Source organism: Actinomycetospora sp. CA-084318 (genome assembly GCF_050955885.1).
In the GTDB taxonomy this organism is placed as follows: domain Bacteria; phylum Actinomycetota; class Actinomycetes; order Mycobacteriales; family Pseudonocardiaceae; genus Actinomycetospora.
In genome coordinates this window covers 3,100,052-3,323,937 of record NZ_CP192098.1, presented here as the reverse complement: position 1 = coordinate 3,323,937, position 223,886 = coordinate 3,100,052, and the positions used below count along the sequence as shown (strand labels likewise).

Here is a 223,886-nt window from a genome sequence, read left to right as displayed (position 1 = left end):
CGGGGTGCTCGGCCTTCCAGGCCCGCAGCTCGTCGGCGCTGATCGAGTCGGCGAGCGAGCAGCCGGCCCGCTCGTCCGGGATCAGCACCGTCTTCTCCGGAGCGAGGATCTTCGCCGTCTCGGCCATGAAGTGGACGCCGCAGAAGACGATCGTCGAGGCGTCGGAGGCGGCCGCGACCCGGGAGAGGGCGAGCGAGTCGCCGGTGTGGTCGGCGACGTCCTGGATCTCCGGGCGCTGGTAGTTGTGCGCGAGCACCACCGCGTCCCGGGCCCGGGCGAGCTCGCGCACCTGCGCGGCCCACGCCTCGATCTCGCGCGGCTCGGACAGCGAGCGCGGCTCGACGAGATCCGTCGGCGGCCGGTGCCCGGCCCCGTCGGTGACGGCGCTGTCGATGACGGTCATGGACGGTCCTCCCCCGACCCCGCCCACCCGTCGTCGGGGAGGCGTGCCGGTTCTGTCCGAGGTTTTCGCCTGTTGGTCGAAAACATCGGCGACGGTACGCGGCGTGTCCCCGCTACGCCAGCTCTCCGACCGACGGGGATGACGGAGCACACATCCGGTCACGGACCGCTACCGTGGCGCGCGTGGAGGCCGAGGGCCTGATCGCCCACGACGTGCTGGCCGTCGTGCTGCGGATGTCGCCCAGCTCCCCCGAGGTGCTGCTCTGGCAGCGCGCCCGCGAACCGCACGACGGGCGCTGGGCCCTGCCGGGCGGGCGGCTCGGCGCCACCGAGGACGTCGAGGCGTCGGTGCGGCGGCACCTCGCGGAGAAGGTCGACCTCGGCGAGGTCGCCCACGTCGAGCAGCTCTCGGTCTTCTCCGACCCGCACCGCGGGCCCGCCCCGCGCCGCGTCGCGACCGCGTTCCTCGGGCTCGTCCCCAGCGACGCCGACCCCGCCGTGCCCGGTGACACCGCGTGGCATCCCGTCGACGCCCTCCCGCCGACGGCGTTCGACCACGGCGCCATCACGACGGCGGGTCTGGAGCGGCTGCGCGCGAAGCTCTCCTACACCAACATCGGCTTCGCGCTGGCCCCCGAGGTGTTCTCGATCTCCGAGCTGCGCGGGCTGTACGCGGCCGCCCTCGGACACCGGGTGTCGGCGACCAACCTCCAGCGGGTGCTCACCCGCCGGGGGGTCCTGGTCCCGACGGGGAGCACGGCCGCGCCCGGACCCTCGGGTGGCCGGCCGGCAGCGCTCTTCCGCTTCTCCGAGCGGTCGTTGCGGGTGACCGACCCCTTCGCGACGCTGCGTCCGCCCGACCGGGACTGCTAGCGGTACGGCGCGCGCGCCGCCCGTACCGGCCGCGCGCGCTCACTCGGCGACGGGGGCCCGCTGGCCGTAGCGTGAGCGCCGTGCCCGAGACGCTGCCCCTCTTCCCGTTGGGCACGGTGCTGCTCCCCGGGGCACCACTCCCGCTGCACATCTTCGAACCGCGCTACCGCCAGCTGACGATCGACCTGGTGACCGGCGCCGTCCCCGGCAAGCAGTTCGGCGTGGTCGCCGTGCGTGAGGGCTGGGGTCCCGACGACGGGCTCGACGGGCTCCACGAGGTCGGCTGCACCGCGGCGCTGCGCGAGGTGCGGCGCCTGCCCGACGGGCGGTTCGACGTCCTCACCGTGGGCGACCGACGGTTCCGCCTGCTGGGCGTCGACGCCACGTCCGCGCCGTACCTGACCGCCGAGGTCGAGTGGTTGCCGGACCTCGAGGGCGACGACCCGGTCGCGCTCGAACCCCTGGAGCGGGCCGCCCGCGCCGCCCACCGCCGTTACTGCACCGCGGCGTGGACGTACCGGCGGCAGGCCGAGCGGGACGTCGACGACGTGGCCGACCTCGCCGAGGTGGTCGAGGACGCGGAGGACGACCTCGACGACGACGCCGCGGCGCCCCCGGTGTCCACCGAGGAGACCGACGTCGACGTCACCGTGCTCCCGCACGTCCTCGCCGCCGACTGCCTGCTCCCGCTCGCCGACCGTCAAGAGCTGCTGGAGCAGACCTGTCCGAAGGCGCGCCTCGAACTGGTCTCGCACGCCATGAGCCGCGAGGCCACCCTGCTCGGCCGCCTCGGCGCGGTGTGGGCACCGACGGCCAAGTTCGCGGTGCCGACCAGCGACAACTAGGTGGACTGAACGTCTGCCGTGCGGCTCATGTCGTCCTCGCCCAGCGCGATCGCGCAGAGCAGGTAGGCCAGGACCGCGCCCAGACCGGCGCCGAGCACCGTCCAGAACGAGCCGATCGTGGCGGGCACGGTCGACAGCGTCGCGGGGATCGGCGCGCCGGCCGTGGCGCTGCCGGTGGCCTCCGCGCGGTCGAGCAGCACCCCGATGGGCGACCGGTCGGTGAGCGGGCCGGCCAGGGCGGTCCCGACGAAGGCCGCGACCCAGGCACCCGCCGTCGTCGCGACCCCGACGCCGAGCAGGGTGACCGGTCCGCGGCGGTCGACCCGCCGCCAGGCCAACGTCCCGACGACCACGCCGTAGGCCGTGGCGAGCAGGAAGAAGATCGCGGTCGCGTCGAAGACGTGGTCGGACTCGGCCGCGAGGGGCGAGCTCGCGCCCGCCGCCGTCGTCACCGTGGCCTGTCCCGGCGCGATCAGGGCCCAGAGCAGGCCGAGCAGCACGCCCGCCAGCGCGACCACGAGCATCGTCAGGAGGGTGGGCCGCAGGTCGGCCCGGAGCTCGCCGCGGGAGAGCAGGCCGCGCGGCTCCTCGACCACGAACTCCTCGGAACCGACGGTCACCGCTGCGCGGCCTCGGCGCTCGTCCGCTCCCCGTGCCGGCTGCACCGGGCGGTCCAGCCCATCGGGTCGACCTGCACGACCATCCGCCGCGCGCACTGCGCGCAGTAGCGGGGCGGGTCGATGCGGGACAGCCGCGACCGGCAGTGCTCGTGGTCGCCGGTCGCGGTGTCCCCGCCGCAGAAGGAGCAGTACATCAGAGCGTGTCGTTCAGGGCCTTGATCGGCATCTTCAGGGTCTCGAGCATCTCGAGGTCCTGCTCCGCCGGACGGCCCAGGTTCGTCAGGTAGTTCCCGACGATGATCGCGTTCACCCCGCCCAGCATCCCCTGCTCCGCACCCAGGTCGCCCAGCGTCAGCTCCCGGCCGCCCGCGAACCGCAGCACCGTCTTGGGCATCGCCAGCCGGAACGCCGCGATCGTCATCAACGCGTCCGGGCCCTGCGGCACGTCCAGGTGCGCGAACGGCGTCCCCGGATTCGGGATCAGGAAGTTCATCGGCACCTCGTCGGGCTCGAGCTCCGCGAGCTGCACCGCGAACTCCGCGCGCTGCTCGAGCGTCTCCCCCATCCCGATGATCCCCCCGCAGCAGACCTCCATCCCCGCCGCCCGCACCATCTGCAGGGTCTCCCAGCGCTCCTCCCAGGTGTGGGTCGTCACGACCTCCGGGAAGTGGCTGCGCGCGGTCTCCAGGTTGTGGTTGTAGCGGTGCACGCCCATCGCGGCGAGCCGGTCGACCTGGTCCTGGGTCAGCATCCCCAGCGAGCACGCCACGTTGATGTCGACCTCGGCGCGGATCGCCGCCACCCCGACCCGGATCTGCTCCATGAGCTTCTCGTCCGGCCCGCGCACCGCCGCGACGATGCAGAACTCGGTCGCACCGGTCTTCGCGGTCTGCTTCGCGGCCTCGACGAGGCGGTCCTTGTCCAGCCACGCCGCGCGCACCGGGGAGTCGAACAGCCCGGACTGGGAGCAGAAGTGGCAGTCCTCGGGGCAGCCGCCGGTCTTGAGCGACACGATGCCCTCGACCTCGACGTCCGGGCCGCACCAACGCATCCGCACCTCGTGCGCCAACGCCAACGCCGCGGTCAACCGCTCCGCCGGCAACCGCAGCACCTCGAGGACCTGCGCCTCGGAGAGCCCCTCACCCCGCTCGAGGACCTGCTCCCGGGCGACGGCGAGGATGTCGCCCTCGTCCGTGGTGCCGGTGGCGGTGTCGGTGCTCGCCGTCGTCACGCGTGGCTCCTGGTGTTCGGGGGTCGGACGCTGCGGAGTCTGCCTGACGGTCACGCCTGACTCCACCGCCCACCCAGGACTTGACCGAGGCCACACCGCGCGGAGTCCTCGAACCGGGTCGGGTCCGCGTCCCCGAGACCCGTCGGCAGGACGCCGAGCAGGGGCGCGCCGGTGACGACCGGCAGGTCGTCGAGGTTGGTGCGCTCGGCGAGGTCGGGGTGCTCCGGATAGGCGCCCACGACGGTCCCGACGAGCTCCCGCCCGCGCCGGGCGAGCGCCTCCGCGGTCAGCGCCGCAGAATTCAGGACGCCGAGGCCGGCGGTGGCCACGAGCAGCACCGGCAGGTCGAGGTCGGCGAGGGTCTCGCCGTCGTCGTTCAGGCGGACCAGCAGGCCGCCGGCGCCCTCGACGAGCACGAGGTCGGCCGTGAGGTCGGCCAGGGCCTTCTCGACGTCCGCGACGTGCAGCGGCGGGAGCCCGGAGCGCCGTGCGGCCGTGGCGGGCGCGAGCGGCTCGGGGTAGCGGGCGAGCTCGAGGGTGGCGACGCGGCCGCCGGTGAGCCGCTCGACGTCGGCGAGGTCGCCCGGCTCCCCGGGCGCGATCCCGGTCTGCGCCGGCTTCACGACGACGACCCGCTCCCCCGCCGCCGCGGCCAGCGCCGCGACGGCCGCCGTCACGATCGTCTTGCCGACGCCCGTACCCGTCCCCGTGACGATCATCGTGCGCACGTCGAGCGAGCGTAGGCGCTGGACCGTCCTCCGCCGAATGTGATATCACTTTGATGTCTGCACGACAGCTGACCCGAGGAGGTCGCCATGTCCACGACGGTGCCGTCTGTCCCGATCGACATGCCGGAGGCCCGCACGCGGGAGTTCCCGGCGCGCGACGTCTCGGGCTGGGGGGTGCTCGTGCTCGTGGTCGTGCTGGTGGTGGCCGCCGTGACGGTCGGGATGACGCTCGGTGCCGGATCGGGCCCGCTGCTCGTGGTGCTCCTCGCGCTGGTCGCCGTGGTGCTGCTGCGCGGCCTGGTGGCGGTCTCCCCCGGTGAGGCGCGGGTGGTGCAGCTGCTCGGGCGCTACCGGGGCACGGTGCGCACCGAGGGCCTGCGGTGGGTCAACCCGTTCACCACCCGCCGCTCGCTGTCCACACGCATCCGCAACCACGAGTCCGACACCACGAAGGTCAACGACCTCGACGGCAACCCGATCGAGATGGCCGCCGTCGTGGTGTGGCGGGTCGAGGACACGGCGCGCGCCGTGTTCGAGGTCGACGACTTCGTGCGCTTCGTCGACATCCAGACCGAGTCGGCCGTCCGCCACATCGCGGGCTCCTACCCGTACGACTCGGTGGACACCGACCGCCGCTCGCTGCGGGAGAACGCCGACGAGATCACCGCGATGCTGTCCGCCGAGATCGCGGCCCGGGTGGAGTCGGCGGGCGTGCACGTCATCGAGTCCCGGATCACCCAGCTCGCCTACGCTCCCGAGATCGCCCAGGTCATGCTCATGCGCCAGCAGGCCGGGGCCGTCGTGGCGGCGCGGAGCCGACTCGTGGAAGGCGCGGTCGGCATGGTCGAGGCGGCCCTGGGGCGGCTCGAGGAGCGCGGCACCGTCGACCTCGACGAGGAGCGCAAGGCGACGATGGTGTCGAACCTGCTCGTCGTGCTCGCCGGGGACCGCTCCGTCCAGCCCGTGGTCAACGCCGGCTCGCTCTACCAGTAGATGGCCGAGCGCAAGAAGCTGCTCCTCCGCCTCGACCCGGCGGTGCACGACGCGATCGCCCGCTGGGCCGGCGACGACCTGCGCAGCGTCAACGCCCAGATCGAGTTCCTGCTCCGGCGGGCGCTCGACGACGCCGGCCGCTCACCCCGGGACGCCCGCCCGATGCGCCGGCCGGGGCGGCCGCCGGCGGACGAGGAGCCGTGAGCCCTGCCGGCGTGAGCAGCACAGCCGCAGGCCCGTCGACACGCTAGGCAGATGATCATGTTGAGCGCGACGTCGCAGGGCGTCGCGCTCGGCATGATCATCTGCCTAGTGTCGGGCGGCCGATGTCCGCCGGCGGGTCGTCTGCCCGATCGGACGTCAGACGCGCCGGGGCCCGACCGAGAAGCCCTGATCGGCGAGCCAGGCCCGCGCGCGGCCGCGTCGGCGCTCCTCGGAGAAGCCGTGCCACCGGGTGCGCTCGTCCTCCGCGAGGCTGTCCTTGAACCGCCGGAAGGCGCCACGCCCCTGGATGGCGGTCTCCAGGGCTTCCCGACGGACCTCACGGTCGATCGTCGCGATGAACGCCTCCATGTCGCGGTAGGCGGGACGGGAGCCGTAGCAGGGCACTTCCAGCCATTCCCGCTCCTCGTCCTCGTCATCGGCCATGTCCGTGAGGAAGTCGGCGAAGATTGGCCACACGTCCCCCGTGGCCAGGTCGATCCGGCCGCCCGGGCTGGTCGGATCGCCTTCGAGGACGTCGGCGAGCGCGTCGAGCTCCACGGGCAGTGGTCGCAGCATCGGGCTGGGTGCGCCGAGCCGCGCGGCGATCTGGTCCGCGAGCTCGGCGTCGCCCTCACCGTCGCGGTCGCGCAGTCGGGCGATCCAACGGTCCGCGAGGTCCTCGGAGCCGACGACCTGCTGGTCGAGGGCGAGGACCAGTCCGTCCCCGCCCAGCTGCAGGCACGCGGACGACTCGAGGCGTCCGAGCGCCTCGACGACGGCCGCACCGTCGCCCCGGTAGGTGGCGCCGCGCAGGACGCGGCGCGGGTCCCCGTCGTCCATGTCCGCAGCATCCCACCGCCGACCCGATGATCCCATCGAGCGCGGGAGAGCCGCCGGGGCGGGGCCGGACGTCAGTCCCGGCCGAGCACCACCCCGCCGCACCAGGCGTCGTCGTCCCAGCGGCCTTCGTCGGGAGCGGAGTGGGGCAGGCAGCAGTCGCGGGCGAGGAGGTCGGCGGTGGTCTCCCGGCGCACCAGCACGCGGGCCACGCCGTCGCGGACGCCGACCAGCGGCGGGCGGCCGACCATGTTGTACGAGGACGCCATCGCGTGGTGGTACGCGCCGGTGCCGGGCACGGCGACGACGTCGCCGACGGTCACGTCCTCGGGCAGCGCGACGTCGCGGGCGAGCACGTCGCCGGCCTCGCAGTAGCGACCGACCACGGTGGCGGGCCTCCAGGCCGCGCAGGTCGTCCGGCCGACGAGGTGGGCGTCGTAGGCCGCGCCGTAGAGGGCCACGCGCGGGTTGTCGCCCATCCCGCCGTCCACGGCGACGAACCAGCGCCCGCTTCCCGCGCACTTGGTGGCCTGGACGCGGTACAGGGTCACGCCGGCGCTCGCGACGATCGCCCGGCCCGGCTCCACCCCGAGGCGCAGCGGCGCCAGCCCGCGGGCCGTGCAGCCACGCGCGATCGCGCCGGTGACCCGGCGGGCGAAGCCGGCGAGGTCGAACGGGGTGCCGCCGGTGACGGCGTGCCCGCCGCCGAGGTTCAGCTCGGTCAGCCCGCCGGGCAGCTCGGCGGTGAGGTCGAGCAGCGGGTCGACGGCACGCTCCCACATTGTGGTGTCCGCGATCTGCGAGCCGAGGTGGCAGTGCAGGCCGACCAGGCGCAGCGCCCGGCGCCCCACGATCGCGCCGGCCACGGCCGCGGCGCGGCCCCCGGTCAGCGGGACCCCGAACTTCTGGTCGTCGCCGCCCGTCCGGATCGCGGGGTGCCCGCCGGCGTCGACCCCCGGGGCGACCCGCAGCAGCACGTCCACCACGGTCCGCCGGCGCGACGCCACGGCCGCGAGCCGGTCGGCCACGTCCAGCGAGTCGACCACCACCCGGCCCACCCCGGCGCGCACGGCCGCATCCAGCTCCGCCTCGGTCGGCGCGTTGCCGTGCACGACGATCCGCTCCGCGGGCATCCCGGCGCGCAGCGCCAGGGCGAGCTCGCCGCCGCTGCAGACGTCGAGCCGCACCCCCGCCTCGACCAGCAGCGACACCAGTCCGGCGCACAGCAGCGCCTTCCCGGCGTAGGCGACGTCGGCGTCGGGCAGCGCGGTGCGGTAGCCGCGCAGGCGGGCGGCGACGTCGTCGAGGTCGAGCACGGTCGCCGGCGTGCCGAAGCGCGCGGCCAGCTCCGCGAGCCCGACGCCCCCGACGGCGAGGTCGCCGCCCGGGGCGGGCGCGGTGGTCAGCGGCCAGGCCGCCGGGTCGACGTGCTGGTAGAGCGTGCTGCGCAGGCTCGGGATCACCGTCTCCAGGGTCACGACGACGAGCCTGCGGTCCCGTCCCGCTCGTCGGCCCCGTCGTGCACGGGCCGTTCACGACGGCGGGTCGGGCTTTGACGGATGGTCTACAGCCAGTCGCGGACCCGCACCGCGTTCGGGTCGGCGGCCGGGCGCTCGGCGGCCTCGACGTCGGGACGGGGCGTGCCGTCAACGTCGTGCACGGCGCCGCAGCACCGGCAGCGCAGGTAGTCCGACGCCTCGGCCAGCGGACGTCGGCAGCGGCCGCAGTGCCAGAGCCGGAATGCCTGACGGCTGTCCGTGAGGCTCACCGCGATCTCCTCCCCGATCGATTCAGAACTGCTCGGTCCAGGATGCCACCCCGGGTCGCACCGCACGGTCGGGGGCGTCGAGCACCGAGCCCAGCACCTCGTGCAGCACCCGGTCCACGAGCGCCAGGTCGTCGGCGGTCAGATCGGCACGGGCGGTGAGCCGCAACCGAGAGGTGCCCTCGGGCACCGACGGCGGGCGGAAGCAGCCCGCCCGCACCCCGGCCCCGGCGCACGCGTCCCGGGCGGCGACGGCCAGCTCGGGCTCGCCGAGCACCACCGGGACCATCGCCGCCGTCGGGTCCGCCACCCCGAGCGACGGCGCGGCCGACCGGGCCGACGCCGCGACGGCCGCGGCCGCCCGGTGCAGCGCCCCGACCCGCTCCGGCTCGTCCCGCAGCACCCCGAGCGCCGCGAGCGCGGCGCCCACGCTGGAGGGTGCGAGGCCCGTGTCGAAGATGAAGGCGCGGGCGGCGTCGACGAGGTGCGCGACGACCGCCGCCGACCCGAGCACCACCCCGCCCTGCGACCCGAGCGACTTCGACAGCGTCGCGGTCGTGACGACGTCCGGCTCCCCCGCGAGACCCGCCTCGGCGACGAGACCGGCACCCCCGGAGCCGCGGACCCCGAGCCCGTGGGCGTCGTCGACGAGCAGCACGGCGCCGCGCGCGCGGCACACCGCGTGCAGCTCGACCAGCGGCGCGAGCCCGCCGTCGACCGAGTCCACCCCGTCGGTGACCACGAGTCGCCGGGTCTCGTCGGCCGCGGCGAGCACGGCGTCCACCTCGGCCGGGACCGCGCACCGGCTCACCACCACCCGTGCCCGCGACAGCCGCGCCGCGTCGACGAGCGAGGCGTGCGCGGCGACGTCGCTGACCACCAGGGCGCCGCGTCCGGACAGGGCGGTGACCGCCCCGAGGTTCGCGGTGTAGCCGCTGGAGAACACGAGCGCGTCGGGGGTGCCGACGAGGTCGGCGAGCGCCTCCTCCAGCTCGGCGTGCAGGCGGGTGGAGCCGGTGACCAGGCGTGATCCGGTCGACCCCGCACCCCACGTGCGCACCGCCGCGACCGCGCCCTCGACGACGCGCGGGTCGCGGGCGAGGCCGAGGTAGTCGTTCGACGCCAGGTCCACGAGCGGCTCGACCACGTCCCGCGGGGACAGCACGCGGCGCAGGCCGGCGGCCCAGCGGTCGCGCGCGGTGTCGGCCAGCCAGGCGAGGGGATCGTCCACGGGCGGACAGCCTAGGGATCCCACCGGCACCGGGGCGTCGTCGGGAAGGACTCCCCCGCCACAGGGCAGGAGAGCGTCGTTGCCGGCATCCGGTGACAGCAACGACGCTCTCCCGTCGAGGGCGTGGCCGTCAGAGGGCGGGCGCGGCCGGGAACGCCGTCGTCTCCGGCTCGGCCCGGGTGGCTGACGCTCCGGCGCCGAGGCGGTCGGTCGACGCCGGCACGAAACGGTCGCCGTCGAGGACGAGCATCCGGGCGGTCGGGATGTCGAAGAACAGCCCGACGAGGCGCACACGGCCCTCGTCCACCGCCGTGGCGACCCCGGGGTGACGGGCGAGGCGGTCCAGCTGGACGGCCACGTTGACCATGGCGAGCTGGTCGACGTCGCCCCAGCCGCCGGTGCGCGCGTACTCCCCGACCGGGTGCTTCGCCGCCCAGCGCGACCTCGACTCCGCCGCCCCGCCGAGCCAGCGGCCGAGCGCGGAGTCCCCGGTGACCTCGCGGTTGACCGCCTGCATCGCGCCGCAGCCGGAGTGGCCGCAGACGACGAGCGTCGGGACCCGCAGGGCGTCCAGAGCGTATTCGACGGTGGCACCCACCGAGTCGTCGGCCTCGGCGCCCAGCGGCGCGAGGTTGCCGACGTTGCGGACGGTGAACAGGTCGCCCGGCCCCGACGAGGTGATCACGTTGGGCACGACCCGCGAGTCGCTGCACGTGAGGAACCACGCGTGCGGGGCCTGGCCGTCGGCGAGGTCGGACAGGTACGGCGCGACGAGGCCGGCGGCCCGGCGGTGGTACTCGCGCAGCCCGGTCAGGATCGGGTCGGCGTCGTCGCTGTGCGCGTGCCCGTCGTGCTCGTGGTGCCCGTGGCCCCAGCCCTCGCCGTACGTGGCGTCGTGCCGGGCCTGCCACACCGACCACGGGGACAGGAAGCGCGGCACGGGGCCGGGGCGGCGGTCGCCCGGGCCGCCCGCGGTCGACTCGCGGCGGGCGACCAGGCCCATCGTGCCGACCTCGTCGATCCGCACGGTGCCGCCGGCGAGCCGGTGACGCTCCTCCCACTCCGAGAGGTGGTCGTAGGCGGCGTGGTCGAGGTAGTCGGTGACGAGGTCGACGACGACGTCGGCGCCCTCCGGGATCTGCGCGAGGCGACGCGAGAGCCGCGGCACGGAGAGGAAGCACAGCGCGCCCTCGACGACGACGTGCCAGGTGCCACCCTCCTTGCGCCAGGGGTCGCCGGTCCCGGACTGCGGCTCCTGCACCTCGATCGTCGCCCAGACCACCCGGCGCAGCACCATGAGCAGCGCGAGGCCGAGCCCGACGAGCACGCCGGTGAGCAGGTCGATGAAGACCACGCCGAGGATCGTCACGACGTAGACCGGGAGCTCGCCGTGGCGGTGCAGCTCGCGCATGTGCCCGACGTTGACGAGCTTCGCGCCGATGTGGACCAGCAGGCCGGCGAGGACGGCCATCGGGATCTGCTGGACCAGCCCGAGCAGGGCGACCGAGAAGACCACGACCCAGACGCCGTGCAGGATCGCCGAGACCCGGGTGCGTCCACCGGCCGCGACGTTGGTGGTGCTGCGGACGATCACGCCGGTAATCGGGAGCCCGCCGAGCAGGCCGGAGAGGGTGTTGCCGGCGCCCTGGCCGACGAGCTCGCGGTCGAGGTTCGTCTGCGAGCCGGGACGCATGCGGTCGACGGCGACGGCCGAGAGGAGGCTCTCGATCGAGGCGATGATCGCGACGGTGAAGACGCCCACGAGCACGCCGCCGAGGTCGGAGGTCGGCAGGATCGGCAGGGCGATCGCGTCCAGCACGTCGCCGCCGATCTCCACCCGCTCCACCGGCAGGGCGAACACCGACGCGATGACGGTCAGGGCGACGACCGCCAGGAGCGGCGCGGGGATGCCCTTCACCCAGGACGGGACGGCCTGCGGCAGCTTCGGCCAGGCGAGCAGGATCGCGATGACCGCGAGTCCGAGCAGCGTCGCCGGGCCGTACGCCGAGATCACCTGACCCGGCAGGGCGAGGACGTTGGCGAGGGCGCCGTCCTGTTGCTCGCCGCCGAGGACGACGTGCAGCTGGCCGAGCACGATCGTCACGCCGATGCCGGCGAGCATGCCGTGGACGACGGCCGGTGAGATGGCCAGCGCGGCCCGGCCCACCCGGGTGAAGCCGAAGACGATCTGCAGCACGCCGGCGGCGACGGTGATCGCGCAGGTGACGCCCCAGCCGAAGCGGTTGACCAGGTCGGCGACGATCACGGTGAGGCCGGCGGCGGGGCCGCTGACCTGCAGCGCCGAGCCGCCGAGGGCACCGGCGACGATGCCGCCGACCGCGGCGGCGATGAGCCCCGCGGTCAGGGGGGCGTCGGAGGCGACGGCGATGCCGAGCGAGAGCGGCACGGCGACGAGGAAGACCACCAGCGAGGCCGGCAGGTCGTAGCGGATGTTCTCGCGGAGGCTCGTCAGGGCGCCTGACAGGCCTGCGCCGGGGGGACCCGACGCCGCGGACGTCGGCGGGGTCGGAGCGGGAGCGCTCATGGGCGGGTGCGTCCTCCGGACGGATCGTCTCGGCCGCGCACGCCCGTCGTCGTCGACGGGTGCCACGGCCCGGGGCGGTCCGAGCGGTCTGCATCCCTCGCCGTCGTCGTCGACGTCGAGTGCGGCAGTCGTCTCGGCCTCTCGGTCACTGCGGGTAGAGGTCGGAGATCTCCTGGGCGGGGCCCGGAGCTCGTCGACGAGAGGGAGTCTGCCCGCTCGCAGACCCGCGGCGACCGGTTCACCTGCTGTTCACGTGACTCCCGGTACCGGGAACACGCGACCGGTCCCGCGACACGCCGCGCAGAGTGAATCGCGCACAACCGATGATCACGGAACGCGTCGCTGGTCCGATCGGCCGCGTGCGCCAGGTCTCACCCGTGCGCCGATCAGGTGAAGATTGCCTTTACTGACTCTTTGTCCTCAGCTTCGGGGGTCTTTGCTCAGCGGAGAGGTCCGGACCTCACACGGCCGACACACCAGTGTCATCCAGCGGTGGCGGCGGCCACGACGGCCTCGGCGATGCGGGCCACGTCCTCGCCGCCGGTGACGAACGGCGGCATCGTGTAGATCAGGTCCCGGAACGGCCGCAGCCACACTCCGTGAGCTTCGGCGGCGGCCTGGGCGGCCGGCACGTCGACGGCGTGGTCGAGCTGCACCACCCCGATCGCGCCCAGCACGCGGACGTCGCGGACCCCCGCGACCTCCCGGGCGGGGGCGAGACCCGTCGTCAGGACCTCGCCGACACCGGTCACCTCGCCGCGCCAGTCGCGGCGCAGCAACTCGGTGACGCTCGCGAGCGCGACCCGGGCCGCGAGCGGGTTGCCCATGAACGTCGGGCCGTGCATCAGCCCGCCGCCGCCGGCGTCGTCGCTGACCGCCGCGGCGACGGCCGGCGTGCACAGCGCCGCGGCCATCGTCAGGTAGCCGCCGGTGAGGGCCTTGCCCACGCACAGGACGTCGGGCGCGACCCCCGCGTGGTCGGCCGCGAACAGCTCGCCGGTGCGGCCGAACCCGGTCGCGATCTCGTCGAACACGAGCACGAGGTCGTGGCGGTCGGCGATCTCCCGCAGCGCGGCGAGGTGGCGCGGGGAGTGGAACCGCATGCCGCCCGCACCCTGCACGACGGGTTCGACGACGATCCCGGCCAGCTCGTCGGCGTGGCGCTCGGCGACCGCGGCGAGGTGCTCGTCGTAGGCCGGGTCGTACGCGGCCGGGGGCGCGTCGGCCGGGGGCGCGTCGGCGAACACCTGCTCGGGCAGGAAGCCCTGCCAGAGCGCGTGCATCCCGCCGTCGGGATCGCAGACGCTCATCGCGGCGAAGGTGTCGCCGTGGTAGCCGCCGCGCCAGGTCATCATGCGGGTCCGGCCCGGGCGGCCGCGGGCCCGCTGGTACTGCAGGCACATCTTCACGGCGACCTCGATGGAGATCGACCCGGAGTCGGCGAGGAACACGTGCTGCAGCGGGGCGGGCGTGATCTCCACCAGCCGAGTCGCGAGCTCGACCGCCGGGTGGTGGGTGAGCCCGCCGAACATGACGTGGCTGAACGCGTCGGCGTGCAGCGCCGCGTCCAGCGCGGGGTGCCGGTACCCGTGGACCGCCGCCCACCACGAGCTCATGCCGTCGATCAGCTCGCGCCCGTCGTCGAGCGTGAGGCGCACCCCCCGGGCGCCGGTGACCACGAGCGGGTCGGTCCGGCCCGGCATCGGGCCGTAGGGGTGCCAGACGTGCTGACGGTCCAGGTCACGCACGGCGGTCGGGGGCGACGGGTCGGGACGGGCTGACACGTCCGGGACGGTAGTCCTGACCTACGATCACGTCCCATGACGGCGGGGGCGGGCGAGGCGTTCTCCCGCCGCCGTGAGGTGGCGGCCACCAGTGCCCGCTCGCTGCTGCTCACCGTGCTCGGCGAGTTCGTGCTCCCCGCCGGCGAACCGGTGTGGACCCAGACCCTGCTCGACGCGCTCGGGCACGTCGGCGTCGAGGAGAAGTCCGCCCGCCAGGCGCTGGCCCGCACGGCCGCCGACGACGTCGTGGTCTCCGAGCGCTCCGGACGACGGGTGCGGTGGTCGTTGACCACCGCCGGCCGCCGGTTGCTCTCCGAGGGTGCCGCCCGGATCTACGGCCACGGCGTCGGACGCGAGGCGTGGGACGGGCGCTGGCTCGTGCTCGTCGTGAGCGTGCCGGAGGCCCAGCGGGCGCTGCGCCACCAGCTGCGCACCCAGCTCGCGTGGGCGGGTCTCGGCTCCCCCGCCCCCGGGGTCTGGGTGTGCCCCGACGCGACGCGGGTCGGCGAGGCGCACCGGGCCCTGGTCGACGTCGGGCTCGACGACTCCGCGCTCCTCGTCGTCGGCGGCACCCACGGTGGCCTGTCCGACGCCGAGCTGGTCGCCCAGGCCTGGGACCTGCGGGAGGTCGAAGCGCGGTACGCCGAGTTCGTCGAGCAGTTCGCGGCCCTGACCCCCGTGCGGGACGGCGGCGTCCTCGCGGCGCAGGTCCGGCTCGTGGACGCCTGGCGGCGGTTCCCGTTCCTCGACCCGCAGCTGCCCGCCGAGCTGTTGCCCGACGACTGGGTGGGCGCCCGGGCCGCCGAGGTGTTCCACGCCCGCCACGAGTCGTGGGCGCCCGGGGCGCAGGCGGCGTTCGCGGAGCTGGGGCGGTAGGTCTCCCCCGCCCAGTGCAAGCAATGCGTCACTGCGTGCACCCAGTGCCAGGAAACGCTGCACCGTCGACCGGTCGCAGCGTCCGGCACCGACCCGCCGCCGAGGCGCGTCGGACTACCCCGCGAGCCCCGGGAAGACCCGCGCAGCGTTCCCGCCGAGGACGGCGTCCGTGAGGTGCTCGGGCAGGCCCAGGTCGCGGACGGCCGCGACGTTGCGCGACGGGCTCGCGGCCGGCGCGTCGGTGCCGAAGATCGACTTGGCGGCGATCCGCTCGAGACCGAACGACGCGTAGTAGGTCGGCAACCGCTTCGGCGGGAGCCCCGCGAGGTCGAGCCAGACGTTCTCGCGGGTCAGCGCCAGCGAGGCCGCGGCGTCGTAGCTCCAGCCGCGTCCGCCGTGGGCCAGGATGACGACGAGTTCGGGAAAGTCGCGCATCACGTCGTCCATGAGCACCGGGTCGCCGTGCTTCGAGGTCGCGCCGGGGAAGAACGACGGCCCGGTGTGGACGATCACCGGGACACCACGCTCGGCGCACCGCGCGTAGGCGGGGTAGAGCTCGCGGTCGTTCGGCGCGATGCCGGCGTGCACCGGGTGAATCTTGAGCGCGACGGCGCCGTGGTCGAGCTGGCGGTCGAGCTCGCGACCCACCGGGTGGTGCACGTGCGGGTTGACGTTGGCGACGATCCGGAAGCGCTGCGGATCGTGCTCCACGATCGGCAGCACGTCCTCGATGGTCTGCCAACCCGTGGCCTTCGGGCTGTACTCGCAGAACATCAGGACGCGGTCGACGCCCTCATCGGCGAAGTACCCGCTGACCCGCTCCGGGATCGGCGCCCCGTCGTCGTCGTACATCGCCGCCCAGGCCGCGGTGTCGCCCGCCGGGCCGATCCACGTCTCCCACGACACCTTAAGGCGGGCGAGGTGGGCGACGTGGACGTGGGCGTCGACGATCATGTGCCCTCCGGGCTCGTGAGCAGAAAGGGTCGTTATAGCAGCCGTTTCTGCTCACGAGCGCGCCGCGCACCTCAGTCGAACAGATCCGGATCCGTCCGCACGATCTCGTCCCAGATCGGCTGGAAGGAGAACCAGCCGGCGTACTCGGTGCCGGTCTGCTGGGCCGAGAACTTGGCGTTGACGTGGTCGATCTGCGTCGGCGTGCCGGCGGCCTCGGCGAGCAGCTGGGCCTGGCAGTTGCGCTCGGTGTTGATGAACCACCATGCGGCCTCGGCCACGGTCTTCCCGACCGAGAAGATGCCGTGGTTCTGGTGGAAGACCATCTTGTTGCCGGTGAGCCCGTTCGCCAGCGCCTTCCCGACCTCCGGGTCGAGCACCACCGCACCGCGGCCCTCGGTCACCACGCCGTGCTGCTCGTAGAGGGTGCAGGCGTCCTGGGTGATCGGGTCGAGCGGGCGGCCGAGCGAGGACCACGCCTTGCCGTACACCGAGTGCGCGTGCGCGGCCGCGACGACCTCCGGGTGCGCGGCGTGCACCGCGGAGTGGATCACGAAGCCCGCCTGGTTGACCGGCTTGTTCCCGTGGACGACCTCGCCCTCGTGGTTCACGGCGATCAGGTCGGAGACCCGGATGTGCCGGAAGCTCATGCCGAAGGGGTTGACCCAGAACATGTGCGGGTCCTCGGGGTCGCGCACGGTGATGTGCCCGGCGATCCCCTCCCCGAAGCCAAAGCGCCCGAAGACCCGGAACGCGCCCGCGAGCTGCTGCTTGCGGTGCAGCCGCTCCTCCTCCACGGTGGCGAACGTCGGCGGCTGGGGCATCGCGATGCCCCCCTGGGCGGGCATCGTGTCGTCGGAGGTCGGGCGGTCCTGCGTCGGTGCGGCCATCCCTCGACGGTGCGCCGCGCGGCGCCCCCGGGTCAAGGGATGATGGACGTCATGCCCGCACCCGGCACCCCGCTCGAGAAGCTCGGCTTCCTCACCATCGGCACGTTCTCCCCCGACGACCCGCGTCCCGGCCACGAGGCCCTGCTCGACGAGATCGTGCTCGCCGAACAGCTCGGGTTCGACTCGGTCTGGCTGCGCCACCGCCACCTCCAGCACGGCGTCTCCTCCCCCGTGACGCTGCTGGCGGCGGCCTCGCAGCGCACCTCGCGGATCGAGTTCGGCACGGCGGTCACGCCGCTGGGCTGGGAGAACCCACTGCGCTACGCGGAGGACCTCTCGACCCTCGACGTCCTCTGCGGCGGCCGCATGAACCCGGGCCTGTCGGTCGGGCCGCCCGGGCACTTCGACGACGTCAGGCACTCGCTCTACCCCGACACCGCCGACGCCGAGGACTTCACCTACACCCGCGTCGAGCGTCTGCTCTCCCTGCTGCGCGGCGAGCCCGCCAGCACCTTCTCCGGGGTGCAGGGCATCGAGGTGTTCTCCGACCACGTCCAACCGCACGCGGCCGGCCTCGCGGACCGCGTCTGGTACGGCGCCGCGAGCGACCGCTCCGCGATCTGGGCCGGCGAGCAGGGGCTCAACCTGCTGACGTCGTCGGTGGTCCGCGTCGGCGAGGGCGAGGAGCCGGACTTCGCCGGCATCCAGTCGCGCACCATCCAGGCCTACCGGAAGGCCCTTCCCGACGACCGCTCCGGACGGGTCTCGCAGGGCCTCGTCGTCATCCCGACGGACACCGCCACCGACGCGCAGCGCGCGAAGTACGCCGAGTACGTCGAGAGCCGCACGCCGCGCACGTCGTCGCCGCAGGGCCCGGGCCGACTGCTGTTCGCCCGCGACGTCCTCGGCACCTCCGACGAGGTCGCGGAGGCGCTGTACGCCCACGCCGCGTTCCGCGAGGTCACCGAGGTGGTGTTCGCGTTGCCGTTCGGCTTCGAGCACGCCGACTACGTGCAGATCCTGACCGACATGGCGACGAAGCTCGGCCCGGCACTCGGCTGGAGCCCCCGATGAGCCTTCTTCCCGACGCCGGGTCGGTGCGGGTCTCGCACGACGGTCCCGTCACCACCGTGACCCTGCACCGCCCGGAGCGGCGCAACGCCGTCGACGGCCCGACCGCGCTGGCGCTCGCCGAGGCGTTCCGGGCGTTCGACGCCGACGACCGGGCCGCGGTGGCGGTGCTGCACGGCGCCGACGGCGTGTTCTGCGCGGGCGCCGACCTCACCGCGGTGGGGAGCCCGTCCGGCAACCGCACCGACCCCGCGGGCGACGGCCCGATGGGCCCGACCCGGCTCCGGCTGTCGAAGCCGGTGATCGCGGCCGTCTCCGGGCACGCCGTCGCGGGTGGGTTGGAGCTGGCGCTGTGGTGCGACCTGCGGGTCGCCGACGAGACCGCCGTGTTCGGCGTCTTCTGTCGCCGGTGGGGTGTGCCGCTGATCGACGGCGGCACCGTGCGGCTCCCCCGGCTGATCGGCACGAGCCGCGCGATGGACCTGGTGCTGACCGGGCGTCCCGTGGACGCCGCGGAGGCGCTGTCGATCGGGTTGGCGAACCGGGTGGTGCCCGCCGGGGAGGCGTTGTCGGCCGCCCAGGCCCTGGCCCGCGAGCTCGCGGCGTTCCCCCAGGTGTGCCTGCGCGCCGACCGGGCGTCCGTGCTCGGGCAGGAGGGGCTCGACGAGGAGGGCGCGCTCGCCGCGGAGTTCTCCGGCGGGCTCGCGGCGCTCATGGCCGAGGGTGTGGAGGGCGCGGCCCGCTTCGCCTCCGGCGAGGGCAGGCACGGCCGCTTCGGGTAGGGCCGCGCCCGCGCCGCGAGGTCGACACCAGGCAGCCCCGGCGGCCCGGGACCCTGTCTGGCGTCACCCTCGCGGTGGCGACGCGGACGTCACTGCAGGCAGCGCGGCCCGAGCAGCGCCTTGAGGTCGCCCATGAGCGCACTGGAGTTGGTGACCTTCAGCCCGTCGTCGAGCCGGAGGACGTGGGAGGCACCGTTCGCGGCGAGCAGCGTCAGGTGGACCTCGCTCGACCCGGGGTGGGCGACGAGGACCTCCTTGAACTTCCCGACCCGCTCCGGCGTGCACCGGGCGCTCTCGATCGTGACCCGGACGGGCGGCGCGGCCTGCGCGCCGGTGGACAGGTCGGGCACCGCGAGGTCCTCCACGAACAGGCTGACGCGGTCGTCCCGCTTGTTGACCTTGGCCTTGAGCAGCACGATCGCGTCCTCGGAGACGTCGATCGACACCGCCGCGTAGGTCCGCGGGAAGAACAGCACCTCGATCCCGCCGGCGAGGTCCTCGATCTGGGCCGAGGCCCAGGGCTCGCCCTTCTTGTTCACGCGGCGGGTCACGCTCGCGAGGATGCCGCCGACCGTCACCGACGCCCCCTCCGAGACGTCGCCCTCGAGGATCTTGGTGATCGGCGTGTCGGCGCGGCTCGCCAGCACGTGCTCGATGCCGTTGAGCGGGTGCCCGGACACGTAGAGCCCGAGCATCTCCCGCTCGAGGGCGAGGCGGTGCTTGGGCTCCCACTCACCGTCGGGGACCTTGACGTCGAACATGCCCGTCGTGTCGACGACCTCGCCGCCGTCGTCCGGCTCGTCGAAGCTGCCGAAGAGGTCGAACTGGCCGTCGGCCTCGGCGCGCTTGGTGGTCATCACCGCGTCGATGGCCTCGGCGTGGACCAGCGCGAGTCCCTTGCGCGGGTGTCCCAGCGAGTCGAACGCGCCCGCCTTGATCAGCGACTCGACCGTCTTCTTGTTGCAGACCTGCTGCTCGACCTTGCGCAGGAAGTCCGAGAAGTCGGTGAAGTTGCCCTTCTCGCGGCGGCTGCCCACGATCGACTCGACGACATTCGCGCCCACGTTGCGGATCGCGCCGAGGCCGAAGCGGATGTCGGAGCCGACCGGGGCGAAGTCGCGCACCGAGTCGTTCACGTCGGGCGGCAGCACGGTGATGCCCATGCGACGGCACTCGGCGAGGTAGACCGCCGCCTTGTCCTTGTCGTCCCGGACGCTGGTGAGCACCGCCGCCATGTACTCGGCGGGGTAGTTCGCCTTCAGGTAGGCGGTCCAGTAGGACACGACGCCGTAGGCGGCCGAGTGCGCGCGGTTGAACGCGTAGTCGGAGAACGGCAGCAGGATGTCCCACAGCGTCTTGATCGCGGCCGCGGAGTAGCCGTTGTCCTTCATGCCCTGGGCGAAACCCTCGTACTCCTTGTCGAGGATCTCCTTCTTCTTCTTACCCATGGCGCGGCGGAGCAGGTCGGCCTTGCCCAGCGAGTAGCCCGCGAGCTTCTGGGCGATCGCCATGACCTGTTCCTGGTAGACGATCAGGCCGTAGGTCTCGCCGAGGACGTCCTTGAGGGGTTCCGCCAGCTCCGGGTGGATCGGCGTGACCTCTTGGCGCTTGTTCTTGCGGTCCGCGTAGTCGTTGTGGGCGTTCGCGCCCATCGGACCGGGACGGTAGAGCGCGCCGACCGCCGAGATGTCGTCGAACTCGGTGGGCGCCATGCGGCGGAGCAGGTCGCGCATCGGCCCGCCGTCGAGCTGGAAGACCCCGAGGGTGTCCCCGCGCGAGAGCAGCTCGTAGGTGGCCTTGTCGTCGAGCCCGAGGTTGTCGAGGTCGAGCGGCTCCTTGCCGTTGAGCGTGATGTTCTTCAGCGCGTCGTCGATGATCGTCAGGTTGCGCAGGCCGAGGAAGTCCATCTTCAGCAGCCCGAGGGTCTCGCAGACCCCCATGTCGAACTGCGTGATGATCGCGCCGTCGGCCTCGCGGCGCTGGATCGGGATCACGTCGATGAGGTTCTCCCTCGACATGATCACGCCGGCCGCGTGCACACCCCACTGGCGCTTGAGGCCCTCGAGGTCGCGCGCGGTGTCGACGATCTCCTTGACCTGCGGGTCCGACTCGTAGAGCGCCCGCATCTCCGCGGCCTCGGAGTAGCGCTTGTGGCTCGGGTCGAACACCCCGGACAGCGGGATGTCCTTGCCCATCACCGCGGGCGGCATCGACTTGGTGATGCGGTCGGCCACCGCGTAGCCGGGCTGGCCGTAGAGCACGCGCGCGGAGTCCTTGATCGCGGCCTTCGCCTTGATCGTGGAGTAGGTGATGATCTGGGCGATCTTCTCCTCGCCGTACTTCTCGGTGACGTAGCGGATCATCTCGCCGCGCCGACGCTCGTCGAAGTCCATGTCGATATCGGGCATGGAGACGCGCTCGGGGTTGAGGAACCGCTCGAAGATCAGCTTGTGGTGGATCGGGTCGAGGTCGGTGATGCCCAGGACGTAGGCCACGAGGCTGCCGGCGGCGCTGCCGCGGCCGGGCCCGACGCGCAGGTTGACCGAGCGGGCGTAGTTCAGCAGGTCGGCCGTCACCAGGAAGTAACCCGGGTAGCCCATCTGCATGATGACCGAGACCTCGTACTCGGCCTGCTTGCGGTAGTTGTCGGGGATGCCGTTCGGGAACCGCCAGTGCAGGCCCCGCTCGACCTCCTTGACCAGCCAGCTGCCCTCGGTCTCGCCCTCGGGGACCGGCGCCACCGGCTGGAGGTCGCGGCCCTCGGTGAAGGTGATGTCGACGCGCTCGGCGATGGCGAGCGTGTTGTCGCAGGCCTCGGGGAACACCGGGTCCCACTGGGCGCGCATCTCGGCGGCGGACTTGAGGTAGAAGTCCTGCGCGTCGAACCGGAAACGGTTCGGGTCGTTCATCGTCTTGCCGGTCTGCACGCAGAGCAGCACCTCGTGCGGCTTCGCGTCCTTCGCGTAGGTGTAGTGCAGGTCGTTCGTCGCGAGGCCCGGCAGGTCGAGCTTCTTCTTCAGGTCGTAGAGGTCGTCCCGGACCCGGCGCTCGATCTCGATGCCGTGGTCCATCAGCTCGCAGAAGAAGTTGTCGCGGCCGAAGATGTCGCGGTAGTCGCTCGCGGCCTGCATGGCGCCGTCGCGGTCGCCGTACTGGAGCAGGCGCGCGACCTCGCCCGACGGGCAGCCCGTCGTCGCGATGATCCCCTTGCCGTAGGTCTCCAGGAGCTCGCGGTCCATGCGCGGCTTGTAGTAGTACCCCTCGAGGCTCGCGAGGCTGGAGAGCCGGAAGAGGTTGTGCATCCCCTCCGTGTTCTCCGCCAGGAGCGTCATGTGGGTGTACATCTCGCCCGGGTTGTCCTGGTCGGCCTTGACGCCGTTCAACGTGGCCCGCTTGCGCTCGTGGCGGGAGCCCGGCGCGACGTACCCCTCCATGCCGATGATCGGCTTGACCCCGTGCGCCTTCGACTTCTTCCAGAACTCATAGGCGCCGTAGGTGTTGCCGTGGTCGGTCATCGCGAGGGCCGGCATGCCCATGCGGGCGGCCTCGGTGAACAGGTCGTCCAACCGCGCCGCCCCGTCGAGCATCGAGAACTCGGTATGGGTGTGGAGGTGGACGAACGAGTCGTCGGACACGCCAGGAACCTCCCCGCGGGCTGCCGGTCAGGACGGGGCCACGCTACCCGTCGGGTCCGACAGTCTCGGCGCTCACTCGGGCGGCGGGACGTCGGTGCTGCTCACCGCGCCGGGGCGGCGTGTCGGCGCCCCGAAGACCCTCCGCGCGTCGCACGAACCGCACGGACAGCACCCCGATCCGTCGCACGGGATCGGCCCCCAGGCGTCGTCGTCCTCGTCGTCGTACCGGTCCTCGAGTGCGTCGTCCCGGAACGGGTCCTCGCCGCTCGCCCACAGCCGCCCCAGCTCGGCCAGGTCCACGATCCGTCGCATGGCGTCCCCCTCGTGTCGATCGGACACGCGGAGGGTGACGGAGGGGTCCGACAGTCACGGGAGCGCGCGCCAGGGGCGGTCCGGGACACGGTGCGGCGCCGACACAGGCCACGACAGGACAGGGCGAGCCGGAGCTGGGCCGGCCCGTCGTCGGGAACGGCCCTACAGCAGCCCCGCACCCTCCAGAGCGGAGCGCACGACGGCGGCCTCGGACTCGGATGCCTCGACCAGCGGGAGGCGCAGCCCGGGGCCGCACAGGCCGAGCATCGCGAGAGCCGCCTTCACCGGGATCGGGTTCACCGTCACCGCCAGCGCGTCGAGGATCGGCTTGAACGCCGCCTCGAGCTCCGCGCGGTGCTCGGGCTCGCGGGCCATCCGGGCCATGAGGTCGCCGCAGACGTGCGAGGCGACGGAGATGACGCCGCACTCCCCCAGGTCCAGCACCGGGGCGTACAGCTCGTCGTTGCCGGCGTAGATGCCGAGGCCGTCGACCTTCGCGAGGTTGGCGTTCGCGGCCTGCTTGACGTAATCGACGTGCTCGATCTGCGCCAGCTCGGCGAGCTCGTCGTTCGGGACGTCGCGCGAGACCCGCGAGGGGATGTTGTAGAGCACGATCGGCTTGTCGGTGGCCTTCGCGACCTCGCGGTAGTGCGCGGCGAGGCCCCGCCGGTTCGGGCGGTTGTAGTACGGCGTGACCGAGAGGATCGCGTCGACGCCCGCGGCCGTGGCCCGCTCGGTCATCTCGACGGCGTGCCGGGTGTCGTTCGACCCGGCGGACCCGACGATCGTCACCCCGGCCGGACGCTCGGCGCACGCCAGCTCGACGAGGCGCATGTGCTCCTCGATCGACAGCGTCGGGGACTCACCGGTGGTCCCGCAGACCACGATCCCGTCGGAACCGTGCGCGGCCAGGTGGTGCATCAGGTCGACGAAGGTCTTCTCGTCGACGGCCCCCTGCTCGTCGAAGGGCGTGACGATGGCGGTGAGGACGGTTCCGAGCGACACCCGGACAGGGTGCCATACGGCCTGTGAGTACTAATCCGTGCTGGAGCACGGATGAGTACTCACAGGCGCGCAGCGCACCTAGACGAGCCCGAGCTTCTTCACGGCCTCGCGCTCCTCGGCGAGCTCGGCGGTCGACGCGTCGATCCGCTCCCGCGAGAAGTCCGAGATGTCGAGGCCCTGGACGATCTCCCACTTCCCGTCCCGGGCGGTGACGGGGAAGGACGACACGAGACCCTCGGGGGTGCCGTACGAGCCGTCGGAGACGATTGCCGCGGAGGTCCAGTCGCCCTCGCGGGTGCCGTTGACCCACGTGTACACGTGGTCGATCGCCGCGGCGGCGGCGGAGGCGGCCGACGATGCGCCGCGGACCTCGATGATCTCGGCGCCGCGCTTGGCCACGCGCGGGATGAACTCGTCGGTCAGCCAGCTCTGGTCGATCTGGTCGGCGACCGGCTTGCCGTCGACGAGGACGTTCGAGACGTCCGGGTACTGCGAGGCGGAGTGGTTGCCCCAGATCGTGAACTTCGAGATCTGGTCGACGCCCACGCCGAACTTGTTGGCCAGCTGCGCGAGACCCCGGTTGTGGTCGAGGCGCGTCATGGCGGTGAAGCGGTCCTTCGGGACGTCCGAGTTGGACGCCGCGATGAGGGCGTTGGTGTTGGCCGGGTTGCCCACGACGAGCACCTTGACGTCGTCGGCCGCGCCGTTGAGCGCCTCGCCCTGGGGCTTGAAGATGCCACCGTTGGCCTCGAGGAGGTCGGCGCGCTCCATGCCCTTGGTGCGCGGGCGGGCACCGACGAGCAGGCCGACGTTCGCGCCGTCGAAGGCCTTGGTCGCGTCGTCGTAGACGTCGACGCCGTCGAGCAGCTCGAAGGCACCGTCCTCGAGCTCCAGCGCGGTGCCCTCGGCGGCCTTCACGGCCTGCGGGATCTCGAGGAGCTTCAGCCGGACCTTGCGACCCTCCCCCAGCAGCTGACCGGAGGCGATGCGGAACAGCAGCGCGTATCCGATCTGACCGGCGGCACCGGTGACGACGACGTTGACGGGCGAGGCCATGCTCGATCTCCAGACAGTGAGGACCCTGATCTCTGCGGGCCGCCAGCCTCCCACGTCCGGATGGGTGCGACGCGGCGAGGCATGTCACCTCACCGCGCCGCGGAGCTCAGTCGCCGACGACGAGCTGCGAGCGCCGCTGCCCGATGTAGCGGAACGTCAGGGCCAGCGACACCATGATCCGGTTGCGGTTGCCGAGCAGCGCGAAGATGTGCACGAACATCCACGCGAGCCACGCGATCGTGCCGGTCAGCTTCGGGCCGTGGGAGATCTCGGCCACGGCGGCGCGACGGCCGATGGTGGCCATCGTGCCCTTGTCGAAGTACTTGAAGGGCTCGGGCGCCCGACCCTCGAGCAGCGCCACGAGGTTCTTCGCCGCCTGCGCCCCGGTCTGGATCGCGGGCTGGGCGAGCTGCGGCAGCGGGTTGTCGTCGATCACGCCGATGTCGCCCGCCACGAACACCTCGGGGTGCTCGGGCACGCGCAGCTGGGAGTCGACGACGATGCGCCCGCCGCGGCCCTGGGTGAGGCCCCACTTCTTCACGGTGTCGTGCGCGGCGACGCCGGTGGCCCAGATGGTCATCTGCGCCGGGATCTCCTCGCCGCTCTTCAGCACGACGCGGTCGGCGCGCACCTCGGACACGGCGGTGCCCAGCCGCAGCTCCACGCCGCGCTCGCGCAGCTGGTTCGCCGCGTACCGGCGCAGCTTCGGGTCGAACGGCCCGAGGACCTTGTCGGTCATCTCGAGCAGGATGACCTTCACGTGGTCCGGGTCGAGCTCCGGGAACCGGGTCGGCAGCATGGAGTTGCGCAGCTCGGCGAGGGTGCCGGCCATCTCGACGCCGGTGGCGCCGCCGCCGACCACGACCACCGACGCGCCGTCGGTCTCGCCGGTCGCGGAGATGTGGTCGAGGTAGCCCATCATCCGGTCGCGCACCGCGAGGGCCTCGGCCCGGGTGTAGATCGGGTAGGCGTTCTCCCGCGCCCCGGGCACGCCGAAGTAGTTCGTCGTGACCCCGTTGGCGAGGATCAGGTAGTCGTAGGAGAGCTGCGGCCCGACGTCGAGGGTCAGCACCTTGGCGTCGGGGTCGATCTCGGTGACCACGCCCTTGCGGAAGGTCACCCAGGTCGAGCTCTTCCGCTCCACCCCGGAGACGAACGAGCGCGCCCCGTAGGTGATGTCGCCGGGGTTCAGCGCCCCCGTGGCGACCTGGTAGAGCAGGGGCTGGAACGTCGAGTAGCTGTGCCGGTCGATCAGCGTGACCCGCACCGGCGCCTTGCGCAGCGACCGCACCGCGGAGATCCCGGCGAAGCCCGCCCCCACCACGACGACGTGGGGACGCGTGTCCGCCCCGTTCGCCCCGGACGACTGCGCGGCACTCATCAGCCCTGCACTCCTCTCCCCTCCGCGCTGGCCGGTTCGATTCAGACCGGCTGCAGGCGGTGCCTCTGGACTACCCTCCATCGTCCTCCGTCACGCCGGGTCGTCCAGCCTCGCCCCGTGCCGCGCACGTCACGTCGTGTCTCCGCTCACGAGGACCACACCGACGGGGGTCACCCGGTCGGCGGCACCGGGCCGTCGTCGGGAACGGGCCCGACGACGGGTCCGTCCGCCCGGCCGGGTCCCTGCTCGGGCAGCAGCGGCGACACCGCGAGGCGGTTCCGGGTCGCGTCGGGCGGCGCGACCTGGACCGCCCGCACGCCGGGTCGCGCCCGCAGCGCGGCGACGTCGGCGGGGGCCACCCGGACGACGACCGCGACGAGGCACCCGCAGTCGGGGCGCCCCAGCACGGCGGCCTCGGCGGTGGCGACCGCCGACCGACGGCTCCCGGGCGCGGCGACGGTCGCATCCTGCGCGGCCTGCCCGGCCGCCGTGGTCAGCGCCGCCCGCAGGGCCGCCTCGGGCGGCGCGGGCTGCAGGTCGATCTCCCGCAGTGCGGTCTGCACCCGGGGGAACGGCACGCGCACCACGGCCCGCAGCGGGGTCGCGTTCCCCACCGCGGATGCGGCGGCCTGCGGGGTGAGGGTCGCGTCGAACTGGACCAGCGCGAGCCGGGGCGTGGGGTCGCCGGGGGCCGGGACGGCGGCGATCCGGGCCAGGTAGGCCCCGACGTCCTCCCCCGGCTCGGGGCCGAGGCGGACCGCGTCGGTCGAGCCGGCGGGCGCCCCCGCCGTCGGGTCGGGGCCGCTGCGCTGCAGGCCCGCCGCCCACGCCGTGACCAGCACGACGACGAGCAGCACCGCCGCGAGGACGGCGTACCGCGGCCAGCGCGGCAGGTCCTCGTCGTCGTCCTGGTCGGCGGCGGCGGGGTCGGGACCCTCGTTCAGCTCGACGCCCGCAGGACGTCGAGGGCGTGGGCGAGGTCGGCGGGCGGCTCGCTGACGAACTCCACCCACCGGCCGTCGGCGGGGTGGTGCAGGCCGAGCCGGTGGGCGTGCAGCCACTGGCGGGTCAGCCCGAGGCGCTTGGAGAGCGTCGGGTCGGCGCCGTAGCCGGAGTCGCCCACGCAGGGGTGGCGCAGCGCGGAGAAGTGCACCCGGATCTGGTGGGTGCGGCCGGTCTCGAGCTCGACCTCGAGCAGCGAGGCCGCCGGGAACGCCTCGAGCGTGCGGTAGTGCGTGACCGAGGGCTTGCCGTCGGTCATCACCGCGAAGCGCCAGTCGTGCTTCGGGTGCCGGTCGATCGGGGCGTCGATGGTGCCGTCGCTCGGGTCCGGGTGGCCCTGGACGACCGCGAGGTAGGTCTTGGCGACCGTCCGCTCGCGGAAGGCGGTCTTGAGCACCGAGTAGGCGCGCTCGGACTTCGCGACGACCATGACGCCCGTGGTGCCCGCGTCGAGCCGGTGCACGATGCCCTGCCGCTCGGCTGCGCCGGAGGTGGCGATCGAGACGCCGAGCGCGGCGAGCCCGGCCACGACGGTCGGCCCGGTCCAGCCCGGGCTCGGGTGCACGGCCACGCCCACGGGCTTGTCGACGACGACGATCTCGTCGTCCTCGTGCAGCACGACGAGGCCCTCGACGGCCCGCGCGGTGACCACGCGCTCGGCGGGGTCGCGCTCCGGGTCGGGGAGGTCGACCTCGAGCCAGCTGCCCGCGACGAGGCGGTCGGACTTGCCGGCCGCGGCGCCGTCGAGACGCACGGCGCCGTCCTCGGCGAGCGCGGCGACGACGGTGCGGGACAGCCCGAGCATCCGGGAGAGCCCGGCGTCCAGGCGCATGCCGTCGAGACCGTCGGGGACGGGCAGGGTGCGCAGGCTCATCGATCCGTCCCCGCGGTCGAGCTCCGCTGCGCTGCGTCCCCCACCGGCTCGCGGCCGGACCGCGTGCCGTCGATCTCGATGCCCCAGAGCGCGAGCCCGACCAGCAGCGCGCCGCCCAGGCAGATCGCGGAGTCGGCGGCGTTGAACACCGGCCACCACCCGACCGAGACGAAGTCGACCACGTGGCCCTGCAGCGGCCCCGGGCCGCGGAAGAAGCGGTCGACCAGGTTGCCCAGCGCTCCGCCGAGGACGAGACCCAGGGCGATCGCCCAGCCGCGCGAGCGCATCCGGCGCGCGTACCGGGCGATCCCGACGACCACGGCGACGGCCACCAGGGTCAGCAGCCAGGTCATGCCGGTGGCCAGCGAGAACGCCGCGCCCGGGTTGCGCACCAGCACGAGGCTGACGGTGCCGTCGAGGAGCAGCGGGATGCGCTCGCCGTCGACCATGGCGGCGACGATCGCGATCTTGGTGGCGAGGTCGACGACGAGGACGACCACCGCGACGGCCACCAGGAGCGGCAGCCGACGGGGGGTGGTGGAGGCAGGCTGCTCCGGGTCGGCCGCGTCGGTGGCGGCGGTGGTGTCGCCCGCGTCGGTCATGTCCCCATCCTCCCCCGACGCGCCGCGAGCTCGCCGTGAACCCCCGCACGCCCCGCTCAGGGCGACGTCGGGGTGCCGGAGTCACCCCGCCACCGGGCGAGCCGGCCGGAGCGGTCGACCGCGCGCAGCCGACGCTCGGCGGCCTCGCGCGCGGTGGCGGTGGCGACGACGAGCAGCTGGTCGCCCTCCTGGATGCGGGTGTCCGCCTGCGGGGTGAAGCTCGCTCCGCGGCGCACCACGAGCGAGAGGCCGGTGCCCTCGGGCAGGCGCAGCTCCCGGACGTACACCCCGTGCATCCGCGACCCCTGCGGGACGGTCATCTGCAGGAGGTCCGCCCGCAGCGCCTCCAGCGGGGCGGCGTCGACCTCGATCTCCTGCACCGGGGGCTTCGCCAGGCCGAGGGCCTTCGCGACGGCGGGCAGGGTCGTGCCCTGCACGACGGTCAGCACCACGACGAGCACGAACACCACGTCCACGAGTTCCCGTGCGCCGGGCAGGCCGCCGGAGAGCGGGACGAGCGCGAGCACGATCGGGACCGCCCCGCGCAGCCCGGCCCACGACAGGAACGCCTGTTCCTGCCAGGGCACGCGGAACCAGGACGCCGCCGCGACCACCGAGAGCGGCCGGGCGACGACGAGCAGGACGACGGCGGCGATGAGGGCCGGGACGACGGCGTCGAGGAGACGGTCGGGCGAGACGTAGAGCCCGAGCAGGACGAACAGCCCGATCTGGGCCAGCCAGCCGACGCCCTCCGCGAAGGACCGGGTGCCCTCGCGGTGCGGGAGCGAGCCGTTGCCCAGCACGAGTGCGGCGACGTAGCAGGCGAGCAGGCCGGAGGCGTGCAGGCTCTGCACGAGGGCGAAGGCGCCGACGCAGACCGCGAGGGTGGCCAGGGGGTAGAGGCCGGTCGCCGGCAGCGCCGCCCGTCGCAGGCCGGCGGCGCCGAGCCGCCCGATGAGCACGCCGAGCACCCCGCCCAGGACCAGCTCGTAGACCACGAGCAGCGGGTCGGTCCAGGACAGCGCGGTCCCGGCCGAGAGCAGCAGCACGGCGATGAAGACCGGGGCGTCGTTGAGCCCGGACTCCAGTTCCAGGGCCCCGACCAGGCGCCCGCCGAGCCCCAGGCCGCGCAGCACGCTGAACACCGCCGCCGCGTCGGTCGAGGAGAGCACCGCGCCCCACAGGAACCCCACCCGCAGGTCCAGCCCCAGCAGCCAGTGCAGGGCGAAGCCGGTGGCGGTGATGCTGACGACCACCGAGATCGTCGAGAGCGCGATGCCGAGCCCGAGGGCGGGCCGCACCGTCGACCACCGGGTGGAGAGCCCGCCGTCGGCGAGGATCAGGACCAGCGCGGCGACCCCGAGGGCCTGGGTGAGCACGGCGTCGTCGAACCGGATGCCGAGGCCGTCCTCGCCGAGCAGGACCCCGATGCCCAGGTAGAGCAGGAGGGAGGGCAGCCCGAGCCGGGTGGAGAACCGCACGGCGACGACCGCGAGCAGCACCACGGCCGAGCCGATCCCCAGCAGCAGCGGCAGCCGGTCCACGCGCCGCGGCCCTCCCTGTCCTCACCCACCCCGACCCGAGGGGTGATCGTAGCGTCGCGGGCCCGTCGGACCCCGCGTCGTCGTGCGCGCCTCAGGGCCGCCAGCTGAACGTCACGCGCTCGGCCGGCGGGGCGGTGGGGCCGTCGTGCGTCGCCAGGGCCTCCGCGACCTCGCCGGCCCGCTCGGGCGGCAGGCAGAGCCGGCGGGTCACACGGGCGGCGCGGACGTCCGGGTCCTCCACCGGCCGCGGCTCCGCCGTCCACCGCTGCACCTCCGGCTCGACGCCGAGCTCGGTCAGCACCGCGAGGGCGTCGTCCGCCGTCGGTGGCGCCGGGCGACGCACGCCGTGGAAGCGGTCCCAGAACGGGTCGAGCCAGGCCTGCGGGTGCGTCGCGTGGATCTCCATGACGACCCCGACGCGGGCCGCGGCGGTCAGCCCGGCGGCGAAGGCGGCGAGGTCGCCGGTGTCGTAGCCGACGTGGTGGCAGAGCACGAGGTCGGCGGTCCCGGTGTCGGGCAGCGCCTCCGGCCAGGAGCCCAGCACGCCCTGGTAGGGCATGTCCCACTCCAGGCAGGCGCGGACGAACGCGGCCAGCATGTCCGACGCCGGGTCCACCCCGACGACGTGGCGGGCCTCCCCCACCAGCGCCAGCGACGCGGCGCCCGCCCCGCACCCGACGTCGAGCACGGTCCGGTCCGACGATGCGGCGAGCACGGCCACCGCGGCGCGCCTCGAGGGCGTGTCCGGCGGCTCGGCCGCGGCCCGGAACCGCTCCGGGTCCTGGCGGTAGGGGCTGGCCGGGGCGTGCGCGAGGATCTCGTCCGGGACCGCCCGGGCCGCCATCAGGGCGGCCCAGCGAGCGGCGGCGGTGCGGGTCGGGGTGCCGGTCGGGGTCTCCACGGTGACCATCTGATCACGGGCGGCCCCGACCCGCTCCACCTCAGCGGCGGCTGTCCGCCCCGTGCTGCTCGGCGAGCGAGCGGACCGGCGCGCACCACGAGCACCCGGTGAAGCCGAGCTCGATGGCCTCGGACACCGGCAGCGGAATGACCTCGCGACCGAAGAGGTAGCCGCACCGGCCGAGGTGGAAGCGCGGCTCCTCGTCGATGACCAGGACCTCGTCCACGCGGGCGACGACGACGTCGAGGCTCGCGCGGTCGGGCTGCTCGTCGTCCGGCTCGGGAGCGCGGGTCGGCGGCGGCGTCATGGGCGGCGGGCTCGTCGGCGGCGGCGTCTGCGGGCCGTGCCCGTTCGTCCCCGACCGCTCGCCGTCACCGGCCTGACCCGCTGTGTCGCGACCGGGAGCCTGGGTCGGCCGGTTCTGCGTCGGCGGCGTCTGGGCTGGCGGGTTCTGCGTCGGCGGGTTCTGGGCCCGGGTCGCGGACGCGTCGGCGTCCGCGTCGGCCGGCTGGTGCGGCGGTGGTCCGTCACCGAGCCGCGTCTGCGCCGGCTGCCCGGGTCCCTGGCGGGGCACCTGGCCCTGCGGCGGCTGGCCCTGCGGCGGCTGGCCCTGCGGCGGCTGCTGGGGGCGGTCCTGGGACGCCCCGGCGCCGTAGCCCTGCGACGGGGCCTGGGCGTAGCGCTCCTGGGGCGCCTGCCCCTGTGGAGGCCCGGCGGGGCCCTGACCCTGGTGCGGCTGCTGCCCCTGCGGCTGCTGCCCCTGCGGCTGCTGCCCCTGCGGTGCCTGACCCTGCGGTGCCTGACCCTGCGGTGCCTGACCCTGCGGTGCCTGACCCTGCGGTGCCTGACCCTGCGGTGCCTGGCCCGGGGCGGACGGTGTGGACCCCGAGGTCCGGTCCGACCCGCTCGACGCGGCGGCAGCGCCCGCGGCGACGGCACCACCCGCGCCGAGGGCGGCGGCAGCGCCGAAGCCGCGATGCTCCGAGGCGCCCGGGCGACCCGCGGCTGCGGTCGGGGCATCGTCGTTCGGACGACCGGTCACGGCCGCCGTGGCCTGGTCCGGGCCGTCGACCCGTGCGTCGGGACGGTCCTGCGCGGATCCGCCGGGGGTCTCCCGGCGGGCACGCTCGAGGGCGTCCGCCGGCATCCGGTTGGTGGCGTCCTGCTCGTCCTCCGGACCGTGGGTCGACACCGCGGACGGCGACGACGGCGCGCCGGCGGCCGACGCGGCGGCGAGGCCACCGACGGCGGCGGTGCCGGCCGCCGGTCCTCGACCGTCGGCCTGCGTCACGGCGGAGTCGTCGGACGACCCGACGACCCCCGAGGCGACGACGCTGCGGTCGCGGGTCGGCGTCTCGGTCGGCGCGTCGGGGGCGTTCCCGTCGCGCGGCGCGGACGTCTGCCCGGTCGTGCCCTGCTGGTCCACCGGTCCCTGCGGCAGGCCGGGATGCCCCGGGCCCTGCGGCCCGCGCGGAGGCACGGGCGGGCCCTGCGGCGGCATCCCGCCCGGCCGGGCGCCGGGCCCGGCCGCGGGGGTGTTGGGCAGGGGCACGAGGCCCAGGAACCTCGAACCCTCGGGAGCGTTCGGCACCCGCGACGGGTCGTGCCCGAGACGACCCGAGGCGGAGGCACGCAGACCCCGCGGGATCCCGCGGGGACGGGCCGGGGGCGGCGGCATGGGCGCCCGGCCGCCCGGTCCCTGCGGACCGTGCTGGCCCTGCGGGCCGGGCTGTCCCGGCCCGTGCTGACCCTGCGGCGGCTGCCCCTGGCCCGGCGGAGCGGGCGGCGGGCCGGCCGGGCGGTCCTGCGGACCGGGACCCGCGGCCCCCACGGGCTGCGACGAGGGCTGCTGCCCCCACGCCTCCTGCCCGGTCGCGCCGGCACCGGCGCCGGCACCGACGGTGGCCGGTACGGCCTCCGGCGTCGCGGCGCGAGCCTTCCGACGACGCATCACGTCGGCGATCAGCAGGCCGGCGGCCACCGCACTGGCTGCGACCGAACCCCAGGCCCAGGCCGCCGTGGCGGTGACCACGGCGACCACGAGCAGGGCGAACGCCGCAACGACGCAGAGCAGGACGAGCAGTAGCACGATCGACCCCTCACCTCGCGGGTCGGTTCACCGGTCGCAGGCCTTCCCCTGCCCCGACCGGATCGCCCGACTCAGCTGCCGGCTTCGGCCCGGGAGCCGTATCCGCTGGTCGCGTATCCCCCGGACCCGTTGCGGCTCGAACCGTCGGCCGGCGCCGCCGACCCACGCCCCTCGAGGTCGCGGAGCTGGGACTCCAGGTAGGTCTTGAGCCGGGTGCGGTACTCCCGCTCGAAGGTGCGCAGCTCGTCGATCTTCTTCTCGAGGCCGCTCTTCTGCTGCTCGATGAGGGTGATCGTCTCGTTGTGCTTGCGCTGCGCGTCGCGCTCGAGCGTCGAGGCCTTGTCGCGGGCCTGCCGCTCCAGGGTCTCCGCTCGGGTCCGGGCGTCGTTGAGCATCGTCTCGGCGCGGCTGCGCGCCTCGTTGACCATGCTGTCGGACTTGGTGCGCGCCTCCGAGAGCAGCTGCTCGGACTTGGTCCGGGCGTCGGACAGCATGCCGTCCGCCTCGGACTTGGCCTCGGCGGTCAGCCGGTCGGCCATCTCCTGGGCGAGGCCGAGGACCTTCGCGGCCTGGACGTGGTGGTCACCCCCGCCCACGGGCGAGGGGTCGGCGCCGAAGGGCGGCGGCACGACCGACTGCTGCGGGGCGGGCTGCGCCACCGGCATCGGCTGCTGCACCGTCCGCGGCGCCTCCTCGACGGGGCGCGGCTGCTGCGGCTGCTGCGGCTGCACCATCGTGGTGGCCGGAGCGGGCGGCTGCGCCGGGCTGCTCGGCTGCGACGGGGCCTGCGCGGCCTTGCTGCGGGCGTCGTCCAGATCGGCGTGGGCGCTCGAGAGCTGCTGCTCGAGCTGCTCGACCTGCTCGCGGAGATCGTTGTTCTCCTCGATCAGACGCCCGAGCTCGGCCTCGACGAGGTCGAGGAACGCGTCGACCTCGTCCTCGTTGTAGCCCCGCTTGCCGATCGGCGGCTTGCTGAACGCGACGTTGTGGACGTCGGCAGGGGTCAGCGGCATCGGATCTCCTCAAGCACTCCTCGGCTGCGGAACCCCAGGTACCTCGGGCTCTTCGAGCTCCGCGACACGCAGAGTATGACCTCTGCGAGCAGGTGAACCATAGTGGACAGGTCCAGGGATGCGCTGCGAACGACGCCCGATCGGTGACGGAGCGCCACGGATCATGGTCCGGCCACTCACACGCGTACCTGGCGACACGCCAGAGAGCGATCGGCCGGACGGTGCGGAACCGCTCACCGACGTCGACCGGCCGTAGCGGCCGGACATCCCCTGCTCCACGCGGCACGGATGGGCCGGTCGGACGCTCACCGCCCTCGTCCGACCACCCACCGCAATCGCCCGGCGAGGTCTTGCCCGCTCTCAGATTCGGCTCAGGAAGAGCCGCTCACGACGTCTCGGCGAACTTCCGCCGCTCGGTCGCCGAGACCTCGACGTTGGGCGGTGAGAGAAGGAACACCCGGTTCGTGACCTTCTCGATCGAGCCGCGCAGCGCGAACGCGAGGCCGGCCGCGAAGTCGACGAGCCGCTTGGCGGCGGCGTCGTCCATCTCGGTGAGGTTCATGATCACCGGGATGCCGTCCCGGTAGCGCTCGCCGATCACCCGGGCCTCGTTGTAGCTGGTGGGGCGCAGCGTGGTGATCTCGGGGACGGCCGGGGTGTCGGTGCTCTTCGCCGGGGTCGCCTCGACGGCGCGGACCGGGCGGACCGGCTCCTCGGAGAGCGCGAGCGCGGCGGCACCGGACGCCCGCAGCGCCTCCGTGCCCGACCCGCCGGCGGACGCGAGCGACCCGGACAGCGAGCCCGCGGTCGACGACGAGGCGGACGACGAGGACCCCGAGGACGACGACCCCGCGGAGCCCACCGCGGCGAGCGCGCCGCCGCGCGAGCGCGAGGTGTGGTTGGGCCCGGTGTTCTGCTCCCAGCTGCGACCACGGGTGGTGGAGCGGACGGACACGTCGGCCTCCTCGTCACGGTCCCCGGACGTCGTCCGGTCCTCGGCGGCGAGCCGCGGGAACTCGCGCTCGGCGCGTCCCTCGGACTCGGGGTCCCGGGGGCGCGGGGCGCGGACCCGGTCGTCAGTCAGGGCCCGGTCGCGCTCCGGGGCGGCCCGCCGCTCGTAGCGGTCCGACCGGTCGGAACGCTCGGACTCGAACCGGTCGTCGTACCGGTCGGACTCGTAGCGGTCGGCGTAGGAGTCGTACCGCTCCTCGAAGCGGTCGGACTCGTAGCGGTCGGTGTCCTGGCGCCGCCGGCCGTAGCGGTCCGCGGCGTAGCCGTCGTAGCGGTCCCCGGCGCGGGAGGGGCGGTCGCCGTACGGGTCGTCGCTGTACCCGTCGTAGGCGTCCAACTCGTCCGCGGGCACCATGCCGAAGTACGCCTTCACCCGGTGCAGAGCGGTCATGGCAGCCTCTCCCCTTCACCGCCGACCGACCCGCGAGACAGCCGACTTACATCCGTGTCATTCACTCACACGGAACGCTAGCTACCGGGTGCCGAGGAGCGCCGTTCCGACACGCACACACGTCGAACCGTGCTCGATCGCGGCCTCGAGATCGCCCGACATGCCTGCTGACACGGTCCTCGCGTGGGGAAACGCCGCGCGCACCCGCTCCGCCACGGCGGCAAACGTGCCGAAGGCCTCCGCCGGGTCGGCGTCGCGCGGAGCCACCGTCATCACGCCGTCGAGGGACAGCTGGGTGCTGCGCTCGACACGCTCGGCCAGCGCCTCGACCTCGTCGACCACCACGCCGCCGCGGCCCTCGGCCCCGTCCAGGCTCACCTGGACCAGCACATGCAGCGGGCCGGACCGCTCCCCCGCGTCGAGCGCGGCCCCGGCCGCGCGGTCGAGGGCGTCGACGAGCCGGGGCGAGTCGACCGAGTCGACCGCGTGCGCCCACCGGGCGAGCGAGCGGGCCTTGTTGCGCTGCAGCCGCCCGACGATCCGCCATCGCGCGGCCGCGTCGGGGCGCAGCGCGGCGAGCTCCTCGGCCTTCGCCGCGCCCTCCTGCTCCTTGTTCTCCCCGAACTCGGCCAACCCGAGGTCGACCAGGAGGGCGACGTCGGAGGCGGGCCACGTCTTGGTGACGGCGAGCAGGCCCACCTCGTCCGGGTCCCGCCCGACCGCGCGCGCGGCGGCGTCGATCCGGGCCCGCACGTCGACGAGGGCCGTCCGGAGCGTCTCGCGACGCGAGTCGGCGGCGGCGCCGTCGCCGGCGTCGTCGGGATGGGTCCGGCTCACCGGCGGTCGTACTCCCACCACACGACGCCGGCCAGGCGACCGGTCGGGCGGGTGCGGCGGTGGCTGAAGAGCTGGTCGTCCTCGAGCGTGCACCGGGAGTCGGCGTCGACCGCCGTCACGCCGTGGTCGCGCAGCTGGCGCACCAGGCCCGCCCGCAGGTCGAGCGACGGCGTCCCGATCCGCGTGGTGCCCGCACTGCCCGGCAGCGCGGCGTCCACCTCGTCCCGCATCTCGGCGGGCACCTCGTAGCACCGTCCGCACACCGACGGCCCCAGCAGGACGTCGATGCGCTCGCGCTCGGCGCCGAGCTTCTCCATCGTCGCGAGGGTGGCGGGCAGGACTCCCGCGGCGGCGCCGGCCCGGCCCGCGTGGGCGGCGGCGACCACGCCCGCCTCGGCGTGCGCGAGCAGGGCGGGCACGCAGTCCGCGACGACGACGGCCAGCGCGAGCCGCGGCTCCTCGGTCACCAGCGCGTCGGCGGTGGGGACCTCCTGCTGGGGGCCCTCGACGACCGCCACGTCGGTGCCGTGGACCTGGTTCATCCACGCCACCCGGATCGGCTCGAGCCCGATGCCGCGCGCCAGCCGCTCGCGGTTCGCGGCGACCGCCGCCGGGTCGTCCCCGACGTGGTCACCGAGATTGAAGGAGTCGTACGGGGGCCGCGACCGGCCGCCCGCACGCGTGGTCAGGACACGACGTACCCGCACGTCGCCCATCGTCTCAAGCCCGCGGGTCTCAGCGCATGAACGAGGGGACGTCCACGTCGTCGTCCTCGGCCTTCTTCGCCGGCTTCTCCGCCGCGGCGGGCTCCGCCTTCTCCTCGGTCGCGCTCCCCTGCCGCGCCGCCTCGAGCTCCTCGGGCTTCGGCACCGGCGTCGCCGGCGTCGTCGGGGCCTGGGCGACGGCGGGCGGGATCACCGGCTGGGGCTGGCTCGGCGGCTGCGAGTGCCGCGGGCCCGAGTCACCGCCGGCGATCGGGCCACGTCCGGGGCCGCCGCGCGTCGGCGGCTGGCCCAGCGCGCTCCCCGGCACCGACTTCGAGTGCGTCGGGGCGCCCGAGTCGAAGCCCGCGGCGATCACGGTCACCCGGACCTCGTCGCCGAGCGAGTCGTCGATCACCGTCCCGAAGATGATGTTGGCGTCGGGGTGCGCGGCCTCCTGCACCAGCGAGGCGGCCTCGTTGATCTCGAACAGCCCGAGGTCCGAGCCACCGGCGATGGAGAGCAGCACGCCGTAGGCGCCGTCCATGGACGCCTCGAGCAGCGGCGAGTTGATCGCCTTGCCCGCGGCCTCGACGCTGCGGCCGTCGCCCCGCGCGGACCCGATGCCCATGAGGGCGCTGCCGGCGCCGGACATGACGCTCTTGACGTCGGCGAAGTCGAGGTTGATCAGACCCGGCGTCGTGATGAGGTCGGTGATGCCCTGGACACCGGACAGGAGCACCTCGTCGGCGGACCGGAAGGCGTCCATCAGGGAGAGCGACACGTCGCCGAGCTGGAGCAGGCGGTCGTTCGGGATGACGATGAGCGTGTCGCACTCGTTGCGCAGCTCCTGGATCCCGTTCTCGGCCTGGGTGGCGCGGCGCTTGCCCTCGAAGGAGAACGGGCGGGTCACCACGCCGATCGTCAGGGCGCCGAGCTTGCGGGCGATGCCCGCGACGACGGGGGCGCCGCCGGTGCCCGTGCCGCCGCCCTCGCCCGCCGTCACGAAGACCATGTCGGCCCCCTTGAGGACCTCCTCGATCTCCTCGGCGTGGTCCTCGGCCGCGCGGCGCCCCACGTCGGGCGCCGCGCCGGCGCCGAGGCCGCGGGTCAGCTCACGGCCGACGTCGAGCTTGACGTCGGCGTCGGACATCAGCAGGGCCTGGGCGTCGGTGTTCACCGCGATGAACTCGACGCCCTTGAGGCCGACCTCGATCATGCGGTTGACGGCGTTGACGCCGCCGCCACCGATGCCGACGACCTTGATCACGGCCAGGTAGTTGTGCGGGGGCGTCATGGGACCGCCTTTCACTGCGGAGCTCGGCGACACCGGCCGACACGCGGGGCGACCCTCAACCCTCGACCTCGAGTGGAGGTCTATGGTCGAGGGCTCCCCGTTCCGGTGTCCGCGCGACCGTAGGCAGCCGACACCGCGTGATGCACGCAGGCGCGCCGGGTGTGTCCCGCCTCGATGTCACCCGTCTGCCCCAACCGGTGCAAACTCTGGATGACGGGTCGAGACTTCGCCCGCTCCGTGGTGAACGAGCGGCACTCTCGCGCACGTAGAGCGCGCGAGAGTGCCGTTCGCTCGTGACCGGGGGCCTGCCTCAGCCGGTGACCGAGGCGTACGACGAGCCGAGCTTCGCGTCGGACAGCTCGTAGGTCGCGGTCTGGCCGATGCCGGTGTCGCGGTAGAGGCCGAGCTTCCAGTAGCTGTACATCCCGGGGTAGAGCGTGCCGCCCGGGGGCTTGAAGCCCGCGACCTTCTGCTGCCCGTCCAGCCACGCGTCGACGAAGCCCTTCGAGGGGTCGGACGAGAACTTCACGTGCAGCACCACGGTGACGACCTTGCCGGTCACCGCCGGGCCGATCGTCTTGTCGAAGCTGCGCGCCCCGCCGGGTCGGCCGAAGCCGCCGGAGAGGACGAAGTTGCCGTTGCCCACGCGCAGCTCCAGGGGCGGGCTGCCGGTCCCCTCGTTCTTGAACTGCGTGATGAGCTGCCACGAGTTCGTCCCGACCGGGAAGCCGTCGGCCAGACGCACCGAGAGCCGGATGTAGCGGTCCTGCCCCTCGGTGAGGTTGTCGACGTTCGGCTCGATCTCCGAGCGCTTGCCGCCGCCGGGCATCGTGAAGCGCAACGCCTTGCGGCCCGGCAGGTCGGTCGCCGCGACCACGGTCGGGGTCTTCGCCCCCACCATGTTCCAGGGCGTGTCCTTGAACATCCCCAGGCCCTGCGCGGTGATGTTCGCGTCCCAGATCGCCTTCGGGGCCGGCGCGGGCGCCGGGGTGGTCCCGGAGGCCGGGGTCGGCCTGATCGGGATGACGGTGGTGCTGGGCGGGGCGGTGGTCGTCGCGGCGGGCGCCGACGTCGTGGCGGGAGCCGAGGTCGTGGCCGGCGCGGACGTCGTCGCCGGCGCCGTCGTGGTGGCGGGAGCCGTGGTGGCGGGAGCCGTGGTCGTCGGCGCCGCCGCCGTGGTGCTCGGCGCCGCGGGGGCCGTGCCCGAGGCGGGCGACGCGGAGGTCGTGGACGTGGTGAGCCAGAGCCGCTGGACGGCGGGGCTGACCAGGCCGCTGCCGCCGAGCATGACGATCCGCGCCTGGACCTGCGTGGTGAGGGCGGGCAGGACGGTGCGGACCCCGTCCTTCGTCGGGAGCCAGCGGCTCCACGTGCCGTCGGGCAGGACACCGCGGACGTCCACGCGGGCGGTGGTGCCCGGCGGCAGGTCGGCGGTGAGGGTCGGGGTGATCGCGTTCGTGGCGGCGGCGGGTCGGCGCGGCGGGAGGACCATGACGCCCTCGGAGCGGGCCTTCGCGGTGGAGGGCGTGACGAGGCGGATCGCGCCGTCGACGAGCCGCACGTTCACGTCGTCGCCGCCGGACACGGCGAGCTCGGCCCCCCAGCTCTCACCGGTGGGCACCGCGGTGGCGGAGGCGGCGAGGCCGACGACGGCCGCGAGCAGCGCGCCCGCACCGGCCGTCAGGAACGCCCGACGGCGACGCCGGCTGCGGCGCTCGCGCTCCGCGGCGGCGGTGGAGGGCCGTGCGCCCGGCCCGGCGTGCGGGGAGAGCGGGCGGTCGGCGAGGGGGTCGAGGAGCTCAGCAGGGCGCGACACGGGGGGCCTCCACGGCGGCGGCGGGGACGTACTGCTGGGGACCGACCTGCAGCCACTGGCTGCTCGCACCCTGCGAGCCGACGCGCGGCTGGCCGTCGGCGGCGCAGGTGACGGCCATCCGCGCCCCGGCGGCGACGGCGCCGACGGAGGAGGAGGCGTCGGTCGGGGCGGAGCGCACGACGAGCGTCGGGGCACCGGTGGGACGGGCGAGGGCGGAGGGGCCGGTGCCGGTCCAGAGGTAGGTGACGGTGACCCAGCTGTTGTCGCGGAGCTGGAGGTCGTCGTAGTAGGTGCCGTCGGCGAGGTCGATGCCGGCGGGGTTGGCCACGCGGCGACCGAAGCCGTCCTTGCCGCCGTTGTAGCCGCGCTGGAACGCGGCCTGGGCCTGCGGGAGGCCGAGCGTCAGGTCGCCCCACTGCTGGCGGCCGGCGTTCCAGTAGTCGTCCTTGATGTTCCACGGGCCGACGTCCCAGACCGGGGACCACGCGCAGCGGCCGTTGGGGGCGCAGACCTTGACGGTGTAGTCGCCCTTGTCGCGCGGCGAGAGGCCGCGCCGCGACGGGAGGGCCACGAAGTGGTCGCGCGGGACGATCACGTGGCCGTTGGCCGTGGTGTTGCCGACGAGGCCGATACGGGTGGCGAACACGCGGCTGGTGACGGGGGCCGCCTTGGCCGGGGTGGGGGCGGCGGTCGGCACGGTGGGTGCGGTGGTGGGTGCGGTGGTGGGCGCGGGCGCCGTGGTGGTCGGCGCCGGCGCGGTGGTGGCGGGTGCGGGGGTGGTCCCCACCCGGTCGCCCGCGAGCCAGAGCCGCTGCAGGGCCGGGCTCGCGCCGAAGTCACCCGCGACGAGCGTGACGCGCACCTGCACGTCGGTCACGGCCTCGGACAGGCGGGCGGGGCCACCGGGGCTCGCGGTGCTCCACTGGCTCCACGTGCCGTCGGCGCGGACCCCGCGCACGTCCACGAGCACCTCGCCGCCCGGCGGGACGTCCGCGGTCACCGTGGCGGCGATGCGGTCGACCGGGGCGGCGAGGCGACGCGGTGAGAGCAGCAGCTCGCCCTCGTTGCGGGTGGAGCGGGCGCTCTGCGCCCGCACCACGCCGTCGGCGAGCCGGATGGCGCCGGCGGTCGCGACGACGTTGGTGTCGTCGGCGTTCTCGACGGCGAGTTCGGGCACCCAGGTCTCCCCGGGCTCGTCCGCGCGGGCCGTCGGGGCGTGTCCCAGCGTGGCCCCCAGGATCGAGGCGGCTGCAGCCGCGGCGAGCAGCGTCGCCAGCGCCCGGCGCACCCGTGGTGGCGCCGCACCCCCGGTGTCCCGGCCCGTCCTCTTGCCCATCGCGCTCGCACCTCTCCCACCGTCGTGACGACGGGTGGGAGTTGACGCTGCGTGACACATCTGGGTCAAGCGAAACGCGTGGTGTGCACGTGAGTGATAACCAGAGTGGTGAAACCCGTTCGCGCAGGTCACACACTCTTCACGTATCCCCCGGAGGGGTCACGGTCGCCACGGACGAGGGGCGCCTGCGCTCCCTCGACCACCCTCGGTGGCCGCCGAGCACCGGAGACACGGTGACCGCGCGTGACACTTCGAGTGGTGATCGAGGGTCGGGCGGTCGCGCTGCGGGAGCGCTCAGCTGACGACCGGGAGGTCCGGCGTGGAGACGTCGTAGACCGAGCCGGGCCGGGTCAGGAGCGGGCCGAGGACGGCGGCCTTGCGCTCGTCCTCGCTGTCGGCGCCCCAGCGCACCGTGCGGCCGTCGAGGGTGAACGACACGTCGTAGGCGCTCGCCGCACGCAGCTCGGTGACCTTGCTGCGCAGCGCGGCCGGCAGCGCCTCCAGCACCCGCACGGCGGCCACCGTGGCCGGGTCCTGCGGCGAGGGCGCCACGCCGGGCGGGAGGACGAGCCGCGGGACCCCGGCGGGTGGGGCGGGCGCGGTGCGGTAGACGAACCCGGTGGCGTCGAGCAGCCCGACGCCGCCCGCGGCCGGCACGGCGGCGACCGGCTCCCGCTCGGTGACCGCGACGGTCACCGTGCCCGGCAGGGATCGCCGCACGTCGACGGAGGCGACCCGCGGGATCGCGGCGACACGCGCGTCGACGTCGGCGGTGGAGAGCCACAGCAGCGACGTCTCCGGCGGCACCGACGCGGCCTGCTGGATCGTCGCGAGCGTCTCCGAGGAGGCACCGGTGACCTCCACGGCCCGCACGTCGAACACCGGGGAGAACCCGAGCAGGTACACCAGCCCGCCGAGGACCACGAGCGACCCGAGCGCCACCGTCCACCGGCGCCGCAGGGCGCGGCGGCGGACGGCGCGGGCCTCGAGGGCGGCGTGGTCGCGGGGGCCGCGGTCGCGCGGGGGACGCGACGACGGGCGGCGGGAACGCCCGTCCCGCCCGCCCTCGGACCGGGTGCGGCCGGCCTCCCCGCGCGGGCGCCCGCCCGGACGACCCGACCTGCCGTCGGGAACGCCGGAGCGGGACCGGCGGGTGGGGGGCGCCAGCGGACTCAGCCCCCGACGGGAGCCGGCGTCTCCCGGCCCTCGATCTCGGTGAGGACCTCGGGACCGAGGACGGTGACGTCACCGGCGCCCATCGTGATGACGAGGTCGCCCGGGCGCGCGAGGTCCGCGAGCAGGGCCGGGACCGCCGCCCAGGACGGCTCGTAGTGCACGTGCTCGGGGGCCAACGTGACGTGGCGGGCGATGGTGGCCCCGTTGACGCCGGGCTCGGGCTGCTCGCGCGCGCCGTAGACGTCGAGCAGGACCACCTCGTCGGCCAGCGACAGCGCCTCGCCGAACTGCTCGGCGAAGTCCCGCGTCCGCGAGTACAGGTGCGGCTGGAACGCGACGATCAGCCGGCCCCGCTCCCCCAGCACCGGGCGCGCCGCACGCAGCTGGGCGGCGACCTTGGTCGGCGCGTGGGCGTAGTCGTCGTACACCCGCACCCCGTGGGCCTCGCCCCGCAGCTCGAAGCGGCGCCGCACCCCGGTGAAGGACGCGAGGCCCGCGAGGAGCCGGTCGAGGGGCGCCCCGAGGTCGAGCCCGGCGAGCAGCGCGGCGCACGCGTTCAGGGCCTGGTGCTCGCCCGCGACGCCGAGGCGCACGGTGTGCTCGGCGCCGCCCACCGAGATCGTCAGGACCCCCGTGGACGCCTCGGCGCGGTAGTCGAGGACGGTGACGTCGTCCGCGCCGGTCGCGGCACGGCCGTAGCGGCGGACGCGGACACCCGCCGCCTCCGCGCGGTCGCCGAGCGCTGCGGCCCCGGGGTCGTCGGCGCACACGACGAGCGCGCCGCCGGGCTCGATGCGCGCGGCGAAGGCGTCGAACACCGCGACGTAGGCCTCGACGGTGCCGTGGTGGTCGAGATGGTCGGGCTCCACGTTGGTGACCACGGCGACCGCGGGCGAGTAGGCCAGGAACGAGCCGTCGGACTCGTCGGCCTCCGCGACGAACACGTCCCCGTGCCCGTGGTGGGCGCTCGAGCCGGACGCCAGCAGGTCGCCGCCGATCATGAACGACGGGTCCGTGCCGCAGGCCTGCAGGGCGACGACCAGCATCGAGGTGGTCGAGGTCTTGCCGGCGCTGCCGGAGACGCAGGCGGCGCGGTGGTCGGCCATCAGCTCGGCGAGCACCGCGGAGCGGTGCAGCACCGGGATGCCGCGAGCGGCGGCCTCGAGCAGCTCCGGGTTGTCCGGGTCGGCCTGGTGCACGGCCTTGGTGGTGACGAGGGCGGTGGGCCCGCCCGGCAGGAGGTCGAGGTTCGCGGCGTCGTGGCCGACCGAGACCTCGGCGCCGAGGGTGCGCAGCGCCAGCACCGCCCGCGAGTCCTTCGCGTCGGACCCGGACACCATCGCCCCGCGGGCCAGCAGGATGCGGGCGATCCCGCTCATCGCCGCACCGCCCGCGCCGATGAAGTGCACGCGCGAGAGCAGCCGCGGCAGCTCCGGGACGACCGCCTGCTCGCCGGGCTGCATGATCTCCTCGGTCACCGTTCGACCCCCACTGTCCCCTCGGCCGCGTCCAGCACCATCCGGGCCAGTGTCTCGTCCGCGTCCGCGTGGCCCGTACGCCGGGCTCCCACGCTCATCGCGGACAGCCGCTCCCCGCTGGTCAGCAGCGGGACGACGAGCTCGACGACCTTCTGCGGGGTCAGGTCGGCGTCCTCCACGAGCAGGCCCCCGCCGTGCTCCACCACGGGCAGGGCGTTGAGCCGCTGCTCGCCGTTGCCGTGCGGCAACGGCACGTAGATCGCGGGCAGCCCGACCGCCGAGACCTCGGCGACCGTCATCGCCCCGGACCGGCAGATCGCGAGGTCCGCCGCGGCGTAGGCGAGGTCCATCCGCTCCAGGTAGGGCACCGCGACGTACGGCGGCCGCGTCGCGGGGACCTCCACCGTGTTCTTCGGCCCGTGCGCGTGCAGCACGCCGATGCCGGCCCGCGCGAGCTCGGGGGCCGCCCCGGCCACGGCCTCGTTCAGCGAGCGTGCCCCCTGCGACCCGCCGAAGACCAGCAGCGTCGGCGCGTCCGGGTCGAGCCCGAAGTGGGCGCGGGCCTTCGCGCGCAGGGCCTCGCGGTCGAGCGTGGTGATGGCCCGGCGCAGCGGCATGCCGATCACCGGCCCGTCGAGGCCCGATCCCGGGACCGCCGCCGCGACGGCCGCCGCGTGCCGCGCGCCGACCTTGTTCGCCAGGCCGGCGCTCGCGTTGGCCTCGTGGATCACCACCGGGACCCGGGTGCCGGGCAGCCGGGAGGCCAGGTAGGCGGGCAGCGCCACGTAGCCGCCGAACCCGACGACGACGTCGGCGTCGACCGCCTTCAGCACCGCCCGCGTCCGCCGCACGGACGTCAGCACGCGCCACGGCAGGGCCGCCAGGTCCTTCGACGGCTTGCGCGGCAGCGGGACCGGCGGCACGAGCTCGAGGGGGTAGCCCCGCTTCGGCACGAGCGTCGTCTCCAGCCCGCGGGCCGTGCCCAGGGCGGTGACCCGGGCGTCCGGGCGCAGCCGCCGCACCGCGTCGGCCAGCGCGAGCGCGGGCTCGATGTGGCCGGCGGTGCCGCCACCGGCGACGACGACGGAGAGCGGGCGGCGGGGACGGTCGGACACCAGGTGGACTCCTCTAGGTCGTGCGGGCGCGCCCCGGTTCGGGCGGCGGCAGGCGGAGCATCCGCGCCAGGCGCCCCTGGCCGTGCGTGCGCAGCGCGGCCGCGGCGTCGGTCTCGTGGCGGGCGAAGTTGGCGAGCAGACCGCCCGCGAACAGCGCGAGGGCGAGCGACGTGCCGCCGGAGGACACCAGCGGCAGCGGGATTCCCGTGACCGGCAGCAGCCCGACGACGTAGCCGATGTTGATGGCCGCCTGGATCACCAGCCACACCGTCAGCGTCGCGGCCACCACGCGGATCCACGGGTCCACCGAGCGCGCGGCGATGCGCAGGCCGGTGTAGGCGAGGGTGGCGAACAGGGCGATCACCGCGGAGGCCCCGAGGAAGCCGAGCTCCTCGCCGATGATCGCGAAGATGAAGTCGTTGTCGGCGTTCGGGAGGTAGCTCCACTTGGCCCGGCCCTGCCCGAGGCCCTGGCCGAAGACGCCGCCGTCGGCGAGCGAGAACAGCGCCTGCCGGGCCTGGTAGGCCGGGCCGAGCGGGTCGGCGTTCATCGGGTCGAGGAAGGCCGTGATCCGGCTCTGCCGGTAGCTGGCGGCCACACCGAGCACCACCACGCCGATCACGCCGAGCGTGCCGAACAGGGCGAGCAGCCCGAGCGGGGCGCCGGCGAACCAGAGCAGACCCACCACGATGACGCCGAGCGAGATCGTCGTGCCGAGGTCGGGCTGCAGCATCACCAGCACGAAGATCAGCATCGCGACCGGCACCATCGGCAGCAGCGCCTGCCGCCACCGCCGCGGCGCCGGGCGGTGGCGCACGAGCACGTGCGCACCCCACAGCGCGAGCGCGATCTTGGTGATCTCACTGGGCTGCAGGGACAGGCCGGCGACGCGGAACCAGGACCGCGAGCCGTTCACCTGCGCGCCCAGTCCCGGCACGAGCACCAGGGCGAGCAGCACCAGGCAGGCGGCGAGCAGCCACGGGCTCGCCGCGCGCCAGCGCCGCGGCGGGACGCGCAGCCCGAGCCAGAACAGGCCGGCGCCGAGCACCGCGAACGCGAGCTGGCGGAAGAACACGCCGTAGGACGACCCGCCGGCGGCGTAGGCGTTCACCGACGACGCGGACAGGACCATCACCAGGCCCAGCGCGGTCAGCAGGCCGAACACCGCGAGCACCAGGTGCAGCGAGGTCAGGGGCCGGCCGAGCCACTGTGAGAGGGCGCCGCCGAGGGCGCGCACGTTCGGCGGAGCCTGCCGCGTGGAGCGCGGCGTCCGCCCCGTCGTCCGGGTGGTCACGACGACGGGTCCGCGGCCGGCTCCGACACCGCGCCCGGTTCGGGCTCCGCGTCGGCCTCCGGATCGGGCTCGGCGCTCATCCCGCTCGCGCCCGCGACGCGCTGGGCGGCCGCGGCGAACGCGTCCCCGCGCTCCGCGTAGTCGCGGAACATGTCCATCGAGGCCGCCGCGGGGGCGAGCAGCACGACGTCGCCGGGCCGGGCCATCGTCGCGGCCGACCGGGCCGCCGCCAGCATCGGGTCCATCGGACCATCGTCACCCCCGCCGACGTCGTCGACCGGCACCTCGGGGGCGTGTCGGGCGAGAGCCTCCCGGAAGCGGGCCCGGTCGGCGCCCAGGAGCACCGCCCCGGCGAGCCGGCCGGCGTTGGCGAGGACGAGGTCGTCGACGGCCGCCCCCTTGAGCAGGCCGCCCGCCACCCACACCACGCGCCCGTGCGCGGCGAGCGACGCGGCGGCCGCGTGCGGGTTGGTGGCCTTGGAGTCGTCGACCCAGCGCACGCCGCCCGACTCGGCGACGACCGCCCCGCGGTGCGCGCCGGGGGCGTACGCCCGCAGCCCGGCGGCGACCGCCTCCGCGGGGATCCCGTAGGACCGGGCGAGCGCGGCGGCGGCCAGCGCGTTGGCCTCGCCGGGCGGCCCCGGCGGCACGATATCGGCCACCTCGGCGAGCACCACCGGACGGCGGTCCTCGCCGCCGGCGTCGTCGAAGGCGCGGTCCACCAGGCGGCGTGCGCCCCGGCCGGTGTCGATGCCCAGCTCCCCCGGGCCCGGCTCGCCGCGGGTGAACCCGACCCGCCGGCCGGCCGCCGCGCGCAGCAGGCCCGCCGCCCGCTCGTCGTCGAGCCCGCCCACGGCGACCCGGCCGCGCAGCACCCGCGCCTTCGCCGCGGCGTAGGCCGCCATCGAGCCGTGCCAGTCGAGGTGGTCGTCGGCGACGTTGAGCACCGCGCCCGCGAACGGGGCGACCGACGGCGACCACTCCAGCTGGAAGCTCGACAGCTCGACGGCCAGCACCCGGTGGCCCGCCCGCAGGGCGTCGACGATCGGCAGCCCGATGTTCCCGCAGGCCACGGCGTCGAGCCCGGCCGCGAGCAGGATCGCCTCGAGCATGCCGGTGGTGGTCGTCTTGCCGTTGGTCCCGGTCACCGCGAGCCACGCGGGCGGACCGTCCGGGCACACCGCGCGGTCCTGCCCCAGGCGCCATGCGAGCTCCGGCTCGCCGATCATCTCCACGCCCGCGTCGCGCGCGGCGAGCGCGAGCGGGGAGTCGGGCCGGAAGCCCGGACTGGTGACGACGAGGTCGCACCCCGCCGGCAGCGTCTCCAGGTCGGTCGTGGCGGCCACGTCCCGGTCGGACAGCGTCGCCAGCTGGGCCGGGTCGCCGTCCGCGACGGTCACCCGTGCCCCGAGCTCCAGCAGGACGTCGACCACCGACGCCCCGGTGCGCCGGGCCCCGGCGACCAGGACGTGCCGGGTTGTCCAGTCAGCCACCGGACGCAGCCAGCCACTCGCTGTAGAACAACCCCAGCCCCAGCGCGCAGCAGATCGCGGCGAGCAGCCAGAACCGGATGATCACCGTCGTCTCGGCCCACCCGGCCAGCTCGAAGTGGTGGTGGAACGGGGCCATCCGGAACAGGCGCCGCCTCGTCGTCCGGAAGACCGCCACCTGCAGGACCACCGAGAGCGCCTCGACGACGAACACGCCGCCGAGCACCACGAGCAGGAGCTCGGTGCGCGTGACCATGGCGAGTCCGGCGAAGAGCCCGCCGAGCGCCAGCGAGCCGGTGTCGCCCATGAAGATGCGGGCCGGCGCGGCGTTCCACCAGAGGAACCCGATGCACGCCCCCATGCCGGCGGCCGCGACGAGGGTGATGTCGAGCGGGTCGCGGACCTGGTAGCAGCCCGCCTCGATCGCGGTGCCGCAGTCGTTGCGGAACTGCCAGAACGAGACGATCAGGTACGTCGCGAGCACCATCGCCGAGATGCCGGCGGCGAGCCCGTCGAGGCCGTCGGTGAGGTTCACCGCGTTCGAGGCGGCCGTGACGATGAGGTAGCAGAACAGGACGAAGCCGACGCTGCCGAAGCCGACCACGGCGATGTCCCGCACGAACGAGAGGTTCGTCGAGGCCGGGGTCAGACCCTGCTCGTCGACGAACTGCAGCGCGAGCACCGCGAAGATCACGGCGGTGACGAACTGGCCGACGAGCTTCGCCGTCTTGTTCAGCCCGAGGTTGCGCTGGCGGCGGATCTTGATGAAGTCGTCGAGGAAGCCGACCACCCCGAGCGAGGTCATCAGCATCAGGACCAGCAGTCCGGACGCCGAGATCGACACGTCGGCGGCCAGGTGGGAGGCGAGGTAGCCGACCCAGATCGCGATGAGGATCGCGACGCCGCCCATGGTCGGCGTGCCGCGCTTGCCCTGGTGGCTCTGCGGGCCCTCCTCGCGGATCTCCTGCCCGAAGCCCTGCTTGATGAACAGCCGGATCACGTACGGCGTCAGCAGGATCGACACCGCGAGGGCCAGCCCCGCGGCGACCAGCACACCCTTCATCGCTGCGCCCCCGCCTCGAGCAGCGCCCGGGCGACCGTCTCCAGCCCCGCCGAGCGACTCGCCTTGACGAGCACGACGTCGCCGGGCTCGGCGTGCACGGCCTCCACCGCACTCGCGGCGTCGGGCACGAGGTCGGAGTCCAGGCCGGCCGCCCGGGCGGCCTCGTGGACCCCGCGGGCGGCCTCCCCCACGACGACGAGGCGGTGCAGGCCGGTGCTCGCGGCCAGGCGGCCCAGCTCGGCGTGCGCGGCGTCCGCGTCGGCGCCGAGCTCGGCCATCGCGCCCAGCACGGCCGTGTGGCGCCCACCCATGGCCGCCAGCGTGGCCAGCGCGGCGCGCATCGACTCGGGGTTCGCGTTGTAGGCGTCGTTGAGCACCCGGACCCCGTCCGGGCGCTCCCCCACCTCCATGCGCCAGCGGCTGCGCGGGACGGCGGCGCCCAGCACGGACGCCACGGTCCCGACGTCGAGACCGGTCGTCTCCAGCGCGATGGCCGCGGCCACGAGCGCGTTGTCGACCTGGTGCGCCCCGCGCAGGCCCAGCGCGACCTCCGCCTCGCCGGCCGGGGTGACGAGCCGGAACCGCGGGCGGCCCTCGTCGTCGATCGTCTCGTCGACCGCGCGGACGTCGGCCTCCGGCGCGCGGCCGGCGTGCACGACCCGGGCGGCGGTGCGCTCGCGCATCGCGGCGACCACCGGGTCGTCGGCGCCGAGGACCGCGACCCCGCCGTCGGCGGCGGCCGGCAGCGCCTCGACCAGCTCGCCCTTCGCCTGCGCGATCGCCTCGCGGGACCCGAACTCGCCGAGGTGCGCGGACCCGACGTTGAGCACCGCGCCGACCCGCGGGGGCGCGACCCGGCACAGCGCCGCGATGTGGCCGCGGCCGCGGGCGGACAGCTCCAGGACCAGGTGCCGCGTCGACGCGTCGGCGCGCAGCACGGTCCACGGGTGCCCGAGCTCGTTGTTGAAGCTACCGGGCGGCGCGACGGTGGGCCCGTCGTGCTCGAGCAGCGTCGCGATGAGGTCCTTGGTCGAGGTCTTGCCCGAGGAGCCGGTCAGACCGACCACGTCGAGACCGGGCAGGGAGTCGACCGCGTGCCGCGCCAGGGTCTGCAGAGCGACGAGCACCGCCGCTCCGCCCGCGTCGAGCGCGGCGTCCGGGACGGGTGCGCCCGCGGGCAGCGGGTCCACGAGGACGGCGGGCGCGTCGACCTCGCGCGAGGCCAGGATCCCGGCCGCCCCGGCGGCCACGGCCGTCGTCGCGAAGGCGTGCCCGTCGACGCGCTCACCGGGGAGCGCGACGAACAGCCCGCCCGGGGTGACCGCGCGGCTGTCGAACTCGACCGTGCCCGTGACGCGCTCGTCCCCGGTCGCGCGGTGCAGGCGTCCGCCGACGAGGCGGGCGAGCTCCGCGAGGGTCAGCTCGATCACGCAGGATCCTCTCCGATGGCGGTCGTGAGTTCGTCGACGTCGGAGAACGGCCGGGTCTCGGCGCCGACCTTCTGGCCGAGCTCGTGGCCCTTGCCGGCGACGACGACGACGTCACCCGGCCGTGCCGCCGCCACGGCGGCCCGGATCGCGGCGCGGCGGTCGCCCTCCTCGGTCACCCTCGCACGGGCGCCGTCGGCGGTCCGCGCCCCGTCCAGCATCGCGGCGCGGATCGCGGCGGGGTCCTCGGTGCGGGGGTTGTCGTCGGTGATCCAGACGAGGTCGGAGAGCTGCGCGGCGAGCGCGCCCATCACGGGACGCTTCTCGCGGTCGCGGTCGCCGCCGCAGCCGAGCACGGTGAGCACGCGGCCGTCGGTCTGCGAGCGCAGCGTCCGCAGCAGCGCCTCGACCGCGGCCGGCTTGTGCGCGTAGTCGACGACCGCGAGGTAGGGCTGGCCGAGGTCGACCCGCTGCATCCGACCCGGGACGGTCACGGTGGCGAGGCCCGCCGCGAGCCGCTCGGGGTCCAGCCCGACGGCGTGTCCGCAGGCCAGCGCGACGAGCGCGTTGGCGACGTTGAACGCCCCCGGCAGCCGCAGCTCCACCGGCAGCGCGAGCCCGTCCGGGCCGGCGGCGCGGAACGACTGCGAGCCGTCCGCGTGCACGACGACGTCGGTCGCGGTCCAGTCGGCCGGGCCGGTGGTGCTCACGGTCGTCGCCTCGACCGTGGCGGCGAGGCGGCGGCCCCACGCGTCGTCGACGCAGACGACGTGCCGCTGCGCGCGCCCGTCGAACAGGCGCGCCTTCGCGGCGAAGTAGTCCTCCATCGTCGGGTGGAAGTCGAGGTGCTCGGCGGAGAGGTTGGTGAAGGCGCCGACGGCGTAGTGCGTGCCGCCGACCCGGCCCTGCGCCAGCGCGTGGCTGGAGACCTCCATCGCCGTGTGGGTCACACCGCGCTCGACCATCGCCGCGAGCAGGGCCTGCAGGTCCGGCGCCTCGGGCGTGGTGAAGGCGCTCGGGACCCGCCGGCCGTGCATCCGGGTCTCGACCGTCCCGATCAGCCCGGTCGTGGTCCCGGCGGCCGCGAGGGCCGCCTCGAGCAGGTAGACCGTCGTGGTCTTGCCGCTGGTGCCGGTCACGCCGAGCAGGGCCAGGTGCGCCGACGGGTCCCCGAACAGCCGCGCGCACGCGGGCCCGAGGGCCTCGCGCGGCTGCGGGTGCACGAGCGTCGGGACGGTCCCGACGGCGGGCCGGGTCGCGCCGTCGGCGTCGGTGAGGACGGCGACGGCGCCCCGGGCGAGGGCCTGGTCGGCGTAGTCGGCTCCGTGGGCGCGCGCCCCGGGCAGGGCGGCGAAGAGGTCCCCGGGACGCGCCTCGTGGGCGCGCAGCGTGGCGCCCGTCGTCGTGACCTCGGGGCCGCGCAGCTCGGGGGCCGTGCCGGTCGCCGTCGCGATGCGTTCGGCGAGGCTCGCGAGAGTGGTCGGGACCACGGTGTCGGGCCGGATCACGCCCTCCTGCGCGGTCGTGTCGTCGCCGTCCGGGGGTGCGCTCGCCGAGGGTCCCGTACGGCCCCGGAGGGGCTCCACGGCGGTCCGACTGGGCGCGGGCGGCACGGGCGGAAGGCTACTCACCGTCCCGATCGGGCCCGCCCGCGCCCTCCCGCCGCGCCCTCGGCCGCCACCCCCGGCGTGAGGGGACCCCGCACGCGGTCGGGGCGGGCGGATCGTCCCCTCACGTGCCGCGACGGGCCTCGCTCCCGAGCCCGCGCAGGTGAGCCGTGACCGCGGCCGTGGCGCGCCCGACGTCGCCCGTCGCGAGCAGGTCGAGCAGGGCCCCGCGCAGCACCGCGAGCAGCAGCGTGCGCTCCGCCGTGCCCTCCGGGGTGGAGACCCGGTCGGAGGGCTGGTGGGCCGCGAGCAGCAGGTCCCAGTCGGTGACCGTGTCGCGGGCGAAGCCGGCCCAGGGACTGCCCTGGGCGTCCTCGTCCGGCTCCTCCCCGAGCGAACGGCTGTAGGCCTCGAGCCAGAGCCGGAGCAGCCCGCGGTGCTCGGGCGCGGCGAGCCAGGCCCACAGGTCGTGCCCGACCCGGGCCAGGCCGGCGTCGTCGGGCAGTGCGTCGAGGACGCGCAGCTGGTCGGCGCGCGACCGCCCGAGCAGGGCGCGGACCAGGCCGTCCTTGCTGCCGAAGAGGTAGAGCAGCACGCGGGGGCTGGACCCGACGGCCTCGGCGAGCGGGCGCAGCGACATGCCCGCCCACCCGTGCTCGAGGACCCAGTCGTAGGTCGCATCGAGCAGCTCGCGCCGCCGCGCCGACCCGGTCCCGTCGGTTGCCGTGCTGGCCTCGTCGGTCGCCGTCACGGACCCCAGTGTGCTTCACTGAAACACTCGTTTCAGTCAGGAGGGTGTGAGCATGGGTGAGGTCACGGTCCGGGCGGCCGACCGTCCCGGCGACCTGGGCTGGGTGGTGATGGCGCACGGCGAGCTCTACGCCGCGGAGTACGGCTGGGCCGTGGAGCGCGTGACCGCGGGGATCGTGGCCGCCTTCGCGCCCGGGGCCGACGCCGCCTGGATCGCCGAGCTCGACGAGCACCGGGTGGGCTGTGTGTTCTGCGTGCGCGAGGACGCGACGACCGCACGGCTGCGGCTGCTCCTGCTCGACCCGGCCGCCCGGGGGCTCGGGCTGGGCCGCACCCTCGTGCGCCGCTGCGTCGAGCACGCGCGCGCCGCCGGCTTCTCCCGCCTCGTGCTGTGGACGAACGCGCCGCTCGCCGCCGCCCGGGGGATCTACCTGGCCGAGGGGTTCGTGCTCACGGCCGAGGAGCAGCACGACGAGTTCGGCGTGCCGCTCCTCGGCCAGGACTACGAGCTGGACCTCACGGCGTGAGCTGCAGCGGCACCTGACGCGGCGGGGCCGTCGACACCGGCACGTTCCCGTGGGCGGTCAGGTAGGAGGCGATGTCGTGGAACAGCGGCGCCGCCGAGTCGCCCCCGGGCGGCGCGTCGAGCATGAGCGCCACGACGTAGCGCGGGTGGTCGGCCGGGAACATGCCGGCGAAGGTGATCCAGTAGATCGACTTCGCGTAGCAGCCGCAGCCGGGGTCGACCTGCTGGGCGGTCCCGGTCTTGCCCGCCACCGGGTAGCCGTCCATGGCCGCCTTCGCCCCGGTGCCCTCGTTGGGGCTCTTCCCGGACTGGGTGACCGACTGCAGCATCTGGCGCATCGTCTGCGCGGTCTGCGGCGACATCGCGCGCACCGGCTCCGGCGCCGGGGCCGGGGTCCGCACCCCGTCCGGCCCGACGGTCGCGGAGACGACCCGCGGCGGGACGCGGACGCCGTCGTTGGCGATGGCCTGGTACATGCTCGCCATCTGCAGCGTCGTCATCGACAGCCCCTGGCCGATCGGCAGGTTGCCGAACGTCGAGCCCGACCACTTGTCGCGGGCCGGCACGGAGCCGCCGCTCTCGCCGGGCAGTTCGACGCCGGTCTTCGTCCCGATCCCGAGCTTGCCGAGCATGTCCGCGAACCGGTCCGGGCCGACGCGCTGCGCCGTCATCAGCGTCCCGACGTTCGAGGACTTGCCCAGGATGCCGTTCATCGTCATCGGCACCGGACCGTGCACCCAGGCGTCGTTGATCGTGCGGTCGGCGACCTTGATGCTGCCCGGCACGGTCAGGACGTCGTCGGGCCTGATGAGCCCCGCCTCCAGCGCCGCGGAGAACGTCACCGCCTTGTTCACCGAGCCGGGCTCGAACGGCGTCGTCACGGCCGGGTCGCCCGAGACCGGCGCGCCGCCCGGGCCGGCGTTGGCCAGCGAGAGGATCTGCCCGGTCTGCGAGTCCAGCACCACCGCGCTGCCGTCCTTCGCCCCGGTGCGCGCCACGTAGGCGGACAGCTTCTGCTGCACGGTGTACTGCAGGTCGGCGTCGAGGGTGAGGACGATGTCCGTGCCCGCCTGGGCGGGCTGCTCGGCGCGGGTGGACCCCGGGATCACGGCGTCGCTGCCCTCGGCGGTGTCGACGACCCGGAACCCGTCCCGACCGGCCAGCACCGAGTCCTCGGCGCTCTCCAGCCCGACGTTGCCGTTGATCCGGCCCTTGTCCATCGACCAGGACGCGCTGCCGACGACGGAGCCGCCGACGTCCCCGGCCGGGTACTGCCGCGACTCCCGGTCCTCCTGGGCGATCTCCGGGAACTGCTCACGGATGGTGCGCGCCGCCGTCGGGTCGACGAGCGGGGCGAGGACGACGTAGCTGCGGTCGCTCATCAGGGCCGCGTAGAAGGGTGCGGGGTCGGCGCGCAGGATCGCGCCCATCCCCTGGGCGATCGCGGCCTTGCGCTGCTCGGGGGTCAGGGCGCCGGGGGTGTTGCGGATCTCGGGGGTCGACCAGTCGGCGGTGATCCGGCGCGGGTTCGCGACGAGGGCCTTGGCCTCCACCGAGAACGCCAACGGGGTGCCGTCGCGGTCGAGGATCGCGCCGCGCTCGGCGGGCACGACGAGCCGCGTCATCCGCTGCTTCGCGGCGTCGGCGGCGAGGTCGCCCGCGCTGATGGCCTGGACCTCGACGAGCTTGCCTGCGGCGATCAGGAGCAGGACGACGAGCAGGAGTCGGCCGACGCGCAGGCGGCGGCGCGGGTCCGGCGGTCGCGGCGTGCGCGGTCGGCGCGGCGGGCCGCTGCGGGGCGGCGGCGCGGGCCGGCGCGGCGTCATGCGCTCGTCCCGGCCGCGTGGGGCGGGGAACCGGGACGGCGGCCGGGTCAGGGTCGCGGGCGGGCGGGCCATCAGCGGCCGCCGGCCGTGGTCGCGGTGGTTCCGGCACCGGCCGGGGCGGGTGCGGGCGAGCCGCCCGCGGAGGACTGGACGCCGGTCGCGGGGTCGGCGCCGAGGGCCTCGGGGTCGGCCTGCGAGCGGGCGTCCTGGGGCGTGGCGTCCTGCGGCGCGGCCGGGGCGGCGGCGGGCGCCGCCGGGGTGGGAGCGGGCGGCGCCGGAGCCGGCGGCGGGGCCGCGGCCCGTGCCTTCTGCGGCGTGCCGACGACCTGGCTGCTGCCGTCGGGACGGACAAGGATCACGGCGGGCGTCCCGGCGGGCACCATGCCGATCCGCTCGGCGGCGGCGGCGAGGGCGGGCGCGGCCTGCATCGCCGCGACGTCGCGGTGGAGGCGCTCGACCTCCTCGGAGCGGTCCCGCGTGGCCTGGCGGGCGTCGTCGAGCCGGTAGGAGTCGGCTGCGGCGGCGGTGGACAACCACAGCGTCGCCACCAGCCCCGAGGTCAGCAGCACCATGATGAGCAGCACGAAGGGCGCGGTGCCGCCCGCGGTCGCGGCGGCCGCGGCGGTGCTCGCACCCCGGGTGCGCTTCGTGCCCGGCGCCGGGGCGCGGCGCGAGGTGGCGCGCGCCCGGGCGCCCGCCTTCGTCGTCCCGGTGGTCGGACCGTCCGGTGTCGCGGTCCGCGGCGGGACCTTCGTCGCGGTCCCCGCGGCGCGACCCGTCGTCGCACGCTGGGTGAGGGTTGCCGAGCTCATGCCGCCTCCCGGACGCGTTCCGCGGCTCGCAGCCGCACCGAGGCCGCCCGGGGATTCGCGGCGACCTCGGCCTCGTCGGCCTTCTCCGCGCCGCGGGTGAGCAGCGCGAGTTCGGGGTGGTCCTCCTCGCGCAGCACCGGCATGTCCGGCGGCGCGGTGACCTGGGACCGCTGGGTGAGGACCCGCTTGACGATGCGGTCCTCCAGCGACTGGTAGCTCATGACGACGATGCGGCCGTGCAGTGCGAGCGCGTCGACCGCGGCCGGCACCGCGCCGGCGATGGCGTCGAGCTCGCCGTTGACCTCGATGCGCAGCGCCTGGAACGTGCGCTTCGCGGGGTGGCCGCCGGTCCGGCGGCTCGCTGCGGGGATGGCCTGCTCGAGGATGGCGACGAGCTCCGCGCTGGTCCGCAGCGGAGCCCGTCGCCGGGCACGGACGACGGCCTCGACGATGCGCCGGGCCGCACGTTCCTCCCCGTGGTCGCGGAGCACCCGGACGAGTTCGCCGGGCGCGTAGGTGTTGAGGACGTCCGCGGCGCTCGGACCCGTCGTCGGGTCCATACGCATGTCGAGCGGCGCCTCGCGGGAGTAGGAGAAGCCGCGCTCGTCCTCGTCGAGCTGCAGCGAGGAGACGCCGAGGTCGAACAGCACCCCGTGGACCGGGCCGAGGTCGAGGCGCTCCAGCACCTCGGTGATCTCGTCGAAGACGGCGTGCACGAGGTGGATGCGTCCGGCGTGCGGGGCGAGCCGCTCGCGGGCGAGCCGCAGGGCCTCGGGGTCGCGGTCGAGCCCGACGAGCGTGAGGCCCGGGTGGCGGGCCAGCAGCGCCTCGGCGTGTCCGCCGAGCCCCAGGGTCCCGTCGACGACCACCGCGTCCGGACGGTCGAGCGCCGGCTCGAGGAGCTCGAGGCACCGCTCGAGCAGCACGGGGACATGACGCTCACCGGTGGTGCGCATGTGGGTGAACAGCGGGGCGTCGTCGCCCGAGGGCCCGGTCGGGTCCATCCTCCGCCTCCACCGTGTCCGCTCGGGCGCTCGTCTGGTGCGTGCGGACCGGCGGGGACGCCGGCCCGCGCCCGGTCGGGGCACGGATGCCGTCACGTCCCGGCCCGCAGGGCGGGCGGACCTGGCACCGGGGAAGGTGTGCCAGGGCCGTCACCCTGCGGGTCGGGGCCTCACGGCACCCGGACCCCCGCGCCTGGGCGGGTCTAACGGTGGGATCAGAAGACCCCGGGGAGAACCTCCTGCTGGGCCTGCGCGTAGCTGTCCTCGTGCTCGTCCTGGTAGGCCTGCCACCGGGTCGAGTCCCAGATCTCGAGGCGGCTGACCGCCCCGATGACGGTGCACTCCCGGTCGAGCCCGGCGAACCGCCGCAGCTCGGCGTTGATCGGGATGCGCCCCTGCGAGTCCGGCCGCTGCTCGTCGGTGCCGGCGAACAGGTAGCGCTGGTACGCGCGCACCCGCTCGTCGGTGAACGGCGCCTCGGCGACCTTCCGGGCCATCTGCTCGAACTCGTCGCGGGGGAACACGTACAGGCAGTGGTCCTGCCCCTTCGTGATCATCAGCCCCCCTGCGAGCTCGTCCCGGAACTTGGCGGGCAGGGTCAACCTGCCCTTGTCGTCCAACCGCGGGGTGTGGGTGCCGAGGAACACGGCCCCACCTCCCCGATGAGGCCCCTACCGCCCCACTGCGCACCACAATACCCCACCACGCTCCACCTTCAACCTCGCCGGGGCGGCGTGTACGCCCCGATCGGTGGAGTTCGCCCAGGTCAGTGCCGGTGGGGAGAGGTGGGGGACGCGGGGAGCCGACCCGCCGACGATCCCTGATCCACCTGGTCGGAGCAGGCAATGACACGCGTTCAGCCGTGTCGGGGCGCCGTTCCGGGGCGGCTCGGGTCCGCGCGGGGGCGTGGTGGGGCGCCGTGGGGTGGCCGGTGGGGCGAGGTGGGGTGGCCGGTGGGGCGAGGTGGGGTGGCCGGTGGGGCGAGGTGGGGTGGCCGGTGGGGCGAGGTGGGGCGCTCCGCCGCGAGAGTCACACCAGACAGCTCCCGGCGGCCCCAGACCTGCCCTATGTCCCACTCGCGACGAGCCGTGGGGCGGAGTGGGGCGGCCCGTGGGGCGGAGTGGGTCGGCCCGTGGGGCGGAGTGGGTCGGCCCGTGGGGCGAGATGGGGCGGCCCGTGGGGCGAGATGGGGCGGCCCGTGGGGCGAGGTGGGTCGGCCCGTGGGGCGAGGCGGGGCGCCCCGCCGCGAGAGTCACACTATGCAGCTCCCGGCGGCCCTGGAGCTGCCCTATGTCCCACTCGCGACGAGCCGTGGGGCGGAGTGGGGCGGACCGGTGGGCGAGGCAGCGCACCCCGCACACGCGAACGCGCCGCCGACCCGGGTGGGTCGACGGCGCGTCGGGATCGGGTGGAGCGCTATTCCTGCTCGAACCGCTTGCGGAAGCGCTCCTCCATCTTCGTGGTGAAGCGGCTCTTGTCCTTCTCGCCGGCCGGGGCGGCCTTGCCGTCTCCCTCACCGGCGGCCGCCTCACCCTTCTTCCCACCGGTCGCCGTGATCGCGAGGACCGCGCCGGCGAACATCATGAGGAAGCCGATCACACTCACGACCGGGAACCCGCCCGGCGAGAGCGCCTGGATGAACACGAGGCCCATCACCAGGGCGACGACTCCGACGACGAAGAGCACCACGCCTTGGATCCGCCGGCGCCGCGACGGCCGACGGAGGCGGCCTCCGCGGACGGTCGACGCGAACTTCGGATCCTCGGCATAGAGAGCGCGCTCGATCTGGTCGAGCAGGCGCTGCTCGTGCTCGGAGAGCGGCATGATTCTCCTCCGGCACCGGAACGAGAGCGTGGATCGGCCCCGGGGGAAGGGACGATCGGCACATCGACGTGATGGCTGTCCCTCATCGTACGAGCCCTCCGGCAGTCCGACTACCCGGACCGGGGTTCTGCGCCGACGATCATGCTTTCGGCCGGTGAGACGCTGCCCACGGAGCACTCCACGCGATCATCCGACCGCATCCGGTGATCTCCGCCCGCAGATCCACCACCGGGATCACACGGACCTCACGAGGTCGGCCGGTCGGCCCCCCGCCGGGCGAGCACGTGGACGCGCGAGGCCAGGTCGCGCAGGGGCGGGGTCGTCGACGCGAGCTCCTCGAGCGCGGCCAGGTCGGCCGGCGCCCCGGCGTCCGGCGCGTGCTCGGGGACGAGGTCGGCCAGGACGCGGTGGCCCTGGACGCGCTCGAGGGTGAGCGCCGGCTCCTGCTCGACGAGGGCGGTCACCTCGGCGGTGTCCATCCGCCGCAGGAGCTGGTCGGCGGCGCCCCACCGACCGGCCGGGTCGGCCAGCATGCGCCGCGCCTCCCCCACGCGCCCGCTCACCACCCGCGCCAGCACCGCGGCGTACCGATTGGCGACGAGCAGCGAGACGAGACCGCCGGGGGCCGTCGCGCCCGCCAGCGAGCGCACCGCCGACGACGGGTCGTCGACGTACTCGAGCAGCCCGTGCCCGAGCACCAGGTCGGCGTGCACCCCGTCGGTCACCTCGGCGAGCGCGTCCACGTCGGCCTGCAGGGCGCGGACCCGCTCCCCCACACCCGCGTCCCGGGCCCGGCTGCGCAGCACCGCCAGCGCGTTCGCGCTCGAGTCGACGACGGTGACGTCACACCCCTGCGCGGCGAGTGGCACCGCCCAGGCACCACTCCCACCGCCGACGTCGAGGACGCGTACGGGCCCCGCGGCGGAGCCTCGGCGGAGGCGGGCGGCCTCCAGTTCGGCGCGCAGGCTGTCGGCCACGACGTCGACGGCCGGAGGCACGGGCGAGCGGGCCGGGCGAGCGGTCACGGCCACACCGTAGTGCTCACCCATCGGGGATCCCCGCGCGAGCCGGTACGTTGCCCTCGTGTACGTGACCGGTGTGCTCAGCCTCAAGGGCGGGGTCGGCAAGACCACCGTCACCCTCGGGCTGGCGGGAGCGGCCGCGAAGCAGGGACTGCGCACGCTCGTCGTCGATCTCGACCCGCAGGGCAACGCGACCACGGCCCTGGAACCCGGCGAGAGCGAGACCACCGTCGCGGACGCCCTCGAACACCCCTCCCCGGCCGTGCTGGCGTCGTCGATCGCCCCGAGCTCCTGGGACGAGTCGATCGACGTCCTGGTGGGTTCGGAGGACATCGAGCGGCACAACCACCCCGACCCGGGGTCCCAGCGGCTCGGCCGGTTGTCGCGCCTGCTCGCCGCGCTCCCGCGCAGCAGCGTCGTCGACGCGGACGAGACGGCACCGCCCCGGCTGGGCTCCACCGCGGGCGCGTCCCTGCCGCACTACGAGTTGGTGCTGATCGACTGCCCGCCCTCGCTCGGGCAGCTCACCCGCTCCGCGCTCGTCGCCGTCGACCGCGCCGTGCTCGTCACCGAGCCGACCATCTTCGCCGTGTCGGGGGTCCAGCGTGCCTTCGAGGCCGTCCAGGCCGAGCGCGCCCACAACCCGCGCCTGCAGCCGCTCGGCGTCCTGATCAACAAGTACCGCACCCGGTCGGCCGAGCACGAGTTCCGGGTGAACGAGCTCCGCGAACTCTTCGGACCGCTCGTGCTCTCCGGCGTGCTGCCCGACCGCACGGCGGTGCAGCAGGCGCAGGGTGCCGGCGTGCCGATCCAGCGGTGGGACACCCCGGGCGCCCGGGAGATCTCCCAGCAGTTCGACGTGCTGCTCGGCCGGATCGTGCGCGCGGGCCACAGCGCGCGGGAGCGCCGCGGCCGCAAGACCGGCTGAGCCCGCGGATCAGGGCGTCCGCAGCCCGGCCACCGTCCGCGTGACGAGCGCGAGGAAGAGGTCGGCCTGGCGCACCATGTCGTCGGCGTCGCGCTGACCGACCAGGCGCGTCGCCCCCGCCTCGACGGCCGACCGGGTCGAGGAGTGGGCCGCGAAGAACGCCGCCCACTCGCCGTACTCGGGCGCGACCGACCCCAGGAGCGTCCACGCGTCGGTGGGCCGGGAGGACCGCCGCGCGACCGCGCGGACCGCGAGGACGGCCGCCGCCGAACGCAGCGCGGACAGGTGCGCGAGACGGAACCGCTCGGCCGGGGTGGAGGCGCCCTGGGCCTCCCGGAGCCCCTCGCGGGCGGCGCCGAGCAGGGTGACCACCGACCGCGACGGCGGCGGGGCAGGAGGACGGGGTGCCGCCGAGGACCGGCGACGGGTCTCGCCCCGGTGCCCGGCCACGGGCGCGCGCCCGGCCGGTCGCGGACGACCACCGGCGCGCGGGGCCGGGGCCGAGGTGGCGCCGGTGTCGAACAGGTCGCCGGTGGTGCAGGTGGTGGGGGTGCTCACGGGGACTCCTCGTGGGTCGGGCGGATCGGATCGGTCAGGTCAGCCAGCGGAGGTCCCAGACCCCCGGGCCGGAGCGCATGCGCAGGACGAACTCGGCGGCGGGCAGATGGGGCTCGTCGGACCGCCGGGCGAGCACCCGCCAGCACCGGCAGCGGTCTCCCCCGATGGGCATCGCCGAGCGGAACGGCCACCGCGACTCCTCGATCCACCGCTCCTGGACCTCGGTGACCAGGTAGTGGCTGTCCCTGCGGTTGGGCCGACGGTGGAACTCGACGGGGTCCCCGTCGACGCACCGGACCTGGACCGGCGAGGGGTTGCGAACCATGCGTCCTCCACGGCGGCGCGCTCCTCCCCGCCCCGCGTCGTGCGGGAGCGGGCTGTGCCTGCCACCGTGGGGAAGCCGGCGGCCGGCCCGGCCGACGGAACGCTTCCCCACGCCCCGCCGACCCGGTCGATCGAACACGTGTTCGATATCCACGAGTGAACCCTGCAGCGGCCCGGACGTCAAGTCGTCCGGGAGTGGGCGTGATCCGCGCCGCCCGGCGTGATGAGATGGCCCGATGGACCGGGAGGCGACGGCGTCGGCGATCCCCGCCCGCAGGTCGCGGGCCGCCCGATGACGGCCGCGCCGGAGGACCCGCACCTGGTCGACCTCGACCCGGCCGACCTCGGTCGCCGGCTCGACGAGGCCCTCGAGCTCTACGTCCGGGCCATGGGCTACCCCGCGGGCACCGCACGCCAGCGGGCCCCGATGTGGCTCGAGCACTCCCGGCGGGTCGGGTGGCGCGCGGTCGCCGCCGTGGACGACGACGACACCCTGCGCGGGATCGCCTACGGCTACCCGGGCGCTCCCGGACAGTGGTGGTACGAGGAGGTCCGGCGCGGCCTGCGGCGGGCGAACCGGCCGGCGCGCTCGATGGGCGGCGCCCTGTTCGGCAGCGGGCTCGGCCGCCTGCTCGGGGACGGCGGGTCGCAGGCGGACCCGCCCGACCTCGACCCGTGGCCCCTCGACGACGACCCGGACCGCTACCTCGCCGACTACTTCGAGCTCACCGAGCTCCACGTGCGCACCGACGTGCAGGGTCGCGGCCTCGGGGAGGCACTGCTGCGGCGTCTGCTCGACCGGGCCGACGCGGGCCACGTGCTGCTCTCGACGCCCGAGGCGCCCGTCCCCACCCGCGCCTGGCTGCTCTACCGCCGGTGCGGCTTCCGCGACCTGCTGCGCCACCACCGCTTCTCCAGCGACCCGCGCCCGTTCGCGGTGCTCGGGCGCCCGCTCCCGCTCGAACCCCTCCGGACCTGAGCGCGTCGGGCCGCGTCGCCCCGAGGGTGTCGGACCCGCCTGGCACGATGTCGACGTGCCCACCCGCCGTCGTCGACGCTCCCTGGTCCTGCTGGCCGCCGTCCTGGCGCTGGTGGGCCTGCTCGGCACGGGCTGTGTCCGGGTACGCGCCGGGCTCGCGGTGTCCCCGCAGGACACGGTGTCGGGCACGATCGACATCGGGACGCCGGCCGGCTCGCCCGCCGGCAACGGCCCGCCGCTGCAGGTGCCCTCCGACCTGTCCGGCGACGTGACCGTGACCCGCTACGAGCAGGACGGCTACATCGGCTCGCGGGTCGAGTTCGAGGACCTCTCGTTCGACGACGTGTCCCGGCTGCTCCCCCAGATCAGCCCCACCACCTCGTCGGCGATCCGGCTGCAGCTGCGGCGGGCGGGCGACCGGGTGCTGCTGTCGGGTCAGGTCGACCTGACGCGCGTGTCCCCGGAGAGCGCCGACGTCCAACTCAAGATCGCGTTCCCGGGGACGGTGCGCCAGACCGACGGCACCGTCTCGCAGGGCGTCGTGAGCTGGACCTTCACGCCCGGCGAGGTCGGCGAGGTCAACGCCGTCGCGGAGTACCCCGACCCCGACGCCCCGTCGTGGGTGAGCTGGGCGCTGCTGCTGACGGCGGTGGTCCTCGTCGCGGCCGGCGTCGTGTTCGCCCTGGCCGCCGCGACCCGCCCGCGGGTCGACCGGCGCGCACGCCGCTGACACCCGGGCGAAGGGCCCGCCGACGCCGGACGGCGCGACCCACCGGGTCGCGCCGCACGGCCGGACCACTCGGACCACTCAGGCGGTCGGGGCCGCCGCCAGGCCGAGCCGCTGCACCACGTCGACCACCGCCGGGTGGCGGTTCATGCTGATGTAGTGGATGTTGCCGACGCCCTCGTCGAACATCCGCTGCGAGAGCTCGACGCACAGGTCGATCCCCGCCTCGCGGAAACCGGCGGCGTCGTCCACCAGCGGCTCCAGCCGCTCGGTCATCGCGCCCGGCAGCGCGGCCCCCGAGAAGTCGGCGCCCCGCTCCATCGCCTTCGGCGTCGTGATGGGCATGAGCCCCGGCATGATCGGGATCTCGCAGCCGGCCGCGGCGATCCGGTCCCGCATCCGCAGGAACTGGTCGGCGTCGTAGAACATCTGCGTGATCGCGAACTCCGCGCCCGCCTTGACCTTCTGCACGAAGAACCGCGTGTCGGTGTCCTCGTCCGCCGAGCGCGGGTGCAGGTAGGGGAACGCCGCCACGCCGACGCAGAAGGTACCGAGGCGCCGGACCATGTGGACCAGTTCCTCGGTGTAGGAGAAGCCGGCGGGGTGCGGCACCCACTCGGCGTCCTTGTCGTTCGGGGGGTCGCCCCGGATCGCGAGGACGTTGGAGATGCCCGCCTCGGCGTAGGAGCCGATGACGTGGCGCAGGTCGTCCATCGAGGCGTCCACCGCGGTGAGGTGGGCCATCGCGGTGAGCGTGGTGTCGGTGGCGATGCGTCCGGTGGTGCGCACGGTGCGGTCGCGGCTCGACCCCCCGGCGCCGTAGGTCACCGAGACGAACGCCGGGTCCAGCGGCTCGATCGAACGCACCGTGTTCCAGAGCGTGCGTTCCGCCTCGTCGGTCTTCGGGGGGAAGAACTCCACCGAGAAGGTCGGCGTCCCGCGCTGGATCCGCTCCATGACAGTGGCCATCCGGTGACCATACGTGGCCGGGCGTCGCGAGTGGGGCTTTCGTGTGACGGTCGACGCGAGGGCTTGCGCCCGGCCAGCCGCCCGGGCGTGGGTTCCCTACGCTGGCGATCGCCGGAGGCGGGAGGAGATCGGATGACCTTGGGCCGGACGCTGTCGGCGCAGGACACGGGCCCTGCCGGGGCGCTCGACGGGATCGCCGCGATCGAGGCGGACCTGCCCGCGGCGGTGACCGCGGAGCTCGGCCGCTACCTCGAGAACCGCCGCGAGACGTGCGCGGACCTCGCGCCCGAGTTCGTCGACGCGGTCGACGACCTCGCGACGATGGCCCTCGGTGGCGGCAAGCGGCTGCGTCCCACCTTCGCCTGGTGGGGCTGGCGCGGCGCGGGCGGGACGGCCGACTCGTCGCCGTCGCCCGAGCTGGTGCTGCGGACCGTGTCGGCGCTCGAGCTCGTCCAGGTCTGCGCCCTCGTGCACGACGACCTCATCGACGACTCCGACCTCCGCCGCGGGATCCCGACGGTGCACGCCCGCTGGACCGCCCGGCACGCGGAGCGCGACTGGATCGGTTCCTCCGAGCGGCTCGGCGCCGCGGTCGCGATCCTCGTCGGCGACCTCGCGCTCGCCTGGTCCGACGACATGCTCCGGGCCGCCGGGCTCGACGCGGCCACCCTCGCGCGGGTCGCCGCGGTGTGGGACGCGATGCGGACCGAGATGCTGACCGGTCAGTTCCTCGACGTCGTCGGGCACGCGACCGACCAGGCCACGCCCGAGGGCGTGCTGCGGATCAGCCGGTACAAGACCGCCGCCTACACGATCGAGCGGCCGCTGCACCTCGGCGCCGCGCTGGCGGGCGCGGACGACGACCTCGTCGCCGCCTACCGCCGCTTCGGCACCGACCTCGGCATCGCCTTCCAGCTGCGCGACGACCTGCTGGGCGTCTTCGGGGACCCGGCGGTCACCGGGAAGCCCGCGGGTGACGACCTGCGCGAGGGCAAGCGCACCCTGCTGGTCGCGCTCGCCCGCCGGCATCCCGACCAGGACGCCGCGGCGCCCGTCGAGCACGCGCTCGGGCGCGACGACCTGACCCCCGCCGACGTCGACGCGGCGCGCACCGCGCTGCAGGAGCTCGGCGTCGTCGACGAGGTGGAGGACCGCATCACCACGCTCACCGCGTCCGCCCTGGACGCCCTGACCACCGCCGACATCGACCCCGAGGCCCGCGAGCGCCTCGTCGGGCTCGCGGCCAAGGCCACCCGGAGGGCGTTCTGATGACCGGCGGCAACCACGTCGTCGTCGTGGGCGCGGGTCTCGCCGGGCTCACCGCGGCGCTGCACCTGCGCGGCGCCGGCCGCGAGGTCACGGTCGTCGAGCGCGAGGCGTTCCCCGGCGGCCGGGCCGGCCGGCTGGACCTCCCCGACGGCGGGGGCGGGCACTTCCGGCTCGACACCGGACCGACCGTCCTGACGATGCCCGACCTGCTCGAGGAACCGCTGCGCGCCGTCGGGGAGAAGCTGGGCGACCGCCTCGAGCTCGAGCGCCTCGACCCCGCGTACCACACGACCTTCGCCGACGGGTCGTCGATCGACGTCCACACCGACGGCGACGCGATGGAGCAGGAGATCCGCGAGAAGGTCTCCGCCCGCGACGCCGCGGGCTACCGGAAGCTGCGCTCCTGGCTCACCGAGCTCTACGGCATCCAGATGGCGACGTTCATCGACGCCAACTTCGACTCCCCGCTCGACGTGGTCTCCCGCGACCTCGTCCGGCTCGGCCTGCTCGGCGGCTTCGGCCGGCTCGGGCCGCGCGTCGGGAGGTTCATCCACGACGAACGCCTGCGCCGCATCTTCTCCTTCCAGGCGCTGTACGCGGGCGTGCCGCCGGCCCGGGCGCTGGCGGCCTACGCCGTGATCGCCTACATGGACACGATCGCCGGGGTGTACTTCCCGAAGGGCGGCGTCCGGGCGCTCCCCCAGGCCTACGCGGACGCGGCCGCGGCCGCCGGGGTGGAGTTCCGCTACGGCGCCGAGGTCACGGCGCTCGAGCGCCACGGCGGCCGGGTCACGGCCGTCGAGACCACCGGCGGGACGATCGCCGCCGACGCCGTCGTCCTGACCCCCGACCTCCCCGCGGTGCACGAGCTCGTCGGGCGCCGTCCGCGCCGGGCGGTGCCGCTGCGCTGGTCGCCGTCGGCGTTCGTGGTGCACCTCGGGCTCGACCGCCCGCAGCCCGACCTCGGTCACCACACGATCTCCTTCGGGGACGCCTGGGCGTCGACCTTCGACGAGATCATCACGCGCGGGGAGCTCATGCGCGACCCGTCGTTGCTGGTCACGCGGCCGACCGCCACCGACCCGTCGCTCGCCCCGGCGGGCGGCGACTACGTCTCGGTGCTCGCCCCGTGCCCGAACCTCGCGAGTGCCCCCGGCCTCGACTGGGACCGGCTCGCCCCGCACTACCGCGACGAGATCCTCGGGGTCCTGGCCGCGCGCGGGATCGACCTCGGCGACCACGTGGTCGCCGAGCACCGCATCTCCCCCACCGACTGGGCCCGGATGGGCATGGCGGCCGGGACACCGTTCTCGGCGGCGCACACGTTCGCCCAGACCGGCCCGTTCCGGTCGAGCAACCGGATCCGGGGGCTGGAGAACGCCTTCCTCGCGGGCTGTGGCACGACCCCGGGCGTCGGCGTCCCGACCGTCGTCGTCTCCGGGAAGCTGGCCGCGGCCAGGATCGCCGGGACACGACCATGACGACGGGGGTGGCCGCTCCCGCCGTCCCGCCGCGCGGGGCGGCGGCGGAGCTCGACGCGGCCGGCATCACGACGCCGGCCCTGCGCGGCGCCTACGCCCGGTGCCGCGCCCTGAACGCCGAGCACGGCCGCACGTACTTCCTCGCGACCCGCCTGCTCACCCCGGCGCAGCGGCCGGCGATCCACGCGCTCTACGGGTTCGCGCGGATGGCCGACGACGTGGTGGACGCCCCGGGCGCGGCGACGGTCGCCGAGGTCGTCGCGCGGATCGAGGAGATCCGCGCGCGGATGCGGGTGGCGCTGTCGGGGACGCGCGACGTCCTCACCGAGGAGCCCGTCGTCGCCGCGCTGGCCCACACCGTCGACCGCTACGGCATCGACCACCGGTACCTCGAGGACTTCATGGACTCGATGGCGATGGACCTGACGGTCACCGACTACGCGACGTTCGACGACCTCGCGGTGTACGTGCACGGCTCGGCCGCCGTCATCGGGCTGCAGGTGCTCCCCGTGCTCGGCACCGTCGTGCCGCGGGAGGAGGCCGAGCCCGCGGCGGCGGCCCTGGGCGTCGCCTTCCAGGTCACCAACTTCCTGCGCGACGTCGGCGAGGACCTCGACCGCGGCCGGATCTACCTGCCCGCCGACGAGCTGGCCGCCTTCGGGGTCGACCGCGAGCTCCTGCAGTGGTGCCGGGAGCGGGGGTACACCGACCCGCGGGTGCGCCGGGCGATCGCGCACCTCGTGGCCCGGACGCGGGCGGTCTACCGACGGGCCGACGCCGGGATCGCGCTGCTCGACCCGGTCTCGCGCCCGTGCGTGCGCACCGCCTCGACGCTGTACGGCGGCATCCTCGACGAGATCGTGGCCGCGGACTACGACGTCCTCGCCCACCGCGTCGTCGTCAGCAACGCCCGCCGGGCCGCCGTGGCCGGTCCCGGCCTGCTGCGGGCGGTCGCGGCCCGCCATCGCCCGGGGCGACGAGGCCGTACCCGATGAGTCGACGGGTGCCGCCCGCCCGGGGTGCGCCCGTGACGCCCGACGAGCTCGTCCTCGCGTTCGACGCGGACTGTCACCGGTGCCGGACCGTCGCCGCGGAGGTCCGGCGGCGCGTCCCCGAGCTCGAGGTGCTGCCCCTGCGCGACTACCGCGTGCAGGAGTGGCGCACCGAGGCCTACGGCGCGGACCCGCCGCACGCCCCGACGCTGCTCGCCGTGACGGTCACCGCGGACGGCCGGGACCGGGTGCGGGCCTGGCACGGACCCGGCGTCGTGACCGGGCTGCTGCGGACCCTGGGGCCGAGGCGCGCCGCGGCCCTCGCGCCCGTCGTCGTCCCGATGCTCAGAAGGCCATCGCCTGGGCGCGCCGCTTGACCTCCCCGCCGCGGTCCGAGCGCAGCGCCTCGATCGGCGCGCCGGGCAGCGTCGGGTCCTCCTGGAAGAGCCAGCGGAGGATCTCGGCGTCGGTATAGCCCCCGTCGCGCAGCAGCGTGATCAGCCCGGCGAGGCCCTTGACCACGCCGGTGTCGACGAGGAAGGCGGCCGGGACGATCCACTGGTCGCCCTCGCGGACGCCCAGGAGCTGGCCCTGTTTGATCATCTGGCCGACCCGGGTGCGGGGCACGCCGAGGCGCTCGCCGGCCTGGGCGAGGGTGAGGGCGTCGATCTCGCGGCCGACGAGAGCGGTCAGTGCGGCGGTCATCGGTGCAGACTGTGCCAGAGCGGGGGCGCGCACAACATCAGCCGCACGGGAGACACGGCGCCGCGCGTCGTCCCCGCCGCGCCGGGCCGGGCGCGCCTACCATCCGGCCATGCCGCGCGACACCGCACCGGGGACCGCCCGCACGGTGCTCGACGGGCGCTACCGCGTCGGTGAGGTGATCGCCCGCGGCGGGATGTCGACCGTGCACCGCGGCACCGACCTGCGGCTCGACCGCCCGGTGGCCGTCAAGATCATGGACCCGTCGCTGGCACTGGACCCGGTGTTCGTCCGGCGCTTCGAGCGCGAGGCCCGGGCGGCGGCGCGCCTGTCCCACCCCGGCATCGTCGCCGTGCACGACCAGGGCCGCCACGCCGACGGCACGATCTTCCTCGTCCTGGAGCTGGTCGAGGGCGGCACCCTGCGCGACGTCCTGCGCGAGCAGGTCCGCCTCGCCCCCGCGACCGCGCTGACGGTGGTGGAGCAGGTGCTCGCGGCGCTGTCGGTGGCGCACCGGGCCGGCATGGTGCACCGCGACGTCAAGCCCGAGAACGTGCTCGTCGCGGCCTCCGGGCAGCTCAAGGTCGCCGACTTCGGACTGGTCGCCGCCGCCTGGGACGGCGCCGCCGACGGGTCGCTCGACACCGGCGGCTCGACCTCCGACGACCTCATCCTCGGGACCGCCGCGTACCTCCCCCCGGAACAGGTCCAGCACGGACGCACCGACGAACGCAGCGACGTCTACCAGGCGGGTGTCGTGCTGTTCGAGCTGCTCACCGGCGTCCCGCCGCACGGCGGGGACACCGCCCTCGCCGTCGCGTACCGGCACGTCAACGTCGACGTGCCGGCGCCCTCCACCCGGGCCCCGGGCATCCCGCGGGCCCTCGACCGGCTCGTCGTCGCGGCCACCCGCCGCGATCCCGACGACCGCCTCGCCGGCGCGGCGGCCTTCCTCGAGGCCGCCCGCCGCGCCCGGCAGGAGGAGTCGCTGCCGTTCTCGCCGGTGGCCGCCCCGCAGCGTCGGCGCACCGCCGCCGCACCTCCCCCGCACACCGGCACCCGGGTGTTCACCGGCCCCACGCCCCGCCCGCCGGCCGACGATCCGCCCCCGACGGCCCGGGAACCCGAGCCGGCGGAGGAGCCGGACCCGCCGTCGAGAAGTGACCGCAACGCCGACGTCGTCGACCGCGTGGAGCGGCACGCCCGCCGGCGCGACCGCATCCGCTCGCGGCGGATCTTCGTCGTGTGGGTGCTCGCGGTGATCGCCGCGAGCGTCGCCTCGGGCGTCGTCGGGTGGGGCCTGGGCAGCCCCTAGTTGCGCAGCATCTCCGCGATCAGGAACGCCAGCTCCAGCGACTGCTGGGTGTTCAGCCGCGGGTCGCAGGCGGTCTCGTAGCGCCCGGCGAGGTCGGTGTCGGAGATCTCCTGCGCGCCGCCGAGGCACTCGGTGACGTCCTCGCCGGTGAGCTCGACGTGGATGCCGCCGGGGTGGGTGCCGAGCCGGTGGTGGACCTCGAAGAAGCCCTGGACCTCGTCGACCACCTGGTCGAAGTGGCGGGTCTTGAAGCCGGTGGTGGCCTCGTAGGTGTTGCCGTGCATCGGGTCGCACTGCCAGATGACCTGGTGGCCCGAGGCGGTGACCTTCTCGACGATGCCCGGGAGCACGTCGCGCACCTTGCCCGCGCCCATGCGGCTGATCAGGGTGAGCCGGCCGGCCTCGTGGTTCGGGTCGAGCCGCTCGACGTACTCCACGGCCTGCTCCGGCGTGGTGCCCGGCCCGATCTTCAGGCCGATCGGGTTCGCGAGCAGCTCGGCGAAGGCGATGTGGGCGCCGTCGAGGGCCCGCGTGCGCTCCCCGATCCACAGGAAGTGCGCACCGAGGGAGAACAGGCGGGGGTCGTCCTTGCGGGCCGAGTCCAGGCGCAGCAGGGCGCGCTCGTAGTCCAGGACGAGGGCCTCGTGGCTGGCGTAGATCTCGGTGGAGTGCAGCGAGTGGTCGGTGACGCCGCACGCGGACATGAACCGCAGCGCGCGGTCGATCTCGGCGGCGACGGCCTCGTAGCGCTCGCCCGCCGCGGAGTTGGCGACGAACTCACGGTTCCAGTCGTGCACCTCGTGCAGGTCGGCCATGCCGCCGCTGGTCAGCGCGCGGGTCAGGTTCATCGCGGCCGAGGCGTTCGCGTAGGCGCGGATCATCCGGCCCGGGTCGGGCACCCGCAGCTCGGCGTTGGCGGCCAGCGAGTTGACCATGTCGCCGCGGTAGGACGGCAGGCCGAAGGCGTCGATCTCCGACGACCGCGGCTTGGCGTACTGCCCGGCGATCCGCCCGATCTTGACGACGGGGGTGGAGGCGCCGTAGGTCAGCACGACCGCCATCTGCAGCAGCGTGCGGATGTTGCCGCGCAGGTGGGGCTCGGTGTTGTCCGCGAACGTCTCGGCGCAGTCCCCGCCCTGCAGCAGGAACGCCTCGCCGCGGGCGACCGCCGCGAGCTGGCCGCGCAGGCGGTCGATCTCGGCGGGCACGGTGATCGGCGGGACGTGCTCGAGGACCGTCCGCGCGTCGCTCACCGCCGCCGCGTCCGGCCACGCGGGCTGCTGCGCCGCGGGCTTCGAGAGGGCGGCGTCCAGCCGCTCCCGCATCTCGGCGGGCAGGGGCGGCAGGCCGGGCAGGGCATCCACGGGCAGGTCGACGGACCACACGAGGCATCAGCCTACTGTCACGCCACGCGGTGCTGGATCGGTTCCCCTCGGAGGAAGCGGCCGACGTTCGTCACGAACTCCCGCGCCATCCCCGCGTAGGACTGCTCGGTGATGCCGCCGACGTGCGGCGTGACCAGCACGTTGTGCTCCAGCAGCTCGTCGTGCGGGTCGATCGGCTCCACCCACGTGACGTCCAGGCCCGCTCCGGCGAGCCGGCCTCCGGCCAGGGCGGCCAGCAGCGCGTCCCGGTCGACGACGGGTCCGCGCGCCACGTTGACCACGTGGCCGCCGGGGTTCAGCGCCGCCAGCGCGGCGTCGGACACGATGCCGCGGGTCGCCTCGGTCAGCGGGCAGGCCACCACGAGGTCGTCGCACCCGGCGAGGGCCCGGGCGAGGTCGCCACGGCGGTACTCGTCGACGACCGCGGCGGCCGCCGGGTAGTCCGCCGCCGCGCGGCGCCCGATCCCGACGACGCGCACGCCGAAGGCGCGGAGCCGCACGGCGACCTCGACGCCGATGTCGCCCGTGCCGAGCACGGCCACGGTGCGCCCGCGCAGCATCACGCCCATCGGCGAGCCGACCGCCTTCTCCGCCACCCCGGCCCGCGCCTCCTCGTAGCGGCGCAGCAGCGCCAGCAGCAGGAGCAGCGCGATCTCGGCGACGGCCGTGGCGTTGCCGGACCCGCCGCCGGGCACGTTCGCCACCGGCACACCCCGGGCGCGGGCGGCCTCCAGGTCGACCCCGGAGACGCCCACGCCGAACTGCTGCACCAGGCGCGCCCCGCACGCGTCGATCAGCGGGCCGTCGATCGTGCTGCCCAGCGGGGCGAGCACGTCGGCCGCGACGGGTGCCGCGTGCGGCACGTCGACCAGCTCCGCTCCGTCGAGCTCCGGGATCGCGAGATCCGCCAGGGCCTCGGTGAGACACCGGCGGACCTCCGGGAAGCCGCCGCCGACGAGTCCGATGCGCACGGTGCCTCCGGCCTGTGAGTGGTTCTGACGGTGATGACCGTGAAAAGTACTCACGGGCCTCCGGCACCTAGACGGGCTCGGCCACGAACACCGGGATCTCGCGGTCGGTCGCCTCCTGGTAGTCGGCGTACGACGGGTACGCCGCGACGGCCCGCTCCCACCACTGCGCGCGCTCCTCACCGGTGACGATCCGCGCGCGGTAGGTCTTCGTCTCGCGCCCGTCCTGGATCGGGAACTCCGGGTTCGCGACGATGTTGTGGTACCAGGTCGGGTGCTCGTCCGCGCCGCCCTTCGAGGCGACGATCGCGTAGTCGCCGTCGTGCTCGACCCGCATGACCGGGGTGTGCCGCAGCTTGCCGGTCTTCGCCCCGCGCAGCGTCATCAGGATGATCGGCGATCCCAGGACCGTGATCCCCTCCGTGGTCCCGGTGCGCTGGATCTGCTCGATCTGCTCACGCACCCAGTCGGTCGGGTTGGTCTCCACCTGCTCGCTCATGTGCGGGGGAACCCGGGGCCGCGGACGATCATTCCGAGGTGCCTGCGGCCTGTGAGTACTTTTCCGTGCTGGAGCACGGAAAAGTACTCACGGGCCGAAGGCACCCTCGCCCATCCGGGCGCGCCAGATCTCGTCGATGACCATCCACTTCACGAGGTTGTGGCGGGCGTCGGCGAGGGCGTCGTGGGCGTCCGGCGGCGCGGGCGGGAGCTCGGGGCGCCCGACGTCGTTCCAGCGCTGGCGCAGGTCGCGGGTGAAGCGGGGCAGCTCGCGCGGCAGGGCGGGCATGGCACCCCAGAGCTGGGCCACCACCACGTGGTCGTACGGCGCGTTCCAGGCCCACAGCTCGACCGGACCCGCACCCGCCGTCACGAACGCGAAGAAGTCCTCGCGGATCTGCAGCCGGCTGCGCCAGGCCGGGTCGGACGAGGGCGGGAGCTTGTCCAGCACGTTCTTCCGCACCCACGGGCCGGCCTTCATCGGGTCGAACGCGCGGGAGATCGCGTAGAACTCCCGCCCGTCCTCGTCGACCGCCCCGAGGGAGACGAGATCGATGGTCGTCCCGTCCTCGATGAACTCGCAGTCGTAGAAGATCCGTGCCACGACGCGCGATTCTGTCAGGCCGCCGTGGCGTCGCCCGCGCTCTCCTTGGCCTTCGAGGCGTAGACGTCCACGTACTCCTGGCCGGAGAGCTCCAGGATCGCGTCCATCACCTCGTCGGTGATCGCGCGCTCGACCTGGCGGTCGTCGGCGATGCCGGCGTAGCGGGAGAAGTCCAGCGGGCGCCCGATGGCGATCGTGATCTTCACGGGGCGCCAGAACCGGGATCCGACCGGGTTCGCGCGGTCGGTGCCGATCATCGCGACCGGCACCACGGGCACCCCGGCCTCCAGGGCCATCCGGGCGACCCCGGTGCGGCCCTTGTAGAGGCGGCCGTCGGGCGAGCGCGTGCCCTCGGGGTAGATCCCGAACAGCCGGCCCTCGCGCATGACCCCGATCCCGGTGTCGAGGGCGGCACGGGCGGCGCGCCCGTTGCCGCGCTCGATGGGGACCTGGCCCATGCCGGTGAAGAACCAGCGCTGCAGGGTGCCGATCGGACCCGTCGTCGTGAAGTACTCCGCCTTGGCCGGGAAGGCCATCCGCCGCGGCACCATGAGCGGGAGGACGAACGAGTCGAGCACCGCGAGGTGGTTCGACGCGACCAGGGCCCCGCCGGTGCGCGGCAGGTTCTCCGCGCCGCGGACCTCCGGCCGGAACGCCACCCGCATGAGCGGACCCATGAAGACCCACTTCATCAACCAGTAGAGCACCGCTCCCCTTCCCCGCCGACCCTCGGATGTCGCAGCCTAGGCAGCGGCGTGTCGGGCGACAACGACAGCGCGTCGCCGACGGTCCACCGACCGGCCACCGACGACACCACCGGATCGGGCACCTGCACGTACCGCGCCGGTGTGGGACGTGACACGATGACGCCCAGGGCGTCCCCGCGCCCGCCATCCCCGTCGTGGAGGCACGTGTGCCCGTGATGCCCGGGGCGGAGCCGTTCTCCGCCGACCCCGAGGGCGCCGAGATCGGCGTGGTGCTCGCGCACGGGTTCACGGGCTGCCCGCAGAGCATGCGGCCGTGGGGGGAGCACCTCGCGGCCGAGTGCATCGCGGTCCGCGGCCCGCGGCTGCCCGGGCACGGCACCCGCTGGCAGGACATGCAGGCCACCCGCTGGCCCGACTGGTACGGCGAGATCGCCCGCGCCGTCGACGACCTGCTCGGCCGCTACCGGTCGGTGTTCGTCTTCGGGCTCTCCATGGGCGGCACGCTGACGCTGCGGGCGGCCGAGGAGTACGGCGACCGGATCACCGGCATCTGCCTGGTCAACCCGTCGGTGACGACGCTGCGCCGCGACGCCGCCTTCGCCCGCTACCTGGCGCGGCTGTGGCCGTGGGCGCCGGGCGTGGCGAACGACGTCGCGAAGCCGGGCGTCACCGAGCTCGGGTACGACCGGGTGCCGCTCAAGGCGTTCGTGTCGCTGACCGAGCTGTGGTCGGTGGTCCGGACCGATCTCCCCCGCGTGACGAGCCCGGTGCTGCTGTACCGCTCGACCGCCGACCACGTCGTGGAACCGGTGAACGCGAGCCTCGTCCTCGACGGGGTGTCCGCCACCGACGTCACCGAGGTCGTCCTGCAGGACAGCTACCACGTCGCGACCCTCGACCACGACGCCCCCAGGATCTTCGCCGGCAGCACCGAGTTCGCCCGCCGGTTGCACGCCGCACGCGCAGAGGCAGGACATCCCGCATGAGCACGCCCGACCCGGAGGACCCCGCCCGCCGCGACGAGGCCGGCTCCGGCCAGTCCGCCGACGCGCGCCGCTTCGAGCTGCCCGACGACGTCGACGCCGCGTTCGCGGCGATCGTCGCCGACTGGGCCGCCGCGGACGCGCCGCGCTGGCCGGTCGTGCCCGACGAGGACGGGCCGTCGTCCGGCGTCGGGCTCGCCACGCCCCCGCAGGGCCAGCCGTCGGCGCACCCCGAACGGTCCGCCGACGAGCTGTTCACCCCGGCCCCGGAGCCGACGCAGCCCACCCCGCCGCCGTCGCCGCCCGCGGCCCACCGGCCGCACGCACCTCGGCGTCCCGAGGACGAGCACTTCGTCCCGCCGGAGCCGCCCCCGCTGCCCCGGATCGGGCTGTCCAGCCTGTTCGGGCTCCTGCTGCTCGTGGCCGGCGTGGTCCTGCTCGCCCTGCCCGCGCTCGTCGGCGGGGTCGCCGGGCTCGGCATCGTCCCGGGCCTGCTGGCCATGGCGGCCGGCCTCGGCTGGCTCGTCGTCGGGATGCGGCGCCCGTCGGAGTCCGAGGACCCCGAGGGCACCGTCTAGAGCCCGCGCTCCCCGGCGTCGAGCGCGGCGCCGATCATCCCGGCGTCCCCGCCGAGCACCGCCGCGCGCACGTCGGCCAGCCGCCGGTGACCGCGCCCGGTGACCTCGTCGGCGTACACCGCCCGGGCGTCGTCGAGGTAGAGCTCCGACGACGCCGAGACCTCGCCGCCGATGACGACGACGTCCGGGTCGAACGTGTCCGCCACCATCGCGAGGCCCCGCCCGAGCCAGGCGGCGAAGTCGGCGACGACCCGCAGGGCGAGGTGGTCCCCGCCGGCGGCGGCGTGCGCGACGTCGCGCCCGGACAGCGGCAGCCCGCGCTCCCACGCCACCCGCAGGGTGGAGAAGTCCTCGCTCGCCGACACCAGCTCGTCGGCGCTCGCGCCCAGCGCGGTGCCGCTGCAGTAGCGCTCGAGGCAGCCGCGCTTGCCGCAGGGGCAGGGGCGTCCGTCGGGCACGACCACCACGTGGCCGAGCTCGGGCGCGACCCCGAAGGCCCCGCGGAAGACGTGCCCGTCGATCACGAGCGCGGCCCCGATCCCGGTACCGAGCGCCACCAGGACCGCCACCCGCGCACCGGCCGCCGCACCGACCCGGTGCTCGGCGAGCCCGGCGGCGTTCGCGTCGTGCTCGAGGGTGACGGGGAGTCCGAGGCGGTCGGTCATGCGGTCGACCACCGGCTCGTCCCGCCACGGCAGGTGGGCCCCGAAGGACACCGCCCGCCGGTCCGGGTCGACGAAGCCCGCCACCGCGAGCCCCACCGCGCCGACCTCCCGGCCGGCCGAGCGGGCCTCGTCGGAGAGGTGGGCGACGAGCTTCGCGACGGTCCCGTCGAGCTCCGAGGACTGCCGCGGCGTCGCGGCGACCCGGCTGGCCAGCAGGGTCCCGTCGGCCGCGACGAGGCCCGCCTTGACCGTCGTCCCGCCGATGTCGACCCCGACCGTCAGCACGGGCGTGGCCGTCGACGGACGGGGATGCGCTGCACCCCGCGGCGCGCGGTCGCGTGGGCGGCGGGTCCGGTGCCGTTCCCGACGACGGGGCCGGGTGCGTTCCCGACGACGGGTCCGGTGCCGTTCCCGACGACGGATGCGGTCGCCTCCGGCTCGGCGGCCGGGGCGCCGGGCGCCCGGCGCGGGCTCGGCCGGGGACCGCGGCGGCCGGTGGGACGGTCGGCGGGCGTCGCGGCGGGTGCCTCGTCGTCGGTACCCCGGGCGGCGGGGGCCGGGTCGAACGTGGCGTGCGGCGCGACGTCCCAGGGGACGTCGGCCGCCCAGCTCGGCGTGCCCCACTCGGCGGGCCAGCCGGCCGGGGCGGTCGGCGGGGTCGGGGTGGTCCGGGTGCTCGGGGTGTCGGGTGCCGGCGGCGGGGCGTGGTGGTCGTGGCTGCCGGTGGCGTGCGCCTGCAGGAGCAGCCGCAGCAGGACCAGGAGCCCGGACGCCTGCTCGGCGAGGGTGGCGGTGAGCTCCGGCTGCTCCCCGCGCAGAGCGGCGACCAGCGCGCAGACCGGGCACCAGGTGCAGGGACCGGGACTCTGCCGCGGCCGCTCGCCGGGCTCGCCCCGCGGGGCCTCGACGCGCGCGCCCACCCAGTCGAGCAGCGTCGTGGCGGTGGCGCGGGCCTCCTGGGCCAGGCGCTCCCGCGCCGCCCGGTCGGCGTCGGTCGTCATGCGGTCCCCCCGTTCCCCCGGGTGCTCATCGCATCCAGACCGCGGGGTCGGGTCGGAAGGCGACCGAGAGCACGTCGTCGTCGAGTTCCGCGCCGACGACCTCGCACCGGCGCAGCACCGGCGGCAGCGCCACCGTGCGCCGCCGGCTCCCGACGGTGACCGCGAGGTCGTCCCCGATGCGGGCGAGGTCCACCTCGCCGTCGCCGATCCCGGGAACCTGCAGGTCCAGGGCGTACTCGCTGTCCACCGACGTCCCCACCCCGGCGACGCGCCGCAGCTCCATCAGCGGCCGCACGGCGGCGCCCTCGAGCGGGTCGTCGTCGCCGTAGAGGTCGTCGGCGAGCTCGGCGAGCTCGCCGATCCCGACGGGCTCCCCCGCCCGGTGCGCGACCGTGCGGACCCCGACCCCCGTGCCCGCGGTCAGCTCGGCGAGGTCGGCCAGCACGTCCTCCTGCTCGCGGCGGCGCACCCGCAGCCACTGCACCGCGGCACTGCGCCCCGTGCCCGGGTCGGGCACCAGCCGGTTCGCGATCAGGCCGTCGACGTGCAGTTCGTGCAGCGCGAGCGCGGTGACCGTGCGGCGGGTCTCCGCGGCGACGACCCGCTCCGGGGTCAGCACGAGGCGGATCGTCGTGGTGGACCGGTCGGCGAGCATGGCGCGCAGCCCGGAGAGCTGCTCGGCCAGGCGGGAGAGCGACGCCGCGGCCGCGTCCCACTTCGCGACGGTGGCCCCGCTGCCGGCCAGACCCGCCAGCACGCCCCGGACGGCACGCCGGTGGGCGGGGAACAGGCGCTCGAGGTAGCCGCCGAGCGCCTCGGGCAGGCTCAGCAGCCGCAGGGTCTCGGCCGTCGGGCCGCAGTCGACGACGACGACCTCCCACGGCCCGTCCTCGGTGGCCCGCCGGACCTGCTCGAGGGCGAGGAGGTCCTCCACCCCGGGCAGCACGGTGAGTTCGTCGGCGACGATGTCGTCGACCCCCGCACCGGCCAGGAGGGTGCGCAGCTGGGCGCGCAGCGGCTCCCAGGCCTCGTCGACGAGGGCGCGGGTGTCGACGTGGGCGGCGAACAGGCCGGGCATCGTCGTCCCGTCGATCTCGGTGGGCTCACCGCCCAGCGGGACGTCGAAGGCGTCGCCGAGCGAGTGCGCCGGATCGGTCGAGAGGACCAGGACCTTGCGGCCCGACCGCGCGAGCGCCACCGCCGTGGCCGCCGCGGTCGTCGTCTTGCCGACCCCGCCCTTGCCGGTGAAGAGCAGGACCCGCACTAGCCCTCCACGCGCCGCTTGAGGCCGGTCAGCGCCGTGTCCATGATCCTCTTCTCGGCCCGCCGCTTGATCAGGCCCGGCATGGGGACCGCGAGGTCCACCGACAGCGTGTAGGTCACGGTCGTCTCCTTCTCGGAGCCGGCGAGCCGGTAGCGCCCGCGCTGGCCGCGCTGCATCTGCCCGGACACGAGGTCCCAGGTGACGCCGTCGTCGACCCAGTCGTACGCGAGCACGTAGGTGTCCTTGAGCGGACCGGCGTCCAGGGTGAACCGGACCTGCTCGGGTCGGCCCTCGTCGTCGTGCGTGAGGACCTTCGCGGAGGTGATCGAGTCCGCCCACTCGGGATAGGCGGGGAAGTCGGCGATCACGTCGAGCACGGCCGTGGGAGCGGCCGCGATGGTGATGGACTGCGTGGACTCGTCCGCCATGGCGCCGAAGGTTACCGTCGCCCGGTCGCCCGGCTCGCCCCGCCGTCACCCTCGCCACGCCCGGGGCAGGTGTGAGGCGGCCGTGATGTCACCTCGGTCACCATCGGGCCACCGCCGGGGTCCCCCGGCGCCGGAAGTGCCCCACGTTCAGGCACTCCGTCGGGCCGATCCGGGTGCGCGCGGTCAGGGGCGCGTGCACGTGCCCGTAGAGGGCGAGCCGGGGCCGGGTGGCCCGGATCTGCTCCAGCAGGGCGGGCGAGGTGAGCTCGTGGGTGCGCGCCACCACGTCGTAGGCGAGCTCGGCGACGGCGGGCGGGGCGTGGCTGCACAGCACGTCCACCGCCCCCAGCGCCTCGACGGCCGCGGTGAACTCCTCCGTGGCGCGCATGTAGGACCGGAAGGCGCCGGCCCGCGGCTCGACCCCCGGCGGCAGCGGGACGCCCCCGACGAACCCCACCCGCGTGTCCCCGATCTCGACGACCTCGCCGTCCACCGCCCGCACGTGGGGGTGGTCGGCGAGGAACTCGGGCCACATCGCCGGGATGTCGACGTTGCCCGGCATCAGCCACACCGGCACCCGGACGGCGCCCAGCGCGGCGAACATCCGGGCGTACTGGCGGTGGACGGCCTCGTCGATGCGGGCGCGGGGGTCGTCGACGTCGGCCCACAGCCGCTGCGTGAACTCCCGCAGCGCCCCTGGGCCGCCCTCCGAGCGCAACCGGGCGAACTCGATCGTCGCGTCCGGGCCCAGGATGTCGGCGAGGATGCCGTTGGTCGGCTCGTCGTAGTCGACGAAGTCGATCAGGTCCCCCAGCACGACGAGGGCCTCGGCACCCTCGGCCGCGCGGGCGAGGTCCTCGCTGTTGCCGTGGACGTCGGAGACGGCGTGCACCCTCATGCGTGGGCCGGCGTCGGTTCACCCGGACGACGGGTCCATCCCGGTGCGTCGCCGGCGGGCGCCTCCAACCGGGCCTTGAGGTCGAACGCCACGGCCTTCGCGGCCCGCTGGCGGCGCAGCGCCTCGCGCGCCGGACCGCTGCGCCCGCGCAGGAGCCGCCGCGCGGACCCGCCCTCGGGCCCGGGGGCGGGGTCGAGGCGCAGGAACCAGTGGACCACCGTCCCGTCTCCGACCGCCTCGCACCACACCTCGGCGCTGCCGACCCAGCGGCCGGTGACCGACCAGCGGATCCCGGCGGCGCCCCGGTCGGCGAAGACGTGCAGCTCGAGGTCGGGCCAGAGCCGGGGCCAGTCCGCGGGATCGGCGAAGGCGGCCGCCACGGCGGCGGGCTCGGCCAGCACGAACGTCTCGTCGATCACGTCCAGCGCGGCCACCGCGACAGCGTGCCCGACGTCTCCGCCGGTCGCAGCGTCGCCCCGCGGTCCTCGTGTCCGATCTGCCGGTTTCGTCCGGGATACCGCCGGGTAGTGACGGCGGTGCCGTCCGGCCCCTAGGCTTCCCGCACGCCGGTGTCGCAGGTGATCCCGGTCGAGGTGGAAGGGTGTGTGCGGGGTGCAGGAGTACAGCGTGCCGGCGGCGGCCAAGGTCGCCGACGACGACCGACTGACCGACGCGGTCTGGGCGAACGCCGCCGAGCACCCGTCCGACACCGCCTACCTGCGCCTGGTCGACGATGCGTGGCGCCCGACGACGTTCGGGGAGTTCCGCGACGAGGTCGTGGCGGTCGCGAAGGGCTTCATCGCCGCGGGCCTCGAGGCCGGCGACCGCGTGGGCATCGTCGCGAAGACCCGCTACGAGTGGACGCTCATCGACTACGCGCTCTGGACGGCGGGCTGCGCCGGCCTCCCGATCTACGAGACGTCCTCGGCCTCGCAGTACGAGTGGTGCCTGTCGGACTCCGGGGCGCGGGGCGTCGTCGTCGAGACCGACGAGCACCGGCAGACGCTGGAGAAGGTGCAGCAGAACCTGCCCGAGCTCGCCCACGTGTGGCAGATCGACGGCTCGTCGCCCGCGGTCGAGGCGCTCAAGGAGGCCGGGCGCGACGTGCCCGACGCCGACGTCGAGGCCCGGCGCACCGGGGTCCACGCCGACGACCTCGCCACGCTGATCTACACCTCGGGCACCACGGGCCGCCCCAAGGGCTGCGAGATCACCCACCGCAACCTGCTCTTCGAGGTCCGGGCCGCGGGCGACACCTTCGGCACCATGATGGAGGCCGGGAACTCGACGCTGCTGTTCCTGCCGCTGGCGCACATCTTCGCCCGGGTGGTGCAGATCGCCGCGCAGGAGCAGCGCTACGTGGTCGGCCACTTCGCCGACACCTCGAAGCTCTCCGGGGAGCTGCCGCGCTTCAAGCCCGACTTCCTGCTCTCGGTGCCCCGCGTGTTCGAGAAGGTCTACAACTCGGCGAAGCAGAAGGCCTACCAGGGCGGCAAGGGCCGGATCTTCGACCTCGCCGAGGCGACCGCGGTCGACTACTCGAAGTCGCTGGACACCGGCGGACCCGGCCTGCTGCTGCGCGGCAAGCACGCGCTGTTCGACGCCCTCGTGTACTCCAAGCTGCGGGCGGCCCTGGGCGGGCAGTGCCGGGGCGCGGTGTCCGGCGGCTCGGCGCTCGGCGCCCGGATCGGCCACTTCTTCCGCGGCATCGGGGTGCCCATCCACGAGGGCTACGGCCTGACCGAGACCAGCGCCGCCATCACCGCCAACGCCGAGGGCGACATCCGGGTCGGCACGGTGGGACGTCCGCTGCCCGGCGTGACGATCGCGATCGCCGACGACGGCGAGGTCCTCGCCAAGGGCGACGTCGTCTTCCGCGGCTACTGGAACAACGCCGAGGCCACCTCCGGCGCGCTCGAGGACGGCTGGTTCCACACCGGCGACATCGGCGTGCTCGACGACGGGTTCCTGTCCATCACCGGACGCAAGAAGGAGCTCATCGTCACCGCCGGCGGCAAGAACGTCGCCCCGGCCGTGATCGAGGACCGCATCCGCGCCCACCGGCTGGTCAGCCAGGCCCTCGTGGTCGGCGACAACCGGCCGTACGTGGCCGCGCTGATCACCCTCGACGAGGAGGCCCTCCCCGGCTGGGCGTCGGAGCACGGCAAGTCCGGCAGCACCGCGTCCGACCTCGTCGACGACGCCGACCTGCGCGCCGAGATCCAGTCGGCGATCGACGACGGCAACGACGCGGTGTCCAAGGCCGAGTCGGTGCGCCAGTTCCGCATCCTGACCTCGGACTTCACCGAGGACTCCGGCGAGCTGACCCCGACGATGAAGCTCAAGCGCAACGTCATCGCCGACCAGCGGGCCGACGAGATCGAGGCGGTGTACGCGCAGCGGTAGGGGCCTTTCGCGAGCGAACGGCACTCTCGCGCACATAGATGCTGCGAGAGTGCCGTTCGTTCGTTCGGGCGTTACTCCGGACGGGCGAGCGTCTGGAGGCGGCGCGCCCGGGACGCCCACGTCCACTCCGCCTGCATCCACCGTCGCCCCGCCGCCCCGGTCCGCGCCGCCTCCTCGGGGTCGGCGAGCAGGTCGGCGACCACGTCCGCCACGTCGGCAGGGTCCCGCCCGTCGGTGAGCCGACCGGTGCGGGTGCCGGCGGGTCCGCCGCGGACCGTCTCGGGGGCGCCGCCGGACCGACCGGCGACCACCGGCACCCCGGACGCCGACGCCTCGAGCAGCACGATCCCGAGTCCCTCGACGTCGAGCCCGCCGCCCAGGGTGCGGCACGGCAGCGCGAACACGTCGAGCGCCGCGTGGTGGGCCGGGATCTCCTCGTGGGCGAGCGGACCGGTGAACACGACGTCGTCCTCGACGCCGACCTGCGCGGCGAGGCGCTGCAGCCGATCCCGGTCGGGACCGTCGCCCGCCACGACGAGGGCCGCCCCCGGCACGCGCCGCCGGATCGCGGGCAGCGCCCGGATCAGCACGTCCTGCCCCTTGCGCCGCACCAGCCGGGACACGATCCCGACGACGGGTCGCTCCCCCAGGCGGTGCCGCGCCCGGATCTCGTGCCGCGCGCCCGGGTCGGGCCGGAAGCGGGTCGTGTCGATCCCCGAGGGCAGCGGCTCGAGGACGGCGTCCGGGCCGAGCGCGGGCGCGATGCGGGCCCGCGTGTAGCGGCTGACGGTGGTGACGACGTCGGCGTCCCGCGCGATGCGGTGCAGCAGCTGCCGGCTGCCGGGCAGCATCGACCAGCCGACCTCGTGGCCGTGGGTGCTGGCCACCATCCGCGACGCGCCCGCCCGGCGCAGCGCCGGCGCCATCAGCCCGAGCGGGGCGGCGGCGCCGAACCAGACGGTGTCGTGGCCGGACAGCAGCTCGACGGCGCGGCGCACGGCGGCGGGCGTCGGCAGCATCATCGTCGTCGGCAGCCGGTGCACCGGGAAGGGTTGTTCCGCGTCGAAGGCGGCGCAGCGCCCGTCGGAGTCCGTCGCGTCCGGCCAGGTCGAGGCGAGCACGGTCAGCGTGCCCGGGGGCAGCCGGACGGCGAGTTCGTGCAGGTAGGACTGGATGCCGCCCGGGCGCGGCGGGAAGTCGTTGGTGACGAGCAGGATCCGGCCCGTCGCCGGGGCGGTCACGGGGGCGTGATGCGGCGGATGGTCGAGACGTTCCCCCGCACCGGGGCCACCTTCACCACGTCGCCGGATTGCGGGGCCTCCAGGAACCGGCCCCCGCCCACGTAGATCCCGACGTGGGTGGCGGGACTCCCGAAGAAGATCAGGTCACCCACCTGGACCTGCGAGGGGTCGACCAGCTGACCGACCTGCTGCTGGGCCGCGGCGACCCGGGGCATCCCGACGCCGATCTGCCGGTACGCCCACTGCACGAGCCCCGAGCAGTCGAAGGTGTTCGGGCCGGTGGCGCCCCAGACGTACGGTGCGCCCTGGCGGGTCAGGGCGGCTCGCAGGGCGGCGACCCCGAGCCCGTCGCCGGGGATGTTCGTCGGGTAGTTCGTGATCCCGCCGGACCGCAGCAGCGCACGGTCGCCGCGGGAGAGCCGGGCGAGGGCGGCGTTCGCGGCCGCGACGTCCCGGTCGGCCTGTGCCTTCGTGCGGGTGGCGTCCTCGAGGGTGCGCGCCGCGTCGTCGGCCGCCCGGCTCGCGTCGGTGGCGCGGGCCTCGGCGTCGCGCTGCGCGCCGTCCGCGGCGGCCGACGCGTCGAGGTAGCGCTGCAGCACCGCGCGGTTGGCCGAGGAGACCGTGTCGAGCAGCTCGACCTTGTCCAGGTAGGCCTGCGGGGTCGGGCTGGACAGCAGTGCACCGAGCTGGTCGAGGTCACCGCCCTGGTAGGTGCTGCTGGTGAGCTGGTCGACCGCCACGTAGGCGCGGTCGAGCGCCTGGCGGGCCGTGGCCACCGCGGCCCGGGCGTCGTCGGCCGCCCTCCGGGTGCGGTCGGCCTCCGCCCGCCGCACGGGCAGCTGCTCCCGCGCCCCCATGGCCGCCTCGTTGGCCGCCTCCGCCCGGGCATTGGCCTCGGCCAGGGCACGGACGACGTCGTTCGCCCCGGGCGGGACGATCGGGTCGGCGGCCGCGGTGCCGGCCGCGGCGGGCAGGAACAGGGCCGCGAACGCGAGCAGCAGCACGACCAGCACCGGCGTCGGGGTCCGACGACCGGGGCGCGCGTCGCGGCGGGACGGTCGGGGCGTCACGGGGCGGGGAGGTCCCTTTCTCGGCCAGGGCGGCCTCCCGGCGGGCGACGGTGCGGGGAGCTCGTCCCCGGGAGGTGACGGGACGGTAACCGACCCCGGTCGACGCCCTGCAGCGTGGTGCCCCGGACGTCATCCCGCGTCCCGGCGACGCGTGCGCACCGTGCGGGGCGCGGCCGGCTCCGCCGCCCCCGGCACGAGCCGCAGCCGCGGGATGAGCCCGTGGTCGGCCAGCACCTCGAGCGCACGGCGCTCGACCGGACCGAACTCGAGCGGCAGCGGCGCCCCCGGGGCCGCCGGCTCCCGGGGCCCCTCGTCGCGCGCCGGCACCTCGGGCACCCCGAGCAGCACCCCGACGACGCAGTCGTCGCACGCCTGGTGCCGTACCACGCAGGTGTCGCAGTCGATGAGCATCGCGGCCTCCGCCGATCGGCCCCGGCATCTCCCGGGGAGTCGTGGCGGACGGTAGGAGGGGGGTCCGACAGTCACGCGGCGTCGCGGGTCGGGGTGTGACCGGCGTCTCAGATCCGGGCCAGCCGCTCCAGCAGCACACTGGAGGGCACGGGGTGCGCCCCGCGGCGCCGCACCGAGTCCACGACCGCCCGGTCGGAGGTGACCACCACCAGCGGGCGCCCCTCCGGCTCGGCGTCGACCAGGGTGCGGATCAGGTCGTCGGCGATCACGCCCGGTTCGGAGAACAGGACGCGCACCCCGCGCACCGACGCCGTCGGCACGCCGGAGATGCCGGCCCCGTCGAACACGAGCGTGGTCTCGGCATGGGTCCGGGCGGCGAGAGGGGCCACCGCGGCGACGAGGCGGTCGCGCTGGGCCGCCAGGGACAGCCCCGGCCAGCCGGTCTTCGTCACGTTGTAGCCGTCGACGAGCAGGTGGACCTCGGGCAGGCCGAGCAGCCGGTCGAGGGTCGCCGGGTCGGTGACGCGGGCCATCGGCGCCCGCGCCGCGGACCCCACCAGCTCGGCCGGTCGCGGCCCGACCCGGTGGTCGTCGGCCCGGAGCCCCAGCTCGTGACGCAGCCCGGCCGCGGCGCCCGCGACGGTGTCCACGAGCAGGGCCAGCCGCGCGTCGTCGGCGTGCCGGGCCTCGTGCGCCGCGCGCCGGGCGGACTCGAGCTCGGCCGTCGCCCGGCGGGCCCGGGCCTCGGCCGCGGCCACCGCCTCCTGGTCGCGCCCGCGTTCGCGGCGCAGGTCCTCCAGCTCTCGCACGAGGTGGCCCTGGCCCTCCTCGAGCCGCCGGGTCGCGTCCGCGGCCGCCACCTCCGCGGCCCGGACGCGCACGCCCTGCTCGCGCAGCCGGGCCCGCAGCTTCGCCACCTCGTCGCTGAGGTCCGGCGTCGCCGTCCCCGCCTCGGCCCGGGCCGCGTCGCGTTCCGCGGTGACCCGCTCCAGCTCCCCCGCCAGCCGGTCGGCCCGGGCGAGCGCCGCGTCGCGCTCGGTCCGCAACTTCCCGACGTCGGCCCGTTCCCCGGCGTCGCGCAGCAGGTCACCCGCCGTGTCGCCGTCGCCGGCGAGCACCGCGACGGCCGCGGCGTGCACCGGCTCCGCCACCGGCGGGTCCCACTCCTCGGGACGGTGCTCGCGCCACCAGGCCACGACGTCCTCGGCGAACCCGTCGGCCGAGCCCAGCGCCGCCAGCAGGGGGCCGGAGCCCACCTTGGCGCGCTTGGCGGGGGCGAACCGCGCGATGGGGCGCACGGGGGCGGGGAGGTCGGTCGAGGGCATCTGCCCGACGGCCCGGCTCACGAGCTCGGCGACGCGGCTGCGAACGGTCTCGGGGGCGGCGTCGAGGAGGGCGGCGCGCAGGGCCGCACCGTGCGGCGCCTCCACCTCCCCCGCTGCCATCCGCCCAGGCTAGCGGCCCGAGGGCACTCGACCACCCGTGACTGTCGGGGGGTCGATCTAGCGTGCGGCGGCGTGGAGGCACCGCGCCCGGTGACGGGACCCGACCCGCAGCTCACGTTCGAGGAGCTCGGGACGCCGCTGCACGCGGCCACCTTCGTCGTGCTCGACCTCGAGACCACCGGCGGGCCGCCCGCGGGCTCCGACGCCGGCGACGGGCCGGACGCGATCACCGAGATCGGGGCGGTGAAGGTGCGCGGCGGACAGGTGGTCGGCGAGTACGCGACGCTCGTCGACCCTGGGCGCGACGTCCCCCCGCAGATCGTCGCGCTCACCGGGATCACCACCGCGATGGTGTCCGCGGCGCCCCGGTTGCCGGCGGTGCTCCCGGGGTTCCTGGAGTTCTGCGCCGGGGCGGTGGTGGTGGCACACAACGCGCCCTTCGACGTCGGGCACCTGCGGGCCGCGTGCCGGCGGCACGGTTCGGTCTGGCCCCGGCCCCCGGTGGTGTGCACGGCGCGGCTGGCCCGCAAGGTGCTCACCCGCGACGAGGCCCCGTCGTGCCGGCTCTCGGCGCTCGCCGCGCTGTTCCGGGCGGGCACCCGGCCGGTCCACCGGGCGCTCGACGACGCCCGGGCCACGGTCGACGTGCTCCACGCGCTGCTCGAGCGCGTCGGCGGGCAGGGCGTCTCCTCCCTGGAGGACCTGCTGGCCCTGCAGGTGGAGGTGACCCCCGCCCAACGGGGCAAGCGCCACCTCGCCGACGCGGTGCCGCACGCGGCCGGCGTCTACCTGTTCCGGGGCCCGGCCGACGAGGTGCTCTACGTGGGCACGTCGAACGACCTGCGACGGCGGGTGCGCTCGTACTTCACCGGCTCGGAGAAGCGGGCGCGGGTCAAGGAGATGGTCGGGCTCGCCGAGCGGGTCGACTGGGTGGAGTGCGCCCACCCGCTCGAGGCCGAGGTCCGGGAGCTGCGCCTGCTCGCCGGGCACGCGCCGCGCTACAACCGGCGCTCCCGCTACCCGCACCGGGGCTGGTGGGTGACGCTGACCGACGAGCCCTTCCCCCGCTGGTCGGTGGTCCGCACGCCCCGCACCGACGCGATCGGCCCGTTCGGGCGCCGGCCGGACGCGGTCCGGGCCGTCGAGGCCCTCGTCGACGCCGTCGCGCTGCGGCCGTGCACCCAGCGGATCCCGGCGCGCGGCGGACGCGGCAGCCCGTGCGCCCTCCACGGCCTGGGCCGGTGCGGCGCCCCGTGCGCCGGCCTGCAGACCGCCGCCGACTACGCCGTCACCGTCGACGCGGCCCTGGCGCTCGTGCGCGGGGGTTCCGACGACGGGCTCGTGCGGCTGCGGGAGCGGGTGGCCGACCTCGCCGCGGGCGAGCGGTTCGACGCCGCGGCGGCGCACCGCGACCGGCTGGCCGACCTCGCGGGCGCGCTCGGCCGGGTGCAGCGGCTGTCCGCGGTGGCGGGCACCGAGGAACTCGTCGCCGCCCGCCCCGACGGCCTCGGGGGCTGGGAGCTGGCGGTGGTGCGGCACGGTCGGCTGGCGGCGGCCGGGACGGCCCGGCGTGGGGTGCCGCCGATGCCGGTAGTGGAGACCCTGGTGACGGCGGCCGAGACGGTGCGCCCGGGGGTCGGACCGCTGGGCGGGGCACCCCCCGAGGAGGTCGGGGTGATCACCCGGTGGCTGGAGCGGCCGGGCACGCGGATGGTGCGCACCAGCCGTCCCTGGGCGGTGCCGGCGCACGGCGCCGGGTCGTGGTCGGAGTGGGTGGCGCGCGCCCGGGAGGCCGCTCGGGCCACGACGCCGGACCCCTCGGGCGAACCCGCGGCGCGGGCGGTCGGGTCGGGAGGCGGGGCCGGACGCCGCCCGCCCTCTAGAGTTCCGGCCGAGCCCGCCGGCCCGCCCCGCGCGGGCCGGACCCGCCGAGCCAGGGAGCCCTCGTGATCACGGCCATCGTCATGATCCACGCGAACGCCGACCGGATTCCGGAGACCGCCCAGGCGATCGCCGAGCTCCCCGGGGTCACCGAGGTGTACTCCTGCGCGGGCGACGTCGACCTCATCGCCATGGTGCGGGTGCGCGAGCACGACGAGCTCGCCGACGTGATCGCGGGCGGGCTGAGCCGGGTGCCGGGCGTCCGCGACACGTCCACCCACATCGCGTTCCGGTCCTACTCCGCGCAGGACACCGACGCGGCCTTCGCCGTCGGCCTGGACTGACGCGCCCGGACCGGCACCGCCCGTCGTCGGGACGGGGCCGGGACGGGTCAGCCGCGCAGCCGCGTGGCGGCGGCGACCCAGCGCTCCAGCAGCGCGGCCGCCGAGCCGTCGTCGACCGCCGCGGCGGCCCGTTCGCGCCCGGCCGCGACCGCCTCGTGCAGGTCCGCCCGTCCCCCACCCAGCGCCTCGTCGTAGGCCGCGAGTGCGGCACCGGCGTTGAGCAGCACGGCCTCGCGGACCGGCCCGTGCTCGCCGGCGAACAGCGCGTGGGCCACCGCAGCGTTGACCCCGGCGTCGCCGCCACGCAGGTCGCCGGGCTCGGAGGTCGGGACGCCGATCCGGGTGGGGTCGAGGGTCTCCACCGAGACACCGCCGGGACCCGCACGCCAGACCGTGGTGGTGGTCGTCGTCGTGATCTCGTCGAGGCCGTCGTCGCCGCGGACCACCAGGGCGGTGTCGCCCCGGTCGGCGAGGACCGAGGCGAGCAGCGGGGCGAAGCGCGCGTCGGCGCAGCCGATGAGCGCGGCCGCCGGACGCGCGGGGTTGGTCAGCGGCCCGAGCAGGTTGAAGGCGGTGGGCACGCCGATCTCCCGGCGCACACCTCCGACGTGCCGCATCGCGGGGTGGAAGGTCTGGGCGAAGCAGAACCCGATGCCCACCTCGTCCACGCTGGCCGCCACCGCGCGCGGCCCGAGGTCGATCGGCACCCCGAGCGCCTCCAGCAGGTCCACCGACCCGCAGGCCGACGACGCGGCGCGCCCGCCGTGCTTGACCACGCGCGCACCCGCGGCCGCCATGATCACCGCGGCCATGGTGGAGATGTTGACGGTGTGCGCCTGGTCGCCGCCGGTGCCGACGATGTCGACGACGACCCCGTCGACCTCGACCGCGCGCGCGTGACCGCGCATGACCTCGGCCAGCCCGCCGATCTCGGCGGCGGTCTCGCCCTTCGCGCGCAGGGCCACGACGAAGGCGCCGACCTGGGCGGGTGAGGCCTCGCCGGACATCATGCGGTCCATCGCCCAGGCCGCCTCGGTCCCGGCGAGGTCCTCGCCGCGCAGCAGCCGGCCGAGCAGCGCGGGCCAGGTGGGCGCCGTGCTCATCCCTGGCGCGCCGGCACCCCGGCCCGCAGGACATCGGCCACCGTGCGGGCCGCGGTCACCGGGTCGAGCGGCTGGACGAGGACGGCGTCGGCCTGCGACCACGTCGCGAGCCAACGGTCGTCCTCGCGGCGCACGACCACGATCACCGGGGCCGGGTCGTCGCTCTCGTTCTTGAGCTGCCGGCACACGCCCATGCCGCCCGTCGGCTGCGCCTCGCCGTCGAGCACGGCGAGGTCGAGCTCGCCGGCGTCGGCGGCACCGAGCACGTCGGCGATGCCGTCGGCCTCGCGGAACCGCAGGCGCGGCAGGTCCCGCGCGGGACGGCGCCCCACCGCGGCCATGACCGCCTCCCGCACCTCCGGGCGGTGGCTCATCACCACGACGTCGAGCGTGTCGGTGCTCATCTGGGCGGGCCCTCCCGGCGCTGTCCTGGACTGCTCGCGCGAGAGCCTAGTCATCCGGCCGCCGGAGGCGCCCGGACCCGTCGTCGGGAACCCCCGACTACGACACGACGTACGACGGCCAGTAGGAGAATCCGCAGGTAGATCGCGGTGCAGGTCGCGGGCGTGATCGCGGGGGCTCGCCCCACCCGGCTGATGTCGGAGGGAGGTGACATGATGACGCCCGTGACGACCGCTCCGAGTGCGCCGGCGCCCTCCTTCAGCGCGCGGATCCACTCCCTGAACCGACCCAACGTGGTCAGCGTGGGGACGATCATCTGGCTCTCGAGCGAGCTGATGTTCTTCGCCGGGCTGTTCGCGATGTACTTCGTGGCGCGCGCCCAGAACGTGGGCGAGTGGCCGCCGCCGCCCACCGAGCTCGACGTCCCGTACGCGCTGGTGAACACCATCATCCTGGTGGCGTCGTCGTTCACCTGTCAGTACGGCGTGTTCGCGGCCGAGCGCGGCGACGTGTTCGGCCTGCGCCGCTGGTACGCGGTGACGTTCGTGATGGGCCTGTTCTTCGTGCTGGCCCAGGTGAACGAGTACCACACGCTGGTCACCGAGCACGCCACCACGATCGCCTCCAGCGCCTACGGCTCGGTCTTCTACATCACCACGGGCTTCCACGCGCTGCACGTGACCGGCGGACTGGTCGCGTTCGTACTGCTGATCGCCCGCACGTTCCTCAGTCGGTTCACCCCGGCGCAGGCCACGGCCGCGATCGTCGTGTCGTACTACTGGCACTTCGTGGACGTGGTCTGGATCGGCCTGTTCGCGGTCATCTACTTCATCCGTTAAAGCCAGGCGACGAGAGAGTCAGGGGTAGGCCACCACATGAGCGACCGGACGCCACGCCCGCGCAGGCTGTGGGCGCGTGCGGGCACCAGGACGCGTCGACGCGTCGCGGGCTTCCTGGCCCTCGGCGTCGCGCTGCTCGCCGTCGGCGGGCTGTACACGGTGTTCCAGCCCGAACCCGAGACCGCCCGCGCGCAGGACGCCGCACTCGTGCGCGAGGGGCAGTCGCTGTACGACAACGCCTGCATCACGTGCCACGGCTCGAACCTGCAGGGCGTCGTCGGGCGCGGCCCGAGCCTCGTCGGCGTGGGTGAGGCGTCGGTCTACTTCCAGGTCTCCACCGGCCGCATGCCGCTCAAGGCCCAGGGCGCGCAGGCCGACCGGAAGAAGCCCGAGTACGACCCGCAGCAGATCGACGCGCTCGGCGCCTACATCCAGGCCAACGGCGGCGGCCCGGTCGTGCCGGCCGAGCCGGACGCCGCGCTGGTCGGCTCCGACCTGGGTCGCGGCGGTGAGCTCTTCCGCCTCAACTGCGCCCAGTGCCACAACTTCACCGGCCGTGGCGGCGCGCTGTCCTCGGGCAAGTTCGCCCCGGTCCTCGACCCGGCGAGCCCGCACCAGATCTACGCGGCGATGCTCGTGGGCCCGGGCAACATGCCCACCTTCGCCGACTCGCAGCTCTCCCCCGAGGAGAAGCGCGACATCATCGGTTACATCAAGTCGGTGAGCCCCGACTCGGGTGCGATCAACCCCGGCGGCAACGGCCTCGGCGGCTTCGGGCCGGTCCCCGAGGGCATCGTCGCCTTCTTCGTCGGCCTCGCCGCCCTGATCGGAATCTCCCTCTGGATCGGATCCCGCCAGTGAGTGCACCCCCCGAGTCCCAGTACAGCGACAAGGCCGGGACGCAGCCGGACAGCAACGAGCTGCACATCCCGAGCGACGCCGAGCTCGCCGAGATGAGCACCGACGACCTGGTGCGCCTCGGCAACCGGATCGACGACATCGAGATCGTCTCGGACCGTCCGCGCTTCCCCGTCCCGGGGACCCGCGCGGAGAAGCGGGCCGAGCGTCAGGTCGCCGGGTGGTTCATCCTCGCGGCGGTCATGGGCCTGGCGTTCATCGTCATCTTCATCGCCTGGCCCTGGGAGTACGTCTCCCCCGGCCAGGAGGGCGACCTGCTCTACGCCCTCTACACGCCGATGATCGGCGCGACGCTGGGTCTCTCGGTGCTCGGCGTCGGGATGGGCGTCATCGCCTACTCGAAGAAGCTGCTGCCCGAGGACCTCGCGATCCAGCAGCGGCACGACGGTCGGTCCTCCGAGGTCGACCGCCGCACCGCGGCCGCCCGCCTCGTGCAGACCGGCCAGCAGAGCGGCCTCGCCCGGCGCAAGCTGATCTTCCGCTCGCTCGGTGCCGCCGGCGGCGTCCTGACCGCGGGGATCGCGGTCGCCGCCTTCGGTGGCCTCGTCAAGAACCCGTGGAAGGAGGGCGACGAGTCGCCCCTCCTGGTCACCGACTGGCGCTCGACCAACGGCGAGCGCGTGTACCTGCGCAAGTTCAACGGTGACCCCGAGGACGTCGTCCTCGTCCGCGCCGGCGACCTCGAGCCGGGCTCCATGGAGACGGTGTTCCCGTTCAAGGAGTCCGACCGCAACAACCTCGAGAAGATCGCCGAGGAGGTCCGCTCCGCGGACTCCCCGGTGATGCTGATCCGGCTGCGGCCGAACGTCACGGTGATCAAGCGGGCCGGCCAGGAGGACTTCAACTACGGGTCGCTCTTCGCCTACTCGAAGATCTGCAGCCACATGGGCTGCCCGACCTCGCTCTACGAGGACCAGACCAACCGGATCCTCTGCCCGTGCCACCAGTCGCAGTTCCAGGCCAACGAGTACGCCCGCCCGGTCTTCGGTCCGGCCGCCCGCCCACTGGCGCAATTGCCCATCGCCGTGGACGATCAGGGGTATCTGTACGCCCGCAGTGACTTCATCGAGCCGGTGGGGCCCGGCTTCTGGGAGCGTCGATCATCATGAGTGCGATCACCACACCCACTCGTAGCGGTAGCACGGCGATGAAGCTCGTCGGCACGGCTGCCGACGAGGTCGACAGCCGGATCCACCCGGCCGGCGGCCTCCGCCGTCAGATCAACAAGGTCTTCCCCACGCACTGGTCGTTCATGCTGGGCGAGATCGCGATGTACAGCTTCATCGTGCTGCTCCTCTCGGGCACGTGGCTGGCCATCTTCTACGACCCCTCGATGGCGGAGACGACCTACGAGGGCGTCTACCCCGGCCTGCGTGGCGTCACGATGTCGATGGCGTACGAGTCGACCGTCAACATCTCCATGGAGGTGCGCGGCGGTCTGTTCATCCGCCAGGTGCACCACTGGGCGGCGCTGCTCTTCGTCGCCGCGATGATCGCGCACATGATGCGGACGTTCTTCACCGGAGCGTTCCGCCGCCCGCGCGAGACGAACTGGGTGCTCGGCGTCGTCCTGCTGCTCACGGGCATGATCGAGGGCTTCATCGGCTACTCGCTGCCGGACGACCTGCTCTCCGGCACCGGTATCCGCACCGGCCTCTCCGCGATCGTCATGTCGATCCCGGTCGTCGGGACCTGGCTGCAGTGGGCGATCATGGGTGGCGAGTTCCCGGGCCACATCATCATTCCCCGGCTCTACATCGTCCACGTCTTCCTGCTGCCCGGGATCATCCTCGCGGTGATCGGCGTGCACGTGGCGCTGGTGTGGTTCCAGAAGCACACCCAGTTCCCCGGCCCGGGTCGCACCGAGCGCAACGTCGTGGGTGTCCGCATCCTCCCGACGTTCGCCGCGAAGGCCGGCGGCTTCATGGTCGTGTCGATCGGCGTCATGGCGATCATGTCGGGTGTCTTCCAGATCAACCCGATCTGGAAGCTCGGCCCGTACGACCCGACGCAGGTGTCCGCGGGTTCCCAGCCCGACTTCTACATGGCGGTCTTCGACGGCGCGGTCCGTCTGTGGCCGTCGTGGGAGATGTACCTGAACCTCGGGTTCATCGGGCTGAACTCCTACACGATCCCGGCGATCTTCTTCCCGGCCGTGATCGGCTTCGGTCTGCTGGTGAACCTGCTGATCGCCTACCCGGTCATCGAGCGCAAGCTCACCGGCGACGAGGCGCACCACAACCTGCTGCAGCGTCCGCGCGACGTCCCGGTCCGTACGGCGACCGGCACGATGGCGCTGTCGTTCTACTTCTGGCTGGTCCTGGCCTGCGGGAACGACATCTTCGCCTACACGTTCGACATCTCCCTGAACGTGATGACCTGGATCGGTCGCATCGGCCTCCTGGTGATCCCGCCGGTCGTGTACTTCGTGACCTACCGGATCTGCCTGGGTCTGCAGCGCTCCGACCGGGAGGTCCTCGAGCACGGCATCGAGACCGGCCACATCAAGCGTCTGCCCCACGGTGAGTTCATCGAGGTGCACCAGCCGCTGGGTGGCGTCGACGAGCACGGCCACGCGCTCCCGGTCGCCTACCAGGGCGCCACGGTGCCCAAGCGGATGAACGACCTCGGCTTCGCCGGCAGCCCGGTCAAGGGTGGCTGGTTCCGCCCCGACCCGGCCGAGGAGCAGGACGACATGCAGGGTGTCCACGGCGGCACCGGCACCGACCCGCTCCAGGTCGAGCCCTCTAGCGGGCGCGAGCTCGCCGGCCGTCCGGACGCCGGTCGTCCGCGCGACGTGCGGGAGTAGTTCCAGCAGGACCTGAGAACGGGGCGGGGAGCCGATCGGCTCCCCGCCCCGTTGTCGTTCGTGGGGTGTCCCTTCTCGCGAGTGGGACGTCAGGCATGTCCGCGGGCCCTGCGGGCTGCCTGACGTCACTCTCGCAGCGGGGCGGGTCAGCCCAGGCTTCGCGCGTGGGACGTCAGGCATGTCCGCGGGCCTCGCGAGCTGCCTGGCGCCACTCTCGCGGCAGCCAGCCGGGCCGGCGCCAGCCATCTCGGCCGTCCACCCTCCGCTGTGCCCGTGCCCCCCTTCGCCGGGGGCGAGTGGTACGCCAGGCAGCTCAGTGGGCGTCACGAGCTGCCTGACGTCACTCACGCGTCGGGATGGGTCGGCCCGAGGCATCGCGAGTGGGACGTCAGGCAGCTTCGTAGGCCCCGCGGGCTGCGTGGTGTCACTCTCGCGGCGGCCCAGCCGGGTCGGTGGCCGCCGACCTCGGCCGTCCACCCTCCGCTGTGCCCGTGCCCCCCTTCGCCGGCGGCGAGCGGTACACCAGGCAGCTCAGTGGGCGTCACGAGCTGCCTGGCGCCACTCTCGCGGCGGGATGAGCGGCCCGACGCATCGCGAGTGGGACGTCAGGCAGCTCCGCGGGCTTCGAGACCTGTCTGGTGTCACTCTCGCGGCGGCCCCAGCCGGGTCGGTGGCCGCCGACCTCGGCCCTCGGCTCCCGGGCTCCCTCGCGAGCGTGAGTGTGACACCAGGCAGCTCCACAGGCCCCGCGAGCTGCCTGACGTCACTCTCGCGGCGCGATGGCCTGTCCCCTGCCCGGCCCCTCCCAGGCTCACGAGGGAGCGCCTGCCCCGTGCACCCCTCGGCCCGGACACACGAAAGGCCCCTCCCGCCGCAGCAGGAGGGGCCCGTCGTCGGGAAGGACGTCAGTGCGCCTCGGGACCCGCGTGGTACTCGAAGACCAGGCCGCAGATCGCGATGATCATCGCGATCCCGGCGAGCACGATCAGCCACCACTGGTAGATGGCCAGGCCCAGCCCGGTGAGGGCCACACCGCCGGCCACGCCGAGCGGCCAGTAGCTGCCTGGGCTGAAAAAGCCGATGTCGCCGGCGCCGTCGGAGACCTCCGCCTCCGGGTTGTCCTCCGGGCGCTCCTCGAGACGCCGGGCGACGAATCGGAAGTACGTCCCGATGATGAGCGTGAGGCCGCCGGTCAGCGTCAGCGCGACGATGCCCACCTCCTCGCCCGAGAGCACGCCGTAGACGATCGCGCAGACGAAGCAGAAGACGGTCAGGATCTCGAAGATCCGGGACTCGACCTTCATCGCCGAGTGCTCCTCTCAGCTGCCGTGGCCATCAGAACGCCAGGCGGTCGGTCGGGTTCGGGTTGAACGGCCGCGTGGTGGTCGCGGTCGGCGAGCAGAGCTCACCGCAGTTCATCTGCTGCAGCGCCTCGGCGGCCGAGTACGGCTGCCGGGTCTGCGGGTTCAGCGACTGCCGGAGCTGCATGTACTGGTCGAACAGGTTGCCCGGCAGGGCGCGGACCTCGAAGTTCATCATCGAGTGGTACGAGCCGCAGTACTCCGCGCACCGGCCGACGAACGAGCCCGGACGCTCGATGCGGTCGATCACCCAGGTGTTCTTCTGGTCGTTCTTCTCCGGGTCCGGCAGCACGTCGCGCTTGAACAGGAACTCCGGCACCCAGAACGAGTGGATGACGTCCTCGGAGTGCTGGGTGAACGAGATCGGCCGGTCGGTCGGCAGGACGAGGAGCGGGACGTCCTCGGTGGTGCCGACGGTGGCGACGGGCTGCCCGTTCGGGGTCCGCGCCTCCGGGTAGGCGAACTCCCAGTTCCACTGGAAGGCGACCACGTCGATCTTGAGCTCGTTGCCGGCGGGCTGCCGGTCGACGACGTTCTGCACGACGACGGTGAAGTAGAAGAGCACCGCGACGATCACCAGCGGGATGACCGTGAGCACGAGCTCGAGCGGCAGGTTGTACTGGAACTGCCGCGGCAGCTCCGACTCGCCGGCCTTGCGGCGGTGGAACGCGACGGTCCAGGCGGTCAGGCCCCACACGATGACGCCGACGACGAGCGCGGCGATCGCGGACCAGGTCCACAGCTCGCGCATCATCCCGGCCTCGGGCGTGACACCCACCGGCCAGCCGAAGCGGATGGCGTCCTGGAACGAGCAGCCCGTGGCCGTGAGCGCCGTGACGACGGCGAGGCCGGTGAGCTGTGCGGCTCGCGTCAGACGTCGCCGCCGGGGGGTCGACACCTCCCCGGCCTGGGCAAGACTCCCTGCTCGGCGCACTGCTGGTTGCCCTCCTCGAGGCCGTGCGACCTGGGTGTTCGGGGCGTACACGCCCACCCGAGGTCCGGACACGCGGAGCCTAGCCGAGCTGACTCCTACGCGCTGTCGGAGGGGCGCCACGGGCGGGTCCGAGAGTGTCGGACCCGCTCGCCATACTGGCTCCCGTGTGCGGGCTGATGGGGTGGATCACCACCGAGCGGACGGGAGCACGACACGCCCAGGATCTCGAGGCGGCGCTGCCCTGCATGCGCCACCGGGGTCCCGACGAGGCGGGGACGTGGTCCGACGAGGACGTCGCCCTGGGCTTCGCGCGGCTGTCGATCATCGACGTCGAGGGGTCGCACCAGCCGCTGGAGTTCGGCGGCGGGCGCTACCGCATCATCTTCAACGGCGAGATCTACAACTACCTCGAGCTGCGCGAGGAGCTGGCGCGCGACCACGGGGTCACCTTCGCCACCGACGGCGACACCGAGGCGATCGTGGCGGCGTACTCGGTGTGGGGCGCCGACGCGGTGCCCCGGCTGCGCGGGATGTTCACGTTCCTCATCTGGGACACCGTCGAGCGCGTCCTGTTCGGCGCCCGGGACCCGTTCGGCATCAAGCCGCTGTTCTTCGCGGCCGGCGCGCACGGCGTGGCCTTCAGCAGTGAGAAGAAGTGCCTGCTCGAGGTGCTCGAGCCGCTCGGCGCGTCCACCGCGGCGCCCGACCCCGAGGCGCTGCAGCACTACCTGACGCTGCAGTACGTCCCCGAGCCCGCGACGCTGCACCGCGGCGTCCGGCGGCTCGAGTCGGGGTGCTCGTTCACCATCTCCCCCGGCGAGCCGATCGCCGTGCAGCGCTACTTCACCCCGCGCTTCGCCGAGCGCCCGATCCCCCGGGGCGACGCCGCGGAGGAGACCCGTCGCCACGAAGAGATCACCGAGGTGCTGCGGGACTCGGTCGCCAAGCACATGCGCGCGGACGTCACCGTCGGCGCGTTCCTCTCCGGCGGCATCGACTCCACCGCGATCGCGGCCCTGGCCCGCGAGCACAACCCGGACCTGATCACGTTCACCACCGGGTTCGAGCGCGCCGGCTATTCCGAGGTGGACGTCGCCGCCGAGTCGGCGCATGCGATCGGCGTGCAGCACGTGGTGAAGACGGTCACCGCGCAGGAGATGATGGACGCCCTGCCGCTGATCGTCTGGTACCTCGACGACCCGGTGGCCGATCCGGCGCTGGTCCCGCTGTACTTCGTGGCCCGTGAGGCCCGCAAGCACGTCAAGGTCGTGCTCTCCGGGGAGGGTGCCGACGAGCTCTTCGGCGGCTACACCATCTACAAGGAGCCGCTCTCGCTGGCGCCGTTCGACGTGCTGCCGGGCGCGGTCCGCAAGCTCGCGGGCGCGCTCAGCGAGAAGCTGCCCACCGGCATGCGCGGCAAGGACCTGCTGCGCCGCGGCGCGCTGCCGCTCGAACAGCGCTACTACGGCAACGCCCGGAACTTCTTCCCGGCCCAGCTCGCCGACGTCCTGCGCTCCTACGACGACGAGCTCTCCCACGTCGACGTCACGGCCTCGTTCTACGAGGGCTCACGCGACTGGAGCCCGGTGGCGCGCATGCAGCACGTCGACCTCTTCACCTGGCTGCGCGGCGACATCCTGGTCAAGGCCGACAAGATGACCATGGCCAACTCGCTGGAGCTGAGGGTGCCGTTCCTGGACCCCGAGGTGTTCCGGGTCGCCTCCGCCCTGCCGACCGACCAGAAGATCGCGCACGGCACCACGAAGTACGCCCTGCGCCGCGCGATCGAGGGCATCGTGCCGCCGCACGTGCTGCACCGGCGCAAGCTCGGCTTCCCGGTGCCGATCCGCCACTGGCTGGCCACCGACATGCTCGACTGGGCGCGCGGGATCGTCCGGGAGTCGCAGACCGACGCGATCCTCGACAAGGCGGCCGTGCTGCGCCTGATCGACGAGCACCGCAGCGGCCCGGTGGACCACTCGCGGCGCATCTGGACCCTGCTCGTCTTCATGCTCTGGCACGGCATCTTCGTCGAGCAGCGCATCCGACCCGAGATCCCCGCGCCGGTGTACCCGGTCTATGCGTGACGTGGGCAGGGCAACGATCGCACTGTCGGACGCCGGTCGTTCACCTACCGTGATGCGTCGACCGTAGCGAGTAGTCGACCGAGAGGACTCTGAAGACCCGATGGACGTACTGGGGATCGGCAACGCCATCGTCGACGTGCTGACGCAGACCGACGACGACACCATCACCGCCTTCGACCTGCCGAAGGGGGGCATGACGCTCGTCGATCAGGACCAGGCGGAGTCGCTGTACGCGAAGGCCGGGCAGACCACCGAGCGTTCCGGTGGCAGCGTGGCCAACTCCATCGCCATCGCGGCGGCGCTGGGCTCGGACGCGGGCTACGTCGGCAAGGTGCACGACGACCAGCTGGGCACCTCGTTCACGGAGTCCATCCGCAGCCACGGCGTGAGCTTCCGCACGCCCGCGCTCACCGAGGGCCCGTCGACGGCCCGCTGCCTCGTGCTGGTGACGCCCGACGGCGAGCGGACCATGGGCACCTACCTCGGCGCGTGCACCGCGCTCGGCCCGTCGGACATCGACCAGGACGAGGTCGCCGGCTCGGCGGTCACCCTGATCGAGGGCTACCTGGCCGACACCGAGCAGGCCCGCGAGACGATCGGCAAGATCATCGACGCGTCGGCCAAGAGCGAGGCGAAGGTCGCGCTCAGCCTCTCCGACGCCCTCTGCGTGGAGCGGCACCGCGAGTACTTCCGTGAGCTCGCCGCCGCGAACATCGACATCATCGTCGCCGACGAGGACGAGGTCGCGGCGCTGGTCGGCGACGACGGCATCGAGTCGCTGCTCAAGGACAAGGGCGGCAACTGCGAGATCGTCGCCGTCACCCACGGGGCGAAGGGCTCCACCATCCACGGCGTGGGCGGGGTGCGCCACGAGATCGAGCCGCGTCCGGCCGACGAGCTGGTCGACACGACCGGGGCGGGCGATGCCTACGCCGGCGGCTTCCTGCACGGCATCACCCACGGCCTGGACCTCGACGTCGCGGGCCGCATCGGCTCGGTCGCCGCGTCGCACGTCGTCGCCCAGCTCGGCGCGCAGCCGCCGGAGAACCTGAAGGCCAAGGTCGCGCAGGACGTGCCGCAGACCGGCTGAGGCACCACGTCCACACCCGAACGAACGGCACTTTCGCGCACATAGAGGCTGCGAGAGTGCCGTTCGTTCCGGTACCCGACCCCGAGACGACGAGAGCCCCGGTCCGCAGCGGGACCGGGGCTCGCCGTCGGGATGGATCAGTTGAAGCTGTCGCCGCAGGCGCACGACCCCGTGGCGTTCGGGTTGTCGATGGTGAAGCCCTGCTTGTCGATGGTGTCGACGAAGTCGATGGTGGCGCCCTGCACGTACGGCGCGCTCATCCGGTCGACGGCCACCTTGAGGCCGGCGAAGTCGCGGAAGAGGTCGCCGTCGAGGGTGCGGTCGTCGAAGAAGAGCTGGTAGCGCAGACCGGCGCAGCCCCCGGGCTGCACGGCGATGCGCAGGTGCATGTCGTCACGGCCCTCCTGGTCCAACAGGGCCTTGGCCTTGCTCGAGGCCGCGTCGCTGAGCTCGACGCCGTGCTCCTCGGCCTTGGTGGGGTTCTCGACGGTCATGGTTCTCCCTGAGCTCCCGATGCGTTTCGCGCCGTGCAACCCCGCCGGACGGCGGGATGTTCCCGCCCGGCGCGGCCCCGTCGTCTCCGAAGGGTCCTCCCGACGACGGCGGGACGCGGCTCGCCTGCGATCTCCATGGTGTCACACCGCGGGCCCGCGCATCACGCGTCAGGACGCTCCCGTGGCGGGCGGCACGGGCAGGAGGCGCCGTCCGGCGCCGCGCAGGAAGGCGAACGCCGCCACCACCAGCATCCACGTCACCTGCCACCCGGTGCCGAGCACGAGAGCGGGCACCCCCGTGACCACCACCAGCAGGACGAGTCCGTCGACGTGGTCGTCCATGACGCCCCCCTCACTCCGGGGGGTCGTCCTCCCCCGGTCGCGGCCCCGGCACGAGGGGCTCGACCCGCGGCGGCGGCAGCACCTCCGGACGCAGGTCCGATCGGCCACGGCGGCCGCCCCAGTGGACCGCGATCCCCTCGGCCAACGTCGCCAGGGTGCCCGAGGGGTCGGCCATCGACGCCTCCACCGACCCGGCGTTCGCGTCCGCGGCGTACGCCCCGTGGATCCCGGCCTCGAACGCGACCCGCGCCCCGACGTGGACCTGCCCGGCCAGCACCACGCACGGGACGGAGCGGGCCATGGCCGCGGCCGCGAGGGCGGCGACCGCGGTGTCGCGCAGCGACCGGAACTCGAGGCTGCCCTCGCCGGTGACGACGAGGTCGGGCAGCTCGTCCTCCGACGCCACCTCCAGGGCGTGGGCCGCCTCGCCGACCGGGGACCGCCGGATCTCGTCGGCGGTGGCCCCGCGGGTCCAGCCGTCCGCGATCGCCGCCGCGGCCTGGTCACCGGTCAGGGTGCCGCGGAACGCGTCCGGCGCGATGAGCACGCGCATGTCCCGCACCGTAGGGCCCCGACCCGAGGCCCCGCGACCACCCCGCTGCGAGGTGTCCGGATGCTGCGCCGGGTGCCCTATCCTGGAGGGGTGAACTTCCTGCGCCGTGGCTCGTCCGCCCCCGAGAGCGCCGTCTCCGACGAGCCCGCCGAGGCCGAGGACGTCGTGGCGGTGGGCGCGCGGCGCAACCAGACCGCGGGCAAGGGCCGCCCCACGCGCTCGCGCCGGGACGCCGAGGGCCGCAGCCGCGGTCCGGTCGCGCCGGCCCCGAAGACGCAGCGCGAGGCGATGAAGCGCGCGAAGTCCCTGCGCGGGGACAAGACGGAGCGACGGAAGGCCTCCGCCGACCGTCGCAAGCGGATGATGGCGGGCGACGACCGGGTGCTCCCCGTCCGCGACCGCGGCCCGGTCCGGGCCTACGTGCGCGACCTCGTCGACTCGCGGCGGCACCTGATGGGGCTGTTCATGCCCCTCGCGATCCTGATCTTCGTCACCGTCGTGATCCCGATCCCGAACATCCAGAACATCGGCAGCCTGCTGTGCCTGTGCATGCTCGCCGCGATGGTCGTGGAGGGCACGCTGCTCGGCCGCCAGATCTCGGCGCGGGCCCGGGCGAAGTTCCCCGACGAGGACATCCGGGGCTTCTCGATGGGCTGGTACGCGTTCACCCGCGCCACCCAGATCCGCAAGCTCCGCATGCCGGCGCCGCGGGTCTCCCCCGGCACCGCGGTCGACTGAGCACCCTCGTCCTCGGCGGGACCCGGTCCGGGAAGTCGGCCCACGCCGAGGGGCTGCTGCCGGCCGACCACGCCGTCTACGTCGCCACCGCCCGGCCGGTCGACCCCGCCGACGACCCCGAGTGGGCCGACCGCATCGACGTGCACCGCCGTCGTCGTCCCGTTTCCTGGGAGACCGTGGAGGACGTCGACGGCTCCCGGACGGTGGACGTGATCCGGTCCCGGCCCGAGCCGGTGCTCGTCGACGACCTCGCGACATGGGTGACCGGGCTGCTCGACGACGCCGGCTGGGCCCGCGACGCCGCCTCGGTCGCCGGCGCCCGCACCGACCTCGTCACGGCCGTGCGCGACCGGACGGCACCGCTGGTGCTGGTGTCGGCGGAGGTGGGGCTCGGGGTGGTGCCGTCGACCTCGGCCGGCCGCCGGTTCCGCGACGAGCTCGGCCTGCTCAACGCGGAGCTGGCCGCCCGGTGCGACGAGGTGGTGCTGCTCGTGGCCGGTCTGCCGGTGCCGCTTAAGGTGGCTGCGCCCCGTGAGCAGTTCTGACGGCTGTCGCCGTCAGTAGTTCTCACCCGCGACCGGAGGGAGCACCCCGTGCCGTCGGTGGCACCACCCGACGACGCCGCCCGCGCCGACCTGCGCCGTCACCTCGACGGCCTCCCGCTGCCGACGCACGCGCTGGGTCGGCTGGAGGACGTCGCCGGCTGGCTCGCGGCCTGCCAGGCCCGCTCCCCCGCGCGTCCGCCCGCCGCGCCGCGCGTCGTGCTCTTCGCCGCCGAGCACGGCATCGCGTCCGCCGGGGTGTCCGCGTTCGAGGCCGGTGAGACCGCGCGCCGGCTCGCCGCGGTCCGGGAGGGCACCGCGCCCACCAACTCGCTGGCCACGGTCGCCGGCGCCGACGTCCGCGTCGTCGAGGTGGGCGACGGCCCGAGCGGCCGCATCGACCGGGTGGACGCGCTGAGCGCGGACGGTCTGCAGGCCGCCATCGACGCCGGGGTCCGGGCCGCCGACGAGGCGGTCGACGAGGGCGCCGACCTGCTGGTCCCGGGCGACCTCGCGGTGGGCGTGTCGACCCCGGTCGCGGTCCTGGCTGCGGCGCTGTGCGCGCGGGAGCCGGTGGCGGTCGTCGGCCGGGGCTCCGGGATCGACGACCTCGCCTGGATGCGCAAGGCGGCCGCGGTGCGCGACGCACTGCGCCGGACGAAGGCCGTCGGCCGCGACCCCGACGGACTGCTTCGCGTCGCGGGCGGCGCCGACCTCGCCGCGATCGTCGGCTTCCTCACCCAGGCCGCCCGCCGCCGCACGCCGGTCCTGCTCGACGGCGCGGCCGTGTGCGTCGCCGCCCTGCTCGCCGACGCCCGCTCCCCCGGCGCCCGCGCCTGGTGGCTCGCGGCGACCCGCGACACGGAGCCCGCCCAGGCCCTCGCCCTCGAGGTGCTCGGGCTCGACCCGCTGCTGCTGCTCGACCTGCGGGCCGGGGCCGCGACCGGTGCGCTCGCCGCCGTCCCGCTGGTCACGATGGCCGCGCGGGTGGCCGCGGGGTCGTGAACTCCCGTCCCGACGCCGGGTCGGGGCGGCTCGGGGCGCTCCGGCTCGCCCTCTCGTTGTTCAGCGTCGCCCCGGTGCGCGCCGACGCGGTCGACCGCCGCACCGCGACCGGCGCGCTGGTCCTCGCCCCGCTCGTCGGGCTCGTGCTCGGCGCGGTGGTCGGCGGGGTGGTGCTCGGGCTGCTCGCGCTCGGCGCCCCGGACCTCCTCGCGGGCGTCGCCGGGGTGGCCGCTGGGGCGCTGCTGACCCGCGGCCTGCACCTCGACGGGCTGGCCGACCTCGCCGACGGCCTGGGGTCCTACGGCGACGCCGCGCGGATGCTCGCGGTGATGAAGGACCCGTCGACCGGGGCGTTCGGGGTGATCACCCTCGTCGTCGTGCTCGGGGCGCAGGCGGCGGCGCTCCCCGCGGTCGGCCCGGTCGGGACGGCGCTCGCCTGGGCGCTGGGACGCGCGTCGTTCTCCTGGTGCGCCCGACGACGGGTGCCCGCGGCCTCGGCGGGCGGGCTCGGCGCCCTCGTGGCGGGGACGCAGCCCGCCGCCGTGCCGGTCGGGTGGGCGCTCGTGCTCGCGGCCGCGGCTGCGCTCGCCGTCCCGGGCCGGTGGTGGCAGGGCCCGGCGGCCGTGCTGACGGCGGCGGTGGTGGCCGTGCTGCTCGCCCGGCACGCCGTGCGCCGCCTCGGCGGGGTGAACGGCGACGTGTTCGGCGCGGTCGGCGAGGTCACGGTGACCGTGACGCTCGCCGTCCTCGCTCTGGGCTCGACCTAGCCGAGCTTCGCCATCCAGCCGTGCGGGTCGGGTGCGGCACCGCGCTGGATGTCGGTGAGCCGCTCGCGCAGGCGGGCGGTGACGGGGCCGGGGCTGCCGTCGCCGATCTCGAAGGACCCGCCGTCGTACTTGACCGAGCCGACCGGCGTGATGACCGCTGCCGTGCCGCAGGCGAACACCTCGGTCAGGCCGCCCGAGGCGACCTCCTTCTCCCACTCGTCGGTGGAGATGCGGCGCTCGGTGACCGTCGCGCCGTCCTCCCTGGCGAGCTCGAGCAGCGAGCGGCGGGTGATGCCGGGCAGGAGCGACCCGGACAGCTCGGGGGTGACGACCTCGTGGTGCCCCTGGGCGTCGGTGAAGACGAAGAACAGGTTCATCCCGCCCATCTCCTCGACCCACCGGTGCTCCAGCGCGTCGAGCCACACCACCTGGTCGCACCCCTGCGCGGCCGCCTGCGCCTGCGCGGCGAGCGACGCGGCGTAGTTGCCGCCGCACTTGGCCTCGCCGGTGCCACCGGGGACGGCTCGCACGTAGTCGGTGGACAGCCACACGCTGACCGGCGCCAGCCCACGCGGGAAGTAGGCCCCGGCGGGCGAGGCGATGAGCAGGTAGAGGTACTCCTCGCTGGGACGCACCCCCAGCCCGGACGACGACCCGAATATGAACGGGCGCAGGTACAGCGACTCCTCGCCGCCCGCGGCCGGCACCCACCGCGCGTCGACCGTGAGCAACTCACGGATGGAGTCGAGGAACAGCTCCTCGGGCAGCGGCGGCATCGCCAGGCGCTCGGCCGAGCGCGCCATCCGCTCCGCGTTGGCCCACGGGCGGAACGAGGCGATCGTCCCGTCGGGCTGCCGGTAGGCCTTGAGGCCCTCGAAGATGGTCTGGCTGTAGTGCAGCACCACCGACGCCGGGTCGATCTGCAGCGGCGCGTAGGGCTCGACCCTGGCGTCGTGCCAGCCGCGCGCCGCGTCCCACCGGACGGTGACCATGTGGTCGGTGAAGAACTTGCCGAACCCGGGCGCGGCCAGTACCTCCGCCACCCGCTCGTCCGTCGCCGGGGCGGGGTGCGGGAGAACCTCGAAGGCCGTGCTCGACATGGCGTTCACTCTAAACCGCACCCCTGACGACGAACACGCCCTCGACCTCGTCGTCGTGGATCAGGCCGTCACAGCTCGGCGAAGCGTGCGTACGCGGGCCAGTCGCGCAGGTTGACCTGGTCGCACTCGGCCGCCATCGCGTCGATCTCGTCGGCGGACGCACCGCGCTCGAGGCACTCCGCGAGCCGCCGGAAGTACTCCTCGCGCGGGGCGCCCGGCACGAACAGGATGAGGAAGCGGGCCGGCTCGTCCCCGAGCGCCCCGAAGGCGTGCACCCCGTTGACCGGCACGTGGGCGAAGTCGCCGCTGCCCAGCGTCTGCCAGGTGTCGTCGCACATCACCGCGAGCCGCCCGGAGATCACCCAGAACGACTCGGAGAACCCCTGGTGGTAGTGCGGCACGGCCCCGATCCGCCCAGGGGCCGCCGCGGACTCGAAGAGCCCGAAGCCGCCCCCGACGACGTCGCCGGGGGCGATGAAGCGGGCCGGCCCGGCGACCTCGGCCTCGTCGCGGTAGCGGTAGACGCCCGGGTCGGCGTCGGGGACGGTCGGGAAGCTCATGGCCGGATCACCGCACGTGGGAGGCGACGAAGGGCGGCGCCACGACCTCGCACTCGAGCGCGCGGCCGCGGACGTCGATGCTGACGACGTCACCCTCCGACAGGCCCGCTGCGGTGTCCAGCAGCGCGAGCGCGATACCGGTCCTCAGGGTCGGCGAGAAGGTGCCCGAGGTCGTCTCCCCCACCGGGCTCCCCCCGAGCGTCACGGTCATGTGGGCGCGCGGCACGCCGCGCCCGGACGCCTTCAGGCCCCACGCCCGTCGTCGGGGGCCCCGCTCGCGCTCGGCGAGCAGCGCCTCGCGGCCCCAGAACTCCTCCTTCTTCCAGCCGACCGCGAAGCCGACGCGGGCCTGGACCGGGGTGATCTCCGGCCCGAGGTCCTGGCCGTGCAGCGGCAGTCCGGCCTCGGTGCGCAGGGTGTCGCGGGCGCCGAGGCCGGCGGGCAGCCCGCCCTGCTCGGCGACGACCGCGGCGAGCGCGTCCCACAGCGTCTCGGCGACCTCGGCGGGCGCGATCAGCTCGTAGCCGTGCTCGCCGGTGTAGCCGGTGCGGCAGACCCGGACCTCGCGGCCCTCCCAGGTGCTGTCGACGAAGGCCATGTAGTCGAGGTCGACGTCGCCGGTCTCGGGGAGCACCCCGGTCCCGGCGAGGACCGCTCGTGAGCGCGGGCCCTGCACGGCGAGCACGACGTGGGCGTCGTGCTCGTCGGTGACCGTGATCCCCGCGGGCGCGGCGTCCGCGAGCTGCCGGCCCACGCCCGCGGAGTTGGCGGCGTTGGGCACCGCGAAGACCTCGTCGTCGCCGACGAGGTAGAGGATCAGGTCGTCGACCACGCCGCCGTCGTCCGCGCAGCACAGCGTGTACTGCGCCTTGCCCGGCACGATGCGGCCGAGGTCGTTGGTGAGGCACCGGTCGACGAAGGCGGCCGCCCCGGGGCCGCTGATGCGCACCTTGCCCAGGTGGCTGACGTCGAACAGCCCGACGGCCTCGCGGGTCGCGGTGTGCTCGGCGACCGTGCCGGAGTACTGGACGGGCATCTCCCAGCCGCCGAACGGCGCGAACGTGGCACCCAGGGCCTCGTGGCGGGCGTGCAGGGGGCTCCGGCGCAGGTCCTGTCGCTGTTCGGTCACGGGTCCGGGACCGTACGGCACGAGCACGCTGTCGGGGGTGCGTCCTAGCATGCGATCACATCCACCAGCAGCACCGGAGGCGCACCGATCGTGACTACCCTGCCCGACCTCGAACTCAGCGACGCGCAGGCGGCGGCGGCGATCGTCGACGTCCTGGTCGTCGGTCTGCGCCCCGGTGCCGCACCGGAGGACGGGAGCGGGTCGGGCGACGAGCCGGTGGCGCCGGTGCTGGTCGGCGCGCAGGGCGTCGACGCCGCGTTCTCCGGCGAGCTGAGCTCGCTGCTGGCCCTCACCGGCGCCACCGGCAAGGCCGAGGAGGTCGTCAAGGTCCCGACGCGCGGGGCGATCACGGCGCCGGTGCTGCTCGCGGTCGGGCTGGGGCCGGAGTCGGCGCCCGCGGGCCTGCAGGGCGGCCCGGACGTCGCCGAGCAGGTGCGCCGCGCGTCGGGCGCCGCCGCACGGGCCCTGCCGAAGGGTGCGACGACGATCGGCAGCACGCTCTCCGAGCTCGACCTCGCCGCGGCGGTGGAGGGCACCGTGCTCGGCGCCTACTCCTTCACCGAGTACCGCACGGCGGAGGACGGCCCCACCCGCACGGTGTACTTCCTGGGCGCGCCCGGCGGCAGCGGGGGCGCCCCCGAGCGGGAGCGCGCCCGGCTCGCCGACGCGGCGATGACGGCGCGGGCCGTGTGCGCCGCGCGCGACCTGATCAACACCCCGCCGAACGACCTCTACCCCGCCGAGTTCGCCCGTCGTGCCACCGACCTGGCCGAGGCGGTCGGGCTGGGGGTCGAGGTCCTCGACGACGCGCAGCTGGCCGAGGGCGGGTTCGGCGGGATCCTCGGCGTCGGCGGCGGCTCGTCGCGCCCGCCGCGGATGGTGCGCCTGACCCACACCCACCCCGACGCCACCCGCACGGTGGCGCTGATCGGCAAGGGCATCACGTTCGACACCGGCGGCATCTCGATCAAGCCGGCCGCGAACATGGACCACATGACCTCGGACATGTCCGGGGCGGCCTGCGTGGTCGCGGCGACCTGCCTCGCGGCCGAGCTGAACCTCGCGGTCAACGTCACGGCCACCGTGCCGATGGCCGAGAACATGCCCTCGGGCACCGCCTACCGGCCGGGCGACGTGCTCACCATGTATGGCGGGAAGACCGTCGAGGTGCTGAACACCGACGCCGAGGGCCGCCTGATCCTGGCCGACGCGATCGTGCGGGCGTGCGAGGACTCCCCCGACTACCTGGTGGAGACCTCGACGCTGACCGGCGCGCAGGTCGTGGCGCTCGGCTCGCGCACCGCCGGGATCATGGGCGAGGACGCCTTCCGCGACCGGGTGACCGCCGCGGCCGCCTCGGTCGGCGAGGGCGCCTGGGCGATGCCGCTGCCCGAGGAGCTGCGCGGCGACCTCGACTCGCGGGTCGCCGACATCGCGAACGTCACCAACCACCGCTTCGGCGGCATGCTCGCGGCCGGACTGTTCCTGCGCGAGTTCGTCGCCGACGGCGTGCCGTGGGCGCACGTCGACGTCGCCGGCCCGGCCTTCAACACCGGCGGGGCGTACGGCTACACGCCGCGCGGGGGCACCGGGATGCCGGTGCGGACCCTGGCCGCCGTCCTGGCCGACGTCGCCGCGCACGGCTGACGTGATCGATCACCCCGACGGCCGGTTTGCCTGCGGTGGAAGGATGGTCGTCGAGAACCGGTCCCGGCTCGTTCCGACGAACGGGGACCGGCGGGTCCCGGGTCGGTGACACCGGCCGCCGGGACCGCCGCACGTCACACGCCGACGCGGGAGAAGTGAGTTGAGCGAGAGCGACACCTACGACGTCCTCATCCTGGGCGGGGGCTCCGGCGGCTACGCCTGCGCGTTGCGCGCGGCGCAGCTGGGGCTCTCGGTGGCGCTCGTCGAGCAGGACAAGCTCGGCGGGACCTGCCTGCACCGGGGCTGCATCCCCACCAAGGCGCTGCTGCACGCCGCCGAGGTCGCCGACAACGCCCGCGAGGGCGAGCAGATCGGTGTGAAGAGCTCGCTGTCGGGCATCGACATGAGCGGCGTCAACTCCTATAAGGACGGCGTCGTCGCGAAGCTCTACAAGGGCCTGCAGGGGCTGATCAAGTCCCGCAAGGTCACCATGATCGAGGGCCACGGGCGCCTCGTCGGGCAGGACACCGTCGAGGTCGACGGGCAGCGCTACACCGGCCGCCACGTCGTCCTCGCCTCCGGCTCGTACTCCAAGACGCTGCCCGGCCTCGAGCTCGGCGGCCGCGTGATCACCTCCACCGAGGCGATCAACCTCGACTACGTGCCCGACCGCGTGGTCGTGCTCGGCGGCGGCGTCATCGGCTGCGAGTTCGCGAGCGTCTGGAAGTCCTTCGGCTCCGAGGTCACCATCGTCGAGGCGCTGCCCCACCTGGTGCCCAACGAGGACGAGTTCCTCTCCAAGCAGCTCGAGCGCCAGTTCCGCAAGCGGAAGATCGCCTTCAAGATCGGCACGAAGTTCACCGGCGTCGAGCAGACCGCCGACGCGGTGACGATCAGCCTGGAGAACGGCGAGCAGATCGAGGCCGACCTCCTGCTCGTCGCCGTGGGCCGTGGCCCGAACACCGCCGACCTCGGCTACGAGGAGCAGGGCGTCACCCTCGACCGCGGGTTCGTGCGCACCGACGAGCGGCTGCGCACCGGGGTGGGCAACGTCTACGCCGTGGGCGACATCGTCCCGGGCCTGCAGCTCGCCCACCGCGGCTTCCAGCAGGGCATCTTCGTCGCCGAGGAGATCGCGGGGATGAACCCGCCGGTCATCGACGAGAAGGGCATCCCGCGGGTCACCTACTGCGAGCCCGAGATCGCCTCGGTCGGCCTCACCGAGGCGCAGGCCAAGGAGGCCTACGGCGAGGTCGTCACCACCACCTACGACCTCGCGGGCAACGGCAAGTCGCAGATCCTGCGCACCGCAGGCGCCATCAAGCTGGTCAAGGGCGGCACGGGCGACGACGCCCCGGTGGTCGGCGTGCACATGATCGGCGCGCGGATCGGCGAGCTCGTCGGGGAGGCGCAGCTGGTCTACAACTGGGAGGCTCTGCCGGTCGAGGTCGCGAACCTCGTCCACGCCCACCCCACGCAGAACGAGGCGTTCGGCGAGGCGCACCTGGCGCTCGCCGGCAAGCCCCTGCACGCGCACGGCTGATCGCCCACACCGGTTCGACGAGGGAGTACCGAGCACGATGGCCTACACCGTCCAGATGCCTGCTCTCGGTGAGAGCGTCACCGAGGGCACCATCACCCGGTGGCTGAAGCAGGAGGGCGACCACGTCGAGGTCGACGAGCCGCTGCTGGAGGTGTCCACCGACAAGGTCGACACCGAGATCCCGTCGCCGCAGGCGGGGATCCTCCAGCGGATCGTCGCGAACGAGGACGACACCGTGGAGATCGGTGGCGACCTCGCGGTCATCGGCGACGGTGACGACGACGGCGGTGCGTCCGGCGGCTCCGGGGGCGGGCAGGCCGAGGCCGAGCCGGCGCAGTCCGAGCCCGAGCCCGAGCCGGCGCAGCCCGAGCCCGCGCAGCAGCAGTCCGAGCCGGAGCCCGAGCCCGCCCCGGCCTCGTCCGGCGGCAGCGGGTCCGGTGGTAGCGGCTCCGGGGGCGGCGCCGGCACGACCATCGAGATGCCGGCGCTGGGCGAGTCGGTCACCGAGGGGACGATCACCCGCTGGCTCAAGCAGGTCGGCGACTCCGTCGAGGTCGACGAGCCGCTGCTGGAGGTGTCCACCGACAAGGTCGACACCGAGATCCCGTCGCCGGTCGCGGGCACGCTGCTCGAGATCCGGGCGAACGAGGACGACACCGTCGAGGTCGGCGGGGCCCTCGCGGTCGTCGGTGACGGGTCGGGCGGTGGCTCGGCCGGCGGCGGATCGGCGCAGCCCGAGGCGCAGTCCGGGCCCGACGCGCAGGCGTCGTCGGACACCGCGTCGTCGCAGGCCGAGCCGCGCCAGGAGCAGCAGCAGCCCGAGCCGGAGGCGCAGCCCGCGGCGTCGGACGGCCAGAACACGGCGCAGAGCTCTGGCGGGGCGGTCGCCGCCTCCGGCGCGGACGACTACGTCTCCCACGAGACCGAGCAGCCCGCCGGCGCGAGCGGCCCGGCGAACGCCGGCGCGCTGCAGTCCGGGGGCGCCCCCTCGAACGGCACCGGCGGCGGCGAGACGGCGGGTTCGCCCTACGTCACCCCGCTGGTCCGCAAGCTCGCCCAGGAGCGCGGGGTCGACCTCGCGTCGGTCTCGGGCACCGGGGTCGGCGGACGCATCCGCAAGCAGGACGTCGTCGCCGCGGCCGACGAGCAGGACAAGGCCACGCAGGCGTCCGCCGCGCCGTCGGCGAACGAGCCCGCCGCCACCCCGGCCGACGGGTCGCAGGGTGCGGTGCACGGCGGCGAGGTGCAGAAGCCCGCGGCGTCGCGCAGCCCGAACATCCCGACGCCCGACGACTCCGGGCTGCGGGGCACCACACAGAAGCTCTCCCGGCGCCGCGCGACGATCGCGAAGCGCATGGTGGAGTCGCTGCAGACCTCCGCGCAGCTGACAACGGTGGTCGAGGCCGACGTCACCCGGATCGCGCGCCTGCGCGACCGGGCGAAGGCCGACTTCGAGCGCCGGGAGGGCGTGAAGCTGTCGTTCCTGCCGTTCATGGCGCTGGCCACCGTCGAGGCGCTCAAGGCGCACCCGGTCGTCAACGCGATGATCGACACCGAGAAGGGCGAGGTCACCTACCACGGGGCCGAGCACCTCGGGATCGCCGTGGACTCGCCCGCGGGGCTGATCGTGCCGGTCATCCACGACGCCGGGGACCTCAACCTCGGCGGGCTGGCCCGCAAGATCGCCGACGTCGCGCAGCGGACCCGGGACAACAAGATCGCGCCGGACGAGCTCTCGGGCGGCACGTTCACGATCACCAACACGGGCTCGCGCGGCGCGCTGATCGACACCCCGATCATCAACCAGCCGCAGGTCGGCATCCTCGGCACCGGGGCCGTCGTCAAGAAGCCCGTGGTGGTCACCGACAGCGAGGGCGGCGAGTCGATCGCGATCCGCTCGACGGTCTACCTCTGCCTGTCCTACGACCACCGCATCGTCGACGGCGCCGACGCCGCCCGGTTCCTCGGGTCGGTGAAGGCGCGCCTCGAGGCCGGTGCGTTCGAGGCGGACCTCGGGCTCGTGTAGTCCTCCCCGCTCTCCGACCGAGGGGCCCCGTCGCGATCCGCGGCGGGGCCCTCGTCGTCGGTGCGGGGTGCGGATCCGTGAGGGGAGGATTCGAGCGCTCCACCCGCACGAGGGTTCCCCTCACGCCGGGTGGGCAGGAGACGGCCCGGACGAACCGGACAGCGTGTCCGGGTCGCGCCGCACCTCCGACTCCGCGACGATCACCGTCATGCGCGTCGTCATCTCCGGTTCGTCCGGGCTCATCGGCACCGCCCTGGTCCCCCACCTGCGCGCGGCCGGGCACGAGGTGGTCCGCCTCGTGCGGCGCACCCCGCAGGCCCCCGACGAGCGCGGCTGGGACCCGCCGTCGGGACGGATCGACGACGGCGCCCTCGACGGCGCCGACGCGGTGATCAACCTGTCCGGGGCGGGGATCGGCGACAAGCGCTGGTCGGGCGCCTACAAGCAGGAGCTGCGCGACAGCCGCACCATCCCCACCGACGTGCTCGCCCGCGCCGTCGCAGCGCACGGCATCCCGGTGATGCTCAGCGGCTCGGCGGTCGGGTTCTACGGCGACACCGGCCAGGTCGCGGTCGACGAGAGCGGGGCGCGCGGCCGCGGGTTCCTCGCCGACCTCGTCCGCGACTGGGAGAACGCGACGGCCCCGGCGGTCGAGGCCGGCGCCCGGGTGGTGCTGATCCGCACCGGGCTGGTCCTCTCGCACTCCGGCGGCCTGATGGGGCGGCTCAAGCCGATCTTCACCTTCGGGCTGGGCGGCAAGCTCGGCTCGGGCGAGCAGTACTGGCCGTGGATCTCGCTCGACGACGAGGTCGGGGCCATCACGCACGCCCTCGAGCACGACTCCGTGGTCGGCCCGCTCAACGCCACGGGCCCCGGGCCGGTGACCAACGCCGAGTTCACCAGGGTGATGGCGGCGACGGTGCACCGTCCGGCCCCGTGGGTCGTGCCCGGCTTCGCGATGCGCGCCGTCCTCGGGGAGTTCGCCGACGAGGGCGTCCTGGTGAGCCAGCGGGTGCTCCCGGGCGTGCTCGAGCGCGAGGGCTACACGTTCCAGCACCAGACGGTGCAGGCCGCGCTCGCCGCGGTGCTGGAGTGAGTGCCGTCCCGGACGAGGTCGACGTCCTCGTCGTCGGGGCCGGGCTCGCCGGCCTCAACGCGGCGCGGACGGTGGCGCGCTCCGGTCGGTCGGTGCTGGTGTGCGAGGCGTCCGACGGGGTCGGCGGCCGGGTGCGCACCGACGTCGTCGACGGCTTCCTCGTCGACCGCGGCTTCCAGATCCTCAACACGTCCTACCCGGCGCTGCGCGCGGCCGTGGACCTCGACGCGCTCGACCTGCACCCCTTCGTCCCCGGCGCCGCCGTGCGCACCGAGGACGGCGTGCTGCACCGGGTCGCGCGCCGCCCGACGTGGCTGCCCCGGACCGCGCTCACCCGGCTGATCTCCCTGCGCGGCAAGCTCGGCATCGCCGCCTTCACCGCCCGGTCGGTCCTGGTCCCGCCGCAACGCCAGGCGGCCGCGCCGGAGCGGTCCGCGGCCGACGACCTCGCCCGCTTCGGGCTCCGCGACGGCGACGTCGACCGCTTCCTGCGGCCGTTCCTCGCCGGGGTGCTGGGCGACGGCGAGCTCGCGACCTCGTCGCGGGTGGTCTCGCTGTTCTGGCGCACCTTCGCCCTCGGGAACCTGACCCTGCCCGGCCGCGGCATCGGCGCGATGACGACGCACCTCGCGGCCCGGCTGCCGGCCGGCACGGTGCGGCTGGACACTCCGGTCCGGGAGGTCGCGCCCGGCCGCGTGGCCACGGAGGCCGGGACGGTGCGGGCCGGCGCGGTGATCGTCGCGACCGAGGGCACCGACGCCGCCGCGCTCCTCGGCGGCCGCGTCGAGGCGCCCCGGCCGTTCGCCCTGACCAGCCACTACCACGTCACGGACCGCCCGCCGACCCGCCAGGGGCTGCTGCACCTCGACGGCACCGGCGGGCCGGTGGTCAACACGATGGTGCTCACCGCCGCCGTGCCGTCCTACTCCCCCGACCACCGCCACCTCGTGGTCTCCACCGTGCTCGGCGGGGAGGCGTTGCCCGAGCCGCGGCTGCGCGCCGAGCTCGAGCGCATCTGGGGCACGGGGACGGCGCACTGGGAGCACCTCGCGACCCGCGAGATCCCGCACGCCCTGCCCGCCACGGTCCCGCCGACCCCGCCCGGCCTGCGCCGCCCCGTGGACCTCGGCGACCGGCTCTTCGTTGCGGGTGACCACCGCGACACCCCGTCGGTGCAGGGCGCTCTCGTGTCCGGGCGGCGCACGGCTCAGGCCGCGCTCGCGTCCTTGGGGTGACTTCCTGCCTCGACGACAGGAAAGCGTCGTTGCTGTCACCGGGCGCCGGCAACGACGCTTTCCTGCCACGGGGGCCGGTGGAGCCGGAGTAGGTTCGTCGACATGGGTTCCCACCGCGCGAGCACCGAGCCGGTCGAGGTGCTCGACCTCGGCACCGTCGAGTACACCGCCGCGTGGGACCAGCAGCGCGCCCACCACGCGGCGCGGGCCGACGGCACCGGACCGGACGTCCTCATGCTGCTCGAGCACCCGAGCGTCTACACGGCCGGGAAGCGCACACAGCCCGAGGACCGGCCGACCGACGGCACTCCCGTGGTCGACGTGGACCGCGGCGGACGGATCACCTGGCACGGGCCCGGACAGCTCGTCGGCTATCCGATCCTCAAGCTCGGGCAGCCGTTCGACGTGGTCGACCACGTGCGGCGTCTCGAGGAGGCGCTGATCGCGGTCTGCGCGAGCTACGGCCTCGAGACCGGGCGGGTCGACGGCCGGTCCGGCGTGTGGCTGGCCGCGGGCGCCGGGCGTCCGGAGCGCAAGATCGCCGCGATCGGGGTCCGGGTGGCCCGGGGCGTCACCCTGCACGGGTTCGCCCTGAACGCCGATCCCGACCTCACCGCCTTCGGCGCGATCGTCCCGTGCGGGATCACCGACGCCGGCGTCACGAGCCTGACCGCGGAGGTGGGTCGGCGGGTCGGGATCGACGACGTCCGTTCCGCCGTCCGGGACGCCATGCTCGCCGCGTTCGCGGGAGATCTACCGGTCCGTGAGCATCCCGTGGTCCGTCCGGAGGTCACGGATACGCTGATGGTGGGTAACGTCCCAGTCCAGATGTTGTAATCTTCGCGCCAGTCAACGGCGGAGAGTGACCGCTCGTCGCGGATCGTGACGAGAAACGTCGTGCCCGTCCATCCGGCCGCCGACCGTGAGGGCATGACCCACGACGACATCCGAACGGCAGGCCGACGCGGCCGCGCGGGCGCCGGGCTCGTCGCGGCCCTGGTGCTGGCCGGACTCACGTTCCTCGCGCCGGCCGCGTCCGCCGCGGTGACCCCCACCCAGGCGACCTGGCTCTCCCAGGTCGTGTCGCTCACCAACCAGCAGCGCCAGCAGGCGGGCTGCAAGGCCCTCGTCCGCGACACCCGGATCGACACGGCCGCCCAGGGCCATGCGGAGTGGATGGCGCGGACCGGCACGTTCTCGCACACCGGGGCGAACGGGTCGAGCTTCGTCGACCGCCTGAAGGCCGCCGGCTACGCGACCCCGGGTGGCGAGAACATCGCCTACGGCCAGGCCGACGCGAAGGCCGTCGTCACCGCGTGGATGAACTCCGCCGGCCACCGCGCCAACATCCTCAACTGCCGGTTCACCACGATCGGCGTCGGTGTCGCCGGGACCCGCAACTACTGGGTCCAGGACTTCGGCTACTGAATCCTCCCGACGAGGAGGGTGGCCGTCCGGGGCAGTCCGCTGCCCCGGACGGCCGCACCGTTCGTCGACCGCTCCGCCCCGACCGGCCGTTCGCCGCCGAACCCGCCCGTGACCTTCCCGTGACCTGACCGCCCTGCCAGGTTCGTCGCGTGGGCCTCCATCGCTTCGAGCACGACCCCCGCCGCCGCACCCGGCTCGCCCTGGGCGTCGGTGCCGCGGCCGTCGTGCTCGGCCTGCTCGCCGCCGTGCTCACCCTGCGCCCCTGGGCGGGCGACACCGCGGTGCGCGACGCCGGCGCGGTCGCCGCGCTGCCCGCGCTCCCGGCCCCGGTCCCCCTCGCCCTGCCGCCCCTCCCCGCCGCGGCATCGGCCCCCACGACCAGCACCACCGCCTCGAGCACGACCACCACCACGACGACCACCACGACCACCCGCCGCTCGACCACCCGGGCCGCCGCGGCCGTCGTCGGGACCGGGAGCGGGCCGACCGGCCGGGTCCTCGCCCTCGTCAACGCGGAGCGGGCGAAGGCGGGGTGCGGCACGGTCGCGGGCAACGCCGCCCTGGACCGGGCCGCCGCGGACTACGCGGCGCTCATGGCGCGCACCGGCACGTTCTCGCACACCGGCCCCGACGGCTCGAGCTTCTCCGACCGGGTGCGGGCCGCGGGCTACGACGACCCGGGCGGCGAGAACATCGCGCAGGGCCAGACCAGTGCCGACGAGGTCATGGACGACTGGATGAACTCCCCCGGCCACCGCCGCAACATCCTCGACTGCTCCTTCCGCACGCTCGGCGTGGGCGAGGCGCAGGACTACTGGGTGCAGGAGTTCGGGCGCTGAGGCCCGGGAGCCCTCACAGGCCGCACTCCTGCGCCACGAACTGCAGGTGCTCGAGGTCGGACAGGTCCAGCACCTGCAGGTAGACCCGCTGCACGCCGACCGCGGCGAACTCGTCCAGCCGGGCCGCGAGTTCACCGGCGGTCCCCGCGATGCCGTGGGCGCGGAGTTCGTCGGGCTCCCGCCCGATCGCCGCGGCGCGTCGGACGACGTCCGCCTCGGTCGCCCCGGCGCACAGCACCTGGGCGGTGGACCGGCGCAGCGTCGCGGGGTCGCGCCCGATCGCCGCGCACGCCTCGCGCACCCGGTCGTACTGCGCGGCCACCTGGTCCACCGAGGCGAACGGCACGTTGACCTCGTCGGCGAAGCGCGCCGCCAGGGCGGGCGTCCGCCGGTGCCCGGTCCCGCCCACGATGATCGGCGGGTGCGGCTCCTGCAGCGGCTTGGGCAGCCCGGGGCTCTCGGTGAACCGGTAGTGCTCGCCGTGGAAGGTGTAGCCCTGCCCCACCGGCGTGCCCCACGCCCCGGTGAGCACCTCGAGCTGCTCGGCGAGCATGTCGAACCGGTCGCCCGTCGTCGGGAACGGGATCCCGTACGCGTGGTGCTCGGCCTCGTACCAGCCGGTGCCGATGCCGAGCTCGATCCGGCCGCCGGACATCTGGTCGACCTGGGACACGGCGACGCCGAGCGGCCCGGGCAGCCGGAAGGTGATCGACGTCATGATCGTGCCGAGCCGGATCGTGGAGGTCTCGCGGGCGAGGGCACCGAGGGTCACCCACGCGTCGGTCGGTCCGGGCAGGCCGGTCGAGCCGTTCATGGCGAGGAAGTGGTCGGAGCGGAAGAACGCGTCGAAGCGGCAGTCCTCCGCGCACCGGGCGACGCGGAGCAGGTCGTCGTACGTGGCGCCCTGCTGCGGTTCGGTGAAGATCCGGAGGTCCATAACGTTGATCAGCCTAACGGGGGAGCGGGCGTAGCCTGGTACCCGTGACGACGAGCGCTGACGCAGGAGCCCCGGCCGGACGCAAGCTGCTCCGCCTCGAGGTCCGCAACTCGCAGACGCCCATCGAGCGCAAGCCCGACTGGATCCGCACGCGGGTGCAGACCGGCCCGAACTTCTCCGAGCTCAAGGGCATGGTGCGCAGCGCCGGCCTCGCCACGGTGTGCGAGGAGGCGGGCTGCCCCAACATCTACGAGTGCTGGGAGGACCGCGAGGCCACCTTCCTCATCGGCGGCGAGCAGTGCACCCGGCGGTGCGACTTCTGCCAGATCGACACCGGGAAGCCCTCGCCGCTGGACCGCGACGAGCCGCGCAAGGTCGCCGAGTCGGTGCGCCAGATGGGGCTGCGCTACTCGACGATCACCGGTGTCGCCCGCGACGACCTCGACGACGGCGGGTCCTGGCTCTACGCCGAGACCGTGCGCCAGGTCCACGCGCTGAACCCCGGCACGGGCGTCGAGCTGCTGATCCCCGACTTCGACGACCGGGACGACCAGCTCGACCCGGTCTTCGACGCCGCCCCCGAGGTGCTCGCGCACAACCTCGAGACCGTGCCGCGCATCTTCCGCCGCATCCGTCCGGCGTTCCGCTACGAGCGCTCGCTCGACGTGATCCGCAAGGCGCGCGCCGCGGGCCTCGTCACGAAGTCCAACCTCATCCTCGGCATGGGCGAGACCCCCGAGGAGGTCACGGCGGCGATGCAGGACCTGCACGACGCCGGGTGCGACCTGCTCACCCTCACCCAGTACCTGCGCCCGTCGCTGCGCCACCACCCGGTGGAGCGCTGGGTGAAGCCCGAGGAGTTCGTGGAGCACCGCGACGCCGCCCTGGAGATGGGCATCGCCGGCGTGATGGCGGGCCCGCTGGTGCGCTCGTCGTACCGCGCGGGCCGGCTCTACGCGCAGGCGAAGCTGCACCGCGGCGAGGCGCTGCCCAAGGGCATGGAGGAGCTGGCCGCCGAGGGCGAGGCGCGCCAGGAGGTCGGATCGGTCCTCGCGCGCCGCGCGTAGGTGTGCATCCGGCAGAATGGTGAACATGGCCAAGGGCACTGCCGGTAAGGCGACCAAGGAAGAGAAGAAGGCCGCCAAGCAGGCTGCGCGCGCGGCCCGCAAGCAGCGCTGGTCGCAGATCTGGCAGGCGTTCCAGATGCAGCGCAAGGAGGACAAGCTCCTCCTGCCGCTGATGATCGGCTCCGTCGTCGTGACCGCCCTGATCTTCCTGGTCATCGGGCTGCTGCTCGGGCAGTCCTGGTACCTGGTGCCGATCGGGGTCATCCTCGGCCTCGCCGTGGCGATGATCGTGTTCGGGCGCCGCGTGCAGAACAACGTCTACGCCAAGGCCGACGGGCAGCCCGGGGCCGCCGGGTGGGCGCTGGACAACATGCGCGGCCCGTGGCGGGTCACGCAGGCCGTGGCCGGCACCACCCAGCTCGACGTGGTGCACCGCGTCATCGGGCGCCCGGGAGTGATCCTCGTGGCCGAGGGCGCCTCGCACCGCACGAAGGGCCTGCTCGCGCAGGAGAAGAAGAAGGTCGCGCGCGTCGCCGGGCAGGTGCCGATCTACGAGGTCGCGGTCGGCAACGCCGAGGGCGAGGTCACCCTCGCCAAGCTGCAGCGCCACATGGCGAAGCTCCCCCGCAACATCGACCGCACCCAGATGGACACCCTGGAGAAGCGCCTGGCGGCGATCGCCGGGCGCGGCGGGCCGGCCATGCCGAAGGGCCCGGTGCCCAAGGGTGCGCAGATGAAGGGCATGCAGCGCACGGTCCGCCGCCGCTGACCGTTCCCGACGACGGGCTGGGCCGGGTCAGCGGGTGCGCACCACCACGGTGCGGCTGACGCGGTCGTGCAGGCCGCGGCCGTCCCGGTCCATGATCGCCGCGGGCACGATGAAGAACAGCGACACGGTGCGTGCGAGGGCCCACAGCCCCACCCGCTCGACCCCGTCGACGCGCAGCACCCGCATCCCGGTGACCACCATGGCGGGCGTCTGCCCGATCACCGCGACCGGGACCGTCACCAGGACCGCCCACACCGCGAGGCTCAGCGAGGCGGGCGCCGGGAAGCTGATCGCCGCGGCCACGAGGCCACCGACGAGCAGGTCGAGCAGGAACTGACCGAGCCGCAGCGGCGCGCTCGCGGCCGACCCGGGCCCCGTCTCGGGGAGCCCGAGGTCCCGGCCCGGATACCCGTCGTCGGGATCGTCCGCGCGGGTCGCGCCGCGCACCGACGAGGGACGCCCGTTCGGCCCAGTGCCCGCCACGTCACGTGCCCCGCGCGCCGGTCGATCCGGACGTTCCCGACCTTCCGGACCACCACTCGACGCCCGATCAGGCCCGTCGTCGGTGAGCCATTCACGAAACCAGGACACTCTGACAGGCTACGGTGCCGCGATGTCGGGGCGCGTCACGGCAGTGTGGCCGATCGTGCCCCCGGGGAGCGGGCGAGATGTGACACGTGCCCGTTAACTGCTGTGAAACACCGGTGCGACGAGCGAGAAACGTCCGCCGCCTAGCGTCCGGGTCACCTGAAACGGTGAGGCGATCCCGGCCGGGCGGGGATCGCTCGGCCGTGATGACAGTGCCAGAGAAGGAGCCAGCGAGAGTGTTCGGCAACAAGGACGAGGTCTTCAAGTACATCTCCGACGAGGGGGTGCAGTACGTCGACGTCCGGTTCTGCGACCTCCCCGGCCAGATGCAGCACTTCACCGTGCCCGCCTCGGAGTTCAGCGACGCCGTCTTCGAGGACGGTCTCGCCTTCGACGGCTCGTCGGTCACCGGGTTCCAGACCATCAACGAGTCGGACATGACGCTGCTGCCCGACGTGGCGACCGCGCGGATCGACCCGTTCCGGGCCCAGAAGACCCTGAACATGAACTTCTTCGTCCACGACCCGCTGACGCTCGAGGCGTACAGCCGCGACCCGCGGAACGTGGCCCGCAAGGCGGAGAACTTCCTGTCGACGGTCGACGTCGCCGACACGTGCTTCTTCGGCCCCGAGGCCGAGTTCTACATCTTCGACGAGGTCCGCTACGAGTCCTCGATGCGCACCCAGTTCTACGCCGTCGACTCGATCGAGGGCGCCTGGAACACCGGCCGCGACGAGGTCGGCGGCAACAAGGGCTACAAGATCAAGCCCAAGGGCGGCTACTTCCCGGTCGAGCCGACCGACCAGACCTCGGACCTGCGCGCCGCGATCGGCACCAACCTCACCAACGCCGGCTTCGAGCTCGAGAAGCTGCACCACGAGGTCGGCACCGGCGGCCAGGCCGAGATCAACTACAAGTTCAACACGCTGCTGCACGCCGCGGACGACCTGCAGCTGTTCAAGTACATCGTCAAGAACACGGCGTGGCAGGCGGGCAAGACCGTCACCTTCATGCCGAAGCCGATCGCCGGCGACAACGGCTCGGGCATGCACTGCCACCAGTCGCTGTTCAAGGGCGGCGAGCCGCTGTTCTACGACGAGAACGGCTACGCCGGGCTCTCGGACCTCGCCCGCCACTACATCGGCGGCATCCTGCACCACGCGCCCTCGCTCGTGGCGTTCACCAACGCCACCGCGAACTCCTACCACCGCCTGGTGCCCGGCTTCGAGGCCCCGATCAACCTGGTCTACTCGAACCGCAACCGCTCGGCCTGCGTGCGCATCCCGATCACCGGCAACAACCCGAAGGCCAAGCGCCTCGAGTTCCGCTGCCCGGACTCGTCGGGCAACCCGTACCTGTCGTTCGCGGCCATGATGATGGCGGGCCTCGACGGCATCCGGAACAAGATCGAGCCGCCGACGCCGGTCGACAAGGACCTCTACGAGCTCCCGCCGGAGGAGGCCGCCAACATCGCGCAGGTGCCGGCCAGCCTCGACGCCGCGGTGAACAACCTCGAGGCCGACCACGACTACCTGCTCGAGGGCGGCGTGTTCACCTCCGACCTGATCGAGAAGTGGATCGAGCTCAAGCGCGACGACGTCACGGGCCTGCGGCTGCGTCCGCACCCGTACGAGTTCGAGCTGTACTACAACTGCTGATCGCTTGATCGCCTGATCGGCCCGGCTCCCCCGCGGGGGCCGGGCCGTTCTGCGCTCCCGGGCCTTCCCGACGACGAGTCCTACCGCCGGTCGCGCAGGTCCTCCCGCGGGGAGAGCGCCGCCGCCGCGACGTACTGGTAGACGTAGCGGATCTCTTCGCCCTGACTGATCGGGACGCAGACCCACCCGACCCACTCCCCCGTCGTCGTCCGGCGCCAGCCGAGGAGCTCGCCCGGGACGCGGCTCTGCAGGTCCACCCCGTCGGGCACCGGGCGGGGCGGCCGACCGGTCGGGCGCGGGTAGGCCACGGCGAGGTCCACCCACACCCGGCGGACCTCGGTGCGCTGCAGGGCGCCCGAGCGGTCGTTGCGCCGCTGCGCCGGCCCACGCTCCTCGAACACGTGTTCGATGATGACGCCTCGTCCGGCCCTCGCGCCAGCCGACCCGCCCACGTCACCCGCCGTAGTGATCGACGGAGCGTGACAGTGAGGCGCGAGAAGAGTCAATCTTCGACATAAATCTGCGAATCCGCCGCCACGTGCTTGCCCTGATACACACGCTGTGTGACTCTATGGCAGTCCACACAGGTGAAGCACCCGCTCACCGGACACCGAGAAGTCACTCAGTGTGAGGAGCCTGCCATGCGCACTCGCCGTCCCTCCTGGAAGTCCGCCCTCGCCACCGTCGCGGTCGCCGGGGCCGCGCTGCTCGCCACCGCTCCCCCAGCCCTGGCCCAGGATGGCGGAGGTGGCCCCGATCCGACCCGGGCGCCGATCGCCGAACGGGTCAGCGGTGAGGTCCTCCCCGCCGTCGACCAGCTCGAGATCACCTCGGCCGAGGGCCTGCTGGTCGACACGACCACCGGCAGCTACTTCCGCATCCCGTCGTTCCAGCTCAGCTGCACCGGGTTCACCGTCGGCTCGGACGGCTGGATCGCCACCGCCGGCCACTGCGTCGACCCGGCCATCATGGCCGACCAGGCCCGCGTGATGGCCGCCGAGAGCTACGCGCAGGACTACGGCGCCGACGCCACCGCGGTCTACTCCGAGCTCCAGAGCTGGGTCTTCGTCGACGGGACCGGCTCCGCCGCCCCGGGCATCACCGTGACGGCCCTGCCCGCCACCTCCGGCCCCGGCGCCACGCCGATGGCCGCGAAGGTCGTGGACTTCCAGCCCTTCGCCAACGGCGACACCGCCCTGCTCAAGGTCGAGGGGCAGAACATGCTGACCGTGGAGGTCGCGCCGGGCGGGCCCGCCGCGACCGGGACCCCGATCATGTCGATCGGCTACCCCGGCGTGCGGGACCGGGCGATGGACCCGAGCCTGACCCCGACCTGGAAGGAGGGCTCGGTCAGCTCGCAGCAGACGCGGGAGGGCATCGCCTACACCGAGATCACCGCCGAGATGGGCAAGGGCATGAGCGGCGGCCCCACGGTGAACCAGCAGGGCCAGGTCGTCGGCATCAACAGCATGGGGATCGCCGACAAGGGCAACTCGTTCAACTTCGTCGCCCCGTCCTCGCGGCTGGCCGAGATGATGGCCCGCAACGGCGTCCCGACCGCGCCGAGCGCCGTCGACGCCGCGTACCGCACCGGGATGGATCTGTACTACCAGGGCTACTACTCCGACGCGGTCGAGGCGTTCGACCAGGTCCTCGCGCTCGCCCCGGGCAACAAGGCCGCGGTGGACTACAAGAACAAGGCCGTGCAGGCGCACGACCAGTTCGGTGACACGGGCCTGGGTCTGCTCGGCTGGGGTCTGATCGGCGGTGGCTCGCTGCTCGTGCTGGTCGTCGGTGGTTGTGTCGTCGGGGTGGTCGTCAGCCGCAGGCGGCGCGCCGCGGCCGCCGGCCCGCAGGTGAACCTCGCCCAGCCGGGCTTCGGGCTGCCCACCGGCTACCAGGTCCCGCTGGCGCAGCCGGTGGTCACGCCGCAGCACCAGCAGCAGTACGGCCCGCAGGTCCCGCAGCAGGCCCCGACCGGCTTCGGCGCCGCACCCTTCGGCCAGTCCGGCCCGATGCCGGCCGCGCCCGCCTCGCCGCCGGTCGGCTTCCCGGCCGCTGCGGCTCCTGCTCCGGCTCCCGCTCCGGCTCACCGGCACGAGGCTCCCGCCGTCGCCGTCGCGACCCCGCCGTCGGCCTGGCCGGCGCCGGTGGCCGAGGCGCCCGAGGTGCCCGCGGCGCCCGCTCCGGAGACCTCGAACGGCCCGGGCCACTGCCCGAACTGCGGCGCCGCCCGCGCCGCCGGCGCCCGCTTCTGCGGCGGCTGCGGGGTGGGGCTCGTCTGATCGACCCTGATCGACCCTGATCGACCCGCACGACGACGGGCCGTCCGGCTGCTGCCGGGCGGCCCGTCCGCGTGGGCGGGACACGAGCAGAAACCCCCGGACCACCCGGGGGCTTCTACGCATTCCCCGACCGACCGCGCTTCGTAGTTTCAGCGTCACTGCTGGTCAGGGCCTCGGACAGGCCCCCGGAACGAAGCGAGCACCGCCATGAAGCGAGCGTTGACCACCCTGCTCACCGGCGTCGTCGTCGGGAGCACCCTCCTCGTCACCGCCGGCCCCGCGGCCGCGCAGACCGAACCCGCCCTCCCCCGGGAGCGGCTGGTCGCCGAGGTGGCCCCGGCCGTCACCTACGTCCAGACCCGCGCCACCGGCTGGGTGCGCGAGAAGGGCACCGGCCGCGAGATCGGCACCGTGCGCCTGACCGGCACCTGCTCCGGGGTGCTCGTGTCGAACGACGGGCACGTCGCCACCGCCGGGCACTGCGTCGACGCCGCCGACCTCACCGACGCCCTGCGCCGCCGCCTCGCCGGCGACGTCGCCACCTCCCCGGGCGCCACCGGCACCGCAGCGCAGTACGAGGCGTTCATCCTCGCCCGCTACGACATCGGCGGGCCCGCCCCCGGCAGCCCCGTGCAGCGCGACGTCACCGTGGTCCGCGCCGACGCGTCCGGACCGGAGCAGCGCCTCGAGGCCCGGGTGGTCGACTCGCTGCCCAACGAGCGCGGCGACGTCGCCCTGCTCGACGTCGACGGCGAGAACCTGCCCGCCGCGGTCCTCGCTCCCGCCGGCGACCCGACGCCGGGCACGCCGGTCACCGCCGTCGGCTACCCCGCCGACCGCGACCGGGTCATGGACCCGAGCCGCGACCCGAGCTGGAAGGACGGCACCGTCAGCTCCGTCCAGACCCGCGACGGCGTGCCGTTCGTCGAGGTCACCGCGGACATGGCGCCGGGCATGAGCGGCGGCCCGGCGGTCGACGCCCGCGGCCGGGTGGTCGGCCTGAACAGCATGGGGATCGGCGACTCCGGGGCCTTCAACTTCCTCGCGCCGACCGCCACTCTGCGCTCGATGCTCGAGCGCAACGGGGTGCGCACCGAGCCGGGCCCGGTCGACCTGCGCTACCGCGCCGGACTCGACGCCCTCGCGGCGGGCGAGAACGCGGACGCGATGGTGGCGTTCGCCGACGTCACCCGCCTGCGCCCGGACCACGCCCAGGCGGCGAAGCAGCTCACGGCCGCCCAGCAGGCCTACGCGGCGGACGGCGACGCCGGTGAACGGCGCACCCGGACCCTGCTGCTCGTCGGCGGCGGCGTCGGCCTGCTCGTGCTGCTCTCCGGCGGCGCCCTCACCACGGTCCTCCTGGTCCGCCGCTCCCGCCGCCGGACCGTCCCGACCGGGGCCTTCCCGACGACGGGGCCGGTCGGCTCGTTCCCGCCCGCGGGCTTCCCCGCCGGGCACCCGAGCGGGCCCTTCCCGACGGCCGGTCCGGTCGCCCCGTTCGCGACCCCGCCGTGGGGCACGGTGCCCGCCCCGCGCCCCGAGGAGTCGCCGGTCGTCCAGCGGACGCCCGAGGACCGCTGAGCTCCCCGACCCGACGGCCGGCCGCGTTCCCGCGGCCGGCCGTTCGTCGTGAGCCGCCCCCGCGAGAAGTGCACCGGGCAGGATCCGCGGCCGCCGGACCTGCGTGGCGTACACCTCGCACTGACGGCGCCCGAGGCTGTCGGGGGTCGCTGCCACGGTGCGACCATGACCGTCACGGACCACCAGCACCGAGGAGGCGCACCGTGGCCGCACCGCAGCACCAGGAGGCACCCGGCGGCTTCCTCGATCATTCCGCGCCCTGGACCGAACAGGACTGGCTCGCACTTCCCGAGAGCCCGAACGTCGAGCTCGTGGACGGCGTCCTCGTGATGAGTCCACGGGCGTCGAACCCGCACCAGCGACTGCTCCTCCGCATCGGCGCCGCTCTCGACGCCGCCGCGCCCACGTCCCTGAGCGTGCTCCCGGAGCCGAATGTCAGGCTGACCGTCGACCGACTGGTGATCCCGGACGTCGCGGTGATCGCAGACCTCGACCGCCACGCCGTCGTCAACGACGCCGGCGACGTCGTGCTCGTGGTCGAGATCGTCAGCCCCGGGAACGCCGCGCACGACCGGGTGCTCAAGCCCCACCTCTACGCCGAGGCGGGCATCCGGTGGTACCTGCGGGTCGAGCAGGAGGGGCCGGCGGGGCACCTGCACGAGCTGGTCGACGGCGCGTACCGCGAGGTCGCGCGCGGACCCGTCGTCGAGATCGCCGAGCCGTTCACCGCGAGGCTGGACCTGCCGCACCTCGCGCGCTGACCGGTTGTCCCACGAGCTGGTCCCGCAGCGCCAGGATGCGGTCGACGGAGCGGTCGACGTCCTCGGCGGATGTCGACCAGTTCGACACCGAGAACCGCAGCGCCGGGACCTCCTCCCACACCGTGGTGCCGACCCAGCAGGTCCCGTCCACCGCGACCGCCCGCGCGAGGTCGGCGACGTCCACCCCGGGCACGCGGAGCAGGACCTGGTTGAGCACCACGTCGTTGACCACCTCCACCCCGCCGGCCGCGAACCGGTCGGCCGCCCGGGCCGCGAGGTCGCAGCAGCGGTCGACGAGGTCGGCGACACCGGCCCGGCCCAGGGCGCGCAGCGCCGCGTACACCGGCACCCCGCGGGGTCGCCGCGAGTTCTCCAGGGTGCGGGCGGACGGGTCGAGCTCGCCCAGTGGCAGGTACGGCGACGACACCGACAGGGCCCGGACCATCGCGGCCCGGTCGCGGACGACGGCGAGCGCCGAGTCGTAGGGCACGTTCAGCCACTTGTGCCCGTCGACGGCCCACGAGTCGGCCCGGTCCGCCCCGGCGACGAGGTGGCGTCGGGTCGTGGACGCCGCCGCCCAGAGCCCGAACGCCCCGTCGACGTGCAGCCAGGTGTCGTCCCGGCCGGCGAGGACCGCGGCGATCCCGTCCAGCGGGTCGCACGCCCCGGTGTTCACCTGCCCCGCCTGGGCGCACACGAGCACCGGACCCGGCACGGCCTCCAGCGCCGCGCCCAGGGCGGCGGGCCGCATCCGTCCCTGCCCGTCGACCGGCACCCGCACGGCGTGCCGGGACCCGAACCCGAGCAGCTTCAGCGCCTGCACCACGGTCGCGTGCGCCCCGGCACCGAGCAGGACCGTGACGGCCGGCGCGCCGGCCAGCCCCTCGGCCTCGACGTCCCACCCGGCGGCGGCCAGCAGGGCGTGCCGGGCCGCGGCCAGGCAGGCGATGTTCGCGGTCTGCGCGCCGGTCGCGAAGCCCACGGCCGCGTCCCTCGGCAGCCCCAGCAGCTCGAGCGCCCAGCGCCCGGCCACCTCCTCGACCACGGCCGCGCCCGGCGACATCACCGCCACGGCCGCGTCCTGGTCGGTGGCCGACACCACCCAGTCGGCCGCGAGCGCGACCGGCAGCGACCCGCCCGTGACGAACCCGAAGTACCGGGGGCCGCCGCTCGCGACGAGGCCCGGCTCGAGGGCCGCGGTCAGGTCCTCGAGCACCCCGACCGCGTCGGAGCCGTCGTCGGGAAGGTCCCCGAGCCGCTCCCGCAGGGCCTCGGGGTCGGCCGGGACCCCGACCGGCCGCGTGGGCAGCGACGCGAGCCACCGGTCGGCGAATCCGCGCGCGACGTCGAGCGCCGGGCCGTACCCGTCCACTCAGACCGCCGAGAACACGCGGTCCACCACGGCGCGGGCGTGCCGGGTGATGCGGCGGTACTCGTCGACGCACTCCCCCGGGTCGTCCTCGGGGAAGCCCAGCGCCGAGGCGATCCCGGCGAGCTCGCGACCGGAGCGCGGCAGCTGGTCGGTCGGCTTCCCGCGCACGAGCGTGGCGACCCCCCGGGCCCGCGTCGCCGTCGTCCAGCCCGCCGCGAGCTCCGCGGCGTCGGACGCGGAGAGCAGGTCGGCGGCCTGCAGCGCGTGCAGCGCGTCCAGCGTCGAGGGCGTCCGGAGCTCCGGCACCGCGCCGGCGTGCTGGAGCTGCAGCAGCTGCACCGTCCACTCGACGTCGGCGAGGCCGCCGGTGCCGAGCTTCGTGTGCAGCGCCCGGTCCGCGCCGCGCGGGAGCCGCTCGGCGTCCACCCGCGCCTTCATCCGCCGGATCTCGGTGGCCTGCTCGTCGGGCAGCCCGCCCTCGGGGTAGCGGTACGGCGCGATCATCTCGGTGAAGCGCCGCCCGAGCTCCTCGTCGCCCGCGACCGGCCGGGCCCGCAGCAGCGCCTGGCACTCCCAGGTCTGCGCCCACCGGCGCAGGTAGTCCGCGTACGACGACAGCGTGCGCACCAGCGGCCCGCTGCGCCCCTCGGGACGCAGCTTGGTGTCGACCTCGAGGGCCGGGTCGGGGCTGGGCGCCCCCAGCGCCGCGATCGCCGACTCGACGACGCTCCGCGCGTAGCTGGTCGCCTCCTGGTCGGAGGCGCCCTCGGTGGGCTCGCAGACCGCCACGACGTCGGCGTCCGACCCGTAGCCCAGCTCGCCGCCACCGAGCCGGCCCATGCCGATGATCGCGATGGTGGCGGGCGCCGGGGTGTCACCGGCCCGCTCCCGGATCGCGGCGTCCAGCGCGGCCTGCAGCACGGCCGCCCACACGCTGGTCAGCGCGGTGCAGACGCTCGCCACGTCGGTCAGCCCCAGCAGGTCGGCGCACGCCACCCGGAGCAGCTCGACCCGCCGCAGGGAGCGGGCCACGTTGCCGGCCGAGCGCGGATCGGTGTGCCGGGCGACGGCGGCCCGCAGTGACGAGGCGACCTCGGCGGGGTCGCGGGCCACGAGTTCCGCCGTCGGGCCGTCGCCGCCGAGCAGGCGCAGCACCTCCGGCGAGCGCGGCATCATCTCGGCCACCCAGCGGGAGGTGCCGAGGACGTACATCAGACGGTCCGCGGCCAGGCCCTCGTCGCGCAGCAGGGCGAGGAACCACGGTGTGTCCGCCAGCGCCTCGGAGACCTTCCGGTACGCGAGGAGTCCGTGGTCGGGGTCGGCGGTGTGGCCGAGCTGGTCGAGCAGCACCGGCAGCAGCGCCCGCTGGATCCGGGCGGCCCGGCTCGTCCCCGCCGTCAGCGCCGCGACGTGCTTGAGCGCCCCCGAGGGCGAGCTCCAGCCCAGCGCGGCGAGCCGCTTGGTCGCCGACTCCTCGGTGAGCACCAGGTCCGACCCGGCGACCTTGGCCACCGACTCCAGCAGCGGCCGGTAGAAGAGCTTCTCGTGCAGGCGCCGCACCCGCACGGTGGTGCGCGACCGCTCGGCCTGCAGCACCCCCACCGCGTCCCGGCGGCCGTCGGCGCGCAGCTTCGCCGCGCGCGCGAGCCAGCGCAGGCCCGCGGTGTCGTCGTCGGAGGGGAACAGGTGGGTCCGGCGCAGCTTCTGCAGCTGCACCCGGTGCTCCAGCATCCGCAGGAACCGGTAGGAGGCGGCGAGGTTCGCGGCGTCGTCGCGGCCGATGTAGCCGCCCTCGCCGAGCGCCGCGAGCGTCTCCAGGGTGTTCTGCCCGCGCAGCGACTCGTCGCCGCGGCCGTGCACGAGCTGCAGCAGCTGCACGGCGAACTCGACGTCGCGCAGCCCGCCGCGGCCGAGCTTGAGCTCGCGGTCGGCGACGTCGTGGCGGATGTGGTCCTCGACCCGCTTGCGCATGGCCCGGACGTCGGCGACGAAGTCGTCCCGCTCGGCGGCGCTCCACACCATCGGCGCGAGGGCCTCGCAGTACTCCCGCCCGAGCTCGCGGTCGCCCGCCACCGGTCGGGCCTTCAGCAGCGCCTGGAACTCCCAGGTCCGCGCCCACCGCTGGTAGTAGGACACGTGCCCGTCGAGGGTGCGGGTCAGCTGGCCCTGCCGCCCCTCGGGGCGCAGGTTCGCGTCCACCTCGAGGAACGCCTCGGTGGCCACCCGCATCATGGTCGACGCGAGCCGGGTCGCGACGTCCGCCGGACCGTCGTGCAGGAAGATCACGTCGATGTCGGAGACGTAGTTCAGCTCGCGTCCGCCGCACTTGCCCATGCCGATCACGCCGAGGCGCACGCCCGCGACCCGCTCCGCCCCGAGCTCGGCCCGGGCCACCGCGAGCGACGCCTCGAGGCCGGCGGCGGCGACGTCGGCGAGCTGGCCGGAGATCGCGTCGACCGGCCAGAACGGCAGCTCCGGCTCGCACACCGACTGCAGGTCGGCGGCCGCGAGCAGCAGCACGTCGTCGCGCCAGGCCAGCCGCAGCAGCTCCACCGCAGCCGGGCCGGTGACGTTCGCGACCGGGGCCTCGGCGTCCGCGTCCGCGCCGACCGCGTCGAGATGGGTCCGGCAGCGGTCCTCGGCGCTGGGCATCCGGGAGGTGTCGTGCACCCGGCCCGGCGCGAGGACGGTGCGCAGCAGCCGCCATCGCTCGGGCTGGTTGATCAGGTGGTCGCCCAGCGCCGTCGAGCCGCCCAGCACCCCGAACAGGCGGCCGCGCAGCCCCTGGTCGACGCGCAGCGCCTCCTCCAGCTCCGACCAGGCGTCCCCCAGCGACTCCCGCAGCCGCTCGACCGCGGTGAGCGCGAGGTCGGGGTCCGCCGCCCGCGCCAGTGCCCAGACGACGAGCGCCGCCGCCGGCACCGCGTCGTCACCGTCCCACCAGCCCAGGTCGGCCAGGCGCTGCCCGGCGTCGGGCTCGGTGAAGCCGAGCCGGGCCGGCGCGCGAGCAGGACGGCGGTCGCGCGCGACGGGGGGTGTCGTCACCCGGGCGAGCCTAGTCGCGCGGTCCCGACGACGGGCCCGCTACAGCGACGGCAGGTACGTCGCCAGCTCGTAGGGCGTGACGTTGCGCCGGTAGGCGTCCCACTCGCTGCGCTTGTTGCGCAGGAAGAAGTCGTAGACGTGCTCGCCGAGGATCTCCGCCATGAGGTCGGACTGCTCGAAGGCCTGCAGCGCGCCGTCGAGGTTCTGCGGGAGCGTCTGGTAGCCCATCGCCCGGCGCTCGCCCTCGGTCAGCGACCAGACGTTGTCCTCGGCCGCGGGCGGCAGCTCGTAGCCCTCGGCGATGCCCTTGAGCCCGGCGCCGAGGATCACCGCGTAGGCGAGGTAGGGGTTCGCGGCCGAGTCCAACGAGCGCACCTCGACCCGGCGCGACGATGCCTTGCCGGGCGAGTACATCGGCACGCGCACCAGCGCGGAGCGGTTCGCGTGGCCCCAGCAGACCGCGGTCGGGGCCTCGCCGCCGACCACGAGGCGCTTGTAGGAGTTCACGAACTGGTTGGTCACCGCGGACATCTCGCGCGCGTGGCGCAGGACCCCGGCGACGAACGCCTTGCCGGTCTTGGACAGCTCGTAGGGCTCGGCGGCGTCGTGGAAGGCGTTCTGGTCGCCCTCGAACAGGCTGACGTGCGTGTGCATCGCCGAGCCCGGGTGCTGGGTGAACGGCTTCGGCATGAACGAGGCCCGCACGCCCTGGGTGATCGCCACCTCCTTCACGAGGTAGCGGAACGTCATGATGTTGTCCGCCATCGTCAGCGCGTCGGCGTAGCGCAGGTCGATCTCCTGCTGCCCCGGGCCGCCCTCGTGGTGGGAGAACTCCACCGAGATGCCCATCGCCTCGAGCGAGTCGATGCAGCGCCGGCGGAAGTGCGGTGCGATGTCGTGGCTGGCCTGGTCGAAGTAGCCGCCGGTGTCGGCGGGGACCGGCGGCGTCCCGTCGTCGGGGAGGTCGCGCAGCAGGTAGAACTCGATCTCGGGGTGCACGTAGCAGGTGAAGCCGGCCTCGGCGGCGCGCGAGAGCGCGCGGCGCAGGACGTGGCGCGGGTCGGCCCAGGACGGCGAGCCGTCGGGCATCGTGATGTCGCAGAGCATGCGGGCCGAGTAGTGGTCGCCGTCCGCGTCCTCCCAGGGCAGCACCTGGAAGGTCGACGGGTCGGGCTTCGCGACCATGTCCGACTCGTAGACCCGGCTGAAGCCCTCGATCGAGGACCCGTCGAACCCGATGCCCTCCGCGAAGGCCCCCTCGAGCTCGGCAGGAGCGATCGCGACGGACTTGAGGTACCCGAGGACGTCGGTGAACCACAGCCGCACGAAGCGGATGTCGCGCTCGTCCAGCGTCCGCAGGACGAACTCCTGCTGCCGATCCATGCTCGCGACCCTAAGGAGACGGTGTTACAGGGACGTCACAGGGGTGCCCTCCGGGGACGATGATCACCCGGTCTCGCCGCACCGCGCGTTCGGCGGCGCAGGCGTGCCGTCGACGAGGTAGCGCGTGACGATCGCGTCGACGCAGGGGAAGTTCTGGAACGTGGCGGTGTGCTGGTCGCCGACCTTGGTCAGCAGCGAGCCGTTCAGCGCCTTCGCGAGGTCGACCCCGGCCTGGTACGGCGTGGCCGGGTCGCCCGTCGTCGACACGACCAGCGGCGGGGCGAGCCCGGGCACCTGCGGGGTGTGCGGCCCGCCGGTCACCGGGGCCTGCGGCGGCCAGAACGCGCACGAGTCGAGCGCGGAGCTGGCGCCCCGCCCAGAGTCGAGGAACGGGGCGGCCTCGTTGTAGCGCTCCGCGCGGTCCAGGGCCTGCGCCGGGTCGGTCACCCGCGGGTCGTCGACGCAGCGGACGGCGGTGAACGCGTCCTGCTGCGGCGAGTAGGTCCCGTCCGGGGACCGGTCGTAGTACTGGTCGGCCAGACCCATGAGCGTCTGGCCCCGACCCTGCGCGAGCTCGGTGAGGCCCTGGCGCAGGTCCGGCCACAGCGAGGTGGCGTAGAGCGACTGGATGGTGCCCTGCTGGGCGTCGTTGTAGGAGAGCACCCGCCCGTCGGGCAGCCGGATCGGCGCCTGGATCAGGGGCCGGGTCATCTGCTGGAAGCGGGCCGTGGCCTGCGTCGGGTCCGTGCCGAGCGCGCACCCGGGCTTCGTCGCGCAGTCCTTCGCGAACGCCTCGAACGCGCCCTGGAAGCCGCGGCCCTGGTTGACCACCTCGACGGTCGGGTCCAGGTTCGGGTCCAGCGCCCCGTCGAGCACCAGCGCCCGCACGTTCTGCGGGAACTGCTCGGCGTAGGTGTAGCCGATCCGGGTGCCGTAGGAGAACCCGAGATAGGTGAGCTTGCGGTCGCCGAGGACGGCGCGCAGGACGTCCATGTCCTTGACGACGTCGCGGGTCCCGACGTTCGCCAGCAGGTCGACGCCGCTCTTCTGCGCGCAGCCGTCGGCGGTCTGCCGGGCGAGGTCGTCCGCCCGCTGCACCCCGGCGGGCGAGGGGTCGGTGATGTCGGCGGCGCGCTGCGCGTCCTGCTCCGGCCCGGTCAGGCAGCGGATCGTCGGGGTGCTCGCGCCGATGCCCCGGGGGTCGAAGCCGACCAGGTCGAACCGGCGGGCGACCTCGTCGCCGCGGGTGAGGATGGCGAGCTGCGAGGACAGGCTCACCCCGGAGGCGCCGGGACCGCCCGGGTTGACCAGCAGCGAACCGATGCGCTGGTTCGGGTCGGTCGCGCGCACCCGCGACACCGCGATCTGCGCCGTCCGTCCGGCCGGGTTCGCGTAGTCGACCGGCACCTCCAGGCGCGCGCACTCGAAGCCCGGCTGCTGGTAGTAGAGCCGGTCGTCGTCGGTGGTGGCGAACGGCAGGCACGACCCCCACGAGAGCTGCTGGGCGTAGAACCGGTCCAGCCCGGGCGGGACCGCGTCGACGGGCGCCGCGGAGCTCGAGGTGGCCGCCGGACCGGTCGCGACGCCGGGGACGGCGTCGGCGCAGGCCCCGGCGGCGAGCACCACCGCGAGCAGCGCTCCCAGGCGCCACACCCGCCGTCGGGAACTCCTCGGACGGATGGACCTGCTCCCCGGACGCACGCGGCCATCCTCGCAATCGCCCGATGAGGTCCCCGTCCGGGTCCCGCGCTGTGAGGCTGGCGACACGGACCCGCAGCGCACGGCCGTGGCGGTGCACGCTTCCACGCGCACTGTTCCCCTCTCACACGCCCGGGGACCCGCACGCGCGGGCCTCGAGGCAGGAGGACCGACGATGACGTCACCCGCGGAGCTCCCGAAGCGCGTCCGGATCCACCACCTCCAGCAGTGGAAGGATGCCGGCGAACGCTGGCCGATGCTCACGGCCTACGACTTCCCGACGGCGAAGGTGTTCGACGCCGCGGGCATCCCCGTCCTGCTCGTCGGCGACTCCGCCGCGAACAACGTGCTCGGCTACGACTCGACGGTGCCGGTCTCGGTCGACGAGCTGCTGATGCTGACGAAGGCGGTGGTCCGGGGGGCGTCGCGCTCGCTCATCGTGGCCGACCTGCCCTTCGGCTCCTACCAGGTCTCCCCCGGCCAGGCCCTCGAGACCGCGGTGCGGTTCATGAAGGAGGGCGGCGCGGCCGCGGTCAAGCTCGAGGGCGGCGAGCACTACGCGCCGCAGATCCGCGCCCTCGTCGACGCCGGCATCCCCGTGATGGCCCACCTCGGGTTCACCCCGCAGAGCGAGCACGCCCTGGGCGGGTTCCGGGTGCAGGGCCGCGGGGCCGGGGCGGACAAGCTGCTCTCCGACGCCCTCGCGGTGCAGGAGGCCGGGGCGTTCGCGACGGTGCTCGAGATGGTCCCCGCCGACGTCGCCAAGAAGGTGACCGGCGAGCTGCGCATCCCGACCGTCGGCATCGGCGCGGGACCCGACTGCGACGCCCAGGTGCTGGTGTGGCCGGACATGGCCGGCCTGAACACCAGCCGGGTCCCGCGGTTCGTCAAGCGCTACGCCGACCTCGCCGGGGCCCTCGGTGGCGCGGCGGAGCAGTTCTCCCGCGAGGTCCGCGAGGGCGTCTACCCGGCGGAGGAGCACTCCTTCAGGTGAGCTGCGCTCCCGTGAGTACTAGTCCGTGCCAGAACACGGATTAGTACTCACGGGCCGCAGGCACCCTCGCGCATGGCCGACGACACCGACACCATCCGCCGCGAGTTCGACGACGCCGTCAACATGACGCCGAAGGAGCTCGACGACTGGCTGGACACCGACGAGTCGCAGTCGGTGGGCAACTCCTCGGGCGACGAGGAGTCGACCGGGCACCACATGGGCCGCCGGATCGTCGAGATCCAGCGCAAGAAGGTCGACGACCTCGACGACGACGACCTCGCCGCCATGAAGAAGGTCAAGGGGTACGTGGCCCGGCACCTGAAGCAGAAGCCGTCGAAGGAGGACGTGAAGACCTCGAAGTGGCGCTACTCGCTGATGAACTGGGGCCACGACCCGCTGAAGTGACCTACTCGTGCTCGGGCCACACGATCTTCACGCCGGCGTGCACCTTGTACCGCCGGTTGATCGCGATGAGGTTCGCCGTGAGGCACTCGACCTGATAGGCGTTGCGCAGCCGGCCGGCGAACACCCCGCGCATCCCGGGGATGGCGTCGGCCAGCGCGCGGACCACGTCGGTGGCCTCGCGGTCGTCACCGAGCACGAGGACGTCGCAGTCGACCTCGGCCTGGTCGAGGTCGGCGAGCAGCACTGCGGAGACGTTGTGGAAGGCCGCGGTCACGCGGGTCTCGGGGAGCAGCTGCTCGGCCTGCTGCGCGACGCTGCCCTCCTCGACCGGCAGCGGGTACGGGCCCTTCTTGTCGAACCCGAGCGGGTTGACGCAGTCGATCAGGATCTTGCCCCGGAGCGGCTCGACGAGCCCGGTCAGGGTGTCCGCGTGCGACTCCCACGGCACGGCGGCGAGCACGACGTCGGCCTGCGCCGCACACGAGGCGTTGTCCGTGCCGGTGACGTGGTCGGTGCCGGTGAGCTCGCGGTACTCGGCCGCCGAGGCCTCCGCCCGCTCCGCGGCGCGCGACCCGATGATCACGCGGATCCCGGCCCGCGCCCACCGCAGCGCGAGGCCCTTGCCCTGCGCGCCGGTGCCGCCGAGGACCCCGACGGTGAGGGTCGTCGGGTCGATGGGTTCGGTCACGGATGCTCCTCCTCAACAACGGTCAGACCGGACTGTTTGTGGCTTCCTATCACGCCGTGAGCAGCGCGGCGAACTCCCGGTGCAGCGCCGCGACGGCCTCGTCGGCGGCCGGGACCACGCCGGTGAAACCCAGGAAGCCGTGCACCAGCGTCGAGTGCTCGCGCAGGCGCGCGTCCACCCCAGCGGCGGTGAGGGCCTCGGCGAAGGCCCGGCCGGCGTCGCGGAGCGGGTCGAGGCCCGCCGTCGCGACGATCGTCGGGCCGAGCCCGGTGAGGTCGGCCCGCAGCGGGGAGAGCCGGATGTCGCCGCGGGGGCTCGCCGACCCCAGGTAGAGCTTCGAGCAGGCGACGACGTCGGCCGCCGTCAGGAACAACCCCTCGCCGTTCTCCCGCACCGAGGCGTAGCGGCCCTCGAAGTCCGGCGGCGGGTAGACCAGCAGGGTCCCGACGACGGGTGCGCGCCGGTCCCGGCGCGCGAGCGCGGCTCCCGCGACGAGGTTGGCGCCCGCGGAGTCGCCGGCGAGGCCGACGCGGGCGGGGTCGGCGTCCCAGTCGCCGGCGTGGTCGAGGGCCCAGCCGAGCCCGTCGAGGACGTCGTGGAGCGGCTTCGGGAAGCGGTGTTCCGGGGCGAGGCTGTAGTCGACGGCGACCACGACGGCGCCGGTGTCGTCGGCGAGACGCTGGGCGACCGGGTCGTAGACCGCACCCCCGCCGAGCACCCATCCGCCGCCGTGGGCGTAAACCACGAGGGCGTCGCTGGTCCGCTCGACCGGACGGTGCACGCGGACCGGCACCGGGGCGTCGTCGAGGACCTCGGGCGCGGCGGTGGCCGGCCGGACCGTCTCTCGCAGCAGCGCGGCGTAGCGCTCGCGGGCCGCGGCGACGCCCTCCGGCGTGTCCGTGCCGGCGAACATCGCGGGTTCGCCGCGGTCGGACCAGCGCGCGAGCAGGGCGGCGACGTCCGGATCGGGAGCGGTCACGTCGGCACCCTAGGACGGGGGTGCGCCGTTGCCGAATCGAGACCTGACCTCCGAGCAACGCCGACCGGGGTATGACGTCTGTGGGCATGCCGGGCTCGATCGATTCACGGGCGGGCCCGGTGCTAGTGCCGATTTCCCTTTGCCCACCTCGATCCGTGAAGGACCGCGCGCTCCCGATGGCTCTGCCCTGGCCCCAGAACGCCCCGACCCTCCCCCGCTTCGCCCCCGTGAGCACCACGGAGACGACGCGGGCCCACCGTCTCGACCTCGCCCGGCTCCGAGCCGTCGCGACGTCCCCCGTGACCGCCCTCGTCGTCATGGTGCTCGGCCTCGCCGGGCTGTTCGTCGTGCCGACGATCGGCCTGCCGTTCGTCGCGCTCGTGGTGCTGCCGGTGGTCGTCCACCAGCTGCGCGCCGAGCAGCGGGCGAACCTGCGCCGCTCGCGTCGCTGACCTCCGCACGACACCGCCCCCGGACCCTGCTGGGTCCGGGGGCGGTGGCGTGTCCGGGGGGTGGGCGTGTGGGTCAGTAGCCGCCGGAGGAGACGGCGGCGGTGATCCCGATGATGATGAACACCAGCGCGATCACCATGAACGCGACGAAGATGTAGCCGATGATCAACCCGGCCAGCGCGAGCCCGTCGCCGCCCTCGCCACGCTCCCGGATCTGCTTGCGCGCGATGTGTCCGCAGATCACGCCGCCGATGGCGGTGATGATGAAGAAGAACGACAGCAGCGAGAGCACCAGTGAGGTGATCGCCAGCCCGTTCGTCGGGGCGGCGTAACCGTAGCCGGGCGCCGCCGGGTAGCCGCCGGACTGCGGGTAGCCGGGCTGGCCGTACCCGGGCTGGCCGTAGGCGGGCTGGCCGTACTGACCGCTCTGGCCGTACTGACCGCTCTGGCCGTACTGACCGCTCTGGCCGTATGCCGGCGGCTCCGACGACGGGGGGCCGTAGCCACCCGGACCGGACGGCGTGTCGCGCGGCGCGTCGGACGGGGTGTCACCGGGAGCGCTGCCGGACGCGTTCGGCGCGGCGGTCGGCTGCGAGCTGGGCTGCGAGCTCGAGCCCGAGCCGGAGTAGGCGGTCGGCGGTGGGTAGCCCGTGCCGCTCTGCTCGCCCTGCGGGCGGGCGAACGGGTCGGCGTCCTGCGGCTCGCGGTTCGACTCGCTCATGTCCCCGTCTCCTGGTGCGTGGCCCGCCGCGGGAGCCCCGGCGTGCGGCGGCATCCTCGCAGATCGCGGACCTCCCGACCCGGCGAACGGCACGAACGGCACATCCGCGCCGACCGGGCCGGAGCCGGGTCGACGAGGGCGAGCGTGGACTCAGGAGCCCGCCGAGCCCTCGCCGCCCGACGACGTGCTCCCCGACGCCCGGTCGGACCCCGCACCCGGCCCGCTCGTCGAGGGTTCGCTCGTTGGGGGCTCGCTCTTCGCCGGCGCGCTCCCGGTGGGCGCGGTGCTCGACGGCTCGCTCTTCGGCGGCTCGCTCCCGGTCGGCTCGCTCCCGGTCGGCGCGGTGCTCGTCGGCGGGGTCGTCGAGGGCGGGGTGGACTTCGGCGGCGTCGTCGTCGGGCCCGTGCTCGTCGACGGGGTCGTCGTCGGTGCGGTGGACGAGGGCGACGACGACGGCGCGCCGCTCGACGGCTGTCCCGTGCCCGTGCCGGGTGTCGAGGACCAGCCCCCGCCCGCACCGCCCGACCACCCGCCCGGTGACGACGCGGGCGCACCGCCACCGCCTCCGGTGGCGCCGGCCGAGGACCGGGCCGCGTCGGGCAGATCGCCCGGCCCCGCGAGCGGTCCGCGTGCCGCCCGCAGCGCGACCTCGGGTGACGTCGGGGGCGCCGGCGTCGGCGAGAAGGACCCGAGGTCGGTGATCGCCGGCGCGGCGGGCACCACGGGAGCCGCGGCGGGTCCCTGCGGGGTCGGCGTGGACGTCGAGCCGAGGAAGGCGCTCAGGCCGCCGGTCATGGCGAGCGTGGTGGAGGTGCCGGTGACGGTCTGGAAGACGGCGGTGCTGACGGCGGCGGCGCCCATCAGGGACACACCGGCCACGGCGAGCCGTCGGCGGCGGGCCTCGGTCGCCTCCGCGGACATGTCGGCGGGGGCGCGCACGCTCGTCCCGACGACACTCGACCCCACGCTCCCGAAGAGCCCGGGCACCCCCTGCACCGACGCCGCGCTCGGGTCCACCGCTGCCGTCCTCCCGTCGTCCGCCCGTCACCCGCCATCCGGACCTCTGTCCTGGTCCGATGGCCGCCCGACCAGTCAAACGGACGAACGATGTAGTCGTCCTTCGGACGATCAGGCGGGACGTCATGCGTCCGTGTGGGCTCTCGCATCACTCCCCGGAGTGGGGCATCGACGCAGCGTCAACCTGCGCGGACGTCGACCGGCCGCGGACGACCGACCACTCGTCGCGTCACGGTTCGCCACCGTCGGGGGTGCTCCGGTCACCCGGCCTCCCCCGATCGGCCCTACGATCCCGCCGTGTCCAGCGCGCGTACGCCCGTCCCGGCCGGCGATCCCGACCACACCCCGACGGTGCTCGACGCCGCCCTGCGAGAGGTCGGCTCGGTGGTCGGGCGGGTGTCGTCGGCCCTCGAGAACGTGTGGGACCGCCTGTGGGAGGGCCACCTCGCGGACACCACCCGACGACCCCGCACCGCTCTCACGGGCGGCCGTGGCTGGACCCTGCACCGCTACGCCGCGATCCCCGACGCACCGGTCGTCGGGAACCCCGTCCTCCTCGTGCCCCCGCTGGGGGCGCCGGACCTCGCGTTCGACCTGCGCCGCGGGAACAGCCTCGTCGAGTTCCTCCTCGAGCACGGGCGGACCGTCTACATCGTCACCTACGATGCCGCCTTCTGGCGGGGGCGACGACGCGGCCTGGAGACGTGGGTGGACGACGTGCTGCCCGCCGCGATCGAGGCCGCGCACGACGACGCGGGCGACGCCGGCGACCTGCACCTCGCCGGGTGGAGTCTCGGCGGGCTGTTCGTGCTGCTCACCCTGGCGGCGCACGACCTCCCGGTCGCGTCCGGGACGGCGTTCGCGGCGCCGGTGGACGTCGACAAGGTGCCGATCGTGGCGCCGTTCCGGTCGATCGCCGAGTACACCGGCGGCGCCATCTTCACCACGGCCTACCGCGTGCTCGGCGGCTTCCCGGCCCCGGCGGTGCGCGCCGCGTTCCAGCTGGTGAGCGCGGACCGGTACGTCACGAAGCCGATCACCGTGCTGACCCACCTCGACGACCGCGAGCTCCTCGAGCAGATGGAGGCCGTCGACGTGCTGATGAACAACATGGTCGCCTACCCGGGGCGCGCCTTCGGCCAGGTGTTCCACCACGTGATCCGCGGCAACGAGATCGCGCGCGACGCCGTGCGGGTCGGCGGGCGCCGGGTGCGGCTCGCCGACGTCGAGGACCCGATCCTGCTCATCGCCGGGGCCGACGACGGGATCGCGCCGGTGGACAGCGTGCGCGCGGGCGTCGACCTCCTGACGAAGGCCTCCGACCTGCGCTTCGACGTCGAGCCCGGCGGGCACCTCGGCGTGCTCACCGGGCGGCGCGCGAAGACCCACACCTGGCCGGTCTTCCTCGACTTCATCACCGAGCACGACGACTAGAACCACACGGATGTGATTCGAGGGGCGGGGTGTTCGACGACCTCTCGAACGGGTGTCGTACCGTCACCGCGGCCCTGCTCCCCCGTGGAAGGACACCCAGCGTGGCCGTCACCCTCAAGGCAGCACTGCTCGACTCCGACAAGCGCGGCTTCGTCGTCACCGACCTCGAGACGCTCGTCGACGACGAGGTCAAGGACAAGAGCGGCCTGTCCGGCGGCGTGATCAAGACCGGGTACGCCGCCGTCAAGAAGATCAAGCCGGGCATCATCTGGGGCGTCATCGACACCCTGCTCGACGAGTTCGTCGAGGCCCTCGAGCCGCACTGGACCGCCTACCAGGCCGCCCCGACGGGCGACTTCGGCGCCTACCTCGCCGCGCACCCGCAGCCGGTGTCGGAGGCCCTGCTCGGCGTCACCGACCGGCGCGCCGAGAAGTCGAACCGCGCCGCGATCACGTCGGTCTACTCCAAGCTGCGCGGCAAGGCGCAGGAGAACGTCATCGAGGCGCTGCCGCGTCTCGGCGCCGTCGTGGAGAAGCACGCGTCGTAGGTGCGCTTCGCGCATGTGAGCACTTTCCGTGGCCCAGGCCACGGAAAGTGCTCACAAGGCGGCTACGCCACCTGGTGCGGCAACCTCCGGATCGACCCGGGCGCCCGCAGGTCGTCGAGCGTCGGGTAGCCGTCCACCGCCATCACGAGGTCGGTCTCCGCGAGCACCGACCGCAGGTGGTGCACCACCCCGTCCTCGCCGCCCAGCGCCAGCGCGTAGGCGTAGGGCCGGCCGAGGCCCACGGCCCGCGCCCCCAGGGCGAGCGCCTTCGCGACGTCCGCGCCGCTGCGCACCCCGGAGTCGAAGAGCACCGGCACGTCGCCCGCCGCCTCGACGACGTCGGGCAGGGTCTCCAGCGCCGGGAGCCCGCCGTTGGCCTGCCGCCCGCCGTGGTTGGAGCAGTAGAGGCCGTCGACGCCGAGCTCCACCGCGCGCCGCGCGTCGTCGGGATGACTGATCCCCTTGAGCAGGATCGGCAGGTCGGTCGCCTCGCGCATCCAGGTCAGGTCGTCCCAGCCGACGCTGTGCCCGAACAGCCGCGACCACAGGGAGATGGCCGCGCGCGGGTCCTCCTCGGGGCTGTCGGTCAGCAGCGCGCGGAACGCCGGGTCGGAGAAGTAGTTGGCCAGGACGTGCCCGCGCAGCTGGGGGAAGTTCGCGGTGTTGAGGTCCCGCGGGCGCCAGCCGGTGACCCAGGTGTCGAGGGTGACGACGAGGCCGCGGAAGCCCGCCTTCTCGGCGCGCTGGATCAACGAGACCGCCACGTCGCGGTCCTTCGGCGTGTAGAGCTGGAAGAAGCCGGGGGTGTCCCCGAGCGCCTCGGCGACGTCCTCGAGCGGGTCGTTGGTCAGCGTCGACATCACCATCGGCACGCCGGTGCGGGCGCAGGCCCGGGCGACGGCGAGGTCGCCGTGGAAGTCCTGCGAGCAGATGCCGATGACGCCCACGGGGGCGCAGAACAGCGGCGTCGGGAGGTCGACCCCGCAGAACGACGTCGACAGGTCGCGCTCGTAGGCGCCCCGCATCATCCGCGGCACGATCCCCCACCAGCCGAACGCCTCGGCGTTCCCGCGCTGGGTCCGCTCGTCACCGGAGCCGCCCGCGACGTAGTTCAGGACCCAGTCCGGCAGGGCGGCCGCGGCGGCCGCCTCCAGCCCGGCGAAGTCGACCGGCCAGCGCGGCAGCACCCCCTTGAGGCCCGCGCCGTAGATCTCCAGCTGGTAGTCCCCGTACTGAGCCACACAGCAGATGCCATCACGACGAGGGCCGGACCACCACCCGCCCTACGGTGGGGCCGTGGATCTGGTGGCCAGGCTCCGCGCCGCCGGGTGCGTGTTCGCCGAGCAGGAGGCGGAGCTGCTGCGCGACGCCGACGAGGCCGCAGTGCGCCGCCGGATCGCCGGGGAGCCGCTGGAGCACGTGCTGGGGTGGGCGGAGTTCCGCGGCCGGCGGGTCGTCGTCGCCCCCGGGGTGTTCGTACCGCGGCACCGCAGCGAGCTGCTCGTCGACCTCGCCGTGGCCCGGGCGTTCCCGGGTGCGGTGGTCGTGGACCTCTGCTGCGGGTCGGGCGCGCTGGGCGCGGCGGTCGCGGCAGCCCTGACCGCCGGTGACAGCAATGCGTCACTGCTTGCATCCAGTGACAGCAGCGCCACACCGTCGATCGAGCTCCACGCCGTCGACCTCGACCCCACCGCCGTCGCCTGTGCGCGCCGCAACGTCCCCGGCCACGTCCACGAGGGCGACCTCGACGGGCCGCTCCCGCCGGCGCTGCGCGGCCGCGTCGACGTCCTGCTCGCCTCCCCGCCCTACGTGCCGAGCGAGGAGATCGCCGGCATGCCCCCCGAGGCCCGCGAGCACGAGCCGCGCGGCACGCTCGACGGCGGCCCCGACGGGCTCGACCTCGCCCGGCGCATCGCCGCCCTCGCCCCGGGCTGGCTCGCCCCCACGGGCGCGCTGCTCGTGGAGTGCGCCACCCACCAGGCTCCGATGCTCGCCGCCACCGTGCGGGCGGCCGGGCTGGCGGCCACCGTGCACACCGACGATGACGCGACGACCGTGGAGGCTCGATGGCCGACCCGCTGAGCCTGCTGACCCGTCGTCGGGAGACGCAGCGCAGCGGAGCTCGACCCGATGAGCGGGAGACGCAGCGCAGCGGAGCTCGACCCGGGGATCGTTGGGAAGGCCTTCCCGACGACGGGGCGCGGGTCGCGTTGGTCGTCGAGGGCGGCGGGAGCCGCGCGACGTACTCGGCGGGCATGGCCGCGGCGCTCGAGGACCAGGGATTCGGCGAGTGCTTCGACGCGGTCTACGGCGTGTCGGCGGGCTCGCTGAACGCCGCCTGGTTCACGGCCGGGATGGCGCGCGCGGCGATGGCGCCGTGGGTCGACCGGTCGGTGATGCGCGGGACCATCGACCCGCGTCGGCTGCTGCGCGGCGGGCCGGTGGTGGACCTGGCGCACCTCGTGGAGCACGTGTACGTGCACGAGTTCCCGATGCCGTTCGACCGGGTGCTCGCCGGGCCCTTCCACCCGATGGCCACGGACGCGGCCACCGGTGCGTCCACCGATCTGCGGCCCCTGCTCACCGGTCCCGAGGACGTGCCGCGCGCGCTGCGGGCGAGCTCGACCCTGCCGGTGCTGGCCGGTCCGCCGCAGACCCTCCACGGCCGCCGCTTCGTCGACGGCGGGCTCGCCGAACCGGTCGCGGTGCACACCGCGCTGGCGGCCGGGATCACCCACCTCGTCGTCCTGCGCACCCACGCCGCGGAGCACGTCCCGGCCGAGCCGCCGGGCGTGGTCGACGCGATCGTCCGCCGGTGGCTGCGGCGGCACGCGCCGGGCGTCCTCGATCCGTGGCGCCGCCGGGTCGCCGAGGCGGCCCGGACGGAGGCGGTGCTCGACGGTCTCGGCGAGCGCGTCGTGCAGGTCCGCCCGCCCGCCGACGCGCCCGCGGTCTCCCGCACCTCGACCGACCTCGGTCTGCTGGGCGAGGCGCTGCAGGTGGGCTACGCCGAGGTGGGTGACACGGTGGGCGACGACCTGTCGACACCGCCCGCGCGTTGACCTCGCGTGCCCCGTCGCGGAACGGCGGACTGGACACACCGGTCCGGGCGGGGTGCGCTCGACGCGAGGAGGTCCCGATGGCGACGACCTGCGTCGAGACGCGCGACCTCGACCGCGCCGCGGACGTCTGCGCCGAGGTCTACTTCCCCCACCGGCTCACGGTCCGACACGATCCGCGGCACTTCCGGATGCGGTTGTCCGCCAGCACGGTCGGACCCGTCTCGTGCGGCGTGCTCGCCTACGACGACGAGGTACTCATCGAGACGGGCGAGCTCGGCTCGGGGTACCAGGTCAACGTGCCCCTGGACGGGATCCTGAGCACACGGATCGGGTCCGTCGAGCTCACCGCCACACCGGGCCGGGCGGCCGTCTACCGACCGGACGCGGCAGCACGGCTGCGTGGCTGGACGGGTGGCGGTCGCCTCGTCGGGCTCAAGATCGAGCGTGCGGCGCTGGAACGCCAGCTGGCCGCGATGCTCGACGCCCCCGAGCCACGGACGATCGCCCTCGCCCCCGAGCTCGACCTGTCGTCGCCCGGTGGTCGACAGTGGTGGTCGCTCGCCCGCACCGTCGCGGGACTCGGCGCCGAACCCGACGGGATCGTCGCGAATCCCCTCGTCCTCCGGCCCTTGACCACGAGCCTGCTCGCGGGGCTCCTGCTCGTGGTCGACCACCCGCTCCGGGAGCGATTGACCGCGCGGCCGCCCGCAGCCGGCTCGTCGGCCATCGCCCGGGCCCGGGACCTGGTGGAGGACCACCCCGAGCATCCCTGGACCCCGGCGGACCTCGCGCGTCGTGTCGGGCTGTCGGTGCGTGGACTGCACGACGGGTTCGTCCGCCACGTGGGTCGGCCGCCCATGGCGCACGTCCGGGGTGTCCGACTGTCGCGAGCCCGGGCCGACCTGCTCGGCGCGGACCCCTCCGTCGTCGGTGTGGGGACGACCGCGTCGCGCTGGGGCTTCACCCATCTCGGACGGTTCGCCGCGGCCTACCGCGCCCGATACGGCGAGAGCCCGTCGGACACGCTGCGGCGCTGACTGCAGGCGATGGCTCACGGGTCTGCGGCCAGCGGCTCGACCAGGGAGTGTGTCCTGGGCCACGTTCACCTCGTCCCCACGACGAGGAGGGAACCGATGAGCACCACACCGGACGCGCTCGACTTCAACCCGATGGTCAGCCCGCACCGGGAGGACCCGCACCTCTTCTACCGGGCGGCCCGGGGGCGGCCGATCGCCTTCAGCCCGACGCTCGGGGCATTCATGGTGACCCGGTACGAGGACCTCTGCACCGTGATCGACGACCCCGCGACGTACTCGTCGTCGGTGGCGGTGCCCCGGTTCTACGACAACCCGCCGGAGGTCGTCGCCGAGCTCGAACGCGGCGGGGTCCCGGACACGACGGCGGTGGTGAACGAGGACCTGCCGGGACACACCCACTTCCGGCGGGTGTTCGACGCGGGATTCACCGGGTCCCGGGTCCGAGCGATGATGCCGACGATGCGCACTCGGGCGAACGAGCTCGTGGACGGGTTCGCCGCGGGTCGGGCCGACCTGGTGGGCGACTACGCGATCCCGTTCGTCCAGACCGTCATCAGCGCGATCATCGGATTGCCGCCCGAGGACACCGATCGAATCCAGCGCTGGACCGACGACGTCGTCACGCTGTGGAACCCGCTGGCGCCGGTCGCCGACCGCGTGGAGTCCGCGAAACGGCTCGGCGACTACACCGTCTACCTGCAGCGGATCATGGACGCGCGGCGCGCGGAACCGCGGGAGGACCTCATCTCGGACCTCGTCCACGGTGCGAATGGCTTCCCCGGTCTGGAGGACGCGCACATCCAGTCGATCGTGCGCGGAGCGGCACGGGTCGCCGGGTTCGACACGACCCGCGACGCCATCACCGCGACGATGCTCTCGATCCTGGAGGACCCTGAGGTCCACCGGCGGGTGCGCGAGGACCCGGCACGGACCATCCCGCGGGTCACCGAGGAGGTCCTGCGTCGCGACGCGCCGCACCGCGGTCTCTTCCGGATCACCACCCGCGACACCGAGCTCGGCGGGACGCCGCTGCCTGCGGGCACGCCGCTGCTGCTGCTCTTCGGCTCCGGCAACCGGGACGAGACGGTGTTCCCCGACCCGGACGCCGTCGACCTGGACCGGCCGAACGTCCGCGAGCACCTCGCGTTCGGTCGGGGCCTGCACGTGTGTCCGGGCGCGCCGATGGCCCGCGCCGAGATCCGGGTGGCACTGGAGACCCTGCTCCGGCGGCTCCCCGGCCTCCGGCTCGCCGACGGCTACGAGCCCACGTACATCGCGAGCTACTTCTTCCGGGGGCTGGAGCGGCTGGACGTGGTGTGGTGAGCCCGTTCCGGGGCGCGGAACCACGCGCTCCCGGGGTGTCCGACGCCGTCCGACACTCCGCACCATGCTGAGTCCGGAGAAGAACGAACGGCTCACCCGGGTCGGGCCGGGAACGCCGATGGGGGATCTGCTGCGCCGCTACTGGTGGCCGATCGCCACGCACGACATGGCGACGCGCGTGCCCGTGAAGCGCCGTCTGCTCGGCGAGGACCTGGTGCTCTACCGCGACGGATCGGGCACGATCGGGCTCCTCGCCGAGCAGTGCCCGCACCGGCGGGCGGCCCTGTGGCTGGGCTGCACCGAGCAGACCGGCCTGCGCTGCGGCTACCACGGCTGGGTCTTCGACGCCGACGGGCGCTGCCTCTCCCAGCCCGGCGAGCCCGCCGGCTCCACGTTCGCGGCGCGCATCCGGACGACCGCCTACCCGGTTCAGGAGCTCGGTGGGCTCGTGTTCGCCTACCTCGGCCCGCTGCCCGCCCCCGAGCTCCCGCGCTACGACCTCTTCGTCTGGGACGACGCCTGGCGCGACATCGGACACGCCGAGCTGCCGTGCAACTTCCTGCAGATCATGGAGAACTCCGTCGACCCGTACCACGTCGAGTGGCTGCACGGCCGGTACGGCTCGTTCCTGCGGGAACTCGACGGGGCGGCACCGGTTCCCGTCGTGACGAAGAAGCACGTCAAGGTCGCGTTCGAGGTGTTCGAGCACGGCATCCTCAAGCGGCGCGTCCTCGAGGGCCACACGGAGGAGGACGACGACTGGAGGGTCGGCCACCCGCTCGTCTTCCCGCACATGCTGCGGGTCGGCGCCGCCGGGCTCGCGACCTTCCAGATCCGTGTCCCCGTCGACGACGAGACCACCTGGCACGTCTGGTACCAGACCTACCGGCCCGACGGCGGGGCGCCGCCCCAGGCGTCGATCCCCACCTACGAGGTCCCCCTGGTCGACGAGCGCGGGGAGTGGCTGCGGGACTACGTCGACGGCCAGGACATCGTCGCCTGGATCACCCAGGGCCGAATCTCCGACCGCTCCCGCGAGCACCTGGGCACGTCCGATCTCGGGGTCATCCTGCTGCGCAAGCTCTACGCCGAGCAGATGGCGAAGGTGGCGGCGGGTGAGGACCCGATCTGCACCTTCCGGGAACCGCACGACGTGATCGACCTACCGATGGAGCGCGACAAGTTCGGGCCCGCGGCGCAGTTCCGGGCGATGTGGTGCCGGGAGAGCTCGATCCGCTTCTCCCCCATCCGCGACGAGGTCCTCGACCTGTTCGGCGACCCCGCGCTCGCATGAACTTCTGCCCGGTGTGCGGCGCCGACCTGCGCGACGGCGCCTCATTCGTCCAGGAGTTCTGGGTCGCGCACGAGCGGGACTTCCTGGGCTGGTGCGCGGCGTGCACCACGATGTCCTCGGTCGTGCTCGCCCCCACGGTCGTCGGGCACGAGCCCGAGCACTAGGTGCGACGCGTGCCGCGACCCGTCGTCGGGAACGCCCGGTCCATGAGACCCCTCGCGTTCGTCACCGGCGGCTCGTCCGGCATCGGCTTCGAGCTCGCCCAGCAGCTCGCCCAGCACGGCCACGACGTGGTGATCTCCGGCCGGGCCGACCGCGTCCACGACGCCGCCGCCGCGCTGCGCGGGCACGGCGGCGAGGCCTGGGCCGTCCAGGTCGACCTGGGCACCCACGAGGGCGTCGAGGAGTTCTGGTCGTTCGTCGCGGGTCTCGAGCGGCCCCTCGAGGTGGCGTGCCTCAACGTCGGGATCGGGATCGGCGGCGCGTTCGCCGACGCCGACCTCGACGCCGAGCTCGAGCTCATCGCGGTCAACGTGACCGGCACCGTGCACCTGGCCAAGCGGGTGGTGCACGCGATGCTGCCCCAGGGTCGCGGCCGGATCCTCGTCACCTCGTCGATCTCGGCGCTGCAGCCGACGCCCTACGAGACCGTCTACGGTCCGAGCAAGGCCTTCGGCTTCTCGTTCGCCGAGTCGCTGCGCGAGGAGCTGCGCGAGTCGGGCATCAGCGTGACCGCCCTGCTCCCCGGCGCCACGAACAGCGAGTTCCACCACACGGCGGGCATGGACGACACCGTCTTCGGCGACGACTCGTGGAAGAACGACCAGGCCGAGGTCGCCCGCCAGGGCTACGAGGCGCTCATGCGCGGCGACGACCACGTCATCGGCGGCGACGACGCCACGCGGCAGCAGGTCGAGGAGAACCGGGAACTCACCGAGGTCCAGAAGGCCGAGAAACACGCCGCGATGGCGCGCCCTTCCTGACGACGGGCGGCGGCGGTCGAGACGTCGCGCATCGGGCTCGGGTGGTCCGGGCCGGCCCGACGGGTGACGTCTCGTCACGGCGCCAGGGCCGCCAGGTGGTCCGCCACCGGGCCGAAGGTCAGCAGCCCGGAGTTCGCGCCGGCCACCTCCCCGGCCGCGGGCCGGAGCGCCTCGACCGCCCGGCCCACCAGCTCGCGGTTCCCTGCCGCGCGACCCGCGTGCCCGGCGAGCACCCACAGCGCGTCGGCGACGTGCCCCGGCGGCGGGTCGGGGAGGTCAATCCGACGATGTGGGGTCTCCTGGCGTCCGGTGCCGGCAGTGACGCACTGCCGGCACGCGGACGCGTGCCACGCGCGCAGCCACGGCGCGTACGGCCCGGCGTCGGGAAGCTCTCCCGGCGGCTCGCCCCGCCGCAGCCGCAGCCCCGCGAGGGCCAGCGCGACGAGTCCGTGCCCGACGCCGGGCATGCCAGCCTCCACGATCCGAGCAGCGGCCGCGCGGTGGCGCTCCTCGCTGCCGGCCCGCATCGCGGCGAACCCGTCCAGCAGCACCGCGACGCCCGGACTCCCGTGCCGCTCGCCGAGCCGGCCGAGCGCCTCCGCGTGCTCCTGCGCCGCGGCCGCCTCCCCGAGGCCGGACCGGGCCTGGAGCAGCACGAGGTGCCCGAGGATCTCCGCCGTCGGGTCCTCGCCCGTGACTGCGAGGTCGAGGATCTCGCGGCCGAGGGCGACCCGGTCCGGCGCGCTGCCCGGGCGGTGGAACGCCTGGACCACCCGACCCGCGAGCGCGTGGCGCAGCACGGTAGAGTCGCCGAGCTCCCGGGCGACGGCCTCCGCCTCGTGGGCGGCCGCGGGGCCCCGCGACCCCGGCAGCCCGCGGGTCTCGAGGGCGACGGTCGCGAGCAGGCGGGCGCGGCTGGCCGGTCCCGGCGAGCCCGCGAGACACCACTCGGCGGCGCTGACGAGCACCTCCGACGACGCCGGGTCGTCCGACCGCGCCCAGACGCTCGGCACGTCGTAGCCGCCGAGCAGGCGCGCGGTCAGGCCCGGATCGTCGAGCCGACGCGCCTCCGCCACCGCCGCCGCGTGCCGGCGCAGGGCGGTGACCGGCCCGCCGCCGTGCACGGCCAGGGTGCGCAGCAGCGGCGTCGTCGACTCCAGCGCCACCCGCGGCCCCAGCCCGGAGACGGCCGTCCAGAGGTCGGACGAGGGCAGGTCCAGGTGGGGCGAGCGCTGCAGGACGTCGGTCTCCAGCCGCGCCAGCGCCTCGCCCGGGTCGAGGCCGAGTTCGTCGGCGAGCCGGTCCCGGGCCCGCCGCAGCACCGCCTGGGCGTCGCCCTCGCGACGGGCGCGGTAGAGCGCGAGGGCCAGGAGCCGCCAGCCCTCCTCGCGCCAGGGGTGCTCGGTGGTGTGCGCGTCGAGGTCGGCGACCGCCTCCGCCGGCCGCCCGGCGTCGAGCCGGCGCCGCGCGAGCCGCTCCACGGCGTCGAGGCGCAGCGCGGTGAGGCGGGCCCGTTCCCCCTCGGCCCACGGCGCCCCGCCGAGGTCGGCGTAGGCGGGACCGCGCCACAGCGCGAGCGCCGCCGCGGGGTCGTCGTCGAGCAGCTCCTCGAAGCGCACCGCGTCCACCGACGTCTCCAGCGCGTAGCCCGGTCCGCGCGTGACGATCGAGGTGGGCGGCGTGCGCGGCGGACGGTCGGGTTCCAGCGCGGTCCGCAGCGCGGCGACGAAGGTGCGGATCGAGCCCGCCGGACGGCCCGGCAGCCCGCCGTCGGGCCACAGGGCGTCGATCAGCGTCTCCAGCGGCACGGTGCGCCCGCGGGCGACGGCGAGCCGGGCGAGGACCGCGCGGTGGCGCGGCCCGCCGAGCGCGACCACGGCCCCGTCGGGACCCACCGCGTCGACCGGCCCGAGCACGCGTACTGATCGGATGCTCATCGACCGGCCCCAGGCTCGCCGGCATGACCACCCAGCACCGCGTTCCCGGCGTCGACGGCGTCGAGCTGCACGTGTCCGTCGACGGCCCGGCCGACGCACCCGCCGTCGTGCTCCTGCACGGCTTCCCGCAGACCCACCTGATGTGGCGCCACGTCGTCGCCGACCTGGCCGTCGACCACCGCGTGATCGCCCCCGACCTGCGCGGCTACGGGGCGTCCGACAAGCCCGCCGACACGGGAGACACGTACGCCAAGCGCACCATGGCCGCGGACGTCGTCGCCGTGGCGCGGCACCTCGGGGTGGAACGGTTCGCGCTCGCCGGACACGACCGCGGGGCCCTCGTCGCGATCCGCGCGGGCCTCGACCACCCGGACGCGATCAGCCACCTGACCATTCTGGACGTCCTCCCGGTCCCCGAGATGTGGGACGTCCTGCACGGCGTGGACGCCGCCGTCGCATTCCACCTCTACCTCATGGCGCAGCCGCCCGGGCTGCCGGAGGCGATGATCGCCGGCGCGCCGGACGCCTTCTTCGGGTTCTTCCTCGACGCCTGGGGCGGGAGCTTTCCCGACGACGTCCGGGCCGAGTACCTGCGCGCGTCGCGCGCGGCGGTGCCGTCGATCGTCGCGGACTACCGGGCGTCGGCGACCGTCGACCTCGACCTCGACCGGGCCTCGCGCGCGGCCGGGGAGCAGCTCCCGATGCCCGTGACGGTGGTGCAGCAGGACTGGGGCAGGGTGCTCGGCTTCGACGCCGCCGACCTCTGGAAGCCCTGGGCCGCCGACCTCACCCACCGGACGCTGGACGCCGGACACTTCATGGCCGAGACGGCGCCGGCGGAGATCGCCGCCCTGCTCAGGCGGCGGTCGGCTCCGTCGTCGCCCACAGCTCGGTGAGCATCGCGATGTTGAGCTCGAAGGCGTGCTCGACCTCCGCGACCACCCGCGCGCGCTCGGCCTCGTCCCAGGGGGCGTCGTCGAGCAGGGCCCGGTAGCGGTCGCGGAAGCGCGGGGTGGAGCCGAGCCCCGAGAAGTCGTAGAAGGCGGTGCCGCCGCCGGTCACGCCGTAGACCCGCGGGAGCAGGCCGCGGATGGCCTGGCCGCCGGCGATGTCGCCCAGGTAGCGGGTGTAGTGGTGCGCCACGAACCCACCGGGCCACCCGTCGGTGGCCTCGATCGCGTCCACGTACCGCTCGGTGGCGGGCAGGGCGGTGAGCTCGTCGAGACCGTAGAAGCGGATGTCCTCGGCCAGCCGCGGCACCCGGCGCAGCTCCTCGGTGACGAACGGCCCGGCCACCGGGTCGTCCGCGAACCGGTCCCCCGCCGCCTCCAGCGCCTGGTAGACGAACCAGTACTGCTCGACCAGCCGGGCGTAGTCGGCGACCTGCAGCCGCCCGTCGAAGAGCGCCCCCATGAACGGCGAGTGGTTCGCACGCTCGTGCACCGCCAGGGTCGACCGACGGACGGTCTGGTGGAACGGGACGGTCTCGGACATCCGACGCCTCCGGGTGATCGGGCCCTGCCGGTCACCGACCCTAGGTGGGGGCACCGGGTGAGGGAACCCTTACCTCCCTCACCGCGGCAGGACGAACGAGTACCCGCGGTCGGCCAGCCAGGGCAGGAGCGCCTCCACGGCGGCGACGGTCTGGGCGCGCGGCCCGCCGCCGTCGTGCAGGAGCACCACCGAGCCCGGCTGCACCCGCTGCTGGACCCGGGAGACGATCGCGGCCGTCCCGGGCGTCGTCCAGTCCAGCGGGTCGACGTCCCAGCCGAGGGCGCGCATCCCGTCGGTGGCGGACATCCGCACCAGCGTCGGCGACCACCTGCCCTGCGGCGCGCGGAAGTAGTCGACCTCGGCGCCGCCGGAGACCCTGATGAGCAGGTCGCGGCTGGCCTGGAGCTGGCGGCTCATGAGCTCGGGCGCGCGGGCCCCGATCCCGGCGTCGTGCGTGATCGTGTGGTTGCACAGCCGGTGTCCCTCGGCGACGACGCGGCGCACCAGGTCCGGGTGCGCCTGCGCCTGCTGCCCGACCATGCAGAACGTCGCCCGCGCTCCGTGCTGCGCGAGCAGGTCGAGGATGCGCGGGGTCGACGCCGGGTCGGGCCCGTCGTCGAAGGTGAGGGCGACCGCCTTCCCGGCCCCACCCGTCGTCGTGAGCAGGGTGGGGGTGATCGACGGACGCTCCGGCGGGAGCGGGACGACGGCGGGCGCGGTGGCGACCGGCAGCTCGACGACGGGCCCGGCCGCGAGGGTGGCCGACGGCGGCCGGTCGACGAGGACGACCGCCACCACGCCCGCGAACAGGCCCACGATCGTGAGCAGGCCGGCCCACCGGTAGACGTACGGCGGCCGCACGATCTGCCGGAGGATGACCCGCTGTCGTCGAGTCAGCAACGCCACGTTCGCCCCATCCGTCACACGGGTACCAGGCGCCACACGATAGGGGCGTCCGTCCGTGTCGCCGCGCGACGCGCCGATCAACCCTCGACGTCGGGTCGAGGTCGTTCAGGGGCCGGCCGCGGGTGCGTCGCCGTCAGGAACGGTCGCGGCGGGCCTCGTCGCGCTCCTCGCGGGCGACGTCCCGCTCGCGCCGTGCCTCGTCACGCTCGTCCCGGGCCTCGTCCCGCTCGTCGCGGGCGGCGTCCAGCGAGGCCCGCAGGGCGAGGATCTCGGCGGCACTGGCGAGCGTGTGCCCGTCGTCGGCGAGGGCGCGCAGGGCCGCGATGCGGTCGAGCTGGTTGCGGGAGTACCGGCGGTGCCCACCCTCGGACCGGGCGGGACTGATCAGGCCCGACGCGTCGAGGCTGCGCAGGAACGCCGCCGGGACGCCGAGGAGCTCCGCGGCCTGCCCCATGCCGAAGGTGGGGTGGTCGGGGTCGTCGAGCCGGTCGAGCGCCACGCGGTGATCCTGCCTCGCGGTCGGCTCGCCCGCCCGGACGTGCACACGCCGGACGGGGCGGGTCGTCGTGCACCCGCCCCGCCCGGTCCCGGACATGGTCATGGTGGTTCGGTGATGATCATCGATTCACGGGACGAGGGCACCACCTCCCGGGTCGTGGATCGGATTCGGGGGATCAGGAGGAGGCCGCCGCTTCGGACTCTGCGTGCCGGTCGGCGTCGATGGAGCGCGGGGCGCCGGCGTGCTCGACGGCGATCCGGCGCGGCTTCGCGCGCTCGGCGACCGGGATGGTCAACGAGAGGACCCCGTCCACGTAGGAGGCGTGCAGCCGGTCGACGTCGAGGTCGCGGCCGAGGGTCAACTGGCGGCTGTAGCGCCCGCGCGGGCGTTCCGCCACGAGCCACTCGGCGGCGTCGGCGGGCGCCGTGCGCTCGGCGCGCACCGTCAGGGTCTGTCCCTCGACGCTGATGTCGATCGAGCCCGGATCGACACCCGGGACGTCGAAGGTGGCGACGACGTGGTCCCCGGCGCGGTAGAGGTCCATCGGCATGCCGGTGCCGGGCTGGCCGCGCCATCCGGTGAGGCGGTCGAGGGAGCGGAAGGCATCCACGGGGTCGTAGTTCAGCAGCACGATCGGTCATCCCCTTTCTGAGCCGCACTGCCATCTCCTGCTGACTGATACCGATAGTTATAGGTCGACCTGGAGATTCCGTCAAGCCCGATCCGGAGGTATTGACGGGCGGCGGTGCGGGGCAATCCGACGTCATGCAGATCGCGAAGCTGGGCGACCTCGAGGTGGGTCGCATCGGCCTGGGCGCCATGGGCATGTCGCACGGGTACTCCGGGGCCGGACAGGACGACGACGAGTCGATCCGCACGATCCACCGCGCTCTCGAACTCGGTGTGACGCTGATCGACACCGCCGAGGTCTACGGGCCCTACGAGAACGAGGAACTGGTCGGGCGCGCGCTGGCCGGACGTCGAGACCAGGCCGTCCTGGCCACCAAGTACGGGCTGATCTCGCACACCGGCCGCGAGGGGGCGGACTCCTCGCCCGAGAGCGTGCGCCAGGCCGTCGAGGGCTCGCTGCGTCGCCTCGGGGTCGACCACATCGACCTGCTCTACCAGCACCGGGTGGACCCGCGGACGCCGATCGAGGAGACGATCGGGGCGGCGGCGGAGCTCGTCCGGGCCGGGAAGGTCCGCTACCTGGGCCTGTCCGAGGCGTGGATCGACACGATCCGCCGCGCGCACGCCACGCACCCGATCACGGCGCTGCAGTCCGAGTACTCGCTGTGGACCCGCGAGCAGGACGAGGTGCTGCCGGTGCTGCGCGAACTGGGGATCGGGCTGGTGCCCTACTCGCCGCTGGGCCGCGGGTTCCTCACCGGCACGATCCGGTCCGTCGACGACTTCGACGACGACGACATGCGCCGGACCAACCCCCGCTTCGCCGAGGAGAACTTCCGCGCCAACCTGGCCGCGGCCGACGAGGTCCGGGCGGTGGCCGACGACGCCGGGTGCACCCCGGCCCAGGTCGCGCTCGCATGGGTGCTGTCGAAGGGTTCCGACATCGCCCCGATCCCCGGGACGAAGCGGGTGTCCCGGCTCGAGGAGAACGTCGCCGCGGACGCGGTGACGCTGACGCCCGAGCAACTCTCCCGCCTCGACGCGGCCACCCCCGCCGTCGGGGGCCACCACTCCGAGGCGCAGATGCGGCTGATCGAGAGGTGACCCGCGGCCCTAGGTGGCCTTGTTGATCCGCTCCTTGACCTCGCCCTTCACCATGTCGGCCTGGCCGCTGCGCTCGAGCTTCTTGTCCCCGGTGGCCTTGCCGGCCTGCTCCTTGGCCTTGCCCTTGACCTGCTGGGCGCGGTTCTTCGCCGTGTCGTCGACTCCCATGGCCCCGACGGGACCACCTCCTCGCCCCCGGCGCAGCGGTACCGATCGGTAGGACGACGGGTGCCCGAGCCGCCTGGTCCGGGTGCCCGGGCCGGTTCCGGCGTCCGCGCGCGGCGTTTCGGTTCCCGACGACCCCGGGCACCAGCGGCGATGTCGCGCGCGGGATGGTTCGGGCTCGGAGCGGCCGCTGCGGCGGGCGTGGCGTTGGGCCGCAAGGTGGCGGGGAGCGCCGCGGTCGGGTCGGGGCACCCGTGGAAGCACCGGGTGCTCGACGCGGCCTCGGGGGTACTGCAGCAGAAGTTCCCCGTCGACGCGATGAGCACCTATCTCAACGGCTTCCACTTCTACGCCGACGACATGGGCCGCCAGGTCGAGGCCTCGCACTTCTGCATCCACCTGCAGCACGACCTGCACCAGTGCGTGATCTTCGACCGCAACGCCGCCGACGCCCGCCTGATCGGGATCGAGTACATCGTCAGCGCGGAGCGGTTCCGGGCCCTGCCCGAGGACGAGAAGCGCCTGTGGCACAGCCACCACCACGAGGTGAAGTCCGGGGTCCTCGTCGCGCCGGGCATCCCCGAGATCGCGGAGCGGACGTACTTCTCCGACCTGGTGACGACCTACGGCAAGACCTTCCACACCTGGCAGTACGACCGCGACGACTTCCCGTACGGCATCCCCCAGCTGATGATGGCGTTCACCGCGGAGGGCCAGGCCGACGAGGCGGCGGTCCGGGAGCGGGACCGCCGCCTCGGGGTGTCGGCGTCGCAGCGGCAGCAGAAGCGGGCCGCCATCCCCACCCCCGAGGTCGAGCCCGGGGCGAACGCCTGGGAGTCGGGCCGCACCGTGCAGACGCGGCTGGAGGAGTTGCCGTTCGGCCGTTAGTCCTGCAGCAGCCCCAGGACGTTGCCGTCCGCGTCCGTGACGGTGGCGGTCAGCCGACTGCCCCCGACGTTCTTCGCGGGTTGGGTGATCTCCGCGCCCGCCGCCGTGAGCGCGGCGAGCGTCGCCTCGATGTCGTCGACGTGCCAGTAGGCGACCGGGCCGGTCATCCCGCTGTTCGGCACGAGCCCGATGTGCTGGCCCGCCACGTCGTAGCCGACGTAGTACGGCGAGTCGGCGGTGGGCTCGGCGCCCAGCAGGGCCGTGTAGAGCGGCTTGGCCTTCTCCAGGTCGCTCACGGGGTGCAGGACGGTGCGGATGCCCTGGTTCGTCATGGTGTCCTCCTCGGGTGCCGGTGTTCTCGTGGTGCTGACACCGCTCGCCGTCGATGTGTGACGGCTCAGCGCCGGGGCGCGTACGTGGACGCCACCACTCCCCCGTCGAGTTCCTGCCGACCGACGAGCTCGAGGTCGAGCTGTTCCCGCAGACCGGCGAACAGCGTCGGCCCGCGCCCGGCGAGCGTGGGGTGCACCACGAACTCGTACTCGTCGATCAGTCCGAGGTCGGCCAGCGCCAGCGGGAGCTGCACGCCGCCGGTGTAGAGCCCCTCGCCGGGCTCCTCCTTCAGCCGGCGGACGGTGGCCTCCAGTTCCTCGGGCCGGACCAGCTCCGCGTTCCAGTCGACGTCGCCGAGCGTGCTCGACACGACGTACTTGCGCGCCGCCCCGATCACCTGGGCGAAGGGCTCCGCCGCGACCGACGGATCCCGCCAGAACTCCATGAGCTGGTAGGTCACGCGGCCGAACAGCAGCGCGTCGGCCCGGGCGATCGTCGCTGCGGCGTGCTCGTGGGTCGCGGCACTCGGCCGGAACGCGTCGTGCCCCACACAGCCGTCGAGCGAGACGTTGATCGAGTAGCGCAGCGGTCGCATTTCAGGACCATAGCGTCGTCTTTCAGGACCCGGAAGCGCCCGTCTGCTCGAACAGCGAGACGACGATGCCGTCGGGGCCTCGCACGTAGGCCATCCGGACGCTGCCCTCGTAGTCGCCGACCCCGCCGACGAGCCCGTACCCGTCGGCGGCCAGCTCGGCGAGGACCGCGTCGAGGTCGTCGACCTCGAAGGAGACGTTGCGCAGGCCGAGCTCGGTGGCGAGCGCGGTCGGTGATCCTGGCTGGTGCCCGGGCGTGACGAAGCTCGAGAGCTCCAGTCGGCACCCGCCGTCGGGCGGCCGCAGCATGGCGATCTCGCAGTGCGCACCGGGGACCGCGCATACGGTCTCCACGAACTCGCCCTGCACCGACCCGGTGCCCTCCACTTCGAGGCCGAGGGACACGAAGAACGCGGTGGCCACCTCGAGGTCGCTGACGGTGAGGCCGACGTGGTCGAAGCGTCGGACGTGGGTCATGGTTCCGTCCTCCTGAGGTCGTCGTGACGACCCCGGGACGGAGCCACGCGCGCATTCTCGACACGTCGACGCGGCCACATGCGTGATCAACGGTCCCTCAGAGGGCTCGCGAGCCTTCCCGCACCCCGCTGGGGGACTGGTGATCACACCGCCGGGGTGTCGGCACCGGCGTGGGGCGGCGGACGAGTCGGCCTGTAAGCCGGATCCTGTGCCCACGGCGCCTCGCGGTTCCGTGGGCGGCGACCATCCATCTCGGCCCGTCGTCGCCGACGGGCTCCAGCGGTCTACCCGCAGGTCTCGGGCGGGCAGCCCTCGGACGACCTGCGCGACGGACCGGAGTCCGTCTTCTTGACCTTGCTCCGGGTGGGGTTTACCGAGCCGTCCTGGTCACCCAGGACGCTGGTGGTCTCTTACACCACCGTTTCACCCTCACCACCGATCGCTCGGTGGCGGTCTGTTCTCTGTGGCACTGTCCCGCGGGTCACCCCGGGTTGCTGTTGGCAACCACCCTGCCCTGTGGAGTCCGGACTTTCCTCGACGGGATCTCGTGGACCCCGACGCGGCCGCCCGGCCGGCTCGTCCGCCACACCCGAGTCTACCGACGCCCGGCCGCCTGCCCTGACCCGGAGGGTCGCAGAACCGCCCGAACCGGACGTGCGCAATAGCTCACTGCGCCACGACGACGACCGCCCGCTACCGTCCCCGCCCGTGCAGGAGACGGAGCGCGGCGGAGCCCGATCGACATGACCGACCCGTCCGTGCTGCAGATCGTCCTGCTCGTCGTGCTCGGGCTCGTCGCCGGCGCGGTCAACGCCATCGCCGGCGGCGGGTCGTTGATCGTGTTCCCGATCCTGCTGGCGGTCGGGTTGCCGCCGCTGCAGGCCAACGTCACGAACTCGGTCGCGCAGTGGCCCGGGTACGCGGGGTCGACGATCAGCGCGCGCGACGACCTCGTCGGGCAACGACGGCGCGCGACCCTCACCTCGCTCGTCGCCGTCGCCGGGTCCGCCGTCGGCTGCACCCTGCTCCTGGTGCTCCCCGCGTCGGTGTTCGACGCGATCGTGCCGGTGCTGGTGCTGCTCGCGAGCCTCACCCTGGGCTTCCAGCCGCAGCTCAAGCGGGCCAGCGCGGCCGCCGCCCGGCGTCGTCGGGAACGCGCCGGCACCGCGCACGAGGAGGTCCCCGACGAGCGCTACCCCGTGCTGCTCCCGGTCGTCTTCGTCGCCTGCGTCTACGGCGGCTACTTCGGCGGGGCGCTCGGGGTCATCCTCATCGCGGTGCTCTCGCTGCTGGTGAACGACTCCCTGCAGCGCCTGAACGCCCTCAAGGTGCTGCTGTCGCTGGTCACGGCATCGGCCACCGTCGTCATCTTCGCGCTGTTCGCGCCCGTGAACTGGTTCGCGGTCCTGCTGCTCGCGCCGAGCACGCTGGTCGGCGGCTACCTCGGCATCCTCGTCGCGAAACGGATGCCGGACGCGGTGCTGCGCTGGTCGGTCGTGGTGCTGGGCGTCGCGGTCGCGATCTACCTGTTCGTGAAGGGATGACCGCGCTCGCGGTCGTCCTGCTGGTCGCGGTCCTCGTCGTCGCGGTCGCCCGGCCGCGCGGGCTGCCGGAGGCGACCGCCGCGATCCCGGCGGCCGCGCTCGTCGTCGGGATCGGTCTGCTCCCCCCCGCCGCGGCGTGGGAGGAGGTCGTCCGACTCGGCCCCACCGTCGGCTTCCTCGCCGCCGTCCTCGTCCTCTCCCACCTCGCCGACGCCGAGGGTGTGTTCACCTGGGCCGGGTCCCTGCTGCGCCGCGAGGGGCTGTTCGGGCGGGTCTTCGTCATCGCGGCCGTCACCACCGCGGTGCTCAGCCTCGACGCGACCGTCGTGCTGCTCACCCCCGTCGTCGTGCGGGCGGCGAAGCGCCTGCGGGTCGCGGCGGCCCCGGCCGCGTACGCGTGTGCCCACCTGGCGAACTCCGCGTCGCTGCTGCTCCCGGTCTCGAACCTGACCAACCTGCTCGCGGTCGGCGCGACCGACCTGTCGTTCCTGCGCTTCGCCGCGCTCATGGCGCTGCCCTGGCTCGCCGTCCTGCTCGTCGAGTACGTGGGGCTGCGCCGGGTCTTCCGCCGCGAGCTGCGGACCGAGGACCCCGTTCCCGACGACGACGTCGGGGCGCGGGAGCAGGTCCCGACCGTCGCCCTCGTCGTGCTCGCCCTGACGCTGGTCGGCTTCGGTGTGGCCTCACCCCTCGGGGTGGAGCCGGTGTGGGTGGCGGTCGGCGGGGTGATCGTGCTCGGCGCGCGCTCGCTGTGGACCCGGCGGACGACCGCTCCGACGCTCGTCGGCGCCGCCTCTCCGCTCTTCTGCCTGTTCGTGCTGGCGCTCGGGATCGTGGTGGCGGCGGTCGGGCGGCAGGGCCTGTCGGGCCTGCTCGGCGGCCTCGTCGGCGGGCTGGGCAGCGGGCTCGTCGGGCTGCTCGCCGTGGCCGGGATCGCCGCGGTGCTCGCCAACGTGGTCAACAACCTGCCGGCCACGCTGCTGCTGCTCGCCGCCCTGGGACCGACGCCCGCGCCCGTCGTCGTGCTGGCGATGCTGATCGGCGTCGGCGTGGGGCCGAACCTGACCTACGTCGGCTCGCTCGCGACCCTGCTGTGGCGCCGCGTGATGCTCGCCGAGGGCGTCGAGCCGTCGCTCGCGCGGTTCACCGTCGCGGGCCTGGTGACGACGCCGGCCGGGCTCGTCCTCGGCGTCTGTGCCCTCTGGGCCGGGGCGAACGTCCTGGGTCTCTAGCCCTGCGCCGCGCACACCGCGTACATCCCGACCTTCTCGACGCCGGGCCGCGCCACCGGCCAGTCCACGACGTCGACCATTCCCGGCTCGGCGATCGTCAGCCCCTCGAACGGGGCGGCCAGTTCGGCCCTGGAACGCAGGGTCACCGGGTTCGCGCTGCCCCGGAACACCTCGGCGGCGGCGCGGACGCGGGCGGCGAGGTCGGGGTCGTCCTGCTCGTCGCTGACGTGGCTGATCACCAGCGCGCCGCCGGGGACGAGCCGGTCCCGGTAGGGCGCGAGCAGCGCCGTGAGGTCGCCCGGCACGTAGTGCAGCACCGCGACCGCGAGCACCGCGACCGGCCGCGCGAGGTCGAGCAGGTCCGCGACCCCGGGCGCGCCCAGGACGGCATCGGCGTCGGCCAGGTCGGCCTGCGTGATCGACGCCCGGTCGAGGTCGGCGAGGATCGACCGGGAGTGCGCCACCGCCACCGACTCGTGGTCGACGTACGCGACCCGCGCGTCCCGGGCGATCTCGTGCACGTTCCCGACCGTCGGCACCCCCGACCCGAGGTCCAGGAACTGGTCGATGCCCCGCGCCACGCACCACTGCACGGCGTGGCGCAGGAACGCCCGGTTCGAGCGGGCCGCGTGCCGCGCCGTCCGGTTCGAGGCCTCGATCCGGTCGGCGTGCTCGCGGTCGACGGCGAAGTTGTGCGCGCCGCCGAGCCAGTAGTCGTACATCCGGGCGACGTTGGCGCGCTCGACGTCGACCCCCTCCGGCACCGCCGGCCCGGTCACGGCAGGTACGACGTCTCGTTGACCAGCCGCACGCTCGCCCCGCCGTCGGACCAGAAGTCGACGACCGACAGGCAGGCCAGGTCCAGGTGCAGCCGGAAGAGCAGCGACGGCCCGGCGTCGAGGGCCAGCTTGAGCACCGTCTTGATCGGCGTGACGTGGCTGACCAGCACCACCGTCGACCCCGCGTACCGGCCCAGCACCCCCTGCAGCGCCGCCGCCACGCGCGTCTCCACGTCGGCGAAGGACTCCCCCTCCGGCGGTGCCAGCGACGGGTCGGCCAGCCAGGCGCCGTGCACGTCCGGGTCCTGCTCGGCCGCCTCGCGGAACGTCAGCCCCTCCCAGGTGCCGAAGTCGGTCTCGACGAACCCGTCGTCGACCTCCACCGGCAGGCCGAGGGCCTCGCCGACCGCACCCGCCGTCGTGAGGGCCCGGGCCAGCGGCGAGCTGAGCACCGCAGCGGCCTCCGGGTAGCGCGCCGCGACCGCCGTCGCCGCGGCGGCGGCCTGGGCCCGGCCGAGGTCGGTCAGCTCGGGGTTGCCGCGCCCGGAGTAGCGCCGCTCCACCGACAGCGGCGACTGGCCGTGGCGGAGCAGGACGATGCGGGTCGGGACCGCGGTCCCACGCCCCGTCCAGGCCCCGGCCGCGTTACCGGTCACTTCCCGGTCCGCACGACGATCGCCCCGCAGTTCTCGCAGCGCACGACGTCGTCCGGCGCCGCACCCTGGATCTCCCGCAGCTCGCTGCGGTCCATCTCCAGCCGACAGGCCCCGCAGCGGTTCCCGACGAGCTCGCCCGCGCCGGCGCCGCCGCGGGCCCGGAGCTTGTCGTAGAGCGCGACGAGGTCCCCGGGCAGGTCCTTCAGGAGGTTCGTCCGTTCCTCCCCGCGGCGGGCCTCCGTCGTGCCGATGTCCCCGAGCACCCCGTCGCGGCGCTCGACGGCGTCGGCCAGGGCGGTCTGCGCCACGGCGTGCGCCTCGGTCTCGTGCTTGAGGTCCATGCCCGCGGCCTCCTGGCGCTCCATGACCTCGAGCTGCTCCTCCTCGAGGACCGCGCGGCGGCGCTCCAGGGACTGCAGCTCGTGCTGGAGGTCGGTCGCCTGCTTCGCCGAGACCGAGCCGTTCGCCAGCATCTGCTGGTCGCGCGTCTCGCGGGTGCGGACCTGCTCCACCTCGCGGTCGAGCTTCGCCACGTCGCGGTCCAGGTCGGACAGCGCGGTCTGCGCGACGACGACGGCGTCCTGGGCCTTCCGGAGCGTGACCTCGGCCTCCTCGACGGCCGTCTGCTCGGGCATCGTCCGGCGTCGGTGCTCGGCGCGGGAGAGCTCGGCGTCGACGGCCGCCAGGTCGAGCAGGCGGCGTTGGGCGCTGGGGTCGGCCTTCACGGGCCCTCCTTGACGACGACGGGGGCGGCGGCGGGGCGTCCGCCGAGGGTCCAGGGGTCGGTGCGCCGTGTCGAGACCGTCACCGTGAGCTCGGGCAGCGCGCGGCGCAGCACCTCGGCCGCCTGGTCGCACCACGGGTGCTCGGAGGCCCAGTGCGCGACGTCGACGAGCGCCGGGGCTCCCGGGACGCGCAGGTGCTCGTCGGCGGGGTGGTGGCGCAGGTCGGCGGTGACGTAGGCGTCGACCCCGGCGGCCCGCGCGAGGTGCAGCATCGAGTCGCCCGCGCCCCCGGACACGGCGACCCGCGTGATCGTCCGGGCCGGGTCGCCGGCGCCGCGGACGCCCCACGCGGTCGTCGGGAGGGCCGCCCCGACCCGGGCGACGAAGGCCTCGAACGGCTCCGGGGCGGGCAGCCGGCCGATCCGACCGATCATCGACGTCGCGTCGAGCGGCCCCTCGACGACCACCCCGAGGGCGTCGGCGAGCGCGTCGGAGACGCCCGGCGACGCGGCGTCGGCGTTGGTGTGGGCCGCGAACAGCCCCACGCCGGCGCGGATCAGCCGGTGGACCAGCGAGCCCTTGGGCTGGTCGGCCGGGACCCCGTGCACGCCGCGCAGCAGCAGCGGATGGTGGGTCACCAGCAGCTCCGCCCCGGCGGCGATCGCGTCCTCGACGACCGCGGCGGTCGGGTCGACCGCGAGGTGCACCCGGGTGACCGGCTCGGCGGGGTCGCCGCAGACCAGGCCCACGGCGTCCCAGTCCTGGGCGAGCTCGGGCGGGTAGGCGGCCTCGAGGGCGGCGACGGCGTCGGCGAGGAGCACAGGCATGACGGGCGCCATTGTGGTGCACACCGGCGGTGGTCGGGATGATCGGCCCCGTGCTCTCCCTCGTGACCGTCTGCACGGGCAACATCTGCCGCTCGCCCATGGCCGAACAGGTGCTGCGGGCCGCCCTCGCCGACGCCGGGCTCGCCGACCGGGTCTCGGTGTCGAGCGTCGGGGTCGGCCCCTGGCACGTCGGCGAGCCGATGGACCGGCGGGCCGCGGCCACCCTGGCCGAGCACGGCTACGACACCGACCACGTGGCGCGCCAGGTCGCCGACGACACGCTCGGCGCCGACCTCCTGCTCGCGGCGACCGCCGACCACGCCCGCGACCCGCGCCGCGCCGGCGCCGACCCGGAGCGGGTCCGGCTGCTGCGCTCCTTCGACCCGGCCGCCCCGGACGGCGCCGAGGTCCCCGACCCGTACTACGGCGGCGACGAGGGCTTCGACGAGGTGCTCGCGATGATCGAGGCGGCGGCGCCGGCCGTGGTCGCCTGGGCCCGGGAGCACGCGTGACCCGGGTCCTCGGCCGGGCCGTCGTCGCCACCCGCTCCCTCGGCTCGGTCGAGGTCTGCACGCTCGACGACGGCCGCGAGGTCGTCGTCAAGCGGGGCGACGTCGCCGCGGAGGCGGCCGGGCTGCGGTGGCTGGCCGAGCCGGGCGTCGTCGCGGTGCCCGAGGTGCTCCACGCCGACGACGCGACGCTGGTGACGACCCTGGTGCCCACCGGCTCCGCGTCGCGGGCCGCCGCGGAGGCCTTCGGCCGGGAGCTCGCCGCCCTGCACGCCGCCGGGGCGCCCGCGTTCGGGGCGCCGCCGCCGGGCGGACCGACCGAGGCATGGATCGGCGAGGCCCCGATGCGCAACGAGCCGCACGACGGCCCCTGGCTCGACTGGTACCTCGCCGACCGGGTGCAGCCCTACCTGCGCACGGCGGTGGACCGGGGCGCCCTGTCGGCCTCGGCGGCCACCCGCATCGAGGGGGCGACGCTCGACCCCGGCCCCGCGGAACCGCCCGCCCGCCTGCACGGCGACCTGTGGAGCGGCAACGTGCTGTGGTCCGACCGGGCGTGGCTGATCGACCCGGCCGCGCACGGCGGTCACCGGGAGACCGACCTCGCGATGTTCGCCCTCTTCGGCCACCCGCACCTGGAGACGGTGCTCGCGGCGTACGACGAGGCCGCGCCGCTCGCCGACGGGTGGCGCGACCGGGTCGGACTCCACCAGCTCTTCCCGCTGCTCGTGCACGCGGCGCTCTTCGGCGGCGGGTACGGCGACGCCGCGCTCCGAGCGGTGACCTGACACGCCGGCGGCATACTGAGGGGGTGCGCTTCCTCCTCCGGCCCGGGTGGATCGCCCTGACGTTGGCGGTCGCCGGGTTCGCGTTCGGGTGCTACTACCTGCTCGCGCCCTGGCAGTTCCACCGCAGCGACGAGCGCGACGGCGAGAACGCCGCCCTCGTCCGGGCCGTCTCGACCGCGGCGGTGCCGCGGGGCGAGCTCGTCCCCCGCGGCGCGGAGCCGGACGCCGACGCCGCCTGGCGGCAGGTGATCGTCACGGGCACCTACCAGGGCGGGGAGGTCCTCGCCCGCCTCCGCTCGGTCGACGGGAGCGCGGCGAGCGAGGTGCTCACGCCCTTCCGGACGACGGACGGCGAGACCCTCCTCGTCGACCGCGGCTACGTGCGCCCCGCCGGCACCGTCCTGCCGCCGATCGCCCCGCCCCCGGGCGGCGTCGTCACGCTCGTCGCCTACCAGCGGCCCGACGAGTCGCCCACCGACCGCGCCCCGATCGACCAGGCGGGCTACCGGCAGTTCTACGCGATCGACGCGGCCCAGATCGGGCCCGCGCTGGGGCTGCCGGTCAGCCCCGGCTACCTGCAGCTGCTGCCCGACCAGCCCGGCACGGTCACCGCCGTCCCGCTCCCCCCGCCCGACCCGAACCCGTCGTACTCCTACGCCTGGCAGTGGCTGATCTTCGGGGTCATGGCGATCGGCGGGTGGTTCTACTTCGTGCGCCTCGAGTACCGCACCCGCAAGGACGAACCCCCCGACGACGCAACCGGGCCGACTCCCGAGCCCGGCCCCCGCACGACCGCCGACGTCCTCGCGGACCGTTACGGCCGCTGAATCCGCTGATCAAGCAGGTGGCAGGACCGCCGCCACCCCCGCGGCCACGAGCGCGGACGCCACGGTGACCACGCGGGAGAGCCGGACGGCGCGGGCCAGGTCGGCCACCCGCGGCGCCGGGCCCGACCCGAGCGTCGGGCGGTCCTGCACCCCGTAGGGGTAGACGGTCCGGCCACCGAGCTGCCGCCACAGCGCTCCGGCGAAGGCCGCCTCGACCGGTCCCGCGTTCGGGCTCGGGTGCTTCGCGGCGTCGGCGCGCCAGGCCCGCAGCGACGCGGCGGGACGCCCGCCGACCAGCGGCGCCGCACCCGCCGTCAGGAACGCGGCGAGCCGGGCGGGGACGCCGTTGAGCACGTCGTCGAGCCGGGCGGCCGCCCACCCGAACCGGCGGTGGCGCACCGAGAGGTGGCCGACCATGGCGTCGAGGGTGTTCGCCGCCCGGTACCCGAGCAGGCCCGGCACCCCGGCGACGGCGCCCCAGACGAGCGGGGCGACGACCGCGTCGGAGGTGTTCTCGGCGACCGACTCCAGCGCCGCCCGGGCCAGGCCGTCGGCGTCGAGGGAGGACGGGTCGCGCCCGCACAGCGAGGGCAGCCGGCGGCGGGCGGCGGCGAGGTCGTCGGCGGTGAGTTCGGCCGCGAGCGCCGAGCCCTCACCCGCGAGCGACCGGCCGCCGAGCACCACCCACGTCGCGGCCGCGGTCAGCAGCACCCGGCCCGTCGTGAACCGACCCGCGACCCGCTCGGCCATCACCCCGCCGCCGACGACCCCGCCCACGAGGACGGCGCAGTACGCCGCGCCCCGGGGCCGCGAGTCGGCCCACCACGCCCGCTCGAGGCGCCCCGCCACGGATCCGAACAACGCCACCGGGTGGCCCCGGCGCGGGTCGCCGAGCACCGCGTCGGCCGCGACCCCGAGGAGCAGCCCGAGGGCCCGTGCACGCATGGCGACATGATCGCAGACGTATCTGTCAGTAGACACTGACGTTCGCAGCGGCTAACGTCAGCGCACACCGACATAAGGAGGCCACGATGGGACGACCGGTCGCATTCTTCGAGGTCGTGAGCGACGACCACCGGCGCGCGCAGCGCTTCTACGGCGACCTGTTCGCCTGGACGATCGACGAGGACCCGACGATGGAGGGCTACGCGATGGTCGACACCGGCGCGGGCGAGGACGCCGTGACCGGAGGCATCGGGCCGTCGCAGGCCCCCGGCGACACCGGCGTGAAGTTCTACGTGCGCGTGGACGACCTCGAGGCCACCCTCGCCCGGGCGACGCAGCTCGGTGGGGCACGGCTCGCCGAGCCGATGGACCTGCCGGGCGACTACGGCCGGATCGCGGTCCTGGCCGACCCGGACGGCAACCCCGTGGGCCTCTGGGCGTGAGCGCCACCGACCCGGCCGACGCCGCCCTCCGGGCGCTCGCCGAGCCCCGCCGCCGGGCGATCCTGCAGCTCGTCGCCCACGACGAGCTGGCGGCCGGCGAGATCGCCGCCGCCTTCGACGTGTCCCGGACCGCGGTGAGCCAGCACCTCACCGTCCTGAAGGAGGCCGGACTCCTGCACGAGCGCCGGGAGGCGACCCGCCGGCTCTACCGGGCCCGCCCGGAGGGGCTGGCGGGGCTGCGGGACCTGCTCGACGATCTGTGGGACTCGGCGCTGGACACGGCCCGGCGCCTGGTCGAGGCGGACGCCGGGACGGACACCGCCGACCGGACCGGGACGAGCGAGGAGACCGCATGACCGACACCGCCCGCGTGCTGCCGCTGCGCCGCCCGCCGATCCGCCGCTCCACGCTCGTGCGCAGCACCGCCGACCACACCTTCCGCGTCTTCGTGGAGACCATCGGCACCTGGTGGCCGCTGCGGCCCTACTCGGCCGGGAAGGAGCGGGTGGACGACGTCACCGTCGAGCCCCGCGTCGACGGCCGCGTGGTCGAGACGTGGGACGACGGGACCGAGGTCGAGTGGGGCCGGCTGCTCGTCTGGGAGCCGCCGCACCGCCTCGTCATGACCTGGACCCCGACCCCGGCGCCGACCGAGGTCGAGCTGACCTTCGCCGCGCTCGCCCCCGCCCTGACGAGGGTGACCGTGGAGCACCGCGGCTGGGAGGCCCTCTCCGAGGAGCAGCTCGCCCGCGACTGCGCCACCCCCGGCGGCTACGTCGGCGGCGGCTTCACCCGCGGCTGGACCGCGATCCTCGGCGCTCTCACCGCGGCCGCCGAGCAGACATCCCCCGAGGAGCACGCATGATCCACGCCTACCGCCTCATCGCGCCACGGCCGACGTTCGCGCAGGACATGACGGCCGAGGAGGTCGCCGTCATGGCCGAGCACGCCGGCTACTGGCACGGCCTCGTCGAGCGCGGCACCGCGGTCCTCTTCGGACCGGTCGCCGACCCGGCCGGGTTCTGGGGCCTCGCGGTGGTCGAGACCGACTCCGCCGAGGAGGCCGAACGCGTCCGGGACGCCGACCCCGCCGTGGTCCGCGGCGTCTGCCGTGGCGAGATGCATCCCATGATCGATCCGACCCTGCGGGCGGACGTGACACGCTGACCGCGTGCGCTTCAGCGACGAGCTCTGGGAGTCGGCGGCCGACGTCTACGACGCGGTGCGGGCCCACCCGTTCCTCACCGGTCTGACCGACGGGACGCTCCCCCACGCGGCGTTCGGGCACTTCGTCACGCAGGACAGTCACTACCTGCGGGGCTACGCCCGGGCGCTCGCGGTCCTCGCGGCGCGGGCGCCGACCGAGGACGACACCACGCTGTTCGCCCAGCATGCCGCCGGCGCGATCGCCGCGGAGCAGGAGATGCACGCCGAGCTCTCGGAGGCCCTGGCGATCGACCGCGACGCGCCGACCGGGCCGACCACCCTCGCCTACACGAGCTACCTGCTCGCCACGGTGCACGGTGGCTCGTTCGCGGAGGGGCTCGGCGCCGTGCTGCCGTGCTACTGGATCTACGCCCGGGTCGGGGAGGCCCTGCTGGCGGAGTCCTCGCCCGACCCGCTCTACGCGCGCTGGATCGCGATGTACGGCGGGGACGAGTTCCAGGCGGTGGTCGACGCGGCCGTCGGCGTCATGGACCGGGTGGCCGCCGACCTCGCACCCGTGGAGCGGACGAAGGTGCTCGCGCACTACCGGACGACGTCGCGCTACGAGTGGATGTTCTGGGACGCCGCCTGGCGCCAGGAGCGCTGGCCGGTCTGACGACCCCGGACACGACGACGGCGGGCCCCCCGGAGGAGACCCGCCGTCGGAACGGGTGCGATCAGGCCTCGACGAGCTCCATCGCCGGGGTGCGCCGCCAGTTGCGGTGGGCGTAGGCGGCGAGGCTCGAGGCCACTCCGAATCCTGCACCGGCAACGACGACCATCGACACGAAGACAGCAGCCACGGGTGGCTCCTCCTCACCACATGCACGCGCCGCGTCCGGTGATCGGGTCCGGATGACCCGGCCGGAGGGGCGGCGCTTGCGAACGTCGGATGCTGGCTGCATCCACCCCGTATGACGCGTCGATCTCGGGTCGTGTTCCATCGTCCGGCGGGTGGATCCCCGTGTCTCGTGTCACGCTTCGGGAAACAGTTTCGCAAGCAAAGCAGGCAATTCGGACATACGCCCGATAACCGGCCTGCGAGGTTTCCGGTCGAACCTCCATGGTTAATGGTTCGAACCAGTGGCGCGGCACGTGGTCGCGAGGCGGGGAGGACATGTCGTGACGGATACGGCGGAGGCAGGGGCCGGCGGGACGCCGGCCAACATCACGGTCACCGACGACGCGACGATGAAGCGGGCCGTGGGCGCCGCGGCGGTCGGCAACATCACCGAGTGGTTCGACTTCGGCGTCTACGCCTATCTCGCGACGACGATCGAGTCGAACTTCTTCCCGCCCGGACCCCTCGCGCAGGTCGGCGTCTTCGCGGGTTTCGCGGTGTCGTTCCTGGTCAGGCCGCTGGGCGGGCTGTTCTTCGGCCCCCTCGGCGACCGTATCGGCCGCACCAAGGTCCTCTCGATCACCGTCATCATGATGGCGATCGGCACCTTCCTGCTCGGCTTCATCCCGCCGTACTCGGCGATCGGCATCTGGGCACCGATCCTGCTCGTGCTCTGCCGCGTGGTGCAGGGCTTCTCCACCGGTGGTGAGTACGCGGGCGCGATGACGTTCATCGCCGAGTACTCCCCGGACCGGCGACGCGGATTCTTCGGCAGCTTCCTCGAGTGCGGGACGTTCATCGGATACGCCCTCGGCGCCACCGTCGCGACCGTGATCCCGCTCGTCTCCACGCCCGAATTCGCGTCGACCTGGGCATGGCGCATCCCGTTCTTCATCGCGCTGCCGCTGGGCATCGTCGGGGTGTACCTGCGGGTGAAGCTCGAGGAGACGCCCGCCTTCCAGACGCTGCTCTCGGAGTCCGAGGAGCGGGAGGGCCAGCAGGCCGGCGAGGGCATCAAGAAGCTGTTCGTGAAGTACTGGCCCGCGATGCTCACCGCCGGCGGTCTGGTCGTCGCCTGGAACATCACGAACTACATGCTGACCAGCTACATGCCGACCTTCCTCGAGGAGAACGTCACCGCCGTCGGCGGGCAGGCCATCGACACGACCACGTCCCAGGTGATCCAGATCGTCATCCTGTGGATCGCCGTGTTCATCATCCCGGGGCTCGGCATGCTCAGTGACCGCATCGGCCGCAAGCCACTGCTGTACGCGGGGTCGATCGGCCTCGTGGTGCTCGCGGTGCCGATGCTCTACATCCTGCAGCTCGGCTCGGTCGTGCTCGTGGCGGTCGGCCTCGCGGTGATGGGCATCCTGCTGGTCCTGTTCTCCTCGACCTGCCCGTCGACGCTCCCGGCGCTCTTCCCGACCGAGGTCCGCTACGGCGGGCTCTCGATCTCGTTCAACATCTTCGTGTCGGCCTTCGCCGGCACGACCTCGCTGATCATGACCGCCCTCGTCCTCGGCACCGGCTGGGGCTACTGGCCCGCGATGTACCTGATCTTCGCGGGGATCGTCGGCGTGATCGTGCTGGTGAAGCTGAAGGACCCGGCGCGCAAGCCGCTCCTCGGCTCCAACCCCGCGGTCTCCACGCCCGAGGAGGCCCGCGAGCTGGCCGCCTCCGGTGCGGCGGTCCGCGGCTGACGATGCCTTCCCGACGACGGATCCGGCCGGGATCCGTCGTCGGGGATCAGGCCGGACGGCGCAGCACGAAGCGGCTCTCGACGACCGTCGTGTAGGTCCCCGAGGAGTGCACGTACCCGGTCGGGTAGAGCGCGTGCTGGGGACCGCCGAACTGCACCAGCTCCCAGCCGTCGCGGCCGAGGCGGTTGAGGTGCTCGGCGAACAGGCGCGCCCACGGGACGCTGTAGGGGCGGTACTCCTCGAAGATCAGCTCGTCCTTCGGCCCGATCGCGTAGGCCTGCCACTCGGCGGTGTCGTGGCTCGACGACGACGGGTCCAGGTCGGCCTTCGCGAGCTGGACGGCCGAGATCTCGAGGGTCGCGTACTCCCAGGCGGTCACGCGGTGCAGCCTGACACGTCGGCGCGGTCGGTCACGAGGCCCGGCGGTGCCGGGACGCCGCCGGCGGGACCGGGCGCGCGGACCGCAGCGGGGACACGACCCCGCGCCGGACGGCCGCCCGTCCCACCGGGATGCCGGCCCGTGGCCGCTCGACGCGCTGCCCGGCGAGCGTCTGCGGCCCGCGGCCCGGTGCGGCCACCGTCGAGTCCCCGAGCAGGAACCCGGTGAGCTTGAGGGCGAGCCCGAGGACGACCAGGGCGATCCCGAGCACCAGGTGGCCGAGGGCGATCGCCGTGGCCCCGGCGCCGAGCAACCCGAAGCCGGTGAGCAGGAGGACCGCCGTACGCATCCTCTGCACGCTAGGTGATAACCCGGCGAGGAGCATTGGTCTGTTCGGGTCCTCCACCGTGATGACGGACTCCGCGCTGCGGCCGTAGGGTGCACACCAGCGATCATCTGGAGGGGTGCATGAGGGAAGTCGCCGTCCGCTACGTCAACGGACCGCTGCAGGGCGTCGGGGCGGTCTCCCTGCCCGACAACGGGCCGGACGAGCCGCCGCTGCTCCAGCGGATCCCGCTCCCCACCACCGACCGCGACTTCCGCGAGACGATGTCGCGCATGGTCGGCGGGCAGGGCCACGCCATCTACGAGCGCACGGTCCGCAACGAGGCCGAGGAGTGGGAGTACCAGCTCGTCCGGGTCGAGTGACCCGCCGGCTCGGCACCGGGATGCCCGGCACCGACCGGCTCGTGGCGCGGGCACCGGACCCCGGAGGAGGATGCCGGCCATGACCGGAGCCGCCGCCCCGCCCGACCGCCCGGACGTCGTCGTCCGACCGGCCGAGGAGGCCGACGCCCCTCGGATCGCCGACGTGTTCGGCGGCTACGTGCTGGCCTCGATCGCGACGTTCGTGGAGGACCCGCCGTCGGCGGAGGTCTGGCGCGAGCGGATCGTGGCGGCGCGGGAGCACAAGCTCCCCTTCGTGGTCGCCGACCTGCCGTCCGGCGCCTCCGGGGGCGGCGGCCTCTCCGTGGCCGGCTTCGCCGCGTGCGCGCAGTTCCGACCGCACGCCGCGTACCGCTACACCGTCGAGGACTCCGTCTACATCGCCCCCGAGGCCACCGGACGGGGCCTGGGCGGGCGCCTGCTGTCCGCGCTCGTCGACGGCCTCGCGCACACCGACATGCGGCAGGTGGTCGCCGTCATCGCGACCCTCCCCGACGCGCGGCACGACACGCCCTCGATCGTCCTGCACCGCCGACTGGGATTCGAGGTCGTCGGTCGAATGCCTGCGGTCGGGTACAAGCAGGGGCAATGGGTGGACACCGTGATCATGCAGAAAGACCTGCAGGCCCGCCCCTGACACGGGTTCGTTCCGCGGCCATCCGGTTCGCTCCGGAATGATTTCCGGCCGCCCTGCCCGGCGATCTCTCCACGATTCGACGGAATGCGCGCCGGCGGCGTCACGGGGTGTCCCGGGGGCCGTTCCCGGTACGGACGCCGGATCACCTCGACGGCGTCCGACTCCCGGCCGGGCGCCCGCCGCCACGGTGCGCCCGGTCGGGCCCTCGGACGGTCACCGCTGCGTGAGCCCTCGACCAGCAGCGATGCCGCCGGGCACCTGAGCGGCGCAGGACGTCGACGCGGCCCGTGAATGGGACCGGTCCACTGCGCCCGATCGGAGGAATTCTCGGGCAGCAATGTTCAGCGCTCAATCGAATGGTCTCTCCCGCCGCTCGCTCACTCAGTGAGAGGACGAGCGTCCATCAGCGGAGGTCACGACTCGATGGTGCGCGGATCATTCCGGTCCGGATGCGACGAGAAACCCGTTGCGAATCCGACGCGCGGCCCGGAATGAGCGGCATGGGACCGTTGTCCGTACGATTCCGCACCGTGGAACCTGCTCATCGCGATCTCCTCGCGGCCGAGCCGGAGGCGATCTCCGGCGAGGTCGTGGGGTACGGGCGCGGATCGTCCGGCGCGCCCAGCGAGGCGGGTGACCCCGAGGAGCAACGGGCGGCCCTGCTCGCGGCGGGCTGCACCCGCGTGTTCGTCGACTCCTCGTCGGGCAAGGGCGGCGCCGCCCGGCCCGAGTTCGACGCCTGTCTCGCCTCCCTCGCGCCCGGCGACGTCCTCGTCGTGATCCGCCTGGACCGCCTGACGAGGTCCCTCCCCCAGCTGGTCGGCCTCGTCGGTGAGCTGCGGTCCCGCGGGGTCGGGTTCCGCTCGCTGCACGAGGGGCTCGACACCACCACGCCCGGCGGACGGCTCGTCTTCCACGTGTTCGCGGCGCTGGCGGAGTTCCTGCGCGAACTGCTCGTCGAGGGCACCCGGGACGGCCTGGCCGCCGCCCGGGCCCGCGGTCAGCGTCTGGGCCGCCCGCCGGCCCTGAGCCCGGACCAGGTGTCCCAGGCGCGCTCGATGCTGGCCCGCCCGGAGAACTCGGTCGCCTCGATCGCCCGGCTCCTCGGCGTCAGCCGCTCGACGCTCTACAAGCACGTCCCCGAGCTCGGTGGGCGGCAGGTCGTGCCGCCGTCCTCGGAGGTCGGCCCGACCGGCAGCGACTGACCTCCGTCGCCCGGTCGCTCAGTCGGGACGCGTCCCCGCCACGCGGCGGCCACGACCGGAGCCGGTCGCCCGCGTGCGGATGCGCGCCGCCCGGGCGGCCTCGCGCACGGTCGGCCGCTCGGTGACCTCGGTCGTGGCGGGAGCCGCCTCGGTGGTGCCGGCCTCGGTGCTGCTCGTTTCGGTGCTGCTCGTCTCGGTGCTGCCCGCCTCGACCGTGGGCGGCTCCACGGGCGGGCGCGCCGACATCGGACGCCGCGGCGTGGGTGCCGGAGCGGCGATCTGCGCAGGAGCGGCGGTCTGTGCAGGAGCGCCGGGCAGAGTCGGTCGGGCCGACGCGGCGGTCGCACCGGGAGCGGCGGACAGGTCCGGTGGGGCCGACGCGGCGGTCCCACCGGGAGCGGCGGGCGGGGTCGGCGCGGGAACCGGTGCGGACGGCACCGGGCGGGCCGGCACGGTCGCGGCCACCCCTGGAAATCCCGGCACCGGTCGCACGGCCGCGGGCCGCGACGGCGCGGGACCGACGGGCGGCGCAGGAGCCGGACGCGCGGCAGCGGTCGGCGCGGAACCGACCGGCGTGGCGGGTGTGGGCGCGCTCGCCGGCGTGGTCGACCGGGCCGAGCGAGGTGGGACGGGCCCGCCGGGGCCACCTCCGGGGCGTGGTGGAACGGGTCGTGGAGGAGCCGGTCGGGCCACGGGGGCCGGAGCCGGTGGAGCCGTCGTCGGGAACTCCGGGCCGGCGGGAGGGGCGGCGGGCTGCCTGCGGTCCCGGTCGAACCAGTGCAACGTGCGGGCCGCCGCCCACGCGTTGGCGCCCGCCACGACCGACACACCGAGCGCGATGACCGCGACCGCCCACTCGCGGGCGAACACCAGCCCGAGGAACGCCAGCAGTGCCGCGGCGGAGACCAACGCGGCGGCCACCATCGTCGAGGCGGCCGCTCCCCCGGACTCGTGGACGCAGTACCAGGGCAGCACCACCCGCCGTCGGGAGCTCCTCACAGGAGGGGCAACGGACGGGGGCGGCCCGGGGTGACGATCCATCTCAGGGCGCGACGCGACGCATCCGCACGACCGCCACGCCCGCCGTGTCGAGCTCGCGACCCACCTCGACGTAGCCGAAGCGCCCGTAGAGCGCGAGGTTGCCGGCGCTGCGCTCCCCCGTGACCAGCACGCTCTCGGTACCCGCCGCGAGGTCGGCGTGCGCGGCGCGGAGGAGGAGCGAGCCGATGCCGCGGCCCTGCAGGTCGGGGGCCACCGCCGCACGGCTCAGCACGACCGGCCCGGGCCCGTCGAGGGCACGCAGCCGCACGCTGCCCGCCAGGCGCGTCCCGATCCAGGCCGCCCATCCGCGCGTGCCGGGGTTCACGAGGTCGGCCGCGAGGTCGGCCGCGGTCTCGACCAGCGGCGGGATGGCGAACGTGCCGTACAGGCGCCCCTCGGAGAGGAACGCCGCGTACTGCACGGTGAGCGCCTCGCCGGCGTGCTCCGGGCCGAGCCGGTCGACGACGACCGGCACCGGCTCGGCGTCGGGAACCGACGTCATCCCACCTCGGCCATGACCTCGTCGGAGGCGTCGAAGTTCGAGTAGACGTTCTGGACGTCGTCGGAGTCCTCGAGCGCGTCGATGATGCGCAGCACCTTGCGGGCGCCGTCGGCGTCGACCTCGACGTTCATCGACGGGACGAACGACGCCTCCGCCGACTCGTAGTCGATCCCGCCGTCCTGCAACGCGGTGCGGACCGCCACGAGGTCGGTCGGCTCGCAGAGGATCTCGAAGTTCTCGCCGAGGTCGTTGACCTCCTCGGCGCCCGCCTCGAGGACGGCGAGCAGGAGGTCGTCCTCGGCGAGCTCGGTGCCGCCCTGCTCCTTGGCGACGATGATGACGCCCTTGCGGTTGAAGAGATAGGCCACCGAGCCCGGGTCGGCCATGGCGCCGCCGTTGCGGTTCATGGCGGTGCGGACCTCGCCCGCGGCGCGGTTCTTGTTGTCGGTCAGGCACTCGATGAGCACCGCGATGCCGCCCGGGGCGTAGCCCTCGTAGGTGATCGCCTGGTAGTCGGCGCCACCGGCCTCGGCGCCCGACCCGCGCTTCACGGCGCGGTCGATGTTGTCGTTCGGGACCGACGTCTTCTTGGCCTTCTGGATGGCGTCGTAGAGCGTCGGGTTCGCCGCCGGGTCGCCGCCGCCGGTCCGCGCGGCGACCTCGATGTTCTTGATCAGCTTCGCGAACATCTTGCCGCGCTTGGCGTCGATGGCGGCCTTCTTGTGCTTCGTCGTCGCCCACTTGGAGTGGCCGCTCATGGCTCTCCCGCCCTTCGTCGTCCGCGCGTGGCCGTGCGGCGACGGCCTCCGCGGTCCACGGGACTCGGGGTGCCGGCGCCGGCACGGGCGGCGAGGGCCCACTGCGGGGCCCGTCGCGCTCCTACCTCGGACATCGAGTCTACCGGCGGGGACTCCTTCCCGACGACGGGTCGCCCTCGGCCGGGCATGGAGAGATCGTGTCCGATTCGTGACCTCCGGTGTTCTGGCTTGTTTCCGGCGCGCGAGGGTGACGTGGGGCAGGTTCTCGGCCTCGGATTCCTGCCTCGTGTGCTTCTCGCGGAGGTGCTGCCGCTTGTGGTGCTGCGCGAGCTTCCCGTGGCTGTCTGGGGTTCGAACTACAGTTCGGATCATGGCGATAGAGGCGGGACATGAGGGTGGCGGTGGGGTGTTCGACACCCCGCTGCCGCCGGTGTCCTGGGCCGACCCGCGGGACCTGCCCGGCCAGGAGTGCGAAGCCGGTCTGGTCGCCTGGCAGGCCCGGTTGACCCACGACGAGTGGCGCCGCTCCTGCTGGATGCTCGAGACCGCCCGCAGCCGCGCGGACACCGTGGAGCGCTGGCCGGAGCCGGATCCGCGGGTGATCGCCGCCCGTCTGGGGTGGTCGGTGACGATGGCCTCCTCCCGGCTGGAGACCGCCCAGGGGGCGCTGGAACGCCTGCCGCGCCTCGGGGAGGCGATGCGCGACGGGCGCTTGGAGCAGGCCAAGGTGTCGGTGTTCGTGTCCGGGCTGCGCGATGTCACCGACGCCCAAGCGGCGGTGGTGGTCGACGCCCTGATCGAGGACGCGCCGAAGTTGGGGTTGTGGGAGCTGGCGCAGCGGGTCGCGGCCGCGGTGGTCGATGTGGACCCGTTGGGGGCGGAGAACCGGCGTGCCGCGGCGGTGGCCCGGTCGCGGGTGTCGACGCGGACGGCGCCGTCGGGGGCGGTGGAGATCCACGGCCTGGATTTGGAGCCTGGGATGGCGGTGCCGGCGTTCGAGCGGATCGTCGCGATCGCCGAGCTCGCCCTCGAACAGTTGAAGGCCGCCGGATCGTCGGTGGGGGCGGGGAAGGTGCAGGCGCAGGTGTATCTGCGGCTGCTGCACGGCTGCCCGACCGGGGAGGGTGACCTCGCCGTCCTCGAACAGGTCGTCCACGACCTCATGCCATCACCCGCCCCACCCGACGACGGCGACCCTGACGGCAGCGACCCCGACGGCCCGGACGGCCCCGACGACGGCTCCGACGGCGGTCCCGACGGCGGCCCCGACGACCCGAACACTCCACCTGACCTCGACAACGGTCCCGACTCCTCGGGCGGCTCGGGCGGCTCGGGCGGCTCGGGCGGCGGCTCCGACGGCGGCTCCGACGACGGCTCCGACGACGAGGGCCCGGACAACGAGGGCGTGGACGACGCCGGCCGCGACTCCCCGCACCGCTCCGACGGTTCGGACGACTCCGACGGTTCGGACGGCTCAGAGGGCTCAGAGGGTTCGGACGGCTCGGACGGGCCGCTGGACCTCGACGACCCGCCAGCCGACGGCGGCCCCTCGGACGGCGGACCTACCGAAGATGGCGGCCGAGGCGTCAGCGCGTCCAGCATTGCTGGCACTGAGCTTTCAGGGAGCGTTGAGCCAACGGCGGCGGGACGAGAGAGCCCTCACGGCTCCACCGACGACCCCGCCGCAACCAAGGCGACTCGCTCGACAGCCGAACCCCCGACTGGCTGGCAGCCCGGGGACCCCGAACCCGACCCACCACCCCACAACACCCCCGACCCTCGGATCCCGGGGCAGCCGCCCCCGTCCTTCGCGGCGCGGTGGACGCAGCGCGGGCTGATGTTCACCCCCGCCACCACCCGCACCACCCTGGCGTGCGCGCTCGGGCTCGACCGCGCCCACGGCCAGCTACGCGTCGGCACCGTCACCGGCTGGGACGCCCACCACGCCGTCTGGACCCGCACCACCGCCCAGTTCCGCGTCCTGCTCCACGACGAACACGGGCAACTCGAACACGTCCTGCTCGTCCGCCCACCCCAGCAACCCGGCGCGGACCCGAGATATCGGCGGCAGGTCGTCGAGCTCACCGCCCACACCACCGACATCGACACCCTCGACCAGCAGCCGCTCGTCGGGATCTGGGCCGAACTCGCCCGCCGCGTCCAACGAGCGTTGGCAATCGAACGCGCCCGTCCACCCGACGAACACCCCGCCCGAACCACCAAGGAAGCCGACCACCGGTTTCCCGGCGCCGGACTCACGCGCTGGATCCACGCGAGGGACCGCACGTGCCGGTTCCCGATGTGCACCGTGCCCGCCGTGGCCTGCGCGATCGACCACACCCACGACCACGTCCTCGGCGGCCCGACCCAGGCCGACAACCTCGGCGCCCTCTCCGTCGGGGACCACCTCCGCAAACACGCCCCCGAGACAGGCTGGACCGTCCGCCAGACGGCACCGGGCACCTTCGTGTGGACCGCGCCCACCGGCACCCGACACACCGTGCGACCCGACCCGTACCGGCCCCTACGGCCGGTCGCCCGAGACCCCTACGACCACGGCATCACCGACACCCGCAGCGAACCGAGACCCCAGCGACCCTGGCGACCCCGCACGAACAAGCACGGCCACCTCACCGACGCCCAGCACCAGACCCTGCGCCACATCGACACGCGCCGAAGGAGACAACACCACCAACCCCCGAACCCCCACGACGACGACAACCCACCCTTCTGACGAGACCGGGCACTGCCCGCTAGTGTCTGAGTCTCGCCAAGCAACTCAGGAGGTCCGGTGAGCACCGACACCCCGCCCGTCGTCCGGGAACGCGCCTACACGTGGGAGGACCCCCGCGCGCTCGCCGCGAACATGGCCGGGCGCACCGGGCTCGAGTTCCTGCAGGCCCTCGTGTCGGGCGAGCTCCCACCGCCACCGATCATGTCGACGATCGGGGCCGGCGTCGAGTCGGTCGAGGCCGGGCGGGTGGTGTTCACGTTGACCCCCGCCGAGTACCACTACAACCCGATCGGCTCGGTCCACGGCGGCGTCTTCGCGACCCTGCTCGACTCGGCCTGCGGCTGCGCCGTCCAGTCCACGCTGCCCGCCGGCGTCGGCTACACCAGCCTCGATCTCAGCGTGCGCTTCCTCCGCCCCATGTCCTCGGACACGGGACCGGTGCGCTGCGAGGGGGTCGTGGTGTCCGCCGGACGACGGGTCGCCCTCGCCCGGGCCTCGATCACCGACGCGAGCGGGCGGCTGCTCGGGGAGGCGACGTCGAGCTGTCTGATCCTGGCCTGACTTACGCCGACGCGAGCGCCGATCCGGGCGCCGACCCGAGCGCCGACCCGGGCGCCGACCCGGGCGCCGACACGGGCACTGCGCCGAGCGCTCAGGCCGTCCGGCGCCGAGCACCGGGCCCGGGGACCACCCGGACCCGGTCGGTCGGGGCGAGCACGTGCCCGTCCGCGCAGACCTCCTGCAGCGCGACCGGGGAGCCGCACTCGTGCACCGCGACCGCGGGCGGTCCGGCCTCCCCCGCGGAGTGCCGGTCGCCGAACGCCATCAACGCCAGCAGGACGGGCCGCAGGTCGTACCCGGCCGCGGTCGGCCGGTACTCCCGCCGCGCACGGCGCCCCGCCTCGCGGTACTCCCGGGTCTCGACGAGACCCGCGTCGACGAGCGTCGTCAGCCGGCGGGTGAGCACGTTGCGGGCGATGCCGAGGTGGTCGACGAGCTCGTCGAACCGCCGCACGCCGTTCAGGACGTCGCGCAGCACCAGGACGGTCCACGGCTCGCCGAGCACGGTCATCGTCCGCGCGATCGAGCAGGTCGCGGAGTCGAGCTCGCGCCAGTCCATGACCCGAGGATAGCTGGGTAGCCAGCCGGAACTCAGGCCGTGTACTCCCGCACCCGGTGCAGGAACAGGTCGTGCAGGCGGGCGTCGCCGGTCTGCTCCGGGTGGAACGCCGTCGCCATCACCGGGCCCTGCCGGACCGCGACCACCTTGCCCGACGCCGGGCCGCTCACGCTGCCGGGGATGCGCGCCAGGACCTCGACGCCACGCCCGGTCGACTCCACCCACGGCGCCCGGATGAACACCGCCCGGACCGGTCCGCCCCGGATGCCGGTCACGGCCAGGTCGGACTCGAACGACTGCACCTGACGCCCGAACGCGTTCCGCCGCACCACGACGTCGAGCGCGCCGAGCTGGTGCTGGTCGGGCCGGGCGTCGATGGCCTCGCGCGCGAGCAGGATCATCCCGGCGCACGACCCGAAGGCGGGCATCCCGGCGGCCAACCGGGCGCGCAGGGGCTCGAGCAGGTCGAACGCCACGAGCAGCTTCGACAACGTCGTGGACTCGCCGCCCGGGAGCACGAGGCCCGCGACCTCGTCCAGCTCCGCCGGGCGCCGCACCGGGCGCGGGTCGGCGCCGCAGGCGCGCAGCGCGTCGAGGTGCTCGGCGACGTTGCCCTGCAGGGCGAGGACCCCGACGGGCGGCGCCGCGCCGCCTCCGGTCGTCACCGTCATGGAAGTCCGTCCCTACATCTGTGCTCGTCCCGGGAACCGGGCCCGGTACTCGTCGAGGTGCTGTGTCGCGCACATGCGCTGTTCCTGCTGGCCATTCGCCTGGGCCATGCACTCGTCGAGGGTCAGCCCCTCGCCGAACGTGCCGTTCCCGAGCAGAGCCGGCACGACGACTGCGAGCCCCCAGATCAGCCCGACCAGCCCGAGGGCCAACCCGGCGAGGGCCGCGCCGCCGGACCGCTCCGGGTCGTGGAACGCCCGACGCGCCCCGATGAATCCCACGACGACGGCCGCCAGTCCGGCGACCACGCCGACCCAGCCCACCACCCACGCGGTCCCGACCGCGATGACGCCGAGGACCAGCGCCGGCGTGCCCCACCCACCGAGGCCGCGACCCTCCCGGTCGCTCGAGACGTCGGCGGGCCGGGAGGTCGTCATGCGCAGGATGGTCCCACGCCGGAACGGGGCGCTACTCCGCGGCGTCGGGGAAGCGCTGGTTGAACTCGGTGATGTGCTGGGACTTGCACATGTGCATCTCGAACGACGAGGTGGCCTGCGAGAGGCACTGGTCGAGGGTCAGCCCGTCACCGAAGGCGCCGCCGCCGAAGAGGGTCTGCGACACCACGACCCCGCCCCACACCAGCCCCACCGCGCCGAGCGCCAACCCGCCGAGGGAGTACGCGCCGTCGGTGGCCAGACCGCGCCACGCGCGCCGGGCGCCGAGGAAGCCCGCCGCGACGGCGAACAGGCCGAGGACCACCCCGGCCCACCCGCTCCACGCCGTGCCGGCGGCCAACAGGCCGAGCACCAGGGCGGGCATGCCCATCCCGGTACGCCGCTCCGGCTTCTCCGCCGCCTCCGCCGGCTCCGACGGTTCCGGCTCGGCCACCCGGGCCGTCGGCCGTGCCGGGGCGGGCGCGGGCGGAGGTCCGGCCGGACCCCTCGTCGGGACGGGGCCCTGCGGCGGTGCGGGGCGGGCCGGGCCCGGTCCACCCACCACCGGCAGGACGTCGGTGGGGGCGTCGACCGGCTGCATCGGCACGACGCGCCGCCGAGCGCCCTGGTTCGTCTCCGCGGTCATCGCCCGCGATCCTCCCATCCGCGTGTGTGGACCCGGTGGGGGTACCTACCAGCCGCGGGTGGCGAGCCGCTCCGAGTCGGGCAGGTCGGCCGTCGTGCGCCCGACCATCGCCTCGCCGAGACCGGCCGAGACCTTGGCGATCACGTCGGGGTCGTCGTGGAAGGTGGTGGCCTTGACGATCGCCTCGGCGCGCCGCGCCGGGTCACCCGACTTGAAGATCCCGGAGCCGACGAACACGCCCTCGGCGCCGAGCTGCATCATCATCGCGGCGTCGGCCGGGGTGGCGATGCCGCCCGCGGTGAACAGCACGACGGGCAGGCGGCCGGACTCGGCGATCTCCTGCACGAGCGGGAGCGGCGCCTGCAGCTCCTTCGCCGCCGTGTAGAGCTCCTGGGCGTCCATCCGCGAGAGCCGGCGGATGTCGTCGCGGATCGCGCGCATGTGGCGGGTGGCCTCGACGACGTTGCCGGTGCCGGCCTCGCCCTTCGAGCGGATCATGGCCGCGCCCTCGCCGATGCGGCGCAGCGCCTCGCCCAGGTTGGTCGCCCCGCAGACGAAGGGGACGGTGAACGCCCACTTGTCGATGTGGTGCGCCTCGTCGGCCGGGGTGAGCACCTCGGACTCGTCGACGTAGTCGACGCCGAGCGACTGCAGCACCCGGGCCTCGACGAAGTGGCCGATCCGCGCCTTCGCCATCACGGGGATGGAGACGGCCTCGACGATCCCGGTGATCATCTCGGGGTCGGACATCCGGGCCACCCCGCCGTCGGCGCGGATGTCGGCCGGCACGCGCTCGAGGGCCATGACGGCGACCGCGCCGGCGTCCTCGGCGATCTTCGCCTGCTCCGGGGTGACGACGTCCATGATGACGCCGCCCTTGAGCATGTCGGCCAGGCCGCGCTTCACCCCGTCCGAGCCGGTCTGGGGCGTGGTGGTCTGGGTCGGGCGGGTCACGGGTGTGCCTCCAACGACGACGGTGGGTTCCTGCCCGATGCTAAACGCGGGCCCCCGACGACGTCAGGGCGTCATCGGTCACGCCCTACTGGATGGGGACCGGCGCATCGGCCGGATCGATCGAGCCCGGGTCGCCGAGCAGGTCGGAGAGCTGACGCGGGTAGACGACGTCGACCGTCGCGGCGAGCTCGGTGCGCGTCCACCACCGGTGCCGCCGCACGGTGCGCCGCTCCAGCTCGGTGAACCCGGAGACGTCGATCTCGGGCGTCGGGTCGACCCGCAGCAGGAAGAACAGCTCGCGGGCGGCGTAGGCGACGCCGTCGTGGCTGAAGACCACGTCCCGGACCCAGACCGGACCCGCGAGGTCGTCGGGCCGTCCGACCGCCAGCCCCGTCTCCTCGTGCAGCTCGCGGGCCGCGGCCCGGACGGGCTCCTCCCCCGGGTCGATGCCGCCGCCCGGGGTGAACCAGAACGTCTCGGTGGGCCGGGCCGGGTCGACACCCTCGAAGAGCAGCACGCGCTCGTCGGGATCGAGCACGACGACGCGGGCCGCGTCCCGGGCCACGGCGGGTCCCTCGGCCTCGTCGGGGGCCGGCGCCTCGGCGACGGGCTCGGCGATCTCGAAGTACTCCGGGTAGGGCGCGGTGCCGGCCAGCCGCAGCGCGCGCACCATCCGCCGGCCGCGCAGCGCGCGGGTGTCGCGCACCGCGTCGTTGTGGATCCGCCGGGCCACCACCACCCGCGCGTCGGCGTCGGCGAGCTCGGCCGACAGGTCCGGGGGCAGGGTGGCGGTCTCCAGGGGGCCGCGGCGGCCCACCAGGTCGTTCTCGGCCGCCTCGCGACCGGCCCGGTCCCCCGCGGCCTCCGCCGCGCGGGCGGCCGCCCGCAGCGCGCGGCGGTCGGTCGGCGAGAGCGCCGACGGCGGGGCCGTGGCGGCGACCGCGCGGACCACGGCGGCCCGCCGGTCGAGCGCGGCCACGAGGCCGAGCCGTGCGGCGTCGACGCGCACGTGCAGCCGGTCGAGCCGGCGCGCCCGCCCGATCGCGACGAGGGCCGTGACCAGCAACAGCACGACCACGACGGCGATGACGACGACGAGGACCCATCCGCCCGGCCCGAACAGGTTCACCCCGGGGAGGCTACCGGCGGTCCGCACCCGGCCCGGCGTCCAGGGCGGCCTCGGCGGCCGCTCGGACGCGGCGTGGGTCGGCGGCCACGGCGACCTCGTACACGCGCAGCACCGCGGCCGCGACGGCGCTCCAGTCGAAGGCCCGCACCCGCGCCCGCCCGGCCGCCGCCAGCGCCCGTCGTCGGGCCGGATCCGCGAGCAGGTCGGCGAGGGCGCGGGACCAGGCGTCCGCGTCGTCCGGCGGGAGCAGGAGGCCGGCGGGCTCGTCGGTCGCGGGGTCGGTGAGCACCCGACGGAACGCCTCGATGTCGCTCGCGGCCACCGGCGTGCCCGCGGCGAGACCCTCCGCCACGACGATGCCGAAGCTCTCGCCGCCGGTGTTCGGGGTGGCGAGCACGTCCATCGCGCCGAGGGCGCGGCCCTTCGTGCGGTCGTCGACCGCGCCGAGCACGTCGACCCGGTCGACGAGCGCGGCGGGCAGCCGGCGCCGCAGGTCGGCGACGTCGCCGCGCCCGACGACGAGCAACCGGGCGTCGAGCGGGACGAGCGCCTCGAGCAGCGTCGGGAGCCCCTTGCGCGGTTCGTCGAAGCGGCCGACGAAGCCGACGGTGGCGGGACCGGGCGGCCGCGCGAGGGGGTCGGCGGCCGCCGCCGCGATCGTCGGCACGTCGACCCCGTTCGGGATCTCCACCGCGTCCCCGCCGAGGTGCTCGACGTAGACCTGGCGGGCCAGCGGCGACACCGCGATCCGCGCCGTCACCCGCTCCAGCAGGGGCCGCAGCACGGGCTGGAACGCGAGCATCGTCCGCGAGCGCGGGGTGGAGGTGTGGAAGGTCGCGACGACGGGCCCCTCGGCCACGGCGAGCGCGAGCATCGACAGGCTGGGCGCGGTGGGCTCGTGCAGGTGCAGCACGTCGAAGCCACCGTGCGCGAGCCAGCGCCGGACCCGGTGCATCGAGACCGGTCCGAAGGTCAGCCGCGCGACCGACCCGTTGTACGGGATCGCGACGGCACGACCGGCCCGCGTGACGAAGTCCGGGACCGGGGTCGACTCGCTCGCCGGCGCGAGCACGTCGACGTCGTGGCCCAGCCGGCGCAGGGCCCGGGCGAGGTCCAGCACGTGGGCCTGCACGCCGCCCGCCACGTCCAGCGAGTAGGGACAGACGATGCCGACGCGCATTGGGCACAGTGTGGCAGGGGCCCTGTGAGCACTCCTCCGTGCTCCGGCACGGAGGAGTACTCACAGGGCGGAGCCACCTACGCCACCATCTCCTCGAGCTCCTTGCCCTTCGTCTCGGCCACCGCCTTGTAGACGAAGATGAAGCTGAGCAGCGCGAAGAGGGTGTAGAGCCCGTAGGCCAGGGTGAGCCCCACGTCCGCCAGCGACTGGAACGTCACGGTGATGAGGAAGTTCGCGATCCACTGCGCGGCGGCCGCGACGGCGAGGGCGGCGGCCCGCAGGTAGTTCGGGAACATCTCGCCGAGCAGCACCCAGACCACCGGGCCCCACGTGATGGCGAACGAGACGACGAACAGGTTCGCCGCGACGAGCGCGATCGGGCCCCAGGCGCCGGGCAGGCCGACGGTCGCCTCGCCGCTCTCGCTGACGGTCGGGACCGCCTGGGAGAACGCGACGGCCATGACCCCGAGCGTGATCGTCATGCCGATCGAGCCGGCGAGCAGCATCGGACGCCGGCCGACCTTGTCGACGATGAGGATCGCGACGATGGTCGACAGCACGTTGATCAGACCGTTGATCACCGAGGCGGTGAACGAGTCGGACTCCGAGAAGCCGACCGCCTGCCACAGCGTCGTCGAGTAGTAGAAGATCACGTTGATGCCGACGAACTGCTGGAACACCGACAGCAGGATGCCGACCCAGACGATGGGCTTGAGCCCGAACCGCTGCCCGGTGAGGTCGCGCAGCGATGGCTTCACGTCCCGGCGCAGCGACTCCGCGATCTCGGTGATCTTGCGCTGGACCGACTCCGGCGACCGCGACTCCTCCACCGAGTGGAGGACCTGGCCGGCCTTCTCCAGCTCCCCCTTCGCGACGAGGTAGCGCGGCGACTCCGGGATCCGCAGGGCGAGCACGGCGTAGATGACCGACGGGATGACGCCGACCAGGAACATCCAGCGCCACGCCTCGAGCCCGATCCAGAACTCGTTCGCGGCCCCGCCGGCGACCCCCGCGAGCAGGGCGTCGGAGAGCAGCGCGACGAAGATGCCGAGCACGATCGCCATCTGCTGCAGCGAGCCGAGGCGACCGCGGATGTGCGCCGGGGCGATCTCCGCGATGTAGGCGGGGGCGATCACCGAGGCGATACCGATGCCGACACCGGCGAGGATGCGCCAGATGATCAGGTCCCAGACGGCGAACGCCAGGCCGGACCCGATCGAGCTGATCGCGAACAGCGCCGCCGCGATCAGCATGACGCGCACGCGGCCGTACCGGTCGGCGACCGGGCCGGCGAACCACGCACCCACCGCGGAGCCGAGCAGCGCGCAGGCCACCGTGAAGCCCGCCAGCAGCGGCGAGTTGGTGAGGCCGAACTGGTTGTTCAGCGCGTCGACGGCGCCGTTGATGACGCTCGAGTCGAAGCCGAACAGGAAGCCGCCGACGGCGGCGACGATCGAGACCAGGATGGCCTTCGTCGTCGTCTTCGGCTGGGTACCGGAGGCCGACGAGCCCCCCGGACCCGCCGGCGAATCAGTGGTCATGACGTGCCCTTCGTGACTGCCGTGTCCGGATGTGTCCGTGCCAGGTCGGCCGCGCCGACCATGCCCGCCTCCCAGCCGAGTTCGGCCAGGCGTACCTCCGCCACCGGACGGTGGCCGCGGCCGGTGAGGTGCCCGCGGAAGGTCGCCTCGACCCGGCTCCGCAGCACCTCCCCCGCCTCGGACACCCCGCCGCCGATGACGAACAACGACGGGTCGAGCACGGCGGCGAGCTGGGCGCAGCCCAGTCCGATCCAGCGTCCGATCTCGTCGAAGCAGTGCAGGGCGCCGACGTCGCCGCGCTGGGCGAGTTCGGTGACCATCTCCCCGGTGATGGCGTCCGGGTCGCCGCCCGCGCGGTCGAGCAGCCCCGCGGCGAACGCCGGGGAGTGCCGGGCGATCTCGCGGGCCTCGGTCACGAGGGCGCGCCCCGAGCCGTACTGCTCCCAGCAGCCCTGCAGGCCGCACCCGCAGCGCCGGCCGTAGGGGACCATCGTGATGTGGCCGATCTCGGCGGCCACCCCGAACCCGCCGCGCAGCAGCCGCCCCCCGACGACGATCCCGCCGCCCACGCCGGTGCCGATGGTGATGGCGACGAGGTCGTCGTGGTCGCGGCCGGCGCCGAAGCGGGACTCCGACCAGGCCACCACGTTCGCGTCGTTCTCGACGACGACGGGCAGGCCCAGCTCGACCGAGAGCTTCGTGCGCAGGTCCTCGTCGCGCCACGCGAGGTTCGGCGCGAACATCACCGTCGACCGGTTCGCGTCGACGAAGCCGGCCGCGCCGATCCCGACGGCATGGACCTCGTGGTTGGCCGCCAGTTCGCGGACCGCGTCGGCGATCCCGGACAGCACCCCCACGGTGGACTGGGCGGGCGTCTCGCGCCGGGTGTGGGCGAGCAGCTTGCCGTCCCCGTCGACCACCCCGGCGGCGATCTTGGTGCCGCCGACGTCCACGCCGACGGTCAACCCGTCGTCGGGAACCTCCGCGGGCTCATCTGCGGTCATCGCCCCACCTACTTCGTCGCCAGCTCGTGGGACGCCAGCTTGTCGACGTCGATGGTGGACATGTCGGTGACCACGATGTCGGCGCCCTCGCCCGCGAGCGCGTCGGAGTCGTCCGCCCGGGCGACCCCGATCGCGGCGAACTCGCCGGCCTTCGCGGCCTGGATGCCGTTGGTGGCGTCCTCGCAGACGAACGCGTCCCCCGGCTCGACGCCGAGCTCCTTCGCCGCCGTCAGGAAGATCTCCGGGTGTGGCTTGCCCTGGGCGAAGTCGCGGCCCGAGACGTCCACGTCGAAGGCCTCGTGCAGGTTGCCCGAGCCGCCGTAGTTCGCGAGGTCGATCCGCTCGAGGAAGAGCTTGGCGTTCTTCGACGACGAGGCCGCGGCGATCGGGATGCCGGCGTTCTTGACCGCGATGACGAAGCGCACGGCGTCGTCGTAGGCGGAGAACTTCCCGTCCTTGATCAGCCGGATGATCATCTCCTGCTTGTGGTCGCCGTACTCGGTGACCCGGCGGTCGATGTCCGGCACGCCGAAGTACTCGAGGGCCGCGGTGGCGCCGGCCTTGCGCGGCTTGCCGGACATCCGCTGGTGGTAGACCTCGCTCGTGAACCCCTCCGGGGTCCAGGAGGTCTGGTCGCGGATGTCCGACCAGGGGCCCTCCATGAGCTCCTGCAGGGACTCCCGCCAGGCCTGCTCGTGCGGGGAGTCGACGAGGACTCCGTCGACGTCGAAGATGCCGCCCTTGAAAGCTGCCACGATCGAATCTCCTCAGACGTGCTCGAGCTCGGTGGGACCGGGAATCTGCGACGGGTCGTCGACGAGGCGTACCGAGGCGCGGTCGCCGGCACCCATCTCGCGGACCTCGCCGCCGATGTCGACCTTGATCGGGTGCGAGAAGCCCTCGGTGGCGACCTCGACGACGAGCTCGCCGCCGGACACCGACACGTGCAGCGAGGTGCCCTGGAAGACCATCGAGTAGCGCAGCCCGTCGAGCCGGCTGGTCACCCGCGGGGCGAACTGCAGGACGCCGTCGCGCACGTCGCACCCGATGTACGCGCGCTGCAGGAGGTCGAGCGTGCCCGACATGACACCCATGTGGATGCCCTCCTTGGTGGTGCCGCCCTGCACGTCGCCGACGTCGGACTCCAGCGCGACCAGGAACCGCTCCCACGACGACGAGGGGTCGATGCCGGCCAGGACGGCCGCGTGCGCGACCAGCGAGAGCGTCGAGCCGTGCGAGGTGCGGTGGTCGTAGTAGTCGATGGCGCGACGGGCGAAGTCGGGGTCGTCGGCGATCTCGCCGTAGCCGAGCCGGTCGAGGACCTCGCGCAGCTCGACGTCGGAGAACAGGAAGAACAGCATCACCGCGTCGGCCTGCTTGGCGACCTTGTAGCGGTCCGGGTCGTCGCCCTCGGCCTTGAGGATGCGGTCCATCCGCTGGATGTTCGTGTGCTTCGCGCGGTAGCCCTCCCAGTCCAGCTCCTCGAGGGCCTCGTAGCCCTCGAACTGGCTGACCACCCGGTGTCCGTCCCCGGCGTCGTGGGTGGGCACGTGCATCAGCCGCGTCATCTCCTCCCAGCGCGCGATCTCGGCGTCGGTGATGCCGAGGCGGCTGCGCAGGGCGCGGCGGCGGCTGCCGGTGAGCAGGTCGAGGACCTTCGGCGCGGTCGAGCAGATCCACGCCACCATGACGTTGGTGTAGGCGTTGTTGCGCAGCCCGCCGGTCTCGGCGCCCGGGTAGCCCTCGTGGAACTCGTCGGGACCCATGACGCCGTGGATCTCGTAGCGCCCGGTCTGCGGGTTCTTGTGGGCGATCGAGGCCCAGAACCGCGCGATCTCGAGCATCAGCTCGGCGCCGTAGTCGCGCAGGAACTCCAGGTCGTCGGTGGCCTGGTAGTACTGCCAGACGTTGTAGAAGATCGCCGCGTTGACGTGCCGCTGGTTGTGCGAGTGGTCCGGGTCCCACTGGCCCGAGAGCGGGTTGAGGTGGACGACCTGCGTCTCCTCGGTGCCGTCCGAGCCGGACTGCCAGGGGAACATCGCGCCCGAGTAGCCGGCCTCGGCGGCGGCCGCCCGGGCCTCGGCGAGACGCCGGTAGCGGTACATCAGCAGCCCGCGGGTGATCTCCGGCAGGCGGAAGTTCAGGAACGGGTAGACGTACAGCTCGTCCCAGAACACGTGGCCGCGGTAGGCCTCGCCGTTGAGCCCGCGGGCCGGGACCCCGGCGTCGTGGCGGGCGGTGTGGCGCGAGCAGACCTGCAGGATGTGCGCGGTGTGGAAGCGCAGGAGCAGCTGCACGCGGGGTTCCGAGGGCAGGTCGATCGCGCAGGCGTCCCAGAGCTCGGTCCAGGCGGACTCGTGCTCGACGTAGGCCTCCGCGAAGTCGGGGTACCGCTCGACGTGGCGGCCGGCCGCCGTGAGCGTCTCGGTGATCGCGTTGTCGTGGCTGGTGAAGAACGAGACCAGCTTCTCGACCTTGATCGCCTCGCCCTCGTGGGCCTCGAGGTCGAGCACCTGCTGGATGTAGTCGTTCATCTGGTGCAACGTGCGCTTCGGCTCGACGGCCTGCCACGAGCGCCCGCGGCTGCGGGCGACGCGGGTCCGGGCGGCCTCGGACACGTAGAGGTTGGACTGCCGGGTCCGCACCTTGAGCGCGATGATCTCCGGGCCGAACGTCCGGGGGGTGACCGGGTCGAGGTGGCGGCCCTCGAGGTCGCGGTAGCGGGCGACCATGTTGTTGTCGACGCGCCCGTCGATCGCGGTCACGATGCCGATCTGGCCGGACCAGTTCTCCGGGGTGAGGACCCACTCCAGCGCGGCCTGGTGGCTGTGCGCCATGGACACGAACCGCCGGCTGCGCAGCGAGGTCTCGCGGCCCTTGCGGTCGCGGAAGCGCAGCGTGCGGGTGACGAGCGCGGTGCGGATGTCGTAGGTGTGCTCGTAGTCCAGCACTTCGACGTTGTCGAGGGTGATGGCCTCCTCGCCCTCGATGCGCAGCATGAGGGTGAGCCAGTTCGGCAGGTTGACCAGGTCCTCGTTGAGCACCGGGCGGCCGCCGAGGATGGTGGTCTCGCGGTTGTACGCGCCGTGGGCGTAGGTGCCCGCGTAGTGCCGCGGCGGGTCGGTCTCCTCCCACTCCGCGGCCCCGCGGGTGCAGAAGTAGCCGTTGCCGGTGGAGGACAGCGCCTCGCGCAGGCCCTCCTCCTCGGGATCGATGCCCCGCCAGGTGAGGGTCCAGCCCTCGGGGTCCTGCCCGGGCTCGGTCGGCTCGTCGGTGGTCACCGTCGGTCTCCTCCTGCAGCGGCAGCGTGTCGGATCAGCGGGTGGGGCGGGCTCAGCGGGCCAGACCGTCGAGGAAGGCCCCGACCGCCTCGACGTCGGGGAGCACCGCGGTCGCGGCGGTCTCCCGCCCGTCGGCGTCGGCCGGGTCGATCACGAGCACCCCGAGACCGCCGTCGGCGATGCTCGGGGCGGTGAAGGCGTCCTCGTCGGTGACGTCGTCACCGACGTAGATCGGCAGCACGTCCGCACCACGCAGCTCCAGGACGTCGAGCAGGTGCTCGACCGCACGTCCCTTGTTCCAGTCGATCTTCGGCTGGATCTCGTGCACGAACTTGCCGGGCGTCACCCGCAGCTGGTCGGGGTGGGCGGCGAGCACCTCGTCGACCAGGGTCTGCACCCGGTCCTGGGCGGCGGGGTCGACCCCGCGGTAGTGGAGGGCGACCGAGGCGTGCTTGGGCTCCACGAGGGTGCCCTCGATCGCGTCGGCCCGCTCGGTGACCTCGCGGGTCACCTCCTCGACGAGCTCCTCGAAGCCGGTCGAGGCGTCGTGGGTGATGCGCCCGGTCCGCGGGTGGTGGATGTCGAACCCGTGGCTGCCGGCGACCACCAGGTCGTCGAGCCCCATCAGCTCCATCACCACCGCGCGGTCGCGGCCCGACACGACGCAGACGCTGGCGCGCTGCGCGAGCTCCGAGACGATCCGCCGCATCTCGTCGGTCATGATCGCGTCGGAGGGCCGGTCGACGATCGGGGTGAGCACGCCGTCGTAGTCGAGGAACACCGCCGGCCTCCGGCCGTCCCCCCGGTCCGCGAGCGCCTCGGCGGGCCCGGGCAGCTTGGACGCACGCGCACTCATCTGTTGCGACCTCCACGTCGACGTGCGTCAGATCCCGGTACGGTCCGTCCACCGGGTGGCTTGTGACGCGCTTCACAGGCTAGTTCCGGGTCTCCACGCGGTCAACGGATGAACGCGCGGCGCCGATCTTGGCACGCGTGGAGGTCGGTGTCCTGCCGGTCAGAGCTGGGTCGCGAGGACGTGGTCGAGGGCGAGCGCGACGGCGCCCAGGACGTGCGCGTGGCGCCCCAGCCGGGCCGTGGTCACCTCGACCCCGTCCGCCGCGCCGGGCAGCGCCCACCGCTCGAGCGCACCCCGCAACGGGTCCAGCAGCAGCTCCTCCGCCTGCGCGAGCTCGCCCCCGACGACGATGCGGGCGGGGGTGAGGATGCTGCACAGACCGCCGAGCGCGCGGCCGACGTGCTCGCCGGTGTCCGCGAGCACCCGCCGCGACGGCGCGTGGCCGCCGCGGGCGCGGGCGACCACCTCGTCCACGGTCAGCGGCGCCCCGAGCAGGGGCTCGAGCAGGCCGACGACGGTCGCCGTCGAGGCCCAGGTCTCCAGGCAGCCCCGGTTGCCGCACCGGCAGACGGCACCGCCGGGCGGACCGCCGGAGTCGTCGACGACGACGTGGCCGAGCTCGCCCGCCGTCCCGCTCCGCCCCCGGTAGGGCCGGCCACCGAGCACCAGTCCGGCCCCCACCCCGTCCGAGAGCTTGAGGTAGAGGCCGTCCTCGATGCCCCGCAACGCGCCCCAGGCCTGCTCGGCCAGGGTGCCGAGCAGGGCGTCGTTGTCGACCACGACGGGCGCGTCGAAGCGTTCCGCGGCGACCGTGGCGGGGCGGATCCCGACCCAGCCGGGCAGGATGCCGGGCTCCCCGACCGCTCCCGTGCGGGCGTCGACCGGGGCCGGGAGGCCGATCCCGACGGCGAGCAGCTCGGCCCGGGCGGTCCCGGCGGCGGCCAGGGCCTCGTCGAGCAGGGCCACGGCGGCGTCCAGGCCGACCGCGGCGTCGTGCCCCTCGGCGAGGTCGGCGCCCCGCTCCGCGAGGAGCCGGGTGGCGCCGTCGTCCTCGACCGGCCCCGTCGCCGCGGCCCCGGCGATCCCGACGCGGACGTGGCGGTGTCCGAAGTCGACCCCCGCGACGACCCCGGGCAGCGGGGTGAGCCGGACGGCGCGCACCCGGCGTCCGCCGCGCACGGCCGTGGACGCGGTCAACCGGCCCTCGCGACAGAGGTCGCGCACGATGTTCGACACCGTCGCCGGAGCGAGCCCGGTGGCGGCCGCGATCCCGGCCTGCGTCGGTTCCCCCGCCGCGAGCACGGCGTCGAGCACGCGGCGACGGTTCGCCGCCCGCAGTCCGGCGGGAGAGCCGGGTCTCGCCGCGTTCACTCGATGAATCTAGCGCTCCGTTGTGGTCTGTGTCACTTGCAGCGTCCTCCGATCCGACGAACGGCTCAGCGGCGTGGCGCGGGGAGCAGCGCTACCGTCCGTCCGATGGATCGTGCGACGGACCTCGACGCCCTGCGCCGCACGGTCGTCGACGCGCTGATCGAGAGCCGGACGGCGTCGCAGGTCTACGACGACGAGGGCCGGTTGGAGTGGGTGTCCGACCAGCTCCTGGAGCTCGCGGGCGCCGACGGGGACACCGAGGTCGGGCGCGGCCTGCACCCCGACGAGGGCCTCGAGCTCCCCATCTGGTCGAGCATGCTGTCCGACGCGACGCGGGCCGACCTGCGGACGGACCTGTCGAGGCGGCTGCACCTCGACCACGACCTGCCCCCGCTGTGGGTCTCCCCCGTCGAGCTCCGGCTCGCCGGGCGGAACCGGCCGGTCGGCATGCTCGGGCTGAGCCTGCGCGCGCCCGACGGCCGCCCCGCCGGCACCGCGCTGGTGTTCGCGCCCCTGCTCCCCGCGCGGGTGCTCGCGCTGGTCAGCGAGGGCGACGAGGCGATGTTCACGCGGATGGCCGACCTCACCGAGCCCGGCCGTCGCCCGACCGCGGTGCTCTTCGCCGACATCGACTCGTCGGGCCCGCTCGCCCGGCGGCTGCCCACGCCGGTCTACTTCGACCTCGTCCGGCGCTTCACGACGGTGTTCGACGACCTGGTGGCCCGGTACGGGGGCATCGTCGGCAAGCACGCGGGCGACGGCGCCTCCGCGTTCTTCCTGGCGGCCGGCGCCGGTCGCGGGCCGGAGTCGGCCGCGGCGCGGGCGGCCCTGGCCGTGGGCCTGACGCTGGCCGAGGAGGTGTGCACGATCGTCGAGGCCCTCGCCGACGACGGCGTGGGCGTGACCGTCGACGACTGCCGCGTGAACGTGGGTCTGCACTGGGGCGCCGACCTCTATATCGGCCAGATCGTCACCGGCGGACGGTTGGAGGTCACCGCCCTCGGCGACGAGGTCAACGAGTGCGCCCGTGTGGAGCAGGTCGCGAGGGGCGGGCAGACGCTCGTGTCGAAGACACTGGTGGAGCGGCTGGAGCCCGACGACGCCGCCACCCTCGGGATCGACCCGCTGCGCCTGACCTACCGGCCGCTCGCCGAGCTGGCCGGCGACGACCGGAAGGCGCTGCGCGACGCGGGCACCCTCGCGGTCGTCGACCTGACCGGGGTGCCGGCCGGCTCGTGAGTTCTCCGGCCGCCGCTCGCGTCCACCCCGCGACAGCTCGCGAGATTCACGTCAGGCACCCCGGCAGGCGCCGGGACCTGCCTCACGTGCACCTCGCGACGGCGAGGGTCAGGCGACGAGCCGGAGTGGCCGTTCCTCCGCGTCGTCGGCCTCGGGCTCGGCGGGGGCTGCCGGCACGTCGACGGCGGCGCGTACCCCGAGCAGACCCGCGATCGCGACGACGAGGCCGAGGCCGGGGACGACCTGCTCGGCGCCTGCCAGCAGGACGGGGACGAGGGGGCGGACGGAGCGCCAGGTGAGGTCCGGACGGCGGGTCAGCACGGCCGGCGCGGGGATGGTGATCGTGATGATGATGCTCATGGCGGCCTCGGTTTTCGGACGCGTGCGGGCACGCCCGCGCCGCGCGCCGGGATCAGGCCGGGCGGGAGGCGGGCGAGGAGGGACGGGCCGAGCGGAGCCGGGATCCGGCGCCGGGACTGTGACCGGGACTCATCGCTCACCTCCTCACACCTCGTGCAACACCGACGATCACTGTCCACCCGGGCGATCGGGCCGGTCAACCCCGCGTCGGGTGCCGTGACCCGCCGGAGACTGTCGGACCCCTCCGGCACAGTGCCGGACATGACCGATCTGACGGGTTCCGTGGTGGTGGTGGCCGGAGCCACCCGTGGCGCCGGGCGTGGCATCGCGGCTGCGTTCGGCGAGGCGGGGGCGACGGTGGTGTGCACGGGGCGGTCCAGCCGCGCCGGGCGCGCGGACGTGGTGTCGGACTACGCGGGGCGGCCCGAGACGATCGAGGGCACCGCCGAGCTCGTCACCACGCTCGGGGGCCGCGGGATCGCCCGGCAGGTCGACCATCTCGACTCCACGCAGGTGGCCGGGCTCGCCGCCTGGTGCCGGGAGGAGTTCGGCGGGATCGACGTCCTGGTCAACGACATCTGGGGCGCGGAGGACCTCAAGGGCGCGCCGCCGGAGTGGAACACCCCGCTCTGGGAGCACGACCTCGAGGTGGGCCTGCGGATCCTGCGGCTCGCGATCGACACGCACCTGATCACGTCGCACCACCTGCTGCCCCTGGTGCTGGCCCGCCCGGGCGGCCTGGTCGTCGAGGTCACCGACGGCACCACGGCGTTCAACGCCGGGAACTACCGGATCTCGACGTTCTACGACCTCGCGAAGGTCGCCGTGAACCGGCTGGGCTGGTCGCAGGGCCACGAGCTCGCCCCGCACGGCGCCACCGCGCTCGCGGTGACGCCCGGGTGGATGCGCTCGGAACTGATGCTCGAGACCTTCGGGGTCACGGAGGAGACGTGGCGCGAGGCCGTCGGCTCCACCGCGCCCGACGGGTTCGCCCACTCGGAGACGCCGCGCTTCGTCGGGCGCGGGATCGCCGCGCTGGCCGCGGACCCGGACCGGGCGCGGTGGAACCAGGCGTCGGTGACCGCGGGCGAGCTGGCGCGGGCCTACTCCGTGGTCGACCTGGACGGGACGCAGCCCGATGCGTGGGCGACGCCCTGAGCGGCGCGGCTCACCAGCCCCTGTCGGTGAGCCAGCGGTCGCTGACGCTGCGGCGGACCTGGTTGCCCAGGGAGCCGATCGCGCCGACGTCGTAGGCGTGGTTGGCGAACGGGACGGTCACGAGCGTGGCGTCCACCCCGGCCGATCGGGCCGCCGCGACGAAGTCGTCCGGGCCCGACGGCGGCACCAGCTCGTCGTCGGACGGCACGAGGGCCAGGGTCGGCGGGGCGGCCGAGGTGATCGCGGGGATCCCGGCGATCGCGTCGTACCGGCCGGGCACCTGGGTCGGGGTGCCGCCCGTGTAGGCCTCGAGCAGGCCCCGCGCGGGGGTGCCGGGCTCCCCGGGGAAGGTGCCGTCCCGCCAGGCCCCGACGGGATCGACGGCGGGGTACTGGACGAGGACCCCGCGCGGCACCGGGACGCGGCCCCCGCACGCGGAGGGCTGGGTGCGCGACGCCGCGTGGTAGGCCACCGACACGGCGAGCTGCCCGCCGGCGGAGTCGCCCGCGAGCACGATCCGCGTGGGGTCGCCGCCGAGGCCCGGCGCGAGCGCCGGGAGCTGGGCGAGTGCGCACGCCACCTGCGCGGCGGCGACGTCCCAGGTCGGGCGTTGCGGGGTCGCCAGCGTGTAGCCGACGCTGATCACGAGCCGCCCGCGCTGGGCGAACCACCGCAGGTCGGCGGAGTTGTCCAGTTCGGACCCTCCCGTCCACCCGCCGCCGTGCACGTAGACGAGGATCGGCGCCGGGCCCACGGCGCCGCCGGGGCGGTAGACCGCCGCGCGCAGGGGCGCTCCGTCCGGACCCGTCCCGTACTGCGGGTAGCCGTCGGGGACCGAGACGTCGCCGTGCGGGTCCACGGCCCGGACGAGGTCGACCGCACCCCCGGCCGCGCCGGCGGCCGACACCACGAGGCCGACGATCACGCCGAGCGCGACGGTGCCGAGCGCTCCCAGCCCGGCCACCACCGTCCCCGCGCGCCGCAGCCGCAGGCGCACCACGAGGGCGAGGAGCGTGGCGACCAGACCGGCGACCACGAGGGGCGGGCCGTAGGTCTGGACCGCGACGGTGGCGTTGCCCGACAGCGGGCCGAGCCCCGGGACGATCGCCCCGAGGGCGACCAGCAGCACGACCACCGCCACGGCGCCGAGCACGAGCAGCGTGAGCCCGGCCAGCACCGCGCCGACGCGGTGCCGGGGGCCGGGCGGTGCGCTGGTGACCGTCACGGTCGGGAACCCTACGGCGGCCCGGCACCCCCGCGTCGGCCGTCAGCGGTGTCGACCGCGCGGACGGGTGATGGGCAGTTCGACCAGGTAGCGGTCGGCCCGGACCAGGGCGTCCACCCGCTCCACGGTGGCGCCGCACTCGTCCCGGGAGGTCCGCACGAACCGCCACGCCGGGCTCCCCGCCGGGACCCCGAGCAGCGCGGCGTCCTCCCCCGTGGCCAGGACCGGCTCGGCGGTCTGGGTGCCGTCGGCGACGCGGCGTCCGTACCGGAGCTCCAGCACCTCGTACCAGGAGGCCCCGTCGGCGAGGTCGGCGCCGCACAGTCCCGGCGCGACGGAGGCGGGGACGTGGAGCACCTCGCGGGCCATCGGCTCGTCGTCGGCCAGGCGCAGGCGGGCGATGCGGACGACGGGCTCGTCGGGCCCGATCCCGAGCTCGGCCGCCAGCTCCTCGTCCGCCGGGAGCTCGTCGCTCCACAGCACGCGTGTCGCCGGGCGGAGTCCCCGGCGCTCCATGTCGGCGCGGAAGGACACGGCGTCCAGGGGATGCGCGGGTGCGGTCCGGCGGGCGTAGGTCCCCGCTCCGTGACGCCGCTCGACGACGCGGCGACTCGTCAGGTCGGCGAGGGCCAGGCGGACCGTCGAGCGGGAGACCGCACACGTCTCGGCGAGCTCACGCTCTCCCGGCAGCAGCGCACCCGGGCCGAGGACGCGGCACAGCCGCTCCACCTCGGCCGCGACGTGCGCGACACGCGACTCCGGCATGGACCGGTCCTACCACGGATGTCAGGTACCGGAGGTACCCGTAACCGATTGCGCTGTTGAGTTGTCCACAATCTCCCGGTTCGCACGCGGCATCCACCGCCGTTCAGGTCCGGCCGGCCGCCCGCCGACGGGCACGGTGCGCCGCGACGTTGGCGCGGTTGCCGCAGTGGCCGGGCATGCAGTAGCGGCGTCGGCCGGGCCGGCTGGTGTCGATGAAGACGCCCGAGCACGTGTCGGACGAGCACGGACGGAAGCGGTCGACACCGAGATGCAGGTGGACGGCGAGGATGCCGACCCCGGCCACGACGCCGAGGACCTCGGCCGGGGAGGCGTCGTCCGGGACCGTCGCCGCCCAGCCGTCGGCCAGGGTCAGGCCGCCGACGGCACCGGTCAGCGCGCTCGCGGCGGCGACCCGCCGCGCCGGGTCCGACTCCTCGATCAGCGGCCGGAGACGCTCCCGCAGTGCCTGGACGGGAGGGAGGTCGGAGGGCTCGACGGCGCGCGCGACGAGACCGTGCTCGTCGAGGAAGGTCCGCAGCGTCCCGACGTCCGGGAGGTGCTCGGCCCCGTGCCACACCTGCGGCGAGGTGTTGACGAGGTCGGTGACGAGCCCGGCCGACCACACGTAATCGTCAAAAGGCACTTGCACGCCTTACTCACCCTCTCCTACGGTAAGTGCGTCAGCATGACTTTACCCCTTAGCAGGAGGCTGTCGATGTCCCCCACGCCCCCGCTGCCGACCGTGCTCGTGATCCCGGCCCGCCCCGACGGACGCGGCCTCCGGGCCGCGGCGTGCGCGGTCGACCTCCTGGTCGGGCTGGCCGAGGCCCGGGCCGCCGCCCCGGACGACCACCCCGCCCTCGTCGACCTCCTGCCGACGGTCGACCACGTCGTCGTCCTCGATCCCGGTCGCTGGCGGGCGACGTTCACGTCGCACCCCGCCCTGCAGGGCCCCGCGCGGGCCGCCGATCGGCTGGCCCTGCTGCGCGTGCTCCGGGAGCGGCCCGGCCGCGTCCGCTGGGTCGGGAGCCCCGGGCAGTGGGACGCCGTCCGCGACCTCCTGTCCGCGCGCACCGCCACGACGACGGCGGTGGCCCGATGAGCCCGTCGGCCCTGCTCGCGGTCACGATCGACGCCGTCGATCCGGCCGGCCTCGCCGTCTTCTGGGCGCAGGCCCTCGGGGTGGAGGTGGGAGAACGCTCCACGGACGCGCACGGCACGACCTACGTCGGCGTCCCGGTGGGGGACGGCACCGACCTCCTCCTCCAGCAGGTCGCCGATCCCACGCCGGGCAAGACCCGGATCCACCTCGACCTCCGGGTGCAGGACGGCCCGCTGGAGGCCGAGATCGACCGGTTGACCGACCTGGGCGCGCGCGTGGTCGATCCCGCGCCGGACCACCCCTGGGTGGTGCTCGCCGATCCGGAGGGCAACGCGTTCTGCGTCCTCGGGCCCGCCTCGTGACCGGGACCGGCCGACCGGCCGCCGAGGGCGTCGCGCCCGGCCACTTCCCCGGGCCGCCCGTGGCCGCCGGGCACGTCGCCCCGTGCCCGCGGCGGCTCCGGGCCCACGACGACGCGGGCCCGGCGCTGGACACCACACGGGCCCACTACGTCTGGGAGCACCCGTACTACCCGCAGTACGCCGTGCCGCGCGCCGACCTCGCGGACCGACTCGCGGCGCGGTCGCGGGCCCTCCCGGCCGGCGTGGACCTCCCCGGCCACGTGGTGGTGCCGCTGCACGACGACGTCGCCTGGTTCGAGGAGGCCGAGCCGGTGCACGGCCACCCGCGCAGCCCCTACGTCCGCGTGGACGCGCTGCGGACGGACCGCACGGTGACGGTCCGGGTGCCCGGCTCACGGGTCACCCTCGCCCGGTCGTCCGCTGCGGTCGCGGTGTTCGAGACCGGTCTGCCCCCGCGCTGGTACCTCGACCCGACGACGGTCGACCGGTCACTGCTGACGCCGTCGGACACCGTCACCCGCTGCCCCTACAAGGGCGTGACCACCGGGTGGTGGAGCACCTCCGGGATCGCCGACGTGGCGTGGACCTACGGCGCGCCCACCACCGCCCTCGCCGCGATCGCGGAACTGATCGCCTTCGACGACACCCGGCTGGAGGTCACGGTGGACCCGTGATCAGCCGAGGTCCGGCCAGATGCGCTGCAGCATGTGCCAGTCCTGCGGGTGCTCCGCGATCTCGCCGGCGAACGCGTCGGCCATCGCCTGCGTCGCCGCCGGCACCCCGGCGCGGGAGCCGACGGTGATCGGCGGGTTGATGCGGAAGCCCCAGCCCCGCTCGGTGAACCAGCAGCCGAGGGGCAGCAGCGGGGCGCCGGTCGCGGCGGCGAGCGACGCCGGCCCGGGCGGCATGGCGGCCCGGTGCCCGAAGAAGTCGACGCCGACGCCGTGGTGGGAGAGGTCACGGTCGGCGACGAGGCAGACGATCCGCCCGGCCCGCAGCGCGCGCAGCAGGCCGCGGACCGGTGCCTCGCCGCCGGTCATCGGGAGGATCTCGAAGCCGAGCGACTCCCGGTAGGCGACGAACCGCTGGAAGAGCGACTCGGGACGGAGCCGTTCGGCCACCGTCGCGAACCCGCCGTAGCGCTGGACGGCCCAGGTGCCGACGACGTCCCAGTTGCCGGAGTGGGTCAGTGCGACGACCGCCCCCCGGCCGCGGGCCAGCGCGTCGTCGAGGTGCTCCCGCCCGACGACGTCGCGGTCGACCTCGTCGGCGAGCGCCACCGGGTCGACCGAGGGCAGCCGGAACGCCTCCCGCCAGTACCGCGCGTAGGAGCGGACGCCCGCCCGGGTCAGCTCGTCGAGGGCGTGGTCGGACAGGTCGGGGCGGACCCGGGCGTAGTTCGCCCGCAGCCGCTCCACGCCACGCCCGCCACGGTGGGCCGCGACGTCGGCACCGAGGTCGAACAGCCCGCGGGCGACCGGCTCGGGCAGGCCGCGCACGACCTGCCAGCCCGCCGCGTACCCGAGGTCGGCGGCGCGCTCGGACCAGGTCACCCGCCGTCCCGGCTGGGCTCGCCCGAGCCCAGCGCGGGCCGGTCGGGGACGTCGGTGCGCCCGGTCGCGGCCCCGTACTGCTCGCGGGCGCTGACCCAGACCGTGTGGATGCGCTGCCCGACCGTCACCAGGGAGCCCACCGTGAGCAGCCAGAGCGTCACGTCGACCGCCCACCAGAGGCCGAGGCCGGTCAGGCCGATGCCGGTGAGGCCGAGGATGAGCCGCTCCGCACGCTCGACGACACCGCCGCCACCCTGGAGCCCGGCGGCCTCGGCCCGCGCCTTGATGTAGGAGATGAGCTGCCCCGAGACCAGGCAGACCAGGGCGAGGGCGACGATCACCCAGCGGTCGTTCGCCGCCGCCCACCAGGCGATGCCGGCGAAGACCGCGCCGTCGACGATGCGGTCGCAGAGCGAGTCGAGCACCCCGCCGAACGGGCTCGACACCCCGCGGGCCCGGGCCATGGCCCCGTCGAGCACGTCGAGCATCGCGAAGCCCCACACGATCATCGAGGCGGCGAAGAGGTGCCCGGTCGGGATGAGCCAGATCGCGAAGCCGGTGGCACCCGCCGTCCCGAAGACCGTCATGGCGTCGGGGTGGATCCCCCGGCGGACGAGCCAGCGCCCCGCGGGCTCGAGGCTGCGGTTGATCGCCGCGCGACCCCAGTCGTTGATCATGAGGGCCAGACCTCCGCGAGCCGGTCCCGGGTCTCGGCGAGCAGCGCCGGGATCACCTTGGTCTGCCCGATCACGGTGATGAAGTTGGCGTCGCCGCCCCAGCGGGGCACGACGTGCTGGTGCAGGTGGTCCGCCAGCGAGCCACCGGCGACGTGGCCGAGGTTGATCCCGACGTTGAAGCCGTGCGGCGACGACATCGTGCGCAGCGCGCGGACCGCCTGCTGCGTGACGCGCATGAGCTCGGTCGCCTCGTCGTCGGTCAGCTCGTCGAGCTTCGCGACATGCCGGTAGGGCACCACCATGAGGTGCCCGGGGTTGTACGGGTGGAGGTTGAGCACCGCGTACACGGTGTCGCCGCGCGCGACGACGAGGCCGTCGGCGTCCGAACGTCCCGGGATGGCGCACAGCGGGCACCCGCCGTCGACCTCCCCGGTCCCCTGCTCCCCCGCGATGTAGGCCATGCGGTGCGGGGCCCACAGGCGGCGGAAGCCGTCGGGCGTCCCCGCCCCGGCCAGCTCGTCGGCGCCCTGCGGGTGCTCGCTCGGTACGCCCGAGTCCGGCCGCCCCGGCTCGGGCGGCCGACCCGGACCGGTCGCCCCGCCCGTCACCACGGTCCCATCGTGCTCGTCGGGTCGGACACCGGTCAGCCGGTCACTCGGGGACCGAACGAGGCCTCGTCGGGCGAGGTGTTCTCGCGGCGCGCGACCCAGTCGGCGAGGGCCGCGACCGCGGTGTCCACGGGGACCCCGTTGACCTGGCTGCCGTCGCGGAAGCGGAAGGACACCGCGTCCGCGTCGGCGTCCTTGCCGCCCGCGAGCAGCAGGAACGGCACCTTCTGCAGGGTGTGCGTACGGATCTTCTTCTGCATCCGGTCGTCGGAGTGGTCCGCCTCGACCCGCAGCCCGCGGGCCCTGAGCTTCCCGACGACGCCGTCGACGTAGTCGGCCTGGTCGTTCGACACCGGGATCGCGACCGCCTGGACCGGGGCGAGCCAGGCCGGGAACGCCCCGGCGTAGTGCTCGGTCAGGACGCCGAAGAACCGCTCGATGGACCCGAAGAGCGCGCGGTGGATCATCACCGGCCGCTGCCGCGAGCCGTCGCTCGAGGTGTACTCCAGCTCGAAGCGGTCGGGCAGCATGAGGTCGACCTGGATGGTCGACATCTGCCAGTACCGGCCGATCGCGTCCTTGGCCTGCACGCTGATCTTCGGGGCGTAGAACGCCGCACCGCCCGGGTCGTCGACGAGGTCGAGGCCGAAGCTCGACGCGGCCTCGCGCAACGCGTCGGTCGCCTCCTCCCACGCCTCGTCGGAGCCGATCGACTTCTCCGGGTTCCGGGTGGAGAGCTCGAGGTAGAAGTCGTCGAGGCCGTAGTCGCGCAGCAGGCCGAGGACGAACTCGAGCAGCGACGCGATCTCGCCCGCCATCTGCTCGCGGGTGCAGTAGATGTGGGCGTCGTCCTGGGTGAAGCCGCGCGCGCGGGTGAGCCCGTGCACGACGCCCGACTTCTCGTAGCGGTACACCGTGCCGAACTCGAAGAGCCGCAGCGGCAGCTCCCGGTAGGACCGCCCGCGCGACCGGAAGATCAGGTTGTGCATCGGGCAGTTCATCGGCTTGAGGTAGTAGTCGACCGCGGCCCGCTTGAGCTCGCCGTCGGGACCCCGCTCCTCGTCGAGCTGCATGGGCGGGTACATGCCCTCGGAGTACCAGTCGAGGTGCCCGGAGAGCTCGAAGAGCGAGCCCTTGGTCGCGTGCGGGGTGTTCACGAACTCGTAGCCGGCCTCGGCGTGCCGCTGCCGCGAGTAGTCCTCCAGCTCCTTGCGGATCACCCCGCCCTTGGGGTGGAAGACCGCGAGACCGGAGCCGATCTCGTCGGGGAAGCTGAACAGGTCGAGCTCGGAGCCCAGGCGGCGGTGGTCGCGACGCTCGGCCTCGGCGAACCGCTCCAGGTAGGCGTCCTGCGCCTCCTGCGACTCCCACGCAGTGCCGTAGATGCGCTGCAGCTGGGCGTTGCGCTGGTCGCCCCGCCAGTAGGCGGCGGCGCTGCGGGTGACCGCGAAGGCCGGGATGTAGCCGGTGGTCGGCACGTGCGGACCGCGGCAGAGGTCGCCCCACACCCGCTCTCCGGTGTGGGCGTGGATGTTGTCGTAGGCGGTGAGCTCGCCCGCCCCGACCTCCATGATCTCGCCGTCGGCCTCCGCGTCGGAGTTGCCCTTGAGGTCGACGAGCTCGAGCTTGAACGGCTCGTCGGCCAGCTCGGCCCGCGCCTCGTCGAGCGAGGCGTACTCGCGGCGGACGAACCTCTGCTTCGCCTTGATGATCTTCTTCATGGACTTCTCGAGGTCCGCGAGGTCCTCGGGGGTGAACGGGGTGTCCACGGCGAAGTCGTAGTAGAAGCCGTCTGTGACGGGCGGGCCGATCCCCAGCTTGGCGTCCGGGAAGCGCTGCTGCACCGCCTGCGCCAGCACGTGCGCGGCACTGTGCCGGATGACCGCGCGGCCGTCCTCGGTGTCGGCCGCGACCGGGGTGACGTCGACGTCCTCCGCGGGCGCCCAGGCGAGGTCCTTCAGGGTGCCGTCGGGGGCCTTCACGACGACGACCGCCTGCGGGCCGCTGCCCGGGAACCCTGCCTCGCGCACGGCCTGCCCGGCCGTCGTGCCCGCGGCGACCCGGACGTGCTGGGTGGATGCGGGCGAGGCTGGCGAGGACACGGTGGAGCTCCTGGGTCGGCGTGCGGCGGATGGACTCCCCCGCGATGCGTCCAGCCTATCGACCGGCCGCCACTCCCTTCGGGGCGCCACCGGGCCCCCGACCGGCCCGGAGGGCGTCGGCGCCCGGGCGGGTGGGCCGGTGCCCCAGGACGCCGACGAGGAACGCCTCCACCGCCCGGACGACGAGCATCGTGCGCGGGGTGGGCAGGGCGTCGAAGGCGTGCTGGGCGTGCGGGAGCTCCGCGTAGGCCACCGGCGCGCGGGACACCGCCCGCAGCGCCCGGACGAACCCGCGGCTCTGCTCCGGGACCACGATCGCGTCCCCCGTGCCGTGCAGCACGAAGAACGGCGGGGCGCCCGCCCGGACGCGGTGCGTCGGCGACGCCCCCGCCCAGTCGGCCGGTGTCCCCGACATCATCGTCTCGGCCAGCAGCTCGTCGAGGGTGCCGCTGCCGTCGTCCGCGGTCAGGTCGTAGATGCCGTACAGGGTGACGGCCGCGTCGACGCGGGTGTGGTCGTCGTCGTCCCCGGTCAGTGCGGCCAGCGCGGCGAGGTGCGCGCCTGCGGAGCCACCACTGACGGCGACGAAGCCGGGGTCGCCCCCGTGGTCGGCGACGTGGGTGTGCACCCATCCCAGTGCGGCCCGGACGTCGTCGATCATCGCGGGCCACCGGTGCCGCGGCCCGAGGCGGTAGTTCACCGTGACGCACACCCAGCCCCGCGCGACCAGGTAGGCCATGAGCGGGTTCCCCTCGCCCTCCTTGCGCCCCGACGACCACGCCCCGCCGTGGATCTCCACCAGGACCGGCGCCCGCGCGTCGTCGGGCAGATCGGGGTGGCGCCAGACGTCGAGCAGGTTCGCCGTCCCGTGCGGGCCGTAGGGCACGTCGCGCGCCCCCGCGGCCCGGAACCGGCGGGGCGCGGTGATCGCCCGGGGCGAGAGCCACGCGGGCGGCTCGGGCTCCGGCCCGGAGCGCCCGAACGCCCCGACGAGCGCGCCGCGCAGCACCCCGTCGGTGGCCCGGGCGCGGCGGTCGAGCTCGAGCAGCGCCGCCACCGACCCGGCCGCGAGGGTCAGCCCGATCCGGCCGACCCTGGTCCGGCCCGCCCCGCGTCGGGCCGCCACGAGAGCGACCCCGCCGGTCAGCGCCGCCGTCGGGCGCGGCAGCTCGGTGGCGAAGGCGGCGAGCAGGGACGCGCCGATCGCCGCGGGCCAGCGCCGGGTCAGCGGCCGGTACCCCGCCGTCGTGACCAGGGCGGCCCCGAGCCCGCCGACGAACGCGAGCACGGCCCCGCGGCGCCGGGTCCCGGTGTCCGTCACGCGCCACCCCCTCGCTGCCGTCGGTACCCCCTCCGATCATGGGCCCGAACCTGTCCGACCGGGCTGTGCAGGTGCTGTGTCCCGGATCGCGGCATCTCCCCCGCAGCGCCCGGTCTGGGCCACAATGGCGCCGTGAGCGACGGAGCGAGTGCGGAGGCGGGCTCCCTCGACCCGGCGCGGGCACCGCTGCGCGCCGTCGACGGCTGCGCCCACCCCGACCCGGCCCGCCGCCACCCGTGGGCGGAGGTGCCGCCGGAGGCGGCCGACCGGATGCGCGCGGTGGTCCTCGAGACCGGCGACGACATCATCGAGCAGGTCCGCGCCCAGGTCGCCGAGTACGCGCTGTCGATGAACGGCGTGTTCGGACAGAACATCCGGCGCGGCGTGTCCGTCGCCCTCGAGCAGTTCCTGCTGCTGCTCGGCACCGACGACGACCTGCCCGACACCCGGGTGTACTTCGAGCTCGGCCGCGTCGAGCACCGCCACGGCCGGACGATGGACGCGCTGCAGACCGCCTACCGGGTCGGCACCCGCGTGCTCTGGCGGCGCATCTCCGCGGGCAGCGACGACTACGGGCTGACCTCCGACGACATCTTCCGGCTCGCCGAGGCCCTCTTCGCCTACACCGAGCAGCTCGCCGCGGCGTCGGTCGCCGGGTACGCCCACGAGCAGAGCCTCACGGCGGGCTCCCGCCAGGCCCGCCGGCACACGCTGGTCTCCGCCCTGCTGCGCACGCCCCCGCCGGAGGGCCCGGAGCTCGAGCGCCTGGCCCGGGACGCCGAGTGGTCCCTGCCCCGCCGGCTCACCGTGCTGATCTGCGACGAGGAGTCGCTGCAGGCGGTGTTCCGCCGGATGCCCCCGGACGCCCTCGGCTCCCGCGTCGACGGGCTCGGGGTCGTCGTCCTCCCCGACCCCGACGGCCCGGGCCGCGCCGAGTACCTCGCCGACGCCACGGCCGGCGTCGCGGCGGTCGTCGGGCCGACGGTCGGTCTCGACCAGATCGCCCGCAGCGTCACCCGCGCTCGGTCCGCGTGGCCCCTGGTCGCCGCCGGGGAGATCGTGGCGGAGGACGGGCCCTCCCGGGGCAACCGCCCGCCCTCGAAGCTGGTGCGCTCGGACGACCACCTGCTCGCGCTGCTGCTGCACGCGGACGTGTCGGTGACCGCCGACCTCGTCGCCCAGCGCCTGGAACCGCTGCGCCGCATGACCGCCTCGGCCCGCGACCGCGCCGTGGAGACGCTGCGCGCCTGGCTCGACGCCCACGGCGACGTGGCCGAGGCCGCGGGCACGCTGCACGTGCACCCGCAGACGGTGCGCTACCGGCTCGCGCGGCTCAAGGAGTCGTTCGCGGGCGCGCTGGACGACCCGGTCGCCCGGCTCGAGGTCGCGCTCGCCCTGCGGTTCGGCGGCGCCTTCGCCGCCGAACCCGTCGTCGAGACCTGACCGGGCCGGCCGATCACGCGGATCAGGTGGTCCGCGCCGGCTCCTCGGACACCGTGAACGCCGTCGCGGGCTGCGCGCCGAGCTCGGCGACCACCTCGGGCGGCGCGCCGTGGACCTCGACGCGGGCGCCCGCGGTCAGACGCTGCACACGGAGCTGGCCGAGCACACGCACGAGGGCGGGGCCGCACTCGCCGTCGACGTGACCCAGGTCGATCACGAGCTCCGCCCACGCCTCGCGGGCGAGCTGCGGGCGCAGCTCGCGCAGCGCCCGGACCTGGCGGGGACCGACGACACCGACCACGGCGAGGGCGACGCAGCCGTCGTCGAACCAGCTGGTGCCGACGCCGTCGACCGCGCGGCGGGCGGCGGCGGTGCGGGCGTGCCGGCGACGCTCGTCGAGACCGGCGGGGAGTTCGGACGGGGTGGGGGCGGCCACGGGAACCTCCGGGAGACACGGTGACACCGTCGTCCCGCACGGTCTCCACGGGGATCGTGCCGCAGAGTGCCCGACCTGCTCCTCCGCGTAAACCCGCGAGGTGGCTACGCCCTGTGAGTACTAGTCCGTGCCAGGACACGGATTTCTACTCACGGGCGCGAAGCGCACCTACAGGTCCGCGCGCCGCGAGGCCAGGGTGCTCGCGAGGTCACGGAGCTTGACGTTGAGCTCCTGCGACGTCCGGCGCAGCGTGTCGAAGGCCTGGTCGGCGGAGAGGCCGCGGCGTTCCATGAGGATGCCCTTGGCCTGGCCGATGACGTCACGGGAGCGCACCGCCTCCTGCAGCTGCGTGGCCCGCAGCTCGGCGGCCTCGACCGCCCGGGCGCCCTGGAGCACGGCGGCGGCGTGCACCGCGAAGATCAGCGCCTGGTCGCGGTCGACGTGGTCGAGCCCGCCGACGCGCCGGGAGTAGTAGTTCAGCGCGCCGAGCCGGGGCGTGCTCATGCGGGGGAAGAGCCCCGTCGCGAACACGGCGTGCAGGCCGAGCCCGGCCGCGGCCGGCCCGAACTCCGGCCATCGCGACTCGTGGGCGAGGTCGGCGCAGGCGAAGTACCCCAGGCCGTCCTCGACGGTGGCCTCGACGCAGGGCCCCTCACCGGTCTCGTACTGCACCGCGTCGGCCTTGGTGGCCACGGCGTCGGTCTCCGCGGCGGTGGTGAACCCGTCGCCGTCGCGCAGGGTCACCGACACCACGTCGGCGCCGGTGATCTCCTGGGCGGCCGTCACGATCCGGCGCAGGACCTCCGGCACGCCCTGCTCCGGCTGCGCGCCGCAGAGGGCCTGCCCCAGGGTGACGAACTGCTCGGCCAGGGGCCCCAGCGCGTCGTCGGCGTTGCTGTCCACGAACCGCTCCCGATCCTCCTGCCACCGACGTTCGTCCGTCACGGACGAATCATAGGCAGCACCGGGTGCGGACCGGCGCACGCGCAGCTCACGCCGCCTGTGGCACGGCTCGCTCCCGCAGTCGGCGCAGCGTCGCGGCGGCCTTCCGGCCCACCGGGAGCGCCTTGCGCTGCCGCTTGCCGATCGCCTCGTGGCCCCCGGGCAGCGCGAGCCGGGCGATCTTCCACAGCACGCCGCCGTACTGCTTCCACATCGGGCCCGAGTGGTAGGGCAGCCCGTAGCGGCGGCAGAGGTCACGCACCTTCGGGGCGATCGCCGCGTAGTGGTTCGAGGGCATGTCCGGGAAGAGGTGGTGCTCGATCTGGTGGGAGAGGTTCCCGGTCATGATGTGCAGCAGCGCCGAGCCCTCGATGTTGGCCGAGCCGAGCATCTGCCGGACGTACCACTCGGCCTGCGACTCGTTCTCCAGCCGCTCCTCGCCGAAGGTCTCCACCTCGACCGGGAAGTGGCCGCAGAAGATCACCGCGTGCGACCAGACGTTGCGGATGGTGTTGGCCAGGAACGCGCCGACCGCGGCGGGCACGAACGACGGGCCGGACAGGGCGGGGAACACCACGTAGTCCTTGGCCAGCTGCTTGCCGGCCTTGCGCGCCATCAGCTTGATCTCGGGCAGCTTCTCGCGCCAGGTCTTCTTGCCGTTGGGGATGTCGTCGAGCTCGAGGTCGAACAGCCCGATGCCCCACTCGAAGATGAGCGCGAGGCCCATGTTCGTCAGCGGCTGGATCAGGTAGATCGGCTTCCACGGCTGGCTGGGGTCGACCCGCAGCACGTTGTAGCCGATGTCGCGGTCCTTGCCCTGCACGTTGGTGTAGGTGTGGTGCAGGTAGTTGTGGGTCTGCTGCCACCCGGCCGCGGTGGAGACGTGGTCCCACTCCCAGGTGGTCGAGTGGATCTCGGGGTCGCGCATCCAGTCCCACTGCCCGTGCAGGACGTTGTGCCCGATCTCCATGTTCTCGAGGATCTTCGCGACACCGAGCGACGCGGTCCCGAGCACGAAGGCCGGCGGGAAGAGCGCGCCCAGCAGCAGGACGCGGCCGGCGATCTCGAGACCGCGCTGGGTGCGGATGACGCGCCGGATGTAGCGCGCGTCGGCCTCGCCGAGCGAGGACATCACCTCGTCGCGCATCGCCTCGAGTTCGGCCCCGATGCGCTCGATGTCCTCGACCGACAGGTGCGCCGTCGAGGCCGTGATGTGGGCGGTGGAGGCGCCCGGACGACCCGGCCCGGTGGGCGTCTTGGCCTCGTTCACGCGGGTCACGTGGTCCGGGATGATCTCCGGGTCCGTGAGCGGGCGGTGGTCGAGCGCGGTCATGGGGTCTCCTCGGTGCTGGGGAGCGGAGGGTCAGAGGTCGAGGGCGCAGTCGCCGGCGGCGGCCGAGACGCACGTCCGGACGATCACGTCGCCCTGGTCCGCGGTCTCGAGCTCGCCGGTGTGCAGGTTGCGGACGGCGCCGGCCGTGAGCCGCCCGACGCAGGTGTGGCAGATGCCCATGCGGCACCCGCTCGGCAGCAGGGCGCCGGCGTCCTCGCCGGCGCGCAGCAGCGGGCTGACGGCGTCGGCGGGCGCGACGACCCCCGACGTCGAGAAGGTCACGGTGCCGCCGGTGCCGCCGGTGGCGCCCTCGGCGACGACGGTCTCCGGCGGGCGGAAGCGTTCGACGACGCAGGGCACGCCGGCCTCGTCCGCGGCCGCGGAGAAGGCGTCGATCATGCCCGCGGGTCCGCAGACGAGCAGGGTGCGGGACCGCCAGTCCGGCACCAGGACGTCGAGGTCGGCCGGGTGCAGCCGCCCGGAGCGGCTGTCGTGGCGGTGCACGGTGGCCGGGAGCGCGGCGAGGTCGTCGTCGTGCACGAGGTCCGCGCGTCCGGAGTGGACGAGCACCACGTCATTGCCGTCGCTGCCGACGCCGCCGCGCAGCAGACCGAGCATCGGCGTGATGCCGCTGCCGCCGGAGACCATGAGCAGGGGGCCGGTCGCGGTGAACTCCCCCGCGGCCGGGCCGAGCCCGACGACGTCGCCGGGGCGGGCCACGCGGGCCAGGTGGGTCGAGACCGACCCGTCCGGGACCGCGGTGACGCTCACGGTGAGGTGGTCGGCGGTGGGGGCCGAGGTGATCGAGTAGGTGCGCCAGTGCCGGCGGCCGGCGAGGTCGACGCCCAGGCCGACGTGCTGCCCCGGCCGGTGGCCGTGCCAGCCGGCGCCGGTGCGCAGGGTCAGCTCCGTGGTCGCGGGGCCGACCGGCCGGGTCGCGACGATCCGGGCGCGCGGCACGCGCGCCGACCACAGCGGGTTGACGACGGCCAGGAAGTCGTCGGGCAGCAGCGGCGTGAACATCACGCGCGTCGCCCGGGCGAGCATTCCAGCGATCATGGGTTCGACGGTAAGTGGCCGCTTCCCCGGGTCTCTACAGCCAAAACCAGGACTGCGTCACGGGTTCTGTTGCATCTCCACAAACCCGGATCGGTCAGTGTGCGGAGCGTGTGAGCAGGCCCGCGAGGGCCGCCCGGTCGGCGGCCCGCGGTGCGTTGCGACACACCGGATCGGCCGAGGCCGTGGTGGCCAGGGCCTCGAGCTCGGCCGGCCCCAGGCCGAGGGCGGCGCGGTCGATGCCGGGCGGGACCCCGAGGGCGTCGGTCCAGCGGGCGAGCGCACCCGGCAGTTCGGAGGGGTGGCCGAGGCCGAGCAGGGCGGTCACGCGCGCCCACGCCCCGGCGTCCGCGCCGTGGCCCGCGCCCGCGTCGTCGAGCGACCACGCCACCACCTCGGGCAGCACCATCGCCAGCGCCCGGCCGTGCACGACGCCGTGGTGGGCGGTGAGGGCGTGCCCGAGGCCGTGCACCAGGCCGAGCCCGGAGCGGGTGAGCGCCTGGCCCGCGAGGTGCGCCCCGACGAGCATCTCGGCGCGGGCGCCCGCGTCGGCGCCGTCGGCGTGGGCGACCGGCAGCCACCGCCACACGCGGCCCAGCGCCTCGGCCGCGTACGCCTCGGAGACCGGGCTGCGCCCGCGGCTGATCAGCGACTCGAGCGCATGGACGAGGGCGTCCACCCCGGTCGCGGCGGTGGCGCCGGGCGGCAGGCCGTGGGTCAGGACCGGGTCGAGCAGCGCGACCCGGGGCGTCGTCGTGCCGTCACCGCAGTAGACCTTGCAGCGGCGGACCGGGTCCTCCAGCACGCCGAAGCCGTTGGTCTCGGCGCCGGTGCCCGCGGTCGTCGGGATCGCGATGAGGGGCAGGCCGGGACCGGTCGGGTCGGCGGCGAGCCGGGCGATGCCCTTGGCCGCGTCGAGCGCCGAGCCGCCACCGACCGCGACGACCACCGGGCGGCTGCCCGGGAACGCCTCCCCCACCACCCGCGCCCCGGCCTCGACGGCGGGGACGGTCGGGTTGCCCGGGACGTCGTCGACGACGACGGTCGGCTGGCGCGCGGCCGCGAGCACGGCGAGCACCTCGTCGACGATCCCGGTGGCGCGCAGCCCGGCGTCGGTGACGACGACGACGCCGCCGCTGCGCTGACCGGCGTGCACGTCGAGGACGTGGTCCCCCAGCCGCGCGAGCGCCCCGGGGCCGGAGTCGACCGCGGGGCCGGGCTCGTGCAGGAACGGCGTGGTGGCGGGGCAGGCGCACGCGGTGGCGGCACCGGCGGGCACGGTCGTCATCGGGGGTCTCCGAGCGAGGGGTGGAGGACGGCGCCGAGGCCGGGCGCCCCGGGGACCGCGAGGGTGCCGTCGACGGCGGGCCACAGCGGCTCGGCGAGCAGGAAGTCGCGCCGCTCCGGGGTCCAGCCGCCGGCGGGGTCGTAGGGGAACTCCAGGTACGGGCCCGCACCGACGCCCGCCGCGACGTGCAGGTTCGCGAGCAGGCCGAGGCCGTTGGACCAGGTGTGCGGGGTGAAGCGGCGGTGCCGGGACGCGAGCGACTCGGCGAGCGCCCGGGTGCGCGACATGCCGAGGGAGAGCACGACGTCGGTCTGCACCACGTCCAGCGCGTCCACCAGGGCCTCGAGCTGCGGGCGGTTGTCGCACATCTCGCCCGAGGCGATCCGCAGGTCCGGGTTCTCGGCGCGCAGCAGGTGGTGCCCCGCGACGTCGTCGTAGGGCAGCGGCTCCTCGATCCAGCCGGGCCGGTACTCCGCGAGGCGGCGGACCAGGCGCCGGATCTCCACCAGCTCGACGGCGGGTCGCACGTCGCCCGCCATCCGCCAGGCCTGGTTGAGGTCGACGAGCACGTCCAGCCCGCTGGACTCCCGGACCGCGGCGACCGACGCGATCCCCGGCTCCGGGTCGCGCGGGTCCACGCGCACCTTGACCGCCCGGAAGCCGAGGGACTCCAGCTCCGCCGCGTCCTCGGCGCGTCGCCCGGCGGGCTGCACCGAGCACCACGACGCGTACACCGGGAGCCGGTCGGCCGTCCCGCCGAACAGCACCGAGACCGGCACCCCCGCCGCCTGCCCGACGACGTCCCACAGCGCGGCCTCGAGCGGCCAGAACCGGCCGCCGTGGAAGGCGATCGACTCGATGCGGCGGACCTGCACGGCCATCGCGAGCGGGTCGGTGCCCAGGAAATGGTGGCAGTGGCCCTCGAATCCCGCCATCGTGTCGCCGGAGCCGACGCCGACGATCCCGGCGTCGGTCTCCACCCGCACCACGGTCGCGGCGAAGGAGCGGCGCGGGTCGGGGTCCCACGCGGCGTGCATCGGGGGGTCGAGCTCGACGACGTGCTCCGTGACCCGGATGTCGGTGATCTTCACCGGCGCCACCTCCGGGAGGCAGTGCACCCGGCCGGGGTGCGCCGGGCAAGCGGCTCTTGCGGTGAGCGCAAGTACCCTGCCCGCATGGAGGGGCTGCGCCGCGACGTCGACCTCCTCGACGCGCTCGCCGCGCCCGAGGCCCAGGCCGGCGGCCTGGGAGTGGCCCGGCTCGCCGTCCTGACCGGGCGCACCGAGAGCCAGGTCTCGCGCGCGCTGGCCGCCCTGGCCGGGCAGGGGCTCGTCGAGCGCGACGTCCGCACCCGGCGCTACGCCCTGGGCTGGCGGCTCTACGCGTTCGCGGCACGCACCACCGAGGCCCGGCTGGTGCGGACGGCGGGTCGGGTGCTGACGGTGCTGGCCGCCCGGCTCGGCGTCGGGGCCCACCTGTGCCGGCTGCACGGCGACGCGGTGGCCACGGTGCTCACCGTGGCGGGCGACGGGTCACCGCCGCGGGTCGCCTTCGACGTCTCCGACGTGCCGGTCGAGATCAGCTCGGCGGGCCGGGTGCTGCTCGCGTTCCGGGACGAGGCGGGCCTGGCGCGGCGGCTGGCAGCGGCCGACCTGGACCCCGGCGTGGCCCGCCGCACCGTCGGCGACGGGCACGCCGTGGTCGACGGCGAGCTGGACCCGCGGCTGGCGGGGGCCTCCGCCCCGGTGCGCGACGTGCACGGCGGGGTGGTCGCGGCGATCAACGTGTCGGGGCCGGTCGGGCGGGTCCGCCCCGTGCTGCCCGACCTCGTCGCCGCGACCGTGGACGCCGCGGCCGACCTCTCGGCCCGTCTGGGCGCCTGAGCGCCCGGTCCACCACCCGCTCGGCACACGGCCTGATCACGTCGGGTGGCGCGCTCCCCCGACTGCGCCGTCCGGCCGCCGAAACGGCGACGAACAGGCGAAATGCGGCCCACCATCGGGTCCGCACGAACGGCGGTGCAGCTCCGGGCGGGGTCGGCGGACGATGCGGAGCGAGATCCACTCCGGGGAGGTCGTGTGCAGATCGGGGACGGCGCCGGGCGGACGGTGACGCGCGCGGACCGCGCCTACGCGGTACCGGGCACCGGGATCCGGATCGCCGTGACCACGCCGCGCAGCCATCCGGAGCTGTGGGCCGCCCACCTCGACGGGCTCGACCGGCTGTACTCCGAGCACGGGGTCGGCGACGCCTCGTCGGTCGACGAGGACCGGACCTCGCTGGTGTTCACCGCCCTCGACCCCGCCGGTGAGGTCCTCGCCGGCATCCGCTCCGACGGCCCGCTCGCGAGCCCCGAGGACAGCCAGGCGCTCGCGGTGTGGGGCGGTGCGCCGTCCGTGCGCGCCGTGATCGACCGCTGGATCCCCGACGGCCTCGTCGAGGCCAAGGGGTTCTGGATGGCGCGCTCCTTCCCCGGGCGCCGCGAGCTGATCGCGTCGATCAAGCGCGCCCCCGTGCTCGCGTCCGCCGTCCTCGGGGCCCGCTGGGCGATGGGGACCGCGGCGCACACGATGCGGCTCTTCCGGGCCGCCGGCGCCACGGTGGTCGACACCGTCCCCGCCGTGCCGTACCCCGACGCCCGCTACGCCACCACGCTCGCCTACTGGGACCGCTGGCACTGGGCGCCCGACGTGGCGGACGCCGAGATCCGCGCGTTCGACGACGACGTGGCCCAGCTCCTCGGGGTCGACGTGCCCCGCCCCCGGGCGGCGTCGTGAGCGACCCGGCCGTGCCGGCCGTCCCGGCCGTCCCGGCCGCGCCTGCCGTCCGTGCCGTCACCGTCGACGGGGCGGACCTCGACGCGCTGCGCGCCGACCCGTCGGTCACCGTGGTCGACCTGAGCGCCGCGCAGGCCGCCGAGCTCGCGGACCTGCGCGGCCCGAGGGTCGAGCCCGGCACCCGGTGGGTGCACTACCCGTGGCGGCGCGCGGTGCTGGGTCTGCTCGACCCGGACGCGCTGCGCCGCCTGCGGCTCGACCGCAACCGGAACAAGATCACCGACGCGGAGCAGGCCCGGCTCGGGCGGCTCAGGATCGGCGTCGCGGGTCTCTCGGTCGGGCACTCGATCGCGCACACCCTGGCGCTGGAGGGGCTCTGCGGGCGCCTGCGGCTCGCCGACTTCGACGACGTCGAGACCTCCAACCTCAACCGCATCCCGGTCGGGCTGTTCGAGGTGGGCGTGAACAAGGCCGTCGTCGCCGCCCGGCGGATCGCCGAGCTCGACCCGGACCTCGACCTCGAGGTGTGGACCGCGGGGGTCACCCCCGACGGCGTCGACGCCTTCCTCGAGGGCCTCGACGTCCTCGTGGAGGAGGCCGACTCGCTCGACGTCAAGGTCCTGCTCCGCGAGCGCGCCCGGGCGCTGGGCATCCCGGTGCTCATGGCCACGAGCGACCGCGGCCTGGTCGACGTCGAGCGGTTCGACCTGGAGCCCGACCGCCCGCTCGTCCACGGCCTCGCCGGCGACCTCTCCGTCGAGCTCCTCGCCGGTCTCGAGCCGCGGGATAAGGCGCCCTACGTCCTGCGCATCGTCGGCGCGGAGCACGTGTCCGCGCGCGCGGCGGCCTCCATGGTCGAGGTGGGGACGACGCTGTCGACCTGGCCCCAGCTCGGCGGCGACGTCGTGCTCGGCGCCGCGACGGTGGCCGCCGCCGTGCGCCGGATCGGGCTGGGCCTGGACCTGCCGTCGGGACGCACACGGGTCGACCTCGACGAGATTTTGGTGCACCCGGAGGCCACGACCGGCACCGACCCGACGTCGGGAGGCGTCGTCGAGCAGCCGCACCCGGACCCCGTCCTCGAGGCCGTGCGGCGGGCCCCCTCCGGCGGCAACGTGCAGCCCTGGCACGTCGAGCGCACCCCCGACGAGCTGCGCCTGCACCTCGACCGCTCCCGCACGACGACGATGGACGTCGCCTTCCGCGGCAGCCACGTCGCGCTCGGGGCCGCCCTGTTCAACGCCCGCGCGGCGGCCGCCCGCGAGGGGTGCCTCGGTCGGGTCACGCTCTTTCCCGACGACGCCGCGCCCGACCTGGTCGCGACCCTGCGGTTCGCCTCCGGCACCGACCCGCGGCTCGCCGCGGCCGACGTGCTCGCGCGGGGTACCGACCGCGGCGCCGGGCGGCCGCGCCCGCTCGGGGTGGCGACCCGGCTGGCGCTCGACGAGGCGGCGCACGCCGAGGGCGGTCGGCTGCACCTGCTGGAACCGGGCGAGCCGATGCGCGCCGTGGGCGAGGCGATCGCCGCCGCCGACCGCGTCCGCTACCTCACCGAGCGGCTGCACCGCGAGATGGTCGGCGAGCTGGTCGAGCACGGGGAGCCGACCGGCATCGACGTCGCGAGCCTCGGACTCTCCGCCGCCGACGTCGCGACGCTGGCGATCGTGCGGCGCCCCGAGGTGATGCGGACGCTCGCCGACTGGGACGCGGGCGAGGCGCTGACCGAGGACACCCGGCGCCGGATCGCGGCGAGCTCGGCGCTGGCCGTGGTCACCGTGGACGGCTCCCGCCCCGCGGACTTCGTGCGCGGCGGGCAGGCGGTGGAAGCGGTCTGGGTCGCGGCGCAGGAGCAGGGGCTCGCGGTGCACCCCACGTCGCCGGTGTTCCTCTACGCCGTCGACCCGGACGACCTGCGGGAGCTCTCGGAGCCCTACGCCGAGGACCTCGGGCGGCTGCGCCGCACGTTCCGCGCGGCGGTCGGGCTGGAGGACGGGGAGTCGGTCGCGCTCGTGCTGCGCCTCGCGCACACGGACGCGCCGCCGGTGCGGTCGCGGCGGCGGCCGATCGAGGACGTGACGCTCCCCCGCTGATCGGGGGTACTGCTGTGCGGTGCCGCTCCTCGTGATCCACGCCGCCGCCGTCTGGTTCTGCGTCGGGTTGGTCTGGGTGGTCCAGGTGCTCGTCTACCCGGGCTTCGCGGGGATCGACCGGGCGGCGTTCACCGCATGGCACGACCGGCACACCCGGCTGATGTCGTGGACGGTGTCCGCGCCGTGGGCGGTGCAGGGGGTGACGACCGCGGTGCTACTCGTCTGGCGGCCCGACGGGGTGCCGTTCTGGGCCGCGGCGCTCGCCGGGGTGTGCGGGGCGGCGACGGTGGCGGTCACCGTGCTGGTCTCGGTCCCCTGCCACCAGCGTCTGTCCGCCGGGTACGACGACGAGGTCCTCGCGCGGCTCGTCCGCACCAACTGGTACCGCGTCGTCGCGTGGACCGCGGGCGGGGCGGTCGCGGTGGGCATGGTGCTCGCGGCGGCATGACAGGCTCCCCCGCGTGCTGCACCTGCGGGTGGTGTGTCCGGCCGAGCGGACCGACGAGATCCTCGGATGGCTGCAGGAGACGCCCGGCGTCGCCCACCTGACGGCGCTGCGCGGTGCCGCGGTGGCGCCGGTGGGCGATCTCCTCGGGGCGGACGTCGCCCGCGAGGCCGTCGACGACGTGCTCGCCGGGTTGTGCGACCGCGGCGTCGACCGCTCCGGCGGGATCACTCTGGAACCACTGGACACGGTGCTCTCCGACCGGGCCGACCGCGCCGAGGAGACCGTGCCCGGTCTCGGGACCGACGCGGTCGTGTGGGACGAGCTGGTCGGCCGCACGGGGGACGACGCCCAGCTCTCCGCGAGCTTCGTCGGCTTCCTGACGATCGCGTGCCTGCTCGCGGCCGTCGGCGTGGTGACCAACTCGCCGGTGACCGTGGTCGGCGCGATGGTGGTCGGCCCCGAGTTCGGGCCGCTCGCGGCGCTCGCGGTCGGCCTCGTGGGCCGGCGCCGGGACCTCGCGGGGCGGGCACTGCGGGCCCTCGGGGTCGGCTTCCCGGTCGCGCTCGTGGTCACCGCCCTCGCGAGCCTGCTCGCCGAGGCCGTCGGGCTGATCACGCTCAGCCCGCTGGAGAGCGCCGACCAGGTCGACTTCATCTACCAGGTCGGGCCGTTCTCGCTCATCGTGGCGCTGCTCGCGGGCGCGGCCGGGATGCTCGCGATGACCTCGGCGAAGTCGGCCGCGCTGGTCGGCGTCTTCATCTCGGTGACGACCGTGCCCGCGGCCGGGTACGCGGTGGTGGCCGCGACGCTCGGCGACTGGTCCCGCTGCCTCGGCTCGGTCCTGCAGCTGCTGGTCAACCTGGTCGGGATCGTGGTCGCCGCCGCGGCGGTGCTGCTCCTGCGGACCCGGACCTACCGGCGGCGGGGCCTGGGTCGACGGCTCTCCGAGGGGTGATCCGCCGGGTTACGGTGCCCGGCATGCGGCGGACGGTGCTGGTCCTGACGGCGGTCCTCCTGGCGCTGCTCGCCGGGTGCGCCTCCGGGGAACCGCAGACGCCGACCGAGCGGGTGGCCGCGACCCACGAGCTGCGGGTGTGCTCGACCGGCGACTACCGCCCGCTGACCTACCGCGACCCGGCCGGGGCGTGGTCGGGCATCGACGTCGACCTGGCCCGGGACCTGGCCACGACGCTCGGCGCGCAGGTCACGATGGTGCCGACGACCTGGTCGACGCTGCTCGACGACGTGACCGCGGGCCGCTGCGACCTCGCCGTCGGCGGCATCTCGGTCACCGCCGACCGCGCGGCGCGGGCGAGCTTCACCGTGCCCTACCTGCAGGACGGCAAGACCCCGATCGTGCGCTGCGCCGACCTCGGCCGGTACGCGACGCTCCCGCAGATCGACCGGCCCGGCGTCCGGGTGGTGGTCAACCCCGGCGGCACCAACGAGCGGTTCGTCCGCGCGAACCTGAAGGCCGCGACGATCGTGCCCTACCCGGACAACAACACGATCCACGACACCGTCGCCGACGGCCGCACCGACCTGATGATCACCGACGCCATCGAGGCCCGCTGGCAGGCCGCGGCCCGCCCGGGCGTGCTGTGCGCCGAACACCCGGACACCCCGTTCGACCGCTCGCAGAAGGCCTACCTCGTCCCGCCGGGCGACCCCGCGTTCGTCGACACCGTGAACCGCTGGCTCACGACGGCCCTTGCCGACGGGACGTGGGCCCGGGCGGCACAGCCCTGGCTGGGGTGAGTCACACCCGCCGGTAGCGGATGTGCGTCGACAGCGGGGAGTGCAGCACCTCGACCGGCTCGAAGTCGAAGGTGTCGACGCCGTCGAACAGCCGCTCGCCCGACCCGAGCAGGGTCGGCGCGATGTCGAGGGTCAGCTCGTCGACCACGCCCGCCCGCAGCGCCTGCTGCACGGTGGAGGCCCCGCCGGCGATGTCCACCCCGCGGTCGCCGGCCACCTCCCGCGCCTGCGCGTAGGCGGCGTCGAACCCGTCGGTGACGAAGTGGAAGGTCGTGCCGCCGGCCATCTCGATCGGCTCGTGCGCGTGGTGGGTCAGCACGAACACCGGCGCGTGGTACGGCGGCTCGTCGCCCCACCAGCCGCGCCAGTCCTCGTCCCAGGCGCCGCGGACCGGGCCGAACATGTTGCGGCCCATCACGTAGGCCCCGCGCGGGCGCATGAGCCATCCGTTGGCGGTCTCGTCGGCCTCGGTGGCCCGCGGGTCGCCGATGTGCCAGCCGTGCAGCTCCACCCCCCGGGTCCCGAGCGGGTTGTCGCGGGCCTGGTCCGGCCCGGCGGCGAAGCCGTCGAGCGAGACCGACATGTGGCAGGTGGTGTCCGTCATCCGAGACTCCCGGTCCGAGGAGTTGCATTGTGCAATCACTCGGGACCGTAGCGGATCGCGGAGCGGGTGGGGAGGGTCAGTGCTTCCGGCTCCCGACGGCGGCCCGGGCCGGGTCGAGCAGGACCTGCTCGTCGAACAGTCCCCCGGCCGTCGTCGGGAAGGACACCGACAGCGGACCGACGCGCAGCGTGCCGGAGCCGAGCACGGCGAAGCGCACGCCCGCGCGGCCCCGGAGCAGGGCGTGCGCGCCGGGGGCGACGACGGCGTCCATCCAGGCGCACGGCGCGGCGGGGCGCCGGCCGCCGAGCAGGACCGGGCCGTCGCCCGAGTCGAGGAGGACGTCCGTGCCGCGGAGCCGCTCGACGTCGAGCCCGCGGGTGACCACCGTGCGGCGCACGAGCACCGGATCGAACGGCGGGACGCCGAGCTCGGCCGCGACCGCCTCGAGGGCCTCCGCGGCGACGATCGTCAGCGCGGCGTCGCGGTGCGCGGCACGGCCCGCGTACCGGTCGCCGACGACCCCGAAGCCCTCCCGGAGCTCGATCGACGACGGTTGGCGGGTGTCCACCCGCGCCGGGCCGTCGGAGGGCCGGCCGAGGTAGGCGTGCTCCCGCGACACGACCAGCCGGACGATCTCCACCACGTCGATTCTGCCGGGCCGCTAAAGGTACGGACCTCTTGATTCACACGAATCACAGGTCTATACCTCTCCCGTGGCGGTGACACGGTCGACGGAAGTGGGCGCCAAGGTCGCCGCGCTGTGCGCCGAACTCGGTCCGGGCGCCATGCTCCCAGGTGAGCGGGAGCTGTCCACCCGGTTCGGGGTCTCCCGGGCGACCGTGCGCAAGGCGCTCGAGGAGCTCATGGCCCGCCGGATCGTCGAGCGGCGCCACGGCGCGGGCACGTTCGTGCGCCGCCCCGCGGTCGCGCAGCCCCTCATGGCGACGTCGTTCGGCGACGACATGCGCCGGCGCGGTCTTGAGCCGTCGTCGCGGCTGCTGTGGTGGGACACGGTCGTCGCCGACACCGACCTCGCCGCCCGGCTCGAGATGCCCGGCGGCGAGCCGGTGCTGCGGGTCCGTCGCGTGCGGCTCGCCGACGGCGAGCCGATGACCCTCGAGACCCTGCACGTCCCGGCCGCCCGCGTGCCCGGCCTGACCGGTGACGACCTCGACGGCCCGTCCTCCTACTACGAGATCCTCGCCGAGCGCTTCGACCGTCGGATCCGGTCCGGGACGCAGTCCGTGGCGCCCGTGGTGCTCGCGGCCCAGGACGCGGAGCTGCTCGGCGTGCCGGCCGGCTCGGCCGCGCTGCACTTCGTCCGGACCTCGCGGGACCACCGCGGCGAGGTGATCGAGCGGGTCGAGTCGTTCGCGCGCGGCGACCGGTACCTCATCGAGATGGACATCATCCCGCCCGGCGACGCGACCGTCCCGGCCGCGGTCATGATCTCCACGGACCCCCGATGACGGTGGTCGCGGTCGACCTGGGTCGCTCCGGTGCCCGGGTCGCGGTCGACGGGCGGCGCTTCCCGACGACGACCGGTGCCGGTCTCGGCGACCCCGGCGGCGCCACCGCGGTGGCCGCGGTGCTGCGCTCCGCCGTCGGCACGCCGCCGGCGGAGCGGTGGACGCTGGCGGTGGGCGCGCCGGGCGCGCTGACCCGGCCGGAGGCGGCGGCCGAGCTGGCCGAGGGCCTGCTCTCCGGCTGGGACGGTCACGGCCCGGACGCGGTGGCCGTGACCTCGGACGTCGTCGCCTGGCACGCGGGCGCCTTCGGAGGCCGTGGGGCGGGGGTGGTGCTGGCCGTCGGGACCGGGGCGGTCGCGCTCGGGGTCGACGACGCCGGGACGGTGCGGCGGGTCGACGGGCACGGGCTGCTCCTGGGCGACGCGGGCGGCGGCGCGACGATCGGACAACAGGGGCTGCGTGCCGCGCTGCGGGCACTCGAGGGCGCGGGGCCGACGACGGCGTTGTCCGGCCCGGCGCGCGAGGCGCTGGCGACGCAGCCGTCGACGCCCGCCGAGTTCGCCGCCTTCGCACCGGCCGTGCTGGCGGCGGCCGACGCCGGCGACGCGGTGGCGGGGCGGATCGTGGACGAGGCGGTGTCCGACCTCGTGGCGACGGCGCGGGCGGCGGGGACGCCGGCCGCCGACGATGTGGCTCTCCTTCCACTGGACGCCAGTCACGACGCTTCGCTGCCACAGGGAGGAGGGGTGGCCCTCGTGGGCGGACTCGCCGCGCCGCTGGCCGACCGCCTGCGCGCCGCCGGGCTGCGCCGGCACGAGCCGCTGGGCGACGCCCTCGACGGGCTGGTCCTGCTCGCCGCCGACGCGAGCTCCGCGCACGAGCCGACCGTGACCCGTCGTCGGGGACGCCCCGGCGCCGGCGGGCCCGCGGCCGACACCGACCGGCTGCCCACCGAGGGCGTCCGCCCCGGGTCCGAGCACCTGGACGCGCTGCCCACGGACGACCTCGTCGCGCGCCTGGTCGACGGGCAGTCCGCGGCACCGGGCGCGGTCGCCGCGAGCTCGACGTCCCTCGCCCGGGCCGCCGACCTGCTGGGCGCGGCGTTCCGCCGGGGCGGGCGGCTGGTCTACACCGGCGCGGGGACGTCCGGCCGGCTCGCGATGCAGGACGCCGCCGAGCTGCCGCCGACGTTCGGGCTCGACCCCACGCGGGCGATCGCCCTGCTCGCGGGTGGCCGGGACGCGGCGGACGCGGCGGTCGAGGGCGCGGAGGACGACGAGGTCGCCGGGCAGGCGGACGTCGAGGACGCCGGGGTCGGGCCGGACGACGTCGTCGTGGGGGTCGCCGCCTCGGGCCGCACCCCGTACGTGCTGGGCGCGCTGACCGCGGCCCGCGCGCGCGGGGCGACCACCGTCGCCGTCGTGAACACCGCCGGGAGCCCGGTGGCCGCGCTGGCGGACGTCGCGGTCGAGCTGGTCACCGGCCCGGAGGTGCTGGCGGGCTCGACCCGGCTCGCCGCGGGCACGGCGCAGAAGATCGCCCTGAACACGTTGACGACGGCGGCCATGGTCCGGGCGGGCGCGACCTACGGGCCGTGGATGGTCGGCGTACGCGTGACGAACGCGAAGCTCCGTCGCCGCGCCGAGCGGATCGTGCGCGACGCCGCCGGGGTGGACGAGGACGCGGCCCGCACCGCACTGCGGGCCGCGGGCGACGACGTCGCCGCCGCGGTCGTGGCCCTGCTCGCCGGGGTGGACTCCGCCGCGGCGCGGGAGCGGCTGTCGACGGCGGGGTCGGTCCGGGGGGCAATCGGGAGACGGAGCGCAGCGGAGCTCGACCCCGGGGAGGTGTCGGGCGCGTGAGGGTCGTGGGGATGCTGTCGGGGACGTCGGCGGACGGCCTGGACGTCGCGGTGTGCGAGGTCGAGGTCGGCCCGACGACGACGCTCGCGGTCCGCCACCACGGCGCCGTCGGGTGGCCGGACGGCCTGCAGGACCGGCTGCTGGCCGTGCTCCCGC

General features: G+C 74.4%; 228 protein-coding genes, 1 other RNA gene and 1 pseudogene (2 of these 230 running past the window's edge). 92 read left to right on the top strand and 138 right to left on the bottom strand.

The annotated features are described in order from the left end of the window. Nucleotides 1–403 carry the start of a quinolinate synthase NadA gene (gene nadA, locus ACQPYX_RS16255; RefSeq protein ID WP_433798368.1) on the bottom strand. 650 nt of this gene lie to the left of the window's left edge, so only the first 403 of its 1,053 coding nucleotides appear in the window; its start codon is at nt 401–403; the stop codon falls past the left edge of the window. 233 nt (nt 404–636) lie between these two features. Here nadA and ACQPYX_RS16250 point away from each other — a divergent pair, with 233 nt between their 5' ends. Next, the gene (locus ACQPYX_RS16250) at nt 637–1,275 is read left to right on the top strand and encodes an NUDIX hydrolase (RefSeq protein WP_433803733.1); all 639 of its coding nucleotides are present in this window, start codon (nt 637–639) and stop codon (nt 1,273–1,275) included. A gap of 71 nt (nt 1,276–1,346) precedes the next feature. Then, the gene (locus ACQPYX_RS16245; protein ID WP_433798367.1) at nt 1,347–2,120 is read left to right on the top strand and encodes an LON peptidase substrate-binding domain-containing protein; all 774 of its coding nucleotides are present in this window, start codon (nt 1,347–1,349) and stop codon (nt 2,118–2,120) included. Here the strand turns inward: ACQPYX_RS16245 and ACQPYX_RS16240 are convergent. The 4 genes from ACQPYX_RS16240 to bioD are packed head-to-tail and all read right to left on the bottom strand — an operon-like array spanning nt 2,117 to nt 4,699. Then, nucleotides 2,117–2,740 carry a DUF2567 domain-containing protein gene (locus ACQPYX_RS16240; protein WP_433798366.1) on the bottom strand — a complete coding sequence of 208 codons (624 nt, stop codon included), beginning with the start codon at nt 2,738–2,740 and terminating at the stop codon, nt 2,117–2,119. The genes ACQPYX_RS16245 and ACQPYX_RS16240 overlap by 4 nt on opposite strands. Then, on the bottom strand, nt 2,737–2,934 hold the full coding sequence (locus tag ACQPYX_RS16235) for a hypothetical protein (protein ID WP_433798365.1): 198 nt from the start codon (nt 2,932–2,934) through the stop codon (nt 2,737–2,739). The genes ACQPYX_RS16240 and ACQPYX_RS16235 overlap by 4 nt, the downstream gene beginning before the upstream one ends. After that, nucleotides 2,934–3,971, bottom strand: coding sequence for a biotin synthase BioB (gene bioB, locus ACQPYX_RS16230; RefSeq protein ID WP_433798364.1), 1,038 nt, complete (start codon nt 3,969–3,971; stop codon nt 2,934–2,936). The genes ACQPYX_RS16235 and bioB overlap by 1 nt, the downstream gene beginning before the upstream one ends. A 50-nt stretch (nt 3,972–4,021) precedes the next feature. Further along, a complete protein-coding gene (gene bioD, locus ACQPYX_RS16225) occupies nt 4,022–4,699 on the bottom strand; it encodes a dethiobiotin synthase (protein WP_433798363.1) in 678 nt (225 codons plus the stop codon). A gap of 87 nt (nt 4,700–4,786) precedes the next feature. Between bioD and ACQPYX_RS16220 the strand changes: the two genes are divergently transcribed. Further along, nucleotides 4,787–5,692, top strand: a complete 906-nt coding sequence (locus ACQPYX_RS16220; RefSeq protein WP_433798362.1) for an SPFH domain-containing protein — start codon at nt 4,787–4,789, stop codon at nt 5,690–5,692. Beyond that, nucleotides 5,693–5,896 carry a hypothetical protein gene (locus ACQPYX_RS16215; RefSeq protein WP_433798361.1) on the top strand — a complete coding sequence of 68 codons (204 nt, stop codon included), beginning with the start codon at nt 5,693–5,695 and terminating at the stop codon, nt 5,894–5,896. A gap of 156 nt (nt 5,897–6,052) precedes the next feature. On the opposite strand, the gene ACQPYX_RS16210 is transcribed toward ACQPYX_RS16215, so the two are convergent. The 6 genes from ACQPYX_RS16210 to ACQPYX_RS16185 all read right to left on the bottom strand — a co-directional run bounded on the left by ACQPYX_RS16210 (nt 6,053) and on the right by ACQPYX_RS16185 (nt 14,058). Beyond that, the gene (locus tag ACQPYX_RS16210) at nt 6,053–6,736 is read right to left on the bottom strand and encodes a UPF0158 family protein (RefSeq protein WP_433798360.1); all 684 of its coding nucleotides are present in this window, start codon (nt 6,734–6,736) and stop codon (nt 6,053–6,055) included. Between the two features lie 71 nt (nt 6,737–6,807). Continuing rightward, nucleotides 6,808–8,211, bottom strand: a complete 1,404-nt coding sequence (lysA, locus tag ACQPYX_RS16205; protein WP_433798359.1) for a diaminopimelate decarboxylase — start codon at nt 8,209–8,211, stop codon at nt 6,808–6,810. An 86-nt stretch (nt 8,212–8,297) separates the two neighbouring features. Further along, nucleotides 8,298–8,501 (bottom strand): hypothetical protein, encoded by a 204-nt coding sequence (locus tag ACQPYX_RS16200; RefSeq protein WP_433798358.1) that lies wholly within the window; start codon nt 8,499–8,501, stop codon nt 8,298–8,300. A gap of 22 nt (nt 8,502–8,523) precedes the next feature. Beyond that, nucleotides 8,524–9,729, bottom strand: a complete 1,206-nt coding sequence (locus ACQPYX_RS16195) for an 8-amino-7-oxononanoate synthase (RefSeq protein ID WP_433798357.1) — start codon at nt 9,727–9,729, stop codon at nt 8,524–8,526. A 130-nt stretch (nt 9,730–9,859) separates the two neighbouring features. Beyond that, a complete protein-coding gene (locus tag ACQPYX_RS16190) occupies nt 9,860–12,274 on the bottom strand; it encodes a SulP family inorganic anion transporter (protein WP_433798356.1) in 2,415 nt (804 codons plus the stop codon). 482 nt (nt 12,275–12,756) lie between these two features. Next, the gene (locus ACQPYX_RS16185; protein ID WP_433798355.1) at nt 12,757–14,058 is read right to left on the bottom strand and encodes an adenosylmethionine--8-amino-7-oxononanoate transaminase; all 1,302 of its coding nucleotides are present in this window, start codon (nt 14,056–14,058) and stop codon (nt 12,757–12,759) included. Between the two features lie 36 nt (nt 14,059–14,094). Between ACQPYX_RS16185 and ACQPYX_RS16180 the strand changes: the two genes are divergently transcribed. Then, the gene (locus ACQPYX_RS16180) at nt 14,095–14,934 is read left to right on the top strand and encodes a PaaX family transcriptional regulator (protein ID WP_433798354.1); all 840 of its coding nucleotides are present in this window, start codon (nt 14,095–14,097) and stop codon (nt 14,932–14,934) included. Between the two features lie 114 nt (nt 14,935–15,048). On the opposite strand, the gene ACQPYX_RS16175 is transcribed toward ACQPYX_RS16180, so the two are convergent. Then, nucleotides 15,049–15,888 carry an amidohydrolase family protein gene (locus tag ACQPYX_RS16175; RefSeq protein WP_433798353.1) on the bottom strand — a complete coding sequence of 280 codons (840 nt, stop codon included), beginning with the start codon at nt 15,886–15,888 and terminating at the stop codon, nt 15,049–15,051. A gap of 71 nt (nt 15,889–15,959) precedes the next feature. Then, complete coding sequence (locus ACQPYX_RS16170; RefSeq protein WP_433798352.1) at nt 15,960–16,775, bottom strand: class II aldolase/adducin family protein; 816 nt, start codon at nt 16,773–16,775, stop codon at nt 15,960–15,962. 51 nt (nt 16,776–16,826) lie between these two features. Here ACQPYX_RS16170 and ACQPYX_RS16165 point away from each other — a divergent pair, with 51 nt between their 5' ends. Further along, complete coding sequence (locus ACQPYX_RS16165; protein WP_433798351.1) at nt 16,827–17,849, top strand: LLM class flavin-dependent oxidoreductase; 1,023 nt, start codon at nt 16,827–16,829, stop codon at nt 17,847–17,849. Next, a complete protein-coding gene (locus tag ACQPYX_RS16160; protein ID WP_433798350.1) occupies nt 17,846–18,628 on the top strand; it encodes a crotonase/enoyl-CoA hydratase family protein in 783 nt (260 codons plus the stop codon). The genes ACQPYX_RS16165 and ACQPYX_RS16160 overlap by 4 nt, the downstream gene beginning before the upstream one ends. A gap of 89 nt (nt 18,629–18,717) precedes the next feature. Here the strand turns inward: ACQPYX_RS16160 and dnaE are convergent, their stop codons facing one another. The 27 genes and pseudogenes from dnaE to ACQPYX_RS16025 all read right to left on the bottom strand — a co-directional run bounded on the left by dnaE (nt 18,718) and on the right by ACQPYX_RS16025 (nt 52,832). Beyond that, on the bottom strand, nt 18,718–22,263 hold the full coding sequence (gene dnaE, locus ACQPYX_RS16155) for a DNA polymerase III subunit alpha (RefSeq protein ID WP_433798349.1): 3,546 nt from the start codon (nt 22,261–22,263) through the stop codon (nt 18,718–18,720). A gap of 72 nt (nt 22,264–22,335) precedes the next feature. Next, entirely contained in the window at nt 22,336–22,575 is a 240-nt protein-coding gene (locus ACQPYX_RS16150; RefSeq protein ID WP_433798348.1) for a hypothetical protein, read from the bottom strand. Between the two features lie 162 nt (nt 22,576–22,737). After that, the gene (dapA, locus tag ACQPYX_RS16145; RefSeq protein WP_433798347.1) at nt 22,738–23,580 is read right to left on the bottom strand and encodes a 4-hydroxy-tetrahydrodipicolinate synthase; all 843 of its coding nucleotides are present in this window, start codon (nt 23,578–23,580) and stop codon (nt 22,738–22,740) included. A gap of 78 nt (nt 23,581–23,658) precedes the next feature. Beyond that, the gene (locus tag ACQPYX_RS16140) at nt 23,659–24,636 is read right to left on the bottom strand and encodes a malate dehydrogenase (protein WP_433798346.1); all 978 of its coding nucleotides are present in this window, start codon (nt 24,634–24,636) and stop codon (nt 23,659–23,661) included. Nucleotides 24,637–24,742: 106 nt separating this feature from the next. Beyond that, on the bottom strand, nt 24,743–26,017 hold the full coding sequence (locus ACQPYX_RS16135; RefSeq protein ID WP_433798345.1) for an NAD(P)/FAD-dependent oxidoreductase: 1,275 nt from the start codon (nt 26,015–26,017) through the stop codon (nt 24,743–24,745). Nucleotides 26,018–26,187: 170 nt separating this feature from the next. Continuing rightward, nucleotides 26,188–26,874, bottom strand: coding sequence for a hypothetical protein (locus ACQPYX_RS16130; RefSeq protein WP_433798344.1), 687 nt, complete (start codon nt 26,872–26,874; stop codon nt 26,188–26,190). An 83-nt stretch (nt 26,875–26,957) separates the two neighbouring features. After that, complete coding sequence (locus tag ACQPYX_RS16125) at nt 26,958–27,893, bottom strand: RluA family pseudouridine synthase (RefSeq protein ID WP_433798343.1); 936 nt, start codon at nt 27,891–27,893, stop codon at nt 26,958–26,960. Then, nucleotides 27,890–28,495 carry a signal peptidase II gene (lspA, locus tag ACQPYX_RS16120; protein ID WP_433798342.1) on the bottom strand — a complete coding sequence of 202 codons (606 nt, stop codon included), beginning with the start codon at nt 28,493–28,495 and terminating at the stop codon, nt 27,890–27,892. Before lspA ends, ACQPYX_RS16125 begins: the two co-directional genes overlap by 4 nt. Nucleotides 28,496–28,551: 56 nt before the next feature. Continuing rightward, a complete protein-coding gene (locus ACQPYX_RS16115) occupies nt 28,552–30,039 on the bottom strand; it encodes a potassium/proton antiporter (protein WP_433798341.1) in 1,488 nt (495 codons plus the stop codon). Nucleotides 30,040–30,130: 91 nt separating this feature from the next. Next, a complete protein-coding gene (locus ACQPYX_RS16110) occupies nt 30,131–30,940 on the bottom strand; it encodes a class I SAM-dependent methyltransferase (protein WP_433798340.1) in 810 nt (269 codons plus the stop codon). A 40-nt stretch (nt 30,941–30,980) separates the two neighbouring features. Then, nucleotides 30,981–33,029 (bottom strand): hypothetical protein, encoded by a 2,049-nt coding sequence (locus ACQPYX_RS16105; RefSeq protein ID WP_433798339.1) that lies wholly within the window; start codon nt 33,027–33,029, stop codon nt 30,981–30,983. Nucleotides 33,030–33,100: 71 nt separating this feature from the next. Continuing rightward, a complete protein-coding gene (gene wag31 / locus ACQPYX_RS16100) occupies nt 33,101–34,042 on the bottom strand; it encodes a DivIVA-like cell division protein Wag31 (RefSeq protein WP_433798338.1) in 942 nt (313 codons plus the stop codon). Between the two features lie 385 nt (nt 34,043–34,427). Continuing rightward, a pseudogene (locus ACQPYX_RS16095) lies at nt 34,428–34,781 on the bottom strand (cell division protein SepF); the annotation flags it as partial. Between the two features lie 744 nt (nt 34,782–35,525). Then, nucleotides 35,526–36,281, bottom strand: coding sequence for a YggS family pyridoxal phosphate-dependent enzyme (locus ACQPYX_RS16090; RefSeq protein WP_433798337.1), 756 nt, complete (start codon nt 36,279–36,281; stop codon nt 35,526–35,528). Beyond that, complete coding sequence (pgeF, locus tag ACQPYX_RS16085; protein ID WP_433798336.1) at nt 36,278–36,988, bottom strand: peptidoglycan editing factor PgeF; 711 nt, start codon at nt 36,986–36,988, stop codon at nt 36,278–36,280. The genes ACQPYX_RS16090 and pgeF overlap by 4 nt, the downstream gene beginning before the upstream one ends. Before the next feature lie 28 nt (nt 36,989–37,016). Next, nucleotides 37,017–38,279 carry a cell division protein FtsZ gene (ftsZ, locus tag ACQPYX_RS16080; RefSeq protein ID WP_433798335.1) on the bottom strand — a complete coding sequence of 421 codons (1,263 nt, stop codon included), beginning with the start codon at nt 38,277–38,279 and terminating at the stop codon, nt 37,017–37,019. 310 nt (nt 38,280–38,589) lie between these two features. After that, complete coding sequence (locus tag ACQPYX_RS16075; RefSeq protein ID WP_433798334.1) at nt 38,590–40,095, bottom strand: polysaccharide lyase; 1,506 nt, start codon at nt 40,093–40,095, stop codon at nt 38,590–38,592. Further along, the gene (locus tag ACQPYX_RS16070; protein WP_433798333.1) at nt 40,079–41,431 is read right to left on the bottom strand and encodes a hypothetical protein; all 1,353 of its coding nucleotides are present in this window, start codon (nt 41,429–41,431) and stop codon (nt 40,079–40,081) included. Before ACQPYX_RS16070 ends, ACQPYX_RS16075 begins: the two co-directional genes overlap by 17 nt. A 294-nt stretch (nt 41,432–41,725) precedes the next feature. Further along, nucleotides 41,726–42,373 (bottom strand): cell division protein FtsQ/DivIB, encoded by a 648-nt coding sequence (locus ACQPYX_RS16065; protein ID WP_433798332.1) that lies wholly within the window; start codon nt 42,371–42,373, stop codon nt 41,726–41,728. Between the two features lie 230 nt (nt 42,374–42,603). Further along, nucleotides 42,604–44,070, bottom strand: a complete 1,467-nt coding sequence (murC, locus tag ACQPYX_RS16060; RefSeq protein ID WP_433803732.1) for a UDP-N-acetylmuramate--L-alanine ligase — start codon at nt 44,068–44,070, stop codon at nt 42,604–42,606. Between the two features lie 11 nt (nt 44,071–44,081). Beyond that, nucleotides 44,082–45,200: an undecaprenyldiphospho-muramoylpentapeptide beta-N-acetylglucosaminyltransferase gene (murG, locus tag ACQPYX_RS16055; RefSeq protein ID WP_433798331.1), complete on the bottom strand. Its 1,119-nt coding sequence runs from the start codon at nt 45,198–45,200 to the stop codon at nt 44,082–44,084. 13 nt (nt 45,201–45,213) lie between these two features. Then, on the bottom strand, nt 45,214–46,494 hold the full coding sequence (gene ftsW / locus ACQPYX_RS16050) for a putative lipid II flippase FtsW (protein ID WP_433798330.1): 1,281 nt from the start codon (nt 46,492–46,494) through the stop codon (nt 45,214–45,216). Beyond that, nucleotides 46,491–47,987 (bottom strand): UDP-N-acetylmuramoyl-L-alanine--D-glutamate ligase, encoded by a 1,497-nt coding sequence (murD, locus tag ACQPYX_RS16045; RefSeq protein ID WP_433798329.1) that lies wholly within the window; start codon nt 47,985–47,987, stop codon nt 46,491–46,493. The genes ftsW and murD overlap by 4 nt, the downstream gene beginning before the upstream one ends. After that, on the bottom strand, nt 47,980–49,047 hold the full coding sequence (gene mraY / locus ACQPYX_RS16040) for a phospho-N-acetylmuramoyl-pentapeptide-transferase (protein ID WP_230757764.1): 1,068 nt from the start codon (nt 49,045–49,047) through the stop codon (nt 47,980–47,982). Before mraY ends, murD begins: the two co-directional genes overlap by 8 nt. Beyond that, nucleotides 49,044–50,477 carry a UDP-N-acetylmuramoyl-tripeptide--D-alanyl-D-alanine ligase gene (locus ACQPYX_RS16035; RefSeq protein WP_433798328.1) on the bottom strand — a complete coding sequence of 478 codons (1,434 nt, stop codon included), beginning with the start codon at nt 50,475–50,477 and terminating at the stop codon, nt 49,044–49,046. The genes mraY and ACQPYX_RS16035 overlap by 4 nt, the downstream gene beginning before the upstream one ends. After that, the gene (locus tag ACQPYX_RS16030; protein ID WP_433798327.1) at nt 50,474–51,982 is read right to left on the bottom strand and encodes a UDP-N-acetylmuramoyl-L-alanyl-D-glutamate--2,6-diaminopimelate ligase; all 1,509 of its coding nucleotides are present in this window, start codon (nt 51,980–51,982) and stop codon (nt 50,474–50,476) included. Before ACQPYX_RS16030 ends, ACQPYX_RS16035 begins: the two co-directional genes overlap by 4 nt. A 223-nt stretch (nt 51,983–52,205) precedes the next feature. Next, nucleotides 52,206–52,832, bottom strand: coding sequence for a TetR/AcrR family transcriptional regulator (locus ACQPYX_RS16025; protein WP_433798326.1), 627 nt, complete (start codon nt 52,830–52,832; stop codon nt 52,206–52,208). A 46-nt stretch (nt 52,833–52,878) separates the two neighbouring features. Between ACQPYX_RS16025 and ACQPYX_RS16020 the strand changes: the two genes are divergently transcribed. Next, nucleotides 52,879–53,358: a GNAT family N-acetyltransferase gene (locus ACQPYX_RS16020; protein WP_433798325.1), complete on the top strand. Its 480-nt coding sequence runs from the start codon at nt 52,879–52,881 to the stop codon at nt 53,356–53,358. Here ACQPYX_RS16020 and ACQPYX_RS16015 read toward each other — a convergent pair. The 6 genes from ACQPYX_RS16015 to ACQPYX_RS15990 form a co-directional block, all read right to left on the bottom strand. Continuing rightward, nucleotides 53,348–55,183, bottom strand: coding sequence for a peptidoglycan D,D-transpeptidase FtsI family protein (locus tag ACQPYX_RS16015; protein WP_433798324.1), 1,836 nt, complete (start codon nt 55,181–55,183; stop codon nt 53,348–53,350). The genes ACQPYX_RS16020 and ACQPYX_RS16015 overlap by 11 nt on opposite strands. 71 nt (nt 55,184–55,254) lie before the next feature. Continuing rightward, on the bottom strand, nt 55,255–55,995 hold the full coding sequence (locus tag ACQPYX_RS16010) for a hypothetical protein (protein WP_433798323.1): 741 nt from the start codon (nt 55,993–55,995) through the stop codon (nt 55,255–55,257). Beyond that, on the bottom strand, nt 55,992–56,951 hold the full coding sequence (rsmH, locus tag ACQPYX_RS16005) for a 16S rRNA (cytosine(1402)-N(4))-methyltransferase RsmH (protein WP_433803731.1): 960 nt from the start codon (nt 56,949–56,951) through the stop codon (nt 55,992–55,994). Before rsmH ends, ACQPYX_RS16010 begins: the two co-directional genes overlap by 4 nt. Before the next feature lie 263 nt (nt 56,952–57,214). Then, a complete protein-coding gene (mraZ, locus tag ACQPYX_RS16000) occupies nt 57,215–57,646 on the bottom strand; it encodes a division/cell wall cluster transcriptional repressor MraZ (protein WP_230757785.1) in 432 nt (143 codons plus the stop codon). 769 nt (nt 57,647–58,415) lie between these two features. After that, nucleotides 58,416–58,823: a DUF3040 domain-containing protein gene (locus ACQPYX_RS15995; RefSeq protein ID WP_433798322.1), complete on the bottom strand. Its 408-nt coding sequence runs from the start codon at nt 58,821–58,823 to the stop codon at nt 58,416–58,418. 245 nt (nt 58,824–59,068) lie between these two features. Then, a complete protein-coding gene (locus ACQPYX_RS15990) occupies nt 59,069–59,848 on the bottom strand; it encodes a class I SAM-dependent methyltransferase (protein ID WP_433798321.1) in 780 nt (259 codons plus the stop codon). A gap of 73 nt (nt 59,849–59,921) precedes the next feature. Between ACQPYX_RS15990 and ACQPYX_RS15985 the strand changes: the two genes are divergently transcribed. Next, complete coding sequence (locus ACQPYX_RS15985; RefSeq protein ID WP_433803730.1) at nt 59,922–60,773, top strand: ParA family protein; 852 nt, start codon at nt 59,922–59,924, stop codon at nt 60,771–60,773. A 9-nt stretch (nt 60,774–60,782) separates the two neighbouring features. Here the strand turns inward: ACQPYX_RS15985 and ACQPYX_RS15980 are convergent, their stop codons facing one another. Then, the gene (locus ACQPYX_RS15980) at nt 60,783–61,331 is read right to left on the bottom strand and encodes an SAV_6107 family HEPN domain-containing protein (RefSeq protein ID WP_433798320.1); all 549 of its coding nucleotides are present in this window, start codon (nt 61,329–61,331) and stop codon (nt 60,783–60,785) included. A 34-nt stretch (nt 61,332–61,365) separates the two neighbouring features. Continuing rightward, nucleotides 61,366–61,656 (bottom strand): hypothetical protein, encoded by a 291-nt coding sequence (locus ACQPYX_RS15975; protein WP_230757798.1) that lies wholly within the window; start codon nt 61,654–61,656, stop codon nt 61,366–61,368. Between the two features lie 291 nt (nt 61,657–61,947). On the opposite strand from ACQPYX_RS15975, the gene ACQPYX_RS15970 reads away from it, so the two are divergent. Beyond that, a complete protein-coding gene (locus tag ACQPYX_RS15970) occupies nt 61,948–62,634 on the top strand; it encodes a GNAT family N-acetyltransferase (protein ID WP_433798319.1) in 687 nt (228 codons plus the stop codon). Nucleotides 62,635–62,689: 55 nt separating this feature from the next. Further along, a complete protein-coding gene (locus ACQPYX_RS15965) occupies nt 62,690–63,364 on the top strand; it encodes a DUF3153 domain-containing protein (RefSeq protein ID WP_433798318.1) in 675 nt (224 codons plus the stop codon). A 78-nt stretch (nt 63,365–63,442) separates the two neighbouring features. Here the strand turns inward: ACQPYX_RS15965 and ACQPYX_RS15960 are convergent, their stop codons facing one another. Then, entirely contained in the window at nt 63,443–64,330 is an 888-nt protein-coding gene (locus tag ACQPYX_RS15960; protein WP_433798317.1) for a methylenetetrahydrofolate reductase, read from the bottom strand. Nucleotides 64,331–64,462: 132 nt separating this feature from the next. Here ACQPYX_RS15960 and ACQPYX_RS15955 point away from each other — a divergent pair, with 132 nt between their 5' ends. From ACQPYX_RS15955 to ACQPYX_RS15940, 4 genes are read left to right on the top strand one after another with little or no spacing between them, the layout of a single operon-like run. After that, the gene (locus ACQPYX_RS15955) at nt 64,463–65,599 is read left to right on the top strand and encodes a polyprenyl synthetase family protein (RefSeq protein ID WP_433798316.1); all 1,137 of its coding nucleotides are present in this window, start codon (nt 64,463–64,465) and stop codon (nt 65,597–65,599) included. After that, the gene (gene crtI, locus ACQPYX_RS15950; RefSeq protein WP_433798315.1) at nt 65,599–67,080 is read left to right on the top strand and encodes a phytoene desaturase family protein; all 1,482 of its coding nucleotides are present in this window, start codon (nt 65,599–65,601) and stop codon (nt 67,078–67,080) included. Before ACQPYX_RS15955 ends, crtI begins: the two co-directional genes overlap by 1 nt. Then, entirely contained in the window at nt 67,077–68,075 is a 999-nt protein-coding gene (locus ACQPYX_RS15945; RefSeq protein ID WP_433798314.1) for a phytoene/squalene synthase family protein, read from the top strand. The genes crtI and ACQPYX_RS15945 overlap by 4 nt, the downstream gene beginning before the upstream one ends. Nucleotides 68,076–68,107: 32 nt before the next feature. Next, nucleotides 68,108–68,449, top strand: a complete 342-nt coding sequence (locus ACQPYX_RS15940; RefSeq protein ID WP_433798313.1) for a hypothetical protein — start codon at nt 68,108–68,110, stop codon at nt 68,447–68,449. Here ACQPYX_RS15940 and ACQPYX_RS15935 read toward each other — a convergent pair. Continuing rightward, a complete protein-coding gene (locus tag ACQPYX_RS15935; RefSeq protein WP_433798312.1) occupies nt 68,418–68,777 on the bottom strand; it encodes an Rv2175c family DNA-binding protein in 360 nt (119 codons plus the stop codon). The genes ACQPYX_RS15940 and ACQPYX_RS15935 overlap by 32 nt on opposite strands. Before the next feature lie 109 nt (nt 68,778–68,886). Between ACQPYX_RS15935 and ACQPYX_RS15930 the strand changes: the two genes are divergently transcribed. Further along, nucleotides 68,887–70,089 carry a protein kinase domain-containing protein gene (locus ACQPYX_RS15930; protein WP_433798311.1) on the top strand — a complete coding sequence of 401 codons (1,203 nt, stop codon included), beginning with the start codon at nt 68,887–68,889 and terminating at the stop codon, nt 70,087–70,089. Here ACQPYX_RS15930 and ACQPYX_RS15925 read toward each other — a convergent pair. The 5 genes from ACQPYX_RS15925 to ACQPYX_RS15905 form a co-directional block, all read right to left on the bottom strand. Next, entirely contained in the window at nt 70,086–71,414 is a 1,329-nt protein-coding gene (locus ACQPYX_RS15925) for a class II 3-deoxy-7-phosphoheptulonate synthase (RefSeq protein WP_433803729.1), read from the bottom strand. The genes ACQPYX_RS15930 and ACQPYX_RS15925 overlap by 4 nt on opposite strands. 77 nt (nt 71,415–71,491) lie before the next feature. After that, nucleotides 71,492–72,445, bottom strand: coding sequence for an NAD(P)-dependent oxidoreductase (locus tag ACQPYX_RS15920; protein ID WP_433798310.1), 954 nt, complete (start codon nt 72,443–72,445; stop codon nt 71,492–71,494). Nucleotides 72,446–72,512: 67 nt separating this feature from the next. After that, nucleotides 72,513–72,941 carry a nitroreductase family deazaflavin-dependent oxidoreductase gene (locus tag ACQPYX_RS15915; protein WP_433798309.1) on the bottom strand — a complete coding sequence of 143 codons (429 nt, stop codon included), beginning with the start codon at nt 72,939–72,941 and terminating at the stop codon, nt 72,513–72,515. A gap of 87 nt (nt 72,942–73,028) precedes the next feature. After that, on the bottom strand, nt 73,029–73,544 hold the full coding sequence (locus ACQPYX_RS15910; protein WP_433798308.1) for a polyadenylate-specific 3'-exoribonuclease AS: 516 nt from the start codon (nt 73,542–73,544) through the stop codon (nt 73,029–73,031). A 14-nt stretch (nt 73,545–73,558) separates the two neighbouring features. Further along, nucleotides 73,559–74,251 (bottom strand): lysophospholipid acyltransferase family protein, encoded by a 693-nt coding sequence (locus ACQPYX_RS15905; RefSeq protein WP_230757849.1) that lies wholly within the window; start codon nt 74,249–74,251, stop codon nt 73,559–73,561. Nucleotides 74,252–74,457: 206 nt separating this feature from the next. Between ACQPYX_RS15905 and ACQPYX_RS15900 the strand changes: the two genes are divergently transcribed. Both ACQPYX_RS15900 and ACQPYX_RS15895 read left to right on the top strand, forming a co-directional pair. Beyond that, on the top strand, nt 74,458–75,237 hold the full coding sequence (locus tag ACQPYX_RS15900; protein ID WP_433798307.1) for an alpha/beta hydrolase: 780 nt from the start codon (nt 74,458–74,460) through the stop codon (nt 75,235–75,237). Beyond that, nucleotides 75,234–75,812, top strand: a complete 579-nt coding sequence (locus ACQPYX_RS15895) for a hypothetical protein (protein WP_230757853.1) — start codon at nt 75,234–75,236, stop codon at nt 75,810–75,812. Before ACQPYX_RS15900 ends, ACQPYX_RS15895 begins: the two co-directional genes overlap by 4 nt. Here ACQPYX_RS15895 and ACQPYX_RS15890 read toward each other — a convergent pair. The 6 genes from ACQPYX_RS15890 to ACQPYX_RS15865 form a co-directional block, all read right to left on the bottom strand. Then, nucleotides 75,809–76,762 carry an ROK family protein gene (locus ACQPYX_RS15890; protein WP_433798306.1) on the bottom strand — a complete coding sequence of 318 codons (954 nt, stop codon included), beginning with the start codon at nt 76,760–76,762 and terminating at the stop codon, nt 75,809–75,811. The two genes, ACQPYX_RS15895 and ACQPYX_RS15890, sit on opposite strands and share 4 nt — an antisense overlap. Then, nucleotides 76,756–77,478, bottom strand: a complete 723-nt coding sequence (locus ACQPYX_RS15885; RefSeq protein ID WP_433798305.1) for a hypothetical protein — start codon at nt 77,476–77,478, stop codon at nt 76,756–76,758. The genes ACQPYX_RS15890 and ACQPYX_RS15885 overlap by 7 nt, the downstream gene beginning before the upstream one ends. Before the next feature lie 25 nt (nt 77,479–77,503). Further along, complete coding sequence (locus ACQPYX_RS15880) at nt 77,504–78,742, bottom strand: ArsA family ATPase (protein ID WP_230757865.1); 1,239 nt, start codon at nt 78,740–78,742, stop codon at nt 77,504–77,506. Further along, nucleotides 78,742–79,170, bottom strand: a complete 429-nt coding sequence (locus ACQPYX_RS15875) for an SRPBCC family protein (protein ID WP_230757869.1) — start codon at nt 79,168–79,170, stop codon at nt 78,742–78,744. The genes ACQPYX_RS15880 and ACQPYX_RS15875 overlap by 1 nt, the downstream gene beginning before the upstream one ends. Nucleotides 79,171–79,267: 97 nt before the next feature. Beyond that, nucleotides 79,268–80,068, bottom strand: coding sequence for a metallophosphoesterase family protein (locus tag ACQPYX_RS15870; protein WP_433798304.1), 801 nt, complete (start codon nt 80,066–80,068; stop codon nt 79,268–79,270). Continuing rightward, a complete protein-coding gene (locus ACQPYX_RS15865; RefSeq protein WP_230757878.1) occupies nt 80,065–80,502 on the bottom strand; it encodes a polyketide cyclase / dehydrase and lipid transport in 438 nt (145 codons plus the stop codon). The genes ACQPYX_RS15870 and ACQPYX_RS15865 overlap by 4 nt, the downstream gene beginning before the upstream one ends. 178 nt (nt 80,503–80,680) lie before the next feature. On the opposite strand from ACQPYX_RS15865, the gene ACQPYX_RS15860 reads away from it, so the two are divergent. Further along, a complete protein-coding gene (locus ACQPYX_RS15860; RefSeq protein WP_433798303.1) occupies nt 80,681–82,474 on the top strand; it encodes an AMP-dependent synthetase/ligase in 1,794 nt (597 codons plus the stop codon). A gap of 71 nt (nt 82,475–82,545) precedes the next feature. Here ACQPYX_RS15860 and ACQPYX_RS15855 read toward each other — a convergent pair whose 3' ends face one another. The 4 genes from ACQPYX_RS15855 to ACQPYX_RS15840 form a co-directional block, all read right to left on the bottom strand. Continuing rightward, nucleotides 82,546–83,715 (bottom strand): glycosyltransferase family 4 protein, encoded by a 1,170-nt coding sequence (locus ACQPYX_RS15855; protein WP_230757884.1) that lies wholly within the window; start codon nt 83,713–83,715, stop codon nt 82,546–82,548. Then, entirely contained in the window at nt 83,712–84,785 is a 1,074-nt protein-coding gene (locus tag ACQPYX_RS15850) for a C40 family peptidase (RefSeq protein ID WP_230757886.1), read from the bottom strand. The genes ACQPYX_RS15855 and ACQPYX_RS15850 overlap by 4 nt, the downstream gene beginning before the upstream one ends. 129 nt (nt 84,786–84,914) lie before the next feature. Further along, nucleotides 84,915–85,196 carry a hypothetical protein gene (locus tag ACQPYX_RS15845; RefSeq protein ID WP_230757888.1) on the bottom strand — a complete coding sequence of 94 codons (282 nt, stop codon included), beginning with the start codon at nt 85,194–85,196 and terminating at the stop codon, nt 84,915–84,917. A 107-nt stretch (nt 85,197–85,303) separates the two neighbouring features. Further along, nucleotides 85,304–86,641 carry an NYN domain-containing protein gene (locus tag ACQPYX_RS15840; RefSeq protein WP_230757893.1) on the bottom strand — a complete coding sequence of 446 codons (1,338 nt, stop codon included), beginning with the start codon at nt 86,639–86,641 and terminating at the stop codon, nt 85,304–85,306. 72 nt (nt 86,642–86,713) lie between these two features. Between ACQPYX_RS15840 and ACQPYX_RS15835 the strand changes: the two genes are divergently transcribed. Then, a complete protein-coding gene (locus ACQPYX_RS15835) occupies nt 86,714–88,591 on the top strand; it encodes a DEDD exonuclease domain-containing protein (RefSeq protein WP_433798302.1) in 1,878 nt (625 codons plus the stop codon). Further along, nucleotides 88,588–88,866: an Lrp/AsnC family transcriptional regulator gene (locus ACQPYX_RS15830; protein WP_433798301.1), complete on the top strand. Its 279-nt coding sequence runs from the start codon at nt 88,588–88,590 to the stop codon at nt 88,864–88,866. The genes ACQPYX_RS15835 and ACQPYX_RS15830 overlap by 4 nt, the downstream gene beginning before the upstream one ends. 47 nt (nt 88,867–88,913) lie before the next feature. Here ACQPYX_RS15830 and trpD read toward each other — a convergent pair whose 3' ends face one another. Further along, nucleotides 88,914–89,969, bottom strand: a complete 1,056-nt coding sequence (gene trpD / locus ACQPYX_RS15825; RefSeq protein ID WP_433798300.1) for an anthranilate phosphoribosyltransferase — start codon at nt 89,967–89,969, stop codon at nt 88,914–88,916. Then, nucleotides 89,966–90,373 carry a hypothetical protein gene (locus tag ACQPYX_RS15820; RefSeq protein ID WP_179793641.1) on the bottom strand — a complete coding sequence of 136 codons (408 nt, stop codon included), beginning with the start codon at nt 90,371–90,373 and terminating at the stop codon, nt 89,966–89,968. The genes trpD and ACQPYX_RS15820 overlap by 4 nt, the downstream gene beginning before the upstream one ends. A 213-nt stretch (nt 90,374–90,586) precedes the next feature. On the opposite strand from ACQPYX_RS15820, the gene ctaE reads away from it, so the two are divergent. The 4 genes from ctaE to qcrB are packed head-to-tail and all read left to right on the top strand — an operon-like array spanning nt 90,587 to nt 94,937. Then, a complete protein-coding gene (gene ctaE, locus ACQPYX_RS15815; protein ID WP_433803728.1) occupies nt 90,587–91,210 on the top strand; it encodes an aa3-type cytochrome oxidase subunit III in 624 nt (207 codons plus the stop codon). 36 nt (nt 91,211–91,246) lie between these two features. Further along, on the top strand, nt 91,247–92,071 hold the full coding sequence (qcrC, locus tag ACQPYX_RS15810) for a cytochrome bc1 complex diheme cytochrome c subunit (protein ID WP_433798299.1): 825 nt from the start codon (nt 91,247–91,249) through the stop codon (nt 92,069–92,071). After that, nucleotides 92,068–93,237, top strand: coding sequence for a cytochrome bc1 complex Rieske iron-sulfur subunit (gene qcrA / locus ACQPYX_RS15805; protein ID WP_433798298.1), 1,170 nt, complete (start codon nt 92,068–92,070; stop codon nt 93,235–93,237). The genes qcrC and qcrA overlap by 4 nt, the downstream gene beginning before the upstream one ends. Next, on the top strand, nt 93,234–94,937 hold the full coding sequence (qcrB, locus tag ACQPYX_RS15800; protein ID WP_433798297.1) for a cytochrome bc1 complex cytochrome b subunit: 1,704 nt from the start codon (nt 93,234–93,236) through the stop codon (nt 94,935–94,937). The genes qcrA and qcrB overlap by 4 nt, the downstream gene beginning before the upstream one ends. A 905-nt stretch (nt 94,938–95,842) precedes the next feature. Here qcrB and ACQPYX_RS15795 read toward each other — a convergent pair. After that, nucleotides 95,843–96,241, bottom strand: coding sequence for a cytochrome c oxidase subunit 4 (locus ACQPYX_RS15795; RefSeq protein WP_433798296.1), 399 nt, complete (start codon nt 96,239–96,241; stop codon nt 95,843–95,845). Nucleotides 96,242–96,272: 31 nt separating this feature from the next. Then, nucleotides 96,273–97,196 (bottom strand): aa3-type cytochrome oxidase subunit II, encoded by a 924-nt coding sequence (gene ctaC / locus ACQPYX_RS15790; protein ID WP_433798295.1) that lies wholly within the window; start codon nt 97,194–97,196, stop codon nt 96,273–96,275. A 200-nt stretch (nt 97,197–97,396) separates the two neighbouring features. Between ctaC and asnB the strand changes: the two genes are divergently transcribed. Together asnB and ACQPYX_RS15780 are read left to right on the top strand one after the other, a co-directional pair. Continuing rightward, nucleotides 97,397–99,319, top strand: a complete 1,923-nt coding sequence (gene asnB, locus ACQPYX_RS15785) for an asparagine synthase (glutamine-hydrolyzing) (protein WP_433798294.1) — start codon at nt 97,397–97,399, stop codon at nt 99,317–99,319. Between the two features lie 100 nt (nt 99,320–99,419). Beyond that, complete coding sequence (locus tag ACQPYX_RS15780) at nt 99,420–100,409, top strand: adenosine kinase (RefSeq protein ID WP_433798293.1); 990 nt, start codon at nt 99,420–99,422, stop codon at nt 100,407–100,409. A 137-nt stretch (nt 100,410–100,546) separates the two neighbouring features. Here ACQPYX_RS15780 and ACQPYX_RS15775 read toward each other — a convergent pair whose 3' ends face one another. The 3 genes from ACQPYX_RS15775 to ACQPYX_RS15765 all read right to left on the bottom strand — a co-directional run bounded on the left by ACQPYX_RS15775 (nt 100,547) and on the right by ACQPYX_RS15765 (nt 101,798). After that, nucleotides 100,547–100,903: a HesB/IscA family protein gene (locus ACQPYX_RS15775; RefSeq protein WP_433798292.1), complete on the bottom strand. Its 357-nt coding sequence runs from the start codon at nt 100,901–100,903 to the stop codon at nt 100,547–100,549. Nucleotides 100,904–101,071: 168 nt separating this feature from the next. Further along, nucleotides 101,072–101,245 carry a hypothetical protein gene (locus ACQPYX_RS15770; protein WP_433798291.1) on the bottom strand — a complete coding sequence of 58 codons (174 nt, stop codon included), beginning with the start codon at nt 101,243–101,245 and terminating at the stop codon, nt 101,072–101,074. Between the two features lie 10 nt (nt 101,246–101,255). Then, the gene (locus ACQPYX_RS15765) at nt 101,256–101,798 is read right to left on the bottom strand and encodes a glycerate kinase (RefSeq protein ID WP_433798290.1); all 543 of its coding nucleotides are present in this window, start codon (nt 101,796–101,798) and stop codon (nt 101,256–101,258) included. Nucleotides 101,799–101,888: 90 nt separating this feature from the next. On the opposite strand from ACQPYX_RS15765, the gene ACQPYX_RS15760 reads away from it, so the two are divergent. Genes ACQPYX_RS15760 through cobS form a run of 4 tightly spaced genes read left to right on the top strand, consistent with a single transcriptional unit; the run spans nt 101,889 to nt 104,850 of the window. Further along, complete coding sequence (locus tag ACQPYX_RS15760) at nt 101,889–102,536, top strand: DUF3043 domain-containing protein (RefSeq protein WP_433798289.1); 648 nt, start codon at nt 101,889–101,891, stop codon at nt 102,534–102,536. Further along, the gene (locus ACQPYX_RS15755) at nt 102,452–103,081 is read left to right on the top strand and encodes a bifunctional adenosylcobinamide kinase/adenosylcobinamide-phosphate guanylyltransferase (protein WP_433803727.1); all 630 of its coding nucleotides are present in this window, start codon (nt 102,452–102,454) and stop codon (nt 103,079–103,081) included. Before ACQPYX_RS15760 ends, ACQPYX_RS15755 begins: the two co-directional genes overlap by 85 nt. A 48-nt stretch (nt 103,082–103,129) precedes the next feature. Then, on the top strand, nt 103,130–104,083 hold the full coding sequence (locus ACQPYX_RS15750; protein WP_433798288.1) for a nicotinate-nucleotide--dimethylbenzimidazole phosphoribosyltransferase: 954 nt from the start codon (nt 103,130–103,132) through the stop codon (nt 104,081–104,083). Next, the gene (cobS, locus tag ACQPYX_RS15745) at nt 104,080–104,850 is read left to right on the top strand and encodes an adenosylcobinamide-GDP ribazoletransferase (RefSeq protein WP_433798287.1); all 771 of its coding nucleotides are present in this window, start codon (nt 104,080–104,082) and stop codon (nt 104,848–104,850) included. The genes ACQPYX_RS15750 and cobS overlap by 4 nt, the downstream gene beginning before the upstream one ends. Here cobS and ACQPYX_RS15740 read toward each other — a convergent pair. The 3 genes from ACQPYX_RS15740 to gcvT form a co-directional block, all read right to left on the bottom strand. After that, the gene (locus tag ACQPYX_RS15740; RefSeq protein ID WP_433798286.1) at nt 104,847–105,950 is read right to left on the bottom strand and encodes a branched-chain amino acid aminotransferase; all 1,104 of its coding nucleotides are present in this window, start codon (nt 105,948–105,950) and stop codon (nt 104,847–104,849) included. The two genes, cobS and ACQPYX_RS15740, sit on opposite strands and share 4 nt — an antisense overlap. A gap of 68 nt (nt 105,951–106,018) precedes the next feature. After that, on the bottom strand, nt 106,019–106,510 hold the full coding sequence (locus tag ACQPYX_RS15735) for a cupin domain-containing protein (protein ID WP_433798285.1): 492 nt from the start codon (nt 106,508–106,510) through the stop codon (nt 106,019–106,021). Between the two features lie 7 nt (nt 106,511–106,517). Further along, nucleotides 106,518–107,639, bottom strand: a complete 1,122-nt coding sequence (gene gcvT, locus ACQPYX_RS15730; RefSeq protein WP_433798284.1) for a glycine cleavage system aminomethyltransferase GcvT — start codon at nt 107,637–107,639, stop codon at nt 106,518–106,520. A 90-nt stretch (nt 107,640–107,729) separates the two neighbouring features. Between gcvT and ACQPYX_RS15725 the strand changes: the two genes are divergently transcribed. The 8 genes from ACQPYX_RS15725 (at nt 107,730) to ACQPYX_RS15690 (ending at nt 117,453) form a co-directional block, all read left to right on the top strand. Continuing rightward, nucleotides 107,730–109,286 (top strand): leucyl aminopeptidase, encoded by a 1,557-nt coding sequence (locus ACQPYX_RS15725; RefSeq protein ID WP_433798283.1) that lies wholly within the window; start codon nt 107,730–107,732, stop codon nt 109,284–109,286. Between the two features lie 160 nt (nt 109,287–109,446). Next, the gene (gene lpdA, locus ACQPYX_RS15720; RefSeq protein WP_433798282.1) at nt 109,447–110,829 is read left to right on the top strand and encodes a dihydrolipoyl dehydrogenase; all 1,383 of its coding nucleotides are present in this window, start codon (nt 109,447–109,449) and stop codon (nt 110,827–110,829) included. 37 nt (nt 110,830–110,866) lie between these two features. After that, the gene (gene sucB / locus ACQPYX_RS15715; RefSeq protein ID WP_433798281.1) at nt 110,867–112,855 is read left to right on the top strand and encodes a 2-oxoglutarate dehydrogenase, E2 component, dihydrolipoamide succinyltransferase; all 1,989 of its coding nucleotides are present in this window, start codon (nt 110,867–110,869) and stop codon (nt 112,853–112,855) included. A 208-nt stretch (nt 112,856–113,063) separates the two neighbouring features. Beyond that, nucleotides 113,064–113,951 (top strand): TIGR01777 family oxidoreductase, encoded by an 888-nt coding sequence (locus tag ACQPYX_RS15710; RefSeq protein ID WP_433803726.1) that lies wholly within the window; start codon nt 113,064–113,066, stop codon nt 113,949–113,951. After that, nucleotides 113,948–115,186 carry an NAD(P)/FAD-dependent oxidoreductase gene (locus tag ACQPYX_RS15705; RefSeq protein ID WP_433798280.1) on the top strand — a complete coding sequence of 413 codons (1,239 nt, stop codon included), beginning with the start codon at nt 113,948–113,950 and terminating at the stop codon, nt 115,184–115,186. The genes ACQPYX_RS15710 and ACQPYX_RS15705 overlap by 4 nt, the downstream gene beginning before the upstream one ends. Before the next feature lie 102 nt (nt 115,187–115,288). After that, nucleotides 115,289–116,023 carry a lipoyl(octanoyl) transferase LipB gene (lipB, locus tag ACQPYX_RS15700; RefSeq protein WP_433798279.1) on the top strand — a complete coding sequence of 245 codons (735 nt, stop codon included), beginning with the start codon at nt 115,289–115,291 and terminating at the stop codon, nt 116,021–116,023. A 60-nt stretch (nt 116,024–116,083) separates the two neighbouring features. Further along, nucleotides 116,084–116,614 carry a CAP domain-containing protein gene (locus tag ACQPYX_RS15695; RefSeq protein WP_433798278.1) on the top strand — a complete coding sequence of 177 codons (531 nt, stop codon included), beginning with the start codon at nt 116,084–116,086 and terminating at the stop codon, nt 116,612–116,614. Nucleotides 116,615–116,763: 149 nt separating this feature from the next. Beyond that, nucleotides 116,764–117,453 (top strand): CAP domain-containing protein, encoded by a 690-nt coding sequence (locus ACQPYX_RS15690; protein ID WP_433798277.1) that lies wholly within the window; start codon nt 116,764–116,766, stop codon nt 117,451–117,453. 13 nt (nt 117,454–117,466) lie between these two features. On the opposite strand, the gene ACQPYX_RS15685 is transcribed toward ACQPYX_RS15690, so the two are convergent. Continuing rightward, entirely contained in the window at nt 117,467–118,390 is a 924-nt protein-coding gene (locus ACQPYX_RS15685) for an LLM class F420-dependent oxidoreductase (RefSeq protein ID WP_433798276.1), read from the bottom strand. A 44-nt stretch (nt 118,391–118,434) separates the two neighbouring features. Here ACQPYX_RS15685 and lipA point away from each other — a divergent pair, with 44 nt between their 5' ends. Further along, nucleotides 118,435–119,457, top strand: coding sequence for a lipoyl synthase (gene lipA / locus ACQPYX_RS15680; protein ID WP_433798275.1), 1,023 nt, complete (start codon nt 118,435–118,437; stop codon nt 119,455–119,457). A 25-nt stretch (nt 119,458–119,482) separates the two neighbouring features. After that, nucleotides 119,483–120,226 (top strand): DUF4191 domain-containing protein, encoded by a 744-nt coding sequence (locus ACQPYX_RS15675; protein ID WP_433798274.1) that lies wholly within the window; start codon nt 119,483–119,485, stop codon nt 120,224–120,226. 27 nt (nt 120,227–120,253) lie between these two features. Here ACQPYX_RS15675 and ACQPYX_RS15670 read toward each other — a convergent pair whose 3' ends face one another. Then, the gene (locus ACQPYX_RS15670; protein ID WP_433798273.1) at nt 120,254–120,709 is read right to left on the bottom strand and encodes an RDD family protein; all 456 of its coding nucleotides are present in this window, start codon (nt 120,707–120,709) and stop codon (nt 120,254–120,256) included. 311 nt (nt 120,710–121,020) lie between these two features. Here ACQPYX_RS15670 and glnA point away from each other — a divergent pair, with 311 nt between their 5' ends. After that, nucleotides 121,021–122,472: a type I glutamate--ammonia ligase gene (gene glnA, locus ACQPYX_RS15665; protein WP_433803725.1), complete on the top strand. Its 1,452-nt coding sequence runs from the start codon at nt 121,021–121,023 to the stop codon at nt 122,470–122,472. An 80-nt stretch (nt 122,473–122,552) separates the two neighbouring features. Here the strand turns inward: glnA and ACQPYX_RS15660 are convergent, their stop codons facing one another. Further along, nucleotides 122,553–122,873 carry a hypothetical protein gene (locus ACQPYX_RS15660; RefSeq protein ID WP_230759129.1) on the bottom strand — a complete coding sequence of 107 codons (321 nt, stop codon included), beginning with the start codon at nt 122,871–122,873 and terminating at the stop codon, nt 122,553–122,555. Between the two features lie 240 nt (nt 122,874–123,113). Between ACQPYX_RS15660 and ACQPYX_RS15655 the strand changes: the two genes are divergently transcribed. The 3 genes from ACQPYX_RS15655 to ACQPYX_RS15645 all read left to right on the top strand — a co-directional run bounded on the left by ACQPYX_RS15655 (nt 123,114) and on the right by ACQPYX_RS15645 (nt 127,099). After that, the gene (locus ACQPYX_RS15655) at nt 123,114–124,757 is read left to right on the top strand and encodes a trypsin-like peptidase domain-containing protein (RefSeq protein WP_433798272.1); all 1,644 of its coding nucleotides are present in this window, start codon (nt 123,114–123,116) and stop codon (nt 124,755–124,757) included. A gap of 207 nt (nt 124,758–124,964) precedes the next feature. After that, complete coding sequence (locus ACQPYX_RS15650; RefSeq protein WP_433798271.1) at nt 124,965–126,338, top strand: trypsin-like peptidase domain-containing protein; 1,374 nt, start codon at nt 124,965–124,967, stop codon at nt 126,336–126,338. A 203-nt stretch (nt 126,339–126,541) separates the two neighbouring features. Beyond that, entirely contained in the window at nt 126,542–127,099 is a 558-nt protein-coding gene (locus tag ACQPYX_RS15645) for a Uma2 family endonuclease (RefSeq protein WP_433798270.1), read from the top strand. Here the strand turns inward: ACQPYX_RS15645 and ACQPYX_RS15640 are convergent. The 4 genes from ACQPYX_RS15640 to ACQPYX_RS15625 all read right to left on the bottom strand — a co-directional run bounded on the left by ACQPYX_RS15640 (nt 127,062) and on the right by ACQPYX_RS15625 (nt 134,552). Then, nucleotides 127,062–128,471 (bottom strand): pyridoxal phosphate-dependent decarboxylase family protein, encoded by a 1,410-nt coding sequence (locus ACQPYX_RS15640; protein WP_433798269.1) that lies wholly within the window; start codon nt 128,469–128,471, stop codon nt 127,062–127,064. The two genes, ACQPYX_RS15645 and ACQPYX_RS15640, sit on opposite strands and share 38 nt — an antisense overlap. Then, the gene (locus ACQPYX_RS15635; RefSeq protein WP_433798268.1) at nt 128,472–131,516 is read right to left on the bottom strand and encodes a bifunctional [glutamine synthetase] adenylyltransferase/[glutamine synthetase]-adenylyl-L-tyrosine phosphorylase; all 3,045 of its coding nucleotides are present in this window, start codon (nt 131,514–131,516) and stop codon (nt 128,472–128,474) included. A 39-nt stretch (nt 131,517–131,555) separates the two neighbouring features. Next, nucleotides 131,556–132,899 carry a glutamine synthetase family protein gene (locus ACQPYX_RS15630; protein WP_433798267.1) on the bottom strand — a complete coding sequence of 448 codons (1,344 nt, stop codon included), beginning with the start codon at nt 132,897–132,899 and terminating at the stop codon, nt 131,556–131,558. Between the two features lie 63 nt (nt 132,900–132,962). Beyond that, complete coding sequence (locus tag ACQPYX_RS15625) at nt 132,963–134,552, bottom strand: alpha/beta hydrolase (RefSeq protein WP_433798266.1); 1,590 nt, start codon at nt 134,550–134,552, stop codon at nt 132,963–132,965. Nucleotides 134,553–134,772: 220 nt separating this feature from the next. On the opposite strand from ACQPYX_RS15625, the gene panB reads away from it, so the two are divergent. Both panB and ACQPYX_RS15615 read left to right on the top strand, forming a co-directional pair. Then, on the top strand, nt 134,773–135,591 hold the full coding sequence (gene panB / locus ACQPYX_RS15620; RefSeq protein WP_433798265.1) for a 3-methyl-2-oxobutanoate hydroxymethyltransferase: 819 nt from the start codon (nt 134,773–134,775) through the stop codon (nt 135,589–135,591). A 72-nt stretch (nt 135,592–135,663) separates the two neighbouring features. Further along, nucleotides 135,664–135,996: a DUF3140 domain-containing protein gene (locus ACQPYX_RS15615; RefSeq protein WP_433798264.1), complete on the top strand. Its 333-nt coding sequence runs from the start codon at nt 135,664–135,666 to the stop codon at nt 135,994–135,996. 1 nt (nt 135,997) lies between these two features. On the opposite strand, the gene npdG is transcribed toward ACQPYX_RS15615, so the two are convergent. Next, nucleotides 135,998–136,684 (bottom strand): NADPH-dependent F420 reductase, encoded by a 687-nt coding sequence (npdG, locus tag ACQPYX_RS15610; protein WP_433798263.1) that lies wholly within the window; start codon nt 136,682–136,684, stop codon nt 135,998–136,000. A gap of 49 nt (nt 136,685–136,733) precedes the next feature. Beyond that, entirely contained in the window at nt 136,734–137,663 is a 930-nt protein-coding gene (locus tag ACQPYX_RS15605) for an alpha/beta hydrolase fold domain-containing protein (protein WP_433798262.1), read from the bottom strand. A 176-nt stretch (nt 137,664–137,839) separates the two neighbouring features. On the opposite strand from ACQPYX_RS15605, the gene ACQPYX_RS15600 reads away from it, so the two are divergent. After that, nucleotides 137,840–138,115 (top strand): hypothetical protein, encoded by a 276-nt coding sequence (locus tag ACQPYX_RS15600; RefSeq protein ID WP_433798261.1) that lies wholly within the window; start codon nt 137,840–137,842, stop codon nt 138,113–138,115. Nucleotides 138,116–138,188: 73 nt separating this feature from the next. Here the strand turns inward: ACQPYX_RS15600 and ACQPYX_RS15595 are convergent, their stop codons facing one another. Both ACQPYX_RS15595 and ACQPYX_RS15590 read right to left on the bottom strand, forming a co-directional pair. After that, nucleotides 138,189–138,836, bottom strand: coding sequence for a DUF4190 domain-containing protein (locus ACQPYX_RS15595; RefSeq protein WP_433798260.1), 648 nt, complete (start codon nt 138,834–138,836; stop codon nt 138,189–138,191). Between the two features lie 150 nt (nt 138,837–138,986). Then, entirely contained in the window at nt 138,987–139,853 is an 867-nt protein-coding gene (locus ACQPYX_RS15590; protein WP_433798259.1) for a hypothetical protein, read from the bottom strand. A gap of 297 nt (nt 139,854–140,150) precedes the next feature. Between ACQPYX_RS15590 and ACQPYX_RS15585 the strand changes: the two genes are divergently transcribed. Both ACQPYX_RS15585 and ACQPYX_RS15580 read left to right on the top strand, forming a co-directional pair. Next, a complete protein-coding gene (locus ACQPYX_RS15585; RefSeq protein WP_433798258.1) occupies nt 140,151–141,287 on the top strand; it encodes an alpha/beta hydrolase in 1,137 nt (378 codons plus the stop codon). A 101-nt stretch (nt 141,288–141,388) separates the two neighbouring features. Further along, nucleotides 141,389–141,835: a DUF6918 family protein gene (locus ACQPYX_RS15580; RefSeq protein WP_433798257.1), complete on the top strand. Its 447-nt coding sequence runs from the start codon at nt 141,389–141,391 to the stop codon at nt 141,833–141,835. Nucleotides 141,836–141,897: 62 nt separating this feature from the next. Here the strand turns inward: ACQPYX_RS15580 and ACQPYX_RS15575 are convergent, their stop codons facing one another. After that, nucleotides 141,898–143,076 (bottom strand): alpha-hydroxy-acid oxidizing protein, encoded by a 1,179-nt coding sequence (locus ACQPYX_RS15575; protein ID WP_433798256.1) that lies wholly within the window; start codon nt 143,074–143,076, stop codon nt 141,898–141,900. A 7-nt stretch (nt 143,077–143,083) separates the two neighbouring features. Between ACQPYX_RS15575 and ACQPYX_RS15570 the strand changes: the two genes are divergently transcribed. The 7 genes from ACQPYX_RS15570 to ACQPYX_RS15540 all read left to right on the top strand — a co-directional run bounded on the left by ACQPYX_RS15570 (nt 143,084) and on the right by ACQPYX_RS15540 (nt 149,534). Beyond that, complete coding sequence (locus ACQPYX_RS15570) at nt 143,084–143,917, top strand: putative protein N(5)-glutamine methyltransferase (protein ID WP_433798255.1); 834 nt, start codon at nt 143,084–143,086, stop codon at nt 143,915–143,917. Beyond that, nucleotides 143,902–144,897 (top strand): patatin-like phospholipase family protein, encoded by a 996-nt coding sequence (locus tag ACQPYX_RS15565; RefSeq protein ID WP_433798254.1) that lies wholly within the window; start codon nt 143,902–143,904, stop codon nt 144,895–144,897. Before ACQPYX_RS15570 ends, ACQPYX_RS15565 begins: the two co-directional genes overlap by 16 nt. 77 nt (nt 144,898–144,974) lie before the next feature. Continuing rightward, nucleotides 144,975–145,934, top strand: coding sequence for an AraC family transcriptional regulator (locus ACQPYX_RS15560; RefSeq protein WP_433798253.1), 960 nt, complete (start codon nt 144,975–144,977; stop codon nt 145,932–145,934). A 96-nt stretch (nt 145,935–146,030) separates the two neighbouring features. After that, entirely contained in the window at nt 146,031–147,257 is a 1,227-nt protein-coding gene (locus ACQPYX_RS15555; protein WP_433798252.1) for a cytochrome P450, read from the top strand. 64 nt (nt 147,258–147,321) lie between these two features. Beyond that, nucleotides 147,322–148,551, top strand: coding sequence for a Rieske 2Fe-2S domain-containing protein (locus ACQPYX_RS15550; protein WP_433798251.1), 1,230 nt, complete (start codon nt 147,322–147,324; stop codon nt 148,549–148,551). Further along, nucleotides 148,548–148,715, top strand: coding sequence for a hypothetical protein (locus ACQPYX_RS15545; RefSeq protein WP_433798250.1), 168 nt, complete (start codon nt 148,548–148,550; stop codon nt 148,713–148,715). The genes ACQPYX_RS15550 and ACQPYX_RS15545 overlap by 4 nt, the downstream gene beginning before the upstream one ends. A gap of 42 nt (nt 148,716–148,757) precedes the next feature. After that, entirely contained in the window at nt 148,758–149,534 is a 777-nt protein-coding gene (locus tag ACQPYX_RS15540) for an SDR family NAD(P)-dependent oxidoreductase (protein WP_433798249.1), read from the top strand. A gap of 74 nt (nt 149,535–149,608) precedes the next feature. Here ACQPYX_RS15540 and ACQPYX_RS15535 read toward each other — a convergent pair whose 3' ends face one another. Continuing rightward, nucleotides 149,609–151,471: a BTAD domain-containing putative transcriptional regulator gene (locus ACQPYX_RS15535; RefSeq protein WP_433798248.1), complete on the bottom strand. Its 1,863-nt coding sequence runs from the start codon at nt 151,469–151,471 to the stop codon at nt 149,609–149,611. Between the two features lie 23 nt (nt 151,472–151,494). On the opposite strand from ACQPYX_RS15535, the gene ACQPYX_RS15530 reads away from it, so the two are divergent. Beyond that, nucleotides 151,495–152,367 (top strand): alpha/beta fold hydrolase, encoded by an 873-nt coding sequence (locus ACQPYX_RS15530; RefSeq protein ID WP_433798247.1) that lies wholly within the window; start codon nt 151,495–151,497, stop codon nt 152,365–152,367. Here ACQPYX_RS15530 and ACQPYX_RS15525 read toward each other — a convergent pair. The 4 genes from ACQPYX_RS15525 to ACQPYX_RS15510 form a co-directional block, all read right to left on the bottom strand. Beyond that, nucleotides 152,327–152,965 (bottom strand): heme oxygenase (biliverdin-producing), encoded by a 639-nt coding sequence (locus ACQPYX_RS15525; RefSeq protein ID WP_433798246.1) that lies wholly within the window; start codon nt 152,963–152,965, stop codon nt 152,327–152,329. The genes ACQPYX_RS15530 and ACQPYX_RS15525 overlap by 41 nt on opposite strands. Nucleotides 152,966–153,043: 78 nt before the next feature. Further along, nucleotides 153,044–153,871 carry a polysaccharide deacetylase family protein gene (locus ACQPYX_RS15520; RefSeq protein ID WP_433798245.1) on the bottom strand — a complete coding sequence of 276 codons (828 nt, stop codon included), beginning with the start codon at nt 153,869–153,871 and terminating at the stop codon, nt 153,044–153,046. Nucleotides 153,872–154,004: 133 nt separating this feature from the next. Further along, nucleotides 154,005–154,370 carry a MerR family transcriptional regulator gene (locus ACQPYX_RS15515; protein WP_433798244.1) on the bottom strand — a complete coding sequence of 122 codons (366 nt, stop codon included), beginning with the start codon at nt 154,368–154,370 and terminating at the stop codon, nt 154,005–154,007. Between the two features lie 175 nt (nt 154,371–154,545). Further along, complete coding sequence (locus tag ACQPYX_RS15510) at nt 154,546–155,001, bottom strand: Hsp20/alpha crystallin family protein (RefSeq protein ID WP_433798243.1); 456 nt, start codon at nt 154,999–155,001, stop codon at nt 154,546–154,548. A 134-nt stretch (nt 155,002–155,135) separates the two neighbouring features. Here ACQPYX_RS15510 and ACQPYX_RS15505 point away from each other — a divergent pair, with 134 nt between their 5' ends. Beyond that, nucleotides 155,136–156,104, top strand: a complete 969-nt coding sequence (locus ACQPYX_RS15505; protein ID WP_433798242.1) for an aldo/keto reductase — start codon at nt 155,136–155,138, stop codon at nt 156,102–156,104. Nucleotides 156,105–156,113: 9 nt separating this feature from the next. Here ACQPYX_RS15505 and ACQPYX_RS15500 read toward each other — a convergent pair whose 3' ends face one another. Beyond that, nucleotides 156,114–156,272, bottom strand: coding sequence for a CsbD family protein (locus ACQPYX_RS15500; RefSeq protein ID WP_433798241.1), 159 nt, complete (start codon nt 156,270–156,272; stop codon nt 156,114–156,116). 150 nt (nt 156,273–156,422) lie between these two features. On the opposite strand from ACQPYX_RS15500, the gene ACQPYX_RS15495 reads away from it, so the two are divergent. Beyond that, nucleotides 156,423–157,157, top strand: coding sequence for an OBAP family protein (locus ACQPYX_RS15495; RefSeq protein WP_433798240.1), 735 nt, complete (start codon nt 156,423–156,425; stop codon nt 157,155–157,157). Here the strand turns inward: ACQPYX_RS15495 and ACQPYX_RS15490 are convergent. The 4 genes from ACQPYX_RS15490 to rnpB form a co-directional block, all read right to left on the bottom strand. Then, nucleotides 157,154–157,489, bottom strand: coding sequence for a VOC family protein (locus ACQPYX_RS15490; protein WP_433798239.1), 336 nt, complete (start codon nt 157,487–157,489; stop codon nt 157,154–157,156). The genes ACQPYX_RS15495 and ACQPYX_RS15490 overlap by 4 nt on opposite strands. 65 nt (nt 157,490–157,554) lie before the next feature. Then, a complete protein-coding gene (locus ACQPYX_RS15485) occupies nt 157,555–158,085 on the bottom strand; it encodes a dihydrofolate reductase family protein (protein ID WP_433798238.1) in 531 nt (176 codons plus the stop codon). 22 nt (nt 158,086–158,107) lie between these two features. Beyond that, complete coding sequence (locus ACQPYX_RS15480; protein ID WP_433798237.1) at nt 158,108–158,560, bottom strand: VOC family protein; 453 nt, start codon at nt 158,558–158,560, stop codon at nt 158,108–158,110. A gap of 179 nt (nt 158,561–158,739) precedes the next feature. Further along, nucleotides 158,740–159,139: RNase P RNA component class A (rnpB, locus tag ACQPYX_RS15475), an RNA gene on the bottom strand. A gap of 164 nt (nt 159,140–159,303) precedes the next feature. Between rnpB and ACQPYX_RS15470 the strand changes: the two genes are divergently transcribed. Beyond that, complete coding sequence (locus ACQPYX_RS15470; protein ID WP_433798236.1) at nt 159,304–160,104, top strand: sulfite exporter TauE/SafE family protein; 801 nt, start codon at nt 159,304–159,306, stop codon at nt 160,102–160,104. Further along, nucleotides 160,101–161,336, top strand: coding sequence for an SLC13 family permease (locus ACQPYX_RS15465; protein WP_433798235.1), 1,236 nt, complete (start codon nt 160,101–160,103; stop codon nt 161,334–161,336). Before ACQPYX_RS15470 ends, ACQPYX_RS15465 begins: the two co-directional genes overlap by 4 nt. On the opposite strand, the gene ACQPYX_RS15460 is transcribed toward ACQPYX_RS15465, so the two are convergent. The 4 genes from ACQPYX_RS15460 to ACQPYX_RS15445 are packed head-to-tail and all read right to left on the bottom strand — an operon-like array spanning nt 161,333 to nt 164,323. Next, nucleotides 161,333–162,115 (bottom strand): SAM-dependent methyltransferase, encoded by a 783-nt coding sequence (locus ACQPYX_RS15460; protein ID WP_433798234.1) that lies wholly within the window; start codon nt 162,113–162,115, stop codon nt 161,333–161,335. The genes ACQPYX_RS15465 and ACQPYX_RS15460 overlap by 4 nt on opposite strands. Next, on the bottom strand, nt 162,112–162,771 hold the full coding sequence (locus ACQPYX_RS15455; RefSeq protein ID WP_433798233.1) for a histidine phosphatase family protein: 660 nt from the start codon (nt 162,769–162,771) through the stop codon (nt 162,112–162,114). Before ACQPYX_RS15455 ends, ACQPYX_RS15460 begins: the two co-directional genes overlap by 4 nt. Next, on the bottom strand, nt 162,768–163,496 hold the full coding sequence (locus tag ACQPYX_RS15450; protein WP_433798232.1) for a zinc ribbon domain-containing protein: 729 nt from the start codon (nt 163,494–163,496) through the stop codon (nt 162,768–162,770). The genes ACQPYX_RS15455 and ACQPYX_RS15450 overlap by 4 nt, the downstream gene beginning before the upstream one ends. Further along, nucleotides 163,493–164,323 carry a Nif3-like dinuclear metal center hexameric protein gene (locus ACQPYX_RS15445; protein ID WP_433798231.1) on the bottom strand — a complete coding sequence of 277 codons (831 nt, stop codon included), beginning with the start codon at nt 164,321–164,323 and terminating at the stop codon, nt 163,493–163,495. Before ACQPYX_RS15445 ends, ACQPYX_RS15450 begins: the two co-directional genes overlap by 4 nt. A 38-nt stretch (nt 164,324–164,361) precedes the next feature. Between ACQPYX_RS15445 and ACQPYX_RS15440 the strand changes: the two genes are divergently transcribed. Genes ACQPYX_RS15440 through ACQPYX_RS15430 form a run of 3 tightly spaced genes read left to right on the top strand, consistent with a single transcriptional unit; the run spans nt 164,362 to nt 166,447 of the window. Then, nucleotides 164,362–164,835: a low molecular weight protein-tyrosine-phosphatase gene (locus ACQPYX_RS15440; protein WP_433798230.1), complete on the top strand. Its 474-nt coding sequence runs from the start codon at nt 164,362–164,364 to the stop codon at nt 164,833–164,835. Further along, complete coding sequence (locus tag ACQPYX_RS15435) at nt 164,832–165,620, top strand: fructosamine kinase family protein (protein ID WP_433798229.1); 789 nt, start codon at nt 164,832–164,834, stop codon at nt 165,618–165,620. Before ACQPYX_RS15440 ends, ACQPYX_RS15435 begins: the two co-directional genes overlap by 4 nt. A gap of 23 nt (nt 165,621–165,643) precedes the next feature. After that, nucleotides 165,644–166,447: an SURF1 family cytochrome oxidase biogenesis protein gene (locus ACQPYX_RS15430; protein WP_433798228.1), complete on the top strand. Its 804-nt coding sequence runs from the start codon at nt 165,644–165,646 to the stop codon at nt 166,445–166,447. A gap of 9 nt (nt 166,448–166,456) precedes the next feature. On the opposite strand, the gene ACQPYX_RS15425 is transcribed toward ACQPYX_RS15430, so the two are convergent. Then, nucleotides 166,457–167,392 carry a cobalamin biosynthesis protein gene (locus tag ACQPYX_RS15425; RefSeq protein WP_433798227.1) on the bottom strand — a complete coding sequence of 312 codons (936 nt, stop codon included), beginning with the start codon at nt 167,390–167,392 and terminating at the stop codon, nt 166,457–166,459. An 86-nt stretch (nt 167,393–167,478) separates the two neighbouring features. On the opposite strand from ACQPYX_RS15425, the gene ACQPYX_RS15420 reads away from it, so the two are divergent. From ACQPYX_RS15420 to tenA, 5 genes are read left to right on the top strand one after another with little or no spacing between them, the layout of a single operon-like run. After that, nucleotides 167,479–167,835, top strand: coding sequence for a VOC family protein (locus ACQPYX_RS15420; protein WP_433798226.1), 357 nt, complete (start codon nt 167,479–167,481; stop codon nt 167,833–167,835). After that, entirely contained in the window at nt 167,832–168,191 is a 360-nt protein-coding gene (locus tag ACQPYX_RS15415) for an ArsR/SmtB family transcription factor (protein ID WP_433798225.1), read from the top strand. The genes ACQPYX_RS15420 and ACQPYX_RS15415 overlap by 4 nt, the downstream gene beginning before the upstream one ends. Next, nucleotides 168,188–168,700 (top strand): SRPBCC domain-containing protein, encoded by a 513-nt coding sequence (locus ACQPYX_RS15410; protein ID WP_433798224.1) that lies wholly within the window; start codon nt 168,188–168,190, stop codon nt 168,698–168,700. Before ACQPYX_RS15415 ends, ACQPYX_RS15410 begins: the two co-directional genes overlap by 4 nt. Beyond that, nucleotides 168,697–169,002: a YciI family protein gene (locus tag ACQPYX_RS15405; protein WP_433798223.1), complete on the top strand. Its 306-nt coding sequence runs from the start codon at nt 168,697–168,699 to the stop codon at nt 169,000–169,002. Before ACQPYX_RS15410 ends, ACQPYX_RS15405 begins: the two co-directional genes overlap by 4 nt. Nucleotides 169,003–169,006: 4 nt before the next feature. Further along, nucleotides 169,007–169,657 (top strand): thiaminase II, encoded by a 651-nt coding sequence (tenA, locus tag ACQPYX_RS15400; RefSeq protein ID WP_433798222.1) that lies wholly within the window; start codon nt 169,007–169,009, stop codon nt 169,655–169,657. Nucleotides 169,658–169,718: 61 nt separating this feature from the next. On the opposite strand, the gene ACQPYX_RS15395 is transcribed toward tenA, so the two are convergent. Then, nucleotides 169,719–169,844, bottom strand: coding sequence for a hypothetical protein (locus ACQPYX_RS15395; protein ID WP_433798221.1), 126 nt, complete (start codon nt 169,842–169,844; stop codon nt 169,719–169,721). Nucleotides 169,845–170,163: 319 nt separating this feature from the next. On the opposite strand from ACQPYX_RS15395, the gene ACQPYX_RS15390 reads away from it, so the two are divergent. Next, entirely contained in the window at nt 170,164–171,585 is a 1,422-nt protein-coding gene (locus ACQPYX_RS15390; protein WP_433798220.1) for an MFS transporter, read from the top strand. 46 nt (nt 171,586–171,631) lie between these two features. Here the strand turns inward: ACQPYX_RS15390 and ACQPYX_RS15385 are convergent, their stop codons facing one another. Continuing rightward, the gene (locus tag ACQPYX_RS15385; protein ID WP_230759200.1) at nt 171,632–171,964 is read right to left on the bottom strand and encodes a hypothetical protein; all 333 of its coding nucleotides are present in this window, start codon (nt 171,962–171,964) and stop codon (nt 171,632–171,634) included. 31 nt (nt 171,965–171,995) lie between these two features. Continuing rightward, complete coding sequence (locus ACQPYX_RS15380) at nt 171,996–172,313, bottom strand: hypothetical protein (protein ID WP_433798219.1); 318 nt, start codon at nt 172,311–172,313, stop codon at nt 171,996–171,998. 119 nt (nt 172,314–172,432) lie between these two features. Here ACQPYX_RS15380 and ACQPYX_RS15375 point away from each other — a divergent pair, with 119 nt between their 5' ends. The 3 genes from ACQPYX_RS15375 to ACQPYX_RS15365 all read left to right on the top strand — a co-directional run bounded on the left by ACQPYX_RS15375 (nt 172,433) and on the right by ACQPYX_RS15365 (nt 174,532). Then, nucleotides 172,433–172,672, top strand: a complete 240-nt coding sequence (locus ACQPYX_RS15375) for a hypothetical protein (protein ID WP_433798218.1) — start codon at nt 172,433–172,435, stop codon at nt 172,670–172,672. Nucleotides 172,673–172,751: 79 nt separating this feature from the next. Continuing rightward, nucleotides 172,752–173,327 (top strand): N-acetyltransferase family protein, encoded by a 576-nt coding sequence (locus ACQPYX_RS15370; RefSeq protein WP_433798217.1) that lies wholly within the window; start codon nt 172,752–172,754, stop codon nt 173,325–173,327. Between the two features lie 530 nt (nt 173,328–173,857). Continuing rightward, the gene (locus ACQPYX_RS15365; protein ID WP_433798216.1) at nt 173,858–174,532 is read left to right on the top strand and encodes a recombinase family protein; all 675 of its coding nucleotides are present in this window, start codon (nt 173,858–173,860) and stop codon (nt 174,530–174,532) included. Nucleotides 174,533–174,550: 18 nt separating this feature from the next. Here ACQPYX_RS15365 and ACQPYX_RS15360 read toward each other — a convergent pair whose 3' ends face one another. Then, the gene (locus tag ACQPYX_RS15360; protein ID WP_433798215.1) at nt 174,551–174,778 is read right to left on the bottom strand and encodes a hypothetical protein; all 228 of its coding nucleotides are present in this window, start codon (nt 174,776–174,778) and stop codon (nt 174,551–174,553) included. 592 nt (nt 174,779–175,370) lie between these two features. Here ACQPYX_RS15360 and ACQPYX_RS15355 point away from each other — a divergent pair. After that, on the top strand, nt 175,371–175,565 hold the full coding sequence (locus ACQPYX_RS15355; protein WP_433798214.1) for a hypothetical protein: 195 nt from the start codon (nt 175,371–175,373) through the stop codon (nt 175,563–175,565). A gap of 9 nt (nt 175,566–175,574) precedes the next feature. Here ACQPYX_RS15355 and ACQPYX_RS15350 read toward each other — a convergent pair whose 3' ends face one another. Then, nucleotides 175,575–176,075, bottom strand: coding sequence for a GNAT family N-acetyltransferase (locus ACQPYX_RS15350; RefSeq protein ID WP_433798213.1), 501 nt, complete (start codon nt 176,073–176,075; stop codon nt 175,575–175,577). Continuing rightward, complete coding sequence (locus tag ACQPYX_RS15345; RefSeq protein WP_433798212.1) at nt 176,072–176,833, bottom strand: YebC/PmpR family DNA-binding transcriptional regulator; 762 nt, start codon at nt 176,831–176,833, stop codon at nt 176,072–176,074. The genes ACQPYX_RS15350 and ACQPYX_RS15345 overlap by 4 nt, the downstream gene beginning before the upstream one ends. A 370-nt stretch (nt 176,834–177,203) precedes the next feature. On the opposite strand from ACQPYX_RS15345, the gene ACQPYX_RS15340 reads away from it, so the two are divergent. Then, the gene (locus tag ACQPYX_RS15340; protein WP_433798211.1) at nt 177,204–179,567 is read left to right on the top strand and encodes a DUF222 domain-containing protein; all 2,364 of its coding nucleotides are present in this window, start codon (nt 177,204–177,206) and stop codon (nt 179,565–179,567) included. A 57-nt stretch (nt 179,568–179,624) separates the two neighbouring features. Next, entirely contained in the window at nt 179,625–180,128 is a 504-nt protein-coding gene (locus tag ACQPYX_RS15335; RefSeq protein ID WP_433798210.1) for a PaaI family thioesterase, read from the top strand. A 91-nt stretch (nt 180,129–180,219) separates the two neighbouring features. Here the strand turns inward: ACQPYX_RS15335 and ACQPYX_RS15330 are convergent, their stop codons facing one another. From ACQPYX_RS15330 to ACQPYX_RS15270, 13 genes are all read right to left on the bottom strand, one after another. Then, nucleotides 180,220–180,687, bottom strand: coding sequence for a winged helix-turn-helix transcriptional regulator (locus tag ACQPYX_RS15330; protein WP_433798209.1), 468 nt, complete (start codon nt 180,685–180,687; stop codon nt 180,220–180,222). Nucleotides 180,688–180,719: 32 nt separating this feature from the next. Beyond that, entirely contained in the window at nt 180,720–181,358 is a 639-nt protein-coding gene (pdxT, locus tag ACQPYX_RS15325) for a pyridoxal 5'-phosphate synthase glutaminase subunit PdxT (RefSeq protein WP_433798208.1), read from the bottom strand. A gap of 12 nt (nt 181,359–181,370) precedes the next feature. After that, on the bottom strand, nt 181,371–181,793 hold the full coding sequence (locus ACQPYX_RS15320; RefSeq protein ID WP_433798207.1) for a hypothetical protein: 423 nt from the start codon (nt 181,791–181,793) through the stop codon (nt 181,371–181,373). Nucleotides 181,794–181,824: 31 nt separating this feature from the next. Continuing rightward, nucleotides 181,825–182,436 (bottom strand): hypothetical protein, encoded by a 612-nt coding sequence (locus ACQPYX_RS15315; protein ID WP_433798206.1) that lies wholly within the window; start codon nt 182,434–182,436, stop codon nt 181,825–181,827. 45 nt (nt 182,437–182,481) lie between these two features. After that, the gene (gene pdxS, locus ACQPYX_RS15310; protein ID WP_433798205.1) at nt 182,482–183,390 is read right to left on the bottom strand and encodes a pyridoxal 5'-phosphate synthase lyase subunit PdxS; all 909 of its coding nucleotides are present in this window, start codon (nt 183,388–183,390) and stop codon (nt 182,482–182,484) included. An 85-nt stretch (nt 183,391–183,475) separates the two neighbouring features. Then, a complete protein-coding gene (locus ACQPYX_RS15305) occupies nt 183,476–184,519 on the bottom strand; it encodes an NUDIX hydrolase (RefSeq protein ID WP_433798204.1) in 1,044 nt (347 codons plus the stop codon). 10 nt (nt 184,520–184,529) lie between these two features. Further along, nucleotides 184,530–185,699, bottom strand: coding sequence for a glycosyltransferase family 4 protein (locus ACQPYX_RS15300; RefSeq protein WP_433798203.1), 1,170 nt, complete (start codon nt 185,697–185,699; stop codon nt 184,530–184,532). Between the two features lie 77 nt (nt 185,700–185,776). Next, entirely contained in the window at nt 185,777–187,240 is a 1,464-nt protein-coding gene (locus tag ACQPYX_RS15295) for a sugar porter family MFS transporter (RefSeq protein WP_433798202.1), read from the bottom strand. Further along, nucleotides 187,237–188,244 carry an ROK family glucokinase gene (locus ACQPYX_RS15290; RefSeq protein WP_433798201.1) on the bottom strand — a complete coding sequence of 336 codons (1,008 nt, stop codon included), beginning with the start codon at nt 188,242–188,244 and terminating at the stop codon, nt 187,237–187,239. Before ACQPYX_RS15290 ends, ACQPYX_RS15295 begins: the two co-directional genes overlap by 4 nt. Before the next feature lie 8 nt (nt 188,245–188,252). Next, entirely contained in the window at nt 188,253–188,999 is a 747-nt protein-coding gene (locus tag ACQPYX_RS15285) for an HAD family hydrolase (RefSeq protein WP_433798200.1), read from the bottom strand. Between the two features lie 12 nt (nt 189,000–189,011). Beyond that, nucleotides 189,012–191,525, bottom strand: coding sequence for a glycoside hydrolase family 65 protein (locus tag ACQPYX_RS15280; protein ID WP_433798199.1), 2,514 nt, complete (start codon nt 191,523–191,525; stop codon nt 189,012–189,014). 52 nt (nt 191,526–191,577) lie between these two features. Then, on the bottom strand, nt 191,578–192,381 hold the full coding sequence (otsB, locus tag ACQPYX_RS15275) for a trehalose-phosphatase (protein ID WP_433798198.1): 804 nt from the start codon (nt 192,379–192,381) through the stop codon (nt 191,578–191,580). Nucleotides 192,382–192,540: 159 nt separating this feature from the next. Then, entirely contained in the window at nt 192,541–193,695 is a 1,155-nt protein-coding gene (locus ACQPYX_RS15270) for an ROK family protein (protein WP_433798197.1), read from the bottom strand. Nucleotides 193,696–193,857: 162 nt separating this feature from the next. Here ACQPYX_RS15270 and ACQPYX_RS15265 point away from each other — a divergent pair, with 162 nt between their 5' ends. Continuing rightward, entirely contained in the window at nt 193,858–194,991 is a 1,134-nt protein-coding gene (locus ACQPYX_RS15265) for an adenylate/guanylate cyclase domain-containing protein (RefSeq protein WP_433798196.1), read from the top strand. A 108-nt stretch (nt 194,992–195,099) separates the two neighbouring features. Here ACQPYX_RS15265 and ACQPYX_RS15260 read toward each other — a convergent pair whose 3' ends face one another. Then, nucleotides 195,100–195,351 carry a hypothetical protein gene (locus ACQPYX_RS15260; RefSeq protein WP_433798195.1) on the bottom strand — a complete coding sequence of 84 codons (252 nt, stop codon included), beginning with the start codon at nt 195,349–195,351 and terminating at the stop codon, nt 195,100–195,102. A 261-nt stretch (nt 195,352–195,612) separates the two neighbouring features. Between ACQPYX_RS15260 and ACQPYX_RS15255 the strand changes: the two genes are divergently transcribed. Further along, nucleotides 195,613–196,509, top strand: coding sequence for an SDR family oxidoreductase (locus ACQPYX_RS15255; RefSeq protein ID WP_433798194.1), 897 nt, complete (start codon nt 195,613–195,615; stop codon nt 196,507–196,509). A 10-nt stretch (nt 196,510–196,519) separates the two neighbouring features. Here ACQPYX_RS15255 and ACQPYX_RS15250 read toward each other — a convergent pair whose 3' ends face one another. The 3 genes from ACQPYX_RS15250 to ACQPYX_RS15240 all read right to left on the bottom strand — a co-directional run bounded on the left by ACQPYX_RS15250 (nt 196,520) and on the right by ACQPYX_RS15240 (nt 199,142). After that, complete coding sequence (locus ACQPYX_RS15250) at nt 196,520–197,734, bottom strand: alpha/beta hydrolase (protein WP_433798193.1); 1,215 nt, start codon at nt 197,732–197,734, stop codon at nt 196,520–196,522. Nucleotides 197,735–197,776: 42 nt separating this feature from the next. Continuing rightward, entirely contained in the window at nt 197,777–198,499 is a 723-nt protein-coding gene (locus tag ACQPYX_RS15245; protein WP_433798192.1) for a GntR family transcriptional regulator, read from the bottom strand. A gap of 103 nt (nt 198,500–198,602) precedes the next feature. Further along, complete coding sequence (locus tag ACQPYX_RS15240) at nt 198,603–199,142, bottom strand: CGNR zinc finger domain-containing protein (protein WP_433798191.1); 540 nt, start codon at nt 199,140–199,142, stop codon at nt 198,603–198,605. Nucleotides 199,143–199,214: 72 nt separating this feature from the next. Between ACQPYX_RS15240 and ACQPYX_RS15235 the strand changes: the two genes are divergently transcribed. The 3 genes from ACQPYX_RS15235 to ACQPYX_RS15225 are packed head-to-tail and all read left to right on the top strand — an operon-like array spanning nt 199,215 to nt 200,637. After that, nucleotides 199,215–199,601: a hypothetical protein gene (locus ACQPYX_RS15235; protein WP_433798190.1), complete on the top strand. Its 387-nt coding sequence runs from the start codon at nt 199,215–199,217 to the stop codon at nt 199,599–199,601. Then, nucleotides 199,598–199,963 carry a VOC family protein gene (locus ACQPYX_RS15230; protein WP_433798189.1) on the top strand — a complete coding sequence of 122 codons (366 nt, stop codon included), beginning with the start codon at nt 199,598–199,600 and terminating at the stop codon, nt 199,961–199,963. The genes ACQPYX_RS15235 and ACQPYX_RS15230 overlap by 4 nt, the downstream gene beginning before the upstream one ends. Then, nucleotides 199,960–200,637 carry a DUF427 domain-containing protein gene (locus ACQPYX_RS15225; RefSeq protein WP_433798188.1) on the top strand — a complete coding sequence of 226 codons (678 nt, stop codon included), beginning with the start codon at nt 199,960–199,962 and terminating at the stop codon, nt 200,635–200,637. The genes ACQPYX_RS15230 and ACQPYX_RS15225 overlap by 4 nt, the downstream gene beginning before the upstream one ends. Here ACQPYX_RS15225 and ACQPYX_RS15220 read toward each other — a convergent pair whose 3' ends face one another. From ACQPYX_RS15220 to ACQPYX_RS15200, 5 genes are read right to left on the bottom strand one after another with little or no spacing between them, the layout of a single operon-like run. Continuing rightward, nucleotides 200,638–201,516: a phosphatidylinositol mannoside acyltransferase gene (locus ACQPYX_RS15220; protein WP_433798187.1), complete on the bottom strand. Its 879-nt coding sequence runs from the start codon at nt 201,514–201,516 to the stop codon at nt 200,638–200,640. It lies immediately after the preceding gene. After that, entirely contained in the window at nt 201,513–202,193 is a 681-nt protein-coding gene (gene pgsA, locus ACQPYX_RS15215; protein ID WP_433798186.1) for a phosphatidylinositol phosphate synthase, read from the bottom strand. Before pgsA ends, ACQPYX_RS15220 begins: the two co-directional genes overlap by 4 nt. Further along, nucleotides 202,190–202,804, bottom strand: coding sequence for an HIT family protein (locus ACQPYX_RS15210; protein WP_433798185.1), 615 nt, complete (start codon nt 202,802–202,804; stop codon nt 202,190–202,192). The genes pgsA and ACQPYX_RS15210 overlap by 4 nt, the downstream gene beginning before the upstream one ends. 32 nt (nt 202,805–202,836) lie before the next feature. Next, nucleotides 202,837–204,903 carry a threonine--tRNA ligase gene (thrS, locus tag ACQPYX_RS15205; RefSeq protein ID WP_433798184.1) on the bottom strand — a complete coding sequence of 689 codons (2,067 nt, stop codon included), beginning with the start codon at nt 204,901–204,903 and terminating at the stop codon, nt 202,837–202,839. Nucleotides 204,904–204,958: 55 nt separating this feature from the next. Beyond that, a complete protein-coding gene (locus ACQPYX_RS15200) occupies nt 204,959–206,224 on the bottom strand; it encodes an alpha/beta hydrolase fold domain-containing protein (RefSeq protein ID WP_433798183.1) in 1,266 nt (421 codons plus the stop codon). A 132-nt stretch (nt 206,225–206,356) separates the two neighbouring features. Here ACQPYX_RS15200 and ACQPYX_RS15195 point away from each other — a divergent pair, with 132 nt between their 5' ends. Continuing rightward, nucleotides 206,357–207,667 (top strand): PucR family transcriptional regulator, encoded by a 1,311-nt coding sequence (locus ACQPYX_RS15195; protein ID WP_433798182.1) that lies wholly within the window; start codon nt 206,357–206,359, stop codon nt 207,665–207,667. 22 nt (nt 207,668–207,689) lie between these two features. Here the strand turns inward: ACQPYX_RS15195 and ACQPYX_RS15190 are convergent, their stop codons facing one another. The 6 genes from ACQPYX_RS15190 to ACQPYX_RS15165 all read right to left on the bottom strand — a co-directional run bounded on the left by ACQPYX_RS15190 (nt 207,690) and on the right by ACQPYX_RS15165 (nt 213,813). Beyond that, nucleotides 207,690–208,103 carry a hypothetical protein gene (locus ACQPYX_RS15190; protein ID WP_433798181.1) on the bottom strand — a complete coding sequence of 138 codons (414 nt, stop codon included), beginning with the start codon at nt 208,101–208,103 and terminating at the stop codon, nt 207,690–207,692. Nucleotides 208,104–208,271: 168 nt separating this feature from the next. Continuing rightward, nucleotides 208,272–209,048, bottom strand: a complete 777-nt coding sequence (locus ACQPYX_RS15185; protein WP_433798180.1) for a GAF and ANTAR domain-containing protein — start codon at nt 209,046–209,048, stop codon at nt 208,272–208,274. A 46-nt stretch (nt 209,049–209,094) separates the two neighbouring features. Next, entirely contained in the window at nt 209,095–210,258 is a 1,164-nt protein-coding gene (locus ACQPYX_RS15180) for a fatty acid desaturase family protein (protein WP_433803724.1), read from the bottom strand. Between the two features lie 150 nt (nt 210,259–210,408). Continuing rightward, nucleotides 210,409–211,437, bottom strand: coding sequence for a flavin reductase family protein (locus ACQPYX_RS15175; protein ID WP_433798179.1), 1,029 nt, complete (start codon nt 211,435–211,437; stop codon nt 210,409–210,411). A gap of 94 nt (nt 211,438–211,531) precedes the next feature. Beyond that, on the bottom strand, nt 211,532–212,722 hold the full coding sequence (locus tag ACQPYX_RS15170; protein WP_433798178.1) for an iron-containing alcohol dehydrogenase family protein: 1,191 nt from the start codon (nt 212,720–212,722) through the stop codon (nt 211,532–211,534). After that, the gene (locus tag ACQPYX_RS15165; protein ID WP_433798177.1) at nt 212,719–213,813 is read right to left on the bottom strand and encodes a mandelate racemase/muconate lactonizing enzyme family protein; all 1,095 of its coding nucleotides are present in this window, start codon (nt 213,811–213,813) and stop codon (nt 212,719–212,721) included. Before ACQPYX_RS15165 ends, ACQPYX_RS15170 begins: the two co-directional genes overlap by 4 nt. 84 nt (nt 213,814–213,897) lie before the next feature. Between ACQPYX_RS15165 and ACQPYX_RS15160 the strand changes: the two genes are divergently transcribed. From ACQPYX_RS15160 to ACQPYX_RS15135, 6 genes are all read left to right on the top strand, one after another. Continuing rightward, nucleotides 213,898–214,605 (top strand): IclR family transcriptional regulator, encoded by a 708-nt coding sequence (locus ACQPYX_RS15160; RefSeq protein WP_433798176.1) that lies wholly within the window; start codon nt 213,898–213,900, stop codon nt 214,603–214,605. A 195-nt stretch (nt 214,606–214,800) separates the two neighbouring features. Then, nucleotides 214,801–215,499, top strand: a complete 699-nt coding sequence (locus ACQPYX_RS15155; protein WP_433798175.1) for a hypothetical protein — start codon at nt 214,801–214,803, stop codon at nt 215,497–215,499. Beyond that, complete coding sequence (locus ACQPYX_RS15150; protein WP_433798174.1) at nt 215,496–217,589, top strand: Rv1355c family protein; 2,094 nt, start codon at nt 215,496–215,498, stop codon at nt 217,587–217,589. Before ACQPYX_RS15155 ends, ACQPYX_RS15150 begins: the two co-directional genes overlap by 4 nt. A 19-nt stretch (nt 217,590–217,608) precedes the next feature. Next, entirely contained in the window at nt 217,609–218,037 is a 429-nt protein-coding gene (locus tag ACQPYX_RS15145; RefSeq protein ID WP_433798173.1) for a hypothetical protein, read from the top strand. A 13-nt stretch (nt 218,038–218,050) separates the two neighbouring features. Then, entirely contained in the window at nt 218,051–218,992 is a 942-nt protein-coding gene (locus tag ACQPYX_RS15140) for a DUF389 domain-containing protein (protein ID WP_433798172.1), read from the top strand. 23 nt (nt 218,993–219,015) lie between these two features. Further along, entirely contained in the window at nt 219,016–219,795 is a 780-nt protein-coding gene (locus ACQPYX_RS15135) for a transporter substrate-binding domain-containing protein (protein ID WP_433798171.1), read from the top strand. Between the two features lies 1 nt (nt 219,796). Here the strand turns inward: ACQPYX_RS15135 and ACQPYX_RS15130 are convergent, their stop codons facing one another. Together ACQPYX_RS15130 and ACQPYX_RS15125 are read right to left on the bottom strand one after the other, a co-directional pair. Next, on the bottom strand, nt 219,797–220,399 hold the full coding sequence (locus ACQPYX_RS15130; protein ID WP_433798170.1) for a dihydrofolate reductase family protein: 603 nt from the start codon (nt 220,397–220,399) through the stop codon (nt 219,797–219,799). Nucleotides 220,400–220,475: 76 nt separating this feature from the next. Further along, nucleotides 220,476–221,039: an MOSC domain-containing protein gene (locus ACQPYX_RS15125; protein ID WP_433798169.1), complete on the bottom strand. Its 564-nt coding sequence runs from the start codon at nt 221,037–221,039 to the stop codon at nt 220,476–220,478. A 97-nt stretch (nt 221,040–221,136) separates the two neighbouring features. Here ACQPYX_RS15125 and ACQPYX_RS15120 point away from each other — a divergent pair, with 97 nt between their 5' ends. The 3 genes in view from ACQPYX_RS15120 to ACQPYX_RS15110 are tightly spaced (each overlapping or abutting the next) and all read left to right on the top strand, a layout consistent with a single transcriptional unit that may run on beyond the window. After that, nucleotides 221,137–221,868, top strand: coding sequence for a GntR family transcriptional regulator (locus ACQPYX_RS15120; RefSeq protein ID WP_433798168.1), 732 nt, complete (start codon nt 221,137–221,139; stop codon nt 221,866–221,868). Continuing rightward, nucleotides 221,865–223,730 carry an N-acetylmuramic acid 6-phosphate etherase gene (locus ACQPYX_RS15115; RefSeq protein ID WP_433798167.1) on the top strand — a complete coding sequence of 622 codons (1,866 nt, stop codon included), beginning with the start codon at nt 221,865–221,867 and terminating at the stop codon, nt 223,728–223,730. Before ACQPYX_RS15120 ends, ACQPYX_RS15115 begins: the two co-directional genes overlap by 4 nt. Then, on the top strand, nt 223,727–223,886 hold the 5' end (the start) of the coding sequence (locus ACQPYX_RS15110) for an anhydro-N-acetylmuramic acid kinase (protein ID WP_433798166.1). Its footprint extends 1,031 nt past the window's final position; only the first 160 of its 1,191 coding nucleotides appear in the window; the start codon lies at nt 223,727–223,729; its stop codon lies beyond the right edge, outside the window. The genes ACQPYX_RS15115 and ACQPYX_RS15110 overlap by 4 nt, the downstream gene beginning before the upstream one ends.

Coding starts and splice junctions, on each gene's coding strand:
- ACQPYX_RS15135 (WP_433798171.1), top strand. CDS start 219,016: ATGCGGCGGACGGTGCTGGTCCTGACGGCGGTCCTCCTGGCGCTGCTC.
- lipB (WP_433798279.1), top strand. CDS start 115,289: ATGGGTTCCCACCGCGCGAGCACCGAGCCGGTCGAGGTGCTCGACCTC.
- ACQPYX_RS15875 (WP_230757869.1), bottom strand. CDS start 79,170: ATGGCGGACGAGTCCACGCAGTCCATCACCATCGCGGCCGCTCCCACG.
- ACQPYX_RS15535 (WP_433798248.1), bottom strand. CDS start 151,471: ATGAGCATCCGATCAGTACGCGTGCTCGGGCCGGTCGACGCGGTGGGT.
- ACQPYX_RS15340 (WP_433798211.1), top strand. CDS start 177,204: ATGGCGATAGAGGCGGGACATGAGGGTGGCGGTGGGGTGTTCGACACC.
- ACQPYX_RS15445 (WP_433798231.1), bottom strand. CDS start 164,323: ATGCCTGTGCTCCTCGCCGACGCCGTCGCCGCCCTCGAGGCCGCCTAC.
- ACQPYX_RS16190 (WP_433798356.1), bottom strand. CDS start 12,274: ATGAGCGCTCCCGCTCCGACCCCGCCGACGTCCGCGGCGTCGGGTCCC.
- ACQPYX_RS16125 (WP_433798343.1), bottom strand. CDS start 27,893: ATGAGCCTGCGCACCCTGCCCGTCCCCGACGGTCTCGACGGCATGCGC.
- ACQPYX_RS16250 (WP_433803733.1), top strand. CDS start 637: ATGTCGCCCAGCTCCCCCGAGGTGCTGCTCTGGCAGCGCGCCCGCGAA.
- ftsZ (WP_433798335.1), bottom strand. CDS start 38,279: ATGACGCCCCCGCACAACTACCTGGCCGTGATCAAGGTCGTCGGCATC.
- ACQPYX_RS15500 (WP_433798241.1), bottom strand. CDS start 156,272: ATGGGAGTCGACGACACGGCGAAGAACCGCGCCCAGCAGGTCAAGGGC.
- ACQPYX_RS15380 (WP_433798219.1), bottom strand. CDS start 172,313: ATGCGTACGGCGGTCCTCCTGCTCACCGGCTTCGGGTTGCTCGGCGCC.
- ACQPYX_RS15345 (WP_433798212.1), bottom strand. CDS start 176,833: ATGAGCGGCCACTCCAAGTGGGCGACGACGAAGCACAAGAAGGCCGCC.
- ACQPYX_RS15765 (WP_433798290.1), bottom strand. CDS start 101,798: ATGCGCGTGCTCATCGCGCCGGACGCGTTCCGCGGCACCCTGACCGGT.
- ACQPYX_RS15465 (WP_433798235.1), top strand. CDS start 160,101: ATGACCGCGCTCGCGGTCGTCCTGCTGGTCGCGGTCCTCGTCGTCGCG.
- ACQPYX_RS15115 (WP_433798167.1), top strand. CDS start 221,865: ATGACGGTGGTCGCGGTCGACCTGGGTCGCTCCGGTGCCCGGGTCGCG.
- ACQPYX_RS15780 (WP_433798293.1), top strand. CDS start 99,420: ATGGACGTACTGGGGATCGGCAACGCCATCGTCGACGTGCTGACGCAG.
- crtI (WP_433798315.1), top strand. CDS start 65,599: ATGACCGGCGGCAACCACGTCGTCGTCGTGGGCGCGGGTCTCGCCGGG.
- ACQPYX_RS16015 (WP_433798324.1), bottom strand. CDS start 55,183: ATGACGCCGCGCCGGCCCGCGCCGCCGCCCCGCAGCGGCCCGCCGCGC.
- ACQPYX_RS15540 (WP_433798249.1), top strand. CDS start 148,758: ATGAGACCCCTCGCGTTCGTCACCGGCGGCTCGTCCGGCATCGGCTTC.
- ACQPYX_RS15260 (WP_433798195.1), bottom strand. CDS start 195,351: ATGAGCATCATCATCACGATCACCATCCCCGCGCCGGCCGTGCTGACC.
- ACQPYX_RS15675 (WP_433798274.1), top strand. CDS start 119,483: ATGGCCAAGGGCACTGCCGGTAAGGCGACCAAGGAAGAGAAGAAGGCC.
- ACQPYX_RS16010 (WP_433798323.1), bottom strand. CDS start 55,995: ATGAGCTCGGCAACCCTCACCCAGCGTGCGACGACGGGTCGCGCCGCG.
- ACQPYX_RS15525 (WP_433798246.1), bottom strand. CDS start 152,965: ATGTCCGAGACCGTCCCGTTCCACCAGACCGTCCGTCGGTCGACCCTG.
- trpD (WP_433798300.1), bottom strand. CDS start 89,969: ATGAGCACGGCGCCCACCTGGCCCGCGCTGCTCGGCCGGCTGCTGCGC.
- ACQPYX_RS16210 (WP_433798360.1), bottom strand. CDS start 6,736: ATGGACGACGGGGACCCGCGCCGCGTCCTGCGCGGCGCCACCTACCGG.
- ACQPYX_RS16215 (WP_433798361.1), top strand. CDS start 5,693: ATGGCCGAGCGCAAGAAGCTGCTCCTCCGCCTCGACCCGGCGGTGCAC.
- ACQPYX_RS15550 (WP_433798251.1), top strand. CDS start 147,322: ATGCTGAGTCCGGAGAAGAACGAACGGCTCACCCGGGTCGGGCCGGGA.
- ACQPYX_RS15565 (WP_433798254.1), top strand. CDS start 143,902: ATGGCCGACCCGCTGAGCCTGCTGACCCGTCGTCGGGAGACGCAGCGC.
- ACQPYX_RS15375 (WP_433798218.1), top strand. CDS start 172,433: ATGAGGGAAGTCGCCGTCCGCTACGTCAACGGACCGCTGCAGGGCGTC.
- ACQPYX_RS15970 (WP_433798319.1), top strand. CDS start 61,948: ATGACGGCCGCGCCGGAGGACCCGCACCTGGTCGACCTCGACCCGGCC.
- ACQPYX_RS15915 (WP_433798309.1), bottom strand. CDS start 72,941: ATGAGCGAGCAGGTGGAGACCAACCCGACCGACTGGGTGCGTGAGCAG.
- ACQPYX_RS15630 (WP_433798267.1), bottom strand. CDS start 132,899: ATGGATCGGCAGCAGGAGTTCGTCCTGCGGACGCTGGACGAGCGCGAC.
- ACQPYX_RS15235 (WP_433798190.1), top strand. CDS start 199,215: ATGTCCCCCACGCCCCCGCTGCCGACCGTGCTCGTGATCCCGGCCCGC.
- ACQPYX_RS15895 (WP_230757853.1), top strand. CDS start 75,234: ATGAGCACGCCCGACCCGGAGGACCCCGCCCGCCGCGACGAGGCCGGC.
- ACQPYX_RS15560 (WP_433798253.1), top strand. CDS start 144,975: ATGGCGACGACCTGCGTCGAGACGCGCGACCTCGACCGCGCCGCGGAC.
- ACQPYX_RS15485 (WP_433798238.1), bottom strand. CDS start 158,085: ATGCGACCGCTGCGCTACTCGATCAACGTCTCGCTCGACGGCTGTGTG.
- ACQPYX_RS15930 (WP_433798311.1), top strand. CDS start 68,887: ATGCCGCGCGACACCGCACCGGGGACCGCCCGCACGGTGCTCGACGGG.
- otsB (WP_433798198.1), bottom strand. CDS start 192,381: ATGAGTGCGCGTGCGTCCAAGCTGCCCGGGCCCGCCGAGGCGCTCGCG.
- wag31 (WP_433798338.1), bottom strand. CDS start 34,042: ATGCCGCTGACCCCTGCCGACGTCCACAACGTCGCGTTCAGCAAGCCG.
- ACQPYX_RS15355 (WP_433798214.1), top strand. CDS start 175,371: ATGACCGCGACCGCCCACTCGCGGGCGAACACCAGCCCGAGGAACGCC.
- ACQPYX_RS15595 (WP_433798260.1), bottom strand. CDS start 138,836: ATGAGCGAGTCGAACCGCGAGCCGCAGGACGCCGACCCGTTCGCCCGC.
- ACQPYX_RS15405 (WP_433798223.1), top strand. CDS start 168,697: ATGATCCACGCCTACCGCCTCATCGCGCCACGGCCGACGTTCGCGCAG.
- ACQPYX_RS16170 (WP_433798352.1), bottom strand. CDS start 16,775: ATGGCCGCACCGACGCAGGACCGCCCGACCTCCGACGACACGATGCCC.
- ACQPYX_RS16150 (WP_433798348.1), bottom strand. CDS start 22,575: ATGCGACGGATCGTGGACCTGGCCGAGCTGGGGCGGCTGTGGGCGAGC.
- panB (WP_433798265.1), top strand. CDS start 134,773: ATGACGTCACCCGCGGAGCTCCCGAAGCGCGTCCGGATCCACCACCTC.
- ACQPYX_RS16140 (WP_433798346.1), bottom strand. CDS start 24,636: ATGGCCTCGCCCGTCAACGTCGTCGTCACCGGTGCCGCCGGTCAGATC.
- ACQPYX_RS15955 (WP_433798316.1), top strand. CDS start 64,463: ATGACCTTGGGCCGGACGCTGTCGGCGCAGGACACGGGCCCTGCCGGG.
- ACQPYX_RS15420 (WP_433798226.1), top strand. CDS start 167,479: ATGGGACGACCGGTCGCATTCTTCGAGGTCGTGAGCGACGACCACCGG.
- ACQPYX_RS15995 (WP_433798322.1), bottom strand. CDS start 58,823: ATGCCGCTCTCCGAGCACGAGCAGCGCCTGCTCGACCAGATCGAGCGC.
- ACQPYX_RS15795 (WP_433798296.1), bottom strand. CDS start 96,241: ATGAAGGTCGAGTCCCGGATCTTCGAGATCCTGACCGTCTTCTGCTTC.
- ACQPYX_RS15480 (WP_433798237.1), bottom strand. CDS start 158,560: ATGACCCACGTCCGACGCTTCGACCACGTCGGCCTCACCGTCAGCGAC.
- ACQPYX_RS15315 (WP_433798206.1), bottom strand. CDS start 182,436: ATGACCGCGGAGACGAACCAGGGCGCTCGGCGGCGCGTCGTGCCGATG.
- ACQPYX_RS16165 (WP_433798351.1), top strand. CDS start 16,827: ATGCCCGCACCCGGCACCCCGCTCGAGAAGCTCGGCTTCCTCACCATC.
- ACQPYX_RS16160 (WP_433798350.1), top strand. CDS start 17,846: ATGAGCCTTCTTCCCGACGCCGGGTCGGTGCGGGTCTCGCACGACGGT.
- ACQPYX_RS16135 (WP_433798345.1), bottom strand. CDS start 26,017: ATGAGTGCCGCGCAGTCGTCCGGGGCGAACGGGGCGGACACGCGTCCC.
- ACQPYX_RS15440 (WP_433798230.1), top strand. CDS start 164,362: ATGATCGGCCCCGTGCTCTCCCTCGTGACCGTCTGCACGGGCAACATC.
- ACQPYX_RS15350 (WP_433798213.1), bottom strand. CDS start 176,075: ATGACGTCGGTTCCCGACGCCGAGCCGGTGCCGGTCGTCGTCGACCGG.
- ACQPYX_RS15945 (WP_433798314.1), top strand. CDS start 67,077: ATGACGACGGGGGTGGCCGCTCCCGCCGTCCCGCCGCGCGGGGCGGCG.
- ACQPYX_RS15600 (WP_433798261.1), top strand. CDS start 137,840: ATGGCTCTGCCCTGGCCCCAGAACGCCCCGACCCTCCCCCGCTTCGCC.
- ACQPYX_RS16220 (WP_433798362.1), top strand. CDS start 4,787: ATGTCCACGACGGTGCCGTCTGTCCCGATCGACATGCCGGAGGCCCGC.
- pdxT (WP_433798208.1), bottom strand. CDS start 181,358: ATGACGGTGACGACCGGAGGCGGCGCGGCGCCGCCCGTCGGGGTCCTC.
- qcrB (WP_433798297.1), top strand. CDS start 93,234: ATGAGTGCGATCACCACACCCACTCGTAGCGGTAGCACGGCGATGAAG.
- ACQPYX_RS15555 (WP_433798252.1), top strand. CDS start 146,031: ATGAGCACCACACCGGACGCGCTCGACTTCAACCCGATGGTCAGCCCG.
- ACQPYX_RS15615 (WP_433798264.1), top strand. CDS start 135,664: ATGGCCGACGACACCGACACCATCCGCCGCGAGTTCGACGACGCCGTC.
- ACQPYX_RS15925 (WP_433803729.1), bottom strand. CDS start 71,414: ATGCGGGAGCGGCTGGACGCCGCCCTCTCGAAGCCCGCGGCGCAGCAG.
- ACQPYX_RS15935 (WP_433798312.1), bottom strand. CDS start 68,777: ATGACCGCCGCACTGACCGCTCTCGTCGGCCGCGAGATCGACGCCCTC.
- lspA (WP_433798342.1), bottom strand. CDS start 28,495: ATGACCGACGCGGGCGACACCACCGCCGCCACCGACGCGGCCGACCCG.
- rsmH (WP_433803731.1), bottom strand. CDS start 56,951: ATGCGCACCACCGGTGAGCGTCATGTCCCCGTGCTGCTCGAGCGGTGC.
- ACQPYX_RS15530 (WP_433798247.1), top strand. CDS start 151,495: ATGACCACCCAGCACCGCGTTCCCGGCGTCGACGGCGTCGAGCTGCAC.
- pgsA (WP_433798186.1), bottom strand. CDS start 202,193: ATGATCAACGACTGGGGTCGCGCGGCGATCAACCGCAGCCTCGAGCCC.
- ACQPYX_RS15290 (WP_433798201.1), bottom strand. CDS start 188,244: ATGACCGCAGATGAGCCCGCGGAGGTTCCCGACGACGGGTTGACCGTC.
- murC (WP_433803732.1), bottom strand. CDS start 44,070: ATGCAGCCCGGCGAGCAGGCGGTCGTCCCGGAGCTGCCGCGGCTGCTC.
- ACQPYX_RS15330 (WP_433798209.1), bottom strand. CDS start 180,687: ATGGACTGGCGCGAGCTCGACTCCGCGACCTGCTCGATCGCGCGGACG.
- ACQPYX_RS15685 (WP_433798276.1), bottom strand. CDS start 118,390: ATGGACCTCCGGATCTTCACCGAACCGCAGCAGGGCGCCACGTACGAC.
- ACQPYX_RS15410 (WP_433798224.1), top strand. CDS start 168,188: ATGACCGACACCGCCCGCGTGCTGCCGCTGCGCCGCCCGCCGATCCGC.
- ACQPYX_RS15570 (WP_433798255.1), top strand. CDS start 143,084: ATGCCATCACGACGAGGGCCGGACCACCACCCGCCCTACGGTGGGGCC.
- ACQPYX_RS15650 (WP_433798271.1), top strand. CDS start 124,965: ATGAAGCGAGCGTTGACCACCCTGCTCACCGGCGTCGTCGTCGGGAGC.
- ACQPYX_RS16180 (WP_433798354.1), top strand. CDS start 14,095: ATGACGGCGGGGGCGGGCGAGGCGTTCTCCCGCCGCCGTGAGGTGGCG.
- ACQPYX_RS15840 (WP_230757893.1), bottom strand. CDS start 86,641: ATGGCAGCGGGGGAGGTGGAGGCGCCGCACGGTGCGGCCCTGCGCGCC.
- ACQPYX_RS15230 (WP_433798189.1), top strand. CDS start 199,598: ATGAGCCCGTCGGCCCTGCTCGCGGTCACGATCGACGCCGTCGATCCG.
- ACQPYX_RS15735 (WP_433798285.1), bottom strand. CDS start 106,510: ATGAGCTTCCCGACCGTCCCCGACGCCGACCCGGGCGTCTACCGCTAC.
- qcrC (WP_433798299.1), top strand. CDS start 91,247: ATGAGCGACCGGACGCCACGCCCGCGCAGGCTGTGGGCGCGTGCGGGC.
- ACQPYX_RS16070 (WP_433798333.1), bottom strand. CDS start 41,431: ATGGGCAAGAGGACGGGCCGGGACACCGGGGGTGCGGCGCCACCACGG.
- ACQPYX_RS15370 (WP_433798217.1), top strand. CDS start 172,752: ATGACCGGAGCCGCCGCCCCGCCCGACCGCCCGGACGTCGTCGTCCGA.
- mraY (WP_230757764.1), bottom strand. CDS start 49,047: ATGAAGGGTGTGCTGGTCGCCGCGGGGCTGGCCCTCGCGGTGTCGATC.
- ACQPYX_RS15160 (WP_433798176.1), top strand. CDS start 213,898: ATGGAGGGGCTGCGCCGCGACGTCGACCTCCTCGACGCGCTCGCCGCG.
- ACQPYX_RS15255 (WP_433798194.1), top strand. CDS start 195,613: ATGACCGATCTGACGGGTTCCGTGGTGGTGGTGGCCGGAGCCACCCGT.
- ACQPYX_RS15170 (WP_433798178.1), bottom strand. CDS start 212,722: ATGACGACCGTGCCCGCCGGTGCCGCCACCGCGTGCGCCTGCCCCGCC.
- ACQPYX_RS15300 (WP_433798203.1), bottom strand. CDS start 185,699: ATGCGCGTCGGCATCGTCTGTCCCTACTCGCTGGACGTGGCGGGCGGC.
- ACQPYX_RS15295 (WP_433798202.1), bottom strand. CDS start 187,240: ATGACCACTGATTCGCCGGCGGGTCCGGGGGGCTCGTCGGCCTCCGGT.
- ACQPYX_RS15820 (WP_179793641.1), bottom strand. CDS start 90,373: ATGAGCACCGACACGCTCGACGTCGTGGTGATGAGCCACCGCCCGGAG.
- ACQPYX_RS15495 (WP_433798240.1), top strand. CDS start 156,423: ATGTCGCGCGCGGGATGGTTCGGGCTCGGAGCGGCCGCTGCGGCGGGC.
- ACQPYX_RS15175 (WP_433798179.1), bottom strand. CDS start 211,437: ATGATCGCTGGAATGCTCGCCCGGGCGACGCGCGTGATGTTCACGCCG.
- ACQPYX_RS15740 (WP_433798286.1), bottom strand. CDS start 105,950: ATGTCGAGCACGGCCTTCGAGGTTCTCCCGCACCCCGCCCCGGCGACG.
- ACQPYX_RS15490 (WP_433798239.1), bottom strand. CDS start 157,489: ATGACGAACCAGGGCATCCGCACCGTCCTGCACCCCGTGAGCGACCTG.
- ACQPYX_RS15655 (WP_433798272.1), top strand. CDS start 123,114: ATGCGCACTCGCCGTCCCTCCTGGAAGTCCGCCCTCGCCACCGTCGCG.
- ACQPYX_RS15770 (WP_433798291.1), bottom strand. CDS start 101,245: ATGGACGACCACGTCGACGGACTCGTCCTGCTGGTGGTGGTCACGGGG.
- ACQPYX_RS16175 (WP_433798353.1), bottom strand. CDS start 15,888: ATGATCGTCGACGCCCACGTCCACGTCGCCCACCTCGCCCGCCTTAAG.
- ACQPYX_RS15245 (WP_433798192.1), bottom strand. CDS start 198,499: ATGCCGGAGTCGCGTGTCGCGCACGTCGCGGCCGAGGTGGAGCGGCTG.
- ACQPYX_RS15505 (WP_433798242.1), top strand. CDS start 155,136: ATGCAGATCGCGAAGCTGGGCGACCTCGAGGTGGGTCGCATCGGCCTG.
- ACQPYX_RS15320 (WP_433798207.1), bottom strand. CDS start 181,793: ATGACGACCTCCCGGCCCGCCGACGTCTCGAGCGACCGGGAGGGTCGC.
- ctaE (WP_433803728.1), top strand. CDS start 90,587: ATGACGCCCGTGACGACCGCTCCGAGTGCGCCGGCGCCCTCCTTCAGC.
- ACQPYX_RS15775 (WP_433798292.1), bottom strand. CDS start 100,903: ATGACCGTCGAGAACCCCACCAAGGCCGAGGAGCACGGCGTCGAGCTC.
- ACQPYX_RS15360 (WP_433798215.1), bottom strand. CDS start 174,778: ATGTCGGCGCGCCCGCCCGTGGAGCCGCCCACGGTCGAGGCGGGCAGC.
- glnA (WP_433803725.1), top strand. CDS start 121,021: ATGACAGTGCCAGAGAAGGAGCCAGCGAGAGTGTTCGGCAACAAGGAC.
- ACQPYX_RS15975 (WP_230757798.1), bottom strand. CDS start 61,656: ATGGTTCGCAACCCCTCGCCGGTCCAGGTCCGGTGCGTCGACGGGGAC.
- ACQPYX_RS15130 (WP_433798170.1), bottom strand. CDS start 220,399: ATGACGGACACCACCTGCCACATGTCGGTCTCGCTCGACGGCTTCGCC.
- ACQPYX_RS15870 (WP_433798304.1), bottom strand. CDS start 80,068: ATGAGGGTGCACGCCGTCTCCGACGTCCACGGCAACAGCGAGGACCTC.
- ACQPYX_RS15885 (WP_433798305.1), bottom strand. CDS start 77,478: ATGACGACCGACGCCGACCGGGCGGCGCGGGAGCGCCTGGCCCAGGAG.
- ACQPYX_RS15425 (WP_433798227.1), bottom strand. CDS start 167,392: ATGCGTGCACGGGCCCTCGGGCTGCTCCTCGGGGTCGCGGCCGACGCG.
- ACQPYX_RS15265 (WP_433798196.1), top strand. CDS start 193,858: ATGGATCGTGCGACGGACCTCGACGCCCTGCGCCGCACGGTCGTCGAC.
- ACQPYX_RS16235 (WP_433798365.1), bottom strand. CDS start 2,934: ATGTACTGCTCCTTCTGCGGCGGGGACACCGCGACCGGCGACCACGAG.
- ACQPYX_RS15960 (WP_433798317.1), bottom strand. CDS start 64,330: ATGGCCACTGTCATGGAGCGGATCCAGCGCGGGACGCCGACCTTCTCG.
- sucB (WP_433798281.1), top strand. CDS start 110,867: ATGGCCTACACCGTCCAGATGCCTGCTCTCGGTGAGAGCGTCACCGAG.
- ACQPYX_RS15845 (WP_230757888.1), bottom strand. CDS start 85,196: ATGCTCATCGACTGCGACACCTGCGTGGTACGGCACCAGGCGTGCGAC.
- ACQPYX_RS15710 (WP_433803726.1), top strand. CDS start 113,064: ATGCGCGTCGTCATCTCCGGTTCGTCCGGGCTCATCGGCACCGCCCTG.
- ACQPYX_RS15470 (WP_433798236.1), top strand. CDS start 159,304: ATGACCGACCCGTCCGTGCTGCAGATCGTCCTGCTCGTCGTGCTCGGG.
- ACQPYX_RS15545 (WP_433798250.1), top strand. CDS start 148,548: ATGAACTTCTGCCCGGTGTGCGGCGCCGACCTGCGCGACGGCGCCTCA.